The sequence below is a fragment of the Burkholderia sp. MSMB1459WGS genome (assembly GCF_001534535.1).
Taxonomy (GTDB): Bacteria; Pseudomonadota; Gammaproteobacteria; order Burkholderiales; family Burkholderiaceae; genus Burkholderia.
Genome location: NZ_LPMU01000044.1, coordinates 283,398 through 514,083 on the forward strand (window position 1 = coordinate 283,398; position 230,686 = coordinate 514,083).

Below are 230,686 nucleotides of genomic sequence, written 5' to 3' on the forward strand. Positions count from 1 at the left end.
TTACGCTGCGAGCAGCGAGCGCAGCACGAACGGCAGGATCCCGCCGTGCTTGTAGTAGTCGACTTCGATCGGCGTATCGATGCGCAGCAGCACCGGCACGCGCTGGGTTTCGCCGTTCTTGCGATGGATCACGAGCGTGACGTCCTGCTGCGGCTTGAAGTCGTCGCCGAGGCCTTCGATGTCGTACGTCTCTTCGCCGGTGATGCCGAGCGACTGGACGCTGTCCGCGCCCTTGAACTGCAGCGGCAGCACGCCCATGCCGACCAGGTTCGAGCGGTGGATGCGCTCGAAGCTGCGCGCGATCACGGCCTTCACGCCGAGCAACTGCGTGCCCTTCGCGGCCCAGTCGCGCGACGAGCCCGTGCCGTACTCCTCGCCCGCGAACACGACGGTCGGCGTGCCGGCGTCGACGTACTTCATCGCTGCGTCGTAGATCGACAGCTGTTCGCCGCTCGGCTGGTGGATCGTCAGGCCGCCTTCGACGCGCGTGCCGTCGGCCTTCGCCGGGATCATCAGGTTCTTGATCCGGACGTTCGCGAACGTGCCGCGCATCATCACGTCGTGGTTGCCGCGGCGCGAGCCGTAGCTGTTGAAGTCGGCCTTCTGCACGCCGTTTTCCTTCAGCCACTTGCCGGCCGGCGAATCTTCCTTGATCGAGCCTGCCGGGCTGATGTGGTCGGTCGTGACCGAGTCGCCGAAGATGCCGAGCGCACGCGCGCCCTTGACCGTCGGGATCGACGCAGCCGGCTCCATCGAGAAGTCGTTGCCGAAGAACGGCGGCTCGGCGATGTAGGTCGACTTCGGCCAGTCGTAGACTTCGCCCGATTCGCCCTCGATCTTGCTCCAGAGGTCGCCCTTCTTGGTCAGCTTCGAGTAGTTGTCCTCGAACTTCTTCGGATCGAGCGCGAACTTGAGCAGCGCGTGGATTTCGTCGCTCGTCGGCCAGATGTCGCCGAGGTAGATGTCGCGGCCGCCCTTGCCCTTGCCGACCGGCTCGGTCATCAGGTCGCGCGTGATGTTGCCGGCGATCGCGTACGCGACGACGAGCGGCGGCGACGCGAGGAAGTTCGCGCGGATGTTCGGGTGAATGCGCGCTTCGAAGTTACGGTTGCCCGACAGCACGGCCGCCGCGACGATGTCGTTCTTCGTGATCGCTTCGTTCAGTTCCGGCGTCAGGTCGCCCGCGTTGCCGATACAGGTCGTGCAGCCATAGGCCGCGACTTCGAAGCCGAGCTTCGACAGGTAGGGCAGAAGGCCCGTCTTCGTCAGGTATTCGGTGACGATGCGCGATCCCGGCGCGAGCGAGGTCTTGATCTTCGGATCGACCGTGAGGCCGGCCTCGACCGCCTTCTTCGCGAGCAGGCCGGCAGCCAGCAGCACGCTCGGGTTCGACGTGTTCGTGCACGACGTGATCGCGGCGATCAGCACGTCGCCGTTCTTCACGTCGACGCCGTTGCTCGTCGTGTACTGCGTGTTCAGGTCTTCCGCCTTCTTCGCGAAGCCGTTCTCCGCGACCGGCTTCGAGAACAGGTCGGTGAACGTCGACTTGACGTTGCCGATCTCGATGCGGTCCTGCGGGCGCTTCGGGCCGGCCAGCGACGGGGCAACCGTCGCCAGGTCGAGCGTCACCGTCTTCGTGTAGTCGATGTCGCCGGCCTTCGGGATGCCGAACAGGTTCTGCGCCTTGAAGTAGTTTTCGAACGCGGCGATCTCGGCCTTCGTGCGGCCCGTGCCTTCGAAGTACTCGATCGTCTTTTCGTCGACCGGGAAGAAGCCCATCGTCGCGCCGTATTCCGGCGCCATGTTGCCGATCGTCGCGCGGTCCGGCAGCGACAGCGACTGCGTGCCTTCGCCGAAGAATTCGACGAACTTGCCGACGACCTTCTCCTTGCGCAGCATTTCGGTGATCGTCAGCACCAGGTCGGTGGCCGTCACGCCTTCGCGCAGCCTGCCCTTGAGCTCGACGCCGACCACGTCCGGCGTCAGGAAATACACCGGCTGGCCGAGCATGCCGGCTTCCGCCTCGATGCCGCCCACGCCCCAGCCGACCACGCCGATGCCGTTGATCATCGTCGTGTGGCTGTCCGTGCCGACGAGGGTGTCCGGGTAGTACACGGTATCGGCGCCGTCGGTCTTCTTGTGGACGCCGCGCGCGAGATATTCGAGGTTCACCTGGTGCACGATGCCGACGCCCGGCGGCACGACCTTGAACGTGTCGAACGCCTGCATGCCCCACTTCATGAACTGGTAGCGCTCGTTGTTGCGCTGGAATTCCAGCTTCATGTTCAGGTCGAGCGCGTCCTTCTGGCGGAAGTAGTCGATCTGGACCGAGTGATCGACGACGAGATCGACCGGCACCAGCGGCTCGATCTTCTTCGGGTTCTTGCCCGTGCGCTCGGCGACGCCGCGCATGGCCGCGATGTCGGCCAGCAGCGGCACGCCCGTGAAGTCCTGCAGCACGACGCGCGACACGACGAACGGAATCTCGTCGACGCGTTTCGCGGTCGGCTTCCAGTTCGCGAGCTGCTCGATGTGCTCTTCGGTGATCTTCTTGCCGTCGTAGTTGCGCAGCACGGACTCGAGCACGATGCGGATCGACACCGGCAGGCGCTCGATCTTCGTCTTCAGTTCCTTGCCGAGTTGCGGCAGCGAGTAGAACTTGCCTTTGCCGGAACCGCTGTCGAATTCCTTGAGGGTCTTGTGGAGATTGTGGGCCATGGTGATTTTCCTGGGTTTGAGGCTAGGAAACAACGTGTCCTGTGGGGGCTATATCACATACAAGTCGACGTACTCATCGACCGGCATCGCGTTGAGCTTTGCCTGGTCCAGCGACACGTCGAGAATCGCTTGTTGCTGCTTGGCCGGGAAGCGGCGGGCGAGGTTGGTGCGGAATTTGTCGACCAGCAGCGGGATGCCGTCCGCACGGCGCCGCCGATGGCCGAGCGGGTACTCGACCGCCACTTCGGCAAGCTTCGATCCGTCCGTGAACTCGATCGTCAGCGCATTCGCGATCGATCGCTTGTCCGGATCGTGATAATCCTTCGTGAACTGCGGATCCTCGACGCACACGGTCTTCGCACGCAGCGCGTCGATGCGCGGGTCGGCCGCGGCCGCGTCTTCGTAGTCGGCCGCGGTCAGCCGGCCGAACAGCAGCGGCACGGCGACCATGTACTGGATGCAGTGGTCGCGGTCGGCCGGATTGGCGAGCGGGCCTTGCTTGTCGATGATGCGGATGGCGGCCGCATGCGTGCGGATCGTGATCCGCGCGATGTCGTCGGTCGTGCGGCCCGCCGCGGCGAGCTGCGCGTGCAGTTGCAGCGCGGCCTCGGCGGCCGTCTGCGCATGGAATTCGGCGGGGAACGCAATCTTGAACAGCACGTTTTCCATCACGTACGTGCCGTACGGGCGCTGGAAGCGGAACGGCTTGCCGTCGAACAGCACGTCGTAGAAGCCCCAGGTCTTGGCGGTGAGCGCCGACGGATAGCCCATTTCACCTGTTTTCGCGATCAGCGCGAGGCGCACCGCGCGGGACGTGGCGTCGCCGGCCGCCCAGGACTTGCGCGAACCCGTGTTCGGCGCATGGCGGTAGGTACGCAGCGCGTGCCCGTCGACGAACGCATGGGAGACCGCGTTGATCAGCTCGTCGCGCGTGAGCCCGAGCAGCCGGCCGACGACGGCCGTCGACGCGACCTTCACGAGCAGCACGTGGTCGAGCCCGACCGCGTTGAACGCGTTCTCGAGCGCGAGGCAGCCCTGGATCTCGTGGGCCTGGATCATCGCGACCAGCACGTCGCGCATCGTGAGCGGCTTCCGGCCGGCCGCGCGGGCCGTGCGGGAGAGCCAGTCGGCCGTCGCCAGGATTCCGCCGAGGTTGTCGGACGGATGACCCCATTCGGCGGCGAGCCAGGTGTCGTTGAAGTCCAGCCAGCGGATCATCGCGCCGATGCCGAACGCGGCCTGGACGGGATCGAGCTGGAAGGACGTGCCGGGCACCTTCGCGCCGTTCGGTACGATCGTGCCGGGCACGACCGGGCCGAGCAGCTTGGTGCAGGCAGGGTAGGACAGCGCCTCGAGTCCGCATCCGAGCGTGTCGATCAGGCAATGACGCGCCGTCTCCAGCGCGAGCGCGCTGTCGATGCCGGGGTTCAGCACGTAGTCGACGATGTCGACGAGTACCGTATCCGGAGCAGGGCGGGCGTTGGAGACCGGGGCGGACATCGAGGGGCCGGGAGGAACGTACTTAGTTCGTTGCCGGCTTCAGTTCGTTCGCCTGCGTCGGCGCTGCGCCGCCTTGTGCCATTTCCGGCGTGACGCATTCGTCAGCGAGGCGCTCGCCGCCATTTGCGTCGGAGAACAGCATCGCCTTGCTCGGGATCACGACCAGCTTGAAGCCTGCTGCCGGATCGTAGAACGTGTCGGCGCCCGTCGTCGTGGCCTGACGCGGCAGCTTGTAGTTCTTCTTCGCCCAGTGAACCGTGACGACCTGGTCGCGCTTCATGTCGCCGGCGAGGTCGAACGACAGACCTTCCTTGCAGGACCACTTGACCGCGCCGTCCGGTACCGGATCGACCTTGGCGGCCGCGCGTGCCTGCGCCTTCTTGCTGCGCGGGATGATGCGCTTGGCCGGCGCCGGGCGCTTGGCCGTGGCCTTCTTCGCGGTCGTGGTGGCCGTACCCTGGGCAAACGCGCTCGGAGCCGACACCAGCATCGTGGCGGACAAGGCGCCGATGGCGGTAGCGATCAGGAGTTTCTTCATGGAGTCAGAACCTTTCGATAATCAGTTGACAAGGGCCGGCAATCGAAACCGCCGGCCGGTTTGAAACTGCACGCGCCCCGAAAGCGCGCAGCGGCCGCTATTTTCACCTATTTGGCCGCGCATACATCAGGTTTTCGGGCTCCGTTACGTTTTTTGTCGTTTCGCAAACGTCTATCCGGTTCGCGAAACCGCGAATGCATGAAACTCGTGTATCGGCCGGCGGCGCACACTCAACGCGCGGCGCCTGCGGCGGCCGGCCCGAACAGCGGCGCGGCCTCGTCCGGTACGGGCTGGCCGGTGGCCCGCGCGCGGCGCAGCACCGACCAGTAATAACGATAACTCGCGCGATCGTGCAGCGTATCACCGTGGCGCGTCGGGCCCCAGTCGGCGGCCTGCGCGGCCAGCAGGATCTCGGCGGCCAGCGTGACTTCGTCGGTGCGCGGTGCGAACGCGTCGACGATCGGGCGGATCTGCGCGGGGTGGATGCTCCACATCCGCGTGAATGCGAATTCGTCGCGCGCGCGGCGTGCGTCGCCGGCGACGACGCCCATGTCGCGCACCTCCGTCGTCACGTTGTGCGACGGCGTCTTGCCGTGCGCGTGACAGGCCGCGGCGATTTCCAGCTTCGCGCGGCGTACGAGCGGATGGTCGAACTGGCCGGGCGAGCGCATCGCGGAATCGGGGATCGCGCCGTGGTGCGCGGAGACGAAATCCATCAGCCCGAAGCTCAGCGTGCCGACCGTCGGCAGCGCGGCGAGGGCGGCCGCCTGCGCGAGCGCGCCGTGCGTCTCGACCAGCACGTCGACCGCGATCGGCTGCGCGATGCCGAGCTCGCGGCGCGTGCCTTCGATGAACGCGGTCATTTCGGCCGCGTCGGCGGCGTTCGCGACCTTCGGCAGCGTGATGTAGGCGGGTACGCGGGATGCGCGCAGCACGATGCGCACGTCGTCGCGCCAGTGCGGGTGGGAAAAGTCGTGGATGCGGACGCCGACGCGGCCGAAGCGGTTCTCGGCACTGCCGAGCAGATCGGCGACGAGCACCGCGTGTGCGGCTTCCTGGCCGACGGCCGCGCCATCCTCGCAGTCGAACGTGACGTCGAACACGGGGCCCAGCTCGGCCTGCAGTGCGAGCGACTTGCGCATCAGCTTCTCGCTGCCCGCGTAGTGATCGCAGCAGGGCAGGATCGCGGGCGGTGACGCCCCGTCGTACAGCACTTGTGCAGGAGTGAGCGCGGCCATCTCGTCTACGTCAGGGAAGCGGGTCAACGTGGAGAAAATCGGATTCGGGCAGGTTCTGGGCCGGCGCGCGGCGGGCGCGGGCGGCAAAACGTGCGCGGATCGGATCGATCGGCAGGGCCGGCGGCGCACCGGCCCGTGCCGAAGCCGGGCGCCCCGAAGGCCGCCCGGCGCGATGCGTGAGGCTTAGTTCTTCAGCAGGTGGGCGACGCCGTCGCGCTCTTCGAGCAGCTCGGCCAGCGTGCCGTCCATCTTCTCGCGCGAGAACGCGTCGATTTCCAGGCCTTCGACACGCTTGTACTCGCCGTTTTCGCAGGTGACCGGCACGCCGTAGATGATGTCTTCGGGGATGCCGTACGAGCCGTCCGACGGGATGCCCATCGTGACCCACTTGCCGTTCGTGCCGAGCACCCAGTCACGGACGTGGTCGATCGCCGCGTTGGCTGCCGACGCGGCCGACGACAGGCCGCGCGCTTCGATGATCGCCGCGCCGCGCTTGCCGACGGTCGGGATGAACGTGTCGCGGTTCCACACGTCGTCATTGATCAGCTTCAGCAGCGATTCGCCTTCGGCGGTCGCGAAGCGGAAGTCGGGGTACATCGTCGGCGAGTGGTTGCCCCACACGGCGAGCTTCTCGATCGACGCGACCGGCTTGCCCGACTTGGCGGCGAGCTGCGACAGCGCGCGGTTGTGGTCGAGGCGCAGCATGGCCGTGAAGTTCTTCTTCGGCAGATCCGGCGCCGACTTCATCGCGATGTACGCGTTCGTGTTCGCCGGGTTGCCGACGACCAGCACCTTCACGTCGCGGCTGGCGACTTCGTTCAGCGCAGCGCCCTGAACCGTGAAGATCTCGGCGTTCGCCGACAGCAGGTCCTTGCGCTCCATGCCCTTCGAGCGCGGACGTGCACCGACCAGCAGCGCGACGTCTGCATCCTTGAATGCCACCTTCGGATCGTCGGTGATCACGACGCCCGCGAGCAGCGGGAACGCGCAGTCGTCGAGTTCCATCACGACGCCTTTGACGGCGGCTTGGGCTTGCGGGAGGTCGAGCAGTTGCAGGATGACCGGCTGATCCTTGCCGAGCAGGTCGCCGTTCGCGATGCGGAACAGCAGGGAGTAAGCGATTTGACCTGCGGCGCCGGTGACGGCAACGCGCTTTGCGGGCTTAGCCATTGAAAATCTCCAGGACGGGTGAAGCGTTGGACGCGAGCGAAAACGCCATTCTATGCGCGTTGTGCGTAGCGTTGCATTGAAGCAGGGCGGAGGACTCGCGATGGCGGACGCGGTGAACCTGGAGACGGCCGAGGCACGTAGCCGGGGACGCGCTGTTGCACCCGCGAACCCTTGCTCGACCGGGAGTGTAGGAGCCGTCACGCGCAAAGTCAAACGGTATCATATGTCTTATATAAGACAGATGTTTTGCGGAAATTGAGTGGACGAAAAAGTGCGGTTTGTGATGAAATGCGCGCCATGACATCGAACCAGGCGAACACCGCGAATCAGACCGGCGCAGGCGGCCCAGGGCAGCCGGGCGCGGGCGATCCCGCAGCCTCGCCCGCGGCGTCCGCGTCGCCGACGTTCAGCCCGTTATACCAGCAGATCAAGTCACTGATCACGCAAAGTCTCGAATCCGGCGAATGGAAGCCCGGTGAGATCATCCCCAGCGAAGTGGAGCTCGCGGCCCGCTACAAGGTCAGCCAGGGCACCGTGCGCAAGGCGATCGACGAGCTGGCCGCCGAGAACCTCGTGGTCCGGCGGCAGGGCAAGGGCACTTTTGTTGCAACGCACAACGAGGATCGCGCGCAATTCCGCTTCCTGCGTCTGCTGGCCGACGACGGCGCCGAGCACCCGCACGTGAGCCGTCTGCTCGAATGCCGGCGCCTGCGCGCGCCGGCCGAGATCGCGCGGCAGCTCGACCTGAAGCCCGCCGATCCAGTCGTGCAGGTGCGCCGCCTGCTGGAATTCGACGGCGAAGTGACGGTGCTCGACGAGATCTGGCTGCCGGGCGCGATGTTCCGCGGGCTCACGTTCGAGCGGCTGAGCGAGTACAAGGGGCCGCTCTACGCGATGTTCGAGACGGAGTTCGGTACGCGGATGATCCGCGCGACGGAGAAGATCCGCGCGGTGGCGGCGGATCCGGCGGTGGCCGACCTGCTGCACGTGCCGGCGGGCTTCCCGCTGCTGTCGGTCGAGCGCGTGTCCTATACGTACGGGGACCGGCCGGTGGAGGTGCGTCGCGGCTGGTATGTCACAACCGGGTACTACTATCAAAATGACTTGAGCTGACGACGTTCGGCTCAGCCGCGTGCATTCGCGTTTCCCACGCTCGCGAAGCACGTTTCGGGCCGCCTTTGTTCTTGTTCGCGCAATTATCCAGAGCAGACTTTCGCTGCAGCGCGATATAAAAAGGCGCTAAAATCGCGGATTAGTGTGACAACATAGTAGGGGTCTAGCATGACTGACGCAGTAAGAAAGCCGAGGCCGGAATACCGGAACATCGGAATCGGCGACATCACGTTGAAATATCGCATGCCGCTGGCTGCGACATTGTCGATTCTCCATCGTATCAGCGGCGCGCTGCTGTTCCTGTTCCTGCCGTTCCTGCTGTTCCTCTTCGACCAGAGCCTCACCTCCGAGCTCAGCTTCGAAGTCTTCAAGGCTTTCCTCTCCAACATCGTCGTCAAGCTGATCGTCCTCGCGTTGTCGTGGGCCTTCTTCCACCATTTCTGCGCCGGCATTCGCCACCTGCTGATGGACGTCAACCACGACGCCGTCTCGAAGGAAGGCGGCAAGCGGACGGCCGTCGTCGTCTTTGTCGTCTCGATCGCGCTGACGATCGCCATGGCACTCAAACTGTTCGGAGCATTCTAAGAAAATGGCAGCCAATAACCGAATCGGCTCGAAGCGCCTCGTCGTCGGTGCACACTACGGCCTGCGCGACTGGCTCGCGCAGCGCGTCACCGCCACGATCATGGCGGTCTACACGGTCATTCTGCTCGTCCTCTTCTTCGGCGCGCACGATTTCTCGTACGAAGGCTGGGCATCGATCTTCGCCGCGCAATGGATGAAGCTCGCGACCTTCGTGATGCTGCTCTCCCTCTTCTACCACGCATGGGTCGGCGTGCGCGACATCTGGATGGACTACGTGAAGCCCGTCGGTGTGCGCCTGCTGCTGCAATCGCTGACCATCGTCTGGCTGCTCGCATGTGCGGGCTATGCCGCGCAGATTCTCTGGAGAGTGTAAAGAATGGCTGCAATTAAAACTTCCCTCCCGCGCCGCAAGTTCGACGTCGTGATCGTCGGCGCAGGCGGCTCCGGCTTGCGCGCAGCGCTGCAACTGTCGCGCGCGGGCCTGTCGGTCGGCGTGCTGTCGAAGGTGTTCCCGACGCGTTCGCACACGGTCGCCGCGCAAGGCGGCATCGGTGCGTCGCTCGGCAACATGAGCGAAGACAACTGGCACTTCCACTTCTACGACACGATCAAGGGCTCCGACTGGCTCGGCGACCAGGACGCGATCGAATTCATGTGCCGTGAAGCGCCGAACGTCGTGTACGAGCTCGAGCACTTCGGCATGCCGTTCGACCGCAACGCGGACGGCACGATCTACCAGCGCCCGTTCGGCGGCCACACCGCGAACTACGGCGAGAAGCCGGTCCAGCGCGCTTGCGCGGCCGCCGACCGTACCGGTCACGCGCTGCTGCACACGCTGTACCAGCAGAACGTCGAGGCGAAGACGCAGTTCTTCGTCGAATGGATGGCGCTCGACCTGATCCGCGACGCGGACGGCGACGTGCTCGGCGTGACGGCGCTCGAAATGGAGACGGGCGACGTCTACATCATGGAAGGCAAGACGACGCTGTTCGCGACGGGCGGCGCAGGCCGGATCTTCGCGGCATCGACGAACGCGTTCATCAACACCGGCGACGGCCTCGGCATGGCCGCGCGCTCGGGCATCGCGCTGCAGGACATGGAGTTCTGGCAGTTCCACCCGACCGGCGTGGCCGGCGCAGGCGTGCTGATCACCGAAGGCGTGCGCGGCGAGGGCGGCATCCTGCGCAACTCGAACGGCGAGCGCTTCATGGAGCGCTATGCGCCGACGCTGAAGGATCTGGCGCCGCGTGACTTCGTGTCGCGTTCGATGGACCAGGAAATCAAGGAAGGCCGCGGCGTCGGTCCGAACAAGGATCACGTGCTGCTCGACCTGTCGCACATCGGCGCCGAGACGATCATGAAGCGTCTGCCGTCGATCCGCGAAATCGCGCTGAAGTTCGCGAACGTCGACTGCATCAAGGAACCGATCCCGGTCGTCCCGACGATCCACTACCAGATGGGCGGCATCCCGACCAACATCCACGGTCAGGTCGTCGGCACGTCGCGCGATCACAAGGAACCGGTCAACGGCTTCTACGCAGTGGGCGAATGCTCGTGCGTGTCCGTGCACGGCGCGAACCGCCTCGGCACGAACTCGCTGCTGGACCTCGTGGTGTTCGGCCGTGCGGCCGGCAACCACATCGTCGAGCACGTGAAGAACCAGAAGGAACACAAGCCGCTGCCGGCCGACGCAGGCGAATTCTCGCTGGCGCGCCTGGCGAAGCTCGACAAGTCGACGTCGGGCGAATACACGCAGGACGTCGCGAACGATATCCGCTCGACGATGCAGAAGCACGCAGGCGTGTTCCGCACGTCGGAACTGCTGAAGGAAGGCGTCGAGCAGATGGCCGGCCTGAAGGCGCGCGTGGAAAACATCCACCTGAAGGACAAGTCGAAGGTGTTCAACACCGCGCGCGTCGAAGCGCTCGAGCTGGAGAACCTGATCGAAGTCGCCCGCGCGACGATGGTGTCGGCGGAAGCGCGCAAGGAAAGCCGCGGCGCGCACGCGCACAGCGACTACGAACACCGCGACGACGAGAACTGGCTGCGCCACACGCTGTGGTACAGCGAAGGCGATCGCCTCGACTACAAGCCGGTACAAATGAAGCCGCTGACGGTCGAATCCGTGCCGCCGAAGCCGCGCACGTTCTAAGCCGAGTCAAAGGAATCCGAAATGGCAAAACGCATTTTTGAAGTCTACCGCTACGATCCGGACAAGGACGCGGCGCCGCGCATGCAGACGTACGAGCTCGAGATCCAGCATGAACGCATGCTGCTCGACGCACTGGTCAAGCTGAAGGCCCTGGACGAGACGCTGTCGTTCCGCCGTTCCTGCCGCGAAGGCGTGTGCGGCTCGGACGCGATGAACATCAACGGCAAGAACGGTCTCGCGTGCCTGACGAACCTGAACGACCTGCCGCAGAAGATCGTGCTGCGCCCGCTGCCGGGCCTGCCCGTCGTGCGCGACCTGATCGTCGACATGACGCACTTCTTCAACCAGTACCACTCGATCAAGCCGTACCTGATCAACGACGCACCGCCGCCGGAGAAGGAACGCCTGCAGTCGCCGGAAGAGCGCGACGAGCTCGACGGCGTGTACGAGTGCATTCTGTGCGCGAGCTGCTCGACGTCGTGCCCGAGCTTCTGGTGGAACCCGGACAAGTTCGTCGGCCCGGCCGGCCTGCTGCAGGCTTACCGCTTCATCGCGGACAGCCGCGACACGGCCACCGGCGAGCGTCTCGACAATCTGGAAGACCCGTACCGTCTGTTCCGTTGCCACACGATCATGAACTGCGTCGACGTCTGCCCGAAGGGCCTGAACCCGACGAAGGCGATCGGCAAGATCAAGGAACTGATGGTTCGCCGCGCGGTTTAAGGTTGAGATGAGCGACGATTCGCATCAATCCGACCCGCACCGCCGTGCGCGCCTTCGCTGGCGCGCGCGGCGGGGTCTGCTGGAGAACGACATCGTGTTCGAGCGTTTCTTCGGCAGATACGAGCATGACCTCACCGATGCAGACGTAGGCGCGTTGTCGCGCCTGCTCGATCTGAGCGACAACGACCTGATGGACTTGCTCCTCGCGCGCAAGGAACCAGAAGGCGACCTAGACAGCCCGGATGTTCACCGGCTGTTGGAGATGCTGCGCAACGTGTAATCACGTTCCGCCCGTTATCGAATCCCGTTTCTTTATTTCGATTGAGGATGTGCCATGACTCCGTCTGATGTTAAAGCCACGCTATCGTTCAGCGACAACTCGCCGAGCGTCGAACTGCCGATCTACAAGGGCACGATGGGCCCGGACGTGATCGACATCCGCAAGCTGTACGGCCAGACCGGCAAGTTCACGTACGACCCGGGCTTCATGTCGACGGCTTCGTGCAATTCGGCGATCACGTACATCGACGGCGACAAGGGCGAACTGCTGTACCGCGGCTACCCGATCGACAACCTCGCGCAGAACGCCGACTTCCTCGAAAGCTGCTACCTGCTGCTGAAGGGCGAACTGCCGAACGCCGCGCAGAAGAAGGAATTCGTCGACACCGTCACGAAGCACACGATGGTGCACGAGCAGATGCACTTCTTCTTCCGCGGCTTCCGTCGCGACGCGCACCCGATGGCGGTGCTGGTGGCGGCCGTCGGCGCGCTGTCGGCGTTCTATCACGACTCGCTCGACATCAACGATCCGCGTCACCGCGAAGTGTCGGCAATCCGCATGATCGCGAAGCTGCCGACGCTCGTCGCGATGGCGTACAAGTTCAGCATCGGCCAGCCGTTCGTCTATCCGAAGAACGAACTGTCGTACAGCGCGAACTTCATGCACATGATGTTCTCGAACCCGTGCGAAGAGTACAAGGTCAACGACGTGCTGGTCCGCGCGCTCGACCGTATCCTGATTCTGCACGCCGATCACGAGCAGAACGCATCGACGTCGACGGTCCGCCTGGCCGGTTCGTCGGGCGCGAACCCGTTCGCGTGTATCGCGGCCGGTATCGCCTGTCTGTGGGGCCCGGCGCACGGCGGTGCGAACGAAGCCGCGCTGAACATGCTCGAGCAGATCGGTTCGCCGGACAACATCCCCGAATTCATCAAGCAGGTGAAGGACAAGAATTCGGGCGTGAAGCTGATGGGCTTCGGTCACCGCGTGTACAAGAACTACGACCCGCGTGCGAAGCTGATGCGCGAAACGTGCTACGAAGTGCTGAACGAACTGGGCCTGCACGACGACCCGCTGTTCAAGCTCGCGATGCAGCTCGAGAAGATCGCGCTGGAAGACGAATACTTCGTGTCGCGCAAGCTGTACCCGAACGTCGACTTCTACTCGGGCATCGTCCAGCGCGCGCTGGGTATCCCGACGTCGATGTTCACGTGTATCTTCGCGATGGCACGCACGGTCGGCTGGATCGCACAGTGGAACGAAATGATTGCCGATCCGGAACAGAAGATCGGCCGTCCGCGCCAGTTGTTCATCGGCGACACGCCGCGCGAAGCGAAGCCGCTCAACGCACGTTAAACCGTGTGCGACGCGAACGGCCGGCAGGCCGCTCGCGTCGGGCAATCGCAACGCCACGACACCCCGACGGGTCAGCCCGTCGGGGTGTTTTCATTTGCGCGGCCGACGTTGGCCCGATCCGGCGCGGCGCTCCAGCGACGGCGGCCGTGTGTCGAGTGCGGGCGCATCGTCGTCGGGTGCGTGGCCGTGCTGCTTGAAGAACTGCCGGTACGCGCCGGGCGTCGTGCCGCGCGCGGCGAGGAACTGGCGATTGAAGTTCGCGGCGTTCGGAATGCCGCAGCGCGCGGCCACCGTCGCGATCGGCCAGTCGGTGCCGACGAGATGGCGACAGGCATGCGCGAGCCGCAGCCGTTGCACGTAGCGGCCGACACTTTCGCCGAGGTGCCGGACGAACAGCCGTTGCAGCGTGCGTTCGGACAGGTGCGCGACAGCGGCGAGTGCGTCGATGCGCAGCGGTTCGTGGAAATGCCGGTCGATCGCGTCGAGCACGCGATCGAGGCGTTCGGCTTCGGGCGCGGCCGGATCGGCCGGCGATGGCGCACCGTCGCGCTGGCCGTACGCGTGCGCGGTGGCGAGCGGTTCGCCGCCGGCTTCCGCGAGATCGGCAAGCGTGTCGAGCGTGGCCGCGAGCCTCGCGCGCGGCGACGGATCGAGCAACAGCGGCAGGCGCGCGCGCATCGCGCGGGCCGTCTCCACGTCGAAGCGCAGGCCCGGCGCCGCGCGCCGCAGCAGCGAGCGCAGCGGCGCGTATTCGGCGCAGCAGTCGGCCAGCCGCCGCACCCAGTCGCCGTCGAACCAGACGACGAGCGCGACCTCGGGCGCGTCGCGATCGATGCGCGCGTTCGACGACCACGTATGCGGCAGGTTGGGCGGCACGAGCACGAGATCGTCGTCCGCGTAGCGCGCGACATGATCGCCGATGAAGCGCCGGCCGCGGCTGTTGAGCGTCAGCGTCAGCTCGTATTCGGGGTGGCGATGCCACTCGAACGGAATGCGCGCGAGCTGACGGTGATAGACGCGGATCGAACAGCCGGGTGCGAACGTCACGTGTTCGTATTGCGGTTTCATCGCGGCCTCCGGCAGGGGCGGGCAGCGCATCGTGGCATGATCGTGAGCGATCGTCACCACGGAGCGATGCCATGTTTTCACATGTTTGCGTGGGCGTCGGCGATACGGCGCGCGCCTACGACTTCTACGCGCCGCTGTTCGCTGAACTCGGCCTGCGCCTGAAATTCCGCGAACCGGACGGCTGGTCGGGCTGGATGCCGGCCGACGCCGAGCGGCCGCTGTTCTTCTTCGGCAAGCCGCTCGATGGCCGGCCGCCCGAACCGGGCAATGGCCACGCGATCGCGTTCGATGCGCCGACCCGTGCCCACGTCGATCGCTGTCACGCGCTCGCGCTGCGACAGGGCGGCGTCTGCGAAGGGCCGCCGGGCCTGCGGCCGCACTATCACCGCGACTACTACGGCGCCTATTTCCGCGACCCGGACGGCAACAAGCTCTGCGTGGTCTGCCATCGTCGCGAGTGACGCACGATTGTCAGGATTGTATCGATCATTGGCCGGATAGTGGTGATGGCGACCCTGCGCCGACCGTACGCTGACAGCACATCACGACACGCTTCAGCGAGGAGACGACGATGCAACTGACGATTGACGATCTGCCGGCCGCGATCCGCGCGGCCAAACGGGCGCTGCGCGCCGATTTGCCCGGTTATGCGGCCACGTTCCGCGAGCTGGAAGGCGATATCGCACGGCAGGTCGACGCGATCCGCCGCGCGCACGCACATGGCCGCGACGTGATTCCGGCCGTGCCGTTCGCGGATATCGCGGACGGAAAGGTGGATCCGCAGGCGATTGCCGCGATTCGCACGCATGGCGCGGTCGTGATCCGCGGCGTGTTCGATGCCCGGCAGGCGCGCGACTGGAACGACGAAATCGGCGCGTATCTGGACGCGAACCGTTTCGCCGACCGGTTGCACGCGCGCGCGGAAGACCGCTATTTCGGCAACCTCGCGTCGGGCAAGCCGCAGATCTACGGCGTTTATTGGTCGAAGCCGCAGGTCGCCGCGCGCCAGTCGCCGGCACTCACGCAGGCGCGAGTGTTCCTGAATCGCCTGTGGCGGCATGCGGACGGCGCACGTATGCATTTCGATCCCGACCAGGTGCCCGCCTATGCGGACCGGATTCGCCGCCGGCCGCCCGGCTCGACGTCGCTTGGGCTGTCGCCGCATGTCGACGGTGGCTCCGTCGAGCGCTGGCTCGGCGCGAATTTTCGCCAGGTCTATCGTCACGTGCTGGCCGGCCGCTGGCGCGATTACGATCCGTTCGATGCGGCGTTCCGTCCCGACGTCGAGGAGATTCCGTCGCCGGCCGTGTGCTCGATGTTCCGCACGTTCCAGGGCTGGACCGCGCTGACGCCGCAGGGGCCCGGCGACGGCACGCTGCAGCTGATCCCGATCGCGAACGCGATGGCCTATGTCGTGCTGCGTGCGCTGCAGGACGACGTCGCCGACGACGACCTGTGCGGCGCACGTCCCGGCCGCGCGCTGTCGATCCGGCCCGAATGGCATGCGCTGCTGCTCGACGCGCTGGTGCCGATCCCGCACATGGCGCCGGGCGACGCGGTGTTCTGGCACGGCGATGTCGTGCATGCGGTCGAGGATGCGCATCGCGGCAGCGGCGACAGCAACGTGATGTACATCGCCGCCGCGCCCGGCTGCGCGAAAAACGATGCGTACCTGCAACGCCAGCGCTCCGCGTTCCTGCGTGGCGACAGTCCGCCCGATTTCCCGGCCGATCATTTCGAGGTCGAATTCGACGGGCGCGCGGGGGAGGGCGAGTTGACGGCGCTCGGCCGTGCGCAGATGGGATTCGAGCCCGGCGCGTAACGCGCGTGCGGCAGGCGAAACGGCCGTGCCCGACACGGCGAGCGGCCCGTCTGCCGAATCCGCTGCGTGGTGCGCGCAATTCGACGCAATCGGCTGCCGGTGCCGCCGAAATCGACGCGAATTGCACAATTTGGCTTCCGATAATGGTCCGGACACCACGCCGCCCGCCCGTGCGCCGCACGGATGCGGTGCAGACCATGGAGGAGTCGATGCAATTCACGCAAGCGATCGTTCGCCGTCCCGCGCCGTCCTGCGGCGCGGGTCTCACCACCGCCGCGCTCGGCGCGCCCGACTACGACAAGACGCTCATGCAGTTCGACGCATACTGCGACGCGCTGCGCGGGCTCGGCGTCGAGCTGACCGAACTGCCGCCGCTGGATGCGTTTCCCGATTCGCATTTCGTCGAGGACGTCGCCGTCGTCACGCCGGAATTCGCGGTGATCACGCGCCCCGGCGCGCCCGCCCGGCGCGGCGAGACGGTTCATATCGAAGCGGCGCTCGCCGCCCATCGCGACCTGCTGCCGATGCAGTCCGGCCGCCTCGACGGCGGCGACGTGATGCTGGTCGGCAAGCGCTTCTTCATCGGCCTGACGAGCCGCACCGACGCGGAAGGCATCGCCGCGTTCGACACGCTGGTGTCGCGCCATGGCTACTCGGTCGTCGCGGTGCCGGTCGGCGCCGGCCTGCACCTGAAATCGGTCGTCAACGCGCTCGGCGACGACACGCTGCTCGTCACGGAAGCGCTCGCCGCGCATCCGGCGTTCGCCGGCTATCGGCGTATCGCGATTTCCGCGGCGGACGAATATGCCGGCAACACGCTGCGCGTGAACGGCACGCTGATCACGCCGGCCGGTTATCCGCGCGTGCATGACGCGATCGCGTCGCTCGGCATGCCGCTGCACGTGATCGACACGAGCGAGTTCCGCAAGATGGACGGCGGCCTGACCTGCCTGTCGCTGCGGTTCTAGCCGATTGGCGCGCGACCGCTTCGGCCGGATAATGTGGCTCATGCGCGGAACGGCAGACGTTCCGCGCATGAGCCACGACCCGACCGGAGCGAACGCGGATGACCGACAAGAAGATGCAGCTCGACAAGATCGATCTCCGGATCCTCGACATCCTGCGGACCGACGGGCGAATTTCCTACCGCAAGCTGTCGGAACTCGTGAACCTCACGCCGCGCCCCTGCCAGGCGCGCGTGGAGCGGCTCGAGGCGCTCGGCGTGATCGAAGGGTACCGCGCGGTGATCAATGCGCCGCGCGCGACCAAGCCGATCGTCGTGATCGCGCAGATCGTACTGGCTGACCACGGACGTTCGCAGGCGCCGTTCGAGGAGGAAATGCGCGCGAATCCGGCCGTGCTCGATTGCTGGCTCGTCAGCGGCACGTTCGATTTTCTCGTGCGGCTCGCGTGCGAGGATCTCGACGAATACCGGCGAATCGCGAACGCGTGGCTGGAAAGCTCGCGATTCCGGATCGAGAAGATCGTGACGACGGCCGAACTGCAGGCGATCAAGCGCAGCGTCGTGTGAGGCGACCGGCCCGGCAGGGCCGTTTTCAACGCGAATGACCGGGGCAATCGATTTGCATTCCAAATCAAATCGGTTGGCCGGGTCACCATCAGGATGAACACTATGGATGCTATGCAAGCGGCAGCGGAGACGGCCGAGCCGTCCGGGGCGACGCTGAAACGCCGTCTGCAGGGCCGCCACATCGCGATGATCGCGATCGGCGGCTCGATCGGCACGGGGCTGTTCGTCGCGTCAGGCGCGTCCGTCGCGCAGGCGGGGCCGGGCGGCGCGATCGCCGCGTATCTCGCGATCGGGATCATGGTCTACTTCGTCGTTACGGGGCTTGGCGAGATGGCCGCGCTGATGCCGGTATCGGGCTCGTTCGCGATCTACGGCGAGAAGTACGTCGACGAAGGGTTCGGCGTCGCGCTCGGCTGGACTTACTGGTACAGCTGGGCGGTGACGATCGCGATCGAGCTGGTCGCCGCGCAGATCGTGATGCGCTACTGGTTTCCGGCGGTGCCGGGCGTGTGGTGGGGTGCGGGGTTCCTCGTGCTGATCTTCCTGCTCAATACGCTGTCGGTGCGCGGCTTCGGCGAATCGGAATACTGGTTCTCGCTGATCAAGGTCGTCACCGTGATCGCGTTCATCGCGGCCGGGCTGTCGATCGCGGCCGGCGTGCTCGGCACCGGGCATACCGGCAGCGGGCATATCGGCGCCGGCCATCCGGTCGGCTGGCGCAACTTCACGACCGGCGACGCGCCGTTCGTCGGCGGCGTGCACGCGATGATGAGCGTCGCGCTGATCGCGGGTTTTTCGTTCCTCGGCACCGAGCTGGTCGGCATCACGGCCGGCGAATCGGAAAACCCGCGCACGACGATTCCGCGCGCGGTGAAGCAAATCTTCTGGCGGATCATGCTGTTCTACGTGCTCGCGATCTTCGTGATCGGCCTGCTCGTACCGTACACCGATCCGAACCTGCTGAAGAGCGACGTGACCGACATCGGCGTGAGCCCGTTTACGCTGGTGTTCAGCCACGCGGGGTTCCCGCTCGCCGCCGGCGCGATGAATCTGGTGATCCTGACGGCCGTGCTGTCGGCCGGCAATTCCGGTACCTACGCGGCGACGCGGATGCTGTACAACCTCGCATCGGAAGGGCGCGCGCCGGCCATGTTCGCGACGCTGTCGCCGGGCGGCGTGCCGCGCAACGCGCTGTACGCGACGATGGCCGTCGGCGGGCTGTGTTTCCTCACGTCGTTGACCAACAACCAGCGCATCTATCTGTGGTTGCTGAATACGGTCGGCATCACCGGCTTCATCGCGTGGCTCGGCATCGCGGTCTGCCATTACCGATTTCGCAAGGGCTTCCTGAAGCAGGGCTATAGGCTCGATCGACTGCCGTATCGCGCGAAGTGGTTTCCGTTCGGGCCGCTGTTCGCGATCGCGGTCTGCATCGTGATTTCGCTCGGTCAGGATTACCAGGCGTTCTTCGCGGCGCGCATCGACTGGATGGAGGTGGTGTCGATCTATGTGTGGATTCCGCTGTTCGTCGCGATCTGGTGGGCGTATCGCCGCGCGCGCAAGAGCCGGCTCGTGCGCTACGAGGAGATGGACATCGGGCCGTGGCTCACGCGCTCGGTCGAGGCCGTCGACGCGGCGGCCGTGCAGCATGGGCAGCCGCACTGATCGCCCGCTGCGCGGCGCGGCGATGGAGCCGGCCGAATCGGATGGCCGGCTGCCGTTGAAACGTGTCGCGCCGCCCCGCGCGTTCAGCGCGTCTGCTGCAACTGCGCCTTCATGAAATCCACCCACGCGCGCACTTTCTGCGGCACGTGCCGCGCCGCGACGTACAACGCGTAGACGTTTTGCCGCGGAAAGCGGTATGCGGGCAGCGCGTCGACCAGCGCACCGCTTGCGAGATCGTCGCGCACGAGCCATTCGGGCAGCAGCGCGACGCCGCTGCCCTGGCGCGCCAGTTCGCACAGCACCGACGCGTTGTCGACGACGATGCGCGGTTTCGCGTGCGGCCGGAACGCATGCTCGTTGCCCGCGCGATCGGTGAGCGTCCATTCCGCGATTCGTTCGAGCCGGCTGTGGCCGAGCTGCGGCAGACGCGCCAAAGCGTCCGGCGACGCCGGTTGCGGAACGCCGGCGCGTGCCGGCAGGTCGGGCGCCATCACGGGCAGCACGTCGTACGTGCCGAGGCAGACGCCGCGATACGGCAGCTCGCGAAAGTGCTCGTGGCGGCCGAGCCGGATCGCGACGTCGAAGCGGTCGCGCACGAGGTCTGCCTGTGACGTATGCGTTTCGAGCCGGACGCGCAACGCCGGATGCCGCGCGGTAAATGCATGCAGCGCCGGTGCGAGGATGCGTGCCGCATATTCGACCGTCGACGTCACGCGCAGGATGCCCTCCATCCCGCCATGTTCGCCGCGCACCTCGTCGATCGCGCCTTCGGCTTCGTCGAGCACGCGCAGGCAGCGTCGGTAGAACCGCTCGCCGGCATCGGTCAGCTCGACGCGCCGCGTGGTGCGCGTGAGCAGCGTCACGCCTAGCTCGGCTTCGAGCTGCTTGATGTTGAAGCTGACGGCCGCGCGTGCCTGGTTCAGCGTGATCGCGGCGGCCGTGAACGAGCCCGCCTCGACCACGGCGCGGAAGACGACGAAACGATCGAGGCTCACCATGGTCGGGGCGCGGTCCTGTGGGTGCATGGAATCGCCCGAAGGGTACCCGAATATGCGGTCGCGTGCGATGCGTCGAGCATTGCGGCGTGGCCGTACATGATCCGATTGTCAAAATTTTTCGACCGGACCGGTCGAATCCGGCCGCTTACCGGCCCGGCTGTCGGCCTCTACACTGCGGCGTTTCGTGATGCCCCGGCCGCCGCCATGCCAGACCGCTCCAGAATCGCCGCCGTCTATCTGCTCGGATTCGCGATCGATCTCGCGAACATGTTCATGCTGAACGCCGCGTATCCGGCGCTGCAGCGCGAGCTGCACGCATCGGTCGCGCAGCTTGCGTGGGTCGGCAACATGTACGTGCTCGGGCTGACCGTCGTGATTCCGTTCGGCACGTGGCTGGCGCGTCGCTGCGGCGAGCGGCGCGTGTTCGGCGCATCGTTGCTGCTGTTCGGGGTCGGCTGCGCGGGCGTCGGTGCGGCGCCGTCGATCGACGCGCTGCTCGTGTGGCGGCTGGTCCAGGGGCTGGGCGGCGGGTTGCTGATTCCGGTCGGCCAGACGATCGCCTATCGCGCGTATCCGCCGCACGCACACGCGCGCCTCACGTCGATCGTGATGATGGTCGCATTGCTCGTGCCGGCATTGTCGCCCGCGATCGGCGGCGCGATCGTCGATCGCGGCTCGTGGCGTGCGATCTTCTTCGCCATGGTGCCGATTGCGGCTGCGACCGAGGCGCTCGCGCTGGCATGGCTGCCGCGCGACGGCGCACGCGAGCGGCCTGCGCGGCTCGACTGGCGCGGGCTCGGCCTGAGCGCGGCGGCGCTGGTCGCGCTGCTGCTGGGGCTTACCGCGGCGGGGCAGCCCGGCGGGACGGCATTTCCGTGCGCGATGCTGGCGGCCGCGGCGGCAGCCGGCATCGGTTATGTGCGACACGCGCGCCGTGCGACCTCCCCGCTGCTCGACCTGCGTCTGCTCGCGCAACCGTGGTTGCGGGCCGGCGTGGTGGTTTATCTCTGCGTGCCGGGCGTCTTTACCGGCGTCAATCTCGTCGCGTCGCTGTATCTGCAGAACGCCCTCGCATTGAGCGCCGCGCATGTCGGCGCGCTGATGCTGCCGTGGGCGATCGCGGCGTTCTTCGCGATCGCGACGACACGCCGCTGTTTTCCGCGCCATGGCGCGAAGCCATTGTTCGCGTGCGGAATCGCGATCGATTGTGTCGGCATCGCGTTGCTCGCGACGCCGTGGGCGCGCGTCGAAGCCATGCGCGTCGCGGCGTTCGTCGCGATGGGATTCGGCGCCAGCCTGTGCACGAGTGCGTCGCAAAGCGCGGCATTCGCCGATGTGTCGCCCGATCGGATGGGCGATGCGAGCGCGCTCTGGAACATCAACCGCCAATTGAGCTTTTGTGTCGGCGTGGCCGTGCTCGGCAGTGCGCTGAATGCGTTGCTGGCGCTCGATGCAGGCCCGCCGTCGCCGGCCCCGTACCGCTGGTGCTTCGGGCTGGCGGTGCTGCTGACGTTGCTGCCGCTCGGCTGCGTCGTGCGGCTTCCCGCGCATCGCACGCCGGCCGTGCAAGCTGTTTCATCCCGCCCCTGAGAACCCGAGAACCCGAGAACCCGAGAACCCGAGAACCCGAGAACCCGAGAACCCGAGAACCCGAGAACCCGAGAACCCGAGAACCCGAGAACCCGAGAACCCGAGAACCCGAGAACCCGAGAACCCGAGAACCCGAGAACCCGAGAACCCGAGAACCCAAGAACCCAAGAACCCGAGAACCCGAGAACCCGAGAACCCGAGAACCCGAGAACCCGAGAACCCAAGAACCCAAGAACCCAAGAACCCAAGAACCTGAGAACCTGAGAACCTGAGAACCCCATGAATCTGCCGAATCCGTTTTTCAATGAAGTCGTCGACACGCACGTCGATATCGAACGCTGGCTGTCGGGCCGCGCGGAGCCCGGGCGGCTCGCGATGCTGATGGCGCGCTTTTCGCCGGGATTTTCGATGATCACGACGTCCGGCACGGTGCTCGATTACGCGGGCGTCGATGCGCTGTTTTCACGCGGGCACGGCGCGCGGCCCGGGCTCGTGATCGGCATCGACGAATTGCGCGCCCTTGCGGTGTGGTCCGACGGCGCGGTGATCGGCTATCGCGAGACGCAGACCGACATGGAAGGGCGGCGCACGGTGCGCCGCTCGACGGCGTTGTTCCGGCGCGAAGCGGACGGCGTGATCGTATGGCGCCACCTGCACGAGACGCCGGTCGCCGCGTAGACGGCGAGCTGCGCGCCCGCGGGGCCGTTACTTGTCGAGCTCGGGATAGTGCCGGAAGATCCCCATGTCGTTGAACGGGATGCGGCGCTCCGATTCCAGGTAGCGCGCGACGGGCGGGTGCTGCGCGACGCGATCGTGCAGCGCGACGAGCGCCGCGATCTTGCGCTCCGCGCGCTTCATCGCTTTCGGAAACGCATAGCGCAGGCCCTCGATCAACTGGAACATCGTCAGATCCGCATAGCTGAGCGCGTTACCCGCGATATAGCCGTTCTCGTGCGGATTCTGTTCGAGCACGCGATCGAAGTAGCCGAGGAATTTCGGCAGCCTGTTCTCGAGGAAATCGGCCGCGCGCTCGGCCGCTTCCGCTTTCTGGTCCTCGTAGTACAGGCCGCTGCCGATCGGATGGTGCGTGTCGTGGATCTCGGTGATGAAATCGGCGGCGGTCAGCTGGATCTGGTGTACCCACAGCCGGCCGGCTTCGTCGTCGGGCGCGAGCCCGAGCCGCGCGCCGAGAAACAGCAGGATGTTCGCGGTCTGCCCGACGACCACGTCGCCCGCCTTCAGGAACGGCGGCGCGAACGGCACGCATTCCGCTTTCGTGCTGTCCATCATGCGCATCATCGCCGACACGCCCATGCCGCGCCCCGATTCGCGCGCGACGTCGACATAGTCGGCTTCGGCCGCCTCGAGCGCGAGCCGCACGTATTCGCCGCGTCCCTGGATCTCGGGCCAGTAATAGAGTTCGTATCGCATACTGTTCTCCTGTTCGTTGCACCGGATGCTGCCGGCTGCTTGACGGTGGGGCGGCCATGCGGCGCCCGCTGCGAATAGACAGTCTAGGAGATCGCCGGAAAAGTGCCCTGCGCGTCGTGCGTTACGCGCCGCGTTCGCCGCCTTCGGGGCCGTAGAACAACACCCATGTCGAGAAATCGTCGGAGAAGCCGGTGAAGCGATGCTCGGCGTGCGCGGGCACGAACAGCGCGTCGCCGATCACGACGTCGCATGCGCGTCCGTCGACGACGAAGCGCGACGTGCCGGCGGCGATCACGTCGACCTCGTCGCGCGCATGCGGTTTCTGCTCGTCCTCGATGCGCGGCTCGTACCGCCCGACGTCGCGCGTGCCATGCCGAAACGGCGTCGTGAACAGCGTGCTTCGTCGAGCCGAGCAAGCGATTCGTTCAGGCCGAACGCCATCGTCGTGTGCTCCGGATCGGATCGTGGGAACGTGCGTTGCGCCGTCGTATCGCGAAATCCGGAGAGGACCGTGCCGTGCGCGACGATGCCCGCGCATCGCGTGCGTGCCACCGGTGAAACGGCGGCTGCGTTCGCTCGCCACGGATGAAACGCACGCGTCCGTCGATGAAACGGCACGACGATCGTCAGCCTTCGATCGACAGGTTCACCGCCATTTAATAAACGCCCACTACGATCCAGCATCGTCGATCGACGGGGTGCCGCGATCCGCTCCGCGCGTCGATCCTGTCGCCCGTTTTCCAGCCGGGCGACGTGCCCGATGGTCATTTCCCTGAACCCGCGATTTGCAACGCCGCGACTTGCTGCCGGCGTCGTTCGCATCGTTTCCTGTCTCTTATGAATCTGAATGCGTCGGTTTCTTCACGAAGAAAATTTCTTGCTGCCGCACCCGCCGTTGCGGCAGCTCCGTTGCTGAGCGCATGCGGCGGCGACGACGTCACGTCGGCACCCGTGACCGATAGCGCGCTCGCCGCGCAGATGTCCGCGAAACTGAACGCCCAGCTCGGCGATGCGGCGACAGTCGATGCGATCGTGCCGGCGATCACCGATGTCGGCTTCACGTGGGCGCTGCCGACGGTGCCGGCCGCACGGATCGGCGCGATCGTCGCGTACAGCTTCGGCAATCGTCCGAACGCGGCGAGCGGCAATACATCGAGCACCGGCGGCAACCAGTCGGCGCTGCCGGATCCGGGGCCGGTGAACGAAGCGCTCGCGGACGCCGTGTACCGCATCCGCCAGTTGAAACCCGTCAAGGTCTACGCACAGTGGGAAATCGCGCGCTTTCTCGTATCGAAATACGGGCTGGGCGCCGACGTGCTGACGTCGATCGAGCCGGTGATCGCGAGCGACGGTTCGATCGTGTACCTGAGCACCGCGGGTGTCGCGGCCGTGGCCGTATCGCGCGCGGGCGGTGCGGCGGCGATGGGCACGGTTGCGGTGGTCGGCCATCGCGATCATGCGAAGCGCTGCATCCAGACCTCGCAGCAGGCGGGCATGCAGGCGGCGGCGGTTGCCGAGGTGCCGCTGCCGACGACGTACGACCCGCAGTCGGGCCAGCCGTGGACGCGCAACCGCAGCCTCTATCTCGTACACGACATGTATGCGCAGATGCTGACGCACGCGATGACCGCGACGATGCAGGCTTTCCCGAAGGGCTGATGCTCCTCGTTGTTTTTCATTCGAATCCCGTGACCATGACGAACCGCCGCCATTTCCTGGCCTCTACCTCATTGCTCGCCGCATCGTGTGCCGCCGCCGCACCCGCTTTCGCGAGCGACGCCCCCGTTTCCGATGCGGAACTGCAGCGCCAGATGCTCGGCAAGCTGACCGACGAACTGAACGATCGCGCGACCGCCGCCGACGAAACCGGTTACCTGCTCGACACGTTTTTCTCTTGGACGCCGCCGACCGTCGACGCCGCCGCGATCGACACGATCGTCGCGTTCGCCTTCGGGAATCGCGCCGGGGCATCGGCCGCCGCGCCGGTGCCGGGGCCCGTGAACGAGGCGATCGCCGATGCCGTGTTCCAGCTTCGGCAGAAAGTCGCGGCGCCGATTTTCGCGCAGCAGGAAGTCGCGAGCGTGCTCGCGTCGAAGTACGGACTGACGGCCGGCGTGACGTCGATCGCGACGCCCGCCGCGGTCGCGGGCAGCCCGATACCGACGCCCGATGGCGTGGCCGCCGCGATCGTCAGGCGGGCCGGCTCGGCCGCGGCGCTCGGCAAGGTCGGCGTGGTCACCCATCGCGATCAGGCGTCGATTGCCGTGCGCGTATCGAACGCGGCGGGGATGCAGGCGGCGGTGCCGGCGGGACTGTCGCTGCCGGGCGTCTACGACGCATCGGCGCAGCAGGCGGCGATGCGGCGGCGCGATCTTTACCTGATGAGCAATGCCGGCATGCAGCTCGCGATGCTGCGGCTCGATCTGATCAATCGCGAATATCCGAACGGCTAGGCGAGGGCACGGATACGGGCGCCGCACGCGCGCTCGCCGCGCGCCGGCTCGTGCGTGCCCCGTTTTGGCTGGTAATGCCGATACAGGTATTGGCACTACCAGCCAAACCACTGTTTTTAATGGGTTTTTTCGCGTCCGGCCTGCGCCGTGGCGCGTTGTGCGTGGCATAATCGACCGCATCCGCAAGGCTTGTAGTCACAACGACCCCGCATACCCATGGCACAGACTCTCTACGACAAACTGTGGAACACCCACGTGGTCCACACCGAGGAAGACGGCACGACCCTGCTCTACATCGACCGTCAACTGCTGCATGAAGTCACGAGCCCGCAGGCATTCGAAGGGCTGAAGATCGCGCAGCGTCCGGTGTGGCGCATCAGCGCGAACCTGGCCGTGTCGGACCACAACGTGCCGACGACGGACCGCAGCCACGGCATCGCCGATCCCGTCTCTAAGCTGCAGGTCGACACGCTCGACGCGAACTGCGACGCGTTCGGCATCACGCAGTTCAAGATGAACGACGTGCGCCAGGGCATCGTGCACATCATCGGGCCGGAGCAGGGCGCGACGCTGCCGGGCATGACGATCGTCTGTGGCGATTCGCATACGTCGACGCACGGCGCGTTCGGCGCGCTCGCGCACGGCATCGGCACGTCGGAAGTCGAGCACGTGCTCGCGACGCAAACGCTCCTGCAGAAGAAGAGCAAGAACATGCTCGTGAAGGTCGAGGGTGCGCTGCCGCGCGGTTGTACCGCGAAGGACATCGTGCTCGCGATCATCGGCAAGATCGGCACCGCGGGCGGCACGGGCTATGCGATCGAATTCGGCGGCTCGACCATTCGCGCGCTGACGATGGAAGGCCGCATGACCGTCTGCAACATGGCGATCGAGGCCGGCGCGCGTGCGGGCATGGTCGCCGTCGACGATACGACGATCGATTACCTGAAGGGCCGTCCGTTCGTGCCGACCGGCGCGGAATGGGATCAGGCCGTCGAATACTGGCGTCAGTTCAAGTCGGACGAAGGCGCGCAGTTCGACCGCGTGGTCGAGCTGAATGCGGCCGAGATCGTCCCGCAGGTCACGTGGGGCACGTCGCCGGAAATGGTCACGTCGATCGACGGTCGCGTGCCCGATCCCGAGCGCGAAAAGGATCCGGTCAAGCGCGACGCGATGGAGCGTGCGCTGGCCTACATGGCGCTCGAGCCGAACACGCCGATCGAATCGATCAAGGTCGACAAGATCTTCATCGGCTCGTGCACGAACGCACGGATCGAGGACATCCGCGCGGCCGCGTACGTCGTGAAGAAGCTGAACCGCCGCGTCGCACCGAACGTGCGGCTCGCGATGGTCGTGCCGGGCTCGGGCCTCGTGAAGGCGCAGGCCGAGCGCGAAGGGCTCGACAAGGTGTTCACCGATGCGGGCTTCGAATGGCGCGAGCCGGGCTGCTCGATGTGCCTCGCGATGAACGCCGACCGGCTCGATCCGGGCGAGCGCTGCGCGTCGACGTCGAACCGCAACTTCGAAGGCCGGCAGGGCGCGGGCGGTCGCACGCACCTCGTGAGCCCCGCGATGGCGGCGGCCGCGGCGATCGAAGGTCACTTCGTCGACATTCGCCAGCTGGGGTAACGCGTGACGGCATCGAAGCTCATCGCGCGGCTGGTCGCCGCGCTGGCGCTCGCGGCGCTGGGCGTCGGCCTGGCCGGCTGCAATACCGTCCGAGGCTTCGGCGAGGACGTCCATGCCGCCGGCAACGCGCTGCAGCGCGCCGCGGACTGACGCCACCCGAGAATTTGTCGATGGGTGCCGGCGCGTGCCGGCCCTTCAACCGGATAGACGGATCATGGAAAAATTCACTGTACATACCGGCGTCGTGGCGCCGCTCGATCGCGAGAACGTCGACACCGACGCGATCATCCCGAAGCAGTTCCTGAAGTCGATCAAGCGCACGGGCTTCGGTCCGAACGCGTTCGACGAATGGCGCTATCTCGATCACGGCGAGCCGGGCCAGGACAATTCGAAGCGTCCGCTGAACCCGGATTTCGTGCTGAACCAGCCGCGCTATCAGGGCGCATCGGTGCTGCTCGCCCGCAAGAACTTCGGCTGCGGCAGCTCGCGCGAGCACGCGCCGTGGGCGCTGCAGCAGTACGGCTTCCGCGCGATCATCGCGCCGAGCTTCGCGGACATCTTCTTCAACAACTGCTACAAGAACGGTCTGCTGCCGATCGTGCTGACCGAGCAGCAGGTCGATCACCTGTTCAACGAGACGGTCGCGTTCAACGGCTATCAACTGACGATCGACCTCGACGCGCAGGTCGTGCGCGCCGCCGACGGCCGCGAGTATCCGTTCGAGATCGCCGCATTCCGCAAGTACTGCCTGCTGAATGGCTTCGACGACATCGGCCTCACGCTGCGCTACGCGGACAAGATCCGCCAGTTCGAAGCGGAGCGGCTCGTGAAGCAGCCGTGGCTCGACACCAAGCTGGTCGGCTGATCGCGCGTTGCGGGCGCGCCGCGCGTGCGCCCGCCCGCCTGCCTGCCTGCTTCCCCAATACCCTACCCAGTCAGGAATTTCGCATGAAGATTGCAGTGCTGCCGGGCGACGGCATCGGTCCGGAAATCGTCAATGAAGCGGTGAAGGTGCTGAACGCACTCGACGAGAAGTTCGAACTCGAACAGGCGCCGGTCGGCGGCGCGGGCTACGAGGCGAGCGGCCATCCGCTGCCCGACGCGACGCTGGCGCTCGCGAAGCAGGCCGATGCGATCCTGTTCGGCGCGGTCGGCGACTGGAAGTACGATTCGCTGGAGCGCGCGCTGCGCCCCGAGCAGGCGATCCTCGGGCTGCGCAAGCACCTCGAGCTGTTCGCGAACTTCCGTCCGGCGATCTGCTATCCGCAGCTCGTCGATGCGTCGCCGCTGAAGCCCGAGCTCGTCGCGGGCCTCGACATCCTGATCGTGCGCGAACTGAACGGCGACATCTACTTCGGCCAGCCGCGCGGCGTGCGTGCGGCGCCGGACGGCCCGTTCGCCGGCGAGCGCGAAGGCTTCGACACGATGCGCTATTCGGAGCCGGAAGTGCGCCGCATCGCGCACGTCGCGTTCCAGGCCGCGCAAAAACGCGCGAAGAAGCTGCTGTCGGTCGACAAGTCGAACGTGCTGGAGACGTCGCAGTTCTGGCGCGACATCATGATCGACGTGTCGAAGGAGTACGCGGACGTCGAGCTGTCGCACATGTACGTCGACAACGCGGCGATGCAGCTCGCGAAGGCGCCGAAGCAGTTCGACGTGATCGTCACCGGCAACATGTTCGGCGACATCCTGTCGGATGAGGCGTCGATGCTGACGGGCTCGATCGGCATGCTGCCGTCGGCGTCGCTCGACAAGCACAACAAGGGCCTGTACGAGCCGTCGCACGGTTCGGCGCCGGACATCGCGGGCAAGGGCATCGCGAACCCGCTCGCGACGATCCTGTCGGCCGCGATGCTGCTGCGCTACTCGCTGAATCGCGCGGAGCAGGCCGATCGCATCGAACGCGCGGTGAAAACGGTGCTCGAACAGGGTTACCGTACGGGCGACATCGCGACGCCGGGCTGCAAGCAGGTCGGCACGGCTGCGATGGGCGACGCGGTGGTCGCCGCGCTGTAGGCGGACGGAAATGCAGTCCGGCAATTAAGATGAAAAGGGCGCGAACGGGCCGTAAAAATCGGCCGGTTCGCGCGCGGTTGGCCGTTGTGCGGGCCACCGGCTTTGTGTAGACTCGAACGATGGCGCTGATTTCCCTGATCTCCCCGGTCCTGAAACTCCACGGCAACACTGCCCGTGCGGGTGCGCGCGCCATCGTCATCACGAAAACCATTACCACGAAAACGATCATTAAACGCTGATCGCCGTCGTGCCCGCCTGTTTCCCCGCGCGGTCACGCGGGGACGGAAATGGCGGGGAAGCTCCATTCAAAGCAAAGGGTTAGTCATGAACGTAGGTCTCGTAGGTTGGCGCGGCATGGTCGGCAGCGTCCTGATGCAGCGCATGCAGGAAGAGGGCGATTTCGACCTGATCGAACCGGTGTTCTTCAGCACCAGCAACACGGGCGGCAAGGCGCCGTCGTTCGCGAAAAACGAGACCACGCTCAAGGACGCGACCAACGTCGACGAGCTGAAGAAGTGCGACGTGATCATCACGTGCCAGGGCGGCGACTATACGAACGACGTGTTTCCGAAGCTGCGCGCGGCCGGCTGGAACGGCTACTGGATCGACGCGGCATCGTCGCTGCGGATGAAGGACGACGCGGTCATCATTCTCGATCCGGTCAACCTCGACGTGATCAAGGACGCGCTCGTCAAGGGCACGAAGAACTTCATCGGCGGCAACTGCACGGTCAGCCTGATGCTGATGGCGCTCGGCGGCCTGTTCCGCGAGAACCTCGTCGACTGGATGACGGCGATGACGTACCAGGCCGCGTCGGGCGCGGGCGCGCAGAACATGCGCGAGCTGCTGTCGCAGATGGGCACGCTGAACGGCGCGGTGCAGGAGCAGCTCGCCGATCCGGCTTCCGCGATTCTCGACATCGACCGCCGCGTGCTGGCCGCGATGAACAGCGATGCGATGCCGACGAGCCACTTCGGCGTGCCGCTCGCCGGTTCGCTGATTCCGTGGATCGACAAGGATCTCGGCAACGGGATGTCGAAGGAAGAGTGGAAGGGCGGCGCGGAAACCAACAAGATCCTCGGCAAGCCGGCGATGGGTGAGCCGGGTTCGATCCCGGTCGACGGCCTGTGCGTGCGGATCGGCGCGATGCGCTGCCACTCGCAGGCGCTGACGATCAAGCTCAAGAAGGACGTGCCGCTCGACGAGATCAACGGCATCCTCGCGTCGGCGAACGACTGGGTGAAGGTCGTGCCGAACGAGCGTGAAGCGTCGATGCGCGACCTGTCGCCGGCGAAGATCACCGGCACGCTGTCGGTGCCGGTCGGCCGCCTGCGCAAGCTCGCGATGGGCGGCGAATACCTGTCGGCGTTCACGGTCGGCGATCAACTGCTGTGGGGTGCGGCCGAGCCGCTGCGCCGCATGCTGCGCATCCTGCTCGACAAGTAAGCCCGCACGCTGTCCGGCCCGCGGGCCGGGCTGCACGACACGACGCGCCGCGTCGGCCTCGAGATTCAGGGCCGGCGCGGCGCGTTTTTCATGCGCGGTTCAGCGCAGACTCAGCGCAGGTTCAGCGCAGGTTCAGCAGCGTCTGATCGACGGCCTGCTGGGTCTTGATCGTCTGCGCATTCGCCTGATAATTGCGCTGCGCGGTGATCAGGTTCACGAGCTCGTTCGTGAGGTTGACGTTCGAGTTTTCCAGCGCGCTGCCCTGCAGCGTGCCGTGGTTCGTGCTGCCCGGCGCGGAGATCTGCGGCACGCCCGACGCGGCGGATTCCGCATACTGGTTGCCGCCGATGTTCACGAGCCCGTTCGGGTTGTTGAAGTTCGCGAGCGCGATCAGGCCGAGCACTGCGCTCTGGCCGTTCGAGTAGTTGCCGGTCAGCGTGCCGTGGGCGCCGATCGAGAACGTCGTCAGCGTGCCGCTCGCGAAGCCGTCCTGCGCGAGATTGTTCACGCCGTCCTTGCCGCCATACTGCGTCGTGCCGCCCAGATCGAGCGTCAGGTTCTGCGGGTTGGCGCCGCCCGTCGTGTTCGGGATCGAGAACGCGAACTGGCCGAGGCTCGGCGTCGGCTGGCCGGTCGCGGCCGACGTCGTCGAGCTGATCCGGCCCGATGCGTCGAACGTGACGGTGCCGAGATGCGTCGGCGTCTGGCCCGGCACGCCCGCGTAGGCCTGCCACGTGCCGGCCGCGCGCTTCGCGAAGTACATCGCGACCTGTTGCGAGCCGCCGAGCGTGTCGTAGACCTGGATCGACGCGTTGTAGTTGTACGTCGTGTTGTCGGTCGCGTTGAACGGCGTCCTGGTCGGCACCTTGTCCTGCGCGTTCAGGTTGAACTGGCCGGTGATCCTGTTCGTCGCGCGTGGCGCGAGGTTGCCGGTCGGCGCTTGCAGCGGCACCGTTTGCGCTGTGTCGATCGCGCCGCCGGCGCCTGCCGCATAGCCCATCAGGTTGCGGCCGTGCGCGTCGACGATCGCACCGTTCTTGTCGCGGTGGAACGTGCCGTCGCGTGAATACGTGGTCACGCCGTTGCTCGACATCTGGAAGAAGCCGTTGCCGTTGATCGCGACGTCGAGCGCCGACTTCGTCGAATCGATCGTCCCCTGGCCGAAATTCTGCTGCACCGACGCGAGCCGCGTGCCGATGCCGATCTGCGTGTTGACCGACGTCGCGACCGAATTTGCGTACATGTCGGCGAAATTCGCGCGCCCCTGTTTGAAGCCAACCGTGTTTGCGTTCGCGATGTTGTTGCCGATCACGTCGAGCTTGCTCGACGCGCCGGCCAACCCGCTCAAACCCTGCTGATAGCCCATGTTCGGTCCCCGTAACGAGCTGGTGAGTGAATGCAGTCGTGCGACTGCGCGATGGCCCTCCGGCACTTCACGGCAGCAGCCTGGCCGAGCGGGCTCCCGCCTTTCCGGCATGGGCAGGCGCGAGGCCGAAATGCGCCGATTCCTGTTTAGGGGCGATCGTATCGGCGGTAATTAATCGATCTGTGTAATTTTGTGTAATGAAATTGAATTCGTGTGAAAGTGGTCGCTTTCATATGACCGATGGAGCATGAGGAAGGTGCTGAAAGCCTTGTGGGGTGGAGCTTCGGGAGTGTGGATTTTCATTTCTTCGATAAGAGCGGGAAATTGCCTTCTTATCGAAGAACTGGATGTAATTGGAGCGAGATTGATCGCCGGTCGCGATTTGTTTTGATTTTCGGCTGTCAATTCATTAACGGCGGCCGGGGCGGATTGCCGAGGGGACGTTGGCGTTTCTGTCGCCGCGATCTTGCGGCGTGCACGAGGTGAACACGCGGTGAACGCGCCAGAAAGCAGCCATTCGAACGGTGGGGCGATGCCGCTGCGAGATGGTTTTCGACTGCGCGCGCGCAGGTTGGCTTCGATCGATCGGATGCATGGGCTGACGCAGGTGGACCCGCGCGACACGAGCGCCTGCCCGCAGCCGTTGCATCTACGGGCGACGAATTCGGCCGGAACCCGATCGTGTGAAGTAAACTACGCGGTTACGACGCACAGACCCGCCGAAAGCGTCGCGTTCCGCGCGACGCTTTTGCATTTCTGCAGCCATTTTATTGACGCTTCCAACCGTGAATCCGAGCCGCGCCCGCGCGCGGCGATAGAGCCAACGATGTCCCGAATTTCCTTGTTTCCGCGTCAGTCCCGTCTGTCGCGCGCCGTGCGTGGCGCGCTGGCGATCCTGGTGCTCGGCGCAGCCGCATCGGCGTGGGCGGTCGGCACCGGCGAACTGCCGGCGTCCGCCGCCGGCGGCGCCGCTCCGCTTACCGTGACGGTCCAGCCGGGCCAGTCGCTGAACGACATCGCGAAAGCGGCCACGCAATCGCACGATCCGGCCGTGCTCGCGCGCGCGGGCCGTGCGCTGTTCGACGCCAATCCGCAGGCGTTCATGAAGCGCGACGCGAGCCGCCTGAAAGTCGGCGCGACGTTGACCTTGCCCCCGCTCGACGCCACCGGCGCGGCGCTCGTGCCGGCCGGCGCGTCCGCTGCGTCGGGTACGGCGGCCGCTTCCGCACCCGCCGCATCTGGCGGGGCGGCGAGCGCGCAGCACGGCGCATCCGCGCCGCATGCCGGCTCGGCCGTGCAGCCCGCGCCGATGGCGCCGGTCGTGCATGCAGCGCCGGTGAGCGGGGCGAGCGCCGCGGCGGCGGCGGGGGCGTCGGCTTCGAGCGGTGCTTCGGCTTCGAGCGGTGCTTCGGCTTCGAGCGGCGCGTCGGCTGTCGATGGCATGCAGCCGGCGGCGCCCACCGCAGGTGCAAGCGGCCCGCACGTATGGACCGGTGCGATCCAGTCGGCGCCGTCGTCCGCGAGCGAGGCCGCGGGGCCGTCGGCGCCGGGCAGCCCGGTCTTCGGCGTGCATGAACCGGCCGGCGCGGCGCCCGCCGTCGGTGCGTCGCAGCCGCGGCCGTCGAGCCTGCAGCAATTGCTGGCATTGAAGAATCGCGTGCTGATGGAGTTGCAGAAGCACGGCATCGGCAAACCGGCAACGACGACCGGCGTAGCGCCTGCGCCCGCTCCGGCACCCGCCGCGCCGCGTCCGGCCGCGAATGACGCCGGTGCGTCGGCCGCTGCATCGACGGCGGACGAGGTCGCGTCGGGTGTGGCAGCCAGTGCGCCGCAACCGGCATCGGCTTCGGTACAACCGGCCGCACCCGTCGCGACGCCTGCACGTCGTACCGAGCAGATGGACTGGCGCCCGGCCGCTGCGGCCGGCGCTGCCGTGATCGTGCTCGCGGCCGGCTTCGCGTGGCGCAAGCGCCGCAAGGGTCGTCGCGCGGACGATGCGGGGACGGCTGCGACGGCGGCCGCGGCAGGCGGTGCTGCGGTTGCAGAAGCGGAAGCCGCGCCGTCCGTCGAACGCGAACTGCCGATCACGCCCGAGATGCCGGTCGCACGCGATGCGGCGTCCGACATGAATCTCGCCGCAGCGGCCGCCGCTGCGGCGGAGACGGTCGAGCCACCCGTCGCGGACACATCGTCCGCGCCCGACCTGACGGCGCCGCGCGACGAATCGCCTGAATCGCTGCCTGCGCACGCTGCGGAGCCGGCCGCGAGCGCGGCGACCCCGGTTTCGACCGCGGCGTCGCACGACGCGGAACCGGCCGAAAAAGCCGCTGCCGCCGACGAGCCAGCCGAGCCGGCCGCCGCATCCGCTGCACCTTCGACGACCGAAGCGCAGCACGCGACGCTGATGCAGAACGCGATCAGCGCGCTCAATAGTCTCGACATGCCGTTGCCGCCGCGGGCGGCAGGCGAACCATCGGCGGCGGAGGAGGAACCGTCTGCGGGGGCGACGCAGATCGACGCCGATAAAATTGCAACTAACGGTCAATCCACTCAGCGCCCGGCGATGGGTTCGGGTGAAGCGGCACCGGAACATCCGGCCGACCAGGAAGACGAGTTGGACTGGGATCCGGATGCGGCGACGCCTGCCGGCCACGCGGGCAACCCGCCCGCGACGTCGTCTCTGCCGCCGCTCGGCGGCGCCCAGTTCGGCGCGCTGAAGCTCGACTTCGATCTCGACCTGCCGTCCACGCCGGGCGCTGCGCTGCCTGCGCTTACCCCCGACGAGCTCGCGCGCATCGCCCGCAACAAGCTGGACCTCGCGGCCGAATACGTCGAACTGGGCGACCTGTCGGGCGCGCGGACGCTGCTGCAGGAAGTGGTCGACGCGAACGACGCCGCGACGCGCGACGACGCACGCGCACTGCTCGCGAAACTGGCGGACGAGGCGTGATGCGGATCGCGCTTGGCATCCAGTACGACGGCGCGGCGTTCTGCGGCTGGCAGGCGCAGCCGCACGGCAAGACCGTGCAGGACCGGCTCGAACACGCGCTGGCCGAGTTCGCGCGGGTGCCGCTGCACACGACGGTTGCGGGGCGGACCGACACCGGCGTGCACGGGCTCGGGCAAGTCGTGCATTTCGACACCGACCTCGAGCGCGAAGCGTTCTCGTGGGTGCGCGGCACCAACGCGTTCCTGCCGCCGACCGTGTCGGTGCAATGGGCGAAGCCGATGCCGGACACGTTCCACGCGCGTTTCTCGGCGTTCGAGCGCACTTACTACTACGCGCTGTACGTGCATCCCGTGCGCTCGCCGATGCTGGCCGGCCGTGCGGGCTGGATCCACACGCCGCTCGACGACGACGCGATGCGCGCCGCCGCCGCGCACCTGATCGGCGAGCACGACTTTTCGTCGTTCCGGTCGTCGGAATGCCAGTCGAAGACGCCGGTCAAACACCTGTATCAGATCGACGTGCGGCGCGCGGGGCATTTCATCCATTTCCGCTTCCGCGCGAACGCGTTCCTGCATCACATGGTGCGCAACCTGATGGGCTGCCTCGTCGCGGTCGGACGCGGCCGCTACCCGGCCGACTGGCTGGCCGACGTGCTGGCCGGGCGCGACCGCAACCTCGCGGCGCCCACGTTCATGGCCGACGGGCTGTACCTTGCCCACGTCGGCTACCCGGCGGAATTCGCCGTCCCGCCCGCGCAGCTTGGCAGCGTGCCGTGGAGCAGCGTCTGGGCCGATCTGGACCCACTATCATGACGGATCACGACGTGCCTTCTTCGAATTCCGCCGCGGCGGGCCTGCCGCCGCGCACGCGCATCAAGCTGTGCGGGCTGTCGCGCCGCGAGGACGTGCTGCACGCGGCGGCGCTCGGCGCCGATGCGATCGGCCTGGTGTTCTACCCGAAGAGCCCGCGCGCCGTGACGATCGCGCAGGCGGCCGAGCTGGCGAGTCTCGCGCCGCCTTTCGTGTCCGTGGTCGGGCTGTTCGTGAATGCGACCGAAGCCGAGATCGAGGCCATCGTGCGCGACGTGCCGCTCACGGTGCTGCAGTTCCACGGCGACGAGACGCCGGCGCAGTGCGATGCGCTCGGCCGCGCGGCGCGCCTGCCGTGGTTGCGCGCGGTGCGCGTCGGCCCCTCGACGCAGCCGTCCGATTTGGTAGAATCGGCTCTTCATTATTCGAAAGCGCGCGGCCTCCTGTTCGACACCCTGGTGCCGGATTACGGCGGTAGCGGCAAGGTCTTCGATTGGTCTCTTATTCCCGCAGAGCTCGCGCGTCGGGCCGTTTTGAGTGGTGGCTTGAACGCGCAAAACGTCGGTGATGCGATCCGCCAGTTGCGTCCGTTCGCTGTCGATGTCTCGAGTGGCATCGAAGTGGAGGGCGCGAAGGGCGTGAAGGATCACGCCCGGATGGCGGCGTTCGTACGCGCGGTGCGCGAAGCGGACGCCGGATGAGGCAAGCCGGTGCGGCCCGACAAGCGCGGCGCACCGACCGATCGAGAGAGACACCATGTACAACCTTCCCGATGATCGCGGCCATTTCGGCCCGTATGGCGGCGTGTTCGTCGCCGAGACGCTGATTCACGCGCTGGACGAACTGCGCGCGGCGTATGAAAAGTTCCAGAACGATCCCGACTTCGTCGCCGAATTCGAGCGCGAGCTGAAGTATTTCGTCGGCCGTCCGTCGCCGATCTATCACGCGCAGCGCTGGAGCGAGATGCTCGGCGGCGCGCAGATCTACCTGAAGCGCGAAGACCTGAACCACACCGGTGCGCACAAGATCAACAACGTGATCGGCCAGGCGCTGCTCGCGAAGCGCATGGGCAAGAAGCGCGTGATCGCGGAAACCGGCGCCGGCCAGCACGGCGTCGCGACCGCGACGATCTGCGCGCGCTTCGGGATGGAGTGCGTGGTCTACATGGGCGCGGAGGACGTGCGCCGGCAGGCCGCGAACGTCTACCGGATGAAGCTGCTTGGAGCGACGGTCGTGCCGGTCGAATCGGGTTCGCGCACGCTGAAGGACGCGCTGAACGAAGCAATGCGCGACTGGGTCACGAACATCGAAAGCACGTTCTACATCATCGGCACGGTCGCGGGCCCGCATCCGTATCCGATGATGGTGCGCGACTTCCAGCGCGTGATCGGCGACGAGTGCAAGGTGCAGATGCCCGAGCTCGCGGGCCGGCAGCCGGACGCGGTGATCGCCTGCGTCGGTGGCGGGTCGAACGCGATGGGCATCTTCTATCCGTACATCGACGATCGATCGGTGCAACTGATCGGCGTCGAAGCGGCCGGCGACGGCATCGACACGGGTCATCACGCGGCATCGCTGATCGCCGGCAGCCCTGGCGTGCTGCACGGCAACCGCACGTATCTGCTGCAGGACGACAACGGCCAGATCATCGAGACGCATTCGGTGTCGGCGGGCCTCGACTATCCGGGCGTCGGCCCCGAACACGCATGGCTGAAGGACAGCGGCCGCGCGCAGTACGTGCCGATCACCGACGACGAGGCGCTGAAGGCATTCCACGACTGTTGCCGGATCGAGGGGATCATCCCCGCGCTCGAGTCGAGCCACGCGATCGCGTATGGCGTGAAGCTCGCGCCGACGTTGCCGAAGGACAAGATCCTGCTCGTCAACCTGTCGGGCCGCGGCGACAAGGACATGCACACGGTCGCCGAGCGATCGGGCATCGAGCTCTGACCCCGACCGATGCGTGACCTGATCGAAGAGCCGGGCGGCGGCGCCGCGAGCGAGGCGGAGGCGGCCCAGCCCGCCGCTGCCGTGCCGCGCGTGCTGCCGCACGGTATCGAACTGCACAACCGCGATTTCCTGACCGATGCCGCGCACCTGCCGGATGCGTCGATCGACCTGATCGTCGCCGATCCGCCGTACGGGCTCGGCAAGGACTACGGCAACGACTCGGACAAGCGTTCGGGCGACGATTTCCTCGCGTGGACGCGCGAGTGGCTCGAGCTCGCGATTCCGAAGCTGAAGCCGAGCGGGTCGATGTACATCTTCTGCACGTGGCAGTACGCGCCGGAAATCTTCAGTTTCCTGAAGACGCAGCTCACGATGGTCAACGAGATCATCTGGGACCGGCGCGTGCCGAGCATGGGCGGCACGACGCGCCGTTTCACGTCGGTGCACGACAACATCGGCTTTTTCGCGGTTTCCAAAGCGTATTACTTCGATCTCGATCCGGTCCGCATCCCGTACGACGCCGACACGAAGAAGGCCCGCTCGCGCAAGCTGTTCGAAGGCAGCAAGTGGCTGGAGATGGGCTACAACCCGAAGGACGTCTGGTCGGTCTCGCGCCTGCACCGGCAGCACGCGGAGCGCGTCGATCATCCGACCCAGAAGCCGCTGGAAATCATCGAGCGGATGGTGCTCGCAAGCTGCCCGCCGGGCGGCCGCGTGCTCGATCCGTTCATGGGCAGCGGCACGACCGCGGTGGCCTGCGCACGGCAGGGGCGCGACTTCGTCGGCTACGAGATCAACGAAAGCTATTGTGCGATCGCGCACGAGCGCGTGAGCGCGCTCGCCGCGCCGGCGTGCGCGTGAATCGCGCCGCCGCGTCGCCGAAACGCATCAAGGAAAATTGCCATGTCCCGTATTCAGCAGACCTTTGCCGCGCTCGCCGAACAAGGCCGTAAGGGCCTGATCCCGTTCATCACGGCCGGCGACCCCGATCCCGCGAAAACCGTCGAATTCATGCACGCGCTCGCTGCCGGCGGCGCGGACGTGATCGAACTCGGCGTGCCGTTCTCGGACCCGATGGCCGACGGCCCCGTGATCCAGCGCTCGTCGGAACGCGCGCTCGCGCGCGGCGTCACGCTCACGAGCGTGCTCGCCGACGTGAAGCGTTTTCGCGAAACCGACGCCAAAACCCCCGTCGTGCTGATGGGCTATGCGAACCCGATCGAACGGATGGGCGTCGATGCGTTCGCGGCGCAAGCGCATGCGGCCGGCGTCGACGGCGTGCTGGTGGTCGACTATCCGCCTGAAGAGGCGGGCGTGTTCGCGGAAAAGATGCGGGCCGCGCAGATCGATCCGATCTTCCTGCTCGCGCCCACGTCGACCGACGAGCGCATCGCCGACGTCGGCAAGATCGCGAGCGGCTACGTGTATTACGTGTCGCTCAAGGGCGTGACCGGCGCCGGAAATCTGGATGTTTCGAGCATTGCAGGTAAAATCCCGGCCATCAAGTCGCGCGTGCCGGTTCCGGTGGGCGTCGGCTTCGGTATCCGCGACGCCGAAACGGCGCGCGCGGTGGCCGAAGTGTCGGACGCCGTCGTGATCGGCAGCCGCCTGGTGCGGCTGCTCGAGAGCGCCGCGCCGGAAGGCGCCGCCGCCGCGCTGAAGGCGTTCATCGCCGAGCTGCGCGCCGCGCTGGACGGCGCCGCCAAGGCAGCGTGATAAACACAACACAGGAAGCGGGAACGAGCCGATCGGCCCGCCCCGCCACGGAACAGGAAACCATACGATGAGCTGGCTCGACAAACTGTTGCCGCCGAAGATCAAGCAGACCGACCCGAAAAGCCGCAAGGGCATTCCGGAAGGCCTGTGGGTCAAGTGCCCGTCCTGCGAGGCCGTTCTCTATCGCAACGACGTGGACGCGAACCTGCACGTGTGCCCGAAGTGCGATCACCACATGCGCATCGGCGCGCGCGAGCGTCTCGACGGGCTGCTCGATCCGGAAGGCCGCTACGAGATCGGCCAGGAAGTCGTGCCGGTCGACTCGCTGAAATTTAAGGACAGCCGCAAGTACCCCGATCGTCTGAAGGAAGCGATGGACGAAACCGGCGAGACCGACGCGATGGTCGTGATGGGCGGAGCGATCCACACGCTGCCGGTCGTGGCTGCCTGCTTCGAGTTTTCGTTCATGGGCGGCTCGATGGGTTCGGTCGTCGGCGAGCGCTTCGCGCGCGGCGCGCAGAACGCGCTGGAACAGCACGTGCCGTTCATCTGCTTCACCGCATCGGGCGGCGCACGGATGCAGGAAAGCCTGCTGTCGTTGATGCAGATGGCCAAGACCACCGCGATGCTGACGAAGCTCGCCGAAGCGAAGCTGCCGTTCATCTCGGTGCTGACCGATCCGACGATGGGCGGCGTGTCGGCAAGCTTCGCGTTCCTCGGCGACGTCGTGATCGCCGAGCCGAAGGCGCTGATCGGCTTCGCGGGCCCGCGCGTGATCGAGCAGACGGTTCGCGAGAAGCTGCCGGAAGGCTTCCAGCGCGCCGAATTCCTGCTGAAGACGGGCGCGATCGACATGATCGTCGACCGCCGCAAGATGCGCGACGAGATCGCGCAGCTGCTCGCACTGCTGCAGCGTCAGCCGGCCGACGCGCTGGCCTGAGCGCAGGGGCTGTGAACCGCGCGCGTCGCCCGGCTTCAGCGTCGGGCGGCGCGCTTCGTTTTTTGGCGTAGTGTGGCCGTACCGATTCAGATTTGATCCGATGAGCACTTTTCCCACTCTCGACGCGTGGCTTTCGCATCTCGAGCGCGCGCACCCGGTCGGCATCGACATGGGCCTCACCCGCATCGGGCAGGTCAAGGCGGCGCTGCAGCTCGAATTCGCGTGCCCCGTGATCACCGTCGGCGGCACGAACGGCAAGGGCTCGACCTGCGCATTCCTCGAGACGATTCTCGTGCGCGCGGGCTACAAGGTCGGTTGCCACACGTCGCCGCACCTGCTCGAATTCAACGAGCGCGCACGCGTGAACGGGCAGAACGTGACCGACGACGAACTGCTGCCGCACTTCGAGGCCGTCGAAGCCGCGCGCACGGCGCTGGCCGAGCCCGTGTCGCTCACGTATTTCGAATTCACGACGCTCGCGATCCTCCATCTGTTCGCGTCGCGCGGGCTCGACGCGGTGATTCTCGAAGTCGGCCTCGGCGGCCGGCTCGATGCGGTCAACATCATCGATACCGATTGCGCGATCGTCACGAGCATCGACATCGACCACACCGAATACCTCGGCGACACGCGCGAGAAGATCGCGTTCGAGAAGGCCGGGATCTTCCGCGCGGGCAAGCCGGCGATCTGCGGCGATCCGGCCGCGCCGCAGACGCTGATTGACCACGCCGAAGCGATCGGCGCCGATCTGTGGCTGGTCGGCCGCGATTTCCGCTACGAGGCGCAGGCGGGCGCCGAGCGCCAGCAATGGAGCTACCTCGGCCGGGAGAAGCGCTATCCGGCGCTCGCGTATCCGGCGCTGCGCGGCGCGAATCAGCTGATCAACGCATCGGCCGCGCTCGCCGCGCTCGAGGCGCTGCGCCCGGTGCTGCCGGTGTCCGCGCAGGACATCCGGCTCGGGCTGGCGAACGTCGAGCTGCCGGGGCGCTTCCAGGTGCTGCCCGGCAAACCGGCGATCGTGCTCGACGTCGCGCACAATCCGCATGCGTCGGCCGTGCTCGAGCAGAACCTGGGCAACATGGGCTTCTTCCCGTACACGTACGCGGTGTTCGGCGCGATGCACGACAAGGACATCGACGGCGTGCTGCAGCATCTGAAGGGCGAGATCGACCACTGGTGCGTGACCGATCTGCCGCTGCCGCGCGCGGCCTCCGCGGAGCAGCTCGAAGCCGCGCTGCGCAAGGCCGGCGTGGAGGAGGGGCCCGATTCGAGCGTGACGCGTTACGCGTCGCCCGCGGAAGCGTTTCGCGATGCACTAAAAAGAGCATCCGAGAATGATAGAATCGTGGTTTTCGGCAGTTTCCATACGGTTGCCGGCGTGCTGGCCTACCGTAAATCGCAGCAACACTGACTGACGGGCAGTTTCGGACTCAGCCATTCATGGGAATTTTCTCGTTCGGCAAAAAAGACGACGACGCGCCCCCGCGGCGCGGCGGTCGTACCGGGGCCTCCCGGAACGTGCGCACGGAGCGCACTGAACGCGTCGAGCGACGCTCGCGCCGCACCGAGCGTCCGGAATCGGACGCACTGCTCCTCGATCCGACCCTTCCAGAAAAGCAACGTGCGCGCCGTCGCCTCGTCGGCGCGATCGCGCTCGTCGTGGCCGCGGTGATCGTACTGCCGATGGTGCTCGATTCGCATCCGAAGCCGGTCACCGACGACATCGCGATCGACATCCCGAACCGGCCCGCGCACCAGGCGGTCGCGCCGCGCGACGACGATGTGTCCGACGTGCAGGCGGGTGTCGCGCACGACGAACCGCCGGCCTCCGACACGGCCGTTGCGGCCGCACCGGCACCCGCGCCGAAGGATGCCGCCAAGCCGGTCGCGAAACCCGATACGACCACCACCGCGAGCGTGACGCCGCCGAAGCCCGCGCCGAAGCCGGCTGCTCCCGCGGCGAAACCGGCCACGCCGAAGCCTGCGCCCGCAACCGTCGCGAATACCGACGCGGCGAGCCCGGACAGCGGCGACGCGTCGTCGCCGGCATCGCCGGCCGGTGCGCGCTTCGCGGTGCAGCTCGGTTCGTTCAAGGATGACGCGACGGCCCGTTCGTGGGCGGCCAAATTGAAATCGGCGGGTGTGCCCGCATATGTCGAGCATCGCAAGCAGGCAGACGGCAGCACGGCTACACTGTTGCGTGCCGGCCCGTTCGCGGATCGCTCGGCGGCCTCCGCCGCGATCGCGAAGGTCCGCGAAGCCGGTCTGACGCAGTAATGCCACGATGCTGACGGCTTTCGACTACGCTGTATTGGCGGTGATCGTGTTGTCGGCGCTGCGCGGCGCGTGGCGCGGCTTCGTGTCCGAGATTTTCGGGCTGATCGGCTGGATCGCGGCGATCGTGATCGCGAGCCGCTACGTCGGGCTGGTCGTGCCGTATATCCCGGCGAACTGGCCGGGCGGCGCGCTGACGCAGTGGGTGATCGCCTTCGCGTTGCTCGTGATCGGCGTCGTGCTGGTCGCCGGCGTGGCGAACGCGCTGCTGTCGCGGATCGCGCAGGCGAGTGGCCTGGGCGGCGTCGACCGCTCGCTGGGCATGATGTTCGGGCTGGTGCGCGGCTGCGTGCTGGTGGTGCTGCTGGTCGCGGCGGCCGGGCTGACCGAACTGCCCAAACAGGATTTCTGGCGCAATGCGCTATTGCGTCCTTTTGCCGAACAGGGCGTGCACGAGCTGAAGCAGCTCCTGCCCGACGGCATGGCCCAGTACGTACGCGTGTGACGACGCGGCCGGGCAGGACGGAACCGATTTTGTCATCTTGAAGGACATGCCATGTGCGGCATCGTAGGTGTTATCTCCCAATCCCCGGTCAATCAGCTGATCTATGACAGCCTGCTGCTGCTGCAGCATCGCGGTCAGGACGCAGCGGGCATTGCGACGGCGGACGGCAGCAATTTCCACATGTACAAGGCGAACGGCATGGTGCGCGACGTGTTCCGCACGCGCAACATGCGCAGCCTGCCCGGCACCTACGGCATCGGCCAGGTGCGCTACCCGACGGCCGGCTCGGCGTCGAGCGAGGCCGAGGCGCAACCGTTCTACGTGAACGCGCCGTTCGGGATCATCCTCGCGCACAACGGCAACCTGACGAACTGGCAGCAACTGAAGGACGAGATGTTCCGGATCGACCGCCGGCACATCAACACCAATTCCGACAGCGAAGTGCTGCTCAACGTGTTCGCGCACGAGCTGCAACTGTCGACCACGGGCCTCGAGCTCGATCCGGCGTCGGTGTTCAAGGCGGTGTCGGGCGTGCATCGCCGCCTGCAGGGTTCGTACGCGATCGTGTCGCTGATCGCCGGCTACGGCCTGCTCGCGTTCCGCGACCCGTTCGGCATCCGGCCGCTGTGCATCGGCAAGCTCGAGACCGAACACGGCACCGAATGGATGGTTGCGTCGGAATCGGTGGCGGTCGAAGGCATCGGTTTCGAATTCGTGCGCGACCTGGAGCCGGGCGAAGCGATCTTCATCGACAAGGCCGGCAACTTCCACAGCCAGCAGTGCGCGGAGAACCCGACGCTGAATCCGTGCATGTTCGAATACGTGTATCTCGCCCGTCCGGACTCGTGCCTCGACGGCGTGCCGGTCTACAACGTGCGCCTGCGCATGGGCGACTATCTCGCCGAGAAGATCAAGCGCGAGCTGCCGAACGTGCCGATCGACGTCGTGATGCCGATTCCCGATTCGTCGCGTCCGGCTGCGATGCAGGTCGCCGCGAAGCTTGGCGTCGAGTATCGCGAAGGCTTCTTCAAGAACCGCTACGTCGGCCGCACCTTCATCATGCCGGGCCAGGCCGTGCGCAAGAAGTCGGTGCGCCAGAAGCTCAACGCGATGAGCATCGAGTTCAAGGACAAGCACGTGCTGATCGTCGACGATTCGATCGTGCGCGGCACGACCTCGCACGAAATCGTGCAGATGGCGCGCGATGCGGGCGCGAAGTCGGTGATCTTCGCGTCGGCGGCGCCGCCCGTGAAGTTCCCGAACGTGTACGGCATCGACATGCCGACGCGTGGCGAGCTCGTCGCGCACGGCCGTACCGACGAGGAAGTCGCGAAGATCATCGGCGCCGACCACCTGATCTACCAGGACGTCGACGACCTGCGCCGCGCGGTGCGCGACATCAACCCGAAGCTGGAGCGCTTCGAGGCGTCGTGCTTCGACGGCAACTACATCACCGGCGACGTGACGCCCGAGTATCTCGATGCGATCGAGCGCGCGCGCCTCACGCCGGCGTCGCAGGCCGATCGCGACACGGCCGGCGACACCGAGCGTTCGCAGATGAACCTGCAACTGTCGGTCGAGTAACGCCGGCGCACGCTTTTATCGAGGCGTGATAGGATGTGGCCTTGCGTCGATTTGATATCAGCTTGCGGACGCGGGGCCACTTCCCAAAACAGCTAAAGCGAAGGCCGGCGGCAGCCGGCCCGAGTCGATCGCTGTCGTACCGCACCGAAGCCCGCTGATGCCGACGCATAGCGGGCTTTTTGTTTTTGGCCTCGGTTTTGACCGGGTCCGCGCCATATGCACGACCGTCGGCGCGGCCATCGAATACGGAAAACGGAACATGGACGACTCCCTCAACTTCGACACGCTTGCGGTGCGCGCGGGCACGCTGCGCAGCGACTTCAACGAACATTCGGAAGCGCTGTTCCTCACGTCGAGCTTCTGCTTCTCGAGCGCCGCCGACGCGGCCGAGCGCTTCGCGAATTCGGAAGACTATTTCACGTACTCGCGCTTCACGAATCCGACCGTCACCATGTTCCAGGAGCGTCTCGCCGCGCTCGAGGGCGGCGAGGCGTGCATCGCGACGGCGTCGGGCATGGCCGCGATCATGTCGGTCGTGATGTCCGCGCTGCAGGCGGGCGACCACCTCGTCAGCTCGCGCAGCCTGTTCGGCTCGACGCTCGGGATGTTCTCGCAGATCTTCAGCAAGTTCGGGATTACGACCACCTTCGTCGACCCGACCGACCTGAACGCGTGGCAGGAAGCCGTGCGGCCGGAAACGAAGATGTTCTTCCTCGAGACGCCGTCGAACCCGCTGACCGAGCTCGCCGACATCGAGGCGATCGGCAGGATCGCGAAGGCCGCGAACGCATTGTTCGTCGTCGACAACTGTTTCTGCAGCCCGGTGCTGCAGCAGCCGCTGAAGCTCGGCGCGGACGTCGTGATGCACTCGGCGACGAAATTCCTCGACGGGCAGGGCCGCGTGCTCGGCGGCGCGCTGGTCGGCTCGAAGGAATTCATCATGGGCAAGGTGTTCCCGTTCGTGCGCAGCGCCGGTCCGACGCTGTCGGCGTTCAACGCGTGGGTGCTGCTGAAGGGGATGGAGACGCTGTCGCTGCGCGTCGAGAAGCAATCGGCGAATGCGCTGGAGATCGCGCGCTGGCTCGACTCGCATCCGGCGGTGGCGCGGGTGTTCTATCCGGGGCTCGAATCGCATCCGCAGCATGAACTCGCGAAGCGCCAGCAGAAGGCGGGCGGCGCGATCGTGTCGTTCGAGCTGAAGGGCGATACGCCCGAGCAGCAGCGCGCGAACGCATGGCGCGTGATCGATGGCACCAGGCTGGTGTCGATCACCGGCAACCTCGGCGACACGCGCACGACGATCACGCATCCGGCCACCACGACGCACGGCCGCATCACGCCGGAAGCGCGCGCGGCGGCGGGAATCACCGAAGGGCTGATCCGCCTCGCGGTCGGCCTCGAGCACGCGGGCGACATTCGCAACGATCTGGCGCGCGGTCTGGACGGCTGAGTGCTACGGCCGAGGTTCGTTCGGCATCGATGAAACGGGCCGCTCGGGAAAGAGCGGCCCGTTGTCGTTTCGGCGCATGCCGTCGCGCGCGTGTTTTCTCGTTCAGCCAGCGGCGTGCCCGTGCGGTGCGGCACGCATCGCGTCCACCATCCATCGCAGCGTTTCGTCGAGCGGCGTGACAGGTAGTTCGCCTACCGCGCGCCGCAGCTTGTCGCGCGACCCGCTCAGGCTTTTCACTTCATTGTGCCGCACGAAGCGCGGATCGATCGTCACGTCGATCACGTAGCCGGCGATGCGCGACAGCATCGCCAGCACTTCCTTCAGCGAATACGCGCGCTCCGAGCAGACGTTGAACGTCTCGCCGGCCGGCGCGGCTTCGACCAGCTTCAGATAGGCGGCCGTCACGTCGCGCACGTCGGAGAAATCGCGGCTCACGTCGAGGTTGCCGAGCGAGATCCGCGGTGCGTTGGACGCATAGTGCGCGACGAGCTTCGGCAGCAGATACGCATCGCTCTGGCCGACGCCCGTGTAGTTGAACGGCCGCGCGATCACGATCGGCAGCCGGTCGGCCCATAGCTTCGCCGCATATTCCATCGCGAGCTTGCTGACCGCGTAGTCGTTCGCCGGGGCGGGCGCGACGGTTTCGTCGAGCACGCCGGCCGTCGAGTTGCCGTAGATGTTCGCGCTGCTTGCCAGCAGCACGGCCGACGGGCGGCGGTCGAGGCCGGCGAGCGCCGCCAGCAGATTGCGCGTGCCGACGATGTTGACCGCGTAGGTCTGCGACGGCTCGTCCTGGGCGACATGCGCGCGCGCGGCGAGATGCACGACCGCGTCGGGTCGCGCGTCGGCCGCAGCCGCGCGCATTGCATCGGCGTCGAGCAGGTCGACGGGCACCAGCGTGCAGTGTGCGAACGCCGGATCGGCGGGGCGGCGCGCGCCGGGCGCGACCGTGCCCCAGACGTCATAGCCGGCCGCCTGCAGGCGTTCGGCCATGTAGCGACCGGTGAAGCCCGTCAGGCCCGTGACGAACGCACGGCGCGACGGACGCCCGGTTTCAGAACGTGTCATGGTGTTGGTTCCGCGTCAAATCCGCTTCGACCATCATCTGGCAAAGTTGTTCGAGCGTCGTCCTGGGTGCCCAGCCGAGTTTGCTTTTCGCCTTGTCCGCGCAGCCGATCAGCAGATCGACTTCGGCCGGGCGGTAGAACTTCGGGTTCACTTCGACGAGCACGTTGCCGGTCGATGCGTCGAGGCCGCGCTCCTGCTCGCCCTTGCCGGTCCATTCGATCTGGTAGCCGGCCGCCGCGAACGCCATTCGCACGAAGTCGCGCACGGTTTCGGTCCGGTTGGTCGCCAGCACGTAGGTGTCGGGCTCGTCGGCCTGCAGCATTCGCCACATGCCTTCGACGTATTCGAGCGCGAAGCCCCAGTCGCGTTTCGCGTCGAGATTGCCCAGTTCGAGGCGGCTCGCCTTGCCCAGCTTGATCTTCGCGATCGTGTCGGTGATCTTGCGCGTGACGAATTCCCGGCCGCGCAGCGGCGATTCGTGGTTGAACAGGATCCCGCTGCTGCCGAACAGGCCGTACGATTCGCGGTAGTTCACGGTCATCCAGTGCGCGTACAGTTTCGCGACGCCGTACGGGCTGCGCGGATAGAACGCCGTGGTTTCCGTTTGCGGAATGGCCTGCACCTTGCCGAACATCTCGGACGTCGACGCCTGGTAGAAGCGCGTCTTCGGGCTCACGACGCGAATCGCCTCGAGCAGGTTCAGCGGGCCGATGCCGGTCACTTCGGCGGTCGTCGCCGGCTGGTCGAACGACACGCCGACGAAGCTTTGCGCGGCGAGGTTGTAGAGCTCGTCCGGCTGCGTGCGTTCGAGCAGGCGCAGGCTCGAACCGGCGTCGGTCAGGTCGTGTTCGACGAGCGTCAGATTCGGATGCGTGTCGACGCCAAGCTCGGCGATGCGCCAGAAATTCACCGAGCTGGTGCGGCGATAGGTGCCGGTGACTTCGTAGCCCTTGTCGAGCAGCAGTTTGGTCAGGTACGCACCGTCTTGCCCCGAAATTCCGGTGATGATGGCCTTTTTACGAGTTTGGCTCATGGCGTTGTCCTGGTAGAAGCGATGGATGATGAAATTCAGGCGGTCGTGCCGGCGGCAGCCGGCAACGCACGGCGCGCAGGCCCGCGCGTCAGGCGCCGTTCGAAGCCGTACCAGCTCAGGGTTGCGTAAGCGAGCGTGATCGCGAGCGCGAGCGCGGCCGTGACGAAGCGGTTCAGGTGCAGCGGCCACAGCGCATACAGCACGCTCAGGTGGATCAGGTAGACGGTGTAGCTGACGGTGCCGACGTAGACGAGCAACGGGTTCGTCAGCACGCGCTGCACGAGGCCGCGGCCGCGCAGCGCGATCACGACGATCGACGTGCACAGCAGCAGCGAGATGCTGTAGAGCGCCGCATTCGACATCGGCGTGTTCGCGGCGCGAAAGCGCGGGAACGACAGGTGCAGCCAGCCGAGAATCGCCAGCGACACGAGCGCGCCGACGATCGCGAGCGGATAGAACGGCTCCAGCGCGCGCCGGTCGCGGCGCAGCACGATCGCGAGCAATGCGCCGGCCGCGAGCAGGTCCATCCGGAACGGCGTCAGGTAGTAGATCGGCCAGAACGAATCGAACCACGGCGTCGCGATCGCGCGCAGCACCGGCGCCGCGACGATCAGCGCGGCGGCGACCCACAGCAGCGCGCGCTCCGAGCACCAGAGCACGACGAACGGCCAGAAGATGTAGAACTGCTCCTCGACCGCGAGCGACCACAGCACGTTCAGGCTGTCATGGCCGATGCTGCCGAGCGACAGCCCGATATTGGTCGAGAAGAACGCGAACCACGGCCAGTGCGGCAGCCAGCTCGCGCCGAACAGCAGCGTCGACACCGCCAGCAGCAGCACGTACGGCGGCAGGATGCGGCGCACGCGGCGTGCATAGAAGTGGCTGAAGTACGACTGCCCGCGCGCCTTGCGATCGAGCAGGATGCCGGTGATCAGCAGGCCGCTCAGCACGAAGAACAGATCGACGCCCATCCACAGCGGCGCCTTCAGCGCGTGCTGCAGGAACACGGCGCCGACCGCGATCGCGCGCAGCCCGTCGAGCTGGACGATGCGGCCGTGTTGCGGCGGGGCGAGGTCGGCGGTGCGCGACAGGGCCGTCATCGCGCGGCTCCTTCACGACCCGCATCCGATGCGTGTACGTATTGCATGCCTTTAAATGGAATATGAAATCGAAATCGATTCTAGGGAAAAGAAATCGGTAAAAAAACGCGCGACATTTATCTGCCGATCAACATCCAAATGCCGGTTATTACGATCGCGAGATGAAAGGTTGGCGGCCGGGCGGGCGCGACAGGCGGTGCAGAGCGGAATTTTCTACACGGCGGCGGCCGAAGGGCGGTCGTTATTGCCGTTTTCGGACGCCATTTACACGCTGTTCCGGTTCGATATTTCAGGCAGAAACATCCCCAAATATTTCCAAATTTCTTGTGATTATTTTTGCTTGTAACCTGCATCGCGACGTTTGAAACCCATTTAGCGACAGGGCGCGGCCGCGGGCGATCCGTGGCGGCGCCGGTCGCTGTTGTATCGAGTCTGGAGAAGCGCATTGCGACGTCTGATTCTGGTTGGCATGACGGTATGCGCGGCACTGCTGACGAGCGCCGTGCCGGCCGAAACGGTGTTGCCCGCGACGACGTCGTGGATCGGCAACACGTTCGGCTATGGCGACGGCGCATGGACGCAGATCGACATCCGCGCGATCGCGGTGACGCCCGAGGGCAAGGTGTATACGAATGCGCCGTGGGACGAGAGCGGTGCCGAGGCGAGCGTCTATCAGGACGGGAAGATGCTCGGCTTCGCCGGCGGCACGCACGGCTGGGGCAATCTCGGCGGCAACGCGATCGCCGTCAACAGCAAATATGCGTACGTCGCGATCGGCGTCGGCAACGAGCGCGGCCATCTGCAGTCGCCCGGCATCTGGCCGGACAAGGGCAAGCAATGGTTCGGCATCTCGCGGCGCACGATCGGCGACATGAAGCAGCCGGCACCGTTTCGCGCGTCGCCGCAAGTCGCGCCGGGCGGGCGTGCCGACGCCGGCCGCGCGCGGATGGCTGCGAGCTTCATGGTGATGAACGAGGTGCCGGCGCCCGCGCGCTCGGAAGTGGGCGACGCGAAGGCGGAAGTGGGCGGCCTCGCGGCCGACGACAAGACATTGTTCGCGACCAATCCGTCGCGCGACGCGGTGGAGGTGTATGACGCGGAGACGATGCAGCGGAAGGGCACGTGGAGCGCGCACGAGCCGGGCCGCATCGCGCTCGCGGGCGACGGCACGCTGTGGCTGCTGACCGATACGCTGGGCGGGCCCGCGCATCTGGTGCACGTGCGGGCCGACGGCAGCAAGCTCGACGATGCGCCGGCGTTGCCGGAAGGCACCGACGCGGTGGACGTCGCGGTCGATGCGAAAGGGCGCGTGCTGGTCGCGGACAACGGGCCGCGCCAGCAGATCCTGATCTTCTCGAAAGGCGGCAAGGGCTATGCGCAGTCGGGCACGCTCGGCGAGCGCGGCGGCATCTTCGCGGGCCCGGTGCCGGGCCGGCCCGGGCCGCAGCGCTTCAACGGGCTGACGGGCGTCGGCGTCGACCGTGCCGGCAACATCTATGTGTCGATGAACGGGATCGGGCCGCGCCACGACACGATCGGCGCGGGGCTCGGCGCGGTGCTGGAAAGCTACACGCCGGACGGCAAGCTGCGCTGGCAGGTGCAGGGGCTGCTGTTCGTCGATGGCGCATGGCTCGACCCCGCGCGGCCGAACAGCGTGTACACGGGCAACAAGCGCTTCGAGCTCGACCTGTCGAAGCCGCCGGGCCAGGACTGGAAATACGTCGGCTTCCTGTCGAACCGCTTCAAGTATCCGGACGATCCGGTGTTCCACACGGACCAGTATCCGGGCATGCCGATCGCGCGGCGCGTCGACGGCCGTACGTTCCTGTACCTGACCGACATGTACGCCGATCACCTGAAGATCTACCGCTTCGACGCGAAGCGCGACGGCGAGGTGGCGATCCCGTCCGGCCTGATCGCGGGCCGCGCGAGGCCGGTCGACAAGGTGCCGAACAAACCGCCGGGCGGCGACTGGCTGTGGCGCGACGCGAACGGCAACGGCCGGATCGACGCCGACGAGTTCGAGATCAACACGACCGGCAAGGCGAAGGCGGGCGGCTGGGGCTGGTGGGTCGACACGAAGGGCGACATCTGGCGCACGAGCGACGTGCGCGGCATCCACCGCTTCCAGTACGGCGGTGTCGACAAGGCCGGCAACCCGATCTATTCGTACGACAAGGTCACGACCTACCCGATGCCGCAGCCGTTCACGCAGCTGCGCCGTGCGATCTACGAGCCGCAGACCGACACGCTGTACGCGACCGGCTACACGGCCGACGCGCCGCCGCAGCCGGGCATCAACAAGGAAGTGGGGCGCGTGCTGATCCGCTTCGACAAGTGGTCGACAGGCTCGCCGGTCGTGCGCTACCAGGTGGCGCTGCCGTGGAAGCTCGATGCGAAGCCGATCTTCGACCTGATCGGGATCACGGTCGAGGGCCGCTACATCTTCACCGTGGAGCCGGTCGGCAAGATCCACGTGTACGACAAGGACACCGGCAAGGAAGTGGGCGTGATGAGCCCGGGCGCGGAGGTCGGCAAGGCGTCCGGCTGGGTCGACGTGCCGTTCGGCATCAGCGCATTCCGGCGCGAGAACGGCGAGTACCTGGTGTTCGTCGAGGAAGACGCGCGCGGCAAGGTGCTGATGTATCGCTGGAAACCGTGACGGGCGGCGCGCCGCCCACGACGTCGTCGCCGTCACACAAGGCACAAGCATGGACAAAGGCATACTCAAGAACGTTTCGATCAATTTCATCGGGCTGATCCTGCCGACCTTCGTGTCGCTGGTGACGGTGCCCGCCTATATCCATGCGCTCGGCGTCGAACGCTACGGCGTCGTCAGCCTCGTGTGGACGCTGATCGGCTATTTCGGGATCCTCGATCTCGGGATGAGCATGGCCGCACAGAACCACATCTCGAAGGCGCTCGCGAGCGGCAACGCCGACGAAAGCGCGCGGGTGTTCTGGAGCGCGTTCTGGCTGAATCTCGGCACCGGCATCGCGGGCGGGCTGCTGATCTACTTCGGCGCGTTCGTCTACACCGCGTATTTCACGAAGGTGTCGGCCGCGATGCAGCACGAGGTGTATCTGGCGCTGCCGTGGCTCGCGCTCGCGATTCCGCTCGCGAACGTGTCGTGGGTGTTCGCCGGCGCGATCAACGGCGCCGAACGGTTCGGCGTGTTCAACACGAACCAGACGATCGGCACGTTCCTGTTCCAGCTGCTGCCGCTCGGCGCCGCGTGGTGGATCGCGCCGAACCTGCAGACGGTGCTCGCCGCGGCCGTTGTCGCGCGGCTGATCGCCGCGGCGATGCTCGGTCACGCGAGCATCAAGGTGCTCGGGATCCGGCGCATCGACCCGCCGCAGTGGGGCACCGCGAAAGGGCTGTTCAACTTCGGCGGCTGGATGCTGATCGCGAGCATGACGAGCATGATCGCCGACACGCTCGATCGCGTGATGCTCGGCGCCGGCATGGGCGCGAAGTTCGTCACCTACTACACGGTGCCGCAGAACCTCGTCACGCGCCTGAACATGCTGCCGAACGCGCTGGTGCGCACGCTGTTCCCGCGCCTGTCGGCAGTCGGCCGCGATCATGCCGACACGCTCGCGCGCCAGTCGCTCGAATTCCTGAACGGCGTGTTCACGCCGGTCGGCATCGTCGCGATCTTCGCGCTCGCGCCGTTCCTCACGCTGTGGGTGGGCGCCGATCTCGCCGCGCATTCGGCGCCGGTGGGCCGCGTGCTGGTGATCAGCGTCTGGCTCGTCGGTCAGGCGAGCGTCACGCGCATCCTGATCCAGTCGCAGGTCAATCCGGCCCGCGCGGCATTCGCCGGGCTCGTCGAGATGCCGTTCTTCGTCGGCGGCCTGTGGCTCGGCATTCATCACTTCGGGCTGATCGGTGCGGCGGTGGTCGTCGCGGCGCGCGCGCTCGTCGATTACGGCGTGCTGCTGTACCTGTCGGCGATCCGGATGCGCGCGATCGTGCTCGACATGCTGGCCCATCTCGCCTTCCTGCTCGCCAGCCTGTTTCTGGCGCAGGCGTGGTCGGGGCTCGGCGAGTCGATCGGCATGTGCGCGGTCGTGCTGGTGCTGAACGTCGCGTGGTCGCTCACGATGACCCCGGGGCTGCGCGCGCTCGTGCGCGACCTGTTTGTCCGTCTCAATGCGAGGAAAACCATATGAATCGCGATCTGGCGGAACACGCCGTCCTGAATCTCGCCACGGCCGATGCCGCCGTGGCCCACGCGGGCGATGCCGCCGCGCTGCACCGCGCGGTGCCGGCCGAGCGCGCCGGCGCGCGGCAGCCGGCGCGCGCGCTGCGCGTGGCGATCGTCCACGACTGGCTCGTGACCTATGCGGGCGCCGAGCGCGTGCTCGAACAGATCGTCGCGTGCTTTCCCGACGCGGACCTGTTCAGCCTCGTCGATTTCCTCGACGACCGCGCGTTCGTGCGCGGCAAGCGGGTGACGACGTCGTTCATCCAGAAACTGCCGTTCGCACGCACCAAGTACCGCAGCTACCTGCCGCTGATGCCGCTCGCGATCGAGCAGCTCGACGTGTCCGAGTACGACCTCGTGATCTCGAGCAGCCACGCGGTCGCGAAGGGCGTGCTGACCGGGCCGGACCAGGTGCACATCAGCTACGTGCATTCGCCGATCCGCTATGCGTGGGACCTGCAGCATCAGTATCTGGAGCAGTCGAACCTCACGCACGGGCCGAAATCGCTGCTCGCGCGGATGATCCTGCACTACATCCGCAACTGGGATACGCGTACCGCGAACGCGGTGGACGGCTTCGTCGCGAACTCCGCGTTCATCGCCCGGCGCATCAAGAAGGTCTATCACCGCGACGCGGCGGTGATCTTCCCGCCGGTCGACGTCGACGCGTTCTCGCTGAACGCGGTGAAGGAGGATTTCTACCTGACCGCGTCGCGGATGGTGCCGTACAAGAAGATCGACCTGATCGTCGAGGCGTTTTCGCGCACGCCCGAGCGCAAGCTCGTCGTCATCGGCGACGGCCCCGAGATGCAGAAGATTCGTGCGAAGGCTGGCCCGAACGTCGAGATCATGGGCTACCAGCCGTTCGCGGTGCTGCATGACCGGATGCGGCGCGCGAAGGCGTTCGTGTTCGCGGCCGAGGAGGATTTCGGAATCTCGGTCGTCGAGGCGCAGGCGTGCGGCACGCCGGTCATCGCATACGGCAAGGGCGGTGCGCTCGAAACGGTGCTCGACCCGCAATCGAACCTGAATCCGACCGGTCTCTTCTTCGACGAACAGACGGCGCACGCGATCGTCGCGGCCGTCGACGACTTCGAGCGCGCACCGCAGCGCTTCACGCCGGCCGCCTGCCGCGCGAACGCGGAGCGGTTTTCCGCCGATACGTTCCGGCGGCGCTTCCTCGACTACGTGGAGCAAGCGCTGCCCGGCTCGACCGCGCAGCGCGGCACGGCCGCACCGATGCCGGCCGCACGCGGCCCGGCGACGCTCGTGCTCGATCAGAGCGGCGTGCTCGGCGGCGCCGAGCTGTCGCTGCTCGAGATCATGAAGCACATGCGCGCGAACGCCGACGTGCTGCTGTTCGACGACGGCCCGTTCCGCGCGGCGCTCGACGAGATCGGCGCGCGCGTCGACGTGGTCGAGCAGGGCGCGCTCGCGGGCGTACGCAAGCAGGGCGGCGTGTCGTTCGGCGCGCTGAAGCAGCTCGTGCGGCTGGTCCGCGACGTCGCCCGGCGCGCGCGCCGCGCCGAGGTGATCTACGCGAACACGCAACGCGCGATGGTGGTCGCCGCGCTCGCCGGGCGGCTCGCGCGCAAGCCGGTGGTCTGGCACCTGCGCGACATCGTCAGCACCGACCATTTCGGCGGCAAGCAGCTACAGGCGATCAAGTACTGCGCGCGGCTCGGCGTCACGCGCGTGATCGCGAACTCCGACGCCTCCGCGCAGGCGTTCCGCGCGCTGACGGGCTTCACGCCGCAGCACGTCGACGTCGTGTTCAACGGCATTTCGGCCGAACCGTTCGATGCGCTGAAAGGCGTGAGCCAGGCCGCGCTGCGCGCGCGCCTCGGGTTGCCCGCGGACGCTTGGCTGGTCGGCTCGTTCAGCCGTCTCGCGCGCTGGAAGGGGCAGCACGTGCTGCTGGAGGCCGCCGAGCGGCATCCCGACATGCATGTGGTGCTGGTCGGCGCGCCGCTGTTCGGCGAGGACGAGTATGCGGCGCAACTGCACGAATACGTCGCGCAGCACGGGATGGACGAACGCGTGCATTTCCTCGGGTTCCAGCGCGACGTGGCCGCATGCATGACGGCGGTCGACGTCGTCGCGCACACGTCGATCACGCCGGAGCCGTTCGGGCGCGTGATCGTCGAGGGGATGCTCGCGCGGCGGCCGGTCGTCGCGGCCCGCGCGGGCGGCGTCGTCGAGATCATCGAGGACGGCGACAACGGGCTGCTCTGCGAGCCGGGCAACGCGGCCGCGCTGGCCGATGCGCTGGCGGCGCTCAAGCGCGACGGCGCGCTGCGCGAGCGGCTCGTCGCGAGCGGGCGTGCGACCGCGGTGCGCCGGTTCGGCACCGAAACCTACGTGGAGCGGGTCGAGAAGATCCTCGCGGATACCGCCAAGGCGGCCAAGGCCGCGAACGCGAAGAAGTAGCGGTCGGTGCGAGCCGGCGGGAAACGGGCCCCCATGCGGCGTTGCGCTGCGCGGGGGCTTTGCTTTTCGGCGGGCGACGCGTGCGGTTGCGGCGGAGAGGCGGGTTTGCGCCCCCGGGGCCGAGTCGGGCGCGGGCGTGGCCGGTCGTCATTCTGGAACGGAACCGGGCCGTCGGGAACGTGGGGCGATCAGGCGCTGCCGCCGCAGCCATGGATATCGCCAGGGAGCCGCCCACGCGGGCCGTAGCGCGGTCGGACGGACCAGGCAGCCCGGTTCCTCTCGACCTGGCCCGCAACCGCGTGACGGCCATGAAAGAGCCCCCGCGCGGCGAGATACCGCGCGGGGGCTCCGGACCGGACGGGGCGACCGAGCTGGCCGCCTCGGGTCAGGCGGCCTGTTCGGGCGACGACGCGACGACGCGGGCCGCGCGGGTCGGCTTGAAGCTGGCCGACCACATCATCGCCGGCCGTTCGAACATCCGGTAGAACAGGTACGCCACTGGAATCGCGACGGCCATGAACGCGAACGACGGCCAGATCGACAGTTGCAGTTCGGAGTGGAACAGCACCGAGCCGAGGCAGACGAACAGCGGCAGGTGGACCAGGTACAGCGAGTAGCTGAAGTCGCCGAACCAGCTGAGCACGCGCAGCGGCGGCGTCGGGCGCGGCGGGCGGGCGAGCGCGCGATACAGGAAGCACGCGAAGCCGGCCGACCACAGCTGGAACGCGCCGTACTGGCCGAAGTGGAATGCGCCGCAGCCGGCGGCCAGCAGCACGGCGGCCGCGACGTACCACGCGCGCGACGGCACGACGGCCGTGCCGCGAGACTGCTGCGCGCGCACGTCCGCGATCCATGCACCGATCGTCCAGGACAGCCAGTACGACGTGAAGAACTGCAGGTCGTGCCGTTCGAGCAGCCAGGCCGACGCGACGTTGACGAGCGCGACCGCGGCCACGACGGCCGGCATGCCGATGCGCCGGCGCAGCGCGAACAGCAGCGGGTAGATCGCGTAGAACTGCACTTCCAGCGACAGCGTCCACAACGCGCCGTTCGACCCGTACGTGTAGCCGGCGACGCCCTGCAGCGAGAACAGGTTCACGAGGAACGCGACGAGGCCGACGTCGCGGATCTTGTGGCTGACGGGCTCGATCTGCAGGCTGACCGCGTCGAGCGCGAGCGTGAACAGCAGCGCGGCGAGCAGCACCGGATAGATGCGCGCGAAGCGGCGCACCCAGAAGTTCGGCGCGTCGAGCCGGTACGCGGGGTTGGCCGCGAGCTTGAGTGCCGCATTGCGGTGGATGCAGTAGCCGCTGATCACGAAGAAGATCGGGACGCCGGCGGAGCCCCACGCAAACGGAAAGGTCAGGTAGCCGGCGATCGCGCCCGGGCTCAGTGCATGACCGTAAGCATGATGGAAGCTCTGCATGCCGACCCAGACGACCTGGCGGCAGTGGAAATAGGCGACGAGCAGCGCCGCGAAGCCGCGCATCGCGTCGATCACGTGTTCCTTGTGATCGGCGACGGGCGGCGCGGCCAGAGACGATCCGCTGAAAGCTTGCATGCGATTCGATTCCTTGCGACGGATGGACGGGAAGTTTCATCCAATCGTAATGCGCAAGAATTCGGTCAATGAATAAAAAAATCTCGCCCGGAAATTCCGGTATTTCGCATCATGGGTTTATTCAGGGATGAAGGAGGGCCGTCGAGGAGCTCCAATTATTTGCCGATTTTTTTCTGATAGTTTGAAGCTCCGGTTGATTGATGCAAGGAGCGGCAAGATGGACATGCATTGGATCGCGAGCGCTGCAGTACTGCTGGTCATGGCCGTGCTGTCGGCGTACCGCGAGGCGCTGAAGAACGAACCGATCCGCCCTGGCCTTGAGCGGGGCGGCGTGCCCTATATCGAGGAGTTCGAATCGTAAGAATTTGTATCCGGGAAATCGGTAATTTGTTTCTGCTTCGGCAATCGGTTCGGCAATATCGACCGAACTGAAACGATTATATTTTTTCCGAAATAATTGGGCGATCAGTCCATATCGAAAATGAGCGGAGTGGAATTGGCAGTACCGTCGATTCTCGATATGCCGTTCGGAACACAATCGCGCCGGGTCGCGGGTCGACGCGGCGCAGTCAACGCTATCAGGATGCGAACATGTTGAAAGTCACCAAGGCCGTGTTCCCCGTTGCCGGTCTCGGCACGCGGTTCCTCCCGGCAACGAAGGCGAGCCCGAAGGAAATGTTGCCCGTCGTCGACAAGCCGCTGATCCAGTACGCGGTCGAGGAAGCGATCAACGCCGGTATCACCGAGATGATCTTCGTGACCGGGCGCAGCAAGCGCGCGATCGAGGATCACTTCGACAAGTCGTACGAGATCGAGGCCGAACTCGAGGCGCGCGGCAAGGAAAAGCTGCTCGAACTCGTGCGCGGCATCAAGCCGAGCCACGTCAACTGCTTCTACGTGCGCCAGCCGGAAGCGCTCGGTCTCGGCCACGCGGTGCAATGCGCGGAGAAGCTCGTGCACGGCGAGCCGTTCGCGGTGATCCTCGCCGACGACCTGCTGCATGGCGAACAGCCGGTGCTCAAGCAGCTCGTCGACGTGTTCGACCACTATCACAGCTCGGTGATCGGGGTCGAGACGATCCCGCGCGAGGACAGCCGCTCGTACGGCGTCGTCGAAGGCCGGGAGTGGGAAGAGGACATCATCAAGCTGTCGGGCATCATCGAGAAGCCGGCGCCCGAGGATGCACCGTCGAATCTCGGCGTGGTCGGCCGCTACGTGTTCATGCCGACGATCTTCGATCACCTGCGCAAGCTCAAGCCGGGTGCAGGCGGCGAACTGCAGCTCACCGACGCCATCCAGTCGCTGCTCGCGAACGAGCAGGTGCTCGCGTATCGCTACTACGGCACGCGTTTCGACTGCGGCAGCAAGATCGGCTATCTGAAGGCTACCGTCGAGCTCGCGCTCCAGCATCCGGAAGTGAGCCGCGAATTCGAGGCGTACCTGCGTACCTGTTTGCCCGCGCTGGCTGCCGTCGCTTAAGCGGCCGCGCGCTCCGTCGTTTCAGGTGGTGGTTGTTCCGTTGGCCCCGGCCGCTCGCGCGCCGGGGCTTTTTTGTTTTTGCGGGCGCACGAGCCTGGTGCGCGACGTCTGCATGCGGTGCCGGGAATGTGCGGAGGGCGGCGTCGCGCGACGCGCGAAGTGTGTCGATGACGCGGGACGTCGCGCGTGAAACCGGTGCCGAAGTATTCGCCGCGTGACCGGATCGGCGGATAGGTTGCGCGGTATGCACGACGCTCGCGCGGGTGGCGCCCGACGACGCAACATCGGCTGCGATGCCATCGGCCGTCGGGCTTCGTTGCCGGTATCGCGGCGTTGCGATCCGGCGTCCGCCGAGTGCCGCGTTCGTGTGCCGCTCAACGCGGCGACGCGCTCGGCTGCGCGGCGAAGTGCCGGGCCAGCATCGCGGCGATGGGTTTCTTGAAGTCGAGCAGCCGCTTTTCGAGATAGCGCCAGGACAGGTGCGCGAGCAGCACGGCGAGCGCGAATTGCAGCATTTCCGGCAGCGCGTCGCGGACGATGTCCGGTATCGGCACGTGCGCGAACGACGCGGGCAGCACGCCGAAGCGCGCCGGAATCAGGTTGTGGAACAGGTAGAAGCCGTAGCTGATCGTGCCGAGATAGGCGAGCGGCGCCCAGTCGAGCAGCGCGACGACGGGATGCTCGGGCTCGCTGACGATCCACAGCATCAGCGCGCCGAGCGACACGGACAGGCCGAGATCCGCGAGCCCCGCGACCGCATCGGGCAACGCCGTGCAGGCGGGCAGCACGAGGAAGAACGCGACGCCGGCCGCGCCGAGCCAGGCGGGCGGCACGCGGCGCGTGGCGTCGGCGCGATCGGCGAGCGCCATCGCGCCGACGCCGCCGAGCGCGATCAACGCGAAATTCCACGGGGAAAACGCGTAGATCAGCACCGGCGACGCGTCCGACAGGTAGAGCGCGAGATGCGCGAGCGCGCACAGCGCGACGGCCGCGACGCCGAGCGCGACGTGTCGCGCGGCGGGCAGCGCGAGCAGCGCGAGCGGGGCGATCAGATAGAACTGCTGTTCAACGGCGAGGCTCCAGAAGTGCGACGTGGAGCCCGGCCAACCGTCCTTGACGACGCCGATCCAGTAATTCGACAGGAACGCCGCGTGCCACGCGAGCCCGAGGTTGACGCCGCGCTGGTAGAACAGCGCGTGCGCGATCGCGAGCGCCGCGAGCAGCAGGTAATACACGGGAAAGATCCGTAGCGCGCGCTTCGCCAGGAACAGCGCCAGCGCGTGGCGACGCGTCATGGTGCCGCGCTCGACCGCCTGGCGGTTGCGATGCAGCTCGCCGACGATCAGGAATCCGCTGATGAGGAAAAACGTCCACACGCCAAGCTTGCCGACGTCGACGGCAAGGACATGGCCCTTGTGGGACAGGAAAACGAGGATGACGGCGAGGGCTCGCAGGCCGTCGAGTCCTTTGACGTATCTGACTTCGCGCATGGAGGCATCCGGGCATTGAGCGAGCCCAGTATAGGTGCGCAAATATCGAACGTAATTCGCGTTCGGACGTATACGTGAAGGCGTTTTTTCACGCTCGAGCGTCGACGAAGTCGGTCGCGCGCAACAAAACCTGCGGGAAACCCCGTGAAAACGCATAAAAGTACTGCACGAAGCGTCAAGGCGCTTGTAGAATCCGGCGTTGAAGCGCGCGCGTTGCACGCTTCGTGTATCCAACGACCACACCTGGTAGGAGAAACATGGCGACTTCCGCAAAAAAGGTGGCCAAGAAGGCTGCCGCACCGGCCACCAAGAAAGTGGCTGCCAAAAAGGCTGCGCCCGCGAAGAAAGTAGTGGCCAAGAAGGCTGTCGCGAAGGCAGCACCGGCTGCTCCGACGCCGCTGAAGGACAAGTTCACGAAGGCATCGCTCGCAACGCACATCGCTGAGCGCGCAGCTGTCGAAGTGAAGGCGGTCAAGGCAGTGCTCGCCGCACTCGAGAACGTCGTGCTGGGCTCGGTTCACAAGAAGGGCGCAGGCGAGTTCACGCTGCCGGGTCTGCTGAAGATCACGGCACAAGTCGTGCCGGCGAAGAAGAAGCGCTTCGGCAAGGATCCGTTCACGGGCGAAGAGCGTTGGTTCCCGGCGAAGCCGGCCAGCGTGCGCGTGAAGGCACGTGCGCTGAAGAAGCTGAAGGACGCGGCAGCGTAATGCCGCGCAACGACTGCCGAATGCAAGTCGGCAGCCGTTGCGATGTCCCGCGATCCCCGTACGCGACAGCGTGCGGGGATTTTTATTGCGCCGCGCAAATCGCGCGGCAGCGAACGGCCGGCGTGGCAATGACGGGCGGCCCGACGCACGATGGGCCGATCGTATGCCGCACATTCGCATCCATATGCGCATCGCCGGGCGACGACCTTCTTGCGCGCGAGGCGCTGTTTCGTCGCGTTCCGTAGCGAGCGCGTCGCCAGGTTCGCCATCGTGACGGACCTCTTCCTTTACGACATCGCCGGCCGGGTCGCCGCCGCGCGCGCCGCGATCGAACGGCAGCCCGGTGCGATGCCGCAAGCGATCCACCCGTTCGGATCGACGCTCGACGGCGGCCTGAAATTGCGCGGCGACATCGATTTGCTGGCGACGGTCGCGGTGCGCCCGGACGAAGCGGCGCGCTGATGTCGGACCTGCTCGGCGCGTCGGCGTTGCCCGGTCGAGACGGTGTGCGTGCGCTGGAGATCACCGTCATCGCGCTCGGCGACGTGGTGCCGTGGCGTCATCGGGCGCGACGCGAACTGCAGTTAGGCGACTAGCTGCGCCGCGATCTGGAAGCCCGGCATCGTCGAGCCGCTGGTGGTCGATCACGATCGCCATCCTGCTGACGAAGGCGCGACAGCACGCGGCGTCACGCGAGCGCCGGCCGCCCCTGTCGTCAGCCCGCCGTGCCCGCAAAGGCGGCCTTCAGCGCGGCGTCGTCGAACTTGGTCATCTGCATCATCGCGGCGGCCACGCGCCCCGCCTTGACCGTGTCGCGGTCGGCCATCATCGGGATGAGCGCTTCCGGAACGATCTGCCACGACACGCCATAACGATCCCTCAGCCAGCCGCAGCCGTCGGCCGTGCCGCCGTTGTCGAGCAGGGCGCTCCAGTAGCGGTCGAGTTCCGCCTGGTCCGCGCAACTGACGAGCAGCGAGATCGCGTGGTTGAACGCCTCCGTGCTCGGGTGGCTCATCGCGAAGAATGGCTGCCCGAACAGCTCGAATTCGACCATCCGCGTGCCGTCGGTGCCGGGTACGGCCGTGACGCGCACGATGCGCGAGTCCGGAAAGATGCCGGCATAGAAGGCCGCTGCTTCTTCGGCTTGCGTCGAATACCAGAGAAAAGGCGTGATTTTCTGAATCGTCATGACGAGTCTCCTGTCTGTATGGGGCCGGGGCAAACCGTGTGCCGCCATCGATACGACGGACGACGCCCGCCGGAATCGACGCGCGGCGCGCACAAATTTCGCATCGGTCGAGCCGGGCGACGCCGGCTATGCGGATGGTAGTCGCTCAACCGAGAAACGGCGACCTCTCCTGACATCGGAAACGGTGTTGCGGATGCATTGCAGCCGCCAGGCGCCGCTGCCGGCGCGCCGACCTATGTCGGGCCTCGCCTTTGGCGCGGAGGTCCTGCGGGCGGTGTCGGCCGCGCCTGCAGGAGACGGACGAAAAAAAGCCAGCCGCGGCCGAAACCGGGGCTGGCTTTCCAGGTCGGCGACAAGGCGTCGGAGACGCCATGCACGCCGGATACTTCGTTTTTAGAACTTGTGACGCAGGCCGAGTGCGACGATTTCCTGCGAGCTCTTGCCGGCGATGCCGTACGAGCCGATCGACGCTTGCGCATCGCTGCCATCGGCGTTGTGGCCGCTTGCGTGCTGGTACGCGCCAACCAGGTAGATGTCCGTACGCTTCGACAGCGAGTAGTCCGCGCCGAGCGAAACCTGATGGTACTTGGCGTTGTTGTCGCCGCTACCCTTCGTGTAGATGTAGCCGAGGCCCAGCAGCAGCGGTGCCGATGCTTGATACGTGACGAACCCGCGACCGGTGTTGTACTTCTGGTTCGTGCCGAACGTCGAGGCGCCGTCAGCCTTGTACTGGGCGTTGCTGTAGCCGGCACCGACCGTCACCGGGCCGAACGCGTACTGGGCGGCCACTTGCGCGATGCCGATCGACGTCGACGACGTGAACGCGTTGTTGATGAAGCTGCTGCCCGGGCTGTCGAAGATCTCGTCCGACGTGCCTGCCCAGCCGGTGCGCTTGCCAGCCGTGAGCGCCGATGCGTTGTTCGCGTGGAAGTAACCTGCAGCCACGCCCAGCGGGCCGTTGTTGTAGGCTGCAGCTGCCGCCCACGTCTGACCCTTGCCCGTCGAGCCTGCGACGCCGCCGAGAGCGTACATGCCTTCGAACTGGAGGCCGGCGAACACCGGCGACGTGTACTTGATCGCGTTGCTGACGCGCAGGCTGTTGTCGTTGTTGTCGACGTCGCCCGGCGTGGCGAACACGCTGCCGAAGTAGTTGTCAGCCGTGACTGCCTGAACCAGGTCGACGAGCGGGTCGTACTGGCGACCCAGCGTCAGCGTACCGTACTGGTCGCTTTGCAGACCGACGAAAGCCTGGCGACCGAACATGCGCTGGCCTTGGCCCAGTGCACCCGATGCCGAGTTGAAGCCGTTTTCCAACTGGAAGATCGCCTTCAGGCCGCCACCGAGGTCTTCCGAACCCTTCAGGCCGAAGCGGCTGCCTTGCAGGTTGCCGCTACCCATCGACCACGAATTGTTACCTTGACCATCGTTGCCGTGAACATAGGTGATCGACGTGTCGATCACGCCGTACAGCGTCACGCTCGACTGAGCTTGAGCAGCGCCGGCCGCGCCCAGCAGGGCGAGCGAGAGGGTCGAGAGAGCAAGTTTCTTCATCGTTGAGTTTCTCCACGCAAGTGATTCATCGTTATTTGTTGCGGATTGGAGAATAGCTCAGTGCCATACACGCAAGAAAGCTTAAAAAATAAAGTGTCTCGAAAAGGTAACAGCGGGAAAAAGTCCATATATATCAAGCACATCAACGACTGTTCCTGTTTATGAAACAGTTGACAATTGCTGCGCCGCGATTGTTTCAGTAGTTGACGCACATGTCGGCAGACCCCCCGTTTCGGCCCGTTACAGCAGGAAAACGAGGGTGTGCAAACGTTTGCCGTTGCAGGTGCGTGCGCGTCGATGTGTCGAGATGGCGCCGACGCTGCATGAATGCGCGGCGAATGCCGGGATGGCAAAGGCGCGAGCGCGTGTGCGGGGCGCGCGAGACCGACGCACGGCCGTTTTCAGAGGGCGGGCAAATCAGTCGTCGCGCGGGCGATGCTCGGCTTGACCGGCTTGATGGGCGGCTTGAGCGGACGCGGCCGGCGCCGCAGGCTCGGCCGGCCGATGCGCGTCGCCGCGGGCTGCCGCGAATTCCGCGCCGAGCAGCAGCACGATCGCGGAGAAGTACAGCCACATCAGCAGGACCGCGAACGAACCGGCCGCGCCGAACGCACTCGCGGTGCCCGCATGCGCGAGATACAGCGCGAACAGCTTCTTGCCGCCGGAGAACAGGATCGCCGACACGATGCCGCCGATCGCGGCGTCGCGCCACGCGACGCGCGCATCGGGCAGGAATTTCATCAACGAAGCGAACGCGGCCGCGAGCACCGCGATGCCGACGAAGAACTGCACGAAGTTCGTGACGACCACGTACGGCGAATTGCCCAGCAGCCAGGTGCCGATGAAGGTGATCGCGGTGTCGAGCACGAGCGACACGATCAGCAGGAACGCGACGCCGAGCACGAGCCCGAACGAGATCAGCCGCACCCGCACCAGCCCGAGCATGCTCGACCAGCGGCTTTCGGTGGCCGGCCAGATCACGCTGAGCGCCGCGCTGAGCGACGCGAACGTGGCCGACGCGCCGATCGCGAGCGCGGCGAACGAGATCAGCGTGGCGAGGCCGCCGCGCTCGCCCGCGCGGTGCGCGTTCTGCACGATCGTCTGGATACTGGCCGCCGCGTCGTCGCCGATCAACTGGTGCGCCTGTTCGAACACCTGGCCGCGCGCGGCGTCGTCGCCGTAGAACCAGCCGGCCACCGCGATCACCATCACGAGGGTCGGCGCGAGCGAGAACGCGGAGAAAAACGCGATGCCCGCGGCCATCGCGGAGCAGCGGTCGGACGAGAAGCGCTTGAACGCGGTGAGGGCCCAGTTGGCCTGCTGCTGGGCGAGACGGGTGGCTTCGGAAGTGATCTGTCGTTTCATGACGGGTCGGTTGCGCGCGGAACGCGGATCATCGCAGAGTTGGTCGGACAAATCGGTATTGATCCGAGGATTCGATCATAGTTGCCTGAACTGTCTATAATTCCTTTCAGTTTCACCCCACCCCACAATAACGCCGAGACCGCCATGCTACAAATGTCCCGGCGCCAGTTCCTGAAGGTGACGGCCACGTCGCTTGCCGGATCGAGTCTTGCCCTGATGGGCTTTTCTCCGTCCGAAGCGCTGGCCGAGGTCCGACAGTACAAACTGGCGCGCACAGTCGAAACGCGCAACACCTGTCCTTACTGCTCAGTGGGTTGCGGCATCCTGATGTACAGCCTCGGCGACGGGGCGAAGAATGCGCAGCCGAGCATCATCCACATCGAAGGCGATCCCGACCACCCCGTCAATCGCGGCACGCTGTGCCCGAAGGGCGCGAGCCTGATCGACTTCATCCACAGCCCGAACCGCCTCACGCATCCCGAGTATCGGGCGCCCGGCTCGGACAAGTGGGAACCCATCTCGTGGAACGACGCGCTCGACCGCATCGCGAAGCTGATGAAGGCCGACCGCGACGCGAACTTCGTCGAGACGGCCGAAGACGGCGCGAAGGTCAACCGCTGGCTCACGACCGGCATGCTGGCCGCGTCGGCGGGCAGCAACGAGGTCGGCTACCTGACGCACAAGACCATCCGCAGTCTCGGGATGCTCGCATTCGACAATCAGGCGCGTGTCTGACATGGCCCGACGGTGGCAGGTCTTGCCCCGACGTTTGGCCGTGGAGCGATGACGAACCATTGGGTCGACATCAAGAACGCGGACGTGATTCTCGTGATGGGCGGCAATGCAGCCGAGGCCCATCCGTGCGGTTTCAAGTGGGTAACGGAGGCGAAGGCGCACCGCAAGGCGCGGCTGATCGTCGTCGACCCGCGCTTCACGCGTACGGCCTCGGTGGCCGATTACTACGCGCCGATCCGCACCGGCACCGACATCGTCTTCCTGGGCGGCGTCATCAATTATCTGCTGACGAACGACAAAATCCAGCATGAGTACGTGAAGAACTACACGGACTTCACGTTCATCGTGCGCGAGGATTTCGCGTTCAACGACGGCATCTATTCCGGCTACGACGCGGAGAAGCACGCGTACCCGGACAAATCGAGCTGGGATTACGAGCGTGGCGACGACGGTTTCGTGAAGGTCGACCCGACGCTGCAGCATCCGCGCTGCGTCTACAACCTGCTGAAGCAGCACTACGCGCGCTATACGCCGGACATGGTCCAGCAGACGTGCGGCACGCCGAAGGACAAGTTCCTGAAGGTGTGCGAGATGCTCGCGACCACGGCCGTTCCCGGCCGCGCCGGCACGGTGCTGTACGCGCTCGGCTGGACCCACCACTCGATCGGCGCGCAGATCATCCGCACCGGCGCGATGGTGCAGCTGCTGCTCGGCAACATCGGCATCGCCGGCGGCGGGATGAACGCGCTGCGCGGCCACTCGAACATCCAGGGGCTGACCGACCTCGGGCTGATGTCGAACCTGCTGCCGGGCTACATGACGCTGCCGATGCAGGCCGAGCAGGACTTCGACGCGTACATCAAGAAGCGCGTGCAGCTGCCGCTGCGGCCCAACCAGTTGAGCTACTGGAAGAACTACAAGGCATTCCACGTCAGCTTCATGAAGGCGTGGTGGGGCGACGCGGCCACCGCCGAGAACAACTGGGCCTACGACTACCTGCCGAAGCTGGACAAGCAGTACGACCTGCTGCAGGCGATCGAGCTGATGAATGCCGGCAAGATGAACGGCTACATCTGCCAGGGCTTCAATCCGCTCGCGGCGGCGCCGTCGAAGGTGAAGACGGCGGCAGGTCTCGCGAAGCTGAAGTGGCTCGTGATCATGGATCCGCTCGCGACCGAGACGTCCGAGTTCTGGAAACCTCACGGCGACTACAACGACGTCGATGCGTCGAAGATCCAGACCGAGGTGTTCCGCCTGCCGACCACCTGCTTCGCGGAGGAAGATGGCTCGCTCGTGAGTTCGAGCCGCGTGCTGCAGTGGCACTGGAAGGGCGCCGAGCCGCCGGGCGAAGCGAAGAGCGACCTCGAGATCATGTCGGGGCTGTTCCTGCGCATGCGCAAGATGTACCAGAAGGACGGCGGCAAGTACCCGGACCCGATCGTGAACCTGACCTGGCCGTACGCGAACCCGGAAAGCCCGACGCCGGAGGAGCTGGCGATGGAGTTCAACGGGAAAGCGCTCGCCGATCTGCCCGATCCGAAGGATCCGGCGAAGACGCTCGTGAAGAAGGGCGAGCAGCTCGCCGCGTTCGCGCAACTGAAGGACGACGGCACGACCGCGAGCGGCTGCTGGATCTTCTGCGGCGCGTGGACGCAGGCCGGCAACCAGATGGGGCGCCGCGACAACTCCGACCCGACCGGCATCGGTCAGACGCTGAACTGGGCGTGGGCATGGCCGGCGAACCGGCGGATTCTGTACAACCGCGCATCGTGCGACGTCGCCGGCAAGCCGTTCGACCCGACCCGCAAGCTGATCGGCTGGAACGGCAGCGCGTGGAAGGGCGTCGACGTGCCGGACTTCAAGGTCGACGAACCGCCCGAAAACGGGATGGGGCCGTTCATCATGAACCCGGAAGGCGTCGCGCGCTTCTTCGCCCGCGCGGGGATGAACGAAGGTCCGTTCCCCGAGCACTACGAGCCGTTCGAGACGCCGCTCGCCGCGAACCCGCTGCACCCGGGCAACCCGCTGGCGCTGAACAACCCGGCCGCCCGCGTGTTCCCGGACGACCGGGCATCGTTCGGCAAGGTGTCCGAGTTCCCGCACGTCGCGACGACGTACCGGCTGACCGAGCATTTCCACTACTGGACCAAGCATGCGCGGCTGAACTCGATCATCCAGCCCGAGCAATTCGTCGAGATCGGCGAAGACCTCGCGAAGGAAGTCGGCGTCGCGCATGGCGAGCGCGTGAAGGTGTCGTCCAAGCGCGGCTACATCGTCGCGGTCGCTCTCGTCACGAAGCGGATCAAGCCGCTGACGATCGACGGCAGGAAGGTCCAGACGGTCGGCGTCCCGTTGCACTGGGGCTTCAAGGGCCTGACGAAGCCCGGCTATCTCGCCAATACCCTGACTCCGTCCGTGGGCGACGGCAACTCCTATACACCGGAATTCAAGTCGTTCCTGGTGAAGGTCGAAAAGGCGTAAGGGGGAGAGATGGCATTGCAATCGCTGGATATCAAGCGGGTTTCGGCCACCACGACGCCACCGCCCACGGTGCGCGAACCGGTGACCGGGAGCGTCGCGAAGCTGATCGACGTATCGAAGTGCATCGGCTGCAAGGCATGCCAGACGGCGTGCATGGAGTGGAACGACCTGCGCGACGAAGTCGGCACCAACGTCGGCGTGTACGACAACCCGGCCGACCTGACCGAGCATTCGTGGACGGTCATGCGGTTCTCCGAATACGAGAACCCGGCGGGCGACCTCGAGTGGCTGATCCGCAAGGACGGCTGCATGCACTGCGAGGATCCGGGCTGTCTGAAGGCGTGTCCGTCGCCGGGCGCGATCGTGCAGTACAACAACGGGATCGTCGATTTCCACGAGGAGAACTGCATCGGTTGCGGCTACTGCGTGACCGGTTGCCCGTTCAACGTGCCGCGGATCTCGAAGAAGGATCATCGCGCGTACAAGTGCACGCTCTGTTCCGACCGCGTCGCGGTCGGCCAGGAACCGGCCTGCGTGAAGACCTGCCCGACGGGCGCGATCGTGTTCGGCACCAAGGAGGACATGAAGCAGCACGCGGCCGAGCGCATCGAGGACCTGAAGGAGCGCGGCTTCGAGCATGCGGGGCTGTACGACCCGCAGGGCGTCGGCGGCACGCACGTGATGTACGTGCTGCACCACGCGGACAAACCGTCGCTGTATCACGGATTGCCCGACAATCCGTCGATCAGCCCGATGGTGAAGCTGTGGAAAGGCATCGCGAAACCGCTCGCGGTCGCCGGCCTCGCGCTGACCGCGCTGGCCGGATTCTTCCACTACGTCCGCGTCGGTCCGAACGAGGTGAGCGACGAAGAGGAATCGGCCGCGCGCGACGAAGCGCGACGCATCAAGGAGGACGCGAAATGAACCACGACGACCCCAACCTGATCGTCCGCTACACGCCGAACGAGCGCACGAACCACTGGATCACCGCGATCACGTTCGTGCTGCTCGCGTTGTCCGGGCTCGCGCTGTTCCATCCGTCGATGTTCTGGCTCACCGCGCTGTTCGGCGGCGGTCAGTGGACGCGGATCCTGCATCCGTTCGTCGGCCTCGTGATGTTCGTGTCGTTCGCGATCCTCGTCGTGCGCTTCTGGCACCACAATGCGCTCGACGCGGACGACCGGCAGTGGCTGAAGCAGATCGGCGACGTGCTGACCAACCAGGAAGACAAGCTGCCGCCGGTCGGGCGCTATAACGCCGGGCAGAAGCTGCTATTCTTCACGCTGGTGGCGTGCCTGCTGCTGCTCCTGCTGTCGGGAGTCGTGATCTGGCGGCGCTATTTCTCGTTCTACTTCCCGATCGGGATCATTCGCGCGGCCGCTGTCGTGCATGCCGTGGCGGCCTTCGTGCTGATCGCGAGCATCATCGTGCACATTTACGCGGCGTTGTGGGTGAAGGGTTCGATCGGCGCGATGGTGCGGGGCACCGTCACGCTGGGCTGGGCCCGCAAGCATCACCCGAAGTGGTTCCGTGAAAGCGTGAAGTAACGCAGCGGAGCGGGGCGGTACGCCGATTGCGGCGTATCGTTCCGCCAACCGCCGGAATCGCCCGAAAGCGCCGATTCGTCGGCGCTTCGTTTTTTGGAAGACATTTTCGTGACACAACGCATTCTGGAGCCGACCGAGATCTCGGCACTCGATCATTCGGCCATTCCGCGCTTTCGCCTGCCGGAGCGTGCGACCGCGTTCGCGGCGCGCGCCGCGCGGCTGCGCAAGCTTGCCGACCTGAACCCGATCAGCGGCTATCTGCGGCTGATGGCCACCGTCGCCGACGCGCAGCACGCGACGCTGCAGACGCTGGAGCTGCCGCTGCCGTCGAAGGAAGCGATCGCACGCGCGCAGGAACATTCGATGCCGCTCGTGCCGGCGCTCGACGGCCAGCGCGATTCGCGGTGGCGCGCCGTGCTGTATGAACTGCTCGATCGCGTCGAAAGCGCCGGGCTCGTCAATCCGCAGCTCGCGAAGCTGCTCGACCGGCTGCGCCTGACGGCGCCCGCCGAACTCGACGCGCAGGCCGATGCGATCCTCGCGCTGCGCTTCGCGGAGGTCGATCCGGCCACCGCGCCGTTCCTGATGGCCGCGCTGCAGGTCGCGTGGACCGATCTCGCGAGCCGCGTGACGCCGGCCGATGTCCCGTATCTCGACCAGCCGGGGCTGTGCCCGGTGTGCGGCACGCATCCGGTCGCGAGCGTCGTTCGGGTCGGCGGCCAGTACCAGGGCTACCGTTTCCTGCAGTGCGGGCTGTGCACGACCGAGTGGCACATGGTGCGCACCAAGTGCTCGCACTGCGATTCGACGAAGGGCATCGCGTATCACGGGATCGAAGGCGGCAGCGAAGCCATCAAGGCCGAATCGTGCGACGAGTGCAAGACCTATCGCAAGATCGGCTATCAGGAGAAGGACTACGAGTTCGAGCCGCTGGCGGACGATCTCGCAAGCCTCACGCTCGACCTGCTGATGAACGAGGCCGGCTACCAGCGCAGTTCGCCGAACCCGCTGCTGTGGCCCGACGTCTCGCGCGAGGCGGACTGACGGCACGGGGCCGTGGCGGCGCGCGAGCGCCGGCCCCGGCCGACTGCGGAGCATGAGACTGGAGCTACAACGACGTGACCGAACCGGGTGTGAATGAATTGAATGCCGTGCTGGCGCGCGTGCCGTCGGTCGAGCGCGTGCTGTCGTCGGCGCCGCTGCAGCCGCTCGTCGCGGACTATGGCCGCACGCGCGTGCTCAATGCCGTGCGCGCCGAACTGGAACGCTGGCGCACGGCGGCACAGCACGATCCCGCGGCGGCCGAGCCGCTCGACGAGCCGCGCATCGCCGCGGCCGTCGCGCACGCATTGGCCGCACAGAGCGCGGGCGCCGTGCGCCCCGTGTTCAACCTGACCGGCACCGTGCTGCATACGAACCTCGGGCGAGCGTTGCTGCCCGACGATGCGGTGCGTGCCGTGGTCGACGCCCTCACGCGGCCCGTCAACCTCGAGTTCGATCTCGCCACCGGCCGCCGCGGCGACCGCGACGACCTGATCGACGATCTGCTGTGCGAGCTGACGGGCGCGGAAGCCGCGACCATCGTCAACAACAATGCGGCGGCCGTGCTGCTGACGCTGTCGGCGCTTGCGACGAAGCGGGAAGTGGTCGTGTCGCGCGGCGAGCTGGTCGAGATCGGCGGCGCGTTTCGCATCCCCGACATCATGAGCCGTGCCGGCGCGAAGCTGCGCGAAGTCGGCACGACCAACCGCACGCATCTGCGCGACTACGCGGATGCGATCGGCTCGCGCACGGCGCTGCTGATGAAGGTGCATTGCAGCAACTACGCGATCAGCGGCTTCACGAAGGAGACGACGCTCGCCGAGCTCACGCCGCTCGCGCGCGAGCACGGGGTGCCGGTCGCCGTCGATCTCGGCAGCGGCACGCTGGCCGACCTGTCGCAATGGGACTTGCCGCACGAGACGACCGTGCAGGAAACCGTCGCTGCCGGCGCGAACGTCGTCACGTTCAGCGGCGACAAGCTGCTCGGTGGCCCGCAAGCCGGCCTGATCGTCGGCGATCGGGCGCTCATCGCGAAGATCAAGAAGCATCCGCTCAAACGTGCGCTGCGCGTCGGCAAGCTGACGCTCGCGGCACTCGAACCGGTGCTGCGCCTGTATCAGTCGCCTGAATTCCTGCGCGACAGGCTCACGACGCTGCGTCTGCTGACGCGCCCGCAGCGCGACATTGCCGAAGCCGCCGAACGCATGCGCCCGGTGTTGCAGGCGGCGCTCGGCAGCGGTTTCGACGTGACGGTCGAGCCGATGTTCAGCCAGATCGGCAGCGGTGCGCTGCCGGTCGATCAATTGCCGAGCGCCGGGCTCGTCGTTCGCGCCGCGGACGGCAAGCGCAGCGGCCGCGCGCTCGTGCAGCTCGAAAAACGCCTGCGCGAATGGCCACGCCCGGTGATCGGCCGCGTGGGCGACAACGCGCTGCGGCTCGATCTGCGCTGCCTCGAAGCGGCCGACGAAGCGGCGTTCGCCGCGCAATGCGTGCCGCTCGCGGGGCCGGCCGCATGATCGTCGGGACCGCTGGACACATCGACCACGGCAAGACAACGCTCGTGCGGGCGCTGACGGGCGTCGACACCGATCGGCTGAAGGAAGAGAAGGCGCGCGGCATCTCCATCGAGCTCGGCTACGCGTATACGCCGCTCGACAACGGCGACGTGCTCGGCCTGATCGACGTGCCGGGCCACGAGAAACTGATTCACACGATGGCGGCCGGTGCATGCGGCATCGACTTCGCACTCGTCGTGATTGCCGCCGACGACGGCGTGATGCCGCAGACGCGCGAGCATCTCGCGATCCTGCAACTGCTCGGCGTCACGCATGGCGCCGTCGCGCTGACGAAATGCGATCGCGTCGATGCCGCACGCGTTGCCGAGGCGCGCGACGAGATCGCCGCGTGGTTGCACGATTCGACGCTGGCCGGCGTGCCGATCTTCGAAACGCGTGCCACGGTGGCCGGCGATCCGGGCGTCGCCGCGTTGAAGCAGCATCTGGCCGACGCGGCGACCGCGTGGCGTGCGCGTCGCGACGACGGGCTGTTCCGGCTCGCGGTCGATCGCGTGTTTACGCTCGCCGGGCAAGGCACCGTCGTGACCGGTACCGCATTCGCGGGCCGCGTCGCGACGGGCGACACGCTCGCGATCGTGCGCACGGGCGACGCGGCCCGCGTGCGCAGCATCCATGCGCAGAACCGGCCGGTCGATGCCGGGCGCGCGGGCGAGCGCTGCGCGCTGAACCTGGCCGGCGTCGACAAGGCCGACGTCGAGCGCGGCGACACCGTCGCCGATGCGCGGCTCGTCGCGACGTCGCCGCGTCTGGACGTCGACCTGACGCTGCTCGCGGACGCGGGGCTGACGCTGACTCACTGGGCGCCGCTGCATGTGCATCTCGGCACGCTGCATCGCGTGGCCCATGTCGCGCTGCTCGACGGCGACACGCTCGCGGCCGGCCAGCGGATGCGCGTGCAACTGGTATTCGACGAGCCGGTGTTCGCGCTGCCGGGCGACCGTTTCATCGTCCGCAATCCGCAGGCGACGCGTACCGTCGGCGGCGGCCGGGTGCTCGATCCGTTCGGGCCGGCACGCAAGCGCCGCACGCCTGCGCGCCGCGCATGGCTCGATGCGCTCGCGGCGTGGCTCGACGAAGGACGCCTCGATGCGCTGCTCGCGCAGGCGCCGCTCGGCATTGCGCGCGCGACGCTCACGCATCTGACGGGATTCGCACCCGATGCGCTGGTGTTGCCCGACGATGCGCTGGCGATCGGACGACGCGATGCCGCGTCGAACGAAGGTGCGGTGATTTCGCATGCGCACTGGCGTGCGTTGCAGACGCGGGCGGTCGATACGCTGCGTGCGTACCACGAGCGCGTGCCCGACGAGCAGGGGCTCGACGCCGCACGCTTGCGGCGGATGGCTGCGCCGCTCGTCGGCGATGCCCTGTGGCGCGCGCTCGTCGATGCGCTGGCGGCGGGCGGCGAAGTCGCGCGCAGCGGGCCGTGGCTGCATCTGCCGTCGCATTCCGTGAGCCTCGAGCCGCGCGAGGAAGCGCTGGCGCAGCAACTGCTGCCGCTGATCCACGCGGGGCGCTTCGATCCGCCGTGGGTGCGCGACCTGGCCCGCGACACGGGTGCTGCCGAGGACGCGGTGCGCACGCTGCTGCGCAAGCTCGCACGGCGCGGCGACGTGCATCAGGTCGTGCGCGACCTGTTCTATCATGCGGACGTCGCACGCGAACTGGCGGAACTGGTCGCACATCTCGCACCGTCGCGCGGCGGCGGGCTCGATGCCGCGACGTTCCGCGATGCGACGGGGCTCGGTCGCAAGCGCGCGATCCAGATTCTCGAGTTCTTCGATCGGGTTGGGTATACTCGCTTCCGCCGCGATCTTCACTACCTGCGGCCTGACAGCGGTTGGGTGGGTATTCAGGCGTAGGCGCTCGTCGTTCTTTTCGGTTTTTTCCCTGCGGAAGGCATTCGTATCCGGTGGTACGGCCGGGCTTCAAACCCGGTTAGGGGCGTCAGCCGCTCCTGGGTAGGTTCGACTCCTGCTGCCTTCCGCCACACCGCTCTTCCGGGCTATTCCGATCTCTTCCGTTGATGTCCTCTAGATCGCTGATTTTAAAGCGGTTTGTGGGTAACGGCGTGCTTGCGACTACCGTTGACGTCCCGCACAATTTCCTCACGAAGTATGGGTAGCGATGTGGGTTTGTGGGTAGGGAGGGCAACATGGCGGGACGACAGTTGCATCGACTCAGCGCTCTGCGGGTCGCGAAAGAAGTAGCTCCGGGTCATTACGCGGATGGCGGCGGCCTCTACATGCAGATCGCGGACAGCGGAGCGCGTTCATGGGTGTTCCGGTTCAAATTGAACGGCCGGATACGGGAGATGGGGCTTGGTCCGCTTTCGCGTGTTTCTCTGGGCGAGGCACGAAAACTCGCCGCCGGGTATCGCGATATGGTGAGGGACCTGATCGATCCCATCCTTGCACGGCGCGAACAGCAGCGCCGACAGTTGCTCGATATATCGCCGGACGCAAACGTGACGTTTCGGGAAGCAACTGAAGCGTTTATCCGTGCGCATGAACCCCAGTGGCGAAATCGTAAGCACGTCCAGCAGTGGGGGAACACGCTCAAGACCTACGCGTATCCAGTAATCGGTGACGTCAGGGTGCGCGACATTGACACCGCGATGATCGTGCAAATCCTTCAGCCGATCTGGACGAAGAAGGCGGAGACTGCGCGCCGGGTGCGCGGTCGCATCAAGGCGATTCTCGACGCAGAGACGGTGCTGGGTCATCGCGTAGGCAGCAACCCGGCACGATACGTAGACCATCTGCAACTCGTGTTGCCGCGATCGAAGAAGCGCTCGCAGGTGAACCATCACCCTGCACTTCCGTGGGAGGACTTGCCTGCGTTTATCCGCGAGCTTGAGCAACGTCCACGCCGTGCTGCGCGTATGTTGCATCTGCTCATCCTCACGGCGACCCGCACGAACGAGGTGCGTTTTGCGCGGCCCGAAGAGTTTGACCTCGCCGCTCGCACATGGTCAATTCCTGGCGATCGCACCAAGAGCGGCCGACCGCTTCGCGTACCGCTTTGTGACCGTGCTGTCGAAATCGTGCGCAGCGCATTGCCCAAGGCAAAATACGGCTATCTGTTCCCGGGCTGCAAGGAAGGGCGTCCACTGTCGAACATGGCGATGCTGACGCTGCTGAGGCGAATGTCGCGACATGGAATCACCGTCCACGGTTTCCGCTCGACGTTCCGCGACTGGGTTGCCGAATGTACGGACTATCCCGATTCGCTCGCAGAGGAAGCCTTGGCACACGTCATCGTATCGCAGACAGTGGCGGCCTACCGACGTCGCGACCAGCTCGAGCGTCGGCGCCTGATGATGGCAGACTGGGGACTTTATTGCGGAAGCTCGTGTCAGAACGATGCGACGGTCACGGAACCTGTGTTGCAACCAGTCGCTGCCTAAAGATCGTTCGACAATCGCTGCGGTCCTGTCCGGTACGTTCCGCTGTGATCCATCTGCGTCGCATGATGGCGCTCCGCCCACGCGGACCCACGCGATTTCCGTCTGCTCGCTCACAAGACGTGGCGCCGTCACCGCGTCGTCCGGCGCGTGCAGTGCGTGCTGCTCGCGAAACTCGCGGGAACAGAGCGGCACGAACTTGCGCCGGTCCAGGTAATCGCTTTGCACCCCTTAATCGGTTCCTGTCCGATCCCCAGGATGCCGCGATCACGCGCATAGAGGGCGTTCGATGTTGGATGGACGCGCGCTTGGTGGCGCGACTCACGGCCGTCGGCGTCACGACCGTCCCCGACATGCTCACGCTGATGCGCGTGCGACGCCAACGCTGGGGTCATGGCCGACGTCACCGTCTGACAGAACTGACCATTCACGAACGGGTGGTAGTCGCGAGCGCGTCGAACACATTGGCGTCCGGAAGCTGGCGCCACGACTCGGGGCCTGCGTCGATTTCTTCGGCCGTCAGCAGACACGCATCGAGTTCGCGACGCAACTGGACATGATCGATCGACTGCCCGATGAACACGATTTCCTGTCGGCAATCGCCAGTCGGCTCTTCCCATTTCTTCAGCACACCCTCGCGACGATAGTCGTCGTGCGGCCAGTCCGACTGCGGGATGAATCGCCACCATCGCCCGACGTAACCCCACTGGAACGCGCCGCCCGTCTGCACCAGCATCGCGATGTCGGCATACCGGTGCGCAGCCCAGACATAGCCCTTGCAGCGCAGCAGCCGGCCGTTGTCCCACGGACGACGCAGCCATGCGAGCAGGCGCGCCGGATGAAAGGGCGCACGTTCGCGATAGGTCCACGATGCGATCCCGTACGCATCCGATTCCGAGGGGCGCTCGTCGACCTGCATGCGTTGCATCCATCCCGGCGATTCGACGAGCGCCGGGAGATCGAAGCGCCGCGTATCCAGGACGTCTGACGGATCGACCTTGCCGTGCTGCATCGGCAGGATTCGCGCAGAGGGATTCAGCGACGCCAGAATGGCGCGCAGCCGGTCGAAACCCGCATGGCCGATCCGGTCGAGTCGGCTCACGAGAATCACGTTCGCGTATTCGACTTGTTCGATCAGCAGGTCCGACAGCTTGCGCGGCGGACCGGAATCGCTGCCGTTCGCGAGCGTGGCGTCGCGCGTGACCGGTTCGGCCGACGCGATCATGTCCTCGAACGTCTCGCCGTCGACCACCGTGACGAGCGTGTCCAGCCGCGCGAGTTCGCTGAGGCTGAAGCCGTCCCGGTCGAGAAACGCGAACGTCTCCGCGACCGGCATCGGCTCCGAGATGCCGGTCGATTCGATCAGCAGGTAGTCGAATCGACGCTGCCGCGCGAGCGTGCCGATCTGCTCGAGCAGGTCGGCGCGCAACGTGCAGCAGATGCAGCCGTTGCTCATCTCGACCAGTTCGTCCTCGCCTCGATGCAGCTCGACGTTGCGCCGCACATCGTCGGCGTCGATGTTCACTTCGCTCATGTCGTTGACGATCACGGCGACCTTCAGTCCCGCGCGATTGCGCAGGATGTGGTTCAGCAACGTCGTCTTTCCGGCACCGAGGAAGCCGGACAGCACGGTGACCGGAATCCTCGGGCCGGGGGCGGCCGGCGCGCGTTGCTCCCCCGGCGTCATCATGCGCTCTGCCTGGACGCGCGATCCAGGTAGCCTTCGAACAGGTCGACCACGACGTAGCCGTCGTCGGCGGCGTCGCCCCACAGATCCTTCACGCGGAACTCGACGTGGTAGGTCGGCTGATGTGCGGCGCCGGTGTCGCCGTGGCCGATCGCGTCCGGGAAGGGCCACGATTCGGTCGTCCGGTGCAGCACGACGCCTTCCTTGCCGCGGACGTAGCCCGGCGCGCGGATGTGTCCGCTGACGTATTCGTCGCGAACGACGACGCGATCGCCGACCTCGAACCGCGTCGAGTCGGGCGGTGCCGCCCGGCCGCCGGATGTCGGCGGGTTTGCGAGCCGGAAATGCGAGCCGAGCGCGCGGTCGAGCTCCTCCTGCGTGAGCACGCCGGTTTCGACGAGCAAGGTGGCGGTCGCGATCACGTAGCGCTCGTAGTAGCGCGTGCCGACGTGCTGGCGCACGTCGATGCGTTCGACCGCGTGACGTACTTCGTCGACGCTGAATTTTTTCAGTTGGTCCACGCCGACGAACATCAGGCTGTACGCGAGATGCTCCCAGTCTTCCTTGAAGACCGGCTTGTAGCTGAGACTGTTGATCGTGTGCGGCACCGGGCCGAAACCCTGGAAGCCGCCGAGGTCGTGAAAGCCGTCCATATGTGATCTCCGGGATGAAGGACGAAAGCGAAACGGGAGGCGGGTCAGTGCGCGCGCGGCAGCGCTACGCCGATCAGCACGTCCTTCGTGACGAGCGTGCGCAGTTGTTCCTCGCTCATCTGCTCGCTGCCGGCCGGACGGACGGGCAGCACGAGGTAGCGGGTTTCGGCGGTCGTATCCCAGACCTTTACGACGACGTCGTCGGGCAGGTCGGTGCCGAGTTCGCGCAGCACCGTGCGTCCTTCACGGACGAGCCGCGCACGATATTCGAAGCCCTTGTACCACTCGGGCGGCAGCCCGAGCACCGGCCAGTTCGTGCATGAGCACAGGCTGCAGACGATCACGTTCTTCAGCGTCGGGGTGTCTTCGAGCGCGACGATGTATTCGCCCTGCGGGCCGGTGTAGCCGAACTGCGCGCACGCGGCAGTGCCGTCCTTCAGCAGCAGTTCGCGAAACGCCGGGTCGACCCACGCACGCGCGACGATGCGCGCGCCGTTGGCCGGATCCCACGTCGTGGACATCAGCTCGGTCAGGCCTTCGATATAGCCGTCGGGGATCAGGTTCTTCTCTTTCATCACGCGAAACAGCGCCCAGGCACGTTCGCCGGGCGTCGAGGCTGTTTCCGCGGAAGGGGTAGCGCTCATCGTGGGGTTCCTTGTCGTGGTTCGGGTTGACCGCCGCCGTCGCGTGGGTATTGCCGTGGCGGGGCGTGGACGCGTGGTGTCGGTCACGCTCGACGAGCAGGGTAAGAAGAGAAAAAGCGCGGTTCTTTGCCGGCACGGATCGGAAACTGTGCTGAGACGGCCCCGTGGCGCGGCATGGAGCCGACGCGCCACGGAGGCACCGCGATGGGCGGCAATTGGCGCGGCGCCCGGCACGAAAACAGCGGCAGCCGGCGCACGTTTTGCGACCGCTGCATGACATCGGAAGCGCAGGTCCGCCACAGCCAATTTCTTGTTCCGCCGGAAAACAGAACTGCGGATTTTGCCTTCCTATTCTCATCCTCAAGCGACGGCCGTTCGATGTCGCGAATCGCCGGCATCCCCGATGGACCGGCGGAACAACAGTCAGCCAGCACCCCGCGATTCCACCGTCCGGCGACGGTTCCCGTTCGTCATGCGTCGGACGTGGCGGTGCCTGCGCATCCAGGTGAGGAGCATGATGGACAACGTCAACAGAATCAAACTGAAGCGAATCGCGCGCGTGATCGGCTTGTCGCTGATGGTCGTCGCATCGCATTACGCGGGCGCGGTCGAGGTCGATCCCGGCGATTACGAGCAGTATCCGGCCGGCGCGACGATCGGCGTGCTGTACTACAACTACTCCGCGACGAACGCGTACTACGCGAACGGCCATCGGACGTCGGATTTCGACCTGCAGTCCAATGTCGGCATCGCCCGCCTGCTGCATGTGTTCCAGCTCACCGACAGGCTCACGATCGATCCGCAGGTGTTGCTGCCGTTCGGTCACATCAGCAGCTTCGGCAACGCGGGCGCGCTTGGCAGTACGAACGGTGTCGGCGACGTGATCCTGACCGCGCCGTTGAAATTCCGCTTGAACGAAGCGAAGGACGTCGTCGCCGCGACGGTCTACGTCTACGCGCCGACCGGGAGCTACGACCAGAACCGCGGTCTCAATCTCGGCGCCAACCGCTGGTCGCTCGATTTCCAGGCGGCCTACGTCAAGCACTTTTCGCCGCAGTGGGCGCTCGATCTCGTCGGCGACGCGATCTGGTACGGCAACAACACGTCGTACGGCGCGAGCGGCGCGACGCTGCATCAGCGGATGAGCTACAGCGCGCAGGCGATGGTGCGTTACATGCCCGATCCGGGCACGTCGCTCGGGATCGGCATCACGCAGCTCTGGGGCGGTGAAACGAGCGTCGACGGCGCGGACAACAACGACGCGCTTCGCACGACGCGCCTGCGGCTCACCGCGGCGAAATTCGTGACGAAGTCCGATCAGGTGCAAATCCAGCTCGGCACCGATCTGAGCGTGCGCAACGGCCCGAAGAACAGTGTGCTCGCCGGGCTGCGTTACGCGCACATCTTCTGACGACCCGCGGGCGCCGGGATACGCCCGGTGCCTGTCGCGCCGTCTCCCCAACGTCGATACCTCGACATCCGATTCCCTTTCCAGAGAGGTCATGCATGGAATCCGCCATCGACAAACACCTGGTCTGCCCGCGGACGCTGTCGCGCCGCGTCGCCGACGACTACCAGCCGCCGTTCCCGATGTACGTCGCCCGGGCCGCCGAAGACCTGAGCCAGGTCGTGATGGGCTATTTCGGCGTGCAATACAGCGGCGCCGACAAGCGCGCGGCGGCACTGGCCGCGTTGCGCCGGATCGTCGCCGATTTCGGTGCGCAGGACGGCCCGAACAACTTCGATCTGACGCAACACACCGACGACCAGGGTTACGATAACCTGATCGTCGTCGGCTACTGGCGCGATCCGGCCGCGTATGCGCGCTGGATCGCGTCGCCGGCAGTCGTCGAGTGGTGGGCGTCCGACGCACGCCTCGCGGACGGCATCGGCTACTTCCGGGAAATCGTCGCGCCGCGCGCCGAGCAGTTCGAGACGCTTTACGCATTTACCAGCGATTTCCCCGGCGTCGGCGCGATCATGGACGGCGTCAGCGGCGAGATCGAGGAGCACGGCTACTGGGGATCGATGCGCGACCGGTTCCCGATCTCGCAGACGGACTGGATGCGCGCGGACGGCGAGTTGCGCATCGTCGAGGGCGATCCGGCCCGCGGCGGCCGCGTGGTCGTACTGGCCCACGACAACATCGCGCTGATTCGCTCCGGCCAGGACTGGCGCGCGGCCGAACACGACGAGCGCCGGCTGTATCTCGAGGAGATCGAGCCGACGCTGCGCAGCGGGATGGAATTCCTGCGCGACAACGGCGCGGAGGTCGGCTGCTACAGCAATCGCTACGTGCGCTCGATCGATCTCGACGGCAACGTGCTCGACGAGAGCTACAACATCGGCCACTGGCGTTCGCTCGACCGCCTCGAGCGCTGGGCCGAATCCCATCCGACGCACCTGCGGATCTTCGTCACGTTCTTCCGTGTCGTGACCGGGCTGTCGAAACTGCGGCTGTATCACGAGGTTTCCGTGTTCGATGCGAAGCATCAGGTCTACGAATACGTGAACTGCCATCCGCGCACCGGGATGATGCGCGACGCCGTCGCCCGCTGAACGTCGCCCGCTGAATCCCGCCGGCGCCGCCGGGGCCGGCGGTGCCGCTTACCGAACTGGAGAACGTCGATGGCCATCAAACGCCCGACTCGAGAACAACTGTCCGACATTGCAGCCGGTTTCGGCTTTCACGTCGATTCCCGCCAACTCGCCGACTACGACGATGCGCTGCAGGCGAACTTCGATGCGTACGACGCCATCGACGCGCTGCCCGACTATCTGCCCGTCGTTGCGTACCCGCGCACGCCCGGCTACCGCCCGGAAGGCGACGAGAACCGTTACGGCGCGTGGGCGCAAAAGAGCACGATCCACGGCGCCGCCGACGGCAAGCTGCGCGGCAAGACGGTGGCCGTGAAAGACAACATCTGCGTCGCCGGCGTGCCGATGCGCAATGGCGCGAGCACGTTCGAGGGCTACGTGCCCGATATCGATGCGACCGTCGTCACGCGGGTGCTCGACGCCGGCGGCACGATCGCCGGCAAGTCGACCTGCGAGTACTACTGTTTTTCCGGCGGCTCGCACACGAGCGCGTCGGGGCCGGTGCACAATCCGCGCAAGGCAGGGCATTCGTCCGGCGGCTCGTCGTCGGGCAGCGGCGCGCTCGTTGCGAGCGGCGAGGTCGACATGGCGCTCGGCGGCGACCAGGGCGGCTCGGTCCGGATCCCGTCCGCCTATTGCGGCATCTACGGGATGAAGCCGACGCACGGGCTCGTGCCGTATACCGGCGCGATGCCGATCGAGGCGACCGTTGATCATCTGGGGCCGATGACGGGCAACGTGCTCGACAACGCTCTGCTGCTCGAGGTGATCGCGGGCGACGACGGGCTCGATCCGCGCCAGCGGGCGCTGCCGCCGCGCGCCGATTATCTCGGCGCGATCCGCGACGGCATCGCGGGACTGCGGATCGGCATCCTGCGCGAGGCGTTCGGGCTCGCGAATTCGGAGAGCGTGGTCGACGAGGCCGTGCTGGTCGCTGCGCACCGGTTGCGCAAGCTGGGCGCGAGCGTCGAAGAGGTGTCGGTGCCGCTGCATGCGGCCGGCACCGCGATCTGGCTGCCGATCGCGGCCGAGGGGGCGACGCAGCAGATGATGAAGGGCAACAGCCACGGTTTCAACTGGGGCGGCCTGTATGTGACCGGCATGATCGATCATCACGCGGGCTGGCGCGAGCGCGCTGACGAGTTGCCGGATACCGTGAAGGTGACGATGCTGCTCGGCGAATATTTCACGAGCCGGTATCGCGGGCGCTACTACGCGAAGTGCCAGAACCTCGCGCGACGCTTGGGATCGGCTTACGACGCGGCGCTGCAATCGTATGACGTGTTGCTGATGCCGACCGTACCGATGCGCGCGTCGAAACTGCCGGAGCCCGGTTGTGCGATGTCCGAGTCGCTGACGCGGGCGTTCGAGATGCTCGCGAATACCGCGCCGTTCGACGTGTCCGGGCATCCTGCCATGTCGCTGCCGTGCGGGGTGGCCGACGATCTGCCGATCGGGCTGCAACTGGTCGGGCGCCGCTTCGACGAGGCGACGCTCTACCGCTGCGCATACGCGTACGAACAGTCTTCCGACTGGCGGCAGACGACATTCGCATGACATGTCCGGAGCGGTAGCGCATCGCCGCCGCGCCGCGTGCCGGTCCGACCGGCAACGCGGCGTACACGGCGATCGATTGGACAATGCGCTTTTGAACGGGCACGCTACCGGCTGCGTGTTTGCTAACCCATGTGGGGCACGACCATGACGATGCGTCCTATCGCGCGCGCCGCAAGCGGCGACGCGCCCGGCCCGGCGTCCGACAGCTCGCCGGATGAGCGGACGAATTCGGCGATCGAGGTCGCGACCGAAGGCTCGCTCAGCCAGCGTATCGAATTCTGGCGCGAGACGATTCTGCGACTGTTCGCGGACGTGCAGATCGCGGCCGTGCAGAAAGACGATTTCTTCGGCCAGGTGCGGCAGCGCAAATGCGAAAAGATGCGAATCTCGGAAATCCACGCGAGCGAGCAGGCCGTGATCCGGCGGTATCGGCAGGCGCGCAGCGAGTATGAGGACAAGTATTTCGGCGTGTTGATGCTCGAGGGCAGCCAATCGGTCGAGCAGGACGGCAAGATCGTCACGCTGCACCCCGGGGATTTCGCGATCTACGACGCGACCCGGCCGCACCACCTGCAGTTCGGCCGGTCGTGGCGCGAGATCGTCGTCAGCATTCCCCGCACGACCCTGAACCAGCTCGTCATCGGGATGGAGCACCGCACGGCGTGCCCGACGCAAACCCGCGAGGGCGTCGGCAGCGTCATGCGCGCGTTTCTCGAGCAGATGTCGTCGCAAGTCCGTAGCGTGACCGAGGACGAGATGCGGCAGTTGTCGGATACCGCGATTTCGCTGATCGCGATGACGCTCGGGGGCATGCAGCGCAACGACCTTGCGCAATCGAGGATGAAGGCGTTGACGCTGACGCGTGTGAAGCGGCATCTGCTCGAGCACCTGCACGATCCGGAGTTGAGCCCGATGATGATCGAACGGTCGATCGGGATTTCGTCGCGGTACATCAACAAGCTGTTCGAGGCCGAGAACACGTCGCTGATGCGTTACGTATGGAACCTGCGGCTCGAACGGTGCGCGCAGGATCTCGCGAATCGGCAATGCGCGGTGCTGCGCGTGTCCGACATCGCATTGCGCTGGGGATTCAACGACATGTCGCATTTCAGTCGCGTGTTTCGCGAGAGGTTTGCTATGTCGCCGCGTGAGTGGCGCGAGCACGGTAGCAAGCCACGCTCATAGCCGGTCCATGGGGCGCATCACGCGATTTATTTTCGAGCCGATCAACTCATGTAAGAGATAGCAGCGAGTGCGGTCGACGTTAGTCGTTAGAAGGAGAATCGGAGTGAACCTCTGAGATTGGGCCGTTTCTGTTCCGTGCGCTCGGGCGCATGCCGAGATCGTCTTTACCGCCTAAGCACTCCATCAGATGCTGGCGAAATCCTTCGGCCGCTGGGGAGACTGCGCGGTTGGACGAATGATAGAGGCACACCTGGCGCATAACTTCCGGCTCCACGATCCGACGCATGACAAGGCCAAGCGGTCTCGCCAGCAAGCCGACATATGCTGGGGCCAGAGTTAACGCGAGCCCCGCAGCTGCCATGCCAAGCGCGGTGCTGATGTTGTCGACCACGTCCATGGGTGCAATACGGTCGTCGTCTGCGGCGCCTGCGCGCATGAGTGACACGTTGCGTTCGTAGTCCCGTCCTGCCGCGACCAGCGGCTGCTTTCGCAGGGCAGCCCATGTGATGCGTGTCCGTTTTGCAAGAGGATTGTCAGGCGCGCACCAAAGCACCCATGCGCTTCTGAACAGACCAACACGGGTTACGTCATCACCCACAGCCTGATCGGGACCAATGGCGAGATCCACATCGGCGTTGGCAACCATATCGACGAGGTTATCGACGGGCGCATCCCGAATCCGGACAACCACCTTGGGATGAATCTGCCCGTACCTTTTGATGGCTGCGGGCAACATCGTCGTCGCGATGACTAGAGGAGCCGCAATACGAACGATCCCTGCGGCGCGATTCCGGATATCGTCCGCCGCGGCCTGAGCCAACTCAATGTTCCTCATGACGCTCTTCGCGTGACCAACGAACTCCCGCCCGGCTGGCGACAGTGCAACGCTGCGCGTAGTGCGATCGAACAGGCGGAAGCCCACACCGGTTTCTAGCTCCGCAATCAGAAGGCTCACAGCGGACGGCGACAGATTCAGGCGCTCGCCGGCCCGCGCAAAACTGCGAACGTCCGCCACGGTAAGGAAAGCAGCGAGCTGCCTAGGCGTGAATCGGGTTGCGGACATGGGTTCCTCTATTAAACAGTTTATCTCAATAATAGGCCAGAAATCATCGTTTGTCGTATTGAATGGCGCGACGCACACTTTCACCACAAAGGCGACTATTCCAACTCAGGAGACACATCGTGGCGCACTCATTCACCGCGCACCTCGAGCAGGAGGAGCAGCTCGAACAACGCGCTTACTCGGTCGTTACCTGGCGGCTGGTGCCGTTCCTCTGTCTGTGCTTCGTCATTGCGTTCCTTGACCGCGTGAACATCGCATTCGCGAAACTGCAGATGGTGTCGGAGCTAGGCTGGAGCGAGCAGATCTACGGTTTCGGCGCAGGCATCTTCTTTCTCGCGTATTTCGTTTGCGAAGTGCCGAGCAATCTCATCATGCATCGCGTCGGGGCACGTCGCTGGATCGCCCGCATCATGATTTCCTGGGCCGTGCTGACGGGCCTCATGGCGTTCGTGCACACGGCAACGGCCTTCTATGTGATCCGCTTCCTGATCGGCGCCGCCGAAGCGGGCTTCTTTCCGGGCATCATCCTTTACCTGACGTACTGGTATCCCGCGAGGCGCCGAAGCCGCGTGATCGCGACGTTCATGACGGCTATTCCTATCGCGGGCGTCAGCGGCGGCATCTTGTCAGGGTGGATTCTGTCGACGTTTCACGGCTCGGCCGGACTCTCCGGATGGCAATGGCTGTTCGTGCTCGAGAGCGTACCGTCGCTGCTGGTCGGCATCGCGGCGCTGTTCTATCTCGACGACAGCATCCGCCAGGCGAAATGGCTGGACGACGACGCGCGCGCCCGGCTGACGGCGAACATCGAGGCAGAGTCGCAGACGAAGCAGACGGTTTCGCTCTCCGCCGCATTGCGCCGGCCCGCAGTATGGCTGCTGGCATTGGCCTACTTCGGCGCCGCAATGGGACAGTACGGTTTTGGTTTCTGGCTGCCCTCCATCATCAAACATATGGGCGTCGCGTCTGCGCTGAACGTCGGCCTGCTGTCAGCGATTCCGTACGCTTTCGGCATCGTCGCGATGCTGGCCGTGGGGCGCAGCGCGGATCGAAGCGGCGAACACCGCTGGCACTATCTCGTGCCTTGCGCCGCCGCCGCGCTCGGACTTTTCGCAAGCGCGCTGTACAGTGGACAGCACATGGTCTCGCTGATGGCACTGACGGTTGCATGCATGGGGTTGCAGTGCCTGGCTCCCGTGTTCTGGCGCCTTCCGACTTCGTTGCTGGGCGGCGTTGCAGCGGCCGCTGGCATCGCACTGATCAACTCGATCGGCAACCTCGCCGGCTTCGTCAGTCCTTACATGATCGGCTGGATCGTAGACCACACCGGCAGCGCAAATGTCGCGCTTTACGTCATCGCTGTGTTCCTGCTCCTCTCGGCCGGCATCGTCTTTGTGCTGCCTCGCAATGCTGGGCGCGATCAGCACCACAACATCGGACCCGCTCAATGAACACATTCATCAACCAACCGGTCGACGCATGCGTCGCAGCACTCGAATGCGCGCTCGGTGACACTTCGGTCGTTCTCGATGCGTCTGTCGCGTCGGCCCATACCGGAGACTGGAGCGAAGCGACACGTTGCACGCCTGGCATCGTCGTGTTCCCGCGCACGCCGCAACAGGTAGCGGCGACACTTGAAATCTGCAGCCGCTTCAACCGCCGCGTCGTCGTGCAGGGCGGCTTGACGGGTCTGGCCGGTGGTGCGACACCGCGAGAAGGCGAAATTGCACTCTCGTTATCGAAGCTCGATGCAATCGAGGAGATTGATGCCGTAGGCGGCACCGCCACCGTGCAGGCGGGCGTCGTGCTAGAAGAACTGCAGAGACGCGTCGAAGATGAGGGCTGGTATTTCCCGCTCGATCTCGGCGCCCGCGGCTCGTGCCAGATCGGCGGTAACGCGGCCGTCAACGCCGGCGGTAACCGGGTGATCCGGTTCGGCACCATGCGCGACATGGTGCTCGGTCTCGAAGTCGCGTTAGCCGATGGACGCCTGCTGACCATGCTCAATCGCGTCACGAAAAACACGACGGGCATCGATCTGAAGCATCTGTTCATAGGCAGCGAAGGCACGCTGGGTGTCATCACAAGGCTCGTCGTGAAGCTTTCCCCGAGGCCCACGAGCGCCTGCACGGCGCTCTGTGCGCTGCCGTCGTTTGACGCCGCGACGCAGCTCATACGCGACGCTCGCGCGAGACTCCCGCGACTCTCGGCATTCGAAGTCATGTGGGACGACTTCATGGTCGCCGCCTGCGAAATACACGCACTTCGACCCGCCTTCGGCTCACCCTCGCCGGTCTACGGATTGCTCGAAACGCTCGGCACCGACGAAGCGGACGAACGCCAACAACTCGAGGCATTTCTCGCCGATGCATTAGACCGCGGTCTCGTTGCCGATGCCGTCGTGGCGCAGTCGATGGACGACGCGCAGCGGCTCTGGGCCTATCGGGAAGCCATCGGCGAACTACTGTCTCATCTCAAGCCGCATGCTGCTTTCGACGTCGGCGTTCCAATGAACGCAATGGAAGGCTTCGTCGAAGCGACGCGCAAAGCGCTGACGCAGCGGTTTCCACGCCAACGTCATCTTTTCTTCGGCCATATCGGCGACGGCAATCTTCACGTGCTGTCGGGCCCCCACGAAAGCCCGGCCGACCTGCATCGCGTCGAAGACCTCGTTTATCGCGCAGTCTCCGACGTGGGCGGCTCGATCTCTGCCGAGCATGGCATCGGGGTCGTGAAGCGAGACTTTCTGCACCATAGCCGTTCCGCCGACGAGATTGCGTTGATGCAGGAGATCAAGAACCTGCTGGACCCGGCAGGCGTACTTAATGCGGGTCGAATTCTACGAAAAGACTAAACGGAAGATACATGAGGATAATCGTCGCGGTGAAAAGAGTGGTCGATTACAACGTGAAGGTCCGCGTGAAGTCGGACAACACGGGTGTCGACATCGCGAACGTGAAGATGTCGATGAACCCGTTCGACGAAATCGCCGTTGAAGAAGCCGTACGCCTGAAGGAAGCGGGCGTCGCGACCGAAGTGATCGCGGTGTCGGTCGGTGTCGCGCAAGCGCAGGAAACGCTGCGCACGGCGCTGGCGATCGGCGCGGATCGCGCGATCCTCGTCGAGTCGAACGACAGCGTCGAGCCGCTGGCCGTCGCGAAGATCCTCAAGGCGCTGGTCGACAAGGAACAGCCGCAACTCGTGATCCTCGGCAAGCAGGCGATCGACGACGATTCGAACCAGACCGGCCAGATGCTCGCTGCGCTGGCCGGCCTGCCGCAAGCGACGTTCGCATCGAAGGTGACGATCGCCGACGGCAAGGCCACGGTTGCGCGTGAAGTCGACGGCGGTGCGGAAACGCTGTCGCTGACGCTGCCGGCGGTCGTGACGGCCGACCTGCGCCTGAACGAGCCGCGCTACGTGACGCTGCCGAACATCATGAAGGCGAAGAAGAAGCCGCTGGAAACGGTGAAGCCCGAAGACCTCGGCGTGGATGTCGCGCCGCGTCTGAAGACGCTGAAGGTGGCCGAGCCGCCGAAGCGCGCGGCCGGTGTGAAGGTGCCGGACGTGAAGACGCTGGTCGAGAAGTTGAAGACCGAAGCCAAGGTGCTGTAAGAGGGAGCGCAAAGAAATGACGATTCTGGTAATTGCAGAACACGACAACGCGTCGATCAAGGCCGCGACGCTGAACACGGTGGCGGCGGCGGCAAAGATCGGCGGCGACATTCACGTGCTGGTCGCGGGCCACAACGCGCAGGGCGCAGCCGACGCGGCAGCGAAGATCGCGGGTGTGTCGAAGGTGCTGCTGGCCGACGCGCCGCAACTGGCCGAAGGCTTGGCGGAAAACGTCGAGGCGACCGCGCTGAACATCGCGAAGGACTACTCGCACATCCTCGCGCCGGCAACCGCGTACGGCAAGAACGTCGCGCCGCGCATCGCGGCGAAGCTCGACGTCGCGCAGATCTCGGACATCACGGCGGTCGATTCGGCCGACACGTTCGAGCGCCCGATCTATGCGGGCAACGCGATCGCGACGGTGCAGTCGACCGACCCGATCAAGGTGATCACGGTGCGTGCGACGGGTTTCGATCCGGTGGCGGCCGAAGGCGGCAGCGCATCGGTCGAGAAGATCGATGCGGCAGCCGACGCCGGCAAGTCGCAATTCGTCAGCCGTGAAGTGACGAAGCTGGACCGTCCGGAGCTGACCAGCGCGAGCATCATCGTGTCGGGTGGCCGCGGTCTGGGCAGCGGCGAGAACTACACGAAGGTGCTGGAGCCGCTGGCGGACAAGCTGTCGGCCGCACTCGGCGCATCGCGCGCGGCAGTCGACGCGGGCTACGTCCCGAACGACTACCAGGTCGGCCAGACCGGCAAGATCGTCGCGCCGCAGCTGTACATCGCGGTCGGCATCTCGGGTGCGATCCAGCATCTGGCCGGGATGAAGGATTCGAAGGTGATCGTCGCGATCAACAAGGATCCGGAAGCGCCGATCTTCAGCGTGGCCGACTACGGCCTCGTCGGCGACCTGTTCGCGCTCGTGCCCGAACTGGTCGGCGAACTGAGCAATGCAGCCGCGTAACCCTGTACATTTCGTGGAGAACCACAATGAACGACCTTTTTGAGAACCCAATGGGATTGATGGGATTCGAGTTCGTCGAATTCGCTTCCCCTCATCCCGACACGCTTGAATTCCTGTTCGAGAAGCTCGGTTTCACGCTCATTGCACGCCATCGTTCCAAAGACGTATCGTTGTACCGACAGGGTGACATCAACTTCATTGTCAACCGTCAGCCCCTCAGCCAGGCCGCTTTTTTTGCGGCCGAGCATGGCCCAAGCGCCTGCGGAATGGCGTTCCGCGTCCGCGATGCCCACTCCGCATACGATCGCGCCCTTGCATTGGGCGCACAGCCCGTCGACATTCCGACGGGGCCGATGGAATTGAGGCTTCCCGCGATTCGCGGCATCGGCGGTGCACCGATCTACCTGATCGACAGGTTCGAAGACGGTCACTCCATCTACGACATCGACTTTTCGTTCATCGAAGGCGTTGACCGGCATCCGGTCGGGCACGGATTGAGGCGCATCGATCACCTGACGCATAACGTGTATCGTGGCCGCATGGCGCACTGGGCCGGTTTCTACGAGAAGCTCTTCAACTTCCGTGAGATCCGCTACTTCGATATCCAGGGCGAGTACACGGGGCTCGCATCACGCGCAATGACGGCGCCTGATGGCAAAATCCGCATTCCCCTGAATGAGGAGTCGTCGCGTGGCAGCGGACAGATTGAGGAGTTCCTGATGCAGTTCAACGGTGAAGGGATTCAGCACATCGCCCTGTCCACGGACAATCTCGTCGATACCATCGACCGGCTGCAATTTGCAGGCGTGCCATTGATGACTGCACCCAACGATTTTTACTATGATGCGCTCGAAGCGCGGTTGCCGGGTCATGGCCAGCCGATCGATCAGTTGAAGACGCGCGGCATTCTGCTGGACGGAAGCACGGTAGGCGAGAGGCCTCGCCTGTTGCTGCAGATCTTTTCCCAAACGCTACTCGGTCCCGTGTTCTTCGAGTTCATTCAACGGCAAGGTGATGAGGGTTTTGGCGAAGGCAATTTCAAGGCATTGTTCGAGTCGCTTGAACGTGACCAGATCGCGCGGGGAACGTTGGAGGCCACGCGCTGAGGCGATAGGGGGACGGCCGGCGCAAGCATATGTATTGCACACGCCCAGCCCGCGCACTGTGCGCAGACACGAACCTAAGAAAAGAATCGGGCGATTGGGCCGTCGCGGCTGACAGTCCGTCATCCTGGAGACACGTCAATGAAGGTAGTCAAAACGCTGTGTGCCGCCGTGCTATGGATTGCCGCTCAGTTCGTATGCGCGCAGAGCGGACACGACATGGCCGCCCATGTAGAGGTCCACCAGATTCCGTCGCTCACCCTCAGCGACAGCCAGGTGCTGACGGGCGACAAAAGCGGCAAACCGGTGATGGTGGCAGGCATCCTGCGCCTTGCGGAGCATGCCGGAAAACAGCCGGTAGTGGTGCTGATTCACGGGTCCAGCGGGATGGGCGCGAACATTGAAATGTGGGAGCGTACCTTCAATGAGAACGGTATCGGTACATTTGCCATCGATGGCTTCACAGGCCGTGGGATCACGTCCACCAGCAGGGACCAGTCACAGCTTGGTCGGCTCAATCTCGTTCTCGACGCCTATCGATCGCTGGACATGCTCGCGCATGACTCCCGCATTGATCCGCAGAGGATCATGCTGATGGGCTTTTCCAGGGGCGGGCAGGCGACGCTCTATGCGGCCATGACGAGGCTTAACCGCCTGTGGAACGTGTCGGGCGTTCGTTTTCGCGCCTACCTACCCTTCTATCCGGACTGCATGACCCGCTATCGCGACGACACCGACGTTGACGGGCCGATCCGCGAATTTCATGGGGCCGACGACGATTACGATCCTGCGCCGGCATGTGCGGCGTACTTCGAGCGGCTACGAAAAGCGGGCAGGGACGCCACCATGACAGTCTTTCCGCACGCATCGCATGCGTTCGACATGCCATACGAGATGCCCCTTGTTGTCGCAAAAGGCGCGCAAACTGTACGTGCTTGTCATATCGTCGAGAGCGAAAGCGGCGAGCTGATCAACGAGGCGACCGGTGCGCCATTTTCCTTCCATGACAGTTGTGTCCAGACCGATCCTCACGTTGGAGGCAATGCGCGAGCGCGCGACGCGGCGATCGCCGACGTGATGGCGTATCTGAAGACGTTGCTCCGTAGCGACAGCGCGCAGGCGCGCAACTAGCCGTTAATTTGCGGCGGAGGCCACCGCGACTTCAATCGGCACCGGCCTCGCTTTCCTGGTGACGCTCCGCCTGTCTGACCAACGCCTGTAATCAGCCGGTGTCATACCGGTGAGTTGACCGAAAGCACGCCGGAATGACGTTTCGTCGCTGTAGCCGCATTGCAGCGCGACCTGTTTGATGCTCGCTCGTGGTCGCTCGAGCAGCACGCACGCCATTTCGATCCTGACGCGGGTGATGAATCCCTTAGGCGACTCGTTGGTCAAGCTTTTTAGCCGCCGATGCAGTGTTCGTTCGCTGAGGCTCAACGCGCCGGCCAATGCTTCCGCGGTCAAGCCAGGACCGGCATGGCGGACGATCTGCTCCGCTTGCAGGAGTAACGGGTCGGTGGCGTTGAGGAACCCGCGCGGAGCATAAACCAGTTGCGGCAGCGGCACGCTGTCGGCTACGGAGATATCGGCGGCCAGACGGGCGATGTCGGCGCCCGCTTCACGCCTGATGACGTGCAAGGCCAGATCGACCCAAGACAGCGGCCCGCCCGTCGTGACGATGCGATCCTGTTCTTCGACTGCGGTACCCCACACCGGGTGCGCTTTCGGGAAACGCTGCCGGAACGCATGGTGAAGCCACCACGTGGTGGTACAGCGCCTTCCGTTCAGCAAGCCGGCTTCTCCCAGTACGAAGGTCCCGGCACACGCCGCGCCAACCAGCGCACCCTCCTGATGCCGCTCCTGCAACCACGTTGCAGCCTGCCCGATGGACGCTGATACCGGCGGCAGCCGGTCCGGTCCCAACGCCATACCGGTGACAAGCGCTACGTCGCATTGGGTCAATTCGCTAAACGAGGCGTCAACCGGTATCAGCCGGCCCTGGGGGTCGCGCAGGGCCTTGCCGTCTGCGCTGGCGATGATGGTTTCGAAAGCGGGAAGGGGCGCGTTCGGCGCGCCAAACGCTGCGCCGGCTGGCAGAGTGCGCAATGCCTGTCCGGTCATCCAGAACAGGTCGGCAAGACCCGTGATGGCGGAGAGCAGACTGCCCTCGACAGCGACGATTCCTATGCGCATGGCGCGCTCCACGTATCGACCAAGGTTGGCGAATTTTGCATCAACGATGGCGAGTTTGCCATCTGTAGTGGTTTGCCGAAGCCGGATAAATTGAGGCGTTCCTGCAACGGCTCGCTTTCCTATGAGACTTCCATCCCTTTCCAATCTTTCGGCTTCCTTCCGGCCACGAATGGCGCGTCATCGTTCCATCTGGCTGGGCCGGCTGGTCGCGGCCCTCTCCTTTACGGCGACGTTGGCGACTGCCCATGCGGCAGCGCTTCCGGTTCCGGCCGTGCGCAACATCGTGCTCGTGCATGGCGCTTTCGCCGACGGGTCGAGCTGGAGCCCCGTCATCGTCAGACTTCAACGCATGGGTTATCACGTCACTGCCGTGCAGAACCCGCTTACTTCACTCGCAGACGACGTTGCCGCCACCGGGCGCGTCCTGCGCCGGCAAACTGGCGACGTGTTGCTGGTGGGCCATTCCTGGGCTGGCGCAGTCATTACCGAGGCCGGCAACGCGGCCAACGTGAAGGGCCTGGTGTATCTGTCAGCGCTGGTGCCGGACGACGGCGAATCCGTCGCCGACCTGCTGCAACGGCTCGACGCACCCATGACGGGCCTCGCACCGGACGCGGAGGGGCTGATCTGGCTCGACGACGCGCGACAGTTTCAGCACGTCATGGCGGCGGACATTCCGTTCAGGCAGGCTCGTACGCTGGCATCGGTACAGCAGCCTGTCGCGGCGGCCTCCTTCACCGGGAAGATCAGGCACGCGGCCTGGCACGACAAGCCCGTCTGGTACCTGCGCACAACGAACGACAACGCGCTGAGGCCCGCCGTGCAGCAAACCATTGCGCAGCACATCGGAGCAACCGTCACGTCGATCCGCTCCAGCCACATGTCGATGTTGTCTCACCCGGACGACGTCGCAAGGCTGATCGATCTGGCCGCGCGAAAGGCATCGCAATAACGCCATCCTTGTTTCGAAGCAGTTCACATCTCCCCTGACAACGAGGCTTAAATGAATATCCTCCATCTCGACTCGAGCATTCTGGGCTCCCATTCCATCACGCGAGAACTGTCCGCCGCCGTGGTAGCCGATATCCAGGCACAACATGGACGGGCGAATGTGACGTACCGGGACCTGGTTCACGACGAAATCCGCCATCTCACTGGCCCGATCGCGGCCGGGTTCCGCCAGATCGACGCCGGTGACTTCGACGATGCCACGGCGCAGGAACATCGGTTATCCGAAATGATCGTTACGGAGTTTCTGGCGAACGACGTCATTGTCATCGGCGCACCGATGTACAACTTTTCGGTGCCGAGCCAGTTGAAAGCGTGGCTGGATCGCATCGCCCAGGCGGGGCGCACGTTCCGTTACACCGAGACCGGCCCGGTTGGGCTGGCAGGCGGCCGGAAGGTCATCGTCGTTTCCGCGCGTGGCGGCTTCTACGCGGGAGCGCCGCTCGCGCACATGGACTTCCAGGAAAGCTATCTGAAGGCCTTCTTCGGCTTCCTCGGCATTAGCGATGTCCGCTTCGTGCGGGCTGAGGGCGCATCGAAAGGACAAATCGTGCGGGACAAGGGCATCGCGCTTGCCAGGGCCTCCGTTGCGGACATACTCGCCGACCTGCGCCCGTCTGTCGGGCAAACCGTCCAGTAAAAGGAGTCGTTCATGCTGTTCGCCATCAAGCTGGGCTACGTCCGTCCCGTTGAAGAGGTCCAGGCTCACCTGGATGCCCATAAGGGGTGGCTCGTCCGATACGTTCAGGCGGGAAACATCCTGTTTGCCGGGCCGCTTCAACAGGAGAGCGGGGGCTTCGTGCTCGCGTACGCAGATCACCTGCGCGATATCGAAAAAATGATCGCCGAAGACCCGTTCCATATTCATGGTCTGGCGACGTTCGATATTCGATGCTGCGAAGCTGGTATACGCGCAGCGGATTTTCCAGAGAAGTGGGCGACAGCCGCCAAGGTGATATAGACAACGTGCACCGGAGCTCGCTGCGAAGCCACTCCCACGACCGAGCGCGGCGATTGCTTCGGGCGCGGGCTGCCGCAAAAGGCATGACTCGACCCTCAACAGCGGTTCTGCCTTGTCTAGCCCGAAAGACCGTTTTCGAGGTACAGCCGGCGCTCGCGGGCAGAGTTGAGTTAGGGCCGACCCAGCATTCGTCGTCTCGGTACAGGTCCGTCGAAGGCGCCGCACTGCCTGCAGAGTCTTTTTTTTTCAGGAACTGCTGGAATCGTCAACTGGCTCTATTAAAAGCTGCTGACAGTGCGCGATCAAAACTAGAACGTGTGTCGAATGCCGACCGCGAACGTGTTGCCGGTGGGACGGGCGCTCAACTTGTCGTAGGTGTAAATCGCGTAGATGTCTGTCCGCTTCGAGAGAAAGTGGTCGTAGCCGAGAGAGGCGGTGTTGCGACGGCTGTTAGTAGTAGGCGTCGGTCCGGACCGCTGCGTCCGCGCCCACTCCGCGAGCAGGAAATCGGCCGGTGAAAACGGGATCGATAAACCCGCCTGGTACGTGTGGCTGCCGGTAGGCGTACCCACGTCGCTTGTCATCGCCCACGCACCATAAAGCGTCACGACCTTGAAGTCGTATGCTGCGCCCGCGAGGTAGGCGTACTGCGCGCCGACCGGCCCCGCTGCGGTGTACCGAACGCGCTGGCCGGAGAGCACCGCCGTAAGGCCGTGACCTTGATAATTCAGGTGAACTCCGAGGTTACCGACGCCGGGCGACCCCGCAACGCCACCGAGGCCATAGATCACCGTTGCGCTGAGACCTTTAAAATCCGGCGATGTGTACTTGGCCGCGTTATTCCACACCGTATCGCCGATGATCGTGCCACCGTAGTTGGTCACGAACGTCTGAAGGACGAGCGGCGAAAAGACAGTCGACGAACTGAACGGGTTGATGAGCGATTCGGCCGTATAGGTCGGATTTCTTTGGCGCCCGAACGTCAGCTGACCGAAGTCGCCTTGAAATCCCACGTATGCATTGCGTGAAAAGAACGGGTCTGTCGCGTTGCGGCCCTGCGCGCCGTTTTGAGGCTGAAAGAAGCTCTCCAGCGCGAAGATGGCGCTAACGCCGCCGCCCAGATCTTCCTTGCCGCGGATTCCCCAGAAAGAAGTGGTCGATCCGCCGCTGCCCATGAGGACCGTGGATTGCGGCGTGTCGCTACGTTTGACACTGCCGACATAGGTGCCGACGATCCCGTACAGTTGGACTTGGGAACCACTATCTGCGCGCGCGCAGACAGAGATCAACGCGAGGCCGGCGCTTAGCAACGCTGCCACGCCAAGTGTGCCAGCAACGTTCCACATCGAAGCGCGGGCCATGGCCCATGGTGCCTTCTTCATTTCGGCTGTCTCCATTCATCTTCTTATATGCGGCCTCCACCGACACCCGATCAGGACTGCAAACGGATGACTTGGAGCGCTGTCGCGTCCGCGAACCTGTCGCGCTGAAATTTGAGGTGTTTCGAGCCAGGAGGCTCCTTCCCTTGAGCCAATATCAGGAGAAGGAGCGACAACGGATGCGAGCGGTTACGGGGAGATCTCTTCGAGGGCGCGATTGGTCGTCTCCACCATTCGCGCGGCGACGATGAAGCCCACTGCACTGACCACGGCAAACATGATGAATACCGCAGCGATGCCTTTTGCGGTCAGTACGACACCGACAATCGCTGGCGCGGCAGCGGAAGCGGCACGCAGCCAGGACGTCGCGAGACCGGTGCCGATGGCGCGCATGCGCGTCGGGTAGATTTCAGGGGTGTACAGGTACAGCAGGACCGTTGTGGTTGCCATCACAGCGTAGGCCGATGATCCCAGGAACATGACGGACCATGGGCTGCCTGCGCCATGAAGGCCCAGAGCGGCGAGCAGGATCCCGCTGATGATGAAGCACGCCATTGCCCAGCGGCGGCGCCCGACTCGGTCAATCAGCAACGCGCACGCAAGCACCGCGCAGGTACTCAGAACGTTCGAGATGGATGCCATGTGAAGCGACTCCTGCAGCGGCAGATGGTAAACCGTCTTGTACAGACTCGGCAGCCAGTTGTTGATGCCGTTGGCCACGAAATAGGAACTCGCCCAAAGTAGCCATACGACAATGGTGCGGCCTCGGTAGAAGGGCGAGAACAATTCCTTCCAGGATCCCTTCTGCCTGGACTGAACGCCGTTCAGAAGGCTCACCACGCGCTCGTCGATCTCGGGCTTCTGCGTCTGCGCATCAAGGTTGCGTTTCGTCGTGCTTGTCTCCAGCCGCTCAATGATGCGTTCGGCTTTATCGAAGCGCCCCTTTGAAATGAGCCAGCGCGGCGATTCCGGCAGGCGAGCAATCAGGATCGCGACGATGATCCCGGGAATCCCGCCTATCAGAAACATATATTCCCAACCGAAGCGCGGGACGACGAACGCGCCGAGCTGCGCGGCCACGAGCAGGCCCAGCGGGAAAATGAGTTCGTACAGAACAAAGAAACGTCCGCGGCCGTGCGCTTGCGACAGCTCGTTGATGTACGTGGCCGCTACGGGCACTTCTCCCCCGACGCCAATGCCTTGCAGGAAGCGCATCAAAAACAGCATATGGAAGCTGCCCGCGAAAGCACATACCACGCTCATGACCGACATCACACCAACCGTCACCGTCGCGCTCGGCACGCGACCGATGCGCTCGGCAAGCCAGCCAAATACCAACGCGCCAACGACCTGGCCGAGATAGCCGGCGGCGATCAGCACGCCGATCTGGCCGGCAGACAGATGCCAGAGACCAATCAGCACCGGCAGCACGAAAGCGAGGGAGAGCGCGTCGAATGCGTCAAAGAGGGTCGCGCTGCCCATGACGATACGGGCCCGGGTGTGCCACTTGCAAAACGGCACGTTCTCGATGCGGAACAACAGGTTCGCAGCACGCAGCTGCTCGCTTACGGGACGCGTTTCACTCGCGGATCGATTAAGGCCGACGCCGTAGGCGGTCATAGGGGTGTTCATGCTGTCTCCTGAAAGCTGCATTTTATGGGCCCGCGGACGTCTTCTTTTTTGAAGCACCGATCGCGTTTCTATCTTGTTGTGTCGCGATGCTGGCGCTTGTTCGGTCGTTTCCCGATCCTGTTATGGACGACGCGCGAAACAAGCGTTCGTGCGTCGTTGTGACGGTTTAATTGCGAATCGCGAAGCGGGGGCGGCGCTTCGCCATCGTCATCACGGCTATGAATGCGCCACTTCCGCGTCAGTCGACGAGGCCAGCCGAACGCAGTGCGTCGGCGATTTCAACGTCCGCGCCTTCCGCGAGCGGCAGCAGCGGCGAGCGCACCGTCGCGTGATCGAGAATGCCGCGAGCCACGAGGCCGTGCTTGAGCGCCACGGTGCCTTCCATGTGCGAGCCCCGGTGGTACACGTTGCGCGTTACCGGCAGCAGGCGATCGTGGATCGCGCGCGCAGCCTGGTAGTCTTTCGCCTTGCCTGCTTTGATCAGCTCGATGAGCGGCTCGGGAGCCAGGCCGCCGTAACCGACGAGCGCGCCGTCAACGTCGAACATCGTGTGCAGCAGATACTCGTCATGGCAGGTGAGGATTTGCAGTTCCGGACGCTCGCGACGGATGATGGGGATTTCGACATCCCAGCGACGCATGTTGCGCACGCCGTTTTTCATCGCGAACACGCCCCGTTGTGCGGCGATTTCCAGTTGCGTTTCGAGGTTGTAGGTCGCCTTGGTCGCATCCGGGTACTGAAACAGGATCAGCGGCAGGCCGCTGCCTTCATGGATGGCGCGATAGCGGTCTTGCGGCGCGCCCTTCTGGTAGCCGAAACGCAGCCAGCCGTGCGACGGATACACCAGACCGGCAGACGCGCCGGCTTCAACGGCTCGCTTCGCTTCGTCGACCGCGACTTGCGTACCTTCGAGCGTGATACCGGCGATGACAGGAATCTTGCCGTCGACGGACTTCACGAAGCTTTCGATGACTTGAGCCTGTTCTTTCTGCGTCATGAACGTGCCTTCGCCAGCGTGGCCGAGCACCGTCAGACCTTTAACGCCTTCGATGCTGCCGAGCCAGGAACCCAGTCGTTGAATTGCGGCGTGGTCCACCGCTCCATCGCGGGTAAAGGGGGTAACGGGTGCCGGGACCAAACCGCGCAGATCGATCGCTTTCATCACGTCTCCAAATGTGAGCTTTTCGGCTCCTCTTCCGTAGAGGAGAGCCCGCTGCTCGTTTCGCTTCAAGCTGGAACAACGGTGCATGCGTTGCAGTGTAGGGATGGACGTCCCATGCGAGAACTGCTCAATCGCGCATTTCAGCTATACTGATTCGACATATCTCGTCGGAGGCTGGGCGTGAACTACGCGGCCTGGAAGCTATTTATCGACGCGGCGGAACTCGGCAGCTTGAGCAAGGCGGCCATTGCTTACGGCACCAGTCAGCCGCATATCAGCCGCCAGATTGTCGAACTGGAGCAGTACTGCGGCGGCCGCCTGTTTCAACGGACGGGACGCGGGGTCGTATTGACGGAATTGGGAGCGCGGATCGCCCCGCGCGTCAGGGCCTGGCTGGCCAGCACGGAGCAATTGTCCAACGACATTCGAAGTGCGGCCGAGGAGCCGATTGGCGTGGTCCGACTCGGCATCTTGCCCTCCACCGCGCATCCGCTGGTCAGCAGCTTGTACCATCGCCTCCGTGAGCGCTACCCCCTCGTGCAGTTACAGGTGCGAGAGGGCCAGGGAGCGGTGCTAGATACGTGGTTGGAAAACGGCAGTGTCGACCTCGCCATCCTCTTTCGAAATAGTCCGACGCCGAAAAACGGTGACGAGTATCTGGTCGAGGCGGCGACCTATCTGGTCGGCGCGAAAGGCGATCCCTTGACTCAACACCCGACAATTGCTTTTTCGAAGCTTGACGGGATTCCGCTCGTCTTCTTCTGTCGCCCCAACAGTTGGCGCGATCGACTCGAACAGATTGCGGGCGAACACCGGGTTTCCCTGAATTTCGCGGCAGAAGCCGACTCGTTGAGCCTGCAGGGACACATCGTGGCCGATGGCGGCATCTACGCGTTGCTCGGACCTTACGCGATCGCCAACCTGGCAAAGGAATGCCAACTACAGGCGTCCATGGTGGTTGAGCCGTCCGTGCCGCGTTTTATTGCGCTGGCTATGTCGCCACATGGCGAACTGACGCTGGCGTGCCGCACGGTGATGCAGGTCACCAAGGAGATTGCGCGGTCGCGCAACCTCTCATCGGATCTTCGACTGGGCGTGTCCACTGCGTTCCTGCGATCCATTTGAGGGTTCACAGGCGCGCAGAATCGTGCGTTTCGAGTATTGTCCGAACAAGGGTAAATACTCAGCTTTTGGCGCATATGTTTCGAGGCTTCTAGCAGTACTTCAGATGAATCGACGCCCCAAAGGGCAGGCGACAGTTTCAGTCGTCCATCAGAAAAAAATATGACCACCGGGAGGCGGCGCATCCGACGCCGAGAGGAATCAGTTCATTACGCGCGTAATGAGCTGATCCGGCGGCCGCGCCGATAACCCTACGCTGTACCGTGCTGTCGATAATGGATGCTTGGCCCGCGGCGAACAGTTGCTGATGCAGGAACCGCTGCGGTGTGAGAGGCGTTTCCGGCATCGAAACAAAAGAACGAGATCGCTTCGTTCAGTTGACGGCCCTGGTCTTCGAGTGACTTTGATGCGGCCGCCGCTTGCTCTACCAGCGCAGCGTTTTGCTGAGTGACTTCGTCCATCTGCGTGATCGCCTGACTCACCTGTTCGATGCCCCTGCTTTGTTCAATCGATGCAGCGGCGATTTCGCCCATGATGTCGGTCACGCGCGCGATGGCGTCGGTGACTTCCGTCATTGTTTTTCCCGCGTCATTTGCGAGGAGAGAACCATCCCTGACTTTCTGAACGGATGTGCTGATAAGGTCCTTAATTTCCTTCGCCGCACTGGAAGAGCGTTGTGCGAGACTGCGAACTTCGCTTGCGACAACCGCAAACCCGCGACCCTGCTCGCCCGCCCGGGCTGCCTCCACCGCTGCGTTTAGCGCCAGAATGTTGGTCTGGAAGGCAATCCCTTCGATGATCCCTGTGATCTCCGCAATCTTGGTCGAACTCGTGCTGATTTCGCCCATTGTGTTGACCACCTGGCTCACCACCTTGTTTCCTTTTTGTGTGATTTCAGACGCATTGACTGAAAGCGAGCTCGCGTGCTGCGCGTTCTCGGCGTTTTGCTTCACCGTGGAGGTGAGCTGTTCCATGCTCGATGCGGTTTCTTGCAGCGATGCGGCCTGCTGTTCAGTTCGCGTAGATAGGTCCTCATTGCCAGAGGCGATCTGCCTAGACCCCGTAGCGATAGCGTCTGCGGAGGTGCGGACTCGACCGACGAGGCGCACAAGGCCGGCCTGCATTTCGTTCATCGACGCAAGCACGCTTCCAGTCGCTGCGTTCTCCGCGCCAGCGATAGGCCTCAGATCACCAGCCGCTACTCTGTGCGTGACTTCGCGCAACGCTGTCGGCTCGGCACCCAGCGTACACATCAGGCCTCTTGTAATTGCTACGCCCGCTACCACTGCTAGCGCGACGGCGGTCAAGCACATGACAATTAGTAGATTGCGTTGTCGGCCGTATTGGGCTTCCGAGTCCAATATCATCTGTGCGGCATGCTCATGGGTCGCGTCGGCGTAGTCATTAGCGGCCTTGATCAAAGCAGACAGCAATGGCCTGCATTTCGTGTCGATCTCCGCGATGGCGGCCTCGCGTTGACCGTTCAAGGCAAGCCTGTCGATATCGAGGGCGACGGGACGGTAAAGTGCCTCAATTCTAGCCATGTCGGTTGCGGCACTGCGAGCCCTTTCGCTTATGTCTGGGGCGCTGGCAACCATCGCCTGAAACTTTTTCAGATTGTCCTCGACCCTACGTTCGGCATCGATTACGGCAGCTTTTTCGATATTTACATCCGCCGGCGTCGTGACCAGTACAACGTTCCGTACGGCCATCGCGCGATCGTCGACTGCGGCGCGGACAGATTGGGCCAATTCAGCGCGTGCATTTATGCCGTGAACGAAGCCGGAAAAGCGGTCGTTAGCATCGTTTAGAGCGTTCAAGGCAACGCCTGAGGCAATGAATACGATGGCGGCAAGTACGCCGAATGTTCCGGTGAGCTTTGTTCTTACTGACAGATTCGCGAGACCCATATGTTCGACTCCAGTTTACTGCCTCTTGCAGGCACGAAGGACTGAGAAGCTATTGCGGCATCTTGCGCGACCGGTCGGGATCGCGCAGGCAGAATCATATTTGGCGTCGATGTAGAAAGCGTTACGGCACCTTTCTCAATTCCTTCACATCTTTGGGCGTCGCCGATCTGACGCAATTACGTCCTGCGCGTTTGGCCTCGTAGAGCGCAAGGTCCGCCGCCCTTGTCAGATCCTCAAATGCGGCACCGTGTCCGGGCCGACCTGTCGCGCAGCCGATGCTCACCGTGAAGGGGTGAATGCCAGCCTTTCCGTTTTCGTGCTCGACATGCCACGATCGCTCTAGCGTCGCCCGTATGCCTTCGGCTATAAGCGAAGCCTCCGCCGCAGACGTATCAGGCAACACCACCACGAACTCTTCGCCGCCGTACCGGGCTGCGCAATCGCCACGACGGCGAACGCATTGCGTTATGCATTTCGCGAAATGCTTTAACGCCTCGTCGCCTTCTGCGTGCCCATACTTATCGTTGTACTGCTTGAAATTGTCGGCATCGACGAACAGCACCGACAGGCAACTTTCGTTTCGCTGCAACCTCTCCCATTCGTTCCGCAGCACTTCGTCGAGTGCGCGGCGGTTCTGCAGACCGGTGAGCGGATCGGTTTGCGTGAGTTCGGTCAGCCGGTCTTCAGCGAGAGCGCGGTCGCGAAGGGAAAACGCGAGCAACCAGACCACGACACAAAAGGCGAAGCTGAGAGCCGAGGCACAAATGCCTACGATCCATGAGAACGTTCTCCACGAAGCCAGCACGTCGTCGATCGCGGGTGCCACGACCGCAATCAGCGGCGAGCCCGGCACGCGGTGGAACGTGTAGAGCCTCAGCACGCCATCGGCCGAGGAGCGCGCTGCATAGAAGCCAGACTCGTGGTCCACCATGCGAGAAAAGGTCGGCGACCTGCTGAAGTTTGGCGCAATGGCGAGTGGGAGATACGGATTCCTTGCGACAAGCGCGCCATCAGTCCGTACGATTGCCGTGACGCCGTGTGGACCAACGTCTAGCCCATCGAGAAGGTGCGCGAAGTATTCCAGGTCGATCGCGACAAGCGCCACACCTTTGAACGATCCGTCCGCGTTGTTGATTCGCCGGCTCAGCGCGATAGCTTCCACGCCGCCGCGCGACCGGGCACGATATACCTTGGAAACATATAGGCCGACGTCCGGTGACTGGCGATGCACGACGAAATAATCGCGATCGCTGAAGTCCCAGTGATGACTGCTCGAACAGCAGCCGTCCAGTAACTGTCCGCGCTCGTCGGTCACGCCCATGCTCGTAACATAACGCCAAGCGGCGGTGCGGTTGAATAGGAGTTCATGCCGCAGAGCTGGACTCATGTGCTGGACGGCTGGTTTGTCGAGCGCCGCAGTGAGAGTCTGTAGCGCTTGATCCGACAAGCCGACGGTGCTCGCGATGTTGCTCGCAAGAACAGCGGCAACGTTTCTCGACGTCTCGTGAGCGTGCCGGATCGCTGTGTCGCGCGTGGCGAGGAGTGTAACTAGGCTCACTGCCAGAACACCTGTCGCCAAGAGCGTGCCGAGCGCGCCCAGGAAGAACGGACGGCGCCCCGCTAGAACGGCCGCGCGCCTGACGAAATCGAGGAACACGGTAAGAGACTTGTAAGAGGGTGATTCGGTTAGAAGCGGGTTGATACTGGTACGTAACGCGGAGGCTCGTGCACCGGTTATCGGCAGACAGGTTCAGAAAGCTTAGCATTTCATTTTATTGATAAAACGAACTGCGTTAATCAATGTCCTGTCGACCCAGGCATTCGACAGCGGCGACGGGGCGCTAAGCGAGGCAGTTCAGAATTCCTAATTCGAACCGGTAACGCCGCGGTGAAACCGTTACTTCAAACTGCGAACACTACGCCTGCGTGAGTTGTCCACTTCTTCCTTTGAAGGCGATGCTGATAACTCGATCGGGGCAATCAATTGGGCCTATATTTACCGAGGTTCGCCCAATTTCCGGTCCGGTCTTAACTGGAGAGTTCTGGTGATTCCCGGCCATCCTGGGAAGTTGGGTGTGCATATCCGCTATGCCAATCGCGAGCAGATTTTCCATATCGTCATTCCGAATGCCGGCGCGGGGCTGGCGTCTGAGGTCAAGGATCTCCGCTGCGGCGAGCAGTCGCCGTGCGACATCCACAGATGGACATCCGTTTGAGGCGAAGCCTAAGCGCCGTGCTGCGCCGCCCCTCAAGTGAAGACCGGTCCGGCGCGGCGGGCGTGCATTTCAGATCGACAGGTCATCGAAGAGCGGCGCTCGATGGTCGACGTCGTTGCGCACCTAGCGATTCTCGGTCTTGGCTTCAGTTCAACATGGCGGTTCATCGATTGCCGCCTTGTCCATTGCGACGACCTATACAAGCGTCGGCGTCGCGCGCGGCGGGCACTGCATTTCCTATTCAACGGGAATCAGTCGATAGCCATCCTGTTCTCGTGCCAGGTGAGCCAACGCTGGGAACGGGAAGTGGAACCCTTGAATGAGCATGCCTTCCGCTACCGCCAAGTCATATAGTCTGATTCGTGCCTCCTGCGCCATCGCCGCATCCATGTCCGTGGCTCCGTGCCAGTCGGGATGGCGAATGAATAGCGCAGGATGCGTGGTCACGTCACCCTGAACAATTACCTTGTCGCCGCCAGATTCGACGACGAAGGACGTATGTCCCGGCGTGTGACCGTGTGTGGCCATGGACGTGACGCCCGGCGCGACCTGTGTATTTGCCTCGAATGTTCTTACGGAGTTGCCGAGAATTCCGAATATGCGGCGTGCTCGCTGGAAATTCGCCATGATGGCTTGCGATTCCGCTCGAGCCATGTTTCCGTCGTTCAGCCAGAAAGCCAATTCGGCCGCGGGCACCCAGATTTCGGAATTCGGAAATGCTGCGCGGCCATTCGCCGTCACCAGCCCACCAATGTGATCGGCATGGAAATGCGTGATGAGTACCCGATCGACGGCGGCCGCATCGAAGCCAGCCGCTGCAAAGTTGGTATGGAACTGTCCGCCGACGCCGTTGCTCTGTCTAAAGGCAGTTTCCCCGAGCCCAGTATCTATTACGATCAAGCGCCCATCGGTTTTGAGGACGACGGGCGTGAACGTCAGCGTAATGGTGTCTGTCGGCAAACGAGCGGCCTGTAGTGCTCGTACGACATCATCTGGCGGAACATTCGAGACGAAGTTCTCTAGACGCGGAAAGCTGTTGGAGCCATCGGTGACACAGAGCATCTCGATCTCTCCGACCGCACGCTTGTAAGCACTGGCGATTGGTGCGGGGACGGCGGCGCTAGGGATATCGCCAGCCGTTGCGTTTCTCGATGGCACGAGCGCTGCGGCTGCAGCGACGGCAGTTCCTGCAAGGAAGGCGCGGCGCGAATGATTGGTCATGGCGGTTACTTCCGATAGATCTGGGTCCAGGCGGTGTGGCAGGCGTGTCGTAAATCGTCTGGTGCGTCTTGAAGGTTCTGTATTTTGCGTGCTCGACCTACTGAATTCCAGATATAAAAGAAACAGAACAGTTATATTGGACAATCATGAAACGGTGAAAGGGGGAACGCATGAACCGTGACGACCTGATCGATCTGAATGCATTCGTGGCTGTCGCAGAGGAGAGAAGCTTCACGCGCGCCGCGGCTCGTCTGCAGACCTCGCAGTCCACTCTAAGCCACACGTTACGGCGGCTTGAAACGAGGCTTGGTGTTCGTCTCCTGACACGCACCACACGAAGCGTTGCTTTGACCGCTGCTGGTGAAACCTTCTTGCAGGGATTGAAGCCAGCTTTCGAGGCAATTGACATGACACTTGGCGCCGTCGGATCTCTAAGGGAAAGTCCCCGCGGCACGATCCGGGTCACTGCGCCGCGCCATGCCGCACGTAGCATTTTGTGGCCGATACTTCGCGAGTTCGTCAGAGACTACCCAGACATACACGTCGAGGTGAACACAGACGTCGCCGTGCGCGATCTCGCGGACGATCGATTCGATGCCGGTATCAGGCTGGGAGAACTGATCGCACCAAACATGGTCGCGGTAAAGATCGGCCCCGACCTTCGCCTCGCGATCGTCGCCGCGCCCGGCTACGTTGCCCAACGCGGCATACCCACCCATCCCCGTCAGTTGGCCAGGCACGTCTGCATCAATTTCCGCTTACCCGGCTCGGGTGCGCTCTACGCCTGGCAATTCAAAAAGGGCCGGCAGGAATTGAAGGTGCGCGTTGAAGGACCTTTGGCCTTCGATGACCCGGACATGATGCTTGCCGCGGCATCGGACGGGCAGGGCGTTGCCTGCCTAATCGAAGACCATGCTGCGCCGCTGATTCGTGACGGGCGTCTCGTCCGTCTTTTGGATGATTGGTGTGCACCCTTTGTCGGCTACCACCTGTATTACCCGACCAGAAAAAACAATTCTGCGGCGTTCCGCCTGCTGGTCGACAGACTGCGACTGCACCGCTGACATCCTTCAGGGGCAGGCGGTTTGCCGCCTGTCGGCGCGGCAGACGTGTTCCAGGGACGATGGCGCTAGTCGTCGGGCGCCTCCTAGTCGTCGGACGCTGGATGCGTATGCTGACGATACAGAACTGGCGTCGGTGGCCAGAAATTGAAAAGTACCTCAATAACGCACCGCAACCACGTCGGAGTACAGGCTATAATTCGCGCCATGAAATTGCTCCGGACCTTCATCCTCTCGCTACTCTGCGTGGTGCTGCCCATCAGCGGGCTGGCAGCGAGTGGGTTGACCGGTGAATGTCCGATGCAGCAAACCATGTCGATGGGCGCGTACGCCAGCATGTCCAGCGATTTGCCTGGCTGCGATTTGATGAAGTCCTCGGCTGTCGATAAAGCCAAGGCGAAGGGTGCGTTCTGCAAGGTCACCGCCCAATGCCAGTTCGGCAGCCTCTATCATCCGGCCGCCAAGACCGATGTTAGCCGTCCGGCTGCGTTTGGTATGCCCGTCATCTTCCATTACGCCCAGTCTCTCCCGGTCCGTGACCCGAACGGGTTATGGCGCCCCCCGCGTCTCGTCTAGTCCCTCGCTGACAGGTTCACCGCAGTTGCGGTGAGTTTCGTCCTATACCGGACGTGGAATCCCTATGGGATTTCGCCTTGGGGTTAGAACATGCTATTCATTTTCAGCACGCCGCTGCGTCGGCGTGTTCCTTGGCGTGCACGCGTGCTCTTTGGCGCGTTACTCGTCGCGGGCGTCGCGCATGCTCAGCAGGCACCGTTGACACTTGACGCCGCGCTACAGTCGGCGACCGATCGCTCCGCATCGATGCAGGCTGCGCAGGCGTCCGTACGCGCCAGTTCGGAGGAGGCCGTCAAAGCCGGCCAACTGCCGGACCCGATGCTCAAGGCGGGGATCGACAACCTGCCGATCAACGGTCCTCAGCGCTTTACCGTCGGTCAGGACTTCATGACGATGCGGCGCATCGGCATCGAGCAGGAATGGGTATCCGGCGACAAGCGGCGGCTGCGCTCAGCGCTCGCTGACCAAATGGTCGGTCGTGAACGCGCCGGCTACCTCGTGCAACTCGCTAACGTTCGCCAGCAAACCGCCACGGCCTGGCTGAACGCCGCTTACGCCAAACAAGCGTTCGCGCTGCAGCAGGCGCTGCTCGACCACATGCGTCACGAACTGGCTGCGACGAAGGCATCGTATCGCGGCGCCAAGGCGAGCGCCGCCGATGTGGTGCAGGCGCAGGCGATGCTCGCGCAGACGCAAGACCAGGTGCTCAAGGCGCAACAGACTTATCAGACCGCGCTCATAGGGTTGTCGCGCTGGACAGCCGCTCCCGTTTCCGAAGTGACTGGCGAACCGCCGGCGCCTGAGTCGTTCGTATCGTCGCTTCCTCCCGAGCAACTGCGCCTGTCGCAGCCAACACTCGTGGCTGCAGCCGACGACATTTCGGTCGCCGAAGCCGATACAGCAGTCGCCAACAGCGAGCGCAGCCCGAACTGGACCTGGGAGGTCGCGTACCAGCAACGCGGCGGCGCGTACTCGAACATGGTGTCGATCGGCGTCACCATTCCGTTGTCGCTGAACCGGAAAAACCGTCAAAACCGCGACGTCGCGGAAAAGGCCGAGCTCGCCACGAAGGCGAGGCTGATGTACGAGGATACGCTGCGACAGGTTCAGGCCGACATTCGCACGCAATCCGCCACGCTGGCGAGCGGACGCGAACGCATCGCCAATCTGAGTCAGTCGCTGCTGCCCTCCGCGGAGCAGCGTGTGCAACTCGCCAACGCCGCCTATCGCGCGGGTAGCGGTTCGCTCGCGGACACGTTCGCGGCTCGCCGCGCGCAGCTCGAGGCCGAACTGCAGGTGCTCGACCTCAAGCGCGAAGTGTCCCAGACGTGGGCGCAGCTCGAATATCAAGTGGTGCCGTCCACGATGGCCGCAGCGCAGTGAAGGAGAACGATATGACCCAAAAACCACTGGTGCGCGCGGTGCTGACGGTATTTGCCGGCGCGGCCTTGCTCGGGGCAGGCTACTTTGTAGGCACACGCCATGCGGCAATGCCTGCCGCGGCAGCGTCGACAGCCGCGGTTCTGTCAGGCGACAAGATTGACCCGAAGACCGGCAGGAAGGTGCTGTACTGGCATGACCCGATGGTGCCGAACCAGCATTTCGACAAGCCCGGCAAATCGCCTTTCATGAACATGCAACTGGAGCCTGTCTACGCGGACGAAGGCGGCGGCTCGTCCGGCATCAAGATTGACCCGGGTCTGCAACAGAACCTCGGCATTCGCTATGCGACCGTGCGCCGGCAGGAAACGACAGGCGGATTCGACGCGGTCGGCACAACGCAATTCGACGAGTCGCGCTCGGATGTCGTGCAGTCGCGCGTCACCGGCTACATCGACCGGTTGTACGCGAGTGCGCCGATGCAACGCATCGCAAAGGGCGCACCGGTCGCGTCACTGTTCGTGCCGGACTGGCTCGCGCCGCAGGAAGAATACCTTGCGCTCAAGCGCGGCGGGATGGACGCTAGCCTGCTTGAAGCGTCCCGCGCACGAATGCGCGCGATGTCGATTCCCGAGGGCATCATCGCGAGCCTCGACCGAACCGGCAAAGCGCAGACGCACGTCGTGCTGACGTCGCCCGAAGCCGGTGTCGTTAGCGAGCTGAACGTTCGCGACGGCGCGATGGTCGCACCCGGCCAGACGCTCGCGAAGATCGCGGGCCTGTCGAAACTCTGGCTCATCGTCGAGATTCCCGAGGCCCTCGCGCTGAATGTGCAGCCCGGCATGACGGTCGATGCGACGTTTGCCGGCGATCCGAGCCAGCATTTCGCCGGGCGCATCCGCGAGGTCCTGCCGGGCATCAGCACCACGAGCCGCACGCTTCAGGCGCGCCTGGAAATCGACAACGCCGCGCTCAGGCTGACGCCGGGCATGCTGATGCGCGTGCGCGTCGCCGGCCAGAAGGCGATATCGAGACTGCTGGTGCCGTCCGAAGCGGTCATCACGACCGGAAAACGTTCGGTCGTCATCGTGAAGAACGGCGACGGCCGCCTGCAGCCAGCGACAGTGACCGTGGGTAATGACATCGGTAACGAAACCGAGGTGCTGAGCGGCCTGAACGACGGCGACACCGCCGTCGCGTCCGGCCAGTTCCTGATCGATTCGGAAGCGAGCCTGAAGTCCGTTCTGCCAAGGCTGGAAGGCAGTACGGGGGCAAGCGCGGCCGCGCCGGCGTCTGCGTCTGCCGCCGCTGCGCAGACCTACGAGACCACCGGCAAGGTCGAGAAAGTGACCGCCGCAGACATTACGTTCTCGCATCAACCTGTGCCGGCGCTCGGCTGGGGGGCGATGACGATGGCGTTCAACAAGCCGGCGCCCAGCGCATTTGCCGACGTCAAGGCTGGGCAGACGGTGCATTTCGTCTTCAAGCAGTCAGACGATGGTTACCAACTGACGAAGGTTGAACCGGTCGGAGGCGCGCAATGATTGCCCGGCTCATTCGCTGGTCCATCCACAACCGATTCCTGGTGTTGCTCGCGACCCTGCTCGTAACGGGTTGGGGCCTGTACTCGGTCTCCGAGACACCGCTCGATGCACTGCCCGACCTGTCCGACACGCAGGTCATCATCAAGGCATCGTATCCGGGCAAGGCGCCGCAAGTCATCGAGGACCAGGTCACGTACCCGCTCACGACGACGCTGCTGGGCGTGCCGGGCGCGAAGACTATCCGTGCGTACTCGTCGTTCGGCGATGCGTTCGTCTACGTGCTGTTCGACGACAAGACCGATCAGTATTGGGCGCGTTCGCGCGTGCTCGAGTATCTGAATCAGGTGCAAAGCCGCTTGCCGCAGGGCGCAACGGTCTCGCTCGGACCGGACGCGACCGGCGTGGGCTGGGTGTACGAGTATGCGCTGGTCGACAGGAGCGGAAAACATGACCTCGGTCAGCTGCGCGCGCTGAACGACTGGTTCCTGAAGTTCGAGCTGAAAGCGGTGCCGGACGTTTCCGAGGTCGCCAGCATTGGCGGCATGGTGCGCCAGTACCAGGTCGTGCTCGACCCGGACAAGCTGCGCGCGTACGGCATCACGCAGGCCGCGGTGGCCGACGCGCTCGGCAAGGCGAATCAGGAGTCGGGCGGCTCGGTCATTGAACTCGCCGAATCCGAGTACATGGTGCGCTCGTCTGGCTACCTGCGCTCGCTCGACGATTTCCGGAATGTCGTATTGCGGACCAACGACGCCGGCACGCCGGTATTGCTGGGCGACGTGGCGCGCATCCAGATCGGCCCCGAGATGCGTCGCGGCATTGCCGAACTGAACGGTCAGGGTGAGGTCGCCGGCGGCGTCATCGTGATGCGCTCCGGCAAGAACGCGCTGACGACCATCGACGCGGTGAAGGCAAAGCTTGCCGAGCTGAAACGCTCGCTGCCACCCGGCGTCGAAGTGGTCACGACTTACGACCGCTCGCAACTCATCGCACGGGCGGTGGACAACCTCAAGGACAAGCTCATCGAGGAGTTCATCATCGTCGGGCTCGTCTGCGCCGTGTTCCTGTTTCACCTTCGCAGCGCGTTCGTCGCGATCCTGTCACTGCCGCTTGGCGTGCTGGCCGCATTCATCGTGATGCGATATCAGGGCGTCAACGCGAACCTGATGTCACTCGGCGGCATCGCGATCGCCATCGGCGCGATGATTGACGCGGCGATCGTAATGATCGAGAACGCGCACAAGCACCTGGAAGCATTCGAGCATGAGTTTCCCGACACACGGATGACCGCCGCGCAGCGCTGGGAACTCATCGCGACGTCGGCCGCCGAGGTGGGGCCGGCATTGTTCTTCTCGCTGCTCATCATCACGCTGTCGTTCATTCCTGTGTTCTCGCTGGAAGGACAGGAAGGCAAGCTGTTCTCACCACTGGCGTTCACAAAGACGTACACGATTGCAGCGGCAGCTGGTTTGTCGGTCACCTTGGTGCCCGTCCTGATGGGTTATCTGATCCGCGGCAGGATTCCGCATGAGAACGCAAACCCAATCACCCGCGTGCTGATACGGCTGTACCGGCCGCTGCTTGAGGCGACGTTGCGCCGGCCGTGGGCGGCGATTGGTCTCGCCGTTGTTGCGCTGGCGCTCACGCTGGTGCCGATTTCGCGTCTTGGCGGCGAATTCATGCCGCCGCTCGACGAAGGTGACCTGTTGTATATGCCGACCGCGCTACCGGGTATTTCCGCCGGCAAGGCTAGCGAACTGCTGCAGCAAACGGACCGGCTCATCAAAACCGTGCCCGAGGTCGCGACGGTGTTCGGCAAGTCAGGCCGCGCGGATACGGCAACGGACCCGGCGCCACTCGAGATGTTTGAGACCACCATTCAGTTCAAGCCGCGCAGCCAGTGGCGGCCGGGCATGACGCCGGAGAAGCTGGTCGACGAACTCGATCGCACGGTGAAGGTGCCGGGGCTCTCGAACGTCTGGGTGCCGCCGATTCGCAACCGGCTGGACATGTTGTCGACGGGTATCAAGACGCCGGTAGGGGTCAAGATTTCCGGGCCGGATCTGACGCAAATTGACCGTATCGCGACCGAGGTCGAAACGGCCGTCAAGGGCGTTCCCGGCGTGACCTCGGCCCTTGCAGAACGGCTGAACGGCGGGCGCTATATCGACGTGGATATCGACAGGCTGGCCGCGGCCCGCTACGGACTCTCGGTCGCCGATATCCAGTCGGTCGTGTCGTCGGCTGTGGGCGGCGAGAATGTCGGCGAGGTGATTGCCGGTCGCGAACGCTTCCCCATTAACATCCGGTATCCGCGCGAAATCCGCGACTCGCTTGAGAAGCTGCGGCAGTTGCCGGTCGTTACCGATCGCGGCGCGCAAATCCAGCTCGGCGACGTCGCGCACGTCACGATCGCCGACGGCCCACCGATGATTCGCAGCGAAAATGCACGGCTCTCCGGATATGTCTACGTCGATATCCGCAACACCGACCTGCAGTCCGCCGTGAAGGCAATGCAGAAGGTGGTGGCCCAGCAGGTCCAATTGCCACCCGGTTATTCGATAGCGTGGTCGGGTCAGTTCGAGTACTTGGAACGCGCGGCGGCCAAGTTGCGCACGGTGATCCCCGTCACGCTCGTCGTCATCTTCGTGCTGCTGTTCCTGACCTTCAATTCGGCCGCCGATGCGCTGCTGCTGATGTCGACCGTACCGTTTGCGCTGGTCGGCGGGTTCTGGCTGATCTGGATGCTGGGCCATGCGGTGTCGGTCGCGACGTCAGTCGGATTCATCGCGCTCGCGGGCGTCGCTGCCGAGTTCGGCGTCGTGATGCTGCTGTACCTGAAAGGCGCGCTCAATCGCCGGCTGGAGGATGGCGAGCCGCTCACCGAGGCGCTGCTGTTCGATGCGATTCGCGAAGGCGCCGTGCTGCGCGTGCGGCCGAAGGCCATGACGGTGGCCGTCGTGCTCGCGAGCCTGGTTCCGATCATGGTCGGACACGGTTCCGGGTCGGAGGTCATGCAGCGGATTGCCGCGCCGATGGTAGGCGGCATGGTGACCGCGCCACTTCTGTCGATGTTCGTGATTCCCGCCGCGTGGTTCCTGTTGCAGCGCCGTCGCGCGCGACAGGCCCGTGCTGCCAGTTTCCCCCAAGCAGTAACTTCCGGCACGAAAGTGCCAGTCAACCAAACCGGAGAAGTCCAATGAAGAAGCTCATTGTTGTATCTGCCGCACTCGCAGCCGCTTTCGTCACGCCCGCATTTGCCGGCAACGATATGGCTGGCATGGACATGTCGACCAAAACTTCCGCGATGAGGGCGTCGTCGAACAACGCACTCACCGACGCGGAGGTGAAGAAGGTCGACGCGGCGACCGGCATGGTCACGTTGAAGCACGGCGCGCTCGAAAACGTCGGCATGCCGCCGATGACGATGGCGTTCAAGGCGAAGGATGCCACGATGGTCAAGCACATCAAGGAAGGCGACAAGGTCAAGGTGCGCGTTGAAGATGTCAACGGCACCCTGACCATCGTGAAACTGGAAAAGCGCTCCTGACAACACATCGGTGTCCGGCGCGCAAGCATTTGTCCGCGCGCCGGTGCGCCAAAAGGGTGGCAGGGGAGACCGGGATGCGCCCGACATCCATAAGCACGCATCAGTCTCACGACCGAGCAGAGGACAAGTCGGGTTGCATGCTTCGCTTCGCCCTTGTGCTGGTGCCTGGACTCGTATGCTGGGCGACATAAGCAGGCCACGAAGCCGAATCGCTGGCACCCGGGCAGGCATTTCCATTGACCGCTAGCCGGGATTTTCCAGTTAAGACCGGGACGGAAATTGGGCTGGCTTCAGAAAAGCAGGTGTTCGATGACAAGACTGGCATCGACGGGGGGAGCTCATCCGCTGGCTCTACTGAGAGTTTGCTTGCCTCGATGTTGAGCGGCGTTTTCCTTCTCGCCACCCGCCCCGAAAGTACTGGGCAAACCGACACATCGTACGTTTTAAAAATTCAGCCCACTTGCACGGCGGGGACGCCATGGTTGCACACCGAACGTTTGGGAATCGGCGCTTACCCCAGGGAAAAGAAGCTGGAATTTATTTGGCGGCCATACTACGATGGCATCCTATGTTACCGGTTACTGTAAACGGTAACATCGAGCGAGGTGAAACCGCTTAACGGTACGCATTCCCCGGCGCGGCCGGGGAATGGATGATTATCAATACAACAGGAGACTCGGATGAATCAGGCCGCCAACGTGCGGAGTCGCTCCAGTGTGCGCTGGTGGGTTGCCGGCCTGATGTGGGCGGCCATCGCGATCAACTACATCGACCGCACGGTACTGTCGGCGGCGGCGCCGCGCATTCAGTCGCAGTTTCATTTGAGCGCGGTGGAAATGGGCGTCGTCATGTCGGCGTTCTTCTGGTCGTACGCACTCCTGCAATTGCCCGCCGGTTTCCTCGCGGATCGGTTCGGCCAGAAGAAAGTGCTGGGCTTCGCGGTGCTTTGGTGGTCGCTCGCGACCGCGATGACGGGCCTCGCCAGCGGCTTTCGCTCGCTCGTGACCTTGCGCGTGGCGCTGGGCGTGGGCGAGGCGGGCGCGTACCCGAGCAACGCAGGCATAGCCACGCGCTGGTTTCCGCGCAAGGAACGAGCGACCGTCGCGGGTATTTTCGACAGCGGCTCGAAGCTCGGCGGCGCGATCGCGCTGCCCCTTATCGCCGCAATGCTTGCGGCGTTCGACTGGAAGCTCACGTTCGTCATCACCGGCTTACTCGGGCTGGTCTGGTTCGTGGTGTGGCAGTTCACGTTCAGCGACTCGCCTCGTCAGCACAGGTGGGTCAACGCCGAGGAACTCGCGCATATCGAAAGCGACGCGCTGCCCGGCCAGAATGCCACCGCGCGCCCCTCGCTGCGTGCGCTGCTCAAGCATCGCAACATCTGGGCGATGTGCATCGGCTTCTTCATGATTAACTACAACTCGTACTTCTTCATCACGTGGCTGCCCACGTATCTGATGAAGGAGCGCGGCATGAGCGTGCTGCAGATGGGCTGGATGGCCTCGCTGCCCCTGCTGGCCTCGATCTTTGTGGAAATTCTGGCGGGCTGGGCCTCGGACCGCGTCTTCGCGAGCGGCAAGCTCTCTCTCACCGCCACGCGCAAGCTGTTTCTCGTGATTGGCCTGTTGATGGCGTCGAGCATCGGTCTCGCGGCGTTTGCGCAATCCGCGTGGCTGGCCGTGCTGCTGCTGTGCATCGCGAAGTCGGGCACCACGGTGGCGGCCTCGCAGGTGTGGGCGCTGCCAGGCGACGTCGCACCGCCCAATGCCGTTTCGATGGTCGCGGGCCTGCAAAACACGGTGTCGAATCTTGGCGGCGTGGTCGGCCCGGTGATCACGGGCGCCATTGTTGGCGCGACCGGTTCGTTCGTGCCCGCGCTGCTGTTTTCGTCCGCGCTGATCGCCATCGCGATTGTCAACTATCTGTTCCTCCTCGGGAAGGTGGAGCCGATCCGACTGGACGCAATCGACGGCGCGGCGACGCACTCGCGAACGCGCGAGCACAGTCACGCTCGGTAAATTCAGCCGCAGCGGCGCTGTTTGAGTCGATGGAAAAATTCCCGATCTTCACCTGAGGTCAGAATACATAACACTCCTAATCACATTAAATATCAGGTCACTCGAATGAAAAAAGCACTTTTCGCAGCGGCCGGACTGCTGTTCGCCGCGCCCGTGGTCGCGCACGCACAAAGTTCGGTCACGCTGTACGGTGTCCTCGATGCAGGCATCGGCTACGTCAACAACATCAAGGGCGGTTCGGTAGTTCAGGCCACGAGCGGCCGTTTGAGCGGCAGCCGTTTTGGCTTCAAGGGCAACGAAGACCTCGGCGGCGGACTGAGCGCAGTGTTCACGCTCGAAGGCGGCTTCAAGCCCAGCGACGGCACGGCGGCGCAAGGCGGCCGTCTGTTCGGTCGCAGCGCGTTCGTGGGCATTGCCAGGAGCGGCGTGGGCACGGTTACGTTCGGTCGCCAGTACGAACCGCTCGCGGACCTCGTCGCGCAATACGCGGGTCCGGGCATCTGGTCGCCCTCCACGCACGTGGGCGACAACGACAACCTTAACCAGACCTTCCGCATCAACAACGCCGTGAAGTTCCGCAGTGACGCCATCGCGGGCTTCACCGTCGACGGCATGTACGCGTTCAGCAACCAGGCAAGCGGTTCAGGCACGGGTTTCGGCAACAACCGCGCATGGGGTATCGCCGTGAATTATGTGAACGGTCCGCTCTCGTTCGGCGGCGGCTATGTGCTGCTCGACCATCCAAACACGACGACCAACACGGGCGGCGCGATCGGCGGTACGTCGACCACGAGCGGCGACGACTACAGCGGCGCATTCTTTTACAACCTCGACGGGGGCGTGGTGCGCCAGCAGATCGCGGCGGCCGGCGGGAACTACAGGATCGGCAAGGCGATCGCGGGCTTCGCGTTCAGCCACACGCAACTGGACTACACGGACGGTTCCTCTCGCAAGTTCAGCAACTACGACGCGAACCTCCGTTACCTGCTCACGCCCGCCACCACGCTCATTGGCATCTACACGTTCACGGACGGACGCGCGAACAATCTGCCGGGCACGGGTGGCGCATCGCTCAAACCGAAGTGGCATCAGTTCACGCTGGGCGTGGATTACGCGCTTTCGAAGCGCACTGACGTATATGTGTCCGCCACCTACCAGCTCGCGGCGGGCGATGCCTCGACACGAGTGGGTTCGACGTATCGCCGTATCGCGTCGATCGCGTATGCGGGCGGCGCTTCGTCGACGAACCGTCAGGTGGATGTGTTCACGGGTATTCGCACGAAGTTCTGATCGCGCGTCAGCGTAGAAGAAACCGTAAAAAAAGCCCCGCGCGATTGCGGGGCCTTTTGCGCTTTTGGCTTATGCCGCGGCGGATTGTGTGGCGGCGACAACTTCAAGCCGAGCCGCGCTCGATCAGTGTAAAACCGACGTCGACCTTCGCGCGCTTGCACGTGCCGGTTTCGATCTTCTCGATCAGCATGGACGCTGCGAGCTTGCCGATTTTCGTGCCGTCGATACGAATGGTTGTGAGCGCCGGGTCGGTGTCGCCCGCGAAATTCTGGTCGCCGTAGCCGATCACCTTGAGGCGTCCGGGAACGTCGAGCTGGCGGGCGTGCGCTTCGATCAACACGCCCAGCGCCATGATGTCCGCGCCGCAGAAGATGGCGTCGATCTGCGGATGCTCGTCGAGCAGCTTCGACAACGCGCGGCGCCCGTCGCCGAGATGCGCGGGCGAGGGCACTGCGGCGACGGGCACGGTGCCGCCGAAGGTCTCGATAAAGGCATCGGCGCGAAGCTTCGCGCGACGGTCGCCCGGTGTAACGATGGCCGGATGACGCGCGCCCCGTTCGCGCAGATAGCTGGCTGCCGCTTCGCCCACGCGCTTGTGCGAGAAGCCGATCAGCATATCGAGCGGCGAGCGCGTGATGTCCCACGTCTCCACGACCGGAATGCCCGCCGCGCGCAGCTTCTGCCGCGAGGCCTCCGAGTGGATCACGCCGGTGAGCACGATGCCGGCCGGACGCCGTCCGATGATGGCGTCGAGCAGCGCCTCTTCGCGCGATTCGTCATAGCCGCTCTGGCCGAGCAGCAGTTGATAGCCGGCCGAGGCCAGTTCCGTGGTGAGCGCGGCCACGGTTTCCTGAAACACGCTGCCCGCCATCGCCGGAATGAGGGCCACGACGAGATGGCTGCGATTGGACGCGAGCGATCCTGCGATCAGATCTGGTGTGTAACCCGTCTGCCGCACCGCCTCGCGCACGCGTTTGAGCGTTTCGACCGAGACCAGCTCGGGATTGTTGAGCGCGCGCGACACCGTGACCTTGGTGACGCCAATCAGCTGGGCCAGATCGTTGAGGGTGATGCGGCCGGTGCTCTTGCGGGCGCGCCGCGTGGCAGGCAGGGCGGTTTCTGTCGGGTTTTTGGTCACGGGCGCGGGTCTTCCTGCTGCAAAAAGGTGTTGGCAATTATCCCAAAACTGTACTACGATCGCATCAATGTTACCGGTTACATTAACCGGTAACGCGAACCGAACCGAAAGGCTGCGCATTCCCCGGCGCGGCGCGATGATTACTAGTGCGACCGGAGCGGCCTCGTCCGTTCGATGCACGGAGACAGGCGAATGCTTCAGTCCAGCAAGACCTACAATGGGCCGCTCATCCGGCTTAACCAGAACGATAATGTCCTGATCGCACGGGAGGCGCTGACAATCGGCCATCAAGTCAGCATCGAAGGCGAAGCGATCCGTCTGCGAGCGCAGGTTGCCGCGGGCCACAAGGTCGCGGCGCGCCGAATCGCGGCGGGCGAGCCCATCCGCAAGTACGACACCGTGATCGGCGTGGCAGCACGCGATATCGAACCGGGCGACCACGTTCACACGCACAACATCACGCTCGTCGATTTCGAACGCGATCCGGGCTTCGGCCTCGACGTCAAGCCCGTGGACTATGTCCCGGCCGACCAGCGTGCGACCTTCCAGGGCATCGTGCGTCCTGACGGCCGTGTCGCCACGCGCAACTTCATCGGCATCATCGCGTCGGTGAACTGCTCGGCCACGGTGATTCGTCATATCGCCGATTATTTCACGCCGGAGCGCCTGCGCGATTATCCCAACGTTGACGGTGTGGTCGCCTTCGCGCAAACGAGCGGCTGCGGCATGTCCTCGCCGAGCGAGCACTTCGACGTGCTCCGCCGCACCATTGCCGGTTATGCGCGCCATCCAAATCTTGGCGGCGTGCTGATCGTCGGGCTCGGTTGCGAGCGCAACCAGGTCGGCGATCTGCTCCACTCGCAAGGGCTCAAAACGGGCAAGGCCGTACACACGCTCGTCATGCAGGATATGGGCGGCACGCGCGCGACGATCGAGGCGGGCATCAACGCGGTGCAGGCGATGCTGCCCGCCGCGAACGACGTCGTGCGCACGCCGGTGCCGGTCAGCCATCTCAAGATCGGTCTCGAATGCGGCGGTTCGGACGGCTTCTCGGGCATCACCGCCAACCCGGCACTGGGTGCCGCGATGGACCTGCTCGTGCGCCACGGCGGTACCGCGATTCTTTCGGAAACGCCCGAGATTCATGGCGTCGAATACATGCTTACTCGCCGCGCCGTCTCGCCGGAAGTCGGCCGGAAGCTGCTCGACCGCCTGGCGTGGTGGGAGCGTTATACGCACGGCCATAACGGCCAGTTCAACGGCGTGGTGGGGCCGGGCAACCAGCAGGGGGGGCTTGCCAACATCTTCGAAAAGTCGCTCGGCTCGGCGATGAAAGGCGGCACCACGCCGCTGCAAGCGGTCTATGAATACGCGGAGCCGATCGACCGCGCGGGCTTCGTGTTCATGGATTCGCCCGGCTATGATCCGGTCGCGGTGACGGGCCAGATCGCGAGCGGCGCGAACCTCATCTGCTTCACGACCGGACGCGGTTCGATGTTCGGCTCGAAGCCGGCACCGACGCTCAAGCTCGCGAGCAACACGCCGATGTTCACGCGTCTGGAAGAGGACATGGACATCAACTGCGGTCTCGTGATCGATGGCGAGCGCAGCATCGAGGAAATGGGTCAGGACATCTTCCGTCTGATCGTGCGCGCGGCATCGGGCGAGCGCACCAAGAGCGAACTGCTCGGACTCGGCGACAACGAATTCGTGCCCTGGCACATGGGTATCGTGAGCTGAGCACGCGAGCTCACGCGTTGTTTTCAGCTTTCAGATCAATAAAACAGACAGGAGACGGCAGATGCTGCAATCTGCTCGGCGGCCGGGCCGCTCGACTATGCGCTGGTGGGTCGCGGGCCTCATGTGGGCTGCGATTGCGATCAACTACATCGATCGGACGGTGCTTTCGGCGGCCGCGCCGAAAATTCAGTCTGAATTTCATCTCGACGCGATCCAGATGGGCATCATCATGTCGGCGTTCTTCTGGTCGTATGCGCTGCTGCAATTGCCTGCGGGCCTGCTTGCCGATCGCTTCGGCCAGAAGAAAGTGCTGGGTTTCGCGGTGCTCTGGTGGTCGGTCGCGACCGCGATGACGGGCCTCGCCAGCGGCTTTCGCTCGCTCGTGGCGTTGCGCGTGGCGCTGGGCGTGGGCGAGGCGGGTGCGTACCCGAGCAACGCGGGCATCGCCACGCGCTGGTTTCCGCGCAAGGAACGCGCGACCGTCGCCGGCATTTTCGACAGCGGCTCGAAACTCGGCGGCGCGATCGCCTTGCCGCTGATCGGCTGGATGCTGGCCGCGTTCGACTGGAAGATGACCTTCGTGCTGACGGGGCTGCTCGGCGTCGTCTGGTTCGTGGTGTGGCTGGTGAGTTTCACCGATTCACCCGCGAAGCATCCGCGCGTCAGCGCCGCGGAGCTTGCGCATATCGAAAGCGACCGGCTCTCGGAAGGCGCGCAGAGCACCACGCGTCCCCCATGGCGTAAGCTTTTCGCGCATCGCAACATCTGGGCGATGTGCATCGGCTTCTTCATGATTAACTACAACTCGTACTTCTTCATCACGTGGCTGCCCACGTATCTGATGAAGGAGCGCGGCATGAGCGTGCTGCAGATGGGCTGGATGGCCTCGCTGCCCCTGCTGGCCTCGATCTTTGTGGAAATTCTGGCGGGCTGGGCCTCGGACCGCGTCTTCGCGAGCGGCAAGCTCTCTCTCACCGCCACGCGCAAGCTGTTTCTCGTGATTGGCCTGTTGATGGCGTCGAGCATCGGTCTCGCGGCGTTTGCGCAATCCGCGTGGCTGGCCGTGCTGCTGCTGTGCATCGCGAAGTCGGGCACCACGGTGGCGGCCTCGCAGGTGTGGGCGCTGCCAGGCGACGTCGCACCGCCCAATGCCGTTTCGATGGTCGCGGGCCTGCAAAACACGGTGTCGAATCTTGGCGGCGTGGTCGGCCCGGTGATCACGGGCGCCATCGTTGGCGCGACCGGTTCGTTCGTGCCCGCGCTGCTGTTTTCGTCCGCGCTGATCGCCATCGCGATTGTCAACTATCTGTTCCTCCTCGGGAAGGTGGAACCCATTCAATTCGGCGACCCTTTAAAGGAGACAGGCACTCATGAACACGCAGACATCCGCGCTTAATCCGTTCAAGGCAGCGCTCGCTGCGAACAAGAAGCAGGTTGGCTTCTGGCTCTCGATGGCCGACCCGTATCTTGCCGAAGTGAGCGCGACCGCTGGCTTCGACTGGCTACTGATCGACAGCGAACACGCGCCCAACGACCTGCGCACGATCCTCGCGCAGTTGCAAGCGGTGGCGCCGTACCACGGCGAGCCGGTGGTGCGCCCGGTGAACGGCGACCCCGCGCTGCTCAAGCGTCTGCTCGATATTGGCGCGCGCAACCTGCTCGTGCCGATGGTCGACACCGCCGACGAAGCGCGCGCGCTGGTCGCGGCCGTCCGTTATCCGCCGCACGGCATTCGCGGCGTGGGTAGTGCCGTGGGCCGCGCCTCCCGCTGGGCCCTGCGCACCGACTACCTCGATGTATCGGATGACGAAGTATGCCTGCTCGTCCAGGCCGAAACGACCGCAGCATTGAGCAATCTCGAAGAGATCTGCGCGGTGGATGGCGTGGACGGCGTGTTCATCGGACCGGCCGATCTCGCGGCGTCCATGGGCTATCGCGGCAAGGCCACGCACCCGGAAGTGCAGCACGCCATCGACAATGCGATCCGGACGATTGTCGCGTCGGGCAAGGCGGCGGGCACGCTCACCTCCGACCCGACGCTTGCGCGTCATTACCTCGAACTTGGCTGCATGTTCGTGGCCACGGGCGTGGACATCCTGATGCTCGCGAACGCGGCACGCAAACTCGCGCGCGACTTTGCGGATGTGCGCGCGACGGACTGACCCGCGCCGCTCCGCGAATAGATACAGACAGTACGCATATAAGGATCGGAGGAGACACGACATGAACGACTTCGCAGTGAGCCGTCCCGCGCAAGCGGGCACGCATGTGCAGGCGTTGCGCGAAAACTGGCGCATCATCTTCGCCGCCACAGCAGGCTGGGCGCTCGACGCCTTCGACTTCACGATCCTGCTGTTTCTGATTCCGCATCTCGGCAGGGTGTTCGACGCGGGCCTGCCCGCAATGGCCTTCGTCGTGACCGCCACCGGTTTCGCCAAGGTCGCAGGCACTATCGGCTGGGGTTTCGCCGCGGACCGCTTCGGCCGCAAGATAGTGTTCATGGCCGCTGTGCTGTGGTTTTCGTGCGCGGCTGGTTTGAGCGGCCTGGCATGGAGCTACGCGTCGTTCATGTCGATGCGCGTGCTGTTCGGCATCGGCTTTGGCGGGGAATGGACGGCGTCCGTCGCGCTGCTGATGGAAACCGTGCCCGCGAAGATTCGCCCGCTGGCCTCAGGCATCATGGTGGCGGGCTACGAGTTCGGCTATCTGCTCGCCGCGCTCGCGTTCCACTTCCTGTTCCCTATTGCCGGCTGGCGTTGGATGTTCTTCCTCGGTGTCCTGCCCGCGCTGCTCACGCTTTTCCTGCGCCGTAACGTAGGCGAGTCGCCAGACTGGGAGCGCGAGCAGCAGCACAACAAGCGCCGCAGCATGCGCGAAGCCTTCATTTTCAATCCGGCCGTGTTCCAGGCGTGGGTGTTCTCAGCGGCGATCAACTTCATGCTGTGGGCCGTGCAGGTGCTGTATCCAACCTTCCTGCTGACGGTGCAGCATCTGGATTCAAGCCAGATTTTCCCGTTCGTGATCGCCTATTCGGTGGGTTCGGTCATCGGCAAGCCGCTTTCGGGCTACTGGGCCGCGCGCTTCGGCGAGCGCCGCACGATCTGCCTGTTCCTCGGCGTGGTGATTCCGTCCACCGCGCTCTACACGCTGGTGCAAAGCCACTTTCTGCTGGGCGCGGGCGCATTCTGCATGGGCATGTTCGCGAACGGCCTGTTCGGCATCATGCCGCTCTATCAATCGCGCCGCTTCCCGGTGGAAGGGCGCGCGACGGGTATCGGTATTAGCTATGCGATGACGTCGATTAGCGTCGTTGCGCCGTATGCGATCGCCCTCGTCACGCCTTCGCTCGGCCTCAAGTTTGGCATGGCGTCGTTCATCGCCGGCGGAGCGTTGCTGCTGATTGCGATCAGCCTGTTCGATACGTCGCGCTGGATGCCGCGTGGCGAAGAAGCCGAAGGCAACGCAGTGACCGGCACAACGCGTAGCGAAGCCGAGACGCCGATGTTGGCCGGCAACGCCACTCGCTGAAGGCCACTGAAGGCAACTGTTAAGCAAACCACCGGGACCTGTCGATGAACATCACCGCACGCCGCTGGACCCAACGCCCCGCCGATTCCACATGGGGCGACTGGGGCGCCGACGACCAATTGGGTCGCCTGAACCTCATCACGCGCGCGAAGGTGCTGGAAGGCCTGCGCGAGGCGCGCGAAGGGCGCACGTTTTGCCTCAGCCTGCCGCTCGACTGTCCCGGCGATCGCGTGCTGAATCCGCGTCGCGCGCCGCCGCACGTGCAACCCACGATGCGCGGCGAGATGCCGAACATGACGTACCCGCTCTCGCGCGACAACGCGAATCTCACCGACGTGATATGTGACGACACGGTCACGCTCGCGTTGCAGTACTCGACGCAGTGGGACAGCCTCGCTCACATGGGCCAATGGTTCGACGCGGACGGCGACGGTCAGCCGGAAATGTGCTTTTACAACGGCTTTCGGGCGGGCGACGACGTGATCGGGCCTCTCGACTATCGCAGCGAAAAATCGGGCGAACCGCTGCCCGTCATCGAGCGCGCGCCGGGTGCCTACCGGCTCGGCATTGAGAACATGGCGGCCACCTGCGTGCAAGGCCGCGCGGTGATGGTCGACCTCAAGCGCCAGTTCGGCGCGGTGCCTCAGCGCGTGGGGTACAGCGACCTGATGGAAGCGATGGGCGCGCAGAATGTGGTGGTTGAATCCGGCGACATGCTGTGCCTGCGCACGGGTCTGGACGAAGCGTTGCTCGATGTATATCGCACGCAGAAAGGCAAGGCGCTCGAAGGCGGTTTCGCAGGTCTTGATGGCCGCGACGAAGCGCTGCGCCGCTGGATCGTCGATTCGAACGTGGCTGCGCTGATATCGGATAACGTGGCCGTTGAATTTCTGCCCGCCGCACCGAGCGACGACGCGCGTTATCCTTCGCATCCGCTTCACGATTTATGCTTGTTCCGGCTTGGCGTGCACCTGGGCGAGCTGTGGCATTTGAGCGAATTGGCCGACTGGCTGCACGCGCACGGTCGCAATCGCTTCTTGTTAACTGCGCCGCCGCTGCGTTTGCCGCGCGCGGTCGGCTCGCCAGTCACGCCGGTCGCGACGGTTTAAACGATGGCGTGAACCCGCCTGAGCCGCACCAAAGTTTTACCTGCCGTATCCATTATTGCCAAAAGCGCCCCACGCTAGCGATGTCATGAACTCAAACGATTTGCCTCGCCACGATATCAACACCTTGCTCGCCCTCCAGCGCCAGCTTGCCCGCAACACGCGCGCCGAGGTCCGCTTCGACCCTGGCACGCGGGCCGCGTATGCGTCGGAAGCGTCGAACTACCGACAGGTGCCGATCGGCATCGTCGTGCCGCGCAGCGTCGAGGACGTGGTCGAGACTATGCGCGCGTGCCGCGAAGCCGACTTGCCAGTGCTCACGCGCGGCGCGGGTACGTCCATGTGCGGGCAGTCGGTAAACGCGGCGGTGATCATCGACGCATCGAAGTACCTCAACACCATCGAAGCAATCGACGTGTCGGCGCTCGTGGCGACAGTGCAGCCCGGCGTGATCTGCGATCAACTGAAGGACGCGGCGGCGCTGAAAGGCCTCACGTTCGGCCCCGATCCGGCCACGCACAGCCGCTGCACGCTTGGCGGCATGATCGGCAATAACTCGTGCGGCGCGCATTCAGTGATGGCGGGGAAAACCGCGGAAAACATTGAGGCGCTGGAAGTGCTCACCTACGACGGCGAGCGGTTCTGGGTCGGCCCGACCGACGACGCCGCGCTGCGCGAGCATCTCGCGGCGGGCGGTCGCCGAGCGGAAATCGTTTCGGGCCTGCTCGGTCTCGTGGAGAAATACGGCGACGCGATTCGCGAAGGCTTTCCCAGGCTCAAACGCCGGGTGTCCGGTTATAGCCTCGATCAACTCCTGCCCGAAAACGGCTTCAACATCGCGCGTGCGCTCGTGGGTTCCGAAGGCACCTGCGTTTCGGTGCTGCGTGCGAAAACCACGCTCATGACCAACCCCGTGCATCGCCTGCTCGTGGTGTTCGGTTTTCCGACCATTTTCGATGCCGCCGATTGCGTGCCGCAACTGCTGCCGCTCTCGCCCATCGCAATGGAAGGGCTCGACACAGGCATTGTCGGCGGCCTGCGCGAGCGCGGTCTGGCGCTTGCCGATATTGCTGAACTGCCTGAAGGCAATGCATGGCTGATGGTGGAGTTCGGTGCGACCGACAAGGCCGTGGCGATGGCGGCGGCGCAACGCGCGGCTGCGCTCGCCCCCGATCTACCGGGCCTACCGTCGGTGCGTCTCGTGAGCGATGCCGGGCTCATGAAGCGCTTGTGGTCGGTGCGCGAAACTGGCGCTTCGGCCACTTCCATTGGTGACGACATGTCGAAGCCGGACCCCGTGGTGGGTTGGGAAGACGCCGCCGTGGAGCCGCGCCACTTGGGCCCCTACTTGCGCGAATTTTCGGCGCTGGTGGAGTCGTACGGCTACAAGACCAACATGTATGGCCATTTCGGCGACGGTTGCATTCACTCGCGGATCACTTTCGATCTGCGCAATGCGCAAGGCGTGAACACCTGGCGTGAGTTTTTGTTCGACGCCGCGAAGCTGGTCGTGAAATACGAAGGCTCACTCTCGGGCGAACACGGCGACGGCCAGGCGAAGGGGGAACTGCTGCACCTCATGTATTCGCCGGAACTGATGGAAGCGTTCCGTGCATTCAAGGCGATCTGGGACCCGCGCGGCCGCATGAATCCCGGCAAGCTGCTGGATGCGATGCCGGTGGACCAGAATCTGCGACTCGGCCCGACGTATAAGCGCGTGGACGTGTCGAGCCCGTTTCTGTTCGGCGATCTCGCCAAGCCCGACACGTTCGCGCGCGCGACGGAGCGCTGTATCGGCATGGGCAAGTGCCGTTCGCTGAGCGGCGGCACGATGTGCCCGAGCTATCGTGCTTCGCGCGAAGAGAAGTATTCGACACGCGGTCGCGCGCGTCTGCTGTTCGAACTACTCAAGGGTGAAGTGATCGAAGACGGCTGGCAAAGCGAGGCCGTGAAGGATTCGCTCGATCACTGTCTCGCGTGCAAGGGTTGCCGCAGCGATTGCCCTACGCACGTGGACATCGCCAAGTACAAGAGCCACTTTCTTTACGAGTATCACAGGCACAAGCGTCGTCATGTGATCGATGCGATAGTGAGCCGCATCGGCAACTGGCTGCCGGTGGCCACGCACGTGAGCGGCGTGGCGAACGCGTTGATTCGTAATCCGTCGTTCCGAAAGGTGAGCGCGAAGTTAGGTTTCGCCGAAGACGTGAAGTTTCCCACCATCGCTGCAAAAACGTTCCGCAACGGCGCGAGCGCGAAGCGTCTGCTGGCGCGGGCCGAAGCCGTGACCACCAGGTGCACACCGGTGCTGTTGTGGACCGATACGTTCAACAACGGCTTCACGCCCGAGGTGATGGAAGCGGCGGTGCGCGTGCTCGAATCGAAGGGTTTCGAAGTGCGCCTGCTGCGCAAGCAGGTGTGTTGCGGCCGGCCGATGTACGATGCCGGTCTGCTCGACGAAGCGAAGCGCAACCTCGAAACGATCATGTCTGAGATGGCGAACGTGATCGAGTCGAAGCTGCCCGTGGTCGTGCTCGAACCGAGCTGTCTTTCGGTGTTCCGCGACGAATTGGTCGCACTGTTCCCGAACGACGACCGTGCGCATGCTCTCGGGAGGGCGGTAAAGACGCTCGCAGAATTGCTGCAAGAGTATGGCGTCACGCTGCCGAAGCTCGATGAAGAGGTGCACTTGCACGGTCATTGTCACCAGAAGGCGTGCGGCGGCATGAAGGCGGAAACGGCGATGCTCAAGCAGGCCACGAGCAGGGGCTCGGTGTTGCCCACGGGTTGCTGCGGCATGGCCGGCGCGTTTGGCTATCACAGGAAAACCGCCGATCTCGCGAAGCAGGTCGCGCTGTCGGAACTCGTGCCGGTGATTAGCGCGTTGCGCGACGATGCCGTGATCGTGAGCGACGGCTTCAGCTGCCGCTCGCAGATTCGCAACACCACGGGCCGCACTGCGCTGCATCTCGCGCAGTGGCTCGATCGCCAGCCCGATGCTGCGCAAACGGACGCCTGGGCTGCAGCGCCGGTGAAAGAACAAGTCGCGTCGAATTGACCCGATCGACGCCCGATATCCCTGATGGCAAGGAGCACGCAATGAGTTTGGAGTTGACCCGAAGCGAACTGCTTCGACATGAGAATTTCATCGACGGCAAGTGGATTGCCGCTGCCGGTAATCACCGCTATGCCGTGACGAATCCAGCTACGCAGGCCACGCTTGCGCAAGTCGCGAACAGCGCTGCCGCCGACGCGCGCGCGGCCACCGACGCGGCATCGCGCGCGCTGCCCGCGTGGCGTGACAAGCTGCCTCGCGAGCGCGCGGCCGTGCTGAACCGCTGGCACGCGCTGATCCTCGCGAACACCGAGGACCTCGCGCGCCTGATGTCGTTGGAGCAGGGCAAGCCGCTCGCCGAAGCGCGCGGCGAAGTCGCGTATGGCGCGTCGTACGTGGCGTGGTTCGCGGAAGAAGCCACTAAGATTTACGGCGACATCATTCCGCAGACGCAGCGTGGCAAGCGCATGATGGCCATCAAAGAGCCGATTGGCGTTGTGGCTGCGATCACGCCGTGGAATTTCCCGCTCGCGATGATCGCGCGCAAGATCGCGCCCGCGCTCGCCGCCGGTTGCACGGTGGTAGCCAAGCCCGCGGAGGACACGCCGCTCACAGCGCTCGCGCTGTCCGTGCTGGCGCAGGAAGCAGGCTTGCCCGACGGCGTGCTCAACATGATCTCCGCCGCACGCAAAGAAGGTATTGCCGCCGTGGCGGACTGGCTAGCCGACGACCGCGTACGCAAGATCACCTTCACGGGCTCGACGGCCGTGGGCAAACATCTTGCGCGCGAGTCGGCGGGCACGCTCAAGAAGCTCTCGCTTGAACTGGGCGGCAACGCGCCGTTCATCGTGTTCGAGGACGCCGATCTGGAAGCGGCCGTTAACGGTCTCATGCTCGCCAAGTTCCGTAATGGCGGTCAGACGTGCGTGTGCCCGAACCGCATCTATGTGCATGATGCGGTTTACGAAGCATTCTGTGAGCTGATCGCGAAGCGCGTGAGCGCGCTGCACGTGGGCCCGGCCACCGATGCGAAGGCGCAGATCGGCCCGATGATCAATGAGCGCGCTATCGACAAGATCGCCAAGCATGTGGACGACGCCGTGACGAAGGGCGCGCGCGTGCTGACTGGCGGAAAGCGCCTGACTGAACTCGGCCCGAACTACTACGCTCCCACCGTGCTTGCCGACGCCACCGACGCCATGGTGCTGTGCTGCGAGGAAACGTTCGGCCCGGTCGCGCCGCTGTTCCGCTTCAACGACGAAGACGAAGTCATCCGAATTGCCAACGACACGCCGTTCGGTCTGGCCGCGTACTTCTACACTAACGACGTGCGCCGCATCGACCGCGTGGCGCGCAAGCTCGAAACGGGCATTGTGGGAATCAACGAAGGCGCCGTGGCGAGCGAAGCCGCGCCGTTTGGCGGCGTCAAGGAGTCAGGATATGGCCGCGAAGGCTCGCGCTACGGCCTCGACGACTATATGGCGCTCAAATATGTATGCCAAGGCGGTCTCGCTTGATTTCTTTGGTGCGGCCTACCCCTACACTTGATGCGAGGACTTTTACGCACACCATCGAACCGCTGCGCTCCCGCATGTTTGCGGCCGATTAGATGTGAAGCTTCAATAGGTTGTATCGATGGTTCATCCGGACTGGGTCTGGGAGACTGGAAGTCGCCAAACACCCAACCTTCCAGGAACCCAGCCGGATGAACACCCATAAGAATGCCCGACTCACTTTCGCGCGTCGACTTGAGATGGTTCAGGAAATCACCGAATCTGTTTCGAGTGTGCCGCAAGCGGCGGCCGATCACGGCGTGACAACACCGACCGTGCGTAAATGGCTCGGGCGCTATCTGGCCGGTGGCGCGCCGGTACTGGCTGACGCCTCATCGAGGCCTGCTTGCTCTCCACGCGCCATCGCCCCGGCGACTGCCTTGCTGATCGTGGAATTGCGCCAGCAACGCTTGCTGCAACGTCAGATTGCCCGACAGGTGGGCGTGTCGGCCTCGACCGTCAGCCGCGTGCTGGCGCGTGCCGGACTGTCCCGGTTGAGCGACCTGCAACCGCGTGAACCGGTTCAGCGCTACGAACACGAGGCACCGGGCGATTTGTTGCACATCGACATTAAGAAGCTCAGCCGTATCGCGCGTCCAGGCCATCGCGTCACCGGCAATCGGCGCGATACGGTCGATGGCGCTGGGTGGGAGTATCTGTTCGTCGCGGTGGACGATCATGCCCGGATTGCCTACACGGCAATGCATCCAGACGAGACAAGGCGCAGTGCCGTGCAGTTCCTGCGCGATGCAGTGGCTTGGTACGCAGGGCTCGGCGTGCGTGTGCGTCGCTTGCTAACCGACAACGTTCTGACCCTGAACGCGACGCTGGCGGTCAGGCGAGGCGGGCGGGTTATTCTGATGGGTGGCCTGCGCGGGGTCGAAGGCGACCTCGGACTGAACTACCACTGGTTGATGCGCAACGAGACCACGGTGTGTGGCGTCTGGATGTACAGCAGGGAGGTCATTCCCCGGATGGTGCAGATGGTGCGCGCCGGGCTGATTGACCTCGGGCAGTTTGAGGTAGCCGAGTTCAGTCTGGACGACACCAACGAGGCAGTGGCCTATGCGGTGGCCCATGCCGGGCCGCGCCAACTGACCGTGCTTCGGCCTGACGGGGTACGGAAAGTAAAAAGATAAACTTGCAAGTTTGTCTTGCATATCATATCGTCTCGCTATGACGATCGATTCCGTACCTTCGTTTGACATCCTTGCCAAGGACCTCACGACTGCCATCAGCCGCCTGATAAGGCGCCTACGCACCGAGTCCAACCCGACGGAGCTGGCTCTTTCGCAAATGGGCGTCCTGGCGCGCCTTGAGCAAAGCGGGCCGATGACGACCGCGGACCTTGCACGTGCAGAGCTGATGAAGCCCCAGTCGATGGGCGTGATCCTGGGAAGCCTGGAGCAGGAAGGGCTGGTCGAGCGACAGCCCCATCCGACGGATCGCCGTCAGATTCTCTTCGTGCTGACCGACGCGGGTGCGGCGGTGAGGACGAGACACCGCGCCATGAAACGGGACTGGCTGGTCGGAGCACTCGGTGCGCTGGAACCGGCTCAGCGGGAAGCGCTCATCGCGGCGATACCGATCCTCCGGCAGATGGGCGACTCCTGACGTCGCGTCGGCAGCGCCGGAGTAGGGAACGCAAGTCAATCAACTTCCTTTATTTGGGAGAACTACATGACTGTGAGTCAACTTGATTCAAGAGCCGCGTTGATCGTCATCGATCTGCAGAAAATCGTTGCGTCGATGCCCGCCGTTCATCCCGTCGGGCAGGTATTAGAGAATGCTGGTCGTCTTGCCAAGGTCTTTCGTCGACATAGCCTTCCTGTGGTTCTGGTCAATGTCGTCGGTATAGCGCCTGGCCGAACGGAGCAGAGCCATGCTGGGCACGAGCTCCCACCGGATTGGTCCGACCTGCTTCCAGAGTTGAATCAGCAGCCGCAGGATCACCTCGTGTCCAAAAGAACGTGGGGTGCATTTACCGACACCGGTCTTGATGATTACCTGAAATCCGCTGGCGTTACCCAAGTGGTGGTGTGCGGGGTCGCGACGAGTATTGGTGTCGAATCAACCGCCCGCCAGGCCCATGAGTTGGGCTTTAACGTCACCCTCGCCGTCGATGCCATGACAGATCTCAGTGTCGAGGCACATGCCAATAGCGTTGAGAGGATCTTTCCTCGATTGGGTGAGACGGGCACAACGCAAGCCATCCTTGATCTCCTGTCGACGCGGAGCGCGTGACATGTCCTGGCTCCCAGTCGTTGCGTACTTTTTTGGCGGTTTCTTTTTTGCGAATGCCATACCACATGTCGTGAGCGGCACGATGGGAAGGCCATTTCAGAGCCCGTTCGCCAGGCCGCCCGGAGCAGGGCTTTCTTCTTCGATCACCAATGTGATGTGGGGCTTCTTCAATATTGTCGTTGGCTATCTACTGGTGTGTCGCGTCGGTGATTTCACGTTAAAGAGTACGACCGACGTTATCGCCCTCGGTGCTGGCGCATTTCTGATTTCATTGTTCTCTGCGCGGCATTTTGGCCGTCTCAATGGCGGCCATGCAGAAAAACTCTCCTGAACTTGCCGATGCTGCAGACGATCGGATTGACCCTTCTGTCTGGAAAATCGCCGGCGTCGCATTGTTCGGAGCGTTGCTCGCACAGCTGGACGCGACCATCGTCAACGTCTCCCTTTCGAACCTTGCGGCGGAGCTGAACAGCAGCCTTTCCACCATCCAATGGGTCACGAGCGGCTATTTGCTGGCGCTCACCCTGGTGCTGCCGTTGAATGGCTGGCTGGTCGACCGCATCGGCGCCAAGGCGCTTTATCTATGGTGCTTCTCGGCGTTCATGCTGTGCTCGGCGCTATGTGGCCTTGCCTGGTCGGCTCCTTCCCTGATCGCCTTTCGAGTCTTGCAGGGAGTCAGCGGTGGCCTCCTTGCGCCCATGACGCAGATGATGATCGCGCGTGCGGCGGGGAAACACATGGCCCGCGTGGCGGGCTACATGGCGCTGCCCGTCCTCCTGGCGCCCGTGCTTGGTCCCGTGATTGCGGGCGCCATTCTGCAATACGCGTCGTGGCGCTGGCTGTTTCTGGTCAATCTGCCTGTTGGGGTAATCGCTCTTCTGCTGGTGCTTCTGGTCCTTCCTGGCGACCGGCATGAAACGACACGTCGGAAGTTGGACTGGGTTGGCCTCGCCTTGCTTTCGCCCGGTCTGGTGATGTTTCTCTACGGTTCCGAGCGACTCAACCGTGCAGCGGGGTGCATCATTCTCACGTGCGGTTTGCTCATGATGGCGGCTTTCCTCTGGTCGGCGCGGGCGAAGGGCGATAACGCATTAATCGATCTGCACCTTTTCCGGGGCAAGGTTTTCTCCGTCGCAGCCGTCACGCAATTTCTGTCGAACGGCGGCATGTTCGCCGGCCAAATGCTGATTCCGGCCTTTCTCATCCAGGCATGCGGCCGAGCGCCGGGCGAAATGGGTTGGCTGCTAGCGCCACTTGGCATCGGCATGATGCTCACCAATCCATTCATGGGGATGCTGACGGACCGATTCGGCATTCGGCGCGTGTCTGCCGGGGGTGCCTTGCTCACGCTCCTCGCCACACTCCCCATGTTGTATCTGGCCGCCCACGGATTGAATCTTCTGGTGCTCATACCAGCGCTACTTTTGAGAGGAATCGGCATGAGCGGTGTGGGTCTGCCATCGCTGAGCGCTGCGTATGCTTCGGTCCGTCGAGAGCGGATGCCCATGGCGACGACGTCACTCAACATCGTTCAGCGTCTCGGTGGACCGACGATGACGACGCTATGCGCGACATTCCTGGCGTGGAAGCTTAAGTCCCTCGGCGCCGGCCATGCGATTTCAGGCGCATACGGCGGGGCATTTCTCATTCTTTGCGGCATCCACGCGTTCGCCTTTGTTGCAGCGGCTCAATTGCCACGTCGCCTGGGCGACGTGACAACCCGTCTGTGAAAGCTACATGTCGCACGAAGAGAAATATCGTTGAAAAATGTGCCTGATGTCGTACCGATGCGGCAAGAGCAGAACAACGTTCGCAGCTTGCGCGCGCCGATCGAGAAATGAAGAAGCGTGCGTGCGATAAGGCAGGTCTCATACCCACATCAAACTTGCTCGGTCCGTCTGCTCACTGATGATCGGCATATCGCTGGCGCGTGCTACTTCAGCACATTGGCGACCACGCTTCGGGCAGGCAGATCGTTGAGGTCGCCTTCTCGATCTGCTGAGGACCGCCGACAGGCGGCCATAGCCCTGCTGCATAGTGATGTGCCCGTAACGCCATACGCTCCTCCAGGCTGGAAAATCCCCAGATGTGAGCAATGCGAGGTGGACCGTCGAGTGCGTACATGTTTGCGACCAGGTGAGAAGTGTAGGTCTTGGCTGGGCCGATGGCTTTCTCCCAGGCGGCAATGGTTGGCGGGATTCCCCCGGATTTCAGCCAATAGCGGCGAAACTCATAAAATCTGCCTAAATTCGTCGGTTCGACGTCTGGCAAAAAAGGAAACAATCTGTAGGTTTCCATGTCGATCCGGACATGTGGGTTGCTTGTACGAAATGGCCGCTCATCCATATAAGTCCGCTCGCGCTCATGCCGGAGTTCGTCGATGGTCTCGAACTTGCGCAGGACGATGATTTGCCCGAGCTCGCCAATTTCCGTTCGCCATGATCCAAGGAGGACACCCATCGCGCTGGCATCAGATATCCAGCGTCGCGCACCATCGGATGTGGCGTCCTGTTCCAGAAGAGAGCACGAAAGTGTGGTCAGCTCATACAACATCTCAATCTCCTTGATCGGTCCGTCCAGCAATTCGCCCGGAAGCTCCCGCCGCGGCTTCGTGACCGCCTTGGCACGGTGTGCCCGTGTGCCCCAACTGTGCCTCGCGAACCTTCTGGTCGGCCGTGGCAGCTAGTTCTGTCACGCCTACCGTACCCCCGGGGCCAGACGCGGACGAGGAGCAAAAAAGCGGGCGATCTAGATCGAAGGCGAAACCCAGGCGATTCATCACGGCCGTCAATAACGGCTAACTCTGGCCGGCTATCGTCGAGCGGTGTTCTGTTCCCCAGGCCGCCATGGCTGCCATCACGGGACCAAGCGTCTGCCCAAGTGCAGTCAAGCTGTATTCGGTCCTGGGCGGAATGGTGGAATATTCCCGCCGCGCTATGAGGCCCCAACCCTCCAGCTCTTTCAGTTCCTTCGACAGAATGCGGTCACTGATGGGGGGACACGCCCGGCGTACCTCGGAAAAGCGCAGCGGCTCGTGTCGAATCAAAGCCCATACGATCCGCGCTTTCCATTTCCCTCCCATGATCCGGGAGGTGAAGGCCACCGGGCATTGCGTCGAAGCTTCCATAAGGGGGCAATCCAGAAAAATCGTGTGGGGGCCCTAGAACCTGTTGTCCAGAGCTGTTCTGATCCCCGGCCGTGTCAGTCCTGGCAGGCCTCGAACGATAGTTCGGCCTGAGCTTCGTACCCATCGGGGAGAAGACGGCTTCTTGAAACGTTAGTCCGGACACTCCGAAAAGGGAAGTACTAACAAAAAATTCCGTACTTGTGAATGATTAGCTATCGGCTTACTGTTGCCATGACGCCGGTGAGAGGTACTCGTGCCTCCCCCACACACAAGGAGTAATGCTTTGAAGGCTATCTGCGTAACATCAAGTCGGGGCTGGAGGTCCGTGACATTCCGTTGCTGAGCGAGCCGGCCGAGGGCCATGTCCTGATCGACATGCACGCCTCCGCAATCAACCCCGGCGACAAGACCTTCCTCACAAGGCCGCTGGCGACGGGTACATCTCGAACCGGATGAGCGTACTGCGGGCCATCTCGGCGAACACGACGGGCAATGCTCTGGATTTTGTTCAACAGATCTTCGCCACATTCGCGGCGGAAATGGTCGCCACCGATTTCCAGTATGGATGCCTGATGCAGAACCTTGCGAACGAGCTGCCCGCGCTCGATGCTGAGCTGACCAGGCGGGTAGCGCGGGGTTTTGCTGACTCGACAGAAATTATTGCGGAGCACTTCAGGGGGTGTGCCTTCGGTTCCGCGCGAGCCTCGTCCACCGCTGCTGCACTGGTGGCCGCTCTTGAGGGCGCCCGCACGATCGCTCGTCTCGAGCGCTCGCCTGCTGTGTTCAAGGCGCTCGCGGAGGTCAGTGTCCGGAGATGGGCGACCCCAGACGGGTGATCGATCCACTGTTCCCGCCCGTACGATTCGCCGTCATGCGTCTGAGGGCGGTGGCGGCCGGCTGGCGGGGAGTGCACTTGATGCGCAAGTACTTCGGCCTGGCGGCGGCCAAGGTCATACGCCAACGCGGCGGATAATTCATTGGTGTGAGCCCGACGAGTTCCTTGAACCGGAGAGCGAAAGTCGTGCGCGATATGGCCGTCCCTGACCTGCGGCACCTGTCTGCCGAACGCGACCGGCCAGGCCGCACGATTGCTCGCGATGCAAAAGGGCTTGCCCCGCGCGAGCAGAAGGCGCCAGCCCCGTAGAACTTCGGTTCTGCGGGCCCTCTTTTCTTTTTCGACTCGCGCAGGAAGCGCACGCTTTATCGCTGTCGAACGGAGGCTGCGAACCGCTTCGGTGAAATTCCGACAACTCGGGTGAAAGCGGTGCTGAATGCGCTTGGTGATTGAAACCCGATAGACAGCCCGATTTCACCAATACCTCTCGTACCGAGTCGCAGTGCGTCCTTTGCCAGCGCCATACGCCAGTGCTGCAAATATTCGACGGGCGCCATCCCGACGGTCGTACGAAAACGAACGGCAAAAGCGGAACGTGAGACGCCGCAAAGCCGAGCCAGGTCGGCTACGGTCCAGTCCTTCCGCACATCGCGGTGGACGGCTGAGAGCGCACGCGCCACTATCGGGTCTTTTAGACCCGCGATCAGCCCCCCGTGCTGCGGCTGCGCAGAAAGCCGGGCACCGCGCAGAATTTCCACCAGGATCAATTCCATCAGATGTGCGACGACGAATTCGCTGCCAGGCCCTGGGTGCGAGGACTCTGCTTCGTTCATGCTCATCAGGGCGCGAATGCGCGGCGAGGACGTGTCGTTTCCCGGGATGTGAACCAGCGAAGGGAGCAGGCCCGTCAACAGGGTCTCGTTTGCCGTATCGAACAGAAATCGGCCACCGCGAAGGGTGACCGGCGACTTCGCGCCGCTGCCGACTCGCAGCGTCGTCTTTTTCGTCCGGGCGACTGCCGCCTCGCTGTCGACCGGTTCGATCGAGAGGTCCGAGCTGAGCACGAAGGGTGCATCAGTACGAACGAGGACAAAGTCGTTGGCGCGCAAACGCAAAGGCGGCACGCGCGGACGAACCAGCTGGCACTCCCCGCGTGACAGCCAGCAGAACAGGACATCGTCCCGCTTCCGAAACGATACCGCCCATGCTCCACGCCCCTCGAGGCCGCCCCACAGGGTGGCACGCGGTCGAAGCAGGCCGATCAGATCGAGGAAAGGATCCATATTTGGACGAGAGATAAAGTTTTTCGCATGTTTAGCTATCGACCGTACTTATACCGCGGCCTACGATGACTGGGCAATCGGCGGGTCCGCCGTATCGGGCCTCTTCATCGACACTCTTCGTGGATTCAGGTCATGCTAAAAGAAAAACGTATCGTCGTTCTTGGCGGGTCTCGCGGCATCGGCTTCGCCGTGGCCGAGCAGGCTGCGCTCGAAGGAGCCAGTATCGTCATCGTCGCCAGTCAGGCCAAAAGCGTCGCGGATGCGGTGGATCGACTCCCAAAAGGTTCTGCCACAGGCAGGGCCGTGGACTTGAAATCGGCGAATGCTACGGGACAGCTCTTCGCAGAACTGGGTGAGTTCGACCATCTGGCCTATACCGCGGGCGAGCCGCTTCCGTTCGGCTCACGCGTCGCGGACACCGACCTGGCGGCCGCTCGCGAATTCTTCGAGTTGCGTTATTGGGGCGTGCTTGCTGCGGTGCAGGCGGCAAGCCCCCATATGCGACGCGGCGGCTCGATCGTCTTGACTGGCGGAACTTCGGCACGACGCCCGCCGGCGGGCTTTGCCTTTGCGGCGAGCATTTGCGGGGCTATCGAGTCGCTAACGCGGGCCCTTGCCATCGAACTCGCTCCCATCCGGGTCAACGTGGTCGTGCCCGGAATGGTCGTCACCGATCTATGGTCCGGAATTCCGACCGAGACGCGCGAACACATTTTCCGCGAAACTGCTGCGAAGCTGCCCGTGGAGCGAGTTGGCATACCTCGCGATCTCGCTGAGGCCTACCTTTCGTTTATGCGAGGGGGTTACACGACTGGTCAAGCTGTGGTCGTGGATGGCGGTGGAACGCTCGTGTAGTCGTTCCGCAAACCTCAGCTGCGTAGGGTAAATGAATGGATCGTGCACCACGCAGCGTCCAGGATGTCTGCCGTGCAGGGTTGCGTCGAGCCATTTCGATCTTGCAGAGGTCCTTGCCAGGAAACCCGAACGAGCTAGATTGCCGCGTTGACCTCCCATGGGAGACCCCTAGCAAACAGCGCGGTGATCCACTGAATGAAGGCATCAGTTCGTGCGGGCGTGAACTGTCGAGATGGTCGAACCAGAAAAATTCCTTCGTCTGCGTCGAAACGCCATTGCGGCAAGACACGGACCAGCGTGCCCGCCGCAAAGTCGCGCGCCATTGACCAGTCACCGAATGCGACAATACCGATACCCTGGCGCGCCGCTTCCAGCAGGGCACCGATATCGTTTGAACGGTAATTTCCCGCAGGCAGGATCGTCTCGCGCAGGTTGCCCTTGCGCAGCCGCCATTCGGGCGTCGAGACCGGTCCGGTGTAGCGCAACAGGTTGTGGTGGGTCAATGCCGTTGGCGAGTCGGGAACCCCGTGGCGTTCGAGATAATCCGGCGAAGCACCGAGAACGATCCGGTGCTCGCCAAGCCTGCGGGCAACCAGCCGGCTGTCGCCGAGCGTACCAAGACGCAATGCGGCATCGAAGCCTTCGCCGACGAGATCGACATAGCGCTCGGCATAGTCAGCCTCGATTTCGAGGCCCGGATATTGCCGTGCGAAAGCCGGCAGCACTGGCGCAAGCCATTGCCGTCCCATCGCCGCCGGGAAAGCCAGGCGCAGGCGGCCCCGCAACTCGATGCCGCCGGCCGCTGCTTCCTGTTCGGCCTCGAAAATGGCGTCGGTCGCAGCCTGCAGGCGTTCGGCAAGCCGTGCGCCGGCTTCTGTCAGGCGAACGCTTCGCGTCGTTCTTTCGAGCAGGCGCACGCCAAGGCGTTGCTCCAGTGTGCTGATGCGCCTCGAAATGATCGTCGAATGGCGTTGGAGCGCCGCGGCGGCCGCAACGAACGAGCCTTCCCGTGCAACGGCGAGTAACGCGGCGTGTTCGTCGGCTCGACCCTGGTCCAGATTCATGGTTTTAACGTAAGGATGAAATCGTATTGCTGCAACCGATAATTGCTGCATGACGTGCAGCATTGTGCTGCATCGAGCCAGATTTTTCTTGTCTTGTGGCAACGCCATCATCTAGCGGGTTCATTTGGCGCCGGACCTTGCGCCGCCGATGCGGCGCTTCCTCGTGCAGCGCCGGTGGTTTCCAGCTCAATCCTTTGGATCTAACTCAATTGGGAAGAAGACAAGATGATGACCGTGAATGAAAGGCTCGCATGGCGCTACGCGACCAAGAAATATGACACGACGAAGACCGTGCCTGCCGAAAAGCTCGAACGCATCGTTGAAGCAGTACGACTGGCGCCGACGTCCAGCGGACTTCAGCCCTTCGAGTTGTTTGTCGTGAGCAATCCGGAAGTTCGCGCAAAGATCCGCGCCGCGGCCTGGGATCAATCGCAGGTTACCGACTGCTCGCATCTGCTGGTGTTCGCGGCGTGGGACGACATCACCGCCGGGCGCGTCAACATGATGTTCGACCTCACCAATGAGGTCCGCGGTTTCAGGAACGAAGGGTGGGAAAGCTATCGTCAAAAGCTGCTGGGCATCGTCGCCGAGAGAGGAGCCGAGGCCAACCATCAAGCCGCTGCACGGCAGGCCTATATCGGTTTGGGCATCGCACTGATTGCAGCAGCTTTCGAGGAAGTTGACGCCACACCAATGGAAGGATTCGACCCGGCAGCAGTCGATGAAATCCTCGGTCTGAATTCGAGGCAGCTGCGTAGCGTCGTTATCATGGCGCTGGGTTATCGATCCGCGGAAGGCGACTGGTTGGTGAACCTGAAGAAGGTGCGACGTAGCCTCGAAAACTTCGTCACGGAAATCATTTGAATCTGCACGGTATAAGTTCCGGCGCAAGCGTTGCCGGGCAGTGACTGGCGCATTCCACTGGTCCCGCTTTTTTGGAAACCTGTCTAACGCTGGAACAAAACCCTTGAATGAAAAAGGCCAAAGCGCCGCGTACGCCAACTCTGCCCGTCATGCTACGAACGCTTGATCGGCAACACGTCTTTCTCGGTTTGGTCCTGGTGCCCGAGACGATCTCCGTACCGCAATCGAGAAATATCGTGAACCGGTGCGGCACCGAAGAGGCGGCTGTATTCCCGGCTGAACTGCGAGGGGCTGCCATAACCCACGGTGTGGGCCGCCGAGGCGACATCGTAGAACTGGGTTAGCATCAGACGGCGGGCCTCATGTAACCGCAACTGCTTCTGGTACTGCAGTGGGCTCATCGATGTAATGGCTTTGAAGTGGTGATGGAGCGATGACACACTCATGTTCGCATGTCCGGCCAGAAACTCGATGCGTAGCGGTTCAGCATAATGATGTTTGAGCCATTCGATGGCTTTGCTGATCTTGTGGCTCTGACTGTCCACGAAGGTAAGGTGCCGCAGCCGCATGCCTTGTTCGCCGAGCAGGAGCCGATAAAGTAGTTCGCGCTCGATCAGCGGTGCGAGAATGGGAATATCACCTGGTGTTTTCAGGAGGCGGATGAGTCTGAGCCCCGTTTCGACGAGCGGCGCAGAAAACGCGCAGATCGAAAGCGCACCGCCTTCCGGAATACCGTCGGGCCTGGTCAGTCCCATATCGGTCATCAGGTTGGCGATGTGGGTCAGGTCCAGTTCGTACACAAAGCAGAGGTAAGGTTCGCCTGGTGAAGCCGAAACGACTTGCGCCATCAACGGAAGGTCTACCGACGTAATCAGATAGTGGGTGTGGCCATATTCGTACGCGTGTGTACCGAGCGTCACGCGCTTGCGCCCCTGTACTGCCATGACCAGTGATGCCTTGGTGACGCCGCACTCGGGCTCCGTGGCAGACGAATAGCGGAAAAGGGACAGCGAAGGAATAGCCGTCCGATGCTCTCCATCCGCAGGCGCCAAACTGCCGATGAGATTCACAAGTTCCATGCGTGCGGGCTCCAAGGCAGGAGCCGCGTCGAATCGGGAAAAGTCTGGATGGTTCATGAAATGTAGATTACGGTTTTGCGCAGATCGCTACGACGGGAAGCATAAATGTCTTGATGTTATCGCCGTCCCCCGTGACGTACGATTTGCAGGATCGTGCATGCAATTTTGCAGAATCATTCTAGGGTCCAAAGGGCGTGGGCGCACAGAATCCAGGTGTTGCTCTTCCATCACCTGGAGATTGATTCGCATGACCTCTCTCAAAGGAAAAACCGTCATCGTCACGGGTGCCGCCAACGGTATTGGCCGTGCGGAAGCGGAATTGCTCGCCCGCTCGGGCGCGCACGTCGTGTTCACTGATCTGGACGAAGAAAACGGTACTGCGGCCGCGCAGCCGTTCGGTGACAACGCATTCTTTATCCGCCATGACGTATCGTCTGCCGCCGACTGGCAGAACGTGGTCGCGGTGACCATCGCCCGCTACGGCAAGCTGGACGGGCTGGTCAACAATGCGGGGATATATCGGCCGGGCACGCTGGCCGATACGACCGACGAGATTTTCGACTCCCAGGTTGCGGTCAACCAGAAAGGCACGTTCCTCGGCATGAAGTATGCGGCGGTGGAAATGAAGCGCACGGGTGGCGGTTCGATCATCAATACCTCATCGATCTGCGGCATCCGCGGTATTCGCGGCTGCATCGCCTACAACGCCACCAAATGGGCCGTGCGCGGTCTCACGCGGACGGCGGCGCTTGAGCTTGGAGAATACAGGATCCGGGTTAACGCAGTCCTGCCGGGCTTCATTGAAACGAAGATCATCGCCGTCAATCCACCGGAGATGAACGAGCAGGCGGCCAAAGATGCCGTGCTCGGCAGACTGGGGCAACCGGAAGACATCGCGTCGTTGACACGTTATCTGATCTCCGACGAAAGCGCGTTCGTGACCGGCGCGGACTTTCTCGCCGACGGCGGATATACGCTTTAACGAGCGTTAGTCCGTAACTGATTCCGGGTACGGATTGATGTCCTGGCGTCGCCAATGGCTGATGCCGGTCGGGCGTTTTTTCCGGCTGGCCGACTGCGGCCACCGCAGTAACGGTTGCGCTCGCAGTATTCAATCAAGACCCGATCGTTACGGATAGCGAGTCAACCTTACCCCTAAGGAGACGAGCCGATGTCCATGCAAGTCATGTCCACGCCCAAGGCATATCGCTTACTTGAGTCCGGGCCGATCGTTCTCGTGACCACCGCGTGTAACGGTACCCGCAACATCATGACGATGGGCTTTCACATGATGGTGCAACATCCTTCGTTGATCGGTGCCGTAATCGGTCCCTGGGACTACAGCTACCAAGCGCTGGTACAGACTGGAGAATGTGTCATCGCGATACCGACGGTGGATCTCGCCGCCACAATGGTCGATATCGGTAATTGTTGCGGGCGGGAGATCAACAAGTTCGAGAAATTCGGCCTGACGCCTCTTCCTGCGGGCGTGGTCGAAGCGCCCCTTATCGGGGAGTGCCTGGCGAACATTGAATGCAAGGTTGTTGACACCAGTCTGGTCGACAAGTACAGCCTTTTTATCCTCGAAGCGGTACAGATATGGACTGACACCGACAGGAAAGAGCGCCGCACTTTGCATCACAACGGCGATGGAACATTTACCGTCGATGGCAAAGTCCTGAACCTGCAGGACAGGATGGTGCTCTGGAAGCAATTCCAGGATTGATGATCGGCAGCGATCCTGTTCGTCGTCTTCGAGAACCTTGGCTTCGAATGTGTCGTCGTCGCTTAGCCAGAATGGTAGTGATCGCGAATCTGACACTGATTCAGGCGAGAAAGGATCGCCATGAAGAGTTGTCTGATAAGCAAGCAACGACGTACGTTCCCTTCGAGTGAGCCTAAAAAGGCTACCGTGCGTCGAGGCCGAAGCTCTGCCGGCATACCTGCGTCGGCTTCCTTCAGCGCCTCGATAATCTGCTCTCCGCTGACCCGCGACTTCTTCATGACAAGGGTTCTCCTGCGGCCTTGCCACTAACTTTACAGTGGGATACTCAAGAGGGGAAAGGTCAGACGCGCGACGCCGTCTATGCAGCAAGTCGAACCGCGAATTTACGGAGGCCTTAACCGGATGCTTCCAGGTTCCGTTTCCATCTCGTGGCGCTACAGCCGAAACTGGTCTGGAACCATCTGGAGAACGCGCTCAGACTACCAAACCCCAGTGCTTCGGCTGCCTCTGTCAATGACACTGTTTGCATACTGAGCAACCGCCTGGCCGTGTCGCACCGCACTTGCTGTAAAAGTGCGGAGTAGGACAGTCCCTTGTCTGCGAGTCGTCTATGGAGGGTGCGCCGATTCATTCCCAGACTGGACGCGAGGGTCTCGACGCTGCATCGCGAGTCGCGCAACTGCTGATGCATGAGCCACTCGACGCGTGCTTCGAAGTCTTCCGGCGAATGATTGAAGGTTTGCCCGAGCAGCGTTTTGGCGTGACGCCGGAGTACGGCGGATGAAGCGATCACCTTCAGGGACAACGCATCGCGTGAGAGCAGGATCCCGCTGACCATCTGGTCATAGCGGAGCTCGCATCGCATGAAGTTGCTTTGCACCAGTGTATGGGCGGGACGCGAATGTTCCTGACAGACCGCATCGGGTTGCCAGTCGGGTCCGACGAGCCAGCGAATCATCTGGACGATGCCGCAGGCGCAGTATTCCATGACGTGTATCGAAGGAATCTCGGACTCGATTCTGAACGTCAGCAGCGGCTTGTCGAAGCGTTCGTCAAGATCGATGAAGATGCCGTCGCAGTGGTGATGCAACTGCGTCGAATACGTGTGCAGCGCATCTCGTAGCGTTTCCTCTTCTCTCAACATAAGACTTACCAGTCCGTAGTCGGGAACACCGCGGGCAATCGCGACGCGCGCGCCGAAATCGGTGCGGGCCGACGCGGAAACCGACAAATCCAGGAGCCTGATCCACGCATCCAACGGAATCAGGCTGTCCGGACTCTCAGCGATGTCGCTGCTCAATCCAACCCGGGCCATTAGCGCTTTGCCGTCAATGCCGACGTCGCAAGCAGCGCGCAAATAGCCATGCAAGGTTGCGCTTCTGACAACTCGCTTGCGCATAACCGTTGTTTCTCGGAAGGGGAGGTGTGTCTCATATTGAAAAGTGTGAGGCACGGAATGTCAACGAAACAGAATCCCCAGGTTCCACAATGGTGATGGCTGACGGCGTTTCAAAGCTTTGCGCGAATTGCCGCCTCACACTGAGAAACGTCCCACATTGATGGGATTTTTAGACAACAACTGCGCGACGCGCAGATAGAGAGTCCGTGATGAGCGATCAGAATGCGATGCAACCTTGGCAATGGCCGGAACAGGAGTGGCGACGAATCGTGACCCACGTTCGTGCGGGGCGCAGTCTGCGTCCGGATAAATGGAAAGGCGGCGCGCGGGTTGCTGTCGCCCTGTCATTCGATTCGGATCACGAAACCAATGAGCTGCGTGATGGAGGCGGTTCGGTTAACCGTCTTTCGTGGGGACAGTATGGAAATCGGGTCGGTGTACCGCGCATCCTGTCGCTCCTCGAAAAGTACAGCGTTCCTGTCAGCTTCTATGTGCCTGCCGTCTCGGCGCTGCTGTACCCCGACGAGCAACGTCGCATTGTGGACGCTGGACACGAGATCGGAGTGCACGGGTGGATCCACGAGCTGAACTCGAAGCTGGAGTTCGCCGACGAACGGGATCTGCTCGGGCGCTCGATGGACACCCTTGAAAAGATTACCGGCAAACGTCCGACGGGCTTTCGATCGCCGTCGGGCGATTTTTCAAAAAATACGTTGCAGATTCTTCAGGATCTTGGGTTTGCCTACGACTCATCCCTGGGCGCCGACGACGATTGCTACGAACTGGAGATGGATGGCGAGCCTACCGGACTGGTTGAAATCCCGTTCGACTGGGTGCATGACGATGCCGTTTATTTCCTGATGCATCACTTTCAGGGGTTACGTCCCTATACGCCACCTTCGGACGTATTCGACATCTTCAGGCGGGAACTGGACGCCGCGTATGCGGAGGGCGGACTGTTCGAGCTCACGATGCATCAGCACGTGATCACGAATCGCTCGCGCATCTGGATTGTCGAGGAACTGATCAGGTTCGCGAAGAGCTTGCCCGACGGGGTATGGTTTGCCCGTCACGATGAAGTAGTGAATTACGCGCTGCAGAATGCGAAGCTTCGTTGAAGACCGGAGATGAGCTCAGGTAGCGTTGTACGTGCCGGCGGCCGCGAGGCCGGCGGCACGAAGACTAAATCGGATGGCGGATGCGACTGAGGATGCCAATCGCGGCATCGGGGTAGTCTCCCCGGGCAGGGCAAGTCAGACGAACAGATCGCGCAACCGGTTGGGTTGAGCGCGGAGATACTGTTTCGGTGCCTTGATTTGAACCCCGAAGTGAGCGGCGGCATGCCAGGGCCATCGCGGGTCGTACAGCACAGCTCTCGCGAGCGCAATCAGATCGGCGTCCCCGGTGCCGAGGATAGCTTCGGCCTGCTCGAACTCGGTGATCAGGCCAACGGCGATCACCGGCAGTGTGGTCGCCCGCTTTATCGCGCGTGCAAGAGGAACCTGATAGCCGGGTCCGATCGGGATTCGCTGTGCCGGGCTCGACCCGCCGCTCGAGACATTGATAGCGGCGCAGCCTCTCGCCTGTAATGCGTCGACAAAGGCGATCGTATCCTCGACGGACCAACCGCCTTCCACCCAATCGGTTGCGGACACCCGCATCGTCACGGGGCGGTCATGCGAAAACGCATCCCGCACCGCCTCGAAGACCTCCAGCGGAAACCGCATTCTGTTGGCCAGTGAGCCGCCGTACTCGTCCGTTCTCTGATTTGAGAGAGGCGAGAGAAACTCATGGAGCAGGTAGCCGTGCGCGCCAAGAATCTGGATGAAATCGAGAGCAAGCCGGGATGCGCGTCGCGCTGCGCTAGCGAACGCGTTGCGGATCGCCGCGAGACCGTCGCGGTCCAGTGCAGTCGGCGGCATCTCGCCGGACGTAAACGCGAGCGGTGACGGCGCATAGGCCGTCCAGCCGTCCGGCTGCCCAGGCGGAACCTGTGCACCGCCTTCCCACGACTTTTGTCGCGACGCTTTTCGCCCGGCATGATTGAGCTGAATGCCGATCGGCATGTCTGACCAGCGTCGGACGCCGCGCAGCACTCGCGCCATGGCGGCCTCGCAGTCGTCGGAATAAAGTCCTACGTCGCCACGGGTGTTGCGTCCGTCGGCCGTGACTGCTGTCGCCTCGATCGTAAGCAGTCCTGCGCCCGAGCTCGCCAGTTGCCCAAGGTGAATCAGGTGCCATTCGTTCATCTGCCCGTCTGCGGCCGAATATTGGGCCATCGGGGCAATCACGATGCGGTTGTCTAGTTTCAGGTTACCGATCTGGGTCGGTGTAAACAAGAGGGGGCGACTCATGAGAGGTCCGAGTGGCGCCCGCTGGGCGCCGTCCATATCTGTGGGGTGGGGTTGATTTCGAGGAAGTGCTTCAGGACGGATGGCGGCGAGACAAATCCCGTTGAACCGGAGCTCCTTGCAAGAGCGGTCGCCGCTCGACTGCCTCACGCATGCTTCAGCAATATCTCCGCAACCTCGCTTGCCTTGTCGATCATCAGATCGTGCCCGCCGTCCAATGAATAGACGTGAGTTTGAGGAAGATCGCGCTGCGCCTCGTACCACTCCGGGATAGGGCTTGGGATGCCGATGTCTTTCGAGTTGTAGATGAATACCTTCTTTGGTACTTTCTTGAACTTGCCAGTGAGAGACAGTTGCTGCGTAAAGCAAGCCAAAGGGTGCGACGTTAGTTTCGAGTCGGCCCACGCCTGATGTTCCTCGCCGACACCGAATACTTTCGAAGGCCAGTTTGCAACCTGCGTACCGCCGAGCGATGCGCTGAGTTCGGTGAACGGCAATAGCAGATTGGGCAACAATGAAAAGAGCGAGTCGCCGCTTTTTTCCGGGAGCGGGCCGTCGAGATAAACGAGCGAAGCAATCCGGTCGTGCAACTGGTCGGCAACCCCGGTAATGACGAGACAACCGTATGAGTGGCCGCAAAGCACGACATTGTCGAGGTCTCGCCACTTGATGAGGTTGGCGATATCGAGGATGTGAGTGTCCAGATTGATCGGTCCCAACGTCGAAAGATGAGAGCGTTCCCCGACTCCCGTTAGCGTGGGTGTCAGTACGCGGTGACCGGCAACTTCCAGAGAAGGGCGGAGTTTATCGAAGCACCAACCCCCGTGGAAAGCGCCGTGAACGAAGACGAAATTTGTCATGCTGAATGGACCTCTAGCGTTAACCATTCGGAACGCGCCGGCATGCAGGCAATACATTGCGCCACATTTCTCGGACATCCGATCCGCATTCCACGCAGATCGGTGCCGATACAGACTCGCGAATATGACCAACCGGCATCGACACGACTTCACCTACGCGAAGTTCGGTGTGCCGCCAACGACGCACCTGCCCCTAGCTGTTCCGATTCTATAGCTGTCCCGGCCGATGGGACGCGGCTCAGTCTACCGCCCCCGGCTTCTTTCACTTGATATTTTGGGACATAGATTTTTCATTTTGGGACAACTGACGCGATACAACCACCGATGTCACCCCGTGACGGCGCGCACCTCGGACGCATCCGTTCTCACATCGCGTCGGTGCACTCCAACACGACGGCAATGCACGTGACGTCCGGATTATCTTAAGAAGGCATTCGTGACGTTGCGGACGACGTTCCCTTATTGCGAATGTATCGAGTTCGCTGGAGCGGACCGCTCGTCGCCCTGGAACGAGGATCTGAAAGAAACGCCGAAGCTGGTAGCGAGCATTCTGGTTGAATTTCTTTGCGGCGATTCAGGTCTGCAAGACTCCGTAGACAAGAGGCGCTACTTACACTTACCGGCCTGATCTCCGTCTGCCGGGCGGGTTGGCATTCCGGTAAGTAAGCGGTAAGCCGAGTGCTCCTAGGCAACGCGGCAATTGAACCGCCGCGATTAATACAAAGGCGTGAATACCACAGAGAACCACAAGCGCCTACCCATGCGCGCTCGAAACCGCATGACTGACGCGTGCGGATTTTAGCTTCCAGGCCAGATACATCGTCTCGCCCGGTTCGCAGCCTTTTGATGAGTAAGTAACCGGTAAGTCGGTCGGTCTTAGAGTCGGCTCGGTCCCACCCCTCCACTTTGAGAAACGACTGTGATAAAAACTCTTTGCCGTAAGCATCCACTGCTGTTGGCTGTCACATCGGCCGTTCTGTATTCAGGCGCAGCCTGGGCGGACGGTGTCAGCGCAGCCCCTCCTGAGGCGGAAGACAATGGCTTCACCATTCTGAGCAATGCGACCAATGTGACCCACTGGGGACTCGGTGCGGCAGTGGGCATCGAGTCGTCGCCCTATAGGGGCGACAGCAGCCGGGTGTCGCCGATTCCGCTGATCTCCCTGGACAATAAATGGGTACACGCCTTCGGCACCACGGTCGACCTGAAGGTCGGCAAGTGGAGTGACGTGTCCTTCGCGCTGCGCGGCAAGTTCGACGTCTTCGGCGGCTACAAGGGGTCCGACGCGCCGATCCTGAACGGCATGGAGAATCGCAGCGGCGCGTTCTGGTACGGTCCGGCGCTCGCGTGGAAAACCACATTCGGCACGCTGTCGGGCGATTACCTGCTTGGCGGCAACAAAGGCGAGATGGCGAACCTCGAGTTCAGCAAGTCCTTCGATCTGGGCAACTGGTTGATCGAGCCGCATGCCGGTGTCGACTGGCTGAGCAGCAAGTACGTTAACTATTATTACGGCGTGCGACCATCCGAGGTGCGGGCGGGGCGGCCTGAATACACTGGCAAGGCGGCCTACAACACGTCGATCGGCACGCGGGTCGACTACAAGTTCACCCGCCATCAGATGGTGAGTGTCGACCTCGGCGTATCCCATCTCAGCAGCGGCATTACCGACAGCCCGATCGTCGGAAGGCGGTACATTCCGGGTGTCAAAATCGGCTACTTCTATCAATTCAAATGAGCGCTGCGTCATGTCGCGAGTCGCACTGATCGAAGACCACCAGCGCCTGGCCGCGATGGTGCGCCAGGCCCTGGCGGGCGCGGGAATCGAAACCGATCTGTTTTCCACTGTCTCCGAGGCCAGCTACGGTGTCAACCGGGGCGACTATGCGGTGCTGATCATCGATCGTGGATTGCCGGACGAGGATGGGCTCACCTTCCTGCGCGCGTTGCGTGCAGCAGGCCAGATGACGCCCTGCCTGATGCTGACCGCGCGCGATGCGCTGCACGACCGCGTGGACGGCCTCGAGAGTGGCGCCGACGATTATGTGACCAAGCCGTTTGCGATGAGCGAACTGGTCGCCCGGGTGCGTACGCTGATGCGCCGGCCGCCGACGCTGGCGGAACTGGTCGTGTCGTTCGCCGACATCACCGTGGACCCGCAGCAGCGCGCGATGCGCCGCGGCGCCGAGACGGTCATGCTCGCGCAGGCCGAATTGCAGATCATGCTGTGCCTTGTCAAGGCCGCCGGCCGGACCGTGCGGCACGCCGCACTCGAGCATGCCGCCTGGGGCTTGGGCGAGGCGGTCACACCGAACGCGCTGGAAGTGACCTTGCACCGGCTGCGCAAGAAGCTGACGGCGCTTGGCGCCGCAACACGACTGGCGAACATCCGGGGCGCAGGTTTCGCGCTGCAGGCCCCTAACGAAAACGGACCGGGTGGTTTGCCCGACCAACCTGCATCGCGAAAGAGGCGCGTATGAAACAACTGGTTCTGGTAGTCGAGCGCAATGCCACGTGTCGCGACGCGCTGCGTATCTCAACGCCTTCAACGAGTCGCTCGGCAGACTTGACAATGGCTTCACGGTGCAGCCCCAGTTTCTTGGCTCGGCCGCGCACGAACTGCAAACACCGCTTACCTTGATCCGAGGTCAGATCGAGTTGCAACCGGGGAGCGATGGCAAGGAACTGCTGTTTCGCGAGATCGATCTGATGGCGCGCCATGTTCGGCTGTTGCTCGATTTGGCCGAAGTCAGCGAGTCGAAGACCTTTACTTTGGCGAGGTGAGCAGTGTGGAGGTTGGGCAGGACGTCGTCGGCTACGAGGAGTGATCGCGCGCCGGCGTTTGAATCGCTGGTTCGCGAGACATGCGAACCAGCGTAAATCACATAGTGTGGTATCTCACTGAGTGGGTTGGGTAGCTAACCGAAGGCTTTCGCGAACGGACCTCACACCCTCGACGTTCCCCGCCGCCTGTACCGCGAGAGAAATTTGACCGGCTTCCTGGACCACTCCAGACAGGATGATGTTGCCGTCCGAAGCCTTAACAAATATTCCGGTAGCGTCTAGCCCCTTGACGTGCGACAGCGCCTTCAAGACGCGCTTTGATAAGGCCCGGTTGGCGGAGCGCACGGCTTTTTGCGATGTCGGTGCTGACGCCATTTCACCATTCGCGTTACCGCTCGCGGGCTGTCCCGGTTGCGCGACCGCATTTAATGTAAAGAGCAAGCACACCAATGTCATGCCTCTCACTGCAATCCGATTCATATCTGCTCCGACGAGTGGATGTTAAATTGCTGGCAAAATTGGCGGTAACTTGACGCGACTGCCGATACGCCGTCCCTAGAATTTTGTTTGTAGCCCGACCGATATGCCGGTGATACCGGAACTCCCGGGGCTGCGATTGAGAACCGCGATATTCGTCGGATCCTTCTTGTAGGCGCCGGAAAAATGATTTCGGTCGGCTTCCACGTAGATCTCGGTTCGCTTGGAAATAAAATATTCGCCTATCACATACGCAGTCTGCTTGTGACCACTGGCGCCTTTAACATTGCCCAGGTTACTGGCGATGTCATCGTAGTAGGCAGCAGTCACCGCAAATGCCGGCGTAACTTGCCAGACGACGCCGCCCTGCGGCACATCATCACGTCGCTGGGAAGGAGCTTTCGTCGATCCACTCACGGTTAATACCAGATAGCTGAGATAGGCGCGAACGGGTCCAATCTGCCACACGCCGCCGGCGTAGTAGTTTTGTGCCATCTGGCTTGCATCCGCATTGTAGGTGCGTTGATATGCAATACCGCCTCTTAGCGGTCCCGTATCGTAGCTGGCGGCCGCCGAATAGTTGGATCCTGCGCGCTGGTTCCCAGCGACACCGCCGAATGAATAGCTTGCACTAAGCTTTGCTCCGGCGAAGCCGTTTGTGTACTTCACGGAATTGTTGAAGCGGCTATCCAAAGTGAAAAAATTCACACCGAGAAGACCGCCCGGAGTGATCGCCGGATCTGCGCCGCCAATCTGTGACGGATCCAGAGAAATACCCAAATCCTCAAAGGAGCTGAACTGGCGTCCCATCGTCAGACGACCATAAGTCCCATCGAATCCAACATATGCCTGACGGGACCAAAGGACGTTATTTGTGGCCAAGGTGCCATTTGAGGAGTTGAAGCCGTTTTCCAGACGGAAAATGATCTTCACTCCACCGCCGATGTCTTCGGAGCCGGTCAGGCCGAACCGGTTCGGCGCGATAATGTTGGAATATTCGACTGTCGAGCCTCCCTTCGTTCCATTGACCCATCTGACGCCTCCGCCAACAATACCGTAGAGGCTCACACTTGACTGTGCATGCGCAAGATTGAATGCCGAGGAAAACAGGATTGCAGCAAGTGGACCCTTGTTCATTCGTAGACCTATATAAATAATCGAATTGTGATGGCCTAAACGTCACCGACAGTCGCGTCTGCCCGGCCCGGGGGCCAGCAGTGCGAGTTGACGGAAACGGTCTCCAGAGGCGTCTGTCTCCTCGACGCCAAAACATCTCTGCCGGAATGCCGCTTCAAGGAAGTTCAGCTTGGCGACAAACGGCAGATAAGACTGGCACTCTGACCGCGGCCTTTCGGTGCGGTCGGGAGCCGAAAATCATGGTTTCGTGCAGCGGGATGCGCCCGTCATACCGTCCGGGTCAAGAGATGACCCTCCAGTAGGAGTGGCTATCTTGATCACGGCTGCCCCGTTATTTCCTCAAAGGTCCTGTTGCGTGTTCTCGGGCCGGCCAGTCCGATGGTGACCACCGCGACGAGCATGCAGCCGCTGATCGTAAGGAACACGGTCGTGACTCCGCCACGCGTGAGAGCAAAGGCAACGATGTACCCGCTGATGGCTGCCGAAAGTCTCGTAAACGAGTACACGAAGCCAACGGCGCGGGCTCTTATGGACGTAGGGAAGATTTCGCTTTGGTAAGCATGACCGTGAAAGCTCAAGGCCGCATTCGCGAATGTCAATCCGATGCCCGTGCTGATCCAGCTAATGGGAGAGGCGGAGTGTGCGAAGACGACACCTAATACGATGGCGACCAGGCCAATTACGATGATCTGGTGCTTGCGCTCGAATCGATCTGCCAGCAACGCGACCAATATTGGGCCCAACGGCGCTGCAAGACTGACGCCGAAGGTATAAAAGAGGCTGTGCTGTAGCGGCACACCCTGCGCTTCCAGCAGCGTGGGGATCCAGTTGCTGAATCCGTAGTAGGCAATGTTCTGAAAGACGAAGTAGACGATCATCATCAACATCGCATTGCGCACGTAGCGAGGGGAAGTGCGGTGTGCCGTGCTGGGCCCTGTCGGCGCTGACACAACCGGTGCGGGCTGCACTCCAGGCGGCTCGCCAGCGTCAAAGGCGTCGAGCACGGCGTGCGCCTCCTCCCGACGTCCTTGCGACGCAAGCCAACGCGGGGACTCCGGCAAGTTTCGGCGAAATATCCAAAAAGCCGCAGCCCCCACCGCTGGAAGGAAGGTCAACCACCTCCACCCCGTAATGCCCAATATCGAGCGCGGGACCAGGACGGCCGCCAGCAGGGCTGCGATGGGGATTGCAGAATATTCGATGGATTTACCCATGCCGAACGCCTTGCCCCGGAGGTGCCTGGGCATGATTTCCACGATGAAGCAGTCGATTGCGACAGACTCGGCGCCAAGTCCGACACCTGCCAGGAATCGCCAGAAGCAGACCCAGATTGAGTCGTTCTGCAACCCCATGACAAACGTCGCGAGAGCGTAGGAGGCCAGCGCGTAGCCGAACACAGCCTTGCGACCGAACCGGTCTCCTAATCCTGCGAATCCGATCACACCGACATACAGGCCGAGGAAGGTAGCTGCTATGAAGGTTGCCTGGTCGGAAAATCCGAACAGGCCAGCATTCCCTGTTTTGAAAATCCCCGCTGCCACGAGTCCTGGAGAAAGGGGAGCCGTCAAAGCCAAGTCGTAAATTTCGAAGAAGCCGCCCACCGCGATCAGGGCGACCCATCCCCAAAGGCGCATCGACCCGTTCAGCGCGTCAATGCGCGCACCGATCTGAGCCACCGCAGCGGCATTCTCAGGATCGTTGCGGGCGGGCGCGCGACTTTCCGTGGCTCTTGCAGCCATCAATATCTTGTTCAATGTTGTCTCCTCCTGGGTCGACCAGTCAGTCGATCCGGACGCTCAATAGCGGAATGAACTGCTGCCCGCCGTGCAGATCCGATGCCCCCAGTGCACCTTGCGTCGACGGATGCGGGATACTGAACTTGAATGCGCGGGCACTGTCGCATTCGAAAAACCGGACCTTGTCGGGTGTGGTGTGATACAGACGCGAAAACATCTCGACGTTGAGCGCCCCCGAGCGCTTGACCAGTTCATAGCTCTCGTCGTTACTGAACAGAATGTCAAAGGTCAAGACAAAAGGGCCTGCGTTCTTGCTGCGGATCATCGCCGCGATGTCAGAGAGTTGCATGCCTGGCTTCCTCGATATGCGCGATGGCGGTCCGAAACATGGATACTGGCGTATCCGGCAGCACGACATGATTCATGTTGAAGGCATACACCGGCCCGCGTTCAATGTGCGCCGGGTTGTGCAGGCAAGCGAAGCCCGTGATCGATCCTTTCCACTTGGTCGTGGGCTGGTGCAGCAATGGTTGCCGTGTCAATTGCACCAAGGCGCTGGCGGTTTGCTGGTCCGCAGCGGTTGCTTCGACAACGAGACCGATCTCGTGCGGGATTCGTGCACGATCTGGCTCAAGCGCCCCCATTACGCCGTCGCGGCCGTATGCGTGATAGTCGATCCTCGCGCCCATCGCTTCCAATGATTTGCCGAATACCTTTTCCACCGACAGCTCGACACGCTGAATCACTTTGCCGAGCCAGTCGTCAAATTCGCCAAGGATAAAGGGATCGCGGATGCCGCCCACCATGATGCTTTGATACCCCACAAGTTCGGCGCCTTCGAGCTTGATTGTCGCCTGCTCGGCTGGCCTGAACTTGCTTCCCCGTATCCGCACGCTTGTGTCGTCGATCTGTTCGTAAACGGTCTCGCTGATATCCAGTACGCCGGAGGCCTCAGTGAAGCAAAACGGATCGGCGTTCTCGTAAAGACTATGCGCGGCGACGGATTGTGTCGTGCAACGCAAACCTGGGCCGATCGGCTGGATCACCACTTCGTCGGGCCGCACATAGCCGACGATCATGCCATGTGCGGGCCTTTCGCAAACCGAGGGGCCGCATTCGACGACCTTGCCCGCGTGCCAGGCGAGCCCATGCGGCAGGCCCATCTGGATCGGCATGGCCGCATACAGTGCGGGATCGCTGCACCGCCCAGCCACAACGAGATCAACGCCGGCGGCGAGCGCGGCTTGCAACGGCTCGACGCCCATCATGCCGACTATGCGCTCGCTGCGCCGGATCGTCGTTTCATCGAGATGGGGAGCCGGGTTGAGCGCGCGGATTCGCCCCTGCCCAAGTTGTTCCAGCAGGAAGTCCTTTGACTGCTCCGAGCGAATCTCGGCTACCTTGAGCTCCAGCCCTTGGGAGGCCGCGACCTCGCGCACGATATCCATGAACCAGTCGACGTGCACGTCTGCGCCGCCCGTGCCCACCGAGCCAATCAGCAGTGGAACCTTGGCGGGCACGGTGTTTCGCAGCAGGGTGGTGAGGTCCCGCAAGATCGCTTCACGTGGAAACGCGCACACGCCCATTCCCAATGCAAACGGACCCGCGTCCGTGGTGCCGGCGTCGGCAGCAACGAAATGTGGCTCGCACGCCATCGCCTTGCGCAAGCTGTCTTCGGGGACGCCGATGCCGAGCATCCCGCTCGCGGCAATAAACCTGCATTCCTTCATGTTGTCTCCATCCGGATGATCAATGGCCCGGTTGGGAACAAGTGTCGATGTATGTGGCATCATCAGTCAATCTCGATGATAATTGTCGATATATTGACTTGATCTCCGCCCCCCCATGACAAACACAACTCCCGTGCCGCTGGGCTCCAGCGATAGCCTTTACATGACGGCGGAGGAAGCCGCGAGCGCATTGAATGTCAGCGTGCCCACGCTCTATACCTATGTCAGCCGCAAGAACATCCGTGCGCACAAGACTCGCGGCAGCCGGGTCAGCCGGTACCTGCGCTCGGATATTGAACAGATCAAGTCGGGGATCGCGCCTGCCTCGGCGCGCGACACCGCGCCCGGTCTCACGGGCTCGTCGGCTATCACCTTGATGACCGAAGCGGGCTCCTTCTATCGCGGTGTGAGTGCCATCGATCTGGCAGAGAAGGCCACTCTGGAGGACGTTGCCCGGCTGCTGTGGGATGCCGGTGACTTCGATCCCTTTGAATGCCCTGCGACCGCGCTTCCCCCACAGAGTGATGCGCTGCTCAAGGCCTGTGGCACCTTTAGTGCGCTGGACCGAGCCATCATGCTGCTTCCCGTCATCGAGGCGGCGAATCCTCGTGCGCACGATCTCGGCAAGCATGGCTTTCTTCGCTCCGGGGCAGACGTGTTGCGCTGGTTCGCGGCCTGGATGCTCGGACAGTCATCTCCGGCCAGGCTGCCGCTGCATCGCTACATTGGTGCGACGACAAAATGCGGACCGAAACTTGAGGATGCCGTACGCAGGGTGCTCGTTCTTTCGGCCGATCAGGCATTGCATCCCGCAACCTACGTCGCTCGCGCGGCGGCCAGTACCGGCGCAACGCCCTATCGGTGCGTGATTGCTGGCCTGTCGGCTGCCACGGGCAAACGCTTGCCGGCCGTTCGCGTCGGTGCGTTTTCCCGCTTTCTGGCCGAAATCGACAACGCCCAGGATTCGACCGAGCCGATCAGGATTCGCATGCGGGAGAGCGAAGACATTCCCGGGTTTGGCTATTCGCCATTCAATGCACCAGATCCACGTTCGGCAGCATTGTGGGCCTCGTTGCGTGTTCTGTTGGCTACAGACCGGCACTTTGCACGCTTCGAGCGCGCTATCGACCTCGCCATTGATCTTACGGGCCAGCAACCGGATTTTGCCCTGCTGGCTGCCTATGTGAACCGACGCATCGGCGCCGAGCCGGACGCGAATCTCGTGCGGCTTGGACGCATTGCCGGTTGGGTGGCACATGCGTGGGAGCAGCAAAACGAGATGCCCCTGGTACGCTGGAAGGTCAATTACAAGGGTGTTCTGCCGGGTTGATTATTATATCGATACTAATAATCGATATTGACACGTTCCTTTCCGGAACTGTATGTTCAGCGGAAACCTGGGGTTCAAGGAGACAGCGTGAACAAGCGGTGGGTACGTCGGCCGGAGGGGTCGAACTGGGGTGATTTCGGTGACGAGGATCAGATCGGCAGGCTGAATCTCCTGACACCAGAAAAGGTCAGGCAAGGTCTCGCAGAGGCACGGGAAGGCATCACGTTTTGCTTGAGCCTGCCGCTCGACTACCCCGGAGGCGATGTCGCCAATCCCCGGCGACACCCGCCCCGGCTGTTTGGTGCGATGCTTGGCGGCCAGTGCTTTCACAATCACGCGCGACCTGTGCCGGGCACCGGGCGGCGGTCGGTTGTCTGCGACGACGCCGTGCTCCTCTCTACTCAATACTCGACGCAATGGGACAGCCTTGCACACGTCGGCGCCGAGTTTGATGCGGACGGTGACGGCATCGCCGAGGTCGTCTACTACAACGGATGGCGCGGTGGCGAACATATTCTGACGCCGCCGCCGCGAGAGGATGTCGAGGAATGGGCGAGTCATGAAGGCGTCAGCGCCGGACCACTAGGCATCGACACGATGGCTGCGACTTGCGTGCAAGGGCGCGGCGTAATGGTCGACCTGTTCGAGCGTTTTGGCCGCGAACACCATCGCGTCGGCTATGACGAACTCATGCGAATCTTCGATGACGACGGAGTGGAGGTCGAATCCGGAGACATGCTGTGTTTATGCACGGGCTTTGACGAATTACTGCTCGAGATGAACAGGGCGCCAGACCCCTGGCGGCTGCACAACAGCTGCGCGGGGCTCGATGGATCCGACTCCCGATTGCTGCAATGGATCACTGACTCCGGTGTCGCAGCCCTCATTTCGGACAATCGTGCTGTTGAGATTCTGCCGCCACCACCGGGCGCTGCGAGCACCATCCACGAACATTGCCTGTTCAAGTTGGGTGTGCCGCTGGGAGAGCAATGGTTGCTCTCGCCCCTGAGTCGGTGGTTGCGCGTGCGTGGTCGCAACAGGTTCCTGCTGACGGCGCCGCCGCTGCGGCTGCCAGGGGCAGCCGGCTCACCGGTCACACCAGTCGCAACAGTTTAGAAGCCTATGAGTGCTCCTGTAGGCCGTTTTCTGCAATAGGGCTGGAGGGGGTGGGTGAATTTCCGGGTTAGCGGCTGCCCAATGCAGTCAGACTGTGACTACAAAACTGTATGTGCCTCCCGCGGAGCCGTTGCGCGTACCAGCGGTGCAGTAAGGAACTGCGCGACGCGAGATCTATAGCACGGTTGGGTGGAGTCGCGCTGTTTATAGTCGATTCTCAGGTTCGGTAAGTAACTGGTAAGTCGAGCTGCCATAAAGTCAGTTCCACCATGTTCACTGACTTTCCGGAAGCGACTAAAAAATCTTTGCCTGTTCGCCGCATGTTTCCTCCCAACCTTGCTTGCGCTTTCCTACAGGTGCGTGGGCAGAAGGGGCGGACGCTGATCAGACCGGACCCGTGAATCCCGGTTTTGCGATCCTGAACAATGCGACCGATTTGACCCACTGGGCGCTTGGTGGGATGTCAGCGTCGGAGAGTCGCTGTGCAAGGCTTACGGTTCAAAGGAATGCGACCGAAGTGCGGGCAAGAACAAGGCATGTGCTTGAGCGCGCCAGGCGGCCTTGTATGGGCACGCGAAACTGGAGCCGTCATTTCAGTCTTCGTGGTTTCGAGTTGAACTATGCGCACACTCGCGTTCGAGGGAAAGATTGTGCAGCCGTCGGAAAATAGCTACGCGATGTCCCGCCCTTTCACGAGTGCATCTGGCGAGGTCCTATCTGGTGGAAATTGCTCGCCGGATCGAGCTGCGGAGTCTTGATTTCTATATATATCGGTTGTACCGGCTGATGGGGACCCTGGTCGCGGCACCGAAGGTGATCACGACAATACACGCACCGGGCTACGTTTTCTGTCCGGACGCTGGCGGCGCGCTCGCACCCTTAGCCCGCAAGAGCGACCGGTCCATCTCGTCTACGAAGCATTCGAAATGGGTATTCCGACGTCGCGCAGCATTCCACCCCGCTTCAACCTGGGAGCCGTCATGTTCAATCACTGGATTCGAAGCCTGTCGGCCCGGCTATGGGTGACGACCGTCGTCGCGCTCGCAGCCAGCCTGACCGTGCTTGCCGGGATGGTTATCCATGTTCTCGATCACTACCCGGAGCAGACTCTTGGCCGACGTGAAGAGATGCAGAGTCTCGCCAGGGTGATTGGTGGAATTCGGTTCGACGACTCGGGTTTTCCCCGCGATGTGGAGCTTCCTGATCAGCAAGCGTGGCTGTTTCAGGTTGCGCCAACCGAGCTCAAATATCGTGTACTGGACGCGCAGGGACACGTCCTCCTGGCATCGGCCGGAGCAGAAAAAGACGGTCCGTGGTTGACGGGCGACCTTTCTGCCGACGTTGGCAAGATAGCCCACGCAGACGTGGATGGACGGCGGTTTTCGATCGTGACGCGCAGGGTATTGCGGGGACAATCCGAGTTTTATGTGCAGACCGCGACGAGTGCCAGATTCATAGAAGTACTCGTCAGTTCAAAGGTCAAACCAATTCCGTCGACGGTCAGGGTCATTTTTTTTGTTGCAGTTGCCATATTCGGCATTGTGCTGTTGTTTACGATCCGCCGCATGCTCAAGCCGTTGCGGGACGCGTCTGACGCGGCGGCACAGATAACGCCGCGTCATCTGAAGACGCGCCTTTCGAGCCATGGTGTGCCGAGCGAGATCAAGCCGTTGATCAATGCCTTCAACGAGGCGCTTGGACGGCTCGAGAACGGCTTTCTGGTTCAGCAGCAATTTCTTGCGGCTGCCGCGCATGAGTTTCAAACGCCGCTGACATTGATCCGCGGGCAGATCGAGTTGCAGCCGGAGATCAAGGAAAGAGATCTTTTGTTCCGCGAAATCGACCTGATGTCGAGGCAGGTTCGACAACTGCTACATCTGGCCGAAGTCAGCGAAGCACAGAATTTCGATTGCGGCGAAGTCAACATTGCTGACGTGGCGCAGGATGTCGTTGCGTATCTGGCTCGCAAGGCCGATGCAAAGCAGGTGACGTTACGTGTGGATGAGCGCGACACGGCACCGTCGATCTGGGCGGACAAAAGCGCGCTGTTCATTCTCCTCAAGAATATCGTCGAAAACGCGATCAATGCGTCCCCTGTCCACGGCATCGTGTTGTTGACTATTGACGGGATATCGATCGAGATTTCTGACGAAGGGCCTGGCATCCGCAAGGATCATCTTCCGTTTCTGTTCAAGCGATTCTGGCGCGCGCCCGATTCAAGGCACGATGGCGCGGGCCTGGGATTGGCAATATGCAAGGAAATCGCGGCGGTGCACGAATGGCGCCTGACAGTGAGCTCACTTTCGATTGGAACGCGGTTCACCGTCTGGTTATGACCCCTCTTTTTGTCGAACCGCTGGCTCCTCGCGCGATTCTCGTCATATGCACGGAGCGAATCGGTGACGTATTGCTGAGCACCCCTGCGGTACGTTCATTAAAGCTGCATTGGCCCGGTGCGCAAATCGACATGCTGGTGTTCGATGGAACCGCTGTCGCACTGCAGAACAATCCAGATATCCGGCACGTGATTTCTGTGCCACGTCGTACCACTATCAGTGAGCGGTTTGCAACGATACGCCAGATCTGGCGCAGGTACGACCTGGCGTGCACCTTGCGAAGCTCAAGCGTTGCAACATTCTATTGCTGGATGGCGGGACGCACGCGGATTGGCGTTGTCCCACCGTCGGGGAAGGGCTGGTTCAGAAGGCGACTGCTGAACCACTTTGCTGTCGAGCATGATCGTAGCGCGCATGTGGTCGAAAGCAGCGCATTACTGATGAGTCTGCTTGGAATTCCGGCCTGCTTTGATGTCGTCCCCCCCGGAGTCGGTAACGAGTCCGGCAAATTGAAACGGCTGGATCAACTCCTTACATGCGGTGGCAGTTCATCATTTGTGGTGGTGCATACGTATCCGAAGTTCACGTACAAAATGTGGCATGTCGAAGGATGGGTGTCAGTCATACGGTTTGCGCGCTCGCACGGCTACGCAATTGTGCTGACGGGTGGCCCCGCGCCTGCGGAAGTCCTGTATACAAAGAATGTCGCCAGCCGTGCCGGTGGAGATGTCATCAACCTGGCCGGGAAGTTGAGCTTCGGTGAGACGGCCGAAGTGATTCGACGAGCCAGCCTCTTTGTCGGCCCAGACACGTCGGTATCGCATGTTGCGGCAGCAACTGGAATTCCCACCATCGTGCTGTTCGGGCCGTCGAATCCGGTTCGATGGGGGCCATGGCCGAAAGGATGGTCGGGACGTAGCCCGTGGAAGCTCGTCGGTTCCGGGCAGAAGGGGAATGTTTATCTGGTGCAGGGAACCGCTGCGTGTGTGCCATGCCAGCGGGAGGGTTGTGGGAAAAGCATCCATAGCAGCAGCGATTGTCTGCAGAACCTCGATGCGCATCGCGTCATCAAGGCAGCCGCGAAACTGTTGAGAGTTGCGCCGAGGGAAACAGTCGGGATTCCGGTAGTTGCACAAGCCCCGGGGGATATGAGTAACCCCGTGACTGTCGAAAATATTGGGTAAGGCGTAGGAAGTGGGCGATGGAGGCATTGATGCCTCGCCGACCGAGGAAGCTTCCCAGGAACCCCGTCTCAGGTGATGACCGGCACATTGCCTGAGGTGCTGCCGAAGTCGATCGTGATGACGAATGGAGTCGTTTTGCGCCGGGTCCAATCGGTGCAGTGGATTCATTTCCAGCGCGAGTTTGCGTCTTGAGGCCAGACTGATTCGCGGCTGGGGCGCAGAAGGCACTCGCGAGCGGACGTATTCCGAAATTCACGTTCACCCTCAAACAACTCTAGCGATCTTCACCTGACATACAGCGAGGCTCCAATGAAAGCTGCCCTTCTCAATGCATTCGGTACTCCGCTCTCCATCGAAACGTTACCCGATCCGGTTATTGGAACCGGCGAAGTCATCGTTGACGTCGTCGCGACAGGAGTGGCGAGCTATGCACACGGCGTCTTCTCCGGCGCCCGGAATTACCTGCTGGAGCCTCCGCTCGTGCCGGGTGCTGGCGCTATAGGCCGGGTGCGTGCGGCGGGTCCGGATTCCACACGGCTCGCAATTGGCGACTGGGTCTACTGTGACCCGACCATTCGCGCGCGTGACAATGCCATTAACCCGGACACGATTCTGCAAGGATGGACCGCACGTAATCCGGCGGCCCTTTCGCTGCATCGCTTCTATCACCACGGTTCCTTTGCGACGCAGATGCTGGTGCCGACCGAGAATGTCACGGCTATTGGCGATCTGGAAGAGCGCGATGCGGGGAAGTGGTGCGCGTTGAGCCAATTGCTTGTGCCGTTCGGCGGTCTGCTCGCTGGAGAGCTGCAGCCTGGCGATACTGTGCTTGTCAACGGGGCAACGGGGGGATTCGGCAGCGCCGGAGTCGTCGCGGCGCTCGCTATGGGTGCGGCAAAAGTTGTGGCAGCTGGTCGCAATCAGCAGAAGCTCGATGAACTGGCTCGTCGGCTCGGTCCGCGAGTGATTTGCGTACGTGTGACAGGAGACGTAGACGATACACGACGAATCTGCGAACTCGCGGAAGGGGAGATAGACCTCGCGTTGGACATACTGCCCCGTGGGGCGTCCGCGTCACAAGTGCTGGTGGGTGCGAAGGCACTGAGGCGTGGTGGCCGCCTGGTGCTAATGGGTGGCGTCCGGAAGACCGGAGAGGACGAGCCTTCACTGCCATATGCCTGGCTTATGCACAATGAAGTCACGCTTCGAGGTCAATGGATGTACCCACGTGTGGCGATCCCACAAATGGTTTCAATGATTCGTGCCGGGCTGGTCAGTCTGACGAAGTTCAACGTGACCGAATTTTCTTTGGACGATGCCAACGAAGCGGTTGCCTTTGCAGCCGATAACGCTGGTCCGCTCTCGCTGGTCGTGATAAGTCCTTGCAGGCAAAAATATACTGACGGCTAGCCGATCAGCACTCTTACGGTGCGCCGTTAGCCCGGGACGCTGGAGTGTAGAGTGCCGCTACCTGCCTCACTCGTCGCGTTTTCTCCGGGCATGGACCGTGACCGACGCGGAGCGACGATGATCACAAAGGAAGGTGTTGATCCCTTCTTCACGCGCGAGGGAACGGGACACACCGGTGCCATGTACCTCGTAGGCCAGAACCCGGAAAGTCTATTGCTCACCCCCGCGGTGCACGCCGACCTGAGCGGTTTTCCGCCCATCTTGCTTCAGTAGGTACAAACCAGCTTCTGCTTGACGACTCCGTGCGTCTCGCGGCACGCGCCCGCGGCGCTGAGGTCGACGTGATCCTCGACGTCACCGCCGATGTGCCGCATGTCTTCCACGCGTTCGCCGGCATGCTCGACGAAGCCGACTACGCGCTCGACCGGGCAGCGCTTTTCATCTCGCAGCACCTCGCGAAGTGAGGTTGGTCGGTAAGCCCGGAGAGGGGCGAGCCTCTCGCTACGATTGCCACAGACGGCCGGGCGTCAATGTCGTCGCGGAACCAACGTGCAGGAGACTCCACGCACTTCCTGCGTCTTCGTGTTCTCCTTCGACCAGCCTGGCGACGCTCGCCAGGTAAATTTGAAACACCAGTATGCAATGAAGCGGTGATCGATCATCGACGCGTACCGTTCATTGCGCCGATCCATCGTCAAAAGCGTTACGTGCCTTTTCGACCGCATCCAGATTGTTGGCGGCCCAAACCCATACGCCGCAAAACGCCGCGCCCAAAGTGATTCCCAGGTCTGTAAGCTTGTACTCCACCTTCGGTGGCACAACCGGATACACAGTACGCGTGACTAGCCCATCGCGCTCCATCGCGCGCAAGGTCTGGGTGAGCATCTTCTGACTGATGCCTTCGACCCGTTCGCCGAGGCGGCTGAAACGCAGCGGCGAATCTTCCGCGAGGACGTCGAGAATCAACATCGTCCATTTGTCGGCGACGCGACCTATTAAATCCCTGACCAGGGAACCAATCCGCGGATCAAGGTCAATCGGCGGTGTAAGACTGGCGTAGTACTGCGCGGCTTCAACCTGTTCCTTGGTAAATGCCGGAACTCGCTCCATGTTCACACTCTCCTTTTGGTAAGTATCTGACTTTCGGGTGCCTTCTTCCTTTTTGACAGTATGCACGTCAAACTACGTCCATGCTCAATTCAACCGGAGATGACGGGTGAAACTGATTGGAAGGACCGTGTTGATTACAGGGGGAAGCAGTGGAATAGGCCTCGAGCTGGCGAAGCAACTGATCGCGCGGGATAACAGCGTGATAGTCACCGGGCGCAACCGCGACAGGCTGGAAGCCGCACGGCAAGCCGTACCAGGTCTCCACACTTTCGAAAGCGACGTTAGCGATCCGGCGAGTATCGAGTTGCTTTATCAAAAGGTGTCAATCAGTTTTCCTCTGTTAGACACCCTTGTGAACAACGCGGGTGCGATGCGCAATATCAAGCTTGATCAGCCGTATCAATTGAACGATCTGACAGCCGAGATCAGCGGGAATCTGAACGGCACCATCTGGATGGTCCAAACGTTTCTCCCTCTGCTCTTGCGTCGGAAGGGCAGCTTGATTGTGAATGTATCGTCTGGTCTCGCGTTTATTCCTTTTCCCGCTGCTCCGATCTACAGCGCGTCCAAAGCTGCGATCCACGCATATACACGGTGTCTGAGGGCGCAACTGGAAGGCTCCTTCGTGTCAATCGTCGAATTGGCCCCTCCCGCCACCGAGACACCCTTGTTCCGGGGCGAGTTCGCCGAGGAAATGAAGGGGGAGAAAGGTATGGACGTCAGTGTCCTCGTTAAACGCACCATTGACGGTATCGAAGCTGGAAAGCGGGAAATTCGTCCGGGCCTGAGCAATGTACTGAAGATCGCCAGCCGCGTTGCGCCGCAATTCATGTTTCGGCAGATGGTAAAGCTCGGTCGTCCGCGATCATCCAGCGCCTGAAGACGGAAATCTTGGGAAACAACAGCACTACCTTCGGCATGTGGTTCTCGTCGGATATGTGAAAGGCAGCCATGCGATCAGAAACATCGATTGTAAGTGGGCGGGTGACGTCGTCAGACGGTACGTCAATCGGATACGAGTCATTTGGCGATGGACCCGGTGTCGTCCTTGTTCAGGGTGCGATGGGGACCACACGGAATTACCATCAGCTCGCTCTCGCGATGTCCGACAAATTCACCGTCCATGTGCCGGATCGGCGCGGCCGTGGATTGAGCCCGCGTCCGTACGACGCTCAACATTCGATTCAAAAAGATGTCGACGACATTCGGGTCCTTCTCGGGCACACGGGCGCTCAGTTCCTGTTTGGGTTAAGTTCCGGAGCGGTGATAGTTCTTGAAAGCCTCCGAAGAGGCTTACCGGTCGAACGCGCAGCAGTGTACGAACCACCGTTCTATCTGGGTGGGATGGCGACACATCTCGTCACGCGCTTTAATACGCAGGTCGAACGCGAACAACTGGAAGACGCGCTCGCCACGGCGATGCGCATCGTCGGTTTGGGACCCCGGATTTTGCAGTTTGTGCCTCATTGGATCCTTCGGATCGTTGCGGCACGCGCGTTGCGCGTCGATGATCGTCGGTCGACTTCGTACGCATCGTTAAGGGAGTTGATTTCCGCGATGCGTTACGACTTCAATGTCGTGTCAGGCATGAATCAGCATCTACACGATCTTCGCGCAGTGAGTACCCCAGTGCTACTGATCGGTGGAAGCAGGAGTCCTGACTACCTTAAGAAGGCAATCGTTGCATTGACGGCGACATTACCTTGTTGCGAATGTATCGAGCTCGCTGGAGCCGACCACTCGTCGCCATGGAACGAAGATCTGAATGGAAAGCCAAAGCTGGTGGCGAGCATCCTGGTTGAATTTTTTGCGACGATTCAGGCCGGCAAGACTCCATAGACAAAAGATGCTACCTTGATCTAACGCTTTTCTCCGATAATTTAAGTGATTGCCACGCCTGCGAGTTAAATCGATGTGCCCCGACAGCGTAATAACGGTAATTGGTGCGCGCCGTGAAGAGGTGGCATTTCAGCGGGTACAAGCCCCAATGGAGTCTGCCCCCGGAAGAGGTTATTTAAGGGGAAGACGCAGCGTCGCCGCGAGGCCGCCTTCTGCTCGCAGATTCAGATCCAGCCTGCCTCCGTGCCAACGGATGATGCGCTCGGCAATCGCGAGACCAAGTCCGGTACCGCCCTCCGTGCCCGGTGAGGGAATACGCCGGAACGGCTGTTTGAGCAATGGAAGTTGCGCTTCTGGCACACCTGGCCCCTCGTCTTCCACGCTGAGCACAACATACCCCGGCTCGGTCCATGTGCGCACAGCGAGGCCGATTCGACCGTGAATGACTGCGTTGTGCATCATATTCATCAGTACCCTTTGCATGCCGACTGGCTGGAAGGCGACCAGTGGCAACGGTGCCAGTGATGTCTGGAAGACGTATCCGAGGCCAACGTAATCCGCTGCGAGCTGATCGACCAGCGCGTTGAGATCGCTAGGCACAACCGGCTCACTGTCGCGGCTTCGCGCGAAATCGATGAACTGTTCCACAATCGCGTCAATCTCCGCGAGGAAGTGCTCTGCGCTCGCAGACGGGGCCTCAAATGCCTCCGGCGCCGCGATCGCCATCCGCAGTTTTGTGAGCGGCGTGCGGATGTCGTGCGAAATGCCGGCAAGCATCTCTGTGCGCGTCGCGTCCATCTCTGCAAGTGACGCGACCATCTGGTTGAACGTGCTGGCTACGGTAATAAACTCGGCAGGTCCGTCGACAGGCACCGGTTCAGGCCACCCACCATGTGTAACCGTTGTCGCCGCACGCGCGAGGCGTTGCAGTCGCACCACTGTGTGCCGCTGGATGAGCCATGCGCCGAGTGCGGGGAATGCCGCGATCGTGAACAGTTGGGCAATTACACTCCACGGTAGTTGGTGATTGATTTCGGCGGGGACTGGCAACATTATCCAGTCAAGCTGGTCGTTGATCCGGAGCTGAATCCATATTTGGCGACTGTCTTTGCCGCCGTCCAAACGGACCCGCGTACCTGGTGACAAATGTTGCGTGAGGGTTTGCAGGAACCGGTGAGCCGAAAAACTGTGCGTAGGCGTGTCCGTGTCTGCGGGCGGCGCCTGCTCGCCGCCATTGATGGCGACGAGCTCGCTGTACCGGATCTCGGGCGGGAGCACGCGTAGCAGGCGCGCGACCTGCTTTGTCTGCGATGCAAATAGCGCCGCGGCCTCGTCGATGCGTGGGAGCTGGACGAAGGCGAAGAATATCGTGAAGGTAGAAATGTCGCTGGCGACGACGAGAAGCACGAGCAACAGAAGGTTGCGTCCTAGCAGCGAACCTAGCCACAATCTGGTCATGCATCAAACTCCGCGACAAGCATATATCCGACGCCCCATATCGTGCGGATATTGCGCGGCGTTGACACATCGGTCTCGACAATCTGGCGAATTCGCCACACCTGCATATCAATGATGCGTCCAGATGCGTCGGAGTCCGGCCCTCTGGCCCGTTCAATGAGCTTTGCACGGCTCACCGGGCGATTTGGCGTGCGCGCAAGTGCGCACAGCAGGCGCATTTCCGCGTTGCCGATCTCAACCTTGAGATTGTCATCGCGATTTAGCGTCTGCTGTCCGACATCGAGCCTGAACGCACCGAAACGCAGTACGGCCGTCTCGCTTCCAGGCATCGCTCCCTCGATTGCGTTTAACTGGCGCATCAGAAGGTCACGGCGGCGCAGTATTGCACGCACTCGCGCCAGCAACTCGTTCGGCAGAAATGGCTTCGCCAGATAATCGTCTGCGCCGAGCTCGAGGCCGATTACCCGATCGACAGGGTCCCCGCGAGCAGTCAGCATCAAGATCGGCAGTGTTTCACCCTGTGCGCGCAGTCGCCTGCATATCGACAGCCCATCCTCGTCGGGCATCATTATGTCGAGGATCAGCAGATCATATGAGTGGCGTTCGAGCGACGTCGCGAGCTGCATACCGTTGCGCACCGTACGCACCTCGAAGCCATGCGAGACGAGGTAGCGCTGGAGCATGCTACGGATGACCGCTTCGTCGTCCAGAACAATAATGCGGCCCTGCCGGGTATCGGTGGCCCTGAAAACGACATCTGGCATGATGTGGACCCTATCGCTCGTACATTGTGAAGCCCAAATTGCGCGTTCTTGGAAGCGTGGGGCCCAAGGGTGTCGCAACCGCTAGTTCCCGCCGTGATGGTATCCACTGTGTACGGCCACTACCGACACCCTTGGGCGCCCGGCGACTACTGCTACCCGTGCGGGCGCGGCCACCACTGCTATCCGGGCGGGCGCGACTACCGGCGCTACAGCGAAAGGTGCTGCAACCACGACGGCGGGAGGTGCCGGCGCATAGGCTGGCGCTGCCACTACCACGGCAGGGGGCGGTGGCACATAAGCCGGAACTGCGGCAACGGGTGCGCCGACGGAAACGCCGACGGCTACGCCCGCAAATGCCGGACAGGCGGCACAAATCAGTGTGGCGGCGGTCGACAAGGTGAAGAACCGGTTTTTCATGTGTATCGTCCTCTGGGTTTAAAGCCGTGTCAGAGTAATGAGCCACGGCAAAGACAGTGTAAAAACGCGTCGCGTTCCAGTCTGTTTAAAAGTTGTCTCAGATTGTCTCGTCCGCGGCCTCTCCTCAATAAGTGTCTGCAAACTGGGGATATCCGGATGGCTGAAATTTTCCGATGGCCTGATTCGGAAGTCGATGTCGAATTCCTGACTGGATCGTCGTCTCGGTGGAAGGTTCATGGGAAACTCAGCCTCTGTTTGCCGTCTGGAACGAACACGTGGTTGCGGCCACATACCGTTTGAACGAGCCTCGGGCGGCAGGCATCTCCGGAGGAGTGTCAGCCCGATGAATTGTTCCCGGGTGCATGCGTGCAGCTACGCAGTGGCGAAGTTTCGACCAACGCGAACTCGCGCCCGGACAGTCTGAAAGAGCTGTCTTCGTGAGTTGGCGTGCGCACTAAGTTTGCCGGATCGCGCAGTCCGGCGTCAGCGTCGACGACAAGTATGCGAGTGGGCATGGGACGTGCAGCTCCGTTAGCACGGCTTCAATAGAGCAATCGGGCTGATTCGGGAAACCGGACAACTCCACGACGACCATTCGATTATCAGTTCGACGGGCTTACCCGATACTTACCGGCCTGACCTTGGTCAGGCGGACTGGCATCGTGGTAAGTAAGCGGTAAGTCGAGTGCTCCTAAACTCGTTCCACTTTTCGCCCGATCCAGGAGCCGACTTGAAGGCCATTCCTTTTCTGCCACACCGCATGGCTGCATTGACGACAATGCGCCGGACAATCATCCGCTGTGCCATCTGTCAGCCTCTGCAGCATTCCCGATGAAGCGGAGTCTTGCGACGAGCCTGCGCGCGCATTTCGTGCTGCTCGCTGTTTCTCTGCTGCTCGCGGCCGTTCCCGGATGTGCTCTCTACGTGACGTTCGAGCTGTTCGACGCAGGTGAGCCCCCGACGAACGTTCGAGCCGCGTTAGTGCTGCTCGCGCTGGCGGTCACACTCGCGCTACGGTTGTTCGGCCTGCGGGTATTCCGGGCTGCCTGTGCGACTGGTCATGTCCGGCTGCATGACTCGGGCGAACACGGGGCATCGATCGAGCTCGACTGCGAGCATAGGTGGCTCGTTCAGCTGCATCTCGAACTGATGGGTTACGACTGTATCGACTGAGCGCGATACCTTGCAGCTGCATTGTAAAGAGAGAAGGAAGCGTGACATGAGGAAGCCGTTTATTGATTCCGAGGCGAGCCGCCGGGGCGTACCGTGGACAGCACGGACCCTGCGGCTTGGCAGCTTGTTCGCTGCCACGCTATGCGTGGCAGCCTGCGCCGTCGGTCCCAACTATCACAAGCCAGCCCAGGACATCCCCGCTACCTTTAAGGAAGGCACGGACTGGCAGCGGGCTCGGGTGAACGTGCAGGGCGCCATTTCGAGCACCTGGTGGCTCGACTATCACGACGACACGCTGTCGGGCCTCGTGAATCAGGCGCTCAAGGCCAACCAGTCGATCGCCTCTGCGGAAGCCGCATACCGGCTCGCCAGGGCCACGATCGATGCCAATGTCGCGAGCCTCTTCCCGACAGTCGGGCTGGACGCGTCCGGATCGCGCTCGCGCACGGCCTCTGTCGAAAGCGTGAGGGGCCAGCCGTACACGAGCAATCTCGCGAGTATCAGCACTTCCGCCAGCTGGGAGGTCGACCTGTGGGGCAGTGTGCGTCGCCAGATCGAATCAGCCAAAGCCAGCGCACAGGCAAGCGACGCCCAGTTGGCCGGCGAACGCCTCTCGATTGCCGCCAGCGTCGCGGTGGACTATTTCTCGCTTCGTCAGGCCGATATCGACATCGCTTTACTGAAGGCGCAGCAGGACATCGACGCCAGGATCCTTGAGATGGACCGCGCCGGCTTCGCGCAGGGAATCGTATCAAACGATGAAGTCCTCAATGCGCAGGACACCCTCGAGTTCGTGATCGCAGACCTGCAAGCCACGGAGACTTCACGCGAGCAGGCCGAGCATGCCATCGCTGTGCTGACTGGTGCGGCGCCGGCCAGTTTCTCCCTGCCGCCGCAGCCCGGCTATGTCTTCGCGACGCCAGCCGTGCCACTGGGATTACCGTCGCAGCTTCTGGAGCGGCGCTATGACGTCGTGAGCGCCGAGCGCACAGTTGCCGCGGCTAACGCCAGGATCGGTGTAGCGGAGGCTGCGTTCTTCCCGACGCTGACGCTGTCCGCCCAGGGGGGCTTCGAACACAACGCGCTAGCCAATCTGTTCTCGGTACCGAACCGCTTCTGGACGCTCGGACCGGATCTTGCCGCCACGATCTTCGACGGTGGTGCGCGCTCGGCGGCGGTCCGTGAAGCCGAGGCGACCTACGACGAACAGGTCGCCACCTATCGTGGCACGGTGCTCTCGGCATTCCAGAGCGTTGAGGATAGCCTGTCATCTTACAACCATCTATGTCAGCAGGAGCAGGCGTATGCGAAGGTCTACGAGCGCAACCAGCGGCTCTTCTCCAGTCAGCAGGCGCAGTTGCAGGCAGGTACCGCAAGCGAACAGGCCCTGTTGACCCAACGGATCACGCTGCTGCAGGCGATGCGCAGCCTGAAGGATACGCAGGCTGCGTTGACAGAGAGCAGCGTCGCGCTGGTCAAGAATCTCGGCGGCGGGTGGCAGTGGGACGACGCCGGCAAGGCGGCAGTCAGCATGAGCGCGAACGCTGCGCAGCAACCCCCGGATCAGAAGTCGGGAGTGAGGTTGCAATGAAGAATCGCCTTGAAAGTGGTCGCGTTGGAGAACGAAGTGATCAGTCGAGCGATGGCCGGCTGTGGAAAGAACCACGAAACATTGGAGTCTCTGTGAAGTCCATATCGTTGCTGTTCGTTACCCTTTTGACGTTGTCCGCGCTTGCCGGCTGCGGAAAATCCCGTCACGGCCCGGCAGTTCAGCCGCCGCAGGTCGGCGTGATCACCGTCCAGCCACAGAGTATTGCCCTGAGGCGCGATCTGGTCGGACGTCTTGCTCCCTATCTCAGCGCCAACGTCATGGCGCGGGTGTCCGGTGTCCTGACCAAACGGGTCTATAAGGAAGGTAGCGACGTCAAAGCCGGTCAGGTACTCTTCGAGATCGATCCTGCGTACTATCAGGCGCAGCTCAACAACGACCTCGGCATCCTCAGCGAAGACGAAGCTACCTGGATGAACGACAAGGCCAACGCGGCACGTTATCACAAGCTGCTGCCGGTCGGCTCCGTGTCGCAACAGACAGTTGACAATGCCGATGCAACAGTGCGCAGCGACGCGGCTAAAGTCAAGGCCGATGAGGCGACGGTGGAAAGCGCGAAGGTCAATCTGGGCTATACCAGGGTGACCTCCCCGATCCACGGCATTGCCGGTCAGCAGCAGGTGACCGTCGGCGCCGTCGTGGGTAGCAGTACCGCCGATGCTGGCTCCGGCGGCACCTTGCTTACCACCGTGAACGAGATCGATCAGCTCTACGTGAACTTCACCATGAGCGCGGCGGATCTGTTGATGCTGCGAGAAGCAAGCGCCCGCGGCGACGTCGCGCTCTCCCAGCCAGACGGGACGACCGTGCAGATCACTCTGCCCGACGGCAGCGCGTACGCCCAACCGGGCACCCTCGACTTCTCCGACGTCTCCGTGAATGCCACCACAGGTGCCGTCAACCTGCGTGCACTGGTACCGAACCCGCAGCGCACGCTGCTCCCGGGCATGTATGTGACGTTGAACGTGACATTGGGCCAACAGCGCAACGTGTTCTTGGTGCCACAGGAGGCGCTTCAGCGCGACACCGTAGGCGCGTATGTATTCGTAGTCGATGCAAGCGGAAAGGTGGCGCGTGAGGATGTGGCCGCCAACGACAGCTTCGGCACCAACTGGATCGTTACCAGCGGCGTTACGGCCGGCGATCAGGTGATCGTCTCCGGTCTGCAAGGCCTGCATGAGGGCGATCCTGTCAAGCCTCATCCATGGCATGCGCCGTCGACGGTTGCGCTGCAAGCTGGATCTGCATTGGCTGCGGGCAGCCGGACTGCCGTCAACGCACACTAAGGAAGCTGTCCCATGCCTCGATTTTTTATTGATCGCCCCGTCTTTGCGTGGGTGATCCCGATCCTGATCTGCATCATCGGTGTGATTTCGATGATGCATCTTGGCATCGATTCCTACCCGGACGTCGCGCCGCCTCAAGTCACCGTTACGGCCACGTATCCTGGTGCAAACGCAGCAACCATGGAATCGACCGTGACCCAGGTGATCGAGCAGCAGCTCACCGGCATCGACAACCTGTTGTATTTCAGTTCTGCTTCCAACTCCAACGGCACCGTCACAATCACGCTGAGTTTCCAGACTGGCACCAATCCGGACATCGCGGAAGTGCAGGTCCAGAACAAGGTCAATCTGGCCCAACCGCTGCTACCAGCCCAGGTGACACAGCAGGGTGTGGTCGTCGCCAAGGCGAGTCCCGACATTCTGATGTTCCTTTCCCTGCAGTCGAGCAACCCTGCCATCGACGCAGCGCGCCTGAACGATATCATCGCGTCGCAGATCCAGCCGGTGATCGCACGGGTCAACGGCGTGGGTAACACGCTGTCGCTGGGCTCTGAATACGCAGTGCGCATCTGGCTGAATCCGGACAAGCTGCAAGGGTATGGTCTGTCGACCACCCAGGTGCTTCACGCTGTAAGCGCCCAGAACGCGCAGTTCGCAACCGGTTCGCTGGGTTCCGATCCGGCCGTGAAGGGGCAAGTGTTTACTGCTTCGGTATCCGGTGACACGCTCTTCTCTTCACTGAAGCAGTTTCGCGACATCATCCTGTTGACCAACAGCAACGGCACCGTGGTCAGGTTAAGCGATGTTGCACGCATCACCTTCGGTGCGCAAAGCTACGGCTCGGCCTCTGTCTATAAGGGCAAAGCGGCTGGCGGGTTGGGCGTCTATCTGCTGCCGGGCGCCAATGCGCTTGCGGTGGCCAAAGCGGTGAAGGCCGAAATGGCTACACTCGCCAAGGATCTTCCGGCTGGCGTAACCTGGAATGTGCCTTATGACACGACGCCGTTTATCTCGGCTTCGATCGCCGATGTGGTGCGCACGCTGCTGGAGGCGATTGCGCTCGTCTTTGTGGTGATGCTGATTTTCCTGCAGAACCTGCGCGCCACCATTATTCCGACGCTTGTGATCCCTGTGGCGCTTCTGGGTACCTTTATCGGCCTCTCGGTGCTGCACTTCACACTCAATCAGCTGACCCTGTTCGGAATGGTGCTGGCAATCGGCATTGTGGTGGATGATGCGATCGTCGTGATCGAGAACGTCGAGCGCATCATGAGCGAGGAACGTCTCGAACCGAAAGAGGCTACCCGCAAGGCGATGGGGCAGATTACCGGTGCCATTCTCGCGATTACCGTGGTGTTGGCCGCCGTGTTCATTCCGTCGGCGTTACAGCCGGGGGCCACCGGCATCATCTACGCTCAGTTTGCGTTGACTATTGCGGTTTCGATGTTGGTGTCGGCGTTCCTTGCCATGTCGTTCACGCCGGCGCTCTGCGCGGCGATTCTCAAGCCCACGCACGAAGAGAAAAAGAACTTCATTTTCCGCTGGTTCGACAAGGGGCTCGCTGGGATCAACGAGCGTTACGCGCGCCAGATAGGCGGTGCGGTACGTCACGCACCGCGCTGGATGGTGGTGTTTGTATTGCTCTCCGTGCTGGCCGGGTTTCTGTATGTGCATCTGCCGACCAGCTTCGTGCCGGACGAGGACCAGGGTTTCATACTTGCGCTCGTCAATCTTCCGACGGGCGCCACGCTCCAGCGTACTGAAGAGGTCATGGACGAGATGTCGGACAGGCTCAAGCATAGCCCGATCGGTAAGGACGTCGCTGGTGTGTACCAGGTGGAGGGATACAGTTTTGTAGGCAGTAGCGAGAACGTGGGGATGGCGTTTATCCAGTTGACCGACTGGGACAAGCGCTCCGAAAGCGCGATGCAGCTCATTCCGCAGGCGAACCGTATATTGCATGGACTCCAGGACGCGCGCGTCTTCGTCGTCGATCTTCCCACCATCCGCGGGCTGAGCCAGTTCGGCGGAATTGACATGTACCTGCAAGCTCGTGCGGGTCAGTCACGCGCGGAACTGGCGCAGGCCGGACGCGTTCTGCTTGGTAATGCCGCGAAAAATACGACGCTGTATGGTATTCGGCCCAATTCGCTTCCCGATGCACAGCAGCTGGAGATGTCCGTCGATCGCGTGCAGGCACAAGCAATGGGGCTTTCCCTGACCGATGTCTATAACGCCATCCAGATGGAGCTGGCTCCGTACTATGTGAACCAGTTCACCTATGCGGGTCGTGTCAAGCGCGTGTATTTGCAGGCCGACGCACCGTACCGGATGGGGATCGACGCGTTCCAGCATATATACACGCCCAGCGGGATCAGCAGCGCGTCGACCGGCGCCACCAGTACTGCTGGCGAAACCGCTAACACCGTTGGGTACCTGACCCAGGTCAACCCGACGGCGACCAATAGCTCGCTGAGTCCGTACAACATGGTTCCGTTGTCGAGCGTGGTGAAAACACATTGGGATGTTGGTCCCGTTGCATTGCCGCGTTATAACGGCTATTCGGCCATTGAGATTGTGGGCAATCCCGCGCCTGGCTATTCGACCGGGCAAGCCATGCAGGCACTGCAGCATATTGTCGATACGCAGCTGCCACCGGGCTTCGCCGCGGACTGGACCGGTCAGTCCTATCAGGAAGTTCTCTCTGGCAATTCGGCGACGTTGCTGATGATTCTGTCGATCGTCGTGGTGTTCCTGTGCCTCGCGGCGCTCTATGAGAGCTGGTCGATACCGGTGGCCGTTCTGCTCGTGGTTCCACTCGGTATGCTCGGGATGCTAACTTTCTGCCTGCTAAGTGGCATTCCCAATGACATTTACTTCAAGATTGGTCTGGTGACCGTGATTGGTCTTGCGGCAAAGAATGCGATTCTCATTGTCGAATTCGCCGTCGATGGGCAGGCCAGAGGCATGACTTTATACGACGCTGTGTTGACAGCCGGAAAGTTGCGGTTGCGCCCGATCCTGATGACATCGATGGCCTTCATTCTCGGGGTTTTCCCACTCGTGATTTCTACCGGAGCGGGGGCGTCATCCCGGCACGAAATCGGTACAGGGGTAATAGGCGGGATGTTGTTCGCGACTGTCCTCGGTTTGCTGCTGATCCCTGTGTTCTACGTGGTGGTGCGGCGTATTCTCGGGGACAAGCTCGATGAGATCCCTAACAAGTTGCCGCATGGTGGCGATGACCGTACAGACATCGTCGCATGACCTGGAGCCAGGCGAACGTCAATTGCCGGCACCAACGAAGAGCGAAAACGTGGGCCGCTGTCGTTCCGTCAACGGCTCGTCCTAATTGACGGGGGTTCGCACACCAATCATATCGCCTTAGCATGGATAGCGGATTCGTTTAACGGAGAGAACAATGACGAAAAACTGGCTGATTACTGGTGCTTCGAGCGGGCTCGGGCGCGGACTAACCGAGCGCTTGCTGGCGCGCGGCGACGCTGTGGTGGCGACGCTGCGCAAACCCGGCGCGCTTGATGATCTGAAGACGCAACACGGCGAGCGCTTGAAAATCGTCCCGTGCGATGTGACCGATTCGGATGCGATCCGGGCCGCGGTCGCAGATGCCTTCTCGGCCCGCGAACGGATCGACGTCGTCGTCAGCAATGCGGGTTACGGCTTGTTCGGCGCGGCGGAGGAATTGAGCGACGCGCAGATCGAACGGCAAATCGCCACCAATCTGACCGGCTCGATCCAGCTGATTCGCGCCGCCATCGCGCGTCTGCGGTTGCAGGGCGGCGGACGCATCGTGCAGGTGTCGTCGGAAGGGGGGCAGATCGCCTATCCGGGCTTCAGTGCCTATCACGCGACCAAGTGGGGCATCGAGGGCTTCGTCGAAGCCGTCGCGCAAGAGGTGGCAGCGTTCGGCATCGACTTCGTGATCGTGGCGCCCGGGCCGACGCGCACCAACTTCGGTGCGAGCCTGGATCGCGCGGCGCCGCTCGACGCATACGACAGCACGCCGGTGCGCGAACTTCGGCGCACGATCGACGCGGGTTATTTCGAATTCGCCGATGCCGGCAAAACTGTCGATACGATGCTTGCAACGATCGACAGTCCGTCTCCGCCGTTCCGGGTGGCGCTCGGAAGGTCCGCTTACGAGTCGGTCCGCGCCGCGTTGACCAAACGCCTCGCCGTACTGGAGTCGCAGAAGACGGTCGCGCTTTCCGTGATGGAGCGCGCATAACGAGCGCGCAAGATCGATCTGGTCATGAATTTTGATCGACAACAGTTGGAGGCATTTTCCGCCATTGTGGAGACGCGGCATTTCGGACGTGCTGCTATGTTGTTGAATATCACTCGCGGTGCGGTGTCTCTCAGGCTCAAGGCACTTGAGGAGGAGTTCGGTACTCCACTGGTTGTACGCGATGGAAATGTTCCCACGCCAGCAGGCGAGGTCCTGCTGCGGCATATCCGTGTGCTCAAGATACTCGAGGCGGAAACGCAGCAGCAGATTAAACCAATGGACGGCATGCGCCCACGCGTGGCTATTGCTGTGAATGCGGATTCCCTCGCAACATGGTTCGAGGCCGTCGCCTGGGAAATCGCGGAAAGAAACGTAGCTCTTGAACTGATCGTTGACGATCAGGATCACACGCTACCACTGTTGACCAAGGGAGAGGCGATGGGTTGTGTTTCGACCTCTAGCAATCCGCCGACTGGGTTTCTCGCTGAACCCATTGGCATGATGGAGTATGAGTGTGTAGCGAACGTGGAGTTCGCCGCAAAGTTTTTCCCGCAAGGACTGGGATTGCATGGCGTCCTTACCGCGCCTGCCGTGCTCTATAACCGGAAGGATGGATTGCACGCGCTGTTTCTCGAACGAGTTCTGGACCTTGAGGTAAGGAACTACGCGACGCATTACTTTCCGTCGCCGTCGGCATTGCTGGCTGCGATCGAGAGGGGGATCGGGTACGGACTCGTTCCCTGTCTGCAAGCCAGGTCTCTGATCGAAGCGGGCCAGCTGGTGCGCCTCGCGCCTCAGCATACGGTGGAAGTCAAACTCTATTGGCATCACTGGGAAACTGCTCCGTCGACTGCTCGGGCGATTAGTGAACTTGTGGTGCGTCATGCGCGTCGGGCGCTCGGTCAGGCGGGTGATGATGCGGTGTCATTCAGTGATGGTGGTGAGTCTACAGGCACTGATCATCCCCTGTGAGCGTTGATATGGCATTGTTTCCGGCATTTGGACAGTATGCGTCTACTCGATCAGGACACATAGTGCCGATACCCCACCGCAAACCTGCAACGATTGCTTTGCGTCTCGGTCTTGAGTCGGGGGGCCAACACCGAACCGTTGGTATGCGTGGGGCGGCGACTGTCCTGCCAGTCTGGCGAATGGTGTTTCTGACTGCCAAAGCAGAGCACCACGCCGAGAACATCGCAGACAGTTTTCATTGGTCGTCCCCGGGCGGTGAAGACGAGCGCGCAGCACAGTCTTCTACAAGCGGCCAACGGCCATTATGCGATGTCACGCACCAATGGCAGGGAATCCATGGACCAATCACCCCTATGAGCGTTGACGGGCTTCTTGCGCACCGACGGGGTTGGGCGTGGTCTGGATGATTGAGGTGCGCGATCGCAAGGCCGCAACTAGCGCGCAGGGCCATGCCAGTACGAGCGGTGTCGCTTCCGGTAGGTGGATAGCGTGTGTGCAGTCGATCAGCACACATAGGGCGGACACGCCTGCGCCGACAAACATAGAACGCCTCGCAGACTGAGCCCGAACCGGATAGCCGAACAGCGTCAATATGAGCAGCGGGACTACCGCCGACAGGTAGACGACGTTTAATGTCACCATCACGTTGATAATGCTTTCTCCGTATAACGCGATGAGTGTCGCCGCGAGGACGGGCAGCATCCGATGGAAGACAGGTGGAATCGAGGCGCCGCGAGATACGGCGGCCGTCGCTTCGATCATGGCGCGAAGAATCGAGCAGGCTGAACCAAGGGCCGTTATCATCAAGACGCATGTGACCGCCAGCGACATGATGTGACTGGAACTGCCAATCACCCGAATGAGCAGCGTGGGGACTACTTGAGCGTGATCGGCCAGATGGCTGAGCTGCCACGAATTTGCTCCGGCGATGACCGCAGTCGCGGGAAGAAATCCAACTCCCAGCACGATCGCCGCGGCAATCAGGCAACCGGATCGAGCGTGCGCCGGCGTTCGCGCCATCGCAGGAAACTGCTGATAGTCAGCGCCGCACAGGACTAGCACGGCAACGGATAGTAGTACCAATCCAGTGTGCTCATCTGGCTGCATCTGTATTGACTTCACGAAGAGCGCCGGCGCGCGAAGCCATAGGATCAAGCTGTGGGTTTCGGCCAGCGAAAAGACCAGTGTCGCGGTGCACCCGAACATGCAGAGTGCGAACACGGCGGAAAGCCATGAGATCCGGAGAAGTGAAAATACCAGCACGAGGAAGTCGACTGAAATAATCGCCGCTGCTCGTGGCATGCCCGATAGTGTCAATATTGCTGATGCGCCGCGAATCTGGGCAGTTAGCACGCCGGTCATCCAGATCAATGAAAATGCAGCGACCTGCTGGCTGACGGCAGGACCATACAGCGAGCCGAAATATGTCCAGATGGACTGCCTGGTCTTCTGGAGGCGCGGAGCGGAAAACGCCAGCGCCACAAGGCCGATAGCGGTCGCGACAGCGTACAGGCAGGCGGCCATGCCTTGTTGCAGTGCGAGTTCTCCGGTTCCCAGGAAGAAACCGATTCCACAACTGGTCGATACGAGCAGGCTTGCGACGTCCCAGACCGCCAATGTTCGATCAGCCATGATTCACTCCCCACCCGAAGACGCTCGACTGGTGGCCACCCAGATATGACGAACATACGATGGCGCGCTCGTTGAAAGCTGGCAGAGTCATCAGTTGCGCATGCAGCTCGGGCAACTGATGGTATGGGACAGCCGGGAAAAGATGGTGCGTGAGGTGGTAGCCGTTGTGATGCGGATGGATCAGCGTCGACAGCACCCCGGTGTCTGGAATTTCCCGCGTAAAACTGAAGATGCCTCCCGGTTTGAGACCGTGATGGTCCGTCATCTCACGGAAGGTCGTGATCGCATGGAAGACGGTAATGCGCGCGCCGAACCAGAAGGCGAGGAATGCCACTGCGAGGTGGACACCGGCGGCGGACAGCGCCGACATCGTCGCCACCCACCACGCCGCGATACAGAGCTGCTGCCGATAGCCGCATTGACCGGTTATCAGATGGCCAGTGATCGACCCGCGAATGAGCGAGAATTTCAGGAGATACCGGGTGTAGACGCGAAACCATCCATCTCCCTCACGGACCAGCGATGGCAAAAAGTCGGGGTCGCGCTCCGCATCACCCAGCCATGCGTGGTGACGTGCGTGCAGTTCACGGTAGATCGTCAGACTGTTCAGCAGCGGTGCGGCGAGCAGCAGGTGCGCAAGAAGATCGTTGAGATGGCGATTCGGGCTCAAATTCCCGTGACTGGCTTCATGCAGAAGATTGCCCAGTGCACGCTGGCGGTTTCCGATAGCGACGAGTGCGACCGGCGTGAGCGTCCAGCCAATTCGATACACGACGAAGACAGACAGGCAAATAATTATCCAGTCGAGAGCGATATCGTAAATCGCATGCCACGTTCTCGCTTTGGGCTGTCGCCATCCAGGGGCACGGGCAAGAAGTGATTGCTTGATCAATACCCGGTCATGCAGGATTCGAGATGTATCGCCATGATTCATTGCAGCCTCCGTCAGAAGGCGTGAACTCCCCGTGGTTCGGATTGGTGGAAGCGTTTACTTGTATGGATGCAATGATCTGAGCATAGGCGGGAATCACTTCTTCATCGGAGCGGTTAAGAATCTTTCCGGCCGTTTAATTTTTCTGGCTGCGGGAAGCGGTCGGCGGTGGTGTAAGGTTCCGACGACGCGCCACTTTCTATGGAGGAAACATTGAGCGAGAAAGACCTTGCAACGCTATGCGCAACGATCCAGCCGGAGATGGCTGAACCGGTCTACGTCTACTGCTCCTTTCAGGATTTCAGGTTGCCTGAAGGCTTGTCGCCGCTTTTCACTTTCCGGGAGATCGAGGGATTGACCGCAGTGCTTGATCTGCGGGATGCCGAGCGGTACGCGCTGCCCTATGCGTTCAAGGCACGCCTCATTACCCTCAAGGTGCATTCGAGTCTCGAGGCAGTGGGTTTCCTGGCCGTCGTGTCGGCGCACCTCGCGAAAGCCGCTATTCCCTGCAATGCGATCGCCGGTTATTACCACGATCACATTCTCGTTCCTGTTGATCGTGCGGACGAAGCATTCTCGGTGTTGAACGGAATACGGGGAGCGGCCGTTTAGCCTGGGGTCTAGCCACGAATTAGAAATGACGCGGTGAGTTTTGCTTATGGCCGGATAGTTAAGCTTCATCTGCCTTGCGTCTTAAGATTCTCCTTTCTAGATTGATTTTGTAGGCTCATACATAAAAGCAATCGGGAATCGGGGATTCGTTGCCCTCATCGCATGACGATGCCAGGGGAAGGAGGGCAGATGTGCCATTCCGAGAGTAGTTATCCACGCGTAGATAACGAAGTTCTCACTGAATCAGTCGAGTATTGGCGAACCCGCTTCGAAAACGCGGATGCCATAGCATCCCGTCTCGCATGCCGTCTGCGAGGACGCGACCAGCGAATCCTGCTGCTTGAGCGCGCACTCGCACGTACCGCAGCGCTCCACCATGCGCTTGAAGACAGTCTGGAGCAGCGCCTGGAGCAGTGCTCGGGATCATCTGGTCATGCCGTGGAGTCTGATCGGTCCACACCGATGCCACCCGACAACGCGGGCAGCAGCGTGACGGTTCGTCTGCCGCACCTGACACGTACGCTTTCGCTTCTCTTTGAGGTGATGTGGGAGCACTGGGCACAGTGGGACCCGGAGCGTCCTCCCAAGTCCTCAACCGTTGCGCGCGCCATCGATGCAAAGCTCGGGCTGAAAGGGCAGGCCGATGGCGAAGCATCCCGTAACGCACAGTCGTTTGCGGCTTTGCTGCGCCCCGATTCTCTTGGCGATGCCGACGGTCGCCATCGTTGAAGGCTGACCATGACGGATGATTCCGTCGGCATGACGGAATTTTCCGCTCCGTCTCCTGCTGCTTGAATCGGATCTGTGCCGGGCAGATCCGGCTAAAGCCAGGAGGACGGAAGTCATGTCGAATTCGACACAGGTGGCGGGCGCGATTTTACGTCGCAAGCAGGTCGAGCAACTTGTCGGACTTTCGCGCTCGACGATCTATCAGCGGATGAAGGACGGTACGTTCCCTCGGGCGATCCCGCTTGGAGGGAGGATGGTTGGCTGGCGTGCATCGGATATCGAGCAGTTTCTCGTCGACCCGGCCGGATACAGGACATCATCCAGCACGCCCAGCAAGGAGCGCGGCGATGATTGACATATCCCGTGCCTCGCTCGAATCCCGGCTGGAGAACTGGGCAAATGCAGCGCGCGGTCCACATGATCCGGTCGATGCGGCGAAGATCGAAGCCGCATGGCGATGCCTCGAACCCCGTCACAAGGAGCTGCTTCGGATGGTGTACCTGTGGCACGCCGGTCGCGAGGTTGTGTGTCGCCGGCTACGGATTCCCCGTCATCCGCGCAGCCGCTACGAGCTGGAACTGGCGTCGGCCCGGCACGCGCTCGCACGTCTGCTCGAGAAGGGGAAAGCGTGAAAATTTTTTCGGACCTTGCTGGACTGCGCCGGAACGCAAGGGATGACGACGCAGAAAACCCGGCAATTTCGAGGCTTGCATCGCTGGAAGATCGAGCCTAGAGTGCAGCCAACAACTTGTTCCGGTCGACGCATCAGTGCAAGACCGAGTACGCGTTAGCGGCCCGATGTACCGACGTGCGTGCGTTGGCATGGTGGTCGCGATGCGAGTAAAGCCTGTGAACCTGACGGTCGCAGGCTTTTTCATTTTCTGGCGCTGATCCCCCTTGAACCCGCGGCGTGCCTCCCCGGCCCCGCGGGTTCCTTTTTCCGCGCACATCCACTTCGGTACTTCGGTGTTTGATCGAATGAATCGATGGAAGGCGGATCATGGAAATTGGTCGGACTGTCTCCTGGTGTACTGGACCGCATGCGATGCAGCGTGTCGTGCGCCGCTGGTCGATCGCGCTGATGCTGTTCGCCAGCATCTCGATCTTCGCGCCCGGCGTGGCCCATGCCGACGACTGGGGCTGCCAGGTGCTCCTGTGCCTTTCCAATCCGGGCGGGCCGGAACAGTACGGCGAGTGTGTGCCGCCGATCGAGAAGCTGTGGAGCGCATTGCGCCACGGCGATCCTTTTCCGACGTGCGACTTCGGCGCTGGCGGTTCCCAGGGGACGTTCGCGACCAATACCTTCGCGAGCGGACGCTACTGCCGGGAAGACCTGCTGTACTGGGGCGGCCCCGAGCAGGGCGAGCTGCTGTGCCGTGCTGCCGGGGCGATCAACGTCGATATCGACAACCAGCTTTACACCCGTGTCTGGTGGGGCGTCAGCGGCCAGGATCGCACACTCACCGAATTCTACGGAGCGGGTAGCACGCAGGTTCTGTACGACCCATCGCAGTCCGCATCCAAGTTTCTGCAGCGGATGGAGCAGCAGGACAGCGCGGGCGGTGGGGGGCAATGATGTTGCCGCTCGACTTCATCCCGCTCGCGAATCAGTGCGCGCCGCAGGTCTCGCTGTCGACGATGGCGGCGATCGTGCGGACCGAGTCGGCCTTCAACCCGTATGCGATCGGCGTCGTGCATGGCCGGCTCGCGCGTCAGCCCGTCAGCGAGGCCGAGGCTATTGCGACGGCACAGGCTCTGGAGCATGGCGGCTGGAATTTCAGTGTCGGGCTCGCGCAGGTGAACCGCGCGAACTGGCCTATCTATGGACTCGACGAGCGAAGCGCCTTCGATCCGTGCCGCAACCTGGCTGCGGGAGCCGCAATTCTTCAAGGCTGTTTCGAGCTGGCCCGACAGGCGCGTGTGCACGCATCGGTCAATTCCCAGCCGGCACTTCGCGCAAGCCTGTCCTGTTATGCCAGTGGCGATTTCTCGACCGGGTATCGGACGGGCTATGTGCAGCGGGTGGTGAGCAATGCGCGTGTCATGCCGGCGTCGTCGACGTCTGTCGTCGTGCCGGCCATTGCTCCGATCCCGGTCATTCCGGTTGATTCCGGTATGCATGAAACGCCGGGGCAATCCCGGACGCGCCGCCACGAGTCGAATCCATCTGATACCTCGCCCACGACCTCTGGCGGCAAGCCAGACAGTAGTGCTGTGGTGTTCTAGCTCGTCTATCGGGCAGTAACAGAAAGATTCAGCACCAAAGGAGTCGCTCATGAAATCAGGACTACTAAAGGTTATTCAACGTATCGACGCTGCCAGGAACAGTGGACGGCGCGCCCGACTGGCAGCCCGGGGGACAGCCACAGCCGCGGCAGGGCTACTGACAACGTCACCGGCGTGGGCGCAGCTTTCGCAGGTCAATACGCTGCTGACCACGATCCAGACCACGCTGCTCGGCGTCGGCGGCGTGATCTGCTCGATCTCCATCATCTGGGCCGGCTTCCGGATGATGTTCCAGCATGCCCGGTTCGGCGACATCGCGAATGTCTTCATCGGCGGGCTCTTCGTCGGCTGCGCAACCGTGATCGCCGGCATGCTGATCCCGACGAGCTGATCCGGGAGCGCGAACCATGAACTCGCTCAAGGATCCCGTCTTCAAGGGCTGCACCCGTCCCGCGATGCTCTGGGGTGTGCCGCTCGTGGCCTTCCTGCTGGTCGGCGGCGGCATGCTGATCCCGGCCATCTGGGCGCTGCTCGCGAGCCCGCCGTTGGGTGTGGCGATTCTCTTCCTGATGATCCCGGTGTTTGTCGTGATGCGCGCGATCACGCGCCACGACGACCAGCGCCTTGCGCAGTACGTGCTGCGCCTGCGCATGGTGCTGCGCCAGCGCAACCGCCGCTTCTGGGGTGGGCATGCCTACGTGCCGGTCCGCCTGAAGAGGAGGGCGTGACATGCCGGCCGAACCGCAGCTCGCGTCTGTCGCCAACCGGGAAGTGCCGCTCGCTGGCTACATCCCGTACTCGACGCACGTGACCGACCGCGTCATCAGGACGCGCGAAGGCGATTACCTGCAGGCATGGAAGATCGCCGGCATCGCGTTCGAGGCGGCTGACCCGGCCGATATCCTCGCGCGGCACGACGGATTCAACCAATTCGTGCGCGGACTCGCGGGCGGCCATGTGGCGCTGTGGTCGCATCGCCTGCGCCGGCGGGTGTCGGACAGCTTCACGACGGAGTACCGCAACCGCTTCTGTGAGGAACTGGCCACCCGCTACTACGCGAGCTTCGCGGGTTACCGGATGATGGCTAACGAGCTTTATCTGACGGTGGTCTACCGGCCGAACCGCACCCGGCTCGGCCGCGTTTTCAGCCGTGCGGCGCGCCGTACGCGCGCCGATATCCGGCGCGACCAGATGGACGCGCTGAAGGTGATGGCCGAACTTGCTGCCCAGGTCGAGTCGAGCCTCAAGCCCTACGATCCGGTCGCGCTCGGCGTCTATACGCGGCGGAGTCCTTTCACACAGCGCCCCCGTCGCTATTCGTCGGCGCTGGAACTGCTCGGCTATCTCGTGAATGGTGTCTGGGAGCGCGAGCCGGTCCCGTCCGGCCCGATCCGCGAGGCACTGCCGACCTCGCGCCTGTTCGTCGGCGCCGAGAAAATCGAGATCCGCATGCCGGCTGCGACGCGCTTCGTCACGATGCTCGACCTCAAGGACTACCCCGAAGATACCGAACCGGGCATGCTCAACGGCCTGCTGTACGGTGACTTCGAGTACATCGAGACGCAGTCGTTCACGATTCTCGACCGGCCTAGCGCAAAAGACGCGCTGGAGCGGCAGCGCAACCAGCTGATTGCGGGCGAGGACGTCGCCGTGTCCCAGGTCGAGGCGATGGACCGTGCGCTCGACGAGCTGATCAACGGCGATTTTGTGCTGGGCGAATACCACTATTCGCTGGCCGTACTGGGCGACACGCTCGACGAAGTGTCGAAGAGCGCTGCGAAAGCCCGCACGCAGCTAGCCGATGCCGGTTTCCAGACGGCGCTGATCGACCTCGTCGCCGATGCGGCGTGGTTTGCCCAACTGCCGGGCAACTGGCGCTACCGGCCGCGCGAAGCGAAGCTCACCTCGCGCAACTTCTGCGGCCTGTCGAGCCTGCACAACTTCGCGACGGGAAAGCGCGACGGGAATCCGTGGGGCGAGGCGATCACGATCGTCAAGACGCCGAGCGGCCAGCCGCTCTTCCTGAACTTCCACGTCACGCCCGACAAGCAGGATTCGCTCGACGAGAAGGCGCTCGCCAATACCCAGATCGTCGGCCGTGCCGGCGCGGGTAAGACCGTGCTCGAACTGTTCCTGCTCGCAATGGCGACGAAGTACGGCATCACGGCGGTGCTGTTCGACAAGGACCGCGGTACCGAGATCGCGATCCGGGCAATGGGCGGCACCTACACGGTGTTCCGTCGCGGCGAGCCGACCGGGCTGAACCCGTTCCAGATGGAACCGGGCGAGTCCGTCATTGACTTCTGGGAGCGGCTGGTTCGCAAGCTTGTCGATATCGGTGCGGCGCTGTCTGCGAAGGATGAACTCGACATCTCGCGCGCGGTGCGCGAGGTCGCGCGCATGGACAAGCCGCTGCGACGGCTCTCGATGGTCCAGCAGCTTCTGCCGAACGTGGGCGAGAACAGCCTGCATGCGCGGCTCGCCAAGTGGTGCGCGGGCGGACGCCTCGGCTGGGTGCTCGACAACCCGACCGATCACATCGATCTCTCGCAGGCGACGCTGTTCGGCTTCGACGATACCGAACTGCTCGACGACGCCGAGGTTTCCACGCCCGTCACGATGTACCTACTGCACCGGACGGATAACCTGATCGACGGCCGGCGCTTCGTGTACGTCATGACCGAATTCTGGAAGCGGCTCGGTGATCCGGTCTTTACCGATTTCGCCCAGAACAAGCAGAAGACGATCCGCAAGCAGAACGGGCTTGGGATCTTCGATACGCAGTCCCCGGCCGACGTGTTGCGCAGCGAGATTGCGAGTGCGCTGATCGAGCAGAGCGCGACGTTCTTTTTCCTGCCCAATCCGCGTGCCGATTACGACGATTATGTGCGCGGCTTCAAGCTGACCGAAGCCGAATTCAATATCGTGCGCAACCTCGGCGAGAACAGCCGCATGTTCCTCGTCAAGCAGGGGCATCGGTCGGCGATCGGCCGGCTTGATCTTGCGGGCCTTGGCGATGTGCTCGACGTGCTGTCGGGCACCACCGACAACGTGGAACTGCTCGACACGATCCGTGCCCAGGTTGGCGATGCGCCGCAGGACTGGCTGCCCGTCTTCCACGAGCAGCTCGCGAAGCGCCGCGCCACACAGTCACAACAGGCCGGCGCGCGTCAGTCCCCGTCGCAATCCCAGTTGCCAGGGCCGGGAGGTGTGCGATGAGCGGCCTCTTCACCGCCGTCGGCGGCACGCTCGAAAACGGCATGTCGACCTACGTCACGAACGTGTCGTCGGCGCTGTCCGGCGCGCTTGTTCCCGTCGTCACCACGGGCGTCACGATCTGGGTGCTCGCCTATGGCCTGGCGGTCGTGCGCGGCGAAGCGCACGAAGCCGTGCCGGCCTTCGCCTGGCGGGGGCTGAAGGTGGCGATCACGCTCGCCTTTGCGCTCAGCGCCGGCATCTACCAGCAGCAGGTCGTGACCGCCGTCGACGGCGCGACGTCCGGGCTCGCGCAGACGATCCAGAACGCGGCGAATACGACGGGCGGCGGCAATCCAGGGTGCGGCTCTGTCAACGGCAGCAGCGTGACGGGGCAGGGGGCTGCGACCAACATCTACCACACGCTCGACTGTTACGACCAGCAGATCGATCTCGTGATGGACGCCTACTTCGACAAGGCGACGCACGAGGGATTCAGTCCGAGTGGTCTGGCTGCGGCTATCGGCGATTTTACGTGCGGGCTGGTCGCGGCGCTCGGCGGCTCGATCTTCCTGATCGTACTCGCATTCGAGGTTGTGATGGCGCGGATGCTGCTCGATCTCGTCCTCGGCCTCGGCCCGGTTTTCATCACCTGCGCGGCGTTTGCACCGACCGCGCGTTTCTTCGAGGCGTGGACCGCCAAGGTCGTCAATTACGCGCTGCTGCAGATCCTGGTCGCCGCCTTCCTCGGCATGGCGCTCACGGCGTTCTCGGCTGACCTGACGGCGATGCATGCGACGGGTGGCTCACCTGGCGCCGATGCGTCGGCCGTGGTGCAGAGCATTTCAGCGGGACTCGATGATGCCGCGGCGGCAGCGACCGCGATCGGCCTGTTCGCGACCGGCGTGTTTCTCGCGATGGTCGGCTGGCAGTTGCCGTCTGTGGCGGCGGGCCTGTCTGGCGGCGCAACCGTGTCCGGCTTCGGTGCCTTCGTGGCCGGTATTGCTTCTCGCAGCCTCGTGACAGCCATCGGACGGGCGCTCAAGGGCAATGGAGGCGGGCCGAAGCCGGGCGGCGAGATTCATGACCGGACGAGTTCGACCGGTGGACCAGGTGGTGGCGCAATGCCGGCCTATCAGCGCGCCGCGCGCGCGAATCTGGGCCAGCAGGGCGGTTGACGACGGATTGAGGTGACGACGATGAACCAACGAATCAGATGGATAGGCGCCGCTGCGATCTTCGCGGTATCGGCGGCGTGCAGTGCGGGTGCATACGCGCAGGGTATCCCGGTCTATGACGCGCAGAACGTCTTGCAGGCCATCGCGACGGTGGCCCAGCTCGAGCAGGAAGTGCAGCAGGAAATCCAGATCTATCAATCGACGGTGGGCACGCGCGGGTTCGGTGCGCTGATGAGCAACCCCGTCGTCGTGAACTCGCTGCCGTCGAACTGGCAGGGCGTCTATACGGCGATCCAGAACGGCGGTTATGCGGGTCTGACGGGCAGTGCCCAGGCTTTGCGCTCCGCGAGCCAGATCTACAACTGCGAGGACCAGACCGGGATCGACCAGCAGGTGTGCCAGCGCGCGCTCAACAAGCCATTCCAGGACAAGGTGTTTGGCCAGCAGGCGTATCAGACCGAATTGCAGGAGCTGAATCAGATACAGAGCCTCGCGCAGCAGATCGATGCGACCCAGGACCCGAAGGGTGTGGCCGAGCTGCAGGCGCGTATCCAGGCCGAGACCACGACCGTCAGCAACGAGATGACGAAGCTGCAACTGTTCCGGTTGCTGTCCGACGCCGAAGACAAGCTCGTGGCCGAGCAGCAGGGCGAACTGGTGCTGAGCCGCGCCGGCAAGACGAACCGCCTGCAGGACCGGATGATTCCCGCGTCGTTCGGAAACTGAGGAGGGCGCCATGTCTATGCCAACTTCATTGCTCCTCGCCGGCTGCCTTGCCTGGAGTCTCGCCGCCTGCAGCAGCTCTCCTCCGAAACCCGTGTTGCCGGACGGACTGCATCGCGTGCCGGTTAACCGTGTGCCGCCTGTGCCCGATGCACCGAGTACGACGCCGCCTGCTGCCCATCTGTCCACGTTGCCCGATACCGGAGACCGGTCATGAGCGCGCCGCACGACTACGGCCGCGTGCTCGATATCGAGGCGTCGCTGACCTGGCTGCAGGAGCGCTCGGAGCGCCGCGCCTGGCATGTCGCCTATGCGGCGGTCGGCGTGGCCGCACTGAGTACCGCAGCGCTTGCGGTGATGGTGCCGTTCTATCGCGTGGTGCCGCTGCCGATTGAGGTCGACCGCCTGACGGGCGAATCCCAGGTGATCGACGTACTTGATGCCCGCCATGTGCGCACGAAGGAAATCCAGGACAAGCACTGGGTCGAGACCTACGTGCAGGCGCGTGAGCGCTACAACTGGGGCCTGCTGCAGATGGACTACGACGGCGTGCTCGCCATGAGTGACGACGTGGTCGCGCGCGACTATCGCGGCATCTACAGCGGCCCTGATGCACTCGACCGGCAGCTCGGGGCGGGCACCGAGCGGCGCGTGCGGATTCTCTCGGTCACGCTGCCGCCCGATGAGCCGGGTCACGCGGTCGTGCATATCGAGCGCACATCGTTCAAAAACGGCCAGGCCGACGCCGAGCCGACGCAGCGTTTCGTGATCACGCTGGCCTATACCTATCGGCCACCCGTGTTTACGCGCGAGAGCGTGGCGATTGCCAACCCGTTCGGCTTCAAGGTTACGGCCTACAGCCGCGATCTCGAATACACGCCACCGGCATCTGCCGCGGCCGCGGGAGGCACACCATGAATACGCTTCTGTCTGCGGCTTTCTCCGCGCGTCTCTCCACTATCGCGCTCGCGAGCCTGCTGTTTTCGGGCGTGGTCCACGGGGTCGATCTGCCGGGCTGGAATGACGACTCGCGCGTGCGGCAGGTGATCTATCGCGCAGACGAGGTCGTGCGCGTCGAAGCACAGCGCGGTTTCGCCACGCATATCGCGCTCGATCCCCACGAGCAGATCCAGGTCGTCGCGCCCGGCGACCGGGACGGCTGGCAAGTGGTGGCGAATAAAGGCGATCACGACGTGTACCTCAAGCCACAGCTTGCCGCGCACGACTCGAACCTCGAGATCCGCACCGACCGGCGTAGCTACAGCTTCGATCTGGTAGTGCTGCCGCTCCAGTCGAAGTTCGGCAACGACCGGGTGATGTACCGCGTGACCTTCGTCTATCCGGATGACCTGGCGAAACAGGCGCACACCGATTCGGATGCAGAGCTGATCGCCCGGCGTCTCGCGCAGCCGCCCGCCGTTCGTAATGCACGGTACTCGATGCAGATTATGCGCGATTCCGACGATATCGCGCCGACCGCCGCGTGGGACGACGGACGGTTCACCTATCTGCGTATCCCGAACAACCGGCGCATGCCTGCGGTTTTCCGGGTGGCCGACGACTGTACGGAGAGCGTGGTCGACAGACACGTCGAGGGCGACACGATTGTTGTGCATGAAATAGCAAAACGCTTCGTGATGCGGCTTGGTAACGAGGTCGTCGGGATCTGGAACGACGCCTACGACATGGATGGCGTGGCACCCCATGACGGCACGACGGTCAGCGGCGTAAAGCGTGTCCTGCGGAGTCACGACGATGAATGACGATACCCCGCGCAATCTGATTGAGCCCGATGATTCTCACGCATCGCGACCGAACCCCGGCAGAAACGATGGAGCACCGGGCGCATCCGCCGATCGCGGCATGCCCGCGCTGGCCCAGTACCGTAGTGCGCGTCCGCGGGCCTGGTGGCTGACGCCGATTGTAATCGTGCTGGTTGTCGGTGCCGGCGCGGTATGGACCGTGCATGGCTTTCTCGCGCGCCATGATGCCGAGGCAAAGGCGCGGCGCGACTCGGTGGCCGACACGTCCGCGCAGGGCCGCACGTTCAGGGATGCTCCTGCGTCAGCAGTTATCTCGGCGTCAGCGCCGGTGTCGGCGAGTGCTTTTGACGTTCGTCGCGTGCCGGCTTCGGGTGTGGCTGTCACGCCCGTCAGCACCCAGCGCGCAACGGCTTCCCGCAGCTATTACGACGCGCCCCTGCTCGCCACGGGCGGCGGGCAGGAGACGTCGGGAGGATTGCCTGGTGCGCTGGCGACTGGTGGTCTGGCCGGTGCAGCGTCGTCGGTCGCAGCAACGTTGTCGGGTGGCGCGGCTACGCCTTATGGGGGATCAGGGCAGGCGGGCGGCGCGCTCGCCGAGGCACTCACGCCGACGGCGACGCCGCGCGTGCGCGCCACGATGCTCGGCAATCGCAGTCTCATCCTCGCGCAGGGCGCCAAGATCGACTGCGTGGGCGATACGGCCTTCGATTCGACCGAGGCCGGTATCTCGACCTGCACGGTCACGAAGAACGTGTATTCGGACGACGGCCGTGTGCTACTGATCGAGCGCGGCTCGCAGATCAACAGCCAGTACCGCTCGAACCTGTCGCCCGGCCAGAAGCGCGTATTCGTGCTGTCGGCTCGCATCAAGACACCGGACGGCGTCACGGTCGAGATCGACTCGCCGGCAGCCGATGCGCTCGGTCGCATGGGGATGGACGGTTACGTGGACAACCACTGGGGCCAGCGCATTGGTGCTGCGATGCTGCTCGGCGTGACCCAGGACGCGATCGGCTATCTGGCGACGCGCGGCGGCAACAGCAACGGCTCGGTCGTGTTCGAGAACACGCAGCAGCAGGGCAACGACATGGCCACGCGCGTGCTCGACAGCACCATCAACATTCCGCCGACGCTGAAGCAGAACCAGGGCGCGGAGTTCACGATCGTGGTCGCGCGTGATCTTGATTTCGGATCGGTCTACGCCCTGCAGCCGGAGGCCACGCCATGACGCCCCACGCCGACATGCCCTGTGCACCCGACACGCTGGATGCATCCCGCGACCCGGTTCTGGCCCGGTTGCCCGACGACGCTTCGGTGCGTGAGTTGATGCGGCCGTTCGCGCCTCTGCTCGACGACGCCGACGTGACGGAACTGGTGATCAACCGGCCGCAGCGCGTGCTGACCGAAAACTCGTGCGGCTGGCACGGCCACGACTACCCGGACCTCGATTTCGACCGGCTGATCTCGTTCGCGGTGGCGGTGGCCACGCTGACCAGCCAGGAGATCTCGGCGCAGCATCCAGTCCTGTCTGCGCTGTTGCCGGGTGACGCCCGTATCCAGATCGTGGTGCCGCCGGTCGTTTCGCCGCGCACGGTCTCGGTCACGATCCGTCGCCCATCCGCGCGCGAGAAGAGCCTCGATGCCTATCGCGCCGATGGCCTGTTCGACGACACGGTATGGCATCGCCCGGACGGGCTCGATGCGGCGTTGCCCGTGCTGCGTGCGGAAGACCGCAGGCTCGTCCGGTGTCTGGAAGAGCGCGACTGGGGTGCATTCTTCGAGCGTGCCGTAACCGACCGGCTCAATCTCGTGATCGTCGGCAACACGGGCTCGGGCAAGACCAGTTTCATGAAGACCCTGTGCCGCTCGATTCCGGCCAGCGAGCGGATCGTGACGATCGAGGATGTCCGCGAGCTGTTTATCCGGCATATCGAGAACTGCGTTCATCTGCTGTACAGCAAGGGCGGCCATGGTCAGGCGCGCGTCACGCCCGCCGACCTCATCGCGAGCACGATGCGCATGCGTCCCGATCGCGTGCTGCTTGCCGAGCTGCGCGGCGCTGAAGCCTACGATTTCCTCAAGCTACTGACGACGGGCCATGCGGGTTCGATCACGAGCTATCACGCGCCCAATGCTGCGGTGGCGATCGAGCGTTTCGCGCTGATGGCGAAGGAACACCCGGAGGCTGCGGCCTGGGACGATGCCGCGCTCAAGCGCCTGCTATTCCTGACGATCGATGTCGTCGCGCACATGGAGGTGCATCCGGTACTCGATGCGGCAGGCGAGCAGGTTGGCCGCCGCTGGAGCATGACCGAGGTCTGGTTCGATCCGGTGCGCAAGGCGCGCACCGCGTTCGTATAGGGGCGACAATGGTCCAGACATCTTCGCACGAGATGCAACGTATCCGGACGGCTGTCATAACGCTGATCGTGCTCGCCGGCCTTCTTGGCGGGCTGGTGGCGTCGCTCTGGCTCGCGTCGTTCTTCCTGTACGCCAGCCTGCGGATCAACCCGCTGCACGCGGGTCTGGCCGGCTGGCTCGACGCGCTGCTGGCCTGGCGGCACGGCCTGATGCCGAATGCCGGTCGCAAGCTCGCGGGTGCCGCGCTCTTTGGCGTGCTGCTGCCGTTCGGCGGTCCGGTGTTCGGCCTGCACGCATTGTGGGAGCGCTCGGGCCGGCGCCGTCTCTACGGCAGCGCGCGCTTTGCGAGCGAGGCGGAAATCCGCCGGGCGGGGTTGCTATGACGATACCTGCACACCTCGGCACCTCGCCACCGATTGTCGTCGGCGTGTGGCGTGGCCGTTACCTGCGCTTTACCGGCCAGCAGTTCGTGCTGCTGGCGGCACCCGCTCGCTCGGGCAAGGGCGTCGGCATCGTGATCCCGAACCTGCTCAGTTTCCCCGATTCGGTCGTGGTGCTCGACGTGAAGCAGGAGAACTACGCCATCACGGCAGGCTTCCGGCGCGCGAACGGGCAGGAGGTGTACCTCTTTAATCCGTTCGCCGAGGATGGCCGCACGCATCGCTACAACCCGCTCTCGGCGATTTCGGACGGGCTGTTCCGCGTTGGCGACATTCTGGCGATCGGCTACGCACTATATCCGCCCGGTGGTCACGACGACTTCTGGAAGGACCAGGCGCGTAACCTCTTCCTTGCCATCGTGCTGCTGTTGTGCGAGTGGCGCGACGCGCGCCGTGCCGGCAAGGGCGCGTCGGTCCCGAACTATCCGGTCACGATAGGCGAGGTGCTGCGGCAGTCGTCGGGCAACGGCATGCCGGTCAAGACGTACCTGCAGCGCGCGCTGGTCCAGCATCGCGATCTGCTGTCAGGGCAGTGTATCGACGCGCTGAACCGTTTCCTGTCGAACGACGACAAGGTGCTGGCGAGCGTGCTCGCCACCTTCAATGCGCCGCTGACGATCTGGGCCAATCCGGTGGTCGACGCGGCGACGAGCGCGAACGATTTCGATCCGCGCGATCTGCGGCGGCGCCGTATTTCCGTCTATATCGGCGTGACGCCCGATCATCTGTCAGAAGCAGCACTGATCGTGAACCTGCTGTTTTCGCAGGTAATCAACCTGAACACGAAGCAGTTGCCCGAGGCCGATCCCACGCTCCGGTTTCAGTGTCTGCTGCTGCTCGACGAGATGACGGCAATCGGCAAGATCCATATTCTCTCGCGCGCGGTGGCCTATATGGCGGGTTACAACCTGCGGCTGCTGTCGATTGTGCAGTCGATCGCGCAGCTCGAATCGGTCTACGGACGGGCCGATGCCCGCACCTTCATCACGAACCACGCGATGCAGATTCTCTATGCGCCACGCGAGCAGAAGGATGCCAACGACTATTCGGAAATGCTCGGCACGTTCACTGACCAGTCGCGCAGCGTCAGTCGTTCGAACGCGATCTTCGGCGGCCGGGGTGGATCGAGCGAGAGCGTGTCCGAGCAGCGCCGGCCGTTGCTGTTACCGCAGGAACTGAAGGAACTGGGGCGCGGGAAGGAAATCATCGTGCTCGAAAACACCAAACCGATCCTGGCCGACAAGATCTGCTACTGGCGTGATCCGGAGTTTGCCTCGCGCGTGATGTCCGCACCCGCGGTGCCTGCAATGAACCTGGACCACTTCATCGCCGTGTCCGAGCGCCGGCTGCGCGACCTGCAACCGGACGAGATCGATCCGGATGGTGCGGGGCTGATCCATCTGCCGCCCGAATATCTCGAGGTGCTGCAGGCATGGGACCCGCGCGACCTGCCGCCGGATCTGGCCGACATCAGCGAGGACGACGCCGTCGCTTATGTGGAACGGCACTTCATGTTCCTGGGTGTGCCGGCCCGCAAGGTGGTGCAGGCAAGGCGCCACCTGAGCGCGGACGATCTCGATGTGGGTGAACTGGATTTCGTTGAGCCGGCCCGGCGTGCTGCCCGGCCTGGCTCGCAAGTGGGTTCACATGCCACGGGAGCCCGGCCATGACGACGCCCTATGTGAACGAGGCTGATCGCGCGCGTGCCGCGCTTGCCGTGATTCCGGCGGACGACTACGGGACCTGGGTCGACATGGCGTTCGCGCTCAAGCACGGTTTCGGTGATGAAGGCTTCGAGATCTGGGATGCGTGGAGTCGCACGGCCGCCAACTATAACGAGCGTGCGGCCCGTACAACGTGGCGCTCAGCGAGCGCATCGGGCGGCAAGACCCTGTCCACGCTGTTCTGGCATGCACGTCAGCATGGCTTTGATCTCCGGCGCGCGCATTACCCGGACCAGATGACCGCCGTGCTCGCGCCGTCCGCCGACGTGCTCGCGCAGCGCGAGCGTGAATCTGCACGGCGCGAGGCGCGCCATGCGGCCGTTGCCCGCGAGGCGGCGTCGATCTGGGACTGGGCGCGTCCGGTCGGGCCGGCCCATCCGTATCTCGAACGCAAGCGCCTCCAGCCGATTGACACGTTGCGCGAGCTGGATGCGCTGGAGCTGCGCGCGCTGCTCGGCTATGCGCCGGCCAGCGAGGAGGAAACGCTCGCCGGGCGCGTGCTGCTCGTGCCGGTCTGGAACGGGCCGATCTCGACGCTGGAGCTGATCGACGAGCAGGGGCTGAAGTCGTCGCTGGCCGGCGGCGTAAAGAAGGGCGGTTACTGGATGACCGAGCCGGCACTGGTACCGGCTGGCGAGTCGTCGCTGATCCTGATCGCCGAGGGTATGGCGACGGCCTTGTCTGCCTCACATGCGACAGGCTGGTTCGCGGTGGCAGCGCTTTCGAGCGGGAATCTGTCGCTGGTGGCGACAGGTTTGCGCGAACGATATCCCGATGCGGATCTCATCGTCCTGGGTGAACTGGGGCGCGGCGAGGCGCAGGCGCATCAGGCAGCAGAAGCCGCGAAGGCACATCTGGCCTGGCCGCAGTTTGCTGACGACGCGCGCATCGACGACAAGGTGCCGAACGATTTCAGCGACATGGCCGTGCTTTCGGGCTTCGATGCGGTCGGCGCACACCTGCGTGAAGTCGTGCGTGCCATCGCGAAAACCAGCAGCGAGCCGAGACTGGATGTCCCTGCCGTGTCGGGCGTGACCGTGTTTGGGATGGGCGAGCATGAGGAGGGCGGAGAGATGAGCAACGTCAAGGAAAAACTACTGGCCGATGACGGAGGCAGTCCTCGTCGCCGGTCATCGAAACGCAGTGCGTCGAAGTTGGCTGAGCCGGATGTGTCGGTCACCGGCGAAGGGGTGTCTGCGGCGGCGCCAGCGGATCCGCCGGCTGCGGCATCGCCGGCGGCCGACGCTCCGGGCACACATCCTTCGCGATTTCCTCCGTCTCGCCCGCCGGTGGGCGACCCCCTATTTGCCATCAGCGACGTGCCCAGCGAAGTCCGGGCGCTTGCCGAGCACCGGTTCGGCTCGCCGCTCAGGATGGGGACGCCGCGCGAGAACGGCGGCCCCTACCGTGGCGAGGTGTTCAACACGGAGCACTACCTGATCCAGGAGGTCGCGACGCGCAGCGTTGTGTTCCACCGCAAGACCGAAATGACGTTTGTTTCCGAGCGCTTGAAATGGATGAATGAGAACGCACGGCTCAACGGCTCTGAGCTACAGGTCGGCTACGACGGCAGTCACGCGAAGGTCTATCCGTGGGACCGTGCCCGCGATCTGCTGGATCGGGCCGTGCGTTCGCTGAAGAAGTCGGCGCAGGAGCTGAACTTCAGTCCCAATCTCGAAGGGATGCTCGACCAGTTGCAGGCTAGGTCATGGGCACGCATCCGCGAACTGCGCACGGAGGCGCTGGAGAAGTCGAGGGAGCCGGGTGCATCGCGCGAGGCGGGTACGGAGCCTGACCGGTAAGCCATCGCAGGGCGGTACCGGACGGAAGCGTTTTGAATATGTGAGGTGACGACATGGCGCAGACAGCTTCGGCTCCAGAGGCCGATCCGGTCATCAACGTGATCGAGCAAGATGTGCAGGGTAGCGGCGGGCCGGCTCCATCAAACGATCATCGGGAGCCGCTCGATACGGCCGCGATGGACGCGGTGTCCGCACGGCGTAGGCGCGAGTTCGATGCTGCGCGCGCGAGGCTGCGTGATCAGGCCATGGGTGACGATCGCGGTGCATCGACGCAGGCGGGTGCGCAGGCGCCTACTGAGTCGCAGCAGGAGGCGGATCGAGGGCACGCGCCGCTTGACCGGCCGCCGGAGCGTGTGAGCAAGCGCTACCTGCGCGCGGGTAACCAGTATTTCCTGAAGGATGCGCCGTACCAGCTCGCGTTCGAGGATCTGGGGCCGTACCTTGTCACCGAGCACAACCGGCCGGACGTGGTCGAGTCGATGGTCGACATGGCACATGCGAAATCGTGGCAGCGCATCCGCGTGTCGGGCCACGAGGCGTTTCGCAGCGAGGTCTGGCTGCAGGCGACGCTGCTCGGCATCGACGTCAGCGGATACGAGCCGAAGGCGGCCGACCTGGCCCGTCTCGCCGATGCCCGGCAGGCGCGGCTGGACAATCGCATCGAGGTCGCGGCCGATGTTACTGCGACCGCTGCTTCAGGAGCACAGGGGCGCAGCGATCCGAATCGTGCACCCGCGGACGCTCAGCCAGTTGCTCCCGCCGTTGCCGCCAACGGAACCTCGCCAGCCGCTCCCCGACGTGACGCCGTTTCGGTGCCGCATGCTACCGCTGATCGAAGCACTGCGGGCGATGAGCCCGACGCGCCACGGCGGTATGTCGGCCAGTTGCTCGAACATGGTAGTGCGCCGTATCTGCATAACCCCGCGCGTAGCGACTCGTATTACGTGGTGTTCCGCGATCAGGCGGGCGTCGATCAGGCGGTATGGGGTGTCGATCTCGAGCGCGCCATCCGCGAATCCAGTGCTGGCATCGGGCAGCCGGTGGTGCTCGAAAATCTCGGCAGGCGACTCGTGACCGTGCGCGTGCCGGTCTTCGATGGCGCGGGAAACGTGATCGGCGAGGAGGACAAGGACGTTTACCGGAACACCTGGCAGGTCGAGGCCGCGCAGCGCAGCCGGGAGGCTGCTGCTTCGCCGGAAGGGGACAATCGGCCGGATGGCGACGTGAGTACCGTCGATTCGCGAACTGCGCCTGTCACCCAACATGAGTCGCGTCGTCGCCGCGCGGCACCGCGTCAGGAAAACGACTCGGTTATGCACCTGGCTGTGCTGGCGACAGCCATGCGCGAACAGGGCTTCAGCGATCGCTCGATTGCCCGTGTACGGCAGCGCGCCGAACGCCTGCTGGTCGCGTTCAGTAACGACGGCACGCCTGTTCCTACGCCCAAGGTGTTCGATCCGAAAGCGCCATCGGGTCGCGATCAGCGCCGGCGTTCGTCGCCGGAACGTGCCCCGGCTCCCGAGATCGACCGGACGCCGGCCGAACCGTCGCTTTCGTCTCCGTCGCGCTGAGGTGGATCGTGGTTGTGCGCGAGCGCCTGTGCGTTGAACTCGGTGCGATCAGGCTGCGCTGGGACGACTGGTGCGCCCGGCGTGGTCTGACGGCAGGCGAGGGTGCGCGTCAGTTGATCGTGGCTGCGATACGCGATGACGATGGCGCGCAATCCGTTACGGCCAATCCAGATCTGGCCAGGCCCGTTGTTGGCGAGCCGCGTACCCGCATTGAAATTCGCCTGACGGCGGTGGAGCTGGCCGCCGTCGAGCAGCGGGCGACGGCATCAGGCCTGAGCGGCAACCGCTGGATCGTGTCGCTGGTGCGCGCGCAGTTGACGCGTGAGCCGCAGCTCGGCGAACACGAGATGCGCGCGCTGTCGGAGTCCAGTAAGCAGCTTGCCGGTATCAATCGCTTGCTGGGCCAGCTTGTGCGAACGCATGGGAACGGATCGACCGGGAGCGAACGGATGCCGGACTGGGCGGACATGCGGGACCGGATCGACGCGCACCTGCGCGCGACCTCCGCTGTCATCCGCGCGAACCTCGATCGATGGAGCCGCTGACATGCCTTACCCGAAAATCTACATCGACGCGATGCTCGTGAACTGGGGCGACCGGTTGTTCCAGGAACCGCTGCGACACGCGCGTGCCGCGCGACTCTCACACATCGATATCCGTGACGAAGCCGCACGCATGCGCGCCCAGATCGCGCGCACGCTCAGGCGCACGCCGGAGGTGATGGTCAAGATCACGAACAAGGCTGCCAGCGCGCAGGGCATGGCTGCTGTGCGCCGGCATCTGCGTTACATCTCCCGTAATGGCCGGATCGAGCTGGAGGACCAAAACGGCGACCGTGTTAGCGGCGCCGACGCGTTGCGCGATCTCACGAAAGCCTGGCAGCTCGGCGGATGGGGCATCCCGGAGAGCAGCACGCGCCGTGAAGTATTGAACATCCTGCTGTCAATGCCGCCGGCCACGGACCGGCAGGCCGTGCGCGACGCGGCGCGGGCCTTTGCGGCACAGGAGTTCGGTGATGGACGCGCGTATGTTTTCGCAGCGCACGACGACGAGGCACATCCGCATGTGCATCTGAGCGTGCAGGTGCGCGGCCCGGATGGACGTCGCCTGAATCCGCGTCACAAGGATCTGCAGCGGTGGCGGGAGCGTTTCGCGGAACAACTGCGTGAGCACGGCGTCGAGGCGAATGCGACGCCTCGTCGTGCGCGTGGCGTGACGCAGCGTTATCCGAAACCTGCAGTGGTGCACATGGTTGCGCGCGGGGAGACACCGAGGTACTGGAAACCGCTGCCGATCGATACGCAGCGCGACGCGGGGTGGATTGCGCACGGCGGCGTATTTGCCGCCTGGAGGGAGATGGCCTATGCGATGGCGAGATCGCGTGCGCGCGAGGATCGCGCGATGGCGGTCGAGATGGCGTATTTCGTCGGTGGCATGCCTGTGCAGCGAGACCGGCCGGTTTCGGAACGCGCGCCGGATGCACGGCGCGAGCCGGGGTCGCAGGCGCCGGAAGCTGGAGTGCGGTCAGACGGTGCTGCGCCGGACGTGGAACGTTGACGCCGGGAGGGCAGGATGGCCATACCTATCGTGCCGTGGATTGGTGGCAAGCGACGCCTGGCCGATATCCTGATTCCGCGTTTCCCGCCGCATACATGTTACGTCGAGGTATTTGCGGGTGCTGCGGCGTTGTTCTTCCTGCGGTCGCCGGCGGAAGTCGAGGTGTTGAACGACGTCAATGACGATCTCATCAACCTGTATCGCGTCGTACAGCACCATCCCGAGGAGTTTATCCGTCAATTCAAATGGGCCTTGAGTAGCCGGCAGGTATTCAAGTGGCTGAACGATACGCCGCCCGAGACACTGACGGACATCCAGCGTGCGGCGCGTCTCTATTACCTGCAGCAGAACTGCTTTGGCGGTCGTGTAGAGGGACGCAGTTTCGGCACAGCCACGACTTCACCACCCGGACTCAATCTGATGCGTCTCGAGGAAACGCTGTCGGCGGCGCATCTCCGTCTGTCTGGCGCCTATATCGAAAAGCTGGACTGGCAGGTGTGCATCAGCCGGTACGATCGGTCACACACGTTCTTCTTCCTCGATCCGCCGTACTCGGAGACCGAAGGGTACGGCGTGCCGTTCGGTATCGAGCAGTATGAACGGATGGCTGCCGTGATGAGAGAGATCAAGGGGCGCGCGATCCTGACGGTGAACGATTATCCGGATATGCGGCATGTATTCGTCGGACTCGATTATGAGCGGACCGAGATCCAGTACACGGTCGGCGGTTCGACAGGCACTGCGCCGAGCGGGGAGCTGATTCTTTATAGATGGAACAGGGCCGACGATACGGCGGGTCTGTTCTGATGCGCGGGGAGTCAAGCGATAGCCTCGTCCTGTCCCTGTGGACCATCCGGCGTAGCCTGGAATCTACGAGTCGGCGAACCATGCGGCAGGGCCGGCCTTGAACGTGAGGAAGAGCAGAAAAAGTATGGCGATCAGAAGCATCGGGACGCCGTAAATCGCCAGCGGGAAAAACAGCACGAGCTGGAGCGCCGAACCACCCGAGCCATGAAGGACGTCGGTGTCCCGGATGTTTTCGTAGATCAGCCACGCGATTGCGGCCAGTCCCATTCCCATGAGGATGATGCCGCCTGATTGCGCGTCATGGTGCATGTATGCAGTTCCCCACGCATAGAATCCCCACCACAGGAAATTGATGCCGATAGCGGCGAGCCAGAATCTTCGCTTCGTGAACAGGCGATAGCCAAAGCGGCGCCGGCAACGGTGGCTGAAGAGCTGAATGCCCTTGGCAATCCCGACGACGGTACCGAGGGTGATGGCTATTTTCAGAAATTCCATGGAGCGCTCTCCGGGCGTCCGGCCTCATCCTTTGCGTTTTCAACGATCAGAAAAGCTGGATTGCGAGCAACTCGCATCGGCCGCTTCATTCAATATATATGGTCGTATCAAGAATGCAATGACCTGGAATTTGATGCCTTTGCGCGGCCATGAGAACACTGGAGCGGATAGCCTTCGGTCGGCAGCGGGCTAATCTCTGTCGATATGAAAAGTCCTCCGCCAGTGGCTTAGCCGCTGCTGGATCAATATCATATCGCAGCATATCGATTCGATGCTCTGCGGGCTCGTCTTGTCACCCTCCAGTGGTCGGTCGTACAAGTCCAGAAGGAGCGCGCTTGTCAACAGCCTAAAGAGCTAGAAGGGAACTGGGTTAGGTGCGGCCTCCTGGGGCGAAAGGTGGCTCAGGAGCAATCGCAATTTACCGAGCAGCTCGTCGAAGGTCACCACTTCTACGTTTTTGCAGGCATTCCGGAAAATTTCAAAGCTGCGAAGTTGCGTTTCATCAGTCGGTGTAATTCCCGCGATGACGACGCACTTGGTTGCGTCGGGCCGCGATGCCTGTAGTACAGGACTCACACGATGGACCAACCAGTTGCTGTGAAGCATGCTTTGCTGGTAGAGAACCTGCGTAACCGCGCCGCTGAGATCGGCACTGGGGCCATAAACTTCCCTATTCCGATAGGGCGCATTGAGCATCAGCGCAGTAGTTGGCCTTTTGATTTCGACGATTGCTAATGATTGGCCTTCTCCACCCAAAAGGAAGTCGCCCACCTGAGCCCCTGAACCATCGAGGTTTGACCCTTGAGCATGGAACTGGGTATGTAAGAGGCGTACCGGCCGAGCAAAGAGCATGGTTAGGATGAAGACGTTGTTCTCGAAGAACCGTTGCCAACGTCCTTCAGGGAGTGATTGCTGCAACATGCTCTCGTACCTTTCGATCATATTGACGAGGGTCACTCGCTCAATTTCGGCGTGCAGCGCCATCAGCTCGCCGGGCGCTTCCGCCGCGAGCAGCTCCACGTTGGCGCGAACGGCTCGGACGGTTGATCTTCTCTCAGAGCGGGCGACGGCAATTGACGGGCGCATTCGATCCAGTCGCACTTGCACCAACCGACCAGTTGAGCTGACCTCGACAATGGGCGGGAATCGTTCTGGATTCAATCGAGAAAGAAGAGCATTTCGTACGTGTGTCTTCTTTGCCAACTTGACACGCTCACGCTGGCCGCGTTTCGCTCTATCGAATGCACGTCGCAGAGCGTCCAAATCGTCTTCCGTAATCCAGACTGCTTGATCAATGACCTGAGTGATTCCATCATTAATGACGATGATGTCGACGTCTGGCAGTGCAGCGAGGCTCTGCCAGACAGTGTCAAGTTCATCCTTTAGACCCAAACCAAATATGCATTCGTTGAAGACCCGCCAAGGTTGCCGTGATTCGATAAGTGCGACCGCGTCGTCTGCGCTATCGGGTAATAACTCGTCCTCGACGCGCTGGTAGACTAGCGTCGCGAAACGCCCGTGCCTGGGACTCAGATAGCGTTGAGCATGGGGATTCGTATGGACTGGGTAGGTGACGATCTTTTCCGGGGAGATCCGCGCAAGCAAGTGCCAGTCGCTTTCCGGAAGTGATACCCACACGTCGGAGTTTGATTCGGACCGGGCGAACGTCTGCAAGTACAGGTCTCTGCATGGGATATCGCCGGCGGCAGCGACCTCCAAACGAAACCGCGGCTCCATCACGTCGCGATGATCGAATTCGATTGGAGCGTTCAGTTCACTCCCTGTTTCACTGGCCATTCCCGTCTCCGCTATTCCTGCAGGTGGTATTGCCTAAATTATGAGCGAAAATAGAACAAGTGGGGTGCCGTAGGCATTTTCTGCTCGATTGCGCTACGGCGTTATAAGCCGATTACTAAGGGACCTGCCAATGCAGCGTTGAGCGAGACATTTGTGATCCGGCCGCGGCAACACAATGCGGGTGGCCCGTTCGCCTGATGGTTCTCTGCCGTCAGCATCCGAGTGCTCTAAAATATTGCGGCTCGCACGGACCTCTTATGGGTTTGAGGTGTCATAGCGAGGAGGCGCTGCGGGTACATCCCGATGGACATTGCGGCAACTAACCGATGTGGGAGGCGTCGTTTCGACGACGAGTTATGTCGATTGAAATCATTGGGCAACTTAAGTACCGGCTGCAAGATCATGTTTGTGCGCTGCTAGCAGTGCTTGGATCCGGCAATACTGAAGTTTCACTTCAGGTCGAGCCGAAGGATGGTGAAGATGCTCTGCTGACCCTGCCCGATGGCGTCACCGTCCGAACTTTGGAGGTTCAGGTCAAAGGTGCGGACGTGCGCGTCACTCAGGACGTGCTGGCCGATTGGCTTGCGCACTTTCCGGATCGTGACCACAGCGGTTCACTTCTGGAAAGGCTTATCGCTGACCAAAAGAAGTCGGTGCTTTTTGTGGCCAGCGGTCGATGCAATGATGAGGTCATGTCTCATGCTGTAGAGCTATCTCCATATACAACAGAAGTAAAAAAGGGCTCTGTGACGATTCAAACAGAGCGCGCGATGCGGGCCGGTCTGCAAAACTACGCCAACGCGACGCCGACCGCAGACAAAGAACTGGCCAAGAAGCGTCGAGCACACGTCGGAAGGCTACTATCGATTACCTCGACGACTGTGCTGAAGACATCGCTTCAGCGAGTACTTATTGCGGAGCAGCTCGATGAGCCGGAAGTTTTGCGACGCATTCGGGACGAACTAGTTTCTCGTCATCGAGTAGTTCCAGATCGTGTTGAGGAGGTAACGAGGCGCATTACCGAGATAATCGTACGCGAGAAGCGGACCGGCGTCGATGTGATGCTGGAAGTGAAAAACGTTATTGCGTCTGGAACTGCTGCGGATCCTTTGGTGGCAGCATCGTATGTTCCCAGAGGTGAGGAGAAGGCATTGCTGTCCCAACTGGCGAGAGACTCTGCACTCCTTCTCACTGGAGCACCTCGGGTAGGCAAGAGTTCTTGCGCTCGTAGCCTCGCTTCCTCATTGCAGAATCAAGGTTACAGCGTTAGGGTCTGCTCCGACATTGCCGAGGCGGATCGCTACTTGTGCGAGCCAGTGGCGGGTAACCGAGTAGCGCTCGTAGACGATCCGCTGGGAGGAGCACACGCCTCAGATTACGCATCTCGAGAGTTGATATTGCTTGGCGCGCTGATTCCGAAACTGGGGAATGGTAGACGCCTCATCGTTTCTCAAGCCCAAGACCGGCTACTTGAAGTCTCTAGATACAAATTCATCGATCAAATCCGCATAGGCAAGTTATCGTGGGTGGAGATGGGAATCGGGAGTGCAAACTTTCTGAGCGCTCTTTGGGACATGTCGGCGACTGATTATGCTGTTCCCGCAGGTTTGAAAGCTCAGGTCGAAGATGCTATACAGGCTGGGCAGCTGGACCTCGAGCCGGGCTGCCTCGTGTATCTCGCTGCTAACCATGATAGGTTGGATGTAGCGGCTCCGCTCGAAGAGGTGATCCGCTACGCGCGCCAGGACTCAAAATCCCTGGGCAGCGCGCTTCGGCGGGAACAACTTGCGCCGCTCATGAGCGCGCTGGCAGTTGCCTCAACGCCGGCGTTGCTGATTGCGGAGCCCGAGTTAGCATTCATTTTGGATGATGGACGGGTCGATCGTCCTGGCGAATCAGACGTTCGCGCCATCATGAGTTCGTTTGGTCAAACCTCGACTGCCTCGCCGGCCCCGCCTCCCAGCTATGTCCCTCTGCCGGTCTTGTCAGCCCATCAAAGTGATTCTTTGGAACAGCTCGAACTTCGCCGGATGGTGAGCGTGACGTCTCGGCGTTATACGTTCAGCCATCCGTTCTATCGGGCAAGTGCTGAGTCACTTATAGATGCAGCTACGTCCCGGTCGACGGAAGCGGCGCTTTCTCTCTTGGGGAGGGCTCTATTTACTATCGACGCTGACGCGGCACGTGCGGCTGCTACAAACCTTGGCTGGATCCATCAAAATCTGGATAGCCAAGAAGGCCGACAGGGAGTAGTTGACCTTGCTATCCGTGGGCTGCGCTCAATTTTCCCTGTGGTGCGTGATCTATGCTTCGAGTTCCTCGTAAGGAGACTGGCTTCGCTACCTGTCGAACTGCAGTCTGACGTGTCGGTGTGGGTTCGTAGCGTGACTATGATGGAGCTTCCATATGTTGAATGGTCGGGTGATCAACCTCGGATCCCTGCAGCTACATTTGCGGATTCGTTGGAGGTCGACGCATTCCCAGCAGTGGCTTCTGCGACAGAGGTTAACGGTGCGTTGGAACTCTTGGACAGCGCTCGACCTGATCCGCTCTCAATTCGGGATGCTGCAAAGGTCGTCACTTTTCTGGAGGAGTCGCCGAGCCGATTGACTTCGCAGATGACCGCCCGACTTCTCAGCTTTGACGTGTCGATGGTCCGTGCACCCGTTGTGCGCCTGTGGCTGAGCCAGCCTCGCAGTAATGACCAACATCTGCTGCAGCGTATCTTCAGCGAACAGCACCCCGCGGTTACACGGGCTGCGTATCAGGGCGTTGTGGCGGCCTGGCCTTTCTGTGATGACGAGCGACGTGGCGCTCTGACTAGTGGGCTGCGAGCGATGGCAGACTCGCCAGTTTCAGCTGCTGTTCTTATCGATGACCTAGTAGTCATTGCTCGCGACGAGTTTGGAGGTCAGGATACCCCATGGGCGCTGCTCGAAGCTCTCATGCCGAGAGTTCTTCAACAGCTCCCACCGGGGGTATCCTTCAGAGACGAGCGTCTGTATGACGTGATGGATCAAGCCATTGGAAATATCTCCCTGCAGAGCTTGCTGGAAATTGTGGACCGTTGGATAGAGCTTGTTCAGCAGTACTCGCTGTCCGGCACCCCAAGCGACTACATTCTCGGCGTATCACACATCTTGATGTCCGGCGTCTCGAGCGAATCTGGGGAAAGAGAGGCGCGTATTGAAAGACTGCTTGCTCTGCCGGGCACTGCCAGTCGAATCCGGGTGGTATCGGATCTCGTGGATGCTTGGGGCGACCTCTCAACTAAAGAGCGTACGCGCTTGCTTCAGCATCTGACGACGAGAGCGTTAGACGAGGTTTGGCTGAAAGCAGCCGCTCTGACACGCTCCGCGGTTCCGGCTGAAATTCAAGCGGCACTGCTTCCCGAAGGAATCGACCTGGAATCGTCGCCAGAAGCAATTCTCAACAGACTGCCGTCCCAATTGTTTGCTGCCTGCGTGCAGGTTTTCACCGGCCACCATCCTGTCATTTACTACGTTGGTGCCCACGGATCGCGAAACACTGCGTGGAACGCGATTCTTCGAAGAGTCGTTCGGTTACCGGGGCACACCATGTTCACTGTGGCTTGGGAGTGGCTGTCGTTCATCGGTAAGCCCGCGGAGTTGGCTGAGGTCGCACGTGAACTCGGGCCGGAACAAGCAGAGCGCTTGGCAGGCCTATTACTCGAGCGCAAGCGGCATACCTCTGGCGACTTCATGCAGGAGGTGTGGGAGGCGCTCTTTGGTCTTCCTGTCAGCGATGAGATGAAGTCGGATTGGCTTTCCCGGATGGCGGCCTTGGCGCCCAATGCTCTTGATTCCTTGGAGGAGCACGAGAGCTGGATTCCCGAGTCGCAGCGCGAGAAGTTCTTATCGCACTTCGCTGAGGACTTTGCACTGCGGGAACTGCTTGGTGTCTTGCTGCAATTGCTGAGTAACGGGGGAGATCCGTCAACCTCACGCTCGCTGCTAACGTCCAAGGCTGCCGAGCTGATTGATGTCATGGTTGAAAGGGCACCTCCTAAGCATTGGCACACGTATGAAATAATTCTCAGGTTCTTGAACCTGACCAAGATCTCTGACGAGGCACTGAAGAACAAGTTGGAGGAGCGTCGGTCGCTTGGTATTGAGCGAGCTCACGAGCGTCCAGAAAGGCATACGCCAAGGCTGGAGAACTGGAATGGGCGCTCTTGACATGGATGCCCGCCATTGGATTTCCGAGTTCAGGTATTCATCCGCCCTGTGAGGAGGTACACCGCAATGCCAACCTTTCATACGGATGTACGCCACTTGGTCCGGGAAGACTTGATCTTCTGAAACCTCTACAAGTTGGCAATCAGCTGGCAGGAGCGTCCACCCCGTTCTAACTCAGCACAGGCTGCACCTCGCCTGAAGTGTGCGCCTAAAACCGGCGCAAGCCTATCCTGCCATTACTTTTGCAATATCGTTTTTCCGTTGCTTAGCTGGACGCTTTCCGTTAAGTCTGCCCCTCGGGTCTGTGAGGTCATTCGCGCCATTCCGTTAGCCCACCAGCAGTAAAGTCTGCTCGTGCCTCGGGTCTGGGGGAGTCGGCTGGTCGAGCCAAGTTTGTGAGGTCGGCACAGCGAGTTCGTTCCGTTTGGCGCAACAGTTCGGGGGTTCTTGGCCAGGAATCGGAGAGGGCGCTCCCTCGCGTCGCATCAATCGGCAGTCATAGTCCGATTGGTTGCAGCCAGATGTCGGCTCGCTCCAGCGGCACGGTTTGCGATGTGCGGATAAACAATCGTATCGGTGCGCCATAACGTCTGCGAGCGCGAACGTTAGCGTTCGTTGGCTTCATCCTCGGAGGTCACATGTCGAGCGACCGTAGTTCGCGGCATGCAACAGCCGTTGTTGCCGATCGCCCTGGAATAGGTTGCAGAGCCCCGCGTTCCATTCTGCGCGCCTCGATCTTCGAAGTTGTTCGCTTGGAAAGTCCGACAAAAAATTTTTCTATTCCGTCTATTTCCGAAGCATTCCAAGCGCTTCCGAAACTGCCGAATGCGCGCCAGACCCGGTATTGACGTGCCTTTTGTTGATTCGCATGATGATCTCGACGGTGACGTATGGGAGCGAATCGTGCGGGGTGCAAAGAGCTATACGCGGGCGCAGTGGGACGACTTTTTCCGCACGCTCGAAGCATTGCCTGAGAAACCCAGGAATGAACAACGCGTCACGGTCAGCGACGCGATGAAAGAGAAGCGCGTGCAGATCGCGGCGACGCAGGCGAAGGGCTATACGCTCGAAGAGATCGTCCAGGAGGCCGAGCGGAAAGGGATCGACGTCACCATCGGCGCAATCAAATATGCGCTGTATCGTCCAGCGCCTTCCGATGGGAACGCCGAGGTAACCGATACGCGAGGCGGGGGCAGAGGACAACAACCGGTGGGTCGAAGAAAGGCGGGAAAGCGAGCAGGCAATGCCCGCGACGACGCACGACAACAAAGGGAAAGGGGCGTAAATCAGCCGGGATCGATGCAGATTCAGGACGCCTTCTCGTTTGAGATCAGACCTGATATCGAAAACCTGTAGGAGGAAGTTGAGCATGGATGCGACCCAACCCATTTATCTGGTCGGGGGTAGCAAGGGCGGCGTAGGCAAAAGCATGGTGACGCTCGCTCTCGCAGACCACCTGCAGCGAAGGGACACGCACGCAGTTCTGGTCGAAACGGATACGTCCAATCCTGATGTCATGAAAGCGCTTCGGGATGAGATGAAATGCGCAGCGTACGATCTCGACGATGCGGACGGCTGGATCGGCTTCGTCAACTTTTGCGATGCGCACCGGGGCGCAGCCGTTATCGTGAACACAGCAGCGCGCAATCAAACGGGAGTGGCCCGATATGGCGGGACACTGGCCCGGACGCTCGAAGAACTGGGGCGACAACTCGTCGTGCTGTGGGTGATCAACAGGCAGCGCGACAGTCTGGAGTTGCTGCACATATTCGCGCAGACGTTCCCCGATACGTTAACGCACGTCGTTCGCAACGGTTACTTCGGCACGCCCGACAAGTTCGCGCTGTATCAGGAATCGCAGCTTCGTAAGTCGATTGAAATGAAGGGCCGTTCGCTTGATTTCCCTGATCTTGCCGATCGTGTTGCCGACGAGCTGCGCAGTCAACGTATCTCGATCCGCAAGGCGGCCGAGACAATGCAAATCGGTCAGCGCGCGGAGCTGTTCCGTTGGCGTGAGTTGTGCGACGCCATGTTCTCCAAGGTGATTAGCACCAATGGCCCGGACCATGAGCAATAGGCAGTCGAGAACCATCGATCCACTGATCCGCCTATTTTGTGAGGTGTCGGGCGATGTTCCGGAAGAAGCCAGCCTGGCTCGCATGCGCCGGGTGTCCGGTGCTCTGAATCTACGTGACAACGATGCGCTATGGGCGATGATTGCTGTGCTCGAATACTATGCACGGCTGTACGAGGCTATGCCCGAACGTATCCGATGGGCAAGTGAGGGGAGCCTCGAAGCCGCGCGCCGGGAAGTCGGCGGGGCGACCGACGCATTGATGCAGCAACATCAGGATGCGCTCGAGCGATGCAAGGCGACGATCGAACTGGCGGAAAACCTGATACAGGAACATGAAGTGCGGTATCGGGCAGCGTTGGCGAGCGTGAATGAGGCGGCGATGACGGACTTGATCGAACGGATGGCGAATCGGGTATCGCGCGTGGCAGGCAACCGGCTGATTGGTGCGGCGGCGACTTCGGCACGCGAGCAACGTGAGCGATTGGACGACACCATCAGCACATTTGAGCGGACGGTCGAGGCGTCGGCGGCGCGGATGGAGGCAATGGCGACACAAATGGGAAAAGGTTTTGCGCGCTCGATGCATCGGTTATTGCTGGTTGGGGGTGCCCTGCTTTGTCTGCTACTGGTTGTCGCCTCGGGCACAGGCTGGTGGATCGGAGGCCACGGGGCAGGCGCGGACTGTCGTGCCGTGCAGGTCCGGCACGCAGACGGCAGGCCGTAAGGGGCGCTGCCGTCTGCTCTGTCGCGCTCTGAGGCACGGTGGCTATGCTACGCGGTGCGCGAGTCAGCTTGCGCCGAGTTCAGCGGAGCGGTAGTCGGGAAGGGCCAGGGCGGCTGCTCGGTGTCTGTAGCGGAAGGCGCTTCCGGGCAAGGCGTGTTGTTGACATGCTTGTCGCCGTCGCCAGTACCCGACTCAGCATCGGTATCGTCGTCACCCTCCGCATCGCCGCCATCTTCCTCGGTACCCGCATCGTCCTCATCCTCGTTGTCCTCGCGGACAACCCATGACTGCATGGCCAGGGTTTCGCGGTCGGTGAGGATTTCCGGGAGCCATGCGACGTTGGCGAGGCGCAGTTCGGCGGCGGCAGCGGCGTCGGCCTTCTTCATCTTTACGAAGTCGGCAGCCACTTTGGGTGACACGGCGGCGGATACGACTTCCGCGATGCGAGCCTTGCTGACATGGTCGAAGTACGTGGCGCGAGTTGGCCTCCAGTACTTGGCCATATCGAGGTTCAGCGCCTCCGCGAGCGCATTGATGGCAAGCGGCTTTTCCTCGCCCGCGATGCCATCGAGCAGCGTACCGGTACAGAAGGCGAGCAGATCAAGTAGCGTCGTGCCGGAGTCTTGCTGAATCAGCCAAGGGAGCAGGTCGGATCGTTTCGCCGGCAGTTCCTCGACCCACCGTGCGCGCTGTGCTTCGATAGTGCCCCATGCTGGGCTCTCCGTCAGGTCGTCTGCCGCCCTCAGTAGATGGTCATGATTGTTTTCTGCGGACAGTGTCAGATAGTCCGGCGCGGATGTATAGCCATAGTGCTCGGGCAGCGCCTGCGGGATCAGGTGTCGGAGCAGCGCTGCGAGTGCAACGGCGGGCTGTGCGACCAGTTCCGCATGGATGGCTGCGGTGCGGTGCGCGGTCAGCCGCTGACAGAGCTTCGCGCTGTGGACCGGTTTAACCTTCGGAGCCGGTGCTCCCGCTGCGTTCGGGGCTTCGGCTTCGGGCGTACCGGTGATGGTCGCGCCTGCCGCGTCCAGTGCCGCGCTATTCTCGCGCCGCACGAGGCCCCGCTCGACGGTGAGTTCGCCCTGCGGACCGACGATCACGTATGCGCCAGACTCGGCCATTTGCGACGTATCCCACACGACAGCGTGGCTTTCAATTGCCATGATTGCGGCATTCATCCGCTCGATTTCTGCGTCGAGGCGTTCGGCTTCTTCGTAGGCGTTTTCATCGTCCTCCGACATCGCGTCGAGCTTTTCAACCAGTTCGTCGTGCTGCGCCGTAAGCGCGTCGATTTCGCGCTGCTCATCCTGAGTGTAGGGGCGATGGAGCGGTTGCAATTTTCCGTAGCGATTCAATTCCAGCACGTCGCGCTCGACACGCGTTTCGACCCAACCCCAGCCTTCGGCACGGACTTCCTCGGCGGCTACGTCGAGCTTCTGCGCAACCAAGTGTTGTAGCAGGTCGGCGTCGGCAATGTAGCCCGCGTTTTCGTCGTCACTGAACAGGTCACGACGCACATACCCACCCGCTGCCTCATAGGCGGCGAGGCCAACGAAACGCACTAGACGGCTTCGGCTCGCGTCGATCTCGGCGCGGGTGATCGCCTGCCGCAAATAATGCGGTTGACGCTGCCACTCATTTGCCTCAAACCAGAGACGTTCCTGCGTTTCGTGGTCATCCGCGAGGGCGAGCGCGGACAGTTGGTCTAGCGTGATTGCGTCCTCGCGCAGCAGCGCGAGCAGCTTGGGCGACACGTTGGCGAGCTTCATGCGCCGTTTGACCGTGATGGGCGAGGCGGAAAAGAGCGCGGCGATGTAATCGACGCTTCTCCCTTCCTCGGCCAGCATCCGGTATGCACGCAGCACGTCGAATGGATCCAGCCCCTCGCGCTCACTGTTCTCGATCAGCGAAATGGCGAGCGCTTCGCCTTCGCTTACGATCCGCACGGGCACCGGATAAGCGGCTGTGATGTGCTTCTGCTCGAACAACAAATCGAGTGCGGCTTTCCGGCGCTGGCCCGCGCAGACACCGTACTTGCGGTGTTTCCCGCGCGAGCCCTTGATTTCATGGACGACGAGGTTTTGCAGCAACCCCTTTGCGCGGATGTTGGCCGCGAGTCCCGCGATGCCAGCGAGGGGCTTCGTGCGGACGTTCAGCGGTGAGCGCCGCAGGCTCGAATACGGCACGATTACTACTGGCTGCTCGTCGCCGAAATTCGTTTCGAGCAGGGTTGCGGGTTCGGCAGCGTCAACGGCGGCAGTGACGGTTTCGACATTTTGGGCTTGCATGATCGACTCCGGAAAGTGAAAAAGAAGGCGCCGGGCCATTGCGGTGTGAATGCGTCAGGACGTGACCCGGCGGGCGTCACGACGCGAACGCGGCGAGGCGGGGCGGCGTGAGTGCGCCACCCCGAAGTCGCTACGCCTTCATCTGGCGCATGGCGTCGGCGAGCATCCACAGCGCGCGGTTGAGCTTCACGTTCTGGTCGATGCCGGTGATCGGACGCGTGGACATGGAGCGGCCGGAGCGCGAGCGGCCGTGCAGCCCGCCCTTCGTGAGGTTTTCCTGCACGCGGTTAAAGACGGTCCAAAGGTCGTCGCGGCGATCCTCGAAGCGACGCGGGGCGAGCAGTTGACTGTCCGTGATGGGGGCGGGGGCTTCGGTGTCGGTCGGGTCGTAGCGCAACGCGAGGGCGGAGCGGGCGAACGCGTGTTGCTCGTCGTGGTCGAGCGTCACAGCGCGCATGCCATCCTTCTGCTCGCGGATCAAGTCGAAGCCATCGAGCACGTCGAACGCACCGTTGATTACGTTCTGGACGACGTTGCCTTTATGCGGCACGCGGATATCGGCGATGTTGTCGCCGGCGACCATGCCGTTTTGGCACACAAACCGGAAGGTGCCTGCGAGCATCTGATAACTACTCGTGCCGTCGTGCGAGTTCAGCATCACAATTTCGTCGGCTTCCTCGCCGGTGATCTGATCCGCATGGCGCAGCCGGAGCATATGCTTGGTGAATTCGCGCTTGCCCTCATCGCGCACGCGGGTCTGGCAGATCATGAACGGCTGAAAGCCTTCGTTGCGTAGGCCGCGCAGCACCTCGATGGTGGGAATGTAGGTGTAGCGCTCGGAGCGGCTTTCGTGCTTCCCTTCGGCGAATATGGACGGGGCAATGCGGCGAATCTGATGGTCTGAGAGGGGCGAGTCCGCGCGCAGCATCGGGGAGCCGTAATGGAAAGAGGAAGCGAGTTGCATGGCAGTTCTCCACAGTCAAGGTTGAGGACTTGAACCGGGCGAAGGGATGTAACTTGGCCGTTGCGGCTGGACACCTCCCGGTGGAACCCGGGGTTGGCTTTGCTGCCGCCAGGCTCCCGGGTTCCCGCCCGTGCGACTGGAGGAGCCGATAGCGGGCAGGCGTCAAGGAAAAAGGCGAGGGAGGGGTGCGGGCAACACGGTCCCGAGCCCCTTGATGCCTGCCCGCTATCGGCTACGGTCGCGGGTCAAGGGCGGGAAGCTGGGAGTCGGGTGCATGCCATGCCGCAGGTTGACCGGGCAGACATGGCGTGAGCCGAGCGCTGCTGCATGGCCGTGGGGGCTGCGGCTGGGATATCAGTTGCACCGGGCGTCGAGCAGTCTTGGGCAGACCAACCGATCTGGCCGTGTCTAAGCTGATGTGAGCGGGGTGTTTGACGCGAAGATACGGCAGCTACCAGGGAGCTTTAGGCCGACTTTTTCGCTAGATTCATAACGATGTTGTTCGTAATCGCCGACTTTGGACGTGGCGGTTTCGGGTTTTACTCCTTCGCGAGCCTTTACAATGTTTGAAGGCAGCGCATGGGCTCGTGTCATCCTGGTGCTGTGGCGATCCATATGGCGGCAAATTGACGACCAAGCCGATGTCAAAAACATGGGGAAGATGGCGTGGCGCGAATATTGAAGATCGACATCCAGCATTTCAGATCAATTCACTCCCTGAGCTGGTTGCCCTCGCTAGGCTTGAACTGCCTGATTGGCCCTGGCGATAGCGGCAAAACTACGATTCTCGATGCCATCGACCTGTGCCTTGGCGCCCGGCGAAATGTCTCATTCGGCGATACTGATTTTTTCGGTCTGGATGTCACCCAACCTATCCAGATCACGCTGACGCTGGGCACGCTACCGGATTCACTGAAAGACCTGGATACCTACGGCCAGTACCTGCAGGCTTTCAATTCCAACACGGGGCTTATCGAGGAAGAGCCCCGACAAGGGCTGGAAACCGTCCTCGTGCTACGTCTGACCGTCGACAGCGAACTAGAACCGGTGTGGTCGCTGGTGTCCCAACGCGCCCTGGCGCTCGGGCAGGAGCGCAGCGTCGCCTGGAAAGACCGGCTTTTGTTGGCGCCCGCGCGGCTCGGCGCTTACACCAGCTCCAACCTGTCGTGGACCCGCGGGTCCGTGCTCAACCGCGTGTCTGAAGAGCGTCCCAATCTTGCGGCTGAACTGGCAAATGCAGCCCGCGAGGCGCGAACTCAGTTCGGAAACCAGGCGGGTGCCCAACTGGCTGAAACGCTGCAAATCGTGACCCGGACGGCCGGCCAATTGGGGGTTCCGGTCGGCGCGCAGGCCCAGGCGCTGCTTGATGCACACTCCGTCTCCATCGGTGATGGAGCCATTACGTTGCACGATGAGCGAGGCGTACCCCTGCGCTCGCTGGGCACCGGTTCATCCCGGTTACTTGTCGCTGGCCTGCAGCGCGCGGCAGCGCAGCGCGCTTCCATTGCACTGGTGGACGAGGTCGAGTATGGCCTGGAGCCGCACCGGCTCGTGCGCCTGCTCGACTCGCTCGGCGCCAAGGAGAATCCCCCGCCGCTCCAAGTCTTCCTGACCACCCATTCGCCTGTGGCCGTCCGGGAGCTCAGCGGCAATCAGATCTTCGTGACGCGAAAGGGGGCCGACGGTGTCCACCAGGTTCGCGTGGTCGGTATCGCAGACGACGTGCAGAGCACGATTCGACTGGATCCAGAAGCTTTTCTCGCGCGCAGTGTCATTGTCTGCGAGGGTGCGAGCGAGGTCGGCCTCGTGCGTGGCCTCGACCAGTATTGGACGGAATTGGGCTTTCGATCGCTGTTGGCGGCAGGTACCGCCTATGTGAACGTGGGCGGAGGCGACCCCGATCGATGTTTTGTCCGTGCCCTGGCCATGCTAAATCTCGGCTATCGCGTCATGGTGCTGGTCGACGCGGACAAGCCACCGACGCAGGCACTTGTCGATAGCTATCGTGCCCGCGGCGGCGAGTTCATCACATGGAGGCTACCGCGCGCGTTGGAGGATGAACTCTTTCTCAGTCTGCCGGACGCGGCCGTGGATGCCTTGCTTCAGCGTGCCGTCGCGTTCTTGGACGAAGAACTCATTGGATCTCACATCGCCGCGCAGTCGCAGGGGCAGGTAACGCTTTCCGGGATCAGGCAGCAGCGTCAGGAGGGACAGCCGTACGCTCTGGATGTCAGGTCGCTACTGGCGCTGACGTCGCGAAACCGAAGGAACGGCTGGTACAAGTCACTTACCAGATTCGAGATCCTGGCTCGCGAGATTGTTGGCCCCAACCTCGCGAGCTCAGAAGCGGGCTTCGGGGCGCTGATCAACCAACTCTTCCGGTGGGCTCATGCCGCCTGAGTACGATCTGCTTGCTTTCCGTCACGGCGCGGTGACGGCGCCGGCGGGCTGCGGCAAGACGCAGATCATCGCCGACACCCTGACGCTACACGCCGGGCCCAAGCCCGTCCTCGTCCTTACCCACACGAACGCAGGGGTGGCCACCTTGCGGCTTCGTATGCAACGCGGCAACGTCCCAGCGTCTGCGTACCGTGTGGCCACCATCGACGGCTTCGCGATGCGGCTGGTCGGCATGTTTCCGGAGCGAAGCGCCACACCTGCTGCTGTGCTCGAGTTGAGAAACCCAGGCGCCGACTATCCCGCCATCCGTCAGGCCGCGTGCAGGCTGCTGCAGGGAGGTCATTTAAACGACATCCTTGCGGCCAGCTACGCTCACGTCATCGTCGATGAATACCAGGACTGCAACCTGGTACAGCACACTCTGGTCGTGGCGCTTGCCGCAGTATTGCCCACCTGCGTGCTCGGCGACCCGATGCAGGCGATCTTCGGTTTTGGCGGCAATCAGTTGGTCGACTGGGATGCGCACGTGCTGGCGCAGTTTCCCTCGATCGGCGAACTCGACCGACCCTGGCGCTGGATTAACGCCGGTACTCCCGGTTTGGGGCAGTGGCTTCTGGCGTGCCGGCGCGTGCTGCATGGCGGCGGGCACGTCGACCTGCGTCAAGCACCTGCCGAGGTCACGTGGATCCAACTGCAGCCCGCAACGGCCGACCGGCAGCGTCTGGCAGCCGCATTGACAAGGGCGGTGACGCCGGAGGGGCAGGTGCTGGTGATTGGCGACAGCCGCAACCCCCGTGGGCGTCGGCAGATGGCAAGTCAAACGCCTGGAGCAACTGCCGTTGAACCGGTCGATCTGGCTGACCTGACAACCTTCGGCCAGCAGTTCGACCTGCAGGCGCCGGATGCGTTGACGCGGCTAGTCCATTTCGCGGCCGACACGATGACGCAGGTCGGTGCCGCTACCCTGTTGCCGCGGCTGGAAAGCCTGAGACGTGGAACGGCACGTACTCCTCCTACACCGGCCGAAGCCGCACTGGTTGCGTTCGCGGCGACGCCGACCTTCCCCTTGGCAGGGGAGGCACTGAGGACCCTGTCACGCCAGGAGAACGCCCGCGTGTATCGGCCGGAGGTCCTGTATGGTTGCTTGCGTGCCATGCAGGCGGTGGCCACCGGCCGCTGCGCCTTCGCAGCGGCCACCGTGCGGGAGCGGGAACGGAATCGGCATGAGAGCCGGCCGCTGGCGCGCCGCGCGATCGGCAGTACTTTGCTGTTGAAGGGACTGGAAGCAGAAGTCGCGGTCATATCGAATCCGGAAACTATGGACGCCAAGCATCTCTACGTTGCTATGACGCGCGGATCGGCGCGACTGGTCATCTGCTCCGCGACTGCGGAACTCGTCCCTCGATAGGCGGTCCGTAAAGCGACAAATCGACATAGTGTTGCTGGTTGTGCCCCCATATGCACACCGCTTTCCTTCCATGTAAGAATCGTGACCCTCGGCCGGTTCCGCGTCGCAAGCCTGATTTCGACGAGCGGCGTGAGGGCAGCGCGTCCGCACAACTAGTGGCGAGGATGGCCAAGGCGAACTGGATTAACGCATACGCGGCATGTATCGGTACCTGCTTGGGCAACGGGCTCGATGCGTTCTTCAAAAGACTCGATCTAGTGATTCATTGACTAAAACTGAAAGGGTTATTATCTTCTTGTTGGCTGGACTACTTCGCCACTAACTGTCGCCGTATTTCAAAGTTTTATAACTGCGGACGAGTGAGCGATGACGACCCGGGGAATGGTCATGACGATCAAGCGTTTGCTGCTTCTTAGCGGTCCGATGCGATCTGGAAAGACTTCCGTCGCGGAGGTTTTGAAGAGAAGTTACGGTTTCTCTGGCATTAGTACCGGGGGGTATCTCAGGAGCTGTATTCCGCCGGGGCGTGGCGATGTCACGCGTTCATCGCTTCAGGATCTTGGCGACCGTCTGGACTTCGAAACGGACTTTGCGTGGGTCGTTGACGCGGTCTCTATTCCCGCAATGGCGGCGGCTCCTACAACCGAAAACTGGTTGCTGGATGCCGTTCGAAAGCCGCGTCAGATCGAACACTTTCGCGCGCAGTTTCCCCGCGTGTTGCGGCACGTTCATCTCCATGCGCCAGAATCGACTTTGCAGAATCGCTACGCGGCGGGGCTTTCACCTTCTGCCACTGCCTATACCTTGGCGTTAGCGCACCCGAATGAAGTAGCAGCCAGATCGTTAGGCGATCTGGCGGATGAAACTTTCGATACCGCGCGAGCTTCAGCGTCGGAGATTGCGGCGCAAATCGCTGACCTCTGGAGGGAATGACCCATGCGTAATCGCCAGATCGTGGTCATCAGCGGTAAGACGTGCAGTGGGAAGACGGGGCTGGCAAATCTCCTCGAAAGGGAATTCCAGTTCCGTGTTGTGCGCACCAGGCAGGTATTGGCGGGAATCGGTGATCCGGAAAAATCCCAAGATGACCGGCGGGCGTTGATCGAACGTGGGCTGCAAGCCGATAAAGCCACCGACTCGAAATGGTTGCTTTATGCGACGCAGGAGGTTTTGAAGGGACTGGATCCAGCCAGATCGCTCGTTATCGACCATCTCAGCACTCCTGCGCAGGTTGCCCAGTTTCGCAAGGCTTTTGGGGAAGATCTGATTCACGTGCATCTGTATGCGAGCAACCAGACATTACAGGAGCGTTACGCACGTACAGAAGGACAGGAAGCAGGAGCGCCCCCGTACGCGGAGATTGACCACCTGAAGGATGAGGACGACGTTCGTGCACTCAAAGAGGATGCCGATGTCCGCATCTACACGACTCGGTCAGACGCAAGAGATACGCTGGTTCGGGTGGCGGCCAGGTTGCATCTCTACACGCCGCCCGACATCCGATGTGTTGACGTGCTGATCGGCGGTCAATATGGAAGCGAGGGAAAAGGTAATGTCGTTTCCTATCTGGCTCGTGAATATGACGTCATAGTAAGAGTGGGTGGTCCGAACGCTGGGCACACCGTTGCCAGCGCGCAGGGCCCATACACGTATCATCATCTGCCGTCCGGGGCGCGTGATGTTGCTTCGCGGTTGCTGCTCGGTCCGGGAATGACTATTCGCCTGAAAGGACTCTTCGACGAAATTTGCGACTGCGACATTGGGCCGGATAGGCTGTTTATCGATCCGCAAGCTACCATCATCGAGGACGAGGACGTCGAGAACGAGGGAACCCATCTCGTTTCGACGATCGCATCGACGGGGAGCGGTAGTGGCGCAGCAACGGCGCGACGTATATTGAGCCGCGGGAAAAGTAATTTTCGTATGGCCAAGGACGTGCCCGCCCTCGCCCCCTACGTGGGTACGGAAGGAAATTACCATGGCACCACTGCGGACAGGCTTGAAGAGGCTTACCGTAACGGGCAGTCTATCCTGCTTGAGGGTACCCAGGGAAGTGGGCTGAGTCTCTTCCATGGTACCTATCCCTATGTGACGTCACGCGATACAAATGTCGCGGGGTGTCTTGCAGAGGCCGGTATTTCTCCGAGCCGGGTCCGAAAGATTCTGATGGTGGTACGGCCGATGCCCATTCGAGTGGGCGATCCGGACGGGGACCAAGGACATACATCCGGTCCGCTCAAGCACGCTACAACGTTTGACGAGATTGCCCGGCAAGCAAAGCTCGATGCCGCCGCTTTGCATAGGGCAGAAAAGACGTCCACAACGAAACGGAAACGTCGGGTCGGGTGGTTCGAGTGGGAACAATTCCGCAAGGCTTGCGCTTTGAATGCGCCGACAGATATCGTCTTAACCTTCGCTGACTACCTTCACGCCAGCAATCGAAATGCGCGGCGGTTCGAACAGTTGACTCCTGACACGATAAAATTTGTGGAGGAGCTTGAGCGGGTTTCCCAAGCCCCTGTTTCCCTTATTAATACCCGCTTCCCGAGGGAGGAGGATGGCACGGATGATCTGCGCTCGCTAATCGATCGGCGAAACTGGACAGCACGTAACCACTCAAAATAACAGTATGGAAATAGACAAACTGATCGAGTTGTATCCGCGGCTGTACCACATGGCGGAGTGCGGCACGTGGGAGAGCATCAGGGCGCGTGGGCTGCTTAGCGCAAGTGCGGTGCTGAATCATTTTGGATTGGAAGGTGATGACCGGGCGCCATATGAAAGCATGCAGCGTTCGGAAAAAATGAAAGTGCTTGCAGGCCATCCAGAAGGAATTGTGCTTCGTGATCAAAAACCGATGCCTCGCAGTCGGCTTCTGGTCGCTCTGCAAGATGGGATCACCCCAGAGGAGTGGTATCGCACGATCAACACTAAGGTCTTCTTTTGGGCTACAAGGGAGAGGCTGATAGGGTTGCTGAATGCGAGAGACTATCGAGCGCTCGAACATGACGTCTTGACAATCGACGCGGCCCCGTTCATTCGCCACTACAGAAATCAGATATGGCTTTGTCATATGAACTCTGGCAACACGTGGCCAATGCCGCATCGGCGCGGTGCAGATACGTTTTGTCGAATTGCTGATTATCCAGTGAGGCCATCGGGAAAACCGGTCAGGCCGGTGGCAGAACTGGTGGTCGATCACAGCGTGCCGGATATTGCACGCTACGTGATCGAAGTTCATCGAATGAGGGGCGAAGATACGCTGGGTCGGATATTGTAAGGCCGACTCGGACGGTTCACGCGTCGCGCGTTGTGTGTGAGACAAGCGACGCCCTTGCATGTTACTGGGATGTGGTCGCTTGGATCGTCGTCGGCATTCTACTACCCACAGATCGGAGAGGCGTCGCGACGGCCAGGCATGCTCGGTCGCTTCTTTTTCGCGAAACAGGGCACATGGCGAGTGAGGCGGCCTGTGTCGACTGGCTCACAGAGTATTACGTCTTGCTAGACGGCCGTCGAGCAATAAATTCCGAGTAGCCTCCTTTGTATGAACGTGTACCATCCTTGTCGAAATCGATCAGCTGGTCGGTCGGCACATTTATCGTAACGCACGACAGGCGTACGTACTTGGTTCGGGCCGCTGACTGTGACGATTGCTGTTCCCAAGGTGACCGTAGCCAGCTCGCAATCGAAGCGTCGCACCGACGCGCCGCAATGATGCCCTGTTGTGGATTTCCGCGGGTAAAGTCGTCAACCGATTGAAGGCTCGTCAATATGATAGGCCGAGGGCTGCCATTGCCGACTGGATCCACTACATCGGCCGATGTCGAAAGTTTGGCGGATTCTAGGACCTTGTCAATGGCGGGACCTTCGCGCCGGATCTGAAATTCCAGGGTGGCGGTTGATCCCATTCTGTTCAAGATGTTGACGTTGGTCACGATGATTGCATCGTCCTTGTTAGGCTCGCATTGAATCCCATACATGGCTAGGCGAGGACATTGCAACGACGATAGCAGGATCGAAGATGAATGGAAATTTCCCAGTCCCAGCACAAATACGACACTTTTCGGAATAACGGTCGGTTGCTGCATAGGTATCATCACCGTCGCCACCAGGAATCCGATCGCCGTGAGGCAGGCCTTGAAGAAGTTGCGCTTCATGCTCGCCATAGAGAAAAAGGCGAGATTGAAGATTGCGAGATACAGAACCAACGTGCCCAACGTACGGATGGCATGTGCCGGGCCGTTCAGTTTTGCAAACTCGAGTGCAAGCATCAAAGGGAGCCAGCTGAAGCCGACGTAGATGAGTGCAATCCAGAAGCGCGTGGCTTGCATTGAAGGGCGCGTCTTTGGGAGAGGTGGTCCGGAGAAGACGTTAAGCCGCATGCGGCGACGCTGACCGAGAACTGCAGCATAGACGAGCAATCCCGTTGGGATTGCGGCGACTGCGAAGGCAAGCGCATAAACATGTGATCTGACAAAATCTCGCGGGACTGCGGGGCCGGAAAAGTATAGGGCTTGAGCGGCGTGAAAGTTAAACGACAAGATACGCGTGGACGAGTCGAGTCCGAGCTTGTGGAAGGCAAACAGTGTCGCAATAACGGAAAGGCCGAAAGCAACGAGAATTCGAAGGCAAGTTCTGAGCTTGCCATGTAGCTGTTGCCCCGTTAGTACGAGTGTCAGCAAAGTAAAAGCGGAGATTGCATATATGGCAACAACGAGTCCGGGTTCACTCGGCCAGAAAAAATCCGCCAGCGAGGTAAGGCCGATGCTGCCCCATGCCAGTATCGACAACACGGTGAGTTCAACCGGAAATGCTCGATCGAGTAGTTCCGTGCGCATTTTTGCGGTGACCTCGGTAGCTCGCTCCGCTTTAGCTTCGCCCGGGGCCCAGTAATGCGAAAAGGCAGGCGCTTCGGGAAGCATTTCGTCAAGCGCATATCGAGCGAGGGCGGCCGGCGCCACGCAGGTCAGGGAAAACACTGCAATGACGACAATGCCCGCAAGAAACGCTGCGGAAAAGAGCCCAGTGGTCTGCGGCAGAGTAAAGTCTGGTATCTGGCCAAGCAGCAGGTAGTACCAGAAGAGCGTCCCGCCGCCCACTATCCCGCTCAGGAAGCCGATGGATATGATTGGATTGCTCTTGGCATATTTCTTTGCCCAAAAGATAAGCCGCGCGATCCGTTTGTTTTTGTTCACATTCTGCATTTGAAATAAATTTGGTTGGCGGTGCAGATTCGTTAGATATTGTGGAAACTGTGGGTTCGTCTGTGCGACAGATCTGTCGTGGCTACCCGTGCGGGATTGGAATGAATGGATGAGTGGGTGCGTTCAGAAAATTCTGCATCAACATCGGGAGGGCGTCGCGCGCGCATGCGGAGCCAAGACCTCGGAGCCTGTCTATCATCGATGTCTTGTCGAGGGAAAATTTCCCGTTGGCAACCTTCGGCTGGTAGCGGAAAACTCGCGGCGAAACTTCTGAATGGTTGGATAACAGATACGCGGTACCCATGGATCCGCGTGACTGACCTTGCATGAAAAGCGCGGTCGACTTGAAAAGGAGGTCCTTGTATCCCGAATTCAGGGGAATGTCGATCAGCTCTTCGGTACATCCGAGACTGAGAACAAACAGTTCGTCGTCGCGCCAGTTCAGGACTGTGCGTGCTTCGACGGCGGCGACGCCGGTCGGGTTATTCGCCCAGATTCCTCCGTCAATGATCGGTGAACCATTTGGTAACGCGTGCGCGCGGAAGTAAGTGGGTGCGGCTGCCGTTGCCAGTGCGACGTCCACCATCGTTTCCTTCCAGTCGACACGCAAGCGCTCATGGTGCCGGGTTTTAAACACGTAAAGATCTTCCTTGTCCGCGTGATAGGCAGGAATGACCAGTCGCAGACGACTGTCGCCGAGAACTCGCTGTCCGATCACGCTTTCGAGGGCTGCGCGCAATTTTGCGGGGTCGTACTTGGGCCAGAGCACTTGCTGCATGTTCCGTGCTGTGCCAGCGGATCGCCTGGCGAACCTGCTCAGCAAGCTTCCGGCTTTCTCTTCACGGACCTGTTCGAAGATCGATGGCCCATGGTCTACGTAGAAATTCACAATTTCTCGCGCGGACATGCCGAGCCCGAGTCCGATCGCGATAATTCCGCCCGTTGACGTGCCGGCAACGAGGTCGAAGTGATCGGCGATACGGCGATTGGTGGCCTCTTCGACAGTCGCAAGAAATTCCGCGGCAAGGACGCCCTTGATACCACCGCCGTCGATAGAGAGGACGCGTTTCTTCGAGTTCGTCATAGGTCGCCAGGGTGCTTTCCGCCCCCTTTCCAGTCATCGGTCAAAAGCCAGTCTTCGAAGTACATGAGCCAAAGTGCCGTCCACGGGACGATCGTGTCCGTCAGCGAATGGACGGCGGACCACTCGCCCGAGCCCGGAAGGTAAAGGCATAGCGAAAGAGGTGAGTATGCGTAATAGACGTGCGGAAGGCGCCGGCCTGCAGCGAGGTCCTGGATATCCGGGCTGAGCACGACGACGCGGGGTACACCTGCTTTTCGGTAGCTCAGGCGAATATGATAGCGACGCGAGATCGGTGACGGCCGGATATAGAACTCCCACGTCAGTGTCCCGTTGCGCACCTGTCCTTTCCCCCCGTCAAGACCAGCAGCACGCAAACGGAACCACTGCTGCGCAGGTGTAAGTCTCGCGGTAGGTGCGCGCCTCACGTCAATCTCCAAAGAAGGTGTTCGAGCGCACCGACGTTGTGTTTCCGACCGCCTGGGTGGTCAGGCCAATCGAGGGGGCGAAGAAGAGGGATCCATTGCCCCGCGCGACGTGCAGCGACCGGACATGCCCGCCCAGCGCCGCAATAGCCTGATCCCTTGTGGCACCGTAGGTCTTGGCCAAGCGTTCAGCGATAACGTCCTGCCCCTCGAGCTTCAGCAGCTCGGACAGGTCCTCGAGCGCCTTCGTGTGCCAGGAAAAAAACGTTATGGGCAGTCGTGGATCGTGGTTCCATTTTTCAGCGAAGTTTTCGCCCAGCGTGGCATCGTTGTCGATCCGATACTCGATGTGACCACCGCGATCAATATGCTGGATAAAGTCCGGCATGTGCGTGATGACGTCAACGATCAATTCATACATGTCGGCGTATGCGTTTTTTGTGACGCAGCGTTCGTACGAGTATGCAGCCAGGGTCGTGATGATCACGGAGATGGGCGCCAGCTCACGCGCAGCCGGCGCGGAGAATGCCTCATCCCGATGGCGCTTTAGGAGCTGAACGATCCGTTTGAGCGGCGGCTTCGACATTTGCTGCTCGGGGAAGCTTTGCACGGAGTCCGCCTTTGCGATCGCGCGGTCAAATGCGTACAGGCGAGGACGCAGCGCCGCGCGGCGTTCGAAGTTGGCGCGATACCCGCGGGGATTGGTAGCTTTCCAGTTCGCCACCTTCCGGTCAGGAACAAGTTCTCCCCGTTGGACACACATCTCGTTCGTGATCGCGGGCGTGATGTCCAGGTGAAACTCATTGGCATAGTTGATTCGCCAGCAGCGTTGTTTTTCTTCCAGCATGCCGTCGTACTTCCCGTGTTCCCTGAGCCGATCGCCGACCAGCGCCTTCACCGCTGCCGGCGAAGATCTTTCCGCGATGGTTGGAAGAAAGCACACGAGATCGACATCGAACTCTGTCTGGTTCAACGGCTTGACGGTTGTACCTAGGGCGATCGATCCCTGCGGATAGATCAGGGCGCTGGAAAGAAAGCTGTTGTCCGAACCGGCAAGCCAGTCGCCAACTGCTTCATACCGCTCCTGAGCTTGCTGGTAGCGGGAGGCAGACAGTTCAAGTTCATCGCACAAGCGGTCGAGCGTCTGAACGAGCAAATTGCGTTTGTACCGCGAAATTTCCTGAATCTGACGATCGTTCTTCATACCCGTCCTTTGCCGGAAATGGGGGGCGTGCTAAACTTGACTTGTCGACATCGACAAGTTTCACTCAGGCTAATCTTACTTGTCGACTTTGTCAAGTCGAAGTAACTTTTATCGACAAATGGAAGATACCGCACGAAACATCTTCGCCGAGCGACTGCGTCACGCCCGCGAAAACCTTCGCCAGCTCACGCAGAGCGAACTCGCCGAGCGGGCTGGCTTGCCATCAACCTCCATTTCCCATTTTGAGAATCCGAACGGGACGCGAAAGCCGTCCTTCGACAATCTTCGACGGCTTTCCAAGGCGCTAGATGTCACCACTGACTATCTGCTGGGAAGGACCGAGGATCCAGTTGGGGCGAGCGTGAACGATTCGCTGTACAGAGATGTGCAGATGTTGAATGAAGCAGATAAGGAATTTGCGAACCAGATGATCCGGCAATTGGCCGAACGGCGAAAACGGGAGGGGTGATGGGCGACGTCTCGTTGCGCGATGCAGAGCAGTTAGCCGAAAAGGTAGTCAGCGATTTTGGTTTGACCTTGCCGGTCGACGTCGTTGAGCTGGCTCGAAGTCACGAGATTCTGGTAGAGGCGAAGCCTTCGATTGCAGCTGGGGTGTCGGGCATGTTGATCCGGCACGTCAATGACTTCGCCATCGGCTATGCGACTCATGTACGAAGCGAGGGATTCCAGCGTTTCAGCATCGCTCATGAGCTAGGCCATTTCTTTCTGCCCGGCCACCCCGAACACATTTTTAGCGAAGGCAAGACCTTGCACGAATCGCGTGCGGGTTTCGCTTCCGGCGATCCGATAGAACTTCAGGCAGATCATTTTGCGGCAGGTCTGCTGATGCCGTCGTCGCTTTTTGCGAAGGAGGCCGGCAAATACTCGGACGGATTGGGCGCGGTCGAGAAGCTGGCGGAGGTCTGCAAGACCTCCCTCACCGCGTCAGCAATCCGCTATGCGGAAGTAACGGACGCCGCAATCGCCGTCGTTGTAAGTTCGCGCTCGTCGGTCGACTACTGCTTTCTTTCCCCGGCGATGTCGAGGATCAGGGGGCTCACCTACCTCAAGAAAGGGGCTGTGCTACCACGTGATTCGCTAACGCGCAACTTCAATCAGGCATCGGATAACGTAGTCTCCGGCCGTCGCGTTGATGGCGAAACAGATCTGCAGTCGTGGTTTCGGTGCGACGGCGAATTTGACGCGTGGGAGGAAGCGGTCGGCCTGGGGGCGTATGGGAAGACACTGACTGTTATCACGGCTGAGGCCTCGGACGACGACGAGGATGGCGGACGAGGATGGGATGAGCCGAAGTTTAGCTATCGGAGGTAATTGCAGATGATTGCCGGCTCGACTTTATGAGCAACACAAACTTCGAACCCGACGACGGTGATGTCGCGGCTGCGCATCAGGCTCTAGGCGAGTTTGTCGTCATCTTCCAATGGGTCGAAGATCTGTATCGGCAGATCGGTTGGTTCATCCTGGATCCCGCGCGCAAGCATTGGCCACCCAAGGAGCTGCGCCGCGAAACGCCCCACATCCTGATCGATAAGGTAACAGGGTTGTTTGTTGGTCTCACTCGCACCTACGCATTCCCAAATGCCGAAGAAAAGACGAATGATATTCTTGAACTAAGGGAGCGCTTTCAGGAGCTCCGACTGTATCGGAACCGCCTACTGCATTCGACTTTTCTCGAATTAAAGGCGTCCGGTGAGGTTTACGGGTACGTGCGAGCAAACACCAAACTGGGGGTGGATCCTGAAACAGGGGAGTTCATTGTCGAACTCGAAGAGGTTTCAGCGGATGCTATCCACGCAAAAATTCGAGAATATGCAGGGTGCATGCAGCGATTGAATGCGCTTCATCTGCAGCTTGTACATTGGGCACCTTTCGATAGGCATGGCATTCGACAGGGCGTTTTACCCAACACGCGCTCAACATAACGCCAGAAGGCTAAAGTCGGCCACAGCTGGCTTTTGAGCTTCATGTTGTTTGTCGTTGGGATTTGCAAGATCCATCTCTTTGTGGACGGAAGTGCAGGCCAATGCGTGGAATCTAAGGACTATCGATTTTCGAGCAGTGCATGAGAAGGGGGGAAGGTGCTGGGCGGGACGCAAGAAGTTGGTGGAACGAGAACACTTGGGGGTATATGAGCGAACTACTGTTTGATGCAGATCACTGGTACTGGAAAGCGCTCGAGGATTTTGTTGCTTACAGGGATATGGATAAATTCCTTCGCAGTGGACAAGCGTTTTCGGCCGATGCGGACTCAATGAGCTTCCACACGTCCAACGACAACGACGAAAGCGCTACGAGAGAGAAGCTCGTGGAAAGCTGGCGTGGTTCGCTTACCGGATCGCTTGATCACTTCGCGTCATTGACCATTGTTGCCATGTGTTCGACATTCGAAGTGGCGGCGAAGGAGTTCTACGAGAATGTGTTTTTCCGGCACCCTAAGCGTATGCATGAATACCTTGGGAAAGAAAAGCAATTCGGGGTAGTCCAGCTATCCGACGTCGTCGAAGCCGGAGACTATCAGGGGCTGCTTCATCGTCTGGCCCGGCGTGCAGCGGCGAACGCGACAAAGGGGAAATACGGAGACATTCTGGCAAGGGCATTCAAGGTCGCTGGTAGCCCGAACGACCGGAACCTGACCGACAGGCTGAATGGGGTGCAGATGGAACGCAATCGGGTTGTTCATGAGAAGGAGGTGTTGCAGCGAGACGTAATGGCGCTTGATGCAACGCACTCGATTCTTGCCGACGCGATTGGATCGTTGGCTCAGTTGGCTTTGAATCTCGACGTGCCGGGGTCTTACACCTGTGTGTCACCCGTTGGCACTTTCGTCGTCAATGAAATTGCCGGATTGTTGCCGACAGTGTCGTAACTAACGACAGTGGTGGTGTCGGGGTGGCAGGCGAGCATCCGACGCGGTATCCACAAAATAGCTGGCACGGTGGTGTCGCGGCCCTCGAGAAACTTGCGTGCCAGGCATCTTGCGTGACGCATTCATTTGAATGCCTGTGTCTTGCTATGCAGTCGGGGGCGGCGACCGAGTTTGTGTGCTTGCCGATGGGCTGGTCGCGCGCCGTTGGGTTCTGCCTTTTTCCTAGCAGCGTCTGTTGGTTTTGATCTGGCCGCGTCGGAAGGAACCTGGCGGTACTCGTGACGGTATTACCTTTGTGCAATGCTTTACGGTACCTTTTCTCCGCGGATGTTGTGAGGAAAAGGGGCGTTGTCTTCCATTGCAATCGACCGGAAGCCGAGAAGTGCTGATGGGATTTGTCGGCATCGTTGGCGGTATCGCTTTCATGCCAACCGGCCGAAGGGCCATGTACACAAGGCTTCAGCCCAATGGTTGACAATGGAGTGGGGATACTACTTCTCGCGATGAGCTACGCGTGCAGTAGTGAGCTGAGAATGAGCAAAAGCCACGCGCCTTTTGCAAAGCTCCTGATGTAGCCTTTGGTCGCGCCTCGCGATGCCGATCAGGCTGGGGTGTCTCAAAATGTGGTACGAGCGGATGTAATGATGGCCTACCTGGAGGTCGGTATGGGCATGTCTCTGGGAAGTATGGGTAGGATGATGGGTACGCGGTAATCGGGAAGAGTGGGAGTCAAACTTGGCGGGGCATTACGGGCGATAGTTGCAGTTTGCCGCCTTCCGCCACTCGCATTTCGTCGATTTCGCGCTCCTGACCTTCGGGGCGTCCATGCTCGTCCGTCGTCACGCTACTGCGCTTACCGTGGTCGGCCTGCTCGCGCTTGACCCGTACGTGCAGCGTTTGCGGTGTGCAGCCAGTCGTCGGCCCCATTCGATCGAAGTTCGCATCGACGGATGTTCGCTACACTGCTCGCGCATCGGCGTGCGGCGCGCCGCTGCTGGCGAAGGCTGGCGGCGGTTGCTGGTGTATGGAAACTGAAAGAAAAAATCAGCCGAACGGTTGATTGTGCGCGGTGATTTGGCTTTGAAGAATGGTCTTCACCCGACCTCATCGAGAAGGTCGTGGATTCAGGAGACAGTCGAAAATGAAGGGAGATGTCCAAAGCAAGCCAGCGCTCAGGAAAAACGCGCTCGGCATGTTGTCGATCGTATTTCTGGTCATTGCGACCAACGGCCCGTTGACCGCGCTTGTCGGCGTGATACCCGTGAGCATCAGTCTCGGCAACGGGATTGGCGTTCCCGGCACATTCGTATTCGCTGGCCTGATTTACCTGCTTTTCAGCGTCGGGTACGCCGCGATGAGCCGTTACGTGAAAAACGCCGGGGCGTTCTATGCCTACATTGCGACGGGCCTTGGCCGGCCTGCCGGCGTCGGCGGTGCGTTCCTCGCGCTGCTGGCCTACAACGCGATGCAGCTTGCTTGCTATGCGTTGGTCGGTTTCTTCATCAGTCAGTCGGCGGAAGCCCATTTTGCGGTGCACGTGCCATGGTGGATTTCGGCCGCAGCCGTGGTGCTCGTCGTGCATTACTTTGGCTACCGCAACGTCGAATTCAGCGGCAAGTTCCTTTGCATGCTCATGGGATGCGAAATCGCCATCATCGTGATCTTCGATGCCGCGGTTGCCATTCATGGAGGCCCCCAGGGCTTCTCGCCCAGTTCGTTCACACCGTCGACCGTGTTCACCGCAGGGTTCGGACCGTCCCTGGTGTTCGTCGTCGGCTCGTACATGGGCTTCGAGACCACGGCGATCTACTCCGAGGAGGCGCGGGACCCGGTGCGCAGTATCCCGCGCGCAACGTACATGGCGATCACCGTCATCATGTGCCTGTATGCCGTCTCGGTATGGATGATCATCACCGCCTACGGTCCTGCCGAGGCGATCGTGCAGGCCGGCAAGGATCCCGGCAACATGTGGTTCGCGATGACGGGGAAGCTGGTGGGCAACTGGGCGGCCGATGCAATGGGCGTGCTGATGATCACGAGCCTGCTCGCCGCATTGATCAGCTTTCATAATACGATTTCCCGTTACTTCTTCTCGCTTGCGCGAGAGGGTGTGATCTGGCCTGCCCTGGCGCGCACCCATGCGACTCAGCAAACGCCTTATGTTGCCAGCGCGGTGCAGACGGCTTGTGCGTTGGCGGTACTGACGGCTTGTGCCGTGAAGCATGTCGATCCGCTGTTGGGCGTACTCCCGTGGTCGAGCGTCGTGGCGTCGGTCGGCATCGTTGCGGTTCAGGGTTTCGCTTCATTGGCCGTGCTGGGATTTTTCTGGAAGAATAGCCGCGGCGTGTCGATCTGGCAGCGTCTCGTGGCGCCTGCGCTGGCGTCGCTGGGGCTGTTTTTCTGTCTGTGGCAGATATTTGCGCATATCGACCTGCTCAGCGGCAGCGACTCGATCGTCGCGCGTCTGGTGCCGTTCGCGACCCTGGCGGTTGCGGTCGTCGGTGCCGCGTTTGCGATGTGGCTCAGA

General features: G+C 62.7%; 200 protein-coding genes, 1 tRNA gene and 2 pseudogenes (1 of these 203 running past the window's edge). 146 read left to right on the forward strand and 57 right to left on the reverse strand.

Annotation, left to right across the window (positions count from 1 at the left end):
* The 5 genes from acnA to WT97_RS17985 form a co-directional block, all read right to left on the reverse strand.
* Entirely contained in the window at window positions 1–2,718 is a 2,718-nt protein-coding gene (acnA, locus tag WT97_RS17965; RefSeq protein ID WP_059501166.1) for an aconitate hydratase AcnA, read from the reverse strand.
* A 48-nt stretch (window positions 2,719–2,766) separates the two neighbouring features.
* Complete coding sequence (locus WT97_RS17970; RefSeq protein ID WP_060353962.1) at window positions 2,767–4,218, reverse strand: bifunctional 2-methylcitrate dehydratase/aconitate hydratase; 1,452 nt, start codon at window positions 4,216–4,218, stop codon at window positions 2,767–2,769.
* A 22-nt stretch (window positions 4,219–4,240) separates the two neighbouring features.
* Window positions 4,241–4,756, reverse strand: coding sequence for a hypothetical protein (locus WT97_RS17975; protein WP_059501164.1), 516 nt, complete (start codon window positions 4,754–4,756; stop codon window positions 4,241–4,243).
* Window positions 4,757–4,986: 230 nt separating this feature from the next.
* Window positions 4,987–5,994, reverse strand: coding sequence for a CoA ester lyase (locus tag WT97_RS17980; protein ID WP_060353963.1), 1,008 nt, complete (start codon window positions 5,992–5,994; stop codon window positions 4,987–4,989).
* A gap of 183 nt (window positions 5,995–6,177) precedes the next feature.
* Window positions 6,178–7,164 (reverse strand): malate dehydrogenase, encoded by a 987-nt coding sequence (locus WT97_RS17985; RefSeq protein WP_006487742.1) that lies wholly within the window; start codon window positions 7,162–7,164, stop codon window positions 6,178–6,180.
* Between the two features lie 288 nt (window positions 7,165–7,452).
* Here WT97_RS17985 and WT97_RS17990 point away from each other — a divergent pair, with 288 nt between their 5' ends.
* The 7 genes from WT97_RS17990 (at window position 7,453) to gltA (ending at window position 13,373) form a co-directional block, all read left to right on the forward strand.
* Entirely contained in the window at window positions 7,453–8,277 is an 825-nt protein-coding gene (locus tag WT97_RS17990) for a GntR family transcriptional regulator (protein ID WP_082741959.1), read from the forward strand.
* 168 nt (window positions 8,278–8,445) lie between these two features.
* The gene (sdhC, locus tag WT97_RS17995; RefSeq protein WP_034205188.1) at window positions 8,446–8,862 is read left to right on the forward strand and encodes a succinate dehydrogenase, cytochrome b556 subunit; all 417 of its coding nucleotides are present in this window, start codon (window positions 8,446–8,448) and stop codon (window positions 8,860–8,862) included.
* Between the two features lie 4 nt (window positions 8,863–8,866).
* Window positions 8,867–9,235 carry a succinate dehydrogenase, hydrophobic membrane anchor protein gene (gene sdhD / locus WT97_RS18000; RefSeq protein WP_006487767.1) on the forward strand — a complete coding sequence of 123 codons (369 nt, stop codon included), beginning with the start codon at window positions 8,867–8,869 and terminating at the stop codon, window positions 9,233–9,235.
* Between the two features lie 3 nt (window positions 9,236–9,238).
* On the forward strand, window positions 9,239–11,014 hold the full coding sequence (gene sdhA / locus WT97_RS18005) for a succinate dehydrogenase flavoprotein subunit (RefSeq protein WP_059501162.1): 1,776 nt from the start codon (window positions 9,239–9,241) through the stop codon (window positions 11,012–11,014).
* A 21-nt stretch (window positions 11,015–11,035) separates the two neighbouring features.
* On the forward strand, window positions 11,036–11,737 hold the full coding sequence (locus WT97_RS18010; RefSeq protein ID WP_006479352.1) for a succinate dehydrogenase iron-sulfur subunit: 702 nt from the start codon (window positions 11,036–11,038) through the stop codon (window positions 11,735–11,737).
* 7 nt (window positions 11,738–11,744) lie between these two features.
* On the forward strand, window positions 11,745–12,017 hold the full coding sequence (locus WT97_RS18015) for a succinate dehydrogenase assembly factor 2 (protein ID WP_034205186.1): 273 nt from the start codon (window positions 11,745–11,747) through the stop codon (window positions 12,015–12,017).
* Window positions 12,018–12,071: 54 nt separating this feature from the next.
* A complete protein-coding gene (gene gltA / locus WT97_RS18020; protein WP_034205185.1) occupies window positions 12,072–13,373 on the forward strand; it encodes a citrate synthase in 1,302 nt (433 codons plus the stop codon).
* Between the two features lie 90 nt (window positions 13,374–13,463).
* Here the strand turns inward: gltA and WT97_RS18025 are convergent, their stop codons facing one another.
* Complete coding sequence (locus WT97_RS18025) at window positions 13,464–14,441, reverse strand: AraC family transcriptional regulator (protein WP_060354076.1); 978 nt, start codon at window positions 14,439–14,441, stop codon at window positions 13,464–13,466.
* A 71-nt stretch (window positions 14,442–14,512) separates the two neighbouring features.
* Between WT97_RS18025 and WT97_RS18030 the strand changes: the two genes are divergently transcribed.
* The 5 genes from WT97_RS18030 to WT97_RS18050 all read left to right on the forward strand — a co-directional run bounded on the left by WT97_RS18030 (window position 14,513) and on the right by WT97_RS18050 (window position 19,459).
* Complete coding sequence (locus WT97_RS18030; RefSeq protein WP_060353964.1) at window positions 14,513–14,902, forward strand: VOC family protein; 390 nt, start codon at window positions 14,513–14,515, stop codon at window positions 14,900–14,902.
* Between the two features lie 110 nt (window positions 14,903–15,012).
* Window positions 15,013–16,263, forward strand: a complete 1,251-nt coding sequence (locus tag WT97_RS18035) for a DUF1479 domain-containing protein (RefSeq protein ID WP_059501160.1) — start codon at window positions 15,013–15,015, stop codon at window positions 16,261–16,263.
* 209 nt (window positions 16,264–16,472) lie between these two features.
* A complete protein-coding gene (locus WT97_RS18040; protein ID WP_060354077.1) occupies window positions 16,473–17,231 on the forward strand; it encodes a dimethylarginine dimethylaminohydrolase family protein in 759 nt (252 codons plus the stop codon).
* A gap of 98 nt (window positions 17,232–17,329) precedes the next feature.
* Window positions 17,330–17,794 carry an Lrp/AsnC family transcriptional regulator gene (locus WT97_RS18045; protein ID WP_059793942.1) on the forward strand — a complete coding sequence of 155 codons (465 nt, stop codon included), beginning with the start codon at window positions 17,330–17,332 and terminating at the stop codon, window positions 17,792–17,794.
* A gap of 102 nt (window positions 17,795–17,896) precedes the next feature.
* The gene (locus tag WT97_RS18050) at window positions 17,897–19,459 is read left to right on the forward strand and encodes an amino acid permease (protein WP_060353965.1); all 1,563 of its coding nucleotides are present in this window, start codon (window positions 17,897–17,899) and stop codon (window positions 19,457–19,459) included.
* Window positions 19,460–19,542: 83 nt separating this feature from the next.
* Here the strand turns inward: WT97_RS18050 and WT97_RS18055 are convergent, their stop codons facing one another.
* Entirely contained in the window at window positions 19,543–20,457 is a 915-nt protein-coding gene (locus tag WT97_RS18055) for a LysR family transcriptional regulator (RefSeq protein WP_060353966.1), read from the reverse strand.
* Between the two features lie 204 nt (window positions 20,458–20,661).
* Between WT97_RS18055 and WT97_RS18060 the strand changes: the two genes are divergently transcribed.
* The gene (locus WT97_RS18060; protein WP_060353967.1) at window positions 20,662–22,047 is read left to right on the forward strand and encodes an MFS transporter; all 1,386 of its coding nucleotides are present in this window, start codon (window positions 20,662–20,664) and stop codon (window positions 22,045–22,047) included.
* Window positions 22,048–22,326: 279 nt separating this feature from the next.
* On the forward strand, window positions 22,327–22,725 hold the full coding sequence (locus WT97_RS18065) for a hypothetical protein (RefSeq protein WP_059783990.1): 399 nt from the start codon (window positions 22,327–22,329) through the stop codon (window positions 22,723–22,725).
* Between the two features lie 27 nt (window positions 22,726–22,752).
* On the opposite strand, the gene WT97_RS18070 is transcribed toward WT97_RS18065, so the two are convergent.
* The 3 genes from WT97_RS18070 to WT97_RS34935 all read right to left on the reverse strand — a co-directional run bounded on the left by WT97_RS18070 (window position 22,753) and on the right by WT97_RS34935 (window position 24,246).
* Window positions 22,753–23,478 (reverse strand): glutathione S-transferase, encoded by a 726-nt coding sequence (locus WT97_RS18070; RefSeq protein WP_059783988.1) that lies wholly within the window; start codon window positions 23,476–23,478, stop codon window positions 22,753–22,755.
* Window positions 23,479–23,599: 121 nt separating this feature from the next.
* Window positions 23,600–23,773, reverse strand: coding sequence for a hypothetical protein (locus WT97_RS34930; RefSeq protein ID WP_257128512.1), 174 nt, complete (start codon window positions 23,771–23,773; stop codon window positions 23,600–23,602).
* Window positions 23,770–24,246, reverse strand: a complete 477-nt coding sequence (locus WT97_RS34935) for a hypothetical protein (protein WP_257128513.1) — start codon at window positions 24,244–24,246, stop codon at window positions 23,770–23,772. The genes WT97_RS34930 and WT97_RS34935 overlap by 4 nt, the downstream gene beginning before the upstream one ends.
* Before the next feature lie 69 nt (window positions 24,247–24,315).
* Here WT97_RS34935 and WT97_RS18080 point away from each other — a divergent pair, with 69 nt between their 5' ends.
* The 8 genes from WT97_RS18080 to asd all read left to right on the forward strand — a co-directional run bounded on the left by WT97_RS18080 (window position 24,316) and on the right by asd (window position 31,019).
* Window positions 24,316–25,137, forward strand: coding sequence for a hypothetical protein (locus tag WT97_RS18080; RefSeq protein WP_060353968.1), 822 nt, complete (start codon window positions 24,316–24,318; stop codon window positions 25,135–25,137).
* 35 nt (window positions 25,138–25,172) lie between these two features.
* Complete coding sequence (locus tag WT97_RS18085) at window positions 25,173–25,931, forward strand: hypothetical protein (protein WP_060353969.1); 759 nt, start codon at window positions 25,173–25,175, stop codon at window positions 25,929–25,931.
* Window positions 25,932–26,147: 216 nt separating this feature from the next.
* Complete coding sequence (gene leuC, locus WT97_RS18090; RefSeq protein WP_059501151.1) at window positions 26,148–27,557, forward strand: 3-isopropylmalate dehydratase large subunit; 1,410 nt, start codon at window positions 26,148–26,150, stop codon at window positions 27,555–27,557.
* A 3-nt stretch (window positions 27,558–27,560) separates the two neighbouring features.
* A complete protein-coding gene (locus tag WT97_RS18095) occupies window positions 27,561–27,707 on the forward strand; it encodes an entericidin A/B family lipoprotein (RefSeq protein ID WP_060353970.1) in 147 nt (48 codons plus the stop codon).
* 64 nt (window positions 27,708–27,771) lie between these two features.
* The gene (gene leuD, locus WT97_RS18100) at window positions 27,772–28,422 is read left to right on the forward strand and encodes a 3-isopropylmalate dehydratase small subunit (RefSeq protein ID WP_059501150.1); all 651 of its coding nucleotides are present in this window, start codon (window positions 27,772–27,774) and stop codon (window positions 28,420–28,422) included.
* An 83-nt stretch (window positions 28,423–28,505) separates the two neighbouring features.
* The gene (leuB, locus tag WT97_RS18105) at window positions 28,506–29,573 is read left to right on the forward strand and encodes a 3-isopropylmalate dehydrogenase (protein WP_011548096.1); all 1,068 of its coding nucleotides are present in this window, start codon (window positions 28,506–28,508) and stop codon (window positions 29,571–29,573) included.
* A 119-nt stretch (window positions 29,574–29,692) separates the two neighbouring features.
* Window positions 29,693–29,812, forward strand: a complete 120-nt coding sequence (locus WT97_RS18110; RefSeq protein ID WP_006756675.1) for a hypothetical protein — start codon at window positions 29,693–29,695, stop codon at window positions 29,810–29,812.
* Between the two features lie 85 nt (window positions 29,813–29,897).
* Window positions 29,898–31,019, forward strand: coding sequence for an aspartate-semialdehyde dehydrogenase (asd, locus tag WT97_RS18115; RefSeq protein WP_059783982.1), 1,122 nt, complete (start codon window positions 29,898–29,900; stop codon window positions 31,017–31,019).
* Window positions 31,020–31,140: 121 nt separating this feature from the next.
* On the opposite strand, the gene flgE is transcribed toward asd, so the two are convergent.
* Window positions 31,141–32,385, reverse strand: coding sequence for a flagellar hook protein FlgE (flgE, locus tag WT97_RS18120; RefSeq protein ID WP_060353971.1), 1,245 nt, complete (start codon window positions 32,383–32,385; stop codon window positions 31,141–31,143).
* Window positions 32,386–33,211: 826 nt separating this feature from the next.
* On the opposite strand from flgE, the gene WT97_RS18125 reads away from it, so the two are divergent.
* The 12 genes from WT97_RS18125 (at window position 33,212) to WT97_RS18180 (ending at window position 46,563) form a co-directional block, all read left to right on the forward strand.
* Window positions 33,212–35,335, forward strand: a complete 2,124-nt coding sequence (locus WT97_RS18125) for a FimV/HubP family polar landmark protein (protein ID WP_060035733.1) — start codon at window positions 33,212–33,214, stop codon at window positions 35,333–35,335.
* Entirely contained in the window at window positions 35,335–36,147 is an 813-nt protein-coding gene (truA, locus tag WT97_RS18130; RefSeq protein WP_034205167.1) for a tRNA pseudouridine(38-40) synthase TruA, read from the forward strand. The genes WT97_RS18125 and truA overlap by 1 nt, the downstream gene beginning before the upstream one ends.
* Entirely contained in the window at window positions 36,144–36,845 is a 702-nt protein-coding gene (locus WT97_RS18135) for a phosphoribosylanthranilate isomerase (protein ID WP_060035732.1), read from the forward strand. The genes truA and WT97_RS18135 overlap by 4 nt, the downstream gene beginning before the upstream one ends.
* 55 nt (window positions 36,846–36,900) lie before the next feature.
* Window positions 36,901–38,094, forward strand: a complete 1,194-nt coding sequence (gene trpB, locus WT97_RS18140) for a tryptophan synthase subunit beta (protein WP_059501145.1) — start codon at window positions 36,901–36,903, stop codon at window positions 38,092–38,094.
* Between the two features lie 9 nt (window positions 38,095–38,103).
* Window positions 38,104–38,955, forward strand: coding sequence for a site-specific DNA-methyltransferase (locus tag WT97_RS18145; protein ID WP_059791997.1), 852 nt, complete (start codon window positions 38,104–38,106; stop codon window positions 38,953–38,955).
* 42 nt (window positions 38,956–38,997) lie between these two features.
* Complete coding sequence (gene trpA / locus WT97_RS18150; protein WP_060035731.1) at window positions 38,998–39,810, forward strand: tryptophan synthase subunit alpha; 813 nt, start codon at window positions 38,998–39,000, stop codon at window positions 39,808–39,810.
* Between the two features lie 67 nt (window positions 39,811–39,877).
* Window positions 39,878–40,750, forward strand: a complete 873-nt coding sequence (gene accD / locus WT97_RS18155) for an acetyl-CoA carboxylase, carboxyltransferase subunit beta (RefSeq protein WP_040139428.1) — start codon at window positions 39,878–39,880, stop codon at window positions 40,748–40,750.
* Window positions 40,751–40,850: 100 nt separating this feature from the next.
* Window positions 40,851–42,161, forward strand: a complete 1,311-nt coding sequence (folC, locus tag WT97_RS18160; RefSeq protein ID WP_060035730.1) for a bifunctional tetrahydrofolate synthase/dihydrofolate synthase — start codon at window positions 40,851–40,853, stop codon at window positions 42,159–42,161.
* A gap of 29 nt (window positions 42,162–42,190) precedes the next feature.
* A complete protein-coding gene (locus tag WT97_RS18165; protein ID WP_059792003.1) occupies window positions 42,191–43,027 on the forward strand; it encodes an SPOR domain-containing protein in 837 nt (278 codons plus the stop codon).
* Window positions 43,028–43,034: 7 nt separating this feature from the next.
* On the forward strand, window positions 43,035–43,529 hold the full coding sequence (locus WT97_RS18170) for a CvpA family protein (protein WP_006479328.1): 495 nt from the start codon (window positions 43,035–43,037) through the stop codon (window positions 43,527–43,529).
* A 51-nt stretch (window positions 43,530–43,580) separates the two neighbouring features.
* Window positions 43,581–45,113, forward strand: a complete 1,533-nt coding sequence (gene purF / locus WT97_RS18175) for an amidophosphoribosyltransferase (RefSeq protein WP_006495945.1) — start codon at window positions 43,581–43,583, stop codon at window positions 45,111–45,113.
* Window positions 45,114–45,372: 259 nt separating this feature from the next.
* Window positions 45,373–46,563, forward strand: coding sequence for an O-succinylhomoserine sulfhydrylase (locus WT97_RS18180; protein ID WP_059501141.1), 1,191 nt, complete (start codon window positions 45,373–45,375; stop codon window positions 46,561–46,563).
* 102 nt (window positions 46,564–46,665) lie between these two features.
* Here WT97_RS18180 and WT97_RS18185 read toward each other — a convergent pair whose 3' ends face one another.
* From WT97_RS18185 to WT97_RS18195, 3 genes are read right to left on the reverse strand one after another with little or no spacing between them, the layout of a single operon-like run.
* Window positions 46,666–47,631 (reverse strand): NAD-dependent epimerase/dehydratase family protein, encoded by a 966-nt coding sequence (locus WT97_RS18185; RefSeq protein WP_060035729.1) that lies wholly within the window; start codon window positions 47,629–47,631, stop codon window positions 46,666–46,668.
* Complete coding sequence (gene gmd / locus WT97_RS18190; protein ID WP_059792007.1) at window positions 47,618–48,664, reverse strand: GDP-mannose 4,6-dehydratase; 1,047 nt, start codon at window positions 48,662–48,664, stop codon at window positions 47,618–47,620. Before gmd ends, WT97_RS18185 begins: the two co-directional genes overlap by 14 nt.
* A 35-nt stretch (window positions 48,665–48,699) precedes the next feature.
* Window positions 48,700–49,764, reverse strand: a complete 1,065-nt coding sequence (locus tag WT97_RS18195) for an acyltransferase (protein ID WP_059501139.1) — start codon at window positions 49,762–49,764, stop codon at window positions 48,700–48,702.
* Between the two features lie 55 nt (window positions 49,765–49,819).
* On the opposite strand from WT97_RS18195, the gene WT97_RS34155 reads away from it, so the two are divergent.
* The 4 genes from WT97_RS34155 to WT97_RS18210 all read left to right on the forward strand — a co-directional run bounded on the left by WT97_RS34155 (window position 49,820) and on the right by WT97_RS18210 (window position 56,407).
* Window positions 49,820–50,110, forward strand: a complete 291-nt coding sequence (locus WT97_RS34155; protein WP_156440273.1) for a hypothetical protein — start codon at window positions 49,820–49,822, stop codon at window positions 50,108–50,110.
* 123 nt (window positions 50,111–50,233) lie between these two features.
* Complete coding sequence (locus WT97_RS18200) at window positions 50,234–52,426, forward strand: hypothetical protein (protein ID WP_060035728.1); 2,193 nt, start codon at window positions 50,234–50,236, stop codon at window positions 52,424–52,426.
* 49 nt (window positions 52,427–52,475) lie between these two features.
* Window positions 52,476–53,942, forward strand: coding sequence for a flippase (locus tag WT97_RS18205; RefSeq protein ID WP_059501137.1), 1,467 nt, complete (start codon window positions 52,476–52,478; stop codon window positions 53,940–53,942).
* Window positions 53,939–56,407, forward strand: a complete 2,469-nt coding sequence (locus WT97_RS18210) for a glycosyltransferase family 4 protein (protein WP_060035727.1) — start codon at window positions 53,939–53,941, stop codon at window positions 56,405–56,407. Before WT97_RS18205 ends, WT97_RS18210 begins: the two co-directional genes overlap by 4 nt.
* Before the next feature lie 385 nt (window positions 56,408–56,792).
* Here WT97_RS18210 and WT97_RS18215 read toward each other — a convergent pair whose 3' ends face one another.
* Window positions 56,793–57,968, reverse strand: coding sequence for an acyltransferase (locus WT97_RS18215; protein WP_060035726.1), 1,176 nt, complete (start codon window positions 57,966–57,968; stop codon window positions 56,793–56,795).
* A 217-nt stretch (window positions 57,969–58,185) separates the two neighbouring features.
* Between WT97_RS18215 and WT97_RS34605 the strand changes: the two genes are divergently transcribed.
* Together WT97_RS34605 and galU are read left to right on the forward strand one after the other, a co-directional pair.
* Window positions 58,186–58,329 (forward strand): hypothetical protein, encoded by a 144-nt coding sequence (locus tag WT97_RS34605; protein ID WP_006479318.1) that lies wholly within the window; start codon window positions 58,186–58,188, stop codon window positions 58,327–58,329.
* Between the two features lie 230 nt (window positions 58,330–58,559).
* Complete coding sequence (gene galU / locus WT97_RS18220) at window positions 58,560–59,447, forward strand: UTP--glucose-1-phosphate uridylyltransferase GalU (protein WP_059501135.1); 888 nt, start codon at window positions 58,560–58,562, stop codon at window positions 59,445–59,447.
* 374 nt (window positions 59,448–59,821) lie between these two features.
* On the opposite strand, the gene WT97_RS18225 is transcribed toward galU, so the two are convergent.
* Complete coding sequence (locus WT97_RS18225) at window positions 59,822–60,937, reverse strand: acyltransferase (protein ID WP_060035725.1); 1,116 nt, start codon at window positions 60,935–60,937, stop codon at window positions 59,822–59,824.
* A gap of 257 nt (window positions 60,938–61,194) precedes the next feature.
* Between WT97_RS18225 and WT97_RS18230 the strand changes: the two genes are divergently transcribed.
* The 3 genes from WT97_RS18230 (at window position 61,195) to WT97_RS34940 (ending at window position 62,240) form a co-directional block, all read left to right on the forward strand.
* Entirely contained in the window at window positions 61,195–61,644 is a 450-nt protein-coding gene (locus tag WT97_RS18230) for an HU family DNA-binding protein (protein ID WP_006492882.1), read from the forward strand.
* 270 nt (window positions 61,645–61,914) lie between these two features.
* Entirely contained in the window at window positions 61,915–62,106 is a 192-nt protein-coding gene (locus WT97_RS34610) for a hypothetical protein (protein WP_179949380.1), read from the forward strand.
* Window positions 62,106–62,240, forward strand: coding sequence for a hypothetical protein (locus WT97_RS34940; protein WP_257127267.1), 135 nt, complete (start codon window positions 62,106–62,108; stop codon window positions 62,238–62,240). The genes WT97_RS34610 and WT97_RS34940 overlap by 1 nt, the downstream gene beginning before the upstream one ends.
* Before the next feature lie 119 nt (window positions 62,241–62,359).
* Here WT97_RS34940 and WT97_RS18240 read toward each other — a convergent pair whose 3' ends face one another.
* The 3 genes from WT97_RS18240 to WT97_RS34950 all read right to left on the reverse strand — a co-directional run bounded on the left by WT97_RS18240 (window position 62,360) and on the right by WT97_RS34950 (window position 65,749).
* Window positions 62,360–62,833, reverse strand: coding sequence for a VOC family protein (locus WT97_RS18240; protein ID WP_059792018.1), 474 nt, complete (start codon window positions 62,831–62,833; stop codon window positions 62,360–62,362).
* Window positions 62,834–63,226: 393 nt separating this feature from the next.
* On the reverse strand, window positions 63,227–64,384 hold the full coding sequence (locus WT97_RS34945; RefSeq protein ID WP_060035723.1) for a porin: 1,158 nt from the start codon (window positions 64,382–64,384) through the stop codon (window positions 63,227–63,229).
* A gap of 417 nt (window positions 64,385–64,801) precedes the next feature.
* Window positions 64,802–65,749 (reverse strand): YihY/virulence factor BrkB family protein, encoded by a 948-nt coding sequence (locus WT97_RS34950; protein WP_060035804.1) that lies wholly within the window; start codon window positions 65,747–65,749, stop codon window positions 64,802–64,804.
* 144 nt (window positions 65,750–65,893) lie between these two features.
* On the opposite strand from WT97_RS34950, the gene fdnG reads away from it, so the two are divergent.
* The 8 genes from fdnG to WT97_RS18295 all read left to right on the forward strand — a co-directional run bounded on the left by fdnG (window position 65,894) and on the right by WT97_RS18295 (window position 76,539).
* Entirely contained in the window at window positions 65,894–68,965 is a 3,072-nt protein-coding gene (gene fdnG / locus WT97_RS18260; RefSeq protein ID WP_082742250.1) for a formate dehydrogenase-N subunit alpha, read from the forward strand.
* A 9-nt stretch (window positions 68,966–68,974) separates the two neighbouring features.
* Entirely contained in the window at window positions 68,975–69,889 is a 915-nt protein-coding gene (gene fdxH / locus WT97_RS18265) for a formate dehydrogenase subunit beta (RefSeq protein WP_027782651.1), read from the forward strand.
* Complete coding sequence (locus WT97_RS18270) at window positions 69,886–70,512, forward strand: formate dehydrogenase subunit gamma (protein ID WP_059501130.1); 627 nt, start codon at window positions 69,886–69,888, stop codon at window positions 70,510–70,512. The genes fdxH and WT97_RS18270 overlap by 4 nt, the downstream gene beginning before the upstream one ends.
* Window positions 70,513–70,620: 108 nt before the next feature.
* Window positions 70,621–71,556 carry a formate dehydrogenase accessory protein FdhE gene (gene fdhE, locus WT97_RS18275; RefSeq protein WP_179949379.1) on the forward strand — a complete coding sequence of 312 codons (936 nt, stop codon included), beginning with the start codon at window positions 70,621–70,623 and terminating at the stop codon, window positions 71,554–71,556.
* A 74-nt stretch (window positions 71,557–71,630) separates the two neighbouring features.
* The gene (gene selA / locus WT97_RS18280; RefSeq protein WP_059501128.1) at window positions 71,631–73,070 is read left to right on the forward strand and encodes an L-seryl-tRNA(Sec) selenium transferase; all 1,440 of its coding nucleotides are present in this window, start codon (window positions 71,631–71,633) and stop codon (window positions 73,068–73,070) included.
* Window positions 73,067–74,992: a selenocysteine-specific translation elongation factor gene (selB, locus tag WT97_RS18285; RefSeq protein WP_060035803.1), complete on the forward strand. Its 1,926-nt coding sequence runs from the start codon at window positions 73,067–73,069 to the stop codon at window positions 74,990–74,992. Before selA ends, selB begins: the two co-directional genes overlap by 4 nt.
* Window positions 74,993–75,024: 32 nt before the next feature.
* Window positions 75,025–75,120, forward strand: a tRNA-Sec gene (locus WT97_RS18290).
* 165 nt (window positions 75,121–75,285) lie between these two features.
* Complete coding sequence (locus tag WT97_RS18295) at window positions 75,286–76,539, forward strand: site-specific integrase (protein ID WP_060353973.1); 1,254 nt, start codon at window positions 75,286–75,288, stop codon at window positions 76,537–76,539.
* 424 nt (window positions 76,540–76,963) lie between these two features.
* Here WT97_RS18295 and WT97_RS18300 read toward each other — a convergent pair whose 3' ends face one another.
* From WT97_RS18300 to nthA, 3 genes are read right to left on the reverse strand one after another with little or no spacing between them, the layout of a single operon-like run.
* On the reverse strand, window positions 76,964–78,226 hold the full coding sequence (locus tag WT97_RS18300) for a GTP-binding protein (RefSeq protein ID WP_082751409.1): 1,263 nt from the start codon (window positions 78,224–78,226) through the stop codon (window positions 76,964–76,966).
* A complete protein-coding gene (nthB, locus tag WT97_RS18305; RefSeq protein ID WP_060353974.1) occupies window positions 78,223–78,876 on the reverse strand; it encodes a nitrile hydratase subunit beta in 654 nt (217 codons plus the stop codon). Before nthB ends, WT97_RS18300 begins: the two co-directional genes overlap by 4 nt.
* Before the next feature lie 44 nt (window positions 78,877–78,920).
* Complete coding sequence (gene nthA / locus WT97_RS18310; RefSeq protein WP_060353975.1) at window positions 78,921–79,520, reverse strand: nitrile hydratase subunit alpha; 600 nt, start codon at window positions 79,518–79,520, stop codon at window positions 78,921–78,923.
* Window positions 79,521–80,034: 514 nt separating this feature from the next.
* Between nthA and WT97_RS18315 the strand changes: the two genes are divergently transcribed.
* From WT97_RS18315 to WT97_RS18330, 4 genes are all read left to right on the forward strand, one after another.
* Window positions 80,035–80,931 carry a transporter gene (locus WT97_RS18315; RefSeq protein WP_060353976.1) on the forward strand — a complete coding sequence of 299 codons (897 nt, stop codon included), beginning with the start codon at window positions 80,035–80,037 and terminating at the stop codon, window positions 80,929–80,931.
* Between the two features lie 95 nt (window positions 80,932–81,026).
* Window positions 81,027–82,079 (forward strand): phenylacetaldoxime dehydratase family protein, encoded by a 1,053-nt coding sequence (locus WT97_RS18320; protein ID WP_048023129.1) that lies wholly within the window; start codon window positions 81,027–81,029, stop codon window positions 82,077–82,079.
* Window positions 82,080–82,148: 69 nt separating this feature from the next.
* Entirely contained in the window at window positions 82,149–83,675 is a 1,527-nt protein-coding gene (locus WT97_RS18325) for an amidase (RefSeq protein ID WP_060353977.1), read from the forward strand.
* A gap of 144 nt (window positions 83,676–83,819) precedes the next feature.
* Window positions 83,820–84,860, forward strand: a complete 1,041-nt coding sequence (locus WT97_RS18330) for a helix-turn-helix domain-containing protein (protein ID WP_060354079.1) — start codon at window positions 83,820–83,822, stop codon at window positions 84,858–84,860.
* Window positions 84,861–84,939: 79 nt separating this feature from the next.
* Here WT97_RS18330 and WT97_RS18335 read toward each other — a convergent pair whose 3' ends face one another.
* Window positions 84,940–85,923, reverse strand: coding sequence for a LysR family transcriptional regulator (locus tag WT97_RS18335; RefSeq protein WP_060353978.1), 984 nt, complete (start codon window positions 85,921–85,923; stop codon window positions 84,940–84,942).
* Window positions 85,924–86,042: 119 nt separating this feature from the next.
* Between WT97_RS18335 and WT97_RS18340 the strand changes: the two genes are divergently transcribed.
* From WT97_RS18340 to WT97_RS18365, 6 genes are all read left to right on the forward strand, one after another.
* Window positions 86,043–87,374, forward strand: coding sequence for an MFS transporter (locus WT97_RS18340; RefSeq protein WP_060353979.1), 1,332 nt, complete (start codon window positions 86,043–86,045; stop codon window positions 87,372–87,374).
* The gene (locus WT97_RS18345; protein ID WP_060353980.1) at window positions 87,371–88,777 is read left to right on the forward strand and encodes an FAD-binding oxidoreductase; all 1,407 of its coding nucleotides are present in this window, start codon (window positions 87,371–87,373) and stop codon (window positions 88,775–88,777) included. The genes WT97_RS18340 and WT97_RS18345 overlap by 4 nt, the downstream gene beginning before the upstream one ends.
* Window positions 88,778–88,788: 11 nt before the next feature.
* Window positions 88,789–89,538 carry an electron transfer flavoprotein subunit beta/FixA family protein gene (locus tag WT97_RS18350; RefSeq protein ID WP_060353981.1) on the forward strand — a complete coding sequence of 250 codons (750 nt, stop codon included), beginning with the start codon at window positions 88,789–88,791 and terminating at the stop codon, window positions 89,536–89,538.
* Between the two features lie 16 nt (window positions 89,539–89,554).
* Complete coding sequence (locus WT97_RS18355) at window positions 89,555–90,502, forward strand: electron transfer flavoprotein subunit alpha/FixB family protein (protein WP_060353982.1); 948 nt, start codon at window positions 89,555–89,557, stop codon at window positions 90,500–90,502.
* 26 nt (window positions 90,503–90,528) lie between these two features.
* Window positions 90,529–91,608, forward strand: coding sequence for a 4-hydroxyphenylpyruvate dioxygenase (gene hppD / locus WT97_RS18360; RefSeq protein ID WP_060353983.1), 1,080 nt, complete (start codon window positions 90,529–90,531; stop codon window positions 91,606–91,608).
* Window positions 91,609–91,746: 138 nt separating this feature from the next.
* Entirely contained in the window at window positions 91,747–92,736 is a 990-nt protein-coding gene (locus WT97_RS18365; RefSeq protein ID WP_060353984.1) for a dienelactone hydrolase family protein, read from the forward strand.
* A 3-nt stretch (window positions 92,737–92,739) separates the two neighbouring features.
* Here WT97_RS18365 and WT97_RS18370 read toward each other — a convergent pair whose 3' ends face one another.
* Window positions 92,740–93,798 (reverse strand): GlxA family transcriptional regulator, encoded by a 1,059-nt coding sequence (locus WT97_RS18370; protein WP_060353985.1) that lies wholly within the window; start codon window positions 93,796–93,798, stop codon window positions 92,740–92,742.
* Window positions 93,799–93,967: 169 nt separating this feature from the next.
* On the opposite strand from WT97_RS18370, the gene WT97_RS18375 reads away from it, so the two are divergent.
* From WT97_RS18375 to WT97_RS18385, 3 genes are read left to right on the forward strand one after another with little or no spacing between them, the layout of a single operon-like run.
* Window positions 93,968–94,750, forward strand: coding sequence for an alpha/beta fold hydrolase (locus WT97_RS18375; protein ID WP_306640890.1), 783 nt, complete (start codon window positions 93,968–93,970; stop codon window positions 94,748–94,750).
* 51 nt (window positions 94,751–94,801) lie between these two features.
* Window positions 94,802–95,446, forward strand: coding sequence for an FMN-dependent NADH-azoreductase (locus WT97_RS18380; protein ID WP_060353987.1), 645 nt, complete (start codon window positions 94,802–94,804; stop codon window positions 95,444–95,446).
* 12 nt (window positions 95,447–95,458) lie between these two features.
* The gene (locus tag WT97_RS18385) at window positions 95,459–95,767 is read left to right on the forward strand and encodes a YciI family protein (RefSeq protein WP_060353988.1); all 309 of its coding nucleotides are present in this window, start codon (window positions 95,459–95,461) and stop codon (window positions 95,765–95,767) included.
* Between the two features lie 308 nt (window positions 95,768–96,075).
* Here the strand turns inward: WT97_RS18385 and WT97_RS18390 are convergent, their stop codons facing one another.
* The 3 genes from WT97_RS18390 to WT97_RS18400 form a co-directional block, all read right to left on the reverse strand.
* Window positions 96,076–97,149, reverse strand: coding sequence for a porin (locus tag WT97_RS18390; protein ID WP_060354080.1), 1,074 nt, complete (start codon window positions 97,147–97,149; stop codon window positions 96,076–96,078).
* 186 nt (window positions 97,150–97,335) lie between these two features.
* A complete protein-coding gene (locus WT97_RS18395) occupies window positions 97,336–98,778 on the reverse strand; it encodes an MFS transporter (RefSeq protein ID WP_060354081.1) in 1,443 nt (480 codons plus the stop codon).
* Between the two features lie 238 nt (window positions 98,779–99,016).
* Entirely contained in the window at window positions 99,017–99,940 is a 924-nt protein-coding gene (locus WT97_RS18400; protein WP_060353989.1) for a dihydrodipicolinate synthase family protein, read from the reverse strand.
* A gap of 180 nt (window positions 99,941–100,120) precedes the next feature.
* Between WT97_RS18400 and WT97_RS18405 the strand changes: the two genes are divergently transcribed.
* Window positions 100,121–101,065: a LysR family transcriptional regulator gene (locus WT97_RS18405; protein ID WP_060353990.1), complete on the forward strand. Its 945-nt coding sequence runs from the start codon at window positions 100,121–100,123 to the stop codon at window positions 101,063–101,065.
* A 248-nt stretch (window positions 101,066–101,313) separates the two neighbouring features.
* On the opposite strand, the gene WT97_RS18410 is transcribed toward WT97_RS18405, so the two are convergent.
* Both WT97_RS18410 and WT97_RS18415 read right to left on the reverse strand, forming a co-directional pair.
* Window positions 101,314–102,972, reverse strand: a complete 1,659-nt coding sequence (locus WT97_RS18410) for a methyl-accepting chemotaxis protein (protein ID WP_082751411.1) — start codon at window positions 102,970–102,972, stop codon at window positions 101,314–101,316.
* Between the two features lie 121 nt (window positions 102,973–103,093).
* Window positions 103,094–104,629: a diguanylate cyclase gene (locus WT97_RS18415; protein WP_060353991.1), complete on the reverse strand. Its 1,536-nt coding sequence runs from the start codon at window positions 104,627–104,629 to the stop codon at window positions 103,094–103,096.
* Between the two features lie 274 nt (window positions 104,630–104,903).
* Between WT97_RS18415 and WT97_RS34160 the strand changes: the two genes are divergently transcribed.
* Window positions 104,904–105,188, forward strand: coding sequence for a hypothetical protein (locus WT97_RS34160; RefSeq protein WP_156440276.1), 285 nt, complete (start codon window positions 104,904–104,906; stop codon window positions 105,186–105,188).
* 237 nt (window positions 105,189–105,425) lie between these two features.
* On the opposite strand, the gene WT97_RS18420 is transcribed toward WT97_RS34160, so the two are convergent.
* Window positions 105,426–106,409: an MBL fold metallo-hydrolase gene (locus WT97_RS18420; RefSeq protein WP_060353992.1), complete on the reverse strand. Its 984-nt coding sequence runs from the start codon at window positions 106,407–106,409 to the stop codon at window positions 105,426–105,428.
* A gap of 170 nt (window positions 106,410–106,579) precedes the next feature.
* On the opposite strand from WT97_RS18420, the gene WT97_RS18425 reads away from it, so the two are divergent.
* The 8 genes from WT97_RS18425 to WT97_RS18460 all read left to right on the forward strand — a co-directional run bounded on the left by WT97_RS18425 (window position 106,580) and on the right by WT97_RS18460 (window position 117,828).
* On the forward strand, window positions 106,580–107,473 hold the full coding sequence (locus WT97_RS18425) for a LysR family transcriptional regulator (protein ID WP_060353993.1): 894 nt from the start codon (window positions 106,580–106,582) through the stop codon (window positions 107,471–107,473).
* Window positions 107,474–107,677: 204 nt separating this feature from the next.
* Window positions 107,678–108,046, forward strand: a complete 369-nt coding sequence (locus WT97_RS18430) for a hypothetical protein (protein WP_060353994.1) — start codon at window positions 107,678–107,680, stop codon at window positions 108,044–108,046.
* A gap of 90 nt (window positions 108,047–108,136) precedes the next feature.
* Complete coding sequence (locus WT97_RS18435) at window positions 108,137–109,429, forward strand: TolC family protein (protein WP_060353995.1); 1,293 nt, start codon at window positions 108,137–108,139, stop codon at window positions 109,427–109,429.
* A gap of 11 nt (window positions 109,430–109,440) precedes the next feature.
* A complete protein-coding gene (locus tag WT97_RS18440) occupies window positions 109,441–110,970 on the forward strand; it encodes an efflux RND transporter periplasmic adaptor subunit (protein ID WP_060354082.1) in 1,530 nt (509 codons plus the stop codon).
* Window positions 110,967–114,173: an efflux RND transporter permease subunit gene (locus tag WT97_RS18445; RefSeq protein ID WP_060353996.1), complete on the forward strand. Its 3,207-nt coding sequence runs from the start codon at window positions 110,967–110,969 to the stop codon at window positions 114,171–114,173. Before WT97_RS18440 ends, WT97_RS18445 begins: the two co-directional genes overlap by 4 nt.
* Entirely contained in the window at window positions 114,170–114,520 is a 351-nt protein-coding gene (locus WT97_RS18450; RefSeq protein WP_060353997.1) for a copper-binding protein, read from the forward strand. The genes WT97_RS18445 and WT97_RS18450 overlap by 4 nt, the downstream gene beginning before the upstream one ends.
* A gap of 680 nt (window positions 114,521–115,200) precedes the next feature.
* Window positions 115,201–116,538, forward strand: coding sequence for an MFS transporter (locus tag WT97_RS18455; RefSeq protein ID WP_060353998.1), 1,338 nt, complete (start codon window positions 115,201–115,203; stop codon window positions 116,536–116,538).
* A 105-nt stretch (window positions 116,539–116,643) separates the two neighbouring features.
* Window positions 116,644–117,828, forward strand: a complete 1,185-nt coding sequence (locus tag WT97_RS18460) for a porin (protein WP_060353999.1) — start codon at window positions 116,644–116,646, stop codon at window positions 117,826–117,828.
* 103 nt (window positions 117,829–117,931) lie between these two features.
* Here the strand turns inward: WT97_RS18460 and WT97_RS18465 are convergent, their stop codons facing one another.
* A complete protein-coding gene (locus WT97_RS18465) occupies window positions 117,932–118,939 on the reverse strand; it encodes a LacI family DNA-binding transcriptional regulator (protein WP_373558482.1) in 1,008 nt (335 codons plus the stop codon).
* A 219-nt stretch (window positions 118,940–119,158) separates the two neighbouring features.
* Between WT97_RS18465 and WT97_RS18470 the strand changes: the two genes are divergently transcribed.
* The 12 genes and pseudogenes from WT97_RS18470 to WT97_RS18520 all read left to right on the forward strand — a co-directional run bounded on the left by WT97_RS18470 (window position 119,159) and on the right by WT97_RS18520 (window position 133,922).
* The gene (locus WT97_RS18470; protein WP_060354001.1) at window positions 119,159–120,706 is read left to right on the forward strand and encodes a UxaA family hydrolase; all 1,548 of its coding nucleotides are present in this window, start codon (window positions 119,159–119,161) and stop codon (window positions 120,704–120,706) included.
* 61 nt (window positions 120,707–120,767) lie between these two features.
* Window positions 120,768–122,102: an MFS transporter gene (locus tag WT97_RS18475; protein WP_060354002.1), complete on the forward strand. Its 1,335-nt coding sequence runs from the start codon at window positions 120,768–120,770 to the stop codon at window positions 122,100–122,102.
* Entirely contained in the window at window positions 122,077–122,868 is a 792-nt protein-coding gene (hpaI, locus tag WT97_RS18480; RefSeq protein WP_060354003.1) for a 4-hydroxy-2-oxoheptanedioate aldolase, read from the forward strand. The genes WT97_RS18475 and hpaI overlap by 26 nt, the downstream gene beginning before the upstream one ends.
* Window positions 122,869–122,929: 61 nt before the next feature.
* The gene (locus tag WT97_RS18485) at window positions 122,930–124,234 is read left to right on the forward strand and encodes an MFS transporter (RefSeq protein WP_060354004.1); all 1,305 of its coding nucleotides are present in this window, start codon (window positions 122,930–122,932) and stop codon (window positions 124,232–124,234) included.
* Window positions 124,235–124,278: 44 nt separating this feature from the next.
* Window positions 124,279–125,343, forward strand: a complete 1,065-nt coding sequence (locus WT97_RS18490) for a cyclase family protein (protein ID WP_082751413.1) — start codon at window positions 124,279–124,281, stop codon at window positions 125,341–125,343.
* A gap of 85 nt (window positions 125,344–125,428) precedes the next feature.
* A complete protein-coding gene (locus WT97_RS18495) occupies window positions 125,429–128,398 on the forward strand; it encodes an FAD-binding and (Fe-S)-binding domain-containing protein (RefSeq protein WP_060354005.1) in 2,970 nt (989 codons plus the stop codon).
* 41 nt (window positions 128,399–128,439) lie between these two features.
* Entirely contained in the window at window positions 128,440–129,912 is a 1,473-nt protein-coding gene (locus WT97_RS18500) for an NAD-dependent succinate-semialdehyde dehydrogenase (protein WP_060354006.1), read from the forward strand.
* A gap of 188 nt (window positions 129,913–130,100) precedes the next feature.
* Window positions 130,101–130,754 (forward strand): annotated as a pseudogene (locus WT97_RS18505) (helix-turn-helix domain-containing protein); the annotation flags it as partial.
* Between the two features lie 370 nt (window positions 130,755–131,124).
* Entirely contained in the window at window positions 131,125–131,562 is a 438-nt protein-coding gene (locus WT97_RS18510) for a MarR family winged helix-turn-helix transcriptional regulator (protein WP_060354007.1), read from the forward strand.
* Window positions 131,563–131,628: 66 nt separating this feature from the next.
* Window positions 131,629–132,192, forward strand: a complete 564-nt coding sequence (locus WT97_RS33040) for a cysteine hydrolase (RefSeq protein WP_082751414.1) — start codon at window positions 131,629–131,631, stop codon at window positions 132,190–132,192.
* A gap of 1 nt (window position 132,193) precedes the next feature.
* Complete coding sequence (locus tag WT97_RS33045; RefSeq protein WP_082751415.1) at window positions 132,194–132,523, forward strand: hypothetical protein; 330 nt, start codon at window positions 132,194–132,196, stop codon at window positions 132,521–132,523.
* The gene (locus tag WT97_RS18520) at window positions 132,495–133,922 is read left to right on the forward strand and encodes a DHA2 family efflux MFS transporter permease subunit (RefSeq protein ID WP_082751416.1); all 1,428 of its coding nucleotides are present in this window, start codon (window positions 132,495–132,497) and stop codon (window positions 133,920–133,922) included. Before WT97_RS33045 ends, WT97_RS18520 begins: the two co-directional genes overlap by 29 nt.
* A gap of 208 nt (window positions 133,923–134,130) precedes the next feature.
* On the opposite strand, the gene WT97_RS33050 is transcribed toward WT97_RS18520, so the two are convergent.
* Both WT97_RS33050 and WT97_RS33055 read right to left on the reverse strand, forming a co-directional pair.
* Complete coding sequence (locus WT97_RS33050) at window positions 134,131–134,745, reverse strand: NIPSNAP family protein (protein ID WP_082751417.1); 615 nt, start codon at window positions 134,743–134,745, stop codon at window positions 134,131–134,133.
* 244 nt (window positions 134,746–134,989) lie between these two features.
* Window positions 134,990–135,319 carry a helix-turn-helix domain-containing protein gene (locus tag WT97_RS33055; protein ID WP_082751418.1) on the reverse strand — a complete coding sequence of 110 codons (330 nt, stop codon included), beginning with the start codon at window positions 135,317–135,319 and terminating at the stop codon, window positions 134,990–134,992.
* A 425-nt stretch (window positions 135,320–135,744) separates the two neighbouring features.
* Between WT97_RS33055 and WT97_RS18525 the strand changes: the two are divergent.
* A pseudogene (locus WT97_RS18525) lies at window positions 135,745–136,155 on the forward strand (TetR/AcrR family transcriptional regulator); the annotation flags it as partial.
* A 364-nt stretch (window positions 136,156–136,519) separates the two neighbouring features.
* On the opposite strand, the gene WT97_RS18530 reads toward WT97_RS18525, so the two are convergent.
* The gene (locus WT97_RS18530; protein ID WP_060354009.1) at window positions 136,520–137,437 is read right to left on the reverse strand and encodes an AraC family transcriptional regulator; all 918 of its coding nucleotides are present in this window, start codon (window positions 137,435–137,437) and stop codon (window positions 136,520–136,522) included.
* 132 nt (window positions 137,438–137,569) lie between these two features.
* On the opposite strand from WT97_RS18530, the gene WT97_RS18535 reads away from it, so the two are divergent.
* Entirely contained in the window at window positions 137,570–138,292 is a 723-nt protein-coding gene (locus WT97_RS18535; protein ID WP_060354010.1) for an SDR family oxidoreductase, read from the forward strand.
* 134 nt (window positions 138,293–138,426) lie between these two features.
* Here the strand turns inward: WT97_RS18535 and WT97_RS18540 are convergent, their stop codons facing one another.
* Window positions 138,427–139,467: a LysR family transcriptional regulator gene (locus tag WT97_RS18540; RefSeq protein ID WP_257128514.1), complete on the reverse strand. Its 1,041-nt coding sequence runs from the start codon at window positions 139,465–139,467 to the stop codon at window positions 138,427–138,429.
* A 114-nt stretch (window positions 139,468–139,581) separates the two neighbouring features.
* On the opposite strand from WT97_RS18540, the gene WT97_RS18545 reads away from it, so the two are divergent.
* On the forward strand, window positions 139,582–140,220 hold the full coding sequence (locus tag WT97_RS18545) for an NAD(P)H-dependent oxidoreductase (RefSeq protein ID WP_060354012.1): 639 nt from the start codon (window positions 139,582–139,584) through the stop codon (window positions 140,218–140,220).
* 152 nt (window positions 140,221–140,372) lie between these two features.
* On the opposite strand, the gene WT97_RS18550 is transcribed toward WT97_RS18545, so the two are convergent.
* Window positions 140,373–141,356, reverse strand: coding sequence for an AraC family transcriptional regulator (locus WT97_RS18550; protein WP_060354013.1), 984 nt, complete (start codon window positions 141,354–141,356; stop codon window positions 140,373–140,375).
* 190 nt (window positions 141,357–141,546) lie between these two features.
* Between WT97_RS18550 and WT97_RS18555 the strand changes: the two genes are divergently transcribed.
* Window positions 141,547–142,281 carry an SDR family NAD(P)-dependent oxidoreductase gene (locus WT97_RS18555; protein ID WP_060354014.1) on the forward strand — a complete coding sequence of 245 codons (735 nt, stop codon included), beginning with the start codon at window positions 141,547–141,549 and terminating at the stop codon, window positions 142,279–142,281.
* 189 nt (window positions 142,282–142,470) lie between these two features.
* Window positions 142,471–143,025, forward strand: a complete 555-nt coding sequence (locus WT97_RS18560; RefSeq protein ID WP_306640860.1) for a flavin reductase family protein — start codon at window positions 142,471–142,473, stop codon at window positions 143,023–143,025.
* 62 nt (window positions 143,026–143,087) lie between these two features.
* On the opposite strand, the gene WT97_RS34165 is transcribed toward WT97_RS18560, so the two are convergent.
* On the reverse strand, window positions 143,088–143,303 hold the full coding sequence (locus WT97_RS34165; RefSeq protein ID WP_156440277.1) for a hypothetical protein: 216 nt from the start codon (window positions 143,301–143,303) through the stop codon (window positions 143,088–143,090).
* Window positions 143,304–143,419: 116 nt separating this feature from the next.
* On the reverse strand, window positions 143,420–144,424 hold the full coding sequence (locus tag WT97_RS18565; protein WP_082751419.1) for an AraC family transcriptional regulator: 1,005 nt from the start codon (window positions 144,422–144,424) through the stop codon (window positions 143,420–143,422).
* Window positions 144,425–144,633: 209 nt separating this feature from the next.
* Between WT97_RS18565 and WT97_RS18570 the strand changes: the two genes are divergently transcribed.
* The gene (locus tag WT97_RS18570; RefSeq protein ID WP_060354016.1) at window positions 144,634–145,542 is read left to right on the forward strand and encodes a polysaccharide deacetylase; all 909 of its coding nucleotides are present in this window, start codon (window positions 144,634–144,636) and stop codon (window positions 145,540–145,542) included.
* A 135-nt stretch (window positions 145,543–145,677) separates the two neighbouring features.
* On the opposite strand, the gene WT97_RS18575 is transcribed toward WT97_RS18570, so the two are convergent.
* Together WT97_RS18575 and WT97_RS18580 are read right to left on the reverse strand one after the other, a co-directional pair.
* A complete protein-coding gene (locus WT97_RS18575; protein ID WP_060354086.1) occupies window positions 145,678–146,778 on the reverse strand; it encodes an NADH:flavin oxidoreductase/NADH oxidase in 1,101 nt (366 codons plus the stop codon).
* Between the two features lie 143 nt (window positions 146,779–146,921).
* A complete protein-coding gene (locus tag WT97_RS18580) occupies window positions 146,922–147,635 on the reverse strand; it encodes an alpha/beta fold hydrolase (RefSeq protein WP_179949787.1) in 714 nt (237 codons plus the stop codon).
* A gap of 919 nt (window positions 147,636–148,554) precedes the next feature.
* Between WT97_RS18580 and WT97_RS18585 the strand changes: the two genes are divergently transcribed.
* From WT97_RS18585 to WT97_RS18595, 3 genes are read left to right on the forward strand one after another with little or no spacing between them, the layout of a single operon-like run.
* The gene (locus WT97_RS18585) at window positions 148,555–149,373 is read left to right on the forward strand and encodes a MipA/OmpV family protein (protein ID WP_156440278.1); all 819 of its coding nucleotides are present in this window, start codon (window positions 148,555–148,557) and stop codon (window positions 149,371–149,373) included.
* Between the two features lie 10 nt (window positions 149,374–149,383).
* Complete coding sequence (locus WT97_RS18590) at window positions 149,384–150,115, forward strand: response regulator transcription factor (protein WP_060354018.1); 732 nt, start codon at window positions 149,384–149,386, stop codon at window positions 150,113–150,115.
* Window positions 150,116–150,149: 34 nt separating this feature from the next.
* Window positions 150,150–150,419: a histidine kinase dimerization/phospho-acceptor domain-containing protein gene (locus WT97_RS18595; RefSeq protein WP_060354019.1), complete on the forward strand. Its 270-nt coding sequence runs from the start codon at window positions 150,150–150,152 to the stop codon at window positions 150,417–150,419.
* A 114-nt stretch (window positions 150,420–150,533) separates the two neighbouring features.
* Here WT97_RS18595 and WT97_RS35200 read toward each other — a convergent pair whose 3' ends face one another.
* The 5 genes from WT97_RS35200 to WT97_RS18610 form a co-directional block, all read right to left on the reverse strand.
* Window positions 150,534–150,899, reverse strand: a complete 366-nt coding sequence (locus WT97_RS35200) for a BON domain-containing protein (RefSeq protein WP_082751421.1) — start codon at window positions 150,897–150,899, stop codon at window positions 150,534–150,536.
* Between the two features lie 75 nt (window positions 150,900–150,974).
* Window positions 150,975–152,033, reverse strand: coding sequence for a porin (locus WT97_RS33065; protein WP_082751422.1), 1,059 nt, complete (start codon window positions 152,031–152,033; stop codon window positions 150,975–150,977).
* A 317-nt stretch (window positions 152,034–152,350) separates the two neighbouring features.
* Entirely contained in the window at window positions 152,351–153,787 is a 1,437-nt protein-coding gene (locus WT97_RS18600; RefSeq protein ID WP_257128516.1) for an MFS transporter, read from the reverse strand.
* Window positions 153,788–153,812: 25 nt separating this feature from the next.
* Window positions 153,813–154,118 carry a DUF4387 domain-containing protein gene (locus WT97_RS18605; RefSeq protein WP_060354020.1) on the reverse strand — a complete coding sequence of 102 codons (306 nt, stop codon included), beginning with the start codon at window positions 154,116–154,118 and terminating at the stop codon, window positions 153,813–153,815.
* The gene (locus WT97_RS18610) at window positions 154,105–155,562 is read right to left on the reverse strand and encodes a DUF1446 domain-containing protein (protein WP_257128517.1); all 1,458 of its coding nucleotides are present in this window, start codon (window positions 155,560–155,562) and stop codon (window positions 154,105–154,107) included. Before WT97_RS18610 ends, WT97_RS18605 begins: the two co-directional genes overlap by 14 nt.
* A 52-nt stretch (window positions 155,563–155,614) precedes the next feature.
* On the opposite strand from WT97_RS18610, the gene WT97_RS18615 reads away from it, so the two are divergent.
* From WT97_RS18615 to WT97_RS34955, 6 genes are all read left to right on the forward strand, one after another.
* Complete coding sequence (locus WT97_RS18615; RefSeq protein WP_060354022.1) at window positions 155,615–156,829, forward strand: citrate synthase family protein; 1,215 nt, start codon at window positions 155,615–155,617, stop codon at window positions 156,827–156,829.
* Between the two features lie 87 nt (window positions 156,830–156,916).
* The gene (locus WT97_RS18620) at window positions 156,917–157,945 is read left to right on the forward strand and encodes a cyclase family protein (RefSeq protein WP_060354023.1); all 1,029 of its coding nucleotides are present in this window, start codon (window positions 156,917–156,919) and stop codon (window positions 157,943–157,945) included.
* A 926-nt stretch (window positions 157,946–158,871) separates the two neighbouring features.
* On the forward strand, window positions 158,872–160,281 hold the full coding sequence (locus tag WT97_RS18625; protein WP_306640868.1) for a cell wall metabolism sensor histidine kinase WalK: 1,410 nt from the start codon (window positions 158,872–158,874) through the stop codon (window positions 160,279–160,281).
* Window positions 160,278–161,465 carry a glycosyltransferase family 9 protein gene (locus WT97_RS33070; protein WP_082751423.1) on the forward strand — a complete coding sequence of 396 codons (1,188 nt, stop codon included), beginning with the start codon at window positions 160,278–160,280 and terminating at the stop codon, window positions 161,463–161,465. Before WT97_RS18625 ends, WT97_RS33070 begins: the two co-directional genes overlap by 4 nt.
* 309 nt (window positions 161,466–161,774) lie before the next feature.
* Complete coding sequence (locus tag WT97_RS18630; RefSeq protein WP_060354025.1) at window positions 161,775–162,875, forward strand: zinc-binding dehydrogenase; 1,101 nt, start codon at window positions 161,775–161,777, stop codon at window positions 162,873–162,875.
* A gap of 341 nt (window positions 162,876–163,216) precedes the next feature.
* The gene (locus WT97_RS34955; RefSeq protein ID WP_257128519.1) at window positions 163,217–163,339 is read left to right on the forward strand and encodes a hypothetical protein; all 123 of its coding nucleotides are present in this window, start codon (window positions 163,217–163,219) and stop codon (window positions 163,337–163,339) included.
* 211 nt (window positions 163,340–163,550) lie between these two features.
* Here WT97_RS34955 and WT97_RS18640 read toward each other — a convergent pair whose 3' ends face one another.
* Entirely contained in the window at window positions 163,551–163,985 is a 435-nt protein-coding gene (locus WT97_RS18640; RefSeq protein ID WP_060354089.1) for a helix-turn-helix domain-containing protein, read from the reverse strand.
* Window positions 163,986–164,091: 106 nt separating this feature from the next.
* Between WT97_RS18640 and WT97_RS18645 the strand changes: the two genes are divergently transcribed.
* Window positions 164,092–164,865 carry an SDR family oxidoreductase gene (locus WT97_RS18645; protein WP_060354026.1) on the forward strand — a complete coding sequence of 258 codons (774 nt, stop codon included), beginning with the start codon at window positions 164,092–164,094 and terminating at the stop codon, window positions 164,863–164,865.
* 71 nt (window positions 164,866–164,936) lie between these two features.
* On the forward strand, window positions 164,937–165,824 hold the full coding sequence (locus WT97_RS33075) for an alpha/beta fold hydrolase (RefSeq protein ID WP_082751424.1): 888 nt from the start codon (window positions 164,937–164,939) through the stop codon (window positions 165,822–165,824).
* Between the two features lie 171 nt (window positions 165,825–165,995).
* Here the strand turns inward: WT97_RS33075 and WT97_RS18650 are convergent, their stop codons facing one another.
* Window positions 165,996–167,282 (reverse strand): ATP-binding protein, encoded by a 1,287-nt coding sequence (locus tag WT97_RS18650; protein ID WP_060354027.1) that lies wholly within the window; start codon window positions 167,280–167,282, stop codon window positions 165,996–165,998.
* Window positions 167,279–168,046, reverse strand: a complete 768-nt coding sequence (locus WT97_RS18655; protein ID WP_060354028.1) for a response regulator — start codon at window positions 168,044–168,046, stop codon at window positions 167,279–167,281. The genes WT97_RS18650 and WT97_RS18655 overlap by 4 nt, the downstream gene beginning before the upstream one ends.
* A 1,248-nt stretch (window positions 168,047–169,294) precedes the next feature.
* On the opposite strand from WT97_RS18655, the gene WT97_RS18660 reads away from it, so the two are divergent.
* From WT97_RS18660 to WT97_RS18685, 6 genes are all read left to right on the forward strand, one after another.
* Complete coding sequence (locus WT97_RS18660) at window positions 169,295–169,636, forward strand: hypothetical protein (protein WP_060354029.1); 342 nt, start codon at window positions 169,295–169,297, stop codon at window positions 169,634–169,636.
* Window positions 169,637–169,682: 46 nt separating this feature from the next.
* Window positions 169,683–171,227, forward strand: coding sequence for an efflux transporter outer membrane subunit (locus WT97_RS18665; RefSeq protein ID WP_060354030.1), 1,545 nt, complete (start codon window positions 169,683–169,685; stop codon window positions 171,225–171,227).
* On the forward strand, window positions 171,224–172,531 hold the full coding sequence (locus WT97_RS18670) for an efflux RND transporter periplasmic adaptor subunit (RefSeq protein WP_179949789.1): 1,308 nt from the start codon (window positions 171,224–171,226) through the stop codon (window positions 172,529–172,531). Before WT97_RS18665 ends, WT97_RS18670 begins: the two co-directional genes overlap by 4 nt.
* A gap of 12 nt (window positions 172,532–172,543) precedes the next feature.
* Entirely contained in the window at window positions 172,544–175,798 is a 3,255-nt protein-coding gene (locus tag WT97_RS18675) for an efflux RND transporter permease subunit (protein ID WP_060354032.1), read from the forward strand.
* Window positions 175,799–175,952: 154 nt separating this feature from the next.
* Entirely contained in the window at window positions 175,953–176,780 is an 828-nt protein-coding gene (locus tag WT97_RS18680) for an SDR family oxidoreductase (protein ID WP_060354033.1), read from the forward strand.
* 24 nt (window positions 176,781–176,804) lie between these two features.
* Window positions 176,805–177,752 (forward strand): HTH-type transcriptional regulator ArgP, encoded by a 948-nt coding sequence (locus WT97_RS18685; RefSeq protein ID WP_060354034.1) that lies wholly within the window; start codon window positions 176,805–176,807, stop codon window positions 177,750–177,752.
* Window positions 177,753–178,103: 351 nt separating this feature from the next.
* On the opposite strand, the gene WT97_RS18690 is transcribed toward WT97_RS18685, so the two are convergent.
* Together WT97_RS18690 and WT97_RS18695 are read right to left on the reverse strand one after the other, a co-directional pair.
* Window positions 178,104–179,384 carry a hypothetical protein gene (locus tag WT97_RS18690; RefSeq protein WP_082751425.1) on the reverse strand — a complete coding sequence of 427 codons (1,281 nt, stop codon included), beginning with the start codon at window positions 179,382–179,384 and terminating at the stop codon, window positions 178,104–178,106.
* A complete protein-coding gene (locus WT97_RS18695) occupies window positions 179,377–180,318 on the reverse strand; it encodes a fatty acid desaturase (RefSeq protein ID WP_060354036.1) in 942 nt (313 codons plus the stop codon). Before WT97_RS18695 ends, WT97_RS18690 begins: the two co-directional genes overlap by 8 nt.
* 210 nt (window positions 180,319–180,528) lie before the next feature.
* Here WT97_RS18695 and WT97_RS18700 point away from each other — a divergent pair, with 210 nt between their 5' ends.
* From WT97_RS18700 to WT97_RS18795, 22 genes are all read left to right on the forward strand, one after another.
* Window positions 180,529–180,927, forward strand: coding sequence for an ACT domain-containing protein (locus WT97_RS18700; protein ID WP_373558481.1), 399 nt, complete (start codon window positions 180,529–180,531; stop codon window positions 180,925–180,927).
* Window positions 180,928–181,116: 189 nt separating this feature from the next.
* Window positions 181,117–181,656: a hypothetical protein gene (locus tag WT97_RS33080; protein WP_257128520.1), complete on the forward strand. Its 540-nt coding sequence runs from the start codon at window positions 181,117–181,119 to the stop codon at window positions 181,654–181,656.
* Between the two features lie 115 nt (window positions 181,657–181,771).
* The gene (locus tag WT97_RS18705) at window positions 181,772–182,011 is read left to right on the forward strand and encodes an AlpA family transcriptional regulator (protein WP_060354038.1); all 240 of its coding nucleotides are present in this window, start codon (window positions 181,772–181,774) and stop codon (window positions 182,009–182,011) included.
* Window positions 182,004–182,288 (forward strand): hypothetical protein, encoded by a 285-nt coding sequence (locus tag WT97_RS33085; protein WP_082751427.1) that lies wholly within the window; start codon window positions 182,004–182,006, stop codon window positions 182,286–182,288. The genes WT97_RS18705 and WT97_RS33085 overlap by 8 nt, the downstream gene beginning before the upstream one ends.
* 413 nt (window positions 182,289–182,701) lie before the next feature.
* Complete coding sequence (locus tag WT97_RS18710) at window positions 182,702–183,232, forward strand: hypothetical protein (protein ID WP_257128521.1); 531 nt, start codon at window positions 182,702–182,704, stop codon at window positions 183,230–183,232.
* A complete protein-coding gene (locus WT97_RS18715) occupies window positions 183,232–183,882 on the forward strand; it encodes a lytic transglycosylase domain-containing protein (RefSeq protein ID WP_060354090.1) in 651 nt (216 codons plus the stop codon). Before WT97_RS18710 ends, WT97_RS18715 begins: the two co-directional genes overlap by 1 nt.
* Before the next feature lie 49 nt (window positions 183,883–183,931).
* The gene (locus tag WT97_RS18720; protein ID WP_060354040.1) at window positions 183,932–184,273 is read left to right on the forward strand and encodes a TrbC/VirB2 family protein; all 342 of its coding nucleotides are present in this window, start codon (window positions 183,932–183,934) and stop codon (window positions 184,271–184,273) included.
* A gap of 16 nt (window positions 184,274–184,289) precedes the next feature.
* Window positions 184,290–184,610, forward strand: a complete 321-nt coding sequence (locus WT97_RS18725) for a type IV secretion system protein VirB3 (protein WP_060354041.1) — start codon at window positions 184,290–184,292, stop codon at window positions 184,608–184,610.
* A gap of 1 nt (window position 184,611) precedes the next feature.
* Window positions 184,612–187,101, forward strand: a complete 2,490-nt coding sequence (locus tag WT97_RS18730) for a VirB4 family type IV secretion/conjugal transfer ATPase (RefSeq protein ID WP_060354042.1) — start codon at window positions 184,612–184,614, stop codon at window positions 187,099–187,101.
* On the forward strand, window positions 187,098–188,255 hold the full coding sequence (locus WT97_RS18735; RefSeq protein ID WP_060354043.1) for a type IV secretion system protein: 1,158 nt from the start codon (window positions 187,098–187,100) through the stop codon (window positions 188,253–188,255). Before WT97_RS18730 ends, WT97_RS18735 begins: the two co-directional genes overlap by 4 nt.
* 21 nt (window positions 188,256–188,276) lie before the next feature.
* Entirely contained in the window at window positions 188,277–188,981 is a 705-nt protein-coding gene (virB5, locus tag WT97_RS18740; RefSeq protein ID WP_060354091.1) for a P-type DNA transfer protein VirB5, read from the forward strand.
* A 210-nt stretch (window positions 188,982–189,191) separates the two neighbouring features.
* Window positions 189,192–189,896, forward strand: a complete 705-nt coding sequence (locus tag WT97_RS18745; RefSeq protein WP_060354044.1) for a virB8 family protein — start codon at window positions 189,192–189,194, stop codon at window positions 189,894–189,896.
* Window positions 189,893–190,741 carry a TrbG/VirB9 family P-type conjugative transfer protein gene (locus WT97_RS18750; protein ID WP_060354045.1) on the forward strand — a complete coding sequence of 283 codons (849 nt, stop codon included), beginning with the start codon at window positions 189,893–189,895 and terminating at the stop codon, window positions 190,739–190,741. The genes WT97_RS18745 and WT97_RS18750 overlap by 4 nt, the downstream gene beginning before the upstream one ends.
* Window positions 190,734–191,969, forward strand: coding sequence for a type IV secretion system protein VirB10 (gene virB10, locus WT97_RS18755; protein WP_060354046.1), 1,236 nt, complete (start codon window positions 190,734–190,736; stop codon window positions 191,967–191,969). The genes WT97_RS18750 and virB10 overlap by 8 nt, the downstream gene beginning before the upstream one ends.
* Window positions 191,966–193,102, forward strand: coding sequence for a P-type DNA transfer ATPase VirB11 (gene virB11, locus WT97_RS18760; RefSeq protein ID WP_156440279.1), 1,137 nt, complete (start codon window positions 191,966–191,968; stop codon window positions 193,100–193,102). Before virB10 ends, virB11 begins: the two co-directional genes overlap by 4 nt.
* An 8-nt stretch (window positions 193,103–193,110) precedes the next feature.
* On the forward strand, window positions 193,111–193,485 hold the full coding sequence (locus WT97_RS18765; RefSeq protein WP_060354047.1) for a hypothetical protein: 375 nt from the start codon (window positions 193,111–193,113) through the stop codon (window positions 193,483–193,485).
* Window positions 193,482–195,212 carry a type IV secretory system conjugative DNA transfer family protein gene (locus WT97_RS18770; RefSeq protein WP_060354048.1) on the forward strand — a complete coding sequence of 577 codons (1,731 nt, stop codon included), beginning with the start codon at window positions 193,482–193,484 and terminating at the stop codon, window positions 195,210–195,212. The genes WT97_RS18765 and WT97_RS18770 overlap by 4 nt, the downstream gene beginning before the upstream one ends.
* Window positions 195,209–197,068 carry a PriCT-2 domain-containing protein gene (locus WT97_RS18775; protein WP_060354049.1) on the forward strand — a complete coding sequence of 620 codons (1,860 nt, stop codon included), beginning with the start codon at window positions 195,209–195,211 and terminating at the stop codon, window positions 197,066–197,068. Before WT97_RS18770 ends, WT97_RS18775 begins: the two co-directional genes overlap by 4 nt.
* Window positions 197,069–197,121: 53 nt before the next feature.
* Window positions 197,122–198,639 (forward strand): LPD7 domain-containing protein, encoded by a 1,518-nt coding sequence (locus WT97_RS18780; RefSeq protein ID WP_060354050.1) that lies wholly within the window; start codon window positions 197,122–197,124, stop codon window positions 198,637–198,639.
* Window positions 198,640–198,653: 14 nt separating this feature from the next.
* Window positions 198,654–199,184, forward strand: a complete 531-nt coding sequence (locus WT97_RS18785) for a plasmid stabilization protein (RefSeq protein WP_306640879.1) — start codon at window positions 198,654–198,656, stop codon at window positions 199,182–199,184.
* Window position 199,185: 1 nt separating this feature from the next.
* Complete coding sequence (locus tag WT97_RS18790) at window positions 199,186–200,196, forward strand: relaxase/mobilization nuclease domain-containing protein (RefSeq protein WP_060354052.1); 1,011 nt, start codon at window positions 199,186–199,188, stop codon at window positions 200,194–200,196.
* A 15-nt stretch (window positions 200,197–200,211) separates the two neighbouring features.
* Window positions 200,212–201,003: a DNA adenine methylase gene (locus WT97_RS18795; protein WP_060354053.1), complete on the forward strand. Its 792-nt coding sequence runs from the start codon at window positions 200,212–200,214 to the stop codon at window positions 201,001–201,003.
* Between the two features lie 63 nt (window positions 201,004–201,066).
* Here WT97_RS18795 and WT97_RS18800 read toward each other — a convergent pair whose 3' ends face one another.
* Both WT97_RS18800 and WT97_RS18805 read right to left on the reverse strand, forming a co-directional pair.
* Complete coding sequence (locus tag WT97_RS18800) at window positions 201,067–201,498, reverse strand: hypothetical protein (RefSeq protein ID WP_060354054.1); 432 nt, start codon at window positions 201,496–201,498, stop codon at window positions 201,067–201,069.
* Between the two features lie 354 nt (window positions 201,499–201,852).
* Window positions 201,853–203,295: a Shedu immune nuclease family protein gene (locus WT97_RS18805; RefSeq protein WP_060354055.1), complete on the reverse strand. Its 1,443-nt coding sequence runs from the start codon at window positions 203,293–203,295 to the stop codon at window positions 201,853–201,855.
* A gap of 356 nt (window positions 203,296–203,651) precedes the next feature.
* Between WT97_RS18805 and WT97_RS18810 the strand changes: the two genes are divergently transcribed.
* The 4 genes from WT97_RS18810 to WT97_RS18825 all read left to right on the forward strand — a co-directional run bounded on the left by WT97_RS18810 (window position 203,652) and on the right by WT97_RS18825 (window position 210,295).
* The gene (locus WT97_RS18810) at window positions 203,652–207,494 is read left to right on the forward strand and encodes a hypothetical protein (protein WP_060354056.1); all 3,843 of its coding nucleotides are present in this window, start codon (window positions 203,652–203,654) and stop codon (window positions 207,492–207,494) included.
* 825 nt (window positions 207,495–208,319) lie between these two features.
* A complete protein-coding gene (locus WT97_RS18815; RefSeq protein ID WP_257128522.1) occupies window positions 208,320–208,850 on the forward strand; it encodes a hypothetical protein in 531 nt (176 codons plus the stop codon).
* A gap of 13 nt (window positions 208,851–208,863) precedes the next feature.
* On the forward strand, window positions 208,864–209,571 hold the full coding sequence (locus WT97_RS18820; protein WP_060354057.1) for a P-loop NTPase: 708 nt from the start codon (window positions 208,864–208,866) through the stop codon (window positions 209,569–209,571).
* Window positions 209,561–210,295, forward strand: coding sequence for a hypothetical protein (locus WT97_RS18825; RefSeq protein WP_060354094.1), 735 nt, complete (start codon window positions 209,561–209,563; stop codon window positions 210,293–210,295). The genes WT97_RS18820 and WT97_RS18825 overlap by 11 nt, the downstream gene beginning before the upstream one ends.
* A 47-nt stretch (window positions 210,296–210,342) precedes the next feature.
* Here the strand turns inward: WT97_RS18825 and WT97_RS18830 are convergent, their stop codons facing one another.
* Both WT97_RS18830 and WT97_RS18835 read right to left on the reverse strand, forming a co-directional pair.
* A complete protein-coding gene (locus tag WT97_RS18830) occupies window positions 210,343–212,583 on the reverse strand; it encodes a ParB/RepB/Spo0J family partition protein (protein ID WP_060354095.1) in 2,241 nt (746 codons plus the stop codon).
* Between the two features lie 130 nt (window positions 212,584–212,713).
* A complete protein-coding gene (locus tag WT97_RS18835) occupies window positions 212,714–213,547 on the reverse strand; it encodes a DUF932 domain-containing protein (protein ID WP_060354058.1) in 834 nt (277 codons plus the stop codon).
* Between the two features lie 678 nt (window positions 213,548–214,225).
* Here WT97_RS18835 and WT97_RS18840 point away from each other — a divergent pair.
* From WT97_RS18840 to WT97_RS33100, 5 genes are all read left to right on the forward strand, one after another.
* Complete coding sequence (locus WT97_RS18840; protein ID WP_257128523.1) at window positions 214,226–215,947, forward strand: ATP-dependent endonuclease; 1,722 nt, start codon at window positions 214,226–214,228, stop codon at window positions 215,945–215,947.
* Window positions 215,937–217,355, forward strand: a complete 1,419-nt coding sequence (locus WT97_RS18845) for a UvrD-helicase domain-containing protein (RefSeq protein ID WP_060354060.1) — start codon at window positions 215,937–215,939, stop codon at window positions 217,353–217,355. The genes WT97_RS18840 and WT97_RS18845 overlap by 11 nt, the downstream gene beginning before the upstream one ends.
* Before the next feature lie 387 nt (window positions 217,356–217,742).
* Entirely contained in the window at window positions 217,743–218,288 is a 546-nt protein-coding gene (locus tag WT97_RS33095; RefSeq protein WP_218919445.1) for a hypothetical protein, read from the forward strand.
* Between the two features lie 3 nt (window positions 218,289–218,291).
* Window positions 218,292–219,980 (forward strand): adenylosuccinate synthetase, encoded by a 1,689-nt coding sequence (locus WT97_RS18850; protein ID WP_060354061.1) that lies wholly within the window; start codon window positions 218,292–218,294, stop codon window positions 219,978–219,980.
* Between the two features lie 4 nt (window positions 219,981–219,984).
* Window positions 219,985–220,635 (forward strand): hypothetical protein, encoded by a 651-nt coding sequence (locus WT97_RS33100; RefSeq protein WP_082751429.1) that lies wholly within the window; start codon window positions 219,985–219,987, stop codon window positions 220,633–220,635.
* A 214-nt stretch (window positions 220,636–220,849) separates the two neighbouring features.
* Here WT97_RS33100 and WT97_RS18855 read toward each other — a convergent pair whose 3' ends face one another.
* The 3 genes from WT97_RS18855 to WT97_RS18865 all read right to left on the reverse strand — a co-directional run bounded on the left by WT97_RS18855 (window position 220,850) and on the right by WT97_RS18865 (window position 225,272).
* Window positions 220,850–222,562 (reverse strand): hypothetical protein, encoded by a 1,713-nt coding sequence (locus WT97_RS18855; RefSeq protein ID WP_060354062.1) that lies wholly within the window; start codon window positions 222,560–222,562, stop codon window positions 220,850–220,852.
* Between the two features lie 82 nt (window positions 222,563–222,644).
* A complete protein-coding gene (locus tag WT97_RS18860) occupies window positions 222,645–223,646 on the reverse strand; it encodes a CBASS cGAMP-activated phospholipase (protein WP_060354063.1) in 1,002 nt (333 codons plus the stop codon).
* A gap of 426 nt (window positions 223,647–224,072) precedes the next feature.
* Window positions 224,073–225,272 carry a nucleotidyltransferase gene (locus tag WT97_RS18865; protein ID WP_082751431.1) on the reverse strand — a complete coding sequence of 400 codons (1,200 nt, stop codon included), beginning with the start codon at window positions 225,270–225,272 and terminating at the stop codon, window positions 224,073–224,075.
* A 118-nt stretch (window positions 225,273–225,390) separates the two neighbouring features.
* On the opposite strand from WT97_RS18865, the gene WT97_RS18870 reads away from it, so the two are divergent.
* From WT97_RS18870 to WT97_RS18885, 6 genes are all read left to right on the forward strand, one after another.
* Window positions 225,391–225,741, forward strand: coding sequence for a helix-turn-helix domain-containing protein (locus WT97_RS18870; protein WP_060354064.1), 351 nt, complete (start codon window positions 225,391–225,393; stop codon window positions 225,739–225,741).
* A complete protein-coding gene (locus WT97_RS18875; RefSeq protein WP_060354065.1) occupies window positions 225,741–226,604 on the forward strand; it encodes an ImmA/IrrE family metallo-endopeptidase in 864 nt (287 codons plus the stop codon). The genes WT97_RS18870 and WT97_RS18875 overlap by 1 nt, the downstream gene beginning before the upstream one ends.
* A 26-nt stretch (window positions 226,605–226,630) precedes the next feature.
* Complete coding sequence (locus tag WT97_RS34170; protein ID WP_156440280.1) at window positions 226,631–227,215, forward strand: hypothetical protein; 585 nt, start codon at window positions 226,631–226,633, stop codon at window positions 227,213–227,215.
* Between the two features lie 206 nt (window positions 227,216–227,421).
* Window positions 227,422–228,159 (forward strand): hypothetical protein, encoded by a 738-nt coding sequence (locus WT97_RS18880; protein ID WP_156440281.1) that lies wholly within the window; start codon window positions 227,422–227,424, stop codon window positions 228,157–228,159.
* 759 nt (window positions 228,160–228,918) lie between these two features.
* The gene (locus WT97_RS34175) at window positions 228,919–229,194 is read left to right on the forward strand and encodes a hypothetical protein (protein WP_156440282.1); all 276 of its coding nucleotides are present in this window, start codon (window positions 228,919–228,921) and stop codon (window positions 229,192–229,194) included.
* A gap of 106 nt (window positions 229,195–229,300) precedes the next feature.
* Window positions 229,301–230,686, forward strand: the 5' portion of a protein-coding gene (locus tag WT97_RS18885; RefSeq protein WP_060354067.1) for an APC family permease. Its footprint extends 54 nt past the window's final position; the window shows 1,386 of its 1,440 coding nt (coding positions 1–1,386); the start codon lies at window positions 229,301–229,303; its stop codon lies off the right edge, out of view.

Coding starts and splice junctions, on each gene's coding strand:
- acnA (WP_059501166.1), bottom strand. CDS start 2,718: ATGGCCCACAATCTCCACAAGACCCTCAAGGAATTCGACAGCGGTTCC.
- WT97_RS17970 (WP_060353962.1), bottom strand. CDS start 4,218: ATGTCCGCCCCGGTCTCCAACGCCCGCCCTGCTCCGGATACGGTACTC.
- WT97_RS17975 (WP_059501164.1), bottom strand. CDS start 4,756: ATGAAGAAACTCCTGATCGCTACCGCCATCGGCGCCTTGTCCGCCACG.
- WT97_RS17980 (WP_060353963.1), bottom strand. CDS start 5,994: ATGGCCGCGCTCACTCCTGCACAAGTGCTGTACGACGGGGCGTCACCG.
- WT97_RS17985 (WP_006487742.1), bottom strand. CDS start 7,164: ATGGCTAAGCCCGCAAAGCGCGTTGCCGTCACCGGCGCCGCAGGTCAA.
- WT97_RS17990 (WP_082741959.1), top strand. CDS start 7,453: ATGCGCGCCATGACATCGAACCAGGCGAACACCGCGAATCAGACCGGC.
- sdhC (WP_034205188.1), top strand. CDS start 8,446: ATGACTGACGCAGTAAGAAAGCCGAGGCCGGAATACCGGAACATCGGA.
- sdhD (WP_006487767.1), top strand. CDS start 8,867: ATGGCAGCCAATAACCGAATCGGCTCGAAGCGCCTCGTCGTCGGTGCA.
- sdhA (WP_059501162.1), top strand. CDS start 9,239: ATGGCTGCAATTAAAACTTCCCTCCCGCGCCGCAAGTTCGACGTCGTG.
- WT97_RS18010 (WP_006479352.1), top strand. CDS start 11,036: ATGGCAAAACGCATTTTTGAAGTCTACCGCTACGATCCGGACAAGGAC.
- WT97_RS18015 (WP_034205186.1), top strand. CDS start 11,745: ATGAGCGACGATTCGCATCAATCCGACCCGCACCGCCGTGCGCGCCTT.
- gltA (WP_034205185.1), top strand. CDS start 12,072: ATGACTCCGTCTGATGTTAAAGCCACGCTATCGTTCAGCGACAACTCG.
- WT97_RS18025 (WP_060354076.1), bottom strand. CDS start 14,441: ATGAAACCGCAATACGAACACGTGACGTTCGCACCCGGCTGTTCGATC.
- WT97_RS18030 (WP_060353964.1), top strand. CDS start 14,513: ATGTTTTCACATGTTTGCGTGGGCGTCGGCGATACGGCGCGCGCCTAC.
- WT97_RS18035 (WP_059501160.1), top strand. CDS start 15,013: ATGCAACTGACGATTGACGATCTGCCGGCCGCGATCCGCGCGGCCAAA.
- WT97_RS18040 (WP_060354077.1), top strand. CDS start 16,473: ATGCAATTCACGCAAGCGATCGTTCGCCGTCCCGCGCCGTCCTGCGGC.
- WT97_RS18045 (WP_059793942.1), top strand. CDS start 17,330: ATGACCGACAAGAAGATGCAGCTCGACAAGATCGATCTCCGGATCCTC.
- WT97_RS18050 (WP_060353965.1), top strand. CDS start 17,897: ATGGATGCTATGCAAGCGGCAGCGGAGACGGCCGAGCCGTCCGGGGCG.
- WT97_RS18055 (WP_060353966.1), bottom strand. CDS start 20,457: ATGGTGAGCCTCGATCGTTTCGTCGTCTTCCGCGCCGTGGTCGAGGCG.
- WT97_RS18060 (WP_060353967.1), top strand. CDS start 20,662: ATGCCAGACCGCTCCAGAATCGCCGCCGTCTATCTGCTCGGATTCGCG.
- WT97_RS18065 (WP_059783990.1), top strand. CDS start 22,327: ATGAATCTGCCGAATCCGTTTTTCAATGAAGTCGTCGACACGCACGTC.
- WT97_RS18070 (WP_059783988.1), bottom strand. CDS start 23,478: ATGCGATACGAACTCTATTACTGGCCCGAGATCCAGGGACGCGGCGAA.
- WT97_RS34935 (WP_257128513.1), bottom strand. CDS start 24,246: ATGACCATCGGGCACGTCGCCCGGCTGGAAAACGGGCGACAGGATCGA.
- WT97_RS18080 (WP_060353968.1), top strand. CDS start 24,316: ATGAATCTGAATGCGTCGGTTTCTTCACGAAGAAAATTTCTTGCTGCC.
- WT97_RS18085 (WP_060353969.1), top strand. CDS start 25,173: ATGACGAACCGCCGCCATTTCCTGGCCTCTACCTCATTGCTCGCCGCA.
- leuC (WP_059501151.1), top strand. CDS start 26,148: ATGGCACAGACTCTCTACGACAAACTGTGGAACACCCACGTGGTCCAC.
- leuD (WP_059501150.1), top strand. CDS start 27,772: ATGGAAAAATTCACTGTACATACCGGCGTCGTGGCGCCGCTCGATCGC.
- leuB (WP_011548096.1), top strand. CDS start 28,506: ATGAAGATTGCAGTGCTGCCGGGCGACGGCATCGGTCCGGAAATCGTC.
- WT97_RS18110 (WP_006756675.1), top strand. CDS start 29,693: ATGGCGCTGATTTCCCTGATCTCCCCGGTCCTGAAACTCCACGGCAAC.
- asd (WP_059783982.1), top strand. CDS start 29,898: ATGAACGTAGGTCTCGTAGGTTGGCGCGGCATGGTCGGCAGCGTCCTG.
- flgE (WP_060353971.1), bottom strand. CDS start 32,385: ATGGGCTATCAGCAGGGTTTGAGCGGGTTGGCCGGCGCGTCGAGCAAG.
- WT97_RS18125 (WP_060035733.1), top strand. CDS start 33,212: ATGTCCCGAATTTCCTTGTTTCCGCGTCAGTCCCGTCTGTCGCGCGCC.
- truA (WP_034205167.1), top strand. CDS start 35,335: ATGCGGATCGCGCTTGGCATCCAGTACGACGGCGCGGCGTTCTGCGGC.
- WT97_RS18135 (WP_060035732.1), top strand. CDS start 36,144: ATGACGGATCACGACGTGCCTTCTTCGAATTCCGCCGCGGCGGGCCTG.
- trpB (WP_059501145.1), top strand. CDS start 36,901: ATGTACAACCTTCCCGATGATCGCGGCCATTTCGGCCCGTATGGCGGC.
- WT97_RS18145 (WP_059791997.1), top strand. CDS start 38,104: ATGCGTGACCTGATCGAAGAGCCGGGCGGCGGCGCCGCGAGCGAGGCG.
- trpA (WP_060035731.1), top strand. CDS start 38,998: ATGTCCCGTATTCAGCAGACCTTTGCCGCGCTCGCCGAACAAGGCCGT.
- accD (WP_040139428.1), top strand. CDS start 39,878: ATGAGCTGGCTCGACAAACTGTTGCCGCCGAAGATCAAGCAGACCGAC.
- folC (WP_060035730.1), top strand. CDS start 40,851: ATGAGCACTTTTCCCACTCTCGACGCGTGGCTTTCGCATCTCGAGCGC.
- WT97_RS18165 (WP_059792003.1), top strand. CDS start 42,191: ATGGGAATTTTCTCGTTCGGCAAAAAAGACGACGACGCGCCCCCGCGG.
- WT97_RS18170 (WP_006479328.1), top strand. CDS start 43,035: ATGCTGACGGCTTTCGACTACGCTGTATTGGCGGTGATCGTGTTGTCG.
- purF (WP_006495945.1), top strand. CDS start 43,581: ATGTGCGGCATCGTAGGTGTTATCTCCCAATCCCCGGTCAATCAGCTG.
- WT97_RS18180 (WP_059501141.1), top strand. CDS start 45,373: ATGGACGACTCCCTCAACTTCGACACGCTTGCGGTGCGCGCGGGCACG.
- WT97_RS18185 (WP_060035729.1), bottom strand. CDS start 47,631: ATGACACGTTCTGAAACCGGGCGTCCGTCGCGCCGTGCGTTCGTCACG.
- gmd (WP_059792007.1), bottom strand. CDS start 48,664: ATGAGCCAAACTCGTAAAAAGGCCATCATCACCGGAATTTCGGGGCAA.
- WT97_RS18195 (WP_059501139.1), bottom strand. CDS start 49,764: ATGACGGCCCTGTCGCGCACCGCCGACCTCGCCCCGCCGCAACACGGC.
- WT97_RS34155 (WP_156440273.1), top strand. CDS start 49,820: ATGGAATATGAAATCGAAATCGATTCTAGGGAAAAGAAATCGGTAAAA.
- WT97_RS18200 (WP_060035728.1), top strand. CDS start 50,234: ATGACGGTATGCGCGGCACTGCTGACGAGCGCCGTGCCGGCCGAAACG.
- WT97_RS18205 (WP_059501137.1), top strand. CDS start 52,476: ATGGACAAAGGCATACTCAAGAACGTTTCGATCAATTTCATCGGGCTG.
- WT97_RS18210 (WP_060035727.1), top strand. CDS start 53,939: ATGAATCGCGATCTGGCGGAACACGCCGTCCTGAATCTCGCCACGGCC.
- WT97_RS18215 (WP_060035726.1), bottom strand. CDS start 57,968: ATGCAAGCTTTCAGCGGATCGTCTCTGGCCGCGCCGCCCGTCGCCGAT.
- WT97_RS34605 (WP_006479318.1), top strand. CDS start 58,186: ATGGACATGCATTGGATCGCGAGCGCTGCAGTACTGCTGGTCATGGCC.
- galU (WP_059501135.1), top strand. CDS start 58,560: ATGTTGAAAGTCACCAAGGCCGTGTTCCCCGTTGCCGGTCTCGGCACG.
- WT97_RS18225 (WP_060035725.1), bottom strand. CDS start 60,937: ATGCGCGAAGTCAGATACGTCAAAGGACTCGACGGCCTGCGAGCCCTC.
- WT97_RS18230 (WP_006492882.1), top strand. CDS start 61,195: ATGGCGACTTCCGCAAAAAAGGTGGCCAAGAAGGCTGCCGCACCGGCC.
- WT97_RS34940 (WP_257127267.1), top strand. CDS start 62,106: ATGTCGGACCTGCTCGGCGCGTCGGCGTTGCCCGGTCGAGACGGTGTG.
- WT97_RS18240 (WP_059792018.1), bottom strand. CDS start 62,833: ATGACGATTCAGAAAATCACGCCTTTTCTCTGGTATTCGACGCAAGCC.
- WT97_RS34945 (WP_060035723.1), bottom strand. CDS start 64,384: ATGAAGAAACTTGCTCTCTCGACCCTCTCGCTCGCCCTGCTGGGCGCG.
- WT97_RS34950 (WP_060035804.1), bottom strand. CDS start 65,749: ATGAAACGACAGATCACTTCCGAAGCCACCCGTCTCGCCCAGCAGCAG.
- fdxH (WP_027782651.1), top strand. CDS start 68,975: ATGGCATTGCAATCGCTGGATATCAAGCGGGTTTCGGCCACCACGACG.
- WT97_RS18270 (WP_059501130.1), top strand. CDS start 69,886: ATGAACCACGACGACCCCAACCTGATCGTCCGCTACACGCCGAACGAG.
- selB (WP_060035803.1), top strand. CDS start 73,067: ATGATCGTCGGGACCGCTGGACACATCGACCACGGCAAGACAACGCTC.
- WT97_RS18295 (WP_060353973.1), top strand. CDS start 75,286: ATGGCGGGACGACAGTTGCATCGACTCAGCGCTCTGCGGGTCGCGAAA.
- WT97_RS18300 (WP_082751409.1), bottom strand. CDS start 78,226: ATGATGACGCCGGGGGAGCAACGCGCGCCGGCCGCCCCCGGCCCGAGG.
- nthB (WP_060353974.1), bottom strand. CDS start 78,876: ATGGACGGCTTTCACGACCTCGGCGGCTTCCAGGGTTTCGGCCCGGTG.
- nthA (WP_060353975.1), bottom strand. CDS start 79,520: ATGAGCGCTACCCCTTCCGCGGAAACAGCCTCGACGCCCGGCGAACGT.
- WT97_RS18315 (WP_060353976.1), top strand. CDS start 80,035: ATGATGGACAACGTCAACAGAATCAAACTGAAGCGAATCGCGCGCGTG.
- WT97_RS18320 (WP_048023129.1), top strand. CDS start 81,027: ATGGAATCCGCCATCGACAAACACCTGGTCTGCCCGCGGACGCTGTCG.
- WT97_RS18325 (WP_060353977.1), top strand. CDS start 82,149: ATGGCCATCAAACGCCCGACTCGAGAACAACTGTCCGACATTGCAGCC.
- WT97_RS18330 (WP_060354079.1), top strand. CDS start 83,820: ATGACGATGCGTCCTATCGCGCGCGCCGCAAGCGGCGACGCGCCCGGC.
- WT97_RS18335 (WP_060353978.1), bottom strand. CDS start 85,923: ATGTCCGCAACCCGATTCACGCCTAGGCAGCTCGCTGCTTTCCTTACC.
- WT97_RS18345 (WP_060353980.1), top strand. CDS start 87,371: ATGAACACATTCATCAACCAACCGGTCGACGCATGCGTCGCAGCACTC.
- WT97_RS18350 (WP_060353981.1), top strand. CDS start 88,789: ATGAGGATAATCGTCGCGGTGAAAAGAGTGGTCGATTACAACGTGAAG.
- WT97_RS18355 (WP_060353982.1), top strand. CDS start 89,555: ATGACGATTCTGGTAATTGCAGAACACGACAACGCGTCGATCAAGGCC.
- hppD (WP_060353983.1), top strand. CDS start 90,529: ATGAACGACCTTTTTGAGAACCCAATGGGATTGATGGGATTCGAGTTC.
- WT97_RS18365 (WP_060353984.1), top strand. CDS start 91,747: ATGAAGGTAGTCAAAACGCTGTGTGCCGCCGTGCTATGGATTGCCGCT.
- WT97_RS18370 (WP_060353985.1), bottom strand. CDS start 93,798: ATGCGCATAGGAATCGTCGCTGTCGAGGGCAGTCTGCTCTCCGCCATC.
- WT97_RS18375 (WP_306640890.1), top strand. CDS start 93,968: ATGGCGCGTCATCGTTCCATCTGGCTGGGCCGGCTGGTCGCGGCCCTC.
- WT97_RS18380 (WP_060353987.1), top strand. CDS start 94,802: ATGAATATCCTCCATCTCGACTCGAGCATTCTGGGCTCCCATTCCATC.
- WT97_RS18385 (WP_060353988.1), top strand. CDS start 95,459: ATGCTGTTCGCCATCAAGCTGGGCTACGTCCGTCCCGTTGAAGAGGTC.
- WT97_RS18390 (WP_060354080.1), bottom strand. CDS start 97,149: ATGAAGAAGGCACCATGGGCCATGGCCCGCGCTTCGATGTGGAACGTT.
- WT97_RS18395 (WP_060354081.1), bottom strand. CDS start 98,778: ATGAACACCCCTATGACCGCCTACGGCGTCGGCCTTAATCGATCCGCG.
- WT97_RS18400 (WP_060353989.1), bottom strand. CDS start 99,940: ATGAAAGCGATCGATCTGCGCGGTTTGGTCCCGGCACCCGTTACCCCC.
- WT97_RS18410 (WP_082751411.1), bottom strand. CDS start 102,972: ATGGGTCTCGCGAATCTGTCAGTAAGAACAAAGCTCACCGGAACATTC.
- WT97_RS18420 (WP_060353992.1), bottom strand. CDS start 106,409: ATGACCAATCATTCGCGCCGCGCCTTCCTTGCAGGAACTGCCGTCGCT.
- WT97_RS18425 (WP_060353993.1), top strand. CDS start 106,580: ATGAACCGTGACGACCTGATCGATCTGAATGCATTCGTGGCTGTCGCA.
- WT97_RS18430 (WP_060353994.1), top strand. CDS start 107,678: ATGAAATTGCTCCGGACCTTCATCCTCTCGCTACTCTGCGTGGTGCTG.
- WT97_RS18435 (WP_060353995.1), top strand. CDS start 108,137: ATGCTATTCATTTTCAGCACGCCGCTGCGTCGGCGTGTTCCTTGGCGT.
- WT97_RS18440 (WP_060354082.1), top strand. CDS start 109,441: ATGACCCAAAAACCACTGGTGCGCGCGGTGCTGACGGTATTTGCCGGC.
- WT97_RS18445 (WP_060353996.1), top strand. CDS start 110,967: ATGATTGCCCGGCTCATTCGCTGGTCCATCCACAACCGATTCCTGGTG.
- WT97_RS18450 (WP_060353997.1), top strand. CDS start 114,170: ATGAAGAAGCTCATTGTTGTATCTGCCGCACTCGCAGCCGCTTTCGTC.
- WT97_RS18455 (WP_060353998.1), top strand. CDS start 115,201: ATGAATCAGGCCGCCAACGTGCGGAGTCGCTCCAGTGTGCGCTGGTGG.
- WT97_RS18460 (WP_060353999.1), top strand. CDS start 116,644: ATGAAAAAAGCACTTTTCGCAGCGGCCGGACTGCTGTTCGCCGCGCCC.
- WT97_RS18470 (WP_060354001.1), top strand. CDS start 119,159: ATGCTTCAGTCCAGCAAGACCTACAATGGGCCGCTCATCCGGCTTAAC.
- WT97_RS18475 (WP_060354002.1), top strand. CDS start 120,768: ATGCTGCAATCTGCTCGGCGGCCGGGCCGCTCGACTATGCGCTGGTGG.
- hpaI (WP_060354003.1), top strand. CDS start 122,077: ATGAACACGCAGACATCCGCGCTTAATCCGTTCAAGGCAGCGCTCGCT.
- WT97_RS18485 (WP_060354004.1), top strand. CDS start 122,930: ATGAACGACTTCGCAGTGAGCCGTCCCGCGCAAGCGGGCACGCATGTG.
- WT97_RS18490 (WP_082751413.1), top strand. CDS start 124,279: ATGAACATCACCGCACGCCGCTGGACCCAACGCCCCGCCGATTCCACA.
- WT97_RS18495 (WP_060354005.1), top strand. CDS start 125,429: ATGAACTCAAACGATTTGCCTCGCCACGATATCAACACCTTGCTCGCC.
- WT97_RS18500 (WP_060354006.1), top strand. CDS start 128,440: ATGAGTTTGGAGTTGACCCGAAGCGAACTGCTTCGACATGAGAATTTC.
- WT97_RS18510 (WP_060354007.1), top strand. CDS start 131,125: ATGACGATCGATTCCGTACCTTCGTTTGACATCCTTGCCAAGGACCTC.
- WT97_RS33040 (WP_082751414.1), top strand. CDS start 131,629: ATGACTGTGAGTCAACTTGATTCAAGAGCCGCGTTGATCGTCATCGAT.
- WT97_RS33045 (WP_082751415.1), top strand. CDS start 132,194: ATGTCCTGGCTCCCAGTCGTTGCGTACTTTTTTGGCGGTTTCTTTTTT.
- WT97_RS18520 (WP_082751416.1), top strand. CDS start 132,495: ATGGCGGCCATGCAGAAAAACTCTCCTGAACTTGCCGATGCTGCAGAC.
- WT97_RS33050 (WP_082751417.1), bottom strand. CDS start 134,745: ATGTTGTATGAGCTGACCACACTTTCGTGCTCTCTTCTGGAACAGGAC.
- WT97_RS33055 (WP_082751418.1), bottom strand. CDS start 135,319: ATGGAAGCTTCGACGCAATGCCCGGTGGCCTTCACCTCCCGGATCATG.
- WT97_RS18530 (WP_060354009.1), bottom strand. CDS start 137,437: ATGGATCCTTTCCTCGATCTGATCGGCCTGCTTCGACCGCGTGCCACC.
- WT97_RS18535 (WP_060354010.1), top strand. CDS start 137,570: ATGCTAAAAGAAAAACGTATCGTCGTTCTTGGCGGGTCTCGCGGCATC.
- WT97_RS18540 (WP_257128514.1), bottom strand. CDS start 139,467: ATGATGGCGTTGCCACAAGACAAGAAAAATCTGGCTCGATGCAGCACA.
- WT97_RS18545 (WP_060354012.1), top strand. CDS start 139,582: ATGATGACCGTGAATGAAAGGCTCGCATGGCGCTACGCGACCAAGAAA.
- WT97_RS18550 (WP_060354013.1), bottom strand. CDS start 141,356: ATGAACCATCCAGACTTTTCCCGATTCGACGCGGCTCCTGCCTTGGAG.
- WT97_RS18555 (WP_060354014.1), top strand. CDS start 141,547: ATGACCTCTCTCAAAGGAAAAACCGTCATCGTCACGGGTGCCGCCAAC.
- WT97_RS18560 (WP_306640860.1), top strand. CDS start 142,471: ATGTCCATGCAAGTCATGTCCACGCCCAAGGCATATCGCTTACTTGAG.
- WT97_RS34165 (WP_156440277.1), bottom strand. CDS start 143,303: ATGAAGAAGTCGCGGGTCAGCGGAGAGCAGATTATCGAGGCGCTGAAG.
- WT97_RS18565 (WP_082751419.1), bottom strand. CDS start 144,424: ATGCGCAAGCGAGTTGTCAGAAGCGCAACCTTGCATGGCTATTTGCGC.
- WT97_RS18570 (WP_060354016.1), top strand. CDS start 144,634: ATGAGCGATCAGAATGCGATGCAACCTTGGCAATGGCCGGAACAGGAG.
- WT97_RS18575 (WP_060354086.1), bottom strand. CDS start 146,778: ATGAGTCGCCCCCTCTTGTTTACACCGACCCAGATCGGTAACCTGAAA.
- WT97_RS18580 (WP_179949787.1), bottom strand. CDS start 147,635: ATGACAAATTTCGTCTTCGTTCACGGCGCTTTCCACGGGGGTTGGTGC.
- WT97_RS18590 (WP_060354018.1), top strand. CDS start 149,384: ATGTCGCGAGTCGCACTGATCGAAGACCACCAGCGCCTGGCCGCGATG.
- WT97_RS35200 (WP_082751421.1), bottom strand. CDS start 150,899: ATGAATCGGATTGCAGTGAGAGGCATGACATTGGTGTGCTTGCTCTTT.
- WT97_RS33065 (WP_082751422.1), bottom strand. CDS start 152,033: ATGAACAAGGGTCCACTTGCTGCAATCCTGTTTTCCTCGGCATTCAAT.
- WT97_RS18605 (WP_060354020.1), bottom strand. CDS start 154,118: ATGCAACTCTCTGACATCGCGGCGATGATCCGCAGCAAGAACGCAGGC.
- WT97_RS18610 (WP_257128517.1), bottom strand. CDS start 155,562: ATGATGCCACATACATCGACACTTGTTCCCAACCGGGCCATTGATCAT.
- WT97_RS18615 (WP_060354022.1), top strand. CDS start 155,615: ATGACAAACACAACTCCCGTGCCGCTGGGCTCCAGCGATAGCCTTTAC.
- WT97_RS18625 (WP_306640868.1), top strand. CDS start 158,872: ATGGGTATTCCGACGTCGCGCAGCATTCCACCCCGCTTCAACCTGGGA.
- WT97_RS33070 (WP_082751423.1), top strand. CDS start 160,278: ATGACCCCTCTTTTTGTCGAACCGCTGGCTCCTCGCGCGATTCTCGTC.
- WT97_RS18630 (WP_060354025.1), top strand. CDS start 161,775: ATGAAAGCTGCCCTTCTCAATGCATTCGGTACTCCGCTCTCCATCGAA.
- WT97_RS18640 (WP_060354089.1), bottom strand. CDS start 163,985: ATGGAGCGAGTTCCGGCATTTACCAAGGAACAGGTTGAAGCCGCGCAG.
- WT97_RS33075 (WP_082751424.1), top strand. CDS start 164,937: ATGCGATCAGAAACATCGATTGTAAGTGGGCGGGTGACGTCGTCAGAC.
- WT97_RS18650 (WP_060354027.1), bottom strand. CDS start 167,282: ATGACCAGATTGTGGCTAGGTTCGCTGCTAGGACGCAACCTTCTGTTG.
- WT97_RS18655 (WP_060354028.1), bottom strand. CDS start 168,046: ATGCCAGATGTCGTTTTCAGGGCCACCGATACCCGGCAGGGCCGCATT.
- WT97_RS18660 (WP_060354029.1), top strand. CDS start 169,295: ATGAAGCGGAGTCTTGCGACGAGCCTGCGCGCGCATTTCGTGCTGCTC.
- WT97_RS18665 (WP_060354030.1), top strand. CDS start 169,683: ATGAGGAAGCCGTTTATTGATTCCGAGGCGAGCCGCCGGGGCGTACCG.
- WT97_RS18670 (WP_179949789.1), top strand. CDS start 171,224: ATGAAGAATCGCCTTGAAAGTGGTCGCGTTGGAGAACGAAGTGATCAG.
- WT97_RS18675 (WP_060354032.1), top strand. CDS start 172,544: ATGCCTCGATTTTTTATTGATCGCCCCGTCTTTGCGTGGGTGATCCCG.
- WT97_RS18680 (WP_060354033.1), top strand. CDS start 175,953: ATGACGAAAAACTGGCTGATTACTGGTGCTTCGAGCGGGCTCGGGCGC.
- WT97_RS18685 (WP_060354034.1), top strand. CDS start 176,805: ATGAATTTTGATCGACAACAGTTGGAGGCATTTTCCGCCATTGTGGAG.
- WT97_RS18690 (WP_082751425.1), bottom strand. CDS start 179,384: ATGGCTGATCGAACATTGGCGGTCTGGGACGTCGCAAGCCTGCTCGTA.
- WT97_RS18695 (WP_060354036.1), bottom strand. CDS start 180,318: ATGAATCATGGCGATACATCTCGAATCCTGCATGACCGGGTATTGATC.
- WT97_RS33080 (WP_257128520.1), top strand. CDS start 181,117: ATGTGCCATTCCGAGAGTAGTTATCCACGCGTAGATAACGAAGTTCTC.
- WT97_RS18705 (WP_060354038.1), top strand. CDS start 181,772: ATGTCGAATTCGACACAGGTGGCGGGCGCGATTTTACGTCGCAAGCAG.
- WT97_RS33085 (WP_082751427.1), top strand. CDS start 182,004: ATGATTGACATATCCCGTGCCTCGCTCGAATCCCGGCTGGAGAACTGG.
- WT97_RS18710 (WP_257128521.1), top strand. CDS start 182,702: ATGCAGCGTGTCGTGCGCCGCTGGTCGATCGCGCTGATGCTGTTCGCC.
- WT97_RS18715 (WP_060354090.1), top strand. CDS start 183,232: ATGTTGCCGCTCGACTTCATCCCGCTCGCGAATCAGTGCGCGCCGCAG.
- WT97_RS18720 (WP_060354040.1), top strand. CDS start 183,932: ATGAAATCAGGACTACTAAAGGTTATTCAACGTATCGACGCTGCCAGG.
- WT97_RS18725 (WP_060354041.1), top strand. CDS start 184,290: ATGAACTCGCTCAAGGATCCCGTCTTCAAGGGCTGCACCCGTCCCGCG.
- WT97_RS18730 (WP_060354042.1), top strand. CDS start 184,612: ATGCCGGCCGAACCGCAGCTCGCGTCTGTCGCCAACCGGGAAGTGCCG.
- WT97_RS18735 (WP_060354043.1), top strand. CDS start 187,098: ATGAGCGGCCTCTTCACCGCCGTCGGCGGCACGCTCGAAAACGGCATG.
- virB5 (WP_060354091.1), top strand. CDS start 188,277: ATGAACCAACGAATCAGATGGATAGGCGCCGCTGCGATCTTCGCGGTA.
- WT97_RS18745 (WP_060354044.1), top strand. CDS start 189,192: ATGAGCGCGCCGCACGACTACGGCCGCGTGCTCGATATCGAGGCGTCG.
- WT97_RS18750 (WP_060354045.1), top strand. CDS start 189,893: ATGAATACGCTTCTGTCTGCGGCTTTCTCCGCGCGTCTCTCCACTATC.
- virB10 (WP_060354046.1), top strand. CDS start 190,734: ATGAATGACGATACCCCGCGCAATCTGATTGAGCCCGATGATTCTCAC.
- virB11 (WP_156440279.1), top strand. CDS start 191,966: ATGACGCCCCACGCCGACATGCCCTGTGCACCCGACACGCTGGATGCA.
- WT97_RS18765 (WP_060354047.1), top strand. CDS start 193,111: ATGGTCCAGACATCTTCGCACGAGATGCAACGTATCCGGACGGCTGTC.
- WT97_RS18770 (WP_060354048.1), top strand. CDS start 193,482: ATGACGATACCTGCACACCTCGGCACCTCGCCACCGATTGTCGTCGGC.
- WT97_RS18775 (WP_060354049.1), top strand. CDS start 195,209: ATGACGACGCCCTATGTGAACGAGGCTGATCGCGCGCGTGCCGCGCTT.
- WT97_RS18780 (WP_060354050.1), top strand. CDS start 197,122: ATGGCGCAGACAGCTTCGGCTCCAGAGGCCGATCCGGTCATCAACGTG.
- WT97_RS18790 (WP_060354052.1), top strand. CDS start 199,186: ATGCCTTACCCGAAAATCTACATCGACGCGATGCTCGTGAACTGGGGC.
- WT97_RS18795 (WP_060354053.1), top strand. CDS start 200,212: ATGGCCATACCTATCGTGCCGTGGATTGGTGGCAAGCGACGCCTGGCC.
- WT97_RS18800 (WP_060354054.1), bottom strand. CDS start 201,498: ATGGAATTTCTGAAAATAGCCATCACCCTCGGTACCGTCGTCGGGATT.
- WT97_RS18805 (WP_060354055.1), bottom strand. CDS start 203,295: ATGGCCAGTGAAACAGGGAGTGAACTGAACGCTCCAATCGAATTCGAT.
- WT97_RS18810 (WP_060354056.1), top strand. CDS start 203,652: ATGTCGATTGAAATCATTGGGCAACTTAAGTACCGGCTGCAAGATCAT.
- WT97_RS18815 (WP_257128522.1), top strand. CDS start 208,320: ATGCGCGCCAGACCCGGTATTGACGTGCCTTTTGTTGATTCGCATGAT.
- WT97_RS18820 (WP_060354057.1), top strand. CDS start 208,864: ATGGATGCGACCCAACCCATTTATCTGGTCGGGGGTAGCAAGGGCGGC.
- WT97_RS18825 (WP_060354094.1), top strand. CDS start 209,561: ATGAGCAATAGGCAGTCGAGAACCATCGATCCACTGATCCGCCTATTT.
- WT97_RS18830 (WP_060354095.1), bottom strand. CDS start 212,583: ATGCAAGCCCAAAATGTCGAAACCGTCACTGCCGCCGTTGACGCTGCC.
- WT97_RS18835 (WP_060354058.1), bottom strand. CDS start 213,547: ATGCAACTCGCTTCCTCTTTCCATTACGGCTCCCCGATGCTGCGCGCG.
- WT97_RS18845 (WP_060354060.1), top strand. CDS start 215,937: ATGCCGCCTGAGTACGATCTGCTTGCTTTCCGTCACGGCGCGGTGACG.
- WT97_RS33095 (WP_218919445.1), top strand. CDS start 217,743: ATGACGATCAAGCGTTTGCTGCTTCTTAGCGGTCCGATGCGATCTGGA.
- WT97_RS18850 (WP_060354061.1), top strand. CDS start 218,292: ATGCGTAATCGCCAGATCGTGGTCATCAGCGGTAAGACGTGCAGTGGG.
- WT97_RS33100 (WP_082751429.1), top strand. CDS start 219,985: ATGGAAATAGACAAACTGATCGAGTTGTATCCGCGGCTGTACCACATG.
- WT97_RS18855 (WP_060354062.1), bottom strand. CDS start 222,562: ATGCAGAATGTGAACAAAAACAAACGGATCGCGCGGCTTATCTTTTGG.
- WT97_RS18860 (WP_060354063.1), bottom strand. CDS start 223,646: ATGACGAACTCGAAGAAACGCGTCCTCTCTATCGACGGCGGTGGTATC.
- WT97_RS18865 (WP_082751431.1), bottom strand. CDS start 225,272: ATGAAGAACGATCGTCAGATTCAGGAAATTTCGCGGTACAAACGCAAT.
- WT97_RS18870 (WP_060354064.1), top strand. CDS start 225,391: ATGGAAGATACCGCACGAAACATCTTCGCCGAGCGACTGCGTCACGCC.
- WT97_RS18875 (WP_060354065.1), top strand. CDS start 225,741: ATGGGCGACGTCTCGTTGCGCGATGCAGAGCAGTTAGCCGAAAAGGTA.
- WT97_RS34170 (WP_156440280.1), top strand. CDS start 226,631: ATGAGCAACACAAACTTCGAACCCGACGACGGTGATGTCGCGGCTGCG.
- WT97_RS18880 (WP_156440281.1), top strand. CDS start 227,422: ATGAGCGAACTACTGTTTGATGCAGATCACTGGTACTGGAAAGCGCTC.